Genomic DNA, 230,686 nt, shown 5'->3' with positions numbered 1-230,686 from the left:
TCTACGAACCTTTCAAGCCTCAGCAGTCCGCCGATCAGGCGCACCGTTGCCTGGGTTGCGGCAACCCGTACTGTGAATGGAAATGCCCTGTGCATAACTTCATTCCCAACTGGCTGAAGCTGGTCTCCGAGGGCAACATCCTCGCGGCCGCCGAGCTGTCGCACCAGACCAACACCCTGCCGGAAGTTTGCGGCCGTGTGTGCCCGCAGGATCGTCTGTGCGAGGGCGCGTGCACCCTCAACGACGGCTTCGGCGCGGTGACCATTGGTTCGGTCGAGAAGTACATCACCGATACGGCCTTCGCCATGGGCTGGCGCCCGGACATGTCCCGCGTTGTGCCCAACGGCAAGCGCGTGGCAATCATTGGCGCAGGCCCGGCCGGCCTGGGCTGCGCTGACGTTCTGGTGCGTGGCGGCGTGAAGCCGGTGGTGTTCGACAAGAACCCGGAGATCGGCGGTCTGCTGACCTTCGGTATTCCCGAGTTCAAGCTCGAGAAGAGCGTGCTGAGCAATCGCCGCGAAGTGTTCACCGGCATGGGCATCGAGTTCCGCCTCAACACCGAGATCGGCAAGGACATCACCGTCGAGCAGTTGCTGGAAGAGTACGACGCGGTGTTCATGGGCATGGGCACGTACACGTACATGAAGGGTGGCTTCCCCGGTGAAGACTTGCCGGGCGTGCACGACGCGCTGGATTTCCTGATCGCCAACGTCAACCGCAACATGGGCTTTGAAAAGTCGCCGGAAGATTTCGTCGACATGAAGGGCAAGAAGGTCGTGGTACTGGGCGGCGGTGACACGGCGATGGACTGCAACCGCACGTCGATTCGCCAGGGCGCCAAGTCAGTGACCTGCGCCTATCGTCGCGACGAAGAAAACATGCCGGGCTCGCGCAAGGAAGTGAAGAACGCCAAGGAAGAGGGCGTAAGGTTCCTGTACAACCGTCAGCCCATCGCCATCGTGGGCGAGGATCGGGTCGAAGGCGTGAAAGTCGTCGAAACGCGCCTGGGCGAGCCGGATGCGCGAGGCCGTCGCAGCCCGGAGCCGATTCCGGGTTCCGAAGAGATCATCCCGGCGGATGCCGTGGTCATCGCCTTCGGCTTCCGGCCAAGCCCGGCATTGTGGTTCGATCCGCAGGGTATCCAGGTCGACAGCCAGGGCCGTGTCGTGGCGCCGGAGCAGGGCCAGTTCAAGCACCAGACCAGCAACCCGAAGATCTTCGCCGGCGGCGACATGGTGCGCGGGTCTGATCTGGTGGTAACGGCGATCTTTGAAGGCCGCAACGCGGCTGAAGGGATTCTGGATTATCTGGGCGTCTGATTGACGCAAGCTGCAAGCTGCAAGCTGCAAGCTGCAAGCGCCAAGCGCCAAGCGCCAAGCCACAAGCCAATGGCAGACGCTGATCTGCTTTTACTTGAAGCTTGCCGCTTGCCGCTGAATTGATGCGACAAATCGCCCCGATAAATAAAAGGCACGGCACCGACCGTGCCTTTTATGTTGGTGTCTGAGAAAATGCCCGCACTTTTTTTCCGGATGCCGACATGACTGCCCTGAAGAACGACCGTTTCCTTCGCGCCCTGCTCAAGCAGCCTGTTGACGTCACGCCTGTATGGATGATGCGCCAGGCCGGCCGCTACCTCCCGGAGTACCGCGCCAGTCGCGCCAAGGCCGGAGACTTCATGAGCTTGTGCATGAACCCGGCGTTTGCCTGCGAAGTCACCCTGCAGCCCCTTGAGCGCTATCCGCTCGACGCCGCCATTCTGTTCTCCGACATTCTCACCGTTCCCGATGCCATGGGCCTGGGGCTGTACTTCGAAACCGGCGAAGGTCCGCGCTTCCGCAAAACCGTCACCACCCTGGCTGACATCGAAGCGTTGCCGATCCCTGACGCGCAGAAAGACCTCGGTTACGTCATGGACGCGGTCAGCACCATTCGCCGCGAGCTCAACGGCCGTGTGCCGCTAATCGGGTTCGCCGGCAGCCCGTGGACCCTGGCGACGTATATGGTCGAAGGCGGCTCGTCCAAGGACTTCCGCAAATCCAAGGCCATGCTCTACGACAACCCCCACGCCATGCACTTGCTGCTCGACAAGCTCGCGCAGTCGGTCACGGCGTACCTGAACGGCCAGATTCTGGCAGGCGCCCAGGCGGTGCAGATCTTTGACAGCTGGGGCGGGAGCCTTTCGGCCGCGGCGTATCAGGAATTCTCACTGGCTTACATGCGCAAGATCGTCAACGGCCTGATCCGTGAGCACGACGGGCGCAAAGTTCCGGTCATCCTGTTCACCAAAGGCGGCGGCATGTGGCTGGAAAGCATCGCCGACGCCGGCGCCGATGCGCTGGGCCTGGACTGGACCTGCGACATCGGCGAAGCCCGCCGCCGCGTCGGCAGCAAGGTCGCGCTGCAAGGCAACATGGACCCGACTGTGCTCTACGCCAACCCAAACGCCATCCGCCAGGAAGTCTCGAACATCCTCGCCAGCTACGGCAGCGGCACCGGCCACGTTTTCAACCTTGGCCACGGCATCACCCCCGAAGTCAACCCGGCCAATGCCGGCGCCTTCATCGAAGCGGTGCACGAAATGTCGGCGAAGTATCACCAGTAAGCGCTTTGCAGCTATGAAAACGCCCGGCACATGCCGGGCGTTTTCGTGTGGGGTTCAGGCTGCGGTTAGCTTTGATCGCGAACCGGTAGCGCGTGCAGTCAGTGAAAGCGCCTGTGAACGCAAATGTACAGACTGTGTGAAAACCTAGCCAACCTGCCTCAGATCTAAGAAAATGCCCCGCATCGAAAGATGCGGGGCATTTTCTTATGGCGTACATCCAGGGCGAATCTCGAAACCAGACCAGCCTGTTTCCGGTTTCCATCGACGAAGTCATTCCCGAAGACCATCTTGTCCGAGTCATTGACGCCTATGTTTCGCGCCTGGATCTCAGGGTTCTGGGGTTCGATAAAGCTATTCCCAAGGGCAACGGACGTCCGCCCTACAACCCCGCCGACCTGCTCAAACTCTACATCTACGGCTACTTCCAGCGCATACGGTCTTCGCGCCGGCTTGAGGCTGAGTGCCAACGCAACATCGAAGTCATGTGGCTGCTCAACCGCCTCGCGCCGGACTTCAAAACCATCGCCGACTTCCGCAAAGATAACGCCACTGCGTTCTCCGCAACGTGCCGCGCGTTTGTTCAGTTCTGCCGTTCGGCAGGCCTGGTAAAAGGTGATCTGGTTGCTATTGATGGCAGCAAATTCAAGGCCGTAGCCTCGGCCCGTCGTCACATCAGCACCAAGCACCTCAAGCGCGATCAGGAAAAACTTGATCGCCGGATAGCGAAATATCTGGAGGATTTGGATAGCGCGGATCGCGACGAAAATGAAGAGGTTGTGGATCGAAGCGCTGTTAAAACGGTGCTGGCAAAACTGACCGCCAAGCGGGACGACAACCTGACCTGCCAGGCACTGATGGACGAGCTGCAAATCACGCAATTCATCAGCACCGAAAGCGATGCGCGGATGATGCGAGCCCCGCAGGGCATGGCCGTTGCCTACAACGTGCAGACCGCAGTCGACGCTGAAAACAGCCTGATCGTGCACCACGAAGTCACTCAGGATAGCGACGATCGCAAGCAACTGGAGCCGATGGCAAAAGCGACTCAGGAAGTGCTGGAACAGCCGAATCTGACCGTCACGGCTGATGCTGGATACTCCAGCGGCAAGCACTTCCAAGCCTGCGACGACGCGGGCATCACAGCGTATGTACCGATCAATCGAACCATCAACAGCAAGGTCGAAGAGCCCTCGTTTTTCCGTCGGGAAGACTTCACCTATGATCGGGAAAATGATCGTTATCAATGCCCGACAGGCCATTTGCTGACGCTGGTTCAGTTGAACAAGGGAAAGCGTTTCTACCGCGCCAGCGCTGGCGCTTGTGGATCCTGCGCCCTTAAAAACCAATGCACCAAGACCAAATACCGCTCGATCACACGTCATGCCTATGAAGATGCATTTGAGCGAATGGCGCTGCGAATGCAGGCCCACCCGGAAATCGTCGAGGCTCGACGAAGCATCGTTGAGCACCCGTTTGGCAACCTCAAACAATGGATTTACGGCAATGGCCGGTTCCTGCTTCGCCAGCTCAAAGGTGCGCGAACGGAAATGGCGCTGGCGGTGAACGCCTACAACCTGAAAAGAGCGATCAACGTGCTGGGTGTGCGCCGAATGATGGAGTTACTGGCCTGAGGAAGGTCTTTTTCTTCTCTGTATAAATGGAAAATGCCCCGAGTTGATCGGGGCATTTTTTTTGGTTAGCTGCTGAGTAGCTGGTTTTCACACGGTCTGTGTAGGACCGGCTTTAGCCGGGAAGACGTCAAGCGTCACACCGCAAAATTGACGGCGCACATAAGGGCGTCTTCCCGGCTGAAGCCGGTCCCCCTAGAACAGCGCGCGCATTGCCCAATATGACCCTTGGCTCAAACCTGCACATTCACCGCCAGCGGTTTTACTTTCGCCAGTTTCAGCGCAACGGCGAGGGCGATCAGCAGGAGGGCGCCAATGAAGGCGCCAATGCCGTTCCAGCCGGCGTAGTGCCAGAATACGCCGCCGCCGGTGCCGGCGACGCTGGAGCCTACGTAGTAGCTGAACAGGTACAGCGACGAGGCCTGGCCTTTGGCTTTGATAGCGCGGCGGCCGATCCAGCTGCTGGCGACGGAGTGGGCGCCGAAGAAGCCGAAGGTGAACATCAGCACGCCGACGATCACCACCACCAGCGGGGTGAACAAGGTCAGCGCCACGCCGACGAGCATCAGCACGATCACGGCCCACAGCACATTGCGCCGGCCCAGTTGATCGGCCAGTGCGCCGATCTTCGCCGAGCTGTAGATGCCTGACAGATACACCACCGAAAACAGGCCGACCACGGCCTGGCTCAGGTTGTATGGGTCTGCCAGCAAGCGGTAGCCGATGTAGTTGAACAGCGTCACGAACGCGCCCATCAGCAGGAAGCCTTCGAGAAACAGCCACGGCAGCCCGGCGTCACGGAACTGCAGGACAAAGCCTTCCAGCAGGCTGCGGCCGTTGAGCGGACGGGCGCGGAAATTGCGCGACGGTGGCAGGATTTTCCAGAACACACCGGCTGCGCCCAGCGCGATGATGCCCATGATCAACAGTGCCGTGTGCCAGCTGACGTAATCGCTCAACACCCCGGTGATCACCCGGCCACTCATGCCGCCGATGGCGTTGCCGCCGATATACAGACCCATCGCCAGGCCGATGTGCTGCGGGTGGATCTCTTCGCTGAGATAGGTCATGGCAACGGCGGCAAGTCCGCTCAGCGACAAACCCACGAACGCCCGCGTGATCAGCACGCCTTCCCAGGTCGGCATCAGTGCGCTGGCGATGGTGAAAAGGGCGGCCGAGAACAGCGAGAACACCATCACCGACTTGCGGCCGAGCCGATCTGAGATGGGGCCGGTGATGAGCAACCCGATCGCCAGCATCGCGGTGGACACCGAGAGAATCATGCTGCTCTGGGCGGCGTTGATGGAGAAGTCCCGCGACAGCACCGGCATCATCGGTTGCACGCAGTACAGCAGTGCAAACGTCGCGAAACCGCCAGAAAACAGCGCCAGCACCGTGCGAATGAAAGCGGGCGTGTCCTTCTCGATGTACGTGTCGCCCAACGGGATGGCCGCAGTGGTGAACTCGGCGGACGCAGAAGGGGATGCAGCAGTATTCACGGGTGACCTCAGACGGGAGAGCGGGGAGCAGTGGCAAAAGAATATAGTCGGCTAACGATTGCTTCCAATATATTGTTCGACCTGTTTGATAGGTTTCACGACCTACTGGGATGACCATGGAATTACGACACCTGCGTTACTTCATCGCTGTCGCTGAAGAGCTGCATTTTGGCCGCGCTGCTCAGGCGCTCGGCATCTCGCAACCGCCACTGAGCCAGCAGATTCAGGCGCTGGAGCAAGAGCTCGGTGCGCGTCTGTTTGAGCGAACCAATCGCCGGGTGGAACTGAGCGAAGCGGGCCGGTTGTTCCTCGATGAAGCGCGCTTGGTGCTGGCACAGGTCGAGAAGGCGTCGGACGTCGCTCGGCGTGCACAATTGGGCGAACTGGGCGAGCTGAAGATTGGCTTTACGGCATCCGCACCGTTCACCTCAAGCATCCCGCAGGCCATCTTCGCGTTTCGCCAGCGCTATCCGGCGGTGCACCTGGCACTTCAGGAAATGAGCAGTCGGGAGGTTGCCGAGCGGCTCGAGAACGAGTCGATGCAAGTGGGCATCATGCGGCCCCTGCCGTTGCCGGAGTCGTTGGTCGCCGTGGAGCTGCTGCACGAACCGTTGGTGGCCGTCCTGCGCTCGGACCATCCACTGGCCGAAGGCTAGGAACGCGGCATTCATCTGCGGGAACTGGCCAGTGAGCCGTTTGTGTTCTTCCCGCGCAGTTACGGCAGCGGGCTCTACGCGCAGTTGCTGGATCTGGCGCGGGAGGCGGGTTTCAGCCCGTTGTTCACCCAGGAGGCGGGCGAGGCGATGACCATCATTGGTCTGGTGGCAGCCGGACTGGGCGTGACGGTGCTGCCGGCGTCCTATCAACGCATGCGCATCGAGGGGGTGGTGTACCGGACGCTGCTAGATGCCCAGGCGACGTCAGCGGTGTGGCTGGTGCAACGCAAGGACCAGAAGTCGCCCATGGCCAAGGCGTTTGTCGAGCTGGTGACGCGCAAGGCGGGCTGAACCGAGGCACGGTGTAGAAGCCGAAGGCGTTATTGCAGATGGTCCAGAGTGCAGGGCAACGCCGTCATTTGCTCACCTTGCCCTGGAGTGGAGTGACCACGTATTTCAGTTCGCCGCTCTCCATGCTGATCCGGAACACACCCGCGGAGGCGTAATCGATAAACCAGCGATCGTCCAGGCTGCGACCATAGGGACGCAGCTGCACGCCAGGGTAGTCAAAGCGCACTTCCTCGAGGGACGTCAGGGCGAAAAGCACGGCGGCGAACAGCTCCCTTGCCTCGTGGTTGGGGGGCAGTTGGCTGTCTGCCTTCCAGCGCTCTTCGCGAAGCTGCTGACGCGCCACGGGAGTACCGAGGGTGTCCAGCAACGAGAAGCGCAGGCCGTGGCGCTCCTTCTGAATCGTCATCAGCCACTCTCCGCGCTGACTGGCTTGCTCACGCTGGACCTGCAGCTGCACGGGGAATTTGATGTGAGGTATTTGCGCAGGCAGCGGCGCATGGCTGGCGCAGCCACTGACTAACAGCACGCATAACAGCAACAAAGCGCGAATCATGAAGCTTTACCTTCCAGGTGTGCCGACAATTTGTATTCCCGGGCTTCGAGTCGCCGAAATGACACCGGCTATGGCGCGGCGCCATCACCGAGTGACGGGCATTATCTCGATGCCAGCGCACTGAGGCAAACGTTGAAACAAATAGTGAGTTTAGTGAGGACTACTCTTAGGGGCAGAGCAGTGGCGTCTGACATTATTTTGTAGGTGCAATCAGACTTCTGATGTTCCAGGCTGGGCGCTTGCAGTCAGATTTTTCCGAGAGACTCGCCCTACTCATCGCGATTGCCTAGACTCGGGACCACTCATCGGGTCGCAGGCGATCCTTCACGGCTAGACAGCAACAGGGAGTCTTACATGCGGCGTGTGGTGTTCAATCAGAAGGGCGGCGTTGGCAAATCCAGCATCGCCTGCAATCTGGCGGCTGTCAGTGCTCATGAAGGTTATCGGACGCTGTTGATCGATCTTGATGCCCAGGCCAACTCGACGCAGTACCTGACCGGGCTGACTGGCGACGAGATTCCCATGGGCATCGCCGATTTCTTCAAGCAGACCTTGTCATCCGGGCCTGGGGCTAAAAAGAACCAGGTCGACATCTACGAGACGCCCTTCGACAACCTTCATGTGGTGACCGCTACGGCGGAGCTGGCTGATCTGCAGCCCAAGCTGGAAGCAAAGCACAAGATCAACAAGCTCCGCAAACTGCTGGATGAGCTGAGCGAAGATTACGAGCGCATCTACCTGGACACGCCCCCGGCGCTGAATTTTTACGCGGTGTCGGCGTTGATCGCGGCGGATCGGGTGCTGATTCCGTTCGACTGCGACAGTTTCTCCCGCCAGGCGCTGTACGGGTTGCTCAAGGAAATCGAAGAGCTCAAGGAAGATCACAACGAGGATCTGGAGGTGGAGGGCATTATCGTCAACCAGTTCCAGGCGCGGGCGAGCCTGCCCCAGCAGATCCTTGATGAACTCATCGCGGAAGGGCTGCCGGTGCTGCCGGTTTACCTCACCAGCTCGATCAAGATGCGTGAATCCCACCAGGCCAACATGCCGCTGATCCATCTGGAACCGCGGCATAAGCTGACTCAGCAGTTTATTGAGCTGCATCATTTGCTGGAAACGGGTGCCGGGAATCGCTGACTGACGAGATGCGAGGCAAGATGAAGGCTCAGGTCAGCGGCGCGTGGCTTTCCCGACGGGCTCGGGTCATGTGCTTGGCTCGCTTGCGCGCCTTTTCGGCCATGTCCTTGGGAATGTCGATGGTCGCGTCCATGTCGGCCTGAAGCTGATCCTGGCTGGCGATCAGGCGATGGGTACCTTCCGCGCAGCCGCAGCGCACCGTCTGGCCGTGCGTCGCCACGGCGACGAGTTCGTCGATGAAGGTCGGATTGCCTTGGGCAATGAAGCCGATCTGTGCACACCCCTCGCACCAGACCGGATCGCCCATCCGCGCCAGGCGCCGCTCCTCCCATGTGTGCGAGCCTGAAGCGCTCAACACCACGCCGCCGGTTGTCGTTGAATCGCCCTCTCTGACCACGTATGTCATTGCTAACCACTCCAGGGTGCCGATAGGAATGGCGAAGCCTAGACGCAGAATTCGACGGACTCGGGGCAAAGAAGCGCTTTCAGAACATCCCTACAGCGCTGGCTGTCACGCACTTCGATCGCCGAGGAAACGCCTTTCATATTCCCTGACTGGTCAGCCAGGCCATCAGCTGTTGCAACGGCATCGCGCCGCTCTGCCGGGCAACTTCACGACCGTCCTTAAACAGGATCAAACTCGGGATCGAGCGAACGCCCAGCTGCGCGGAAAGCTGCTGATTGGCCTCGCTGTCCAGCTTCGCCAGGCGAACACGCCCGATCAGTTGAGTCGCCGCCTGCTCGAACGTCGGCGCGAAGGATTTGCACGGCCCGCACCACTCGGCCCAGACGTCCACCAACATCGGCAGATCGCCCTTTATCTGACTGGCGTAATCGCCCTGCGTCAGGTTGAACGGCTTGCTCAGCAAAACCGGCTGCTTGCAACGCCCGCATTTCGGCTGGTCGGACACCCGCGCGGCAGGGATGCGATTGAGCCCGTTGCAATGCGGGCAGGGTATCAGCAGGGAATCGGACATGGCAGAGGCCTGAGTAGGATTGATGACTATTAGGTGGAGTCGGAGGGGTGGGTTATCAAGCTTTACGGTTTCACCGTTATCGCCGGGTCGTCGTAAATGGCTGGCTTCGTTGGCCACCTCAAATCCGAGGTGTGAGCTGGCTCACCTTTTCATCCCTCGCTGGGGTACCCCTCGCTCACAAAATCTCAAACCTGAAGAAGCAACAAACTCCCCTTTCATCCTTGGTCCCAGCCCCTGACTGCGCGCGTTAAGCCGAATCCCCAAGCGCTAATTATCCGAAAGCATCCCCCGTTCGCCCAACTGTTCGCCCTGCCTGCCCGTCGTTAGTGTCGACGCGAGGGGCTGGCTGGCGATGATGCGTGTTGGCTCCTGTCATCTCATAGCCAGGGAGTCGCCCATGATCAGCCAGATCCAGGCCGCCGTTGCAGCGGTTGTCGCGAACAAAACACAAGCCCTCGGCACTGTCGCGACCAGCGATCCAAAAGCTGTCGACAAGGCCGCACTGGCGACTGCCGACAAAGCGACGTTTTCGACACTGGCGGCTCAGTTGAACGAGAGCGCAGCGCGAGCCGAGAAGAGAGACGCAGGGATGACCCATGCCGAATTGGGGCAATACGGGCGTAATCGCATCAATGAGTTTTTGATCGAAGGCCGCGCGGCCAACAGCGGCACCCGGGCGATGGAAGTGCCCAAGACGAACGACCCTGAGTTGCTGGACCGTGCGCGCGAGGCCAGTGCGTTCGTGACCCGGACGCTGGCGGGCGACAAGAACGCCAAGAGCCTGTTCGAGAATCTCTCCCGCGAACAACTGAATCTGATTGCCTTTGACGACAGCGCAAGCTTCACGCTCAACGAACGGCGTGCGGCCTGGCAGGGCGTGCAGAAGATGGACGAGGACTGGCGCAAGGTTGCGATAAACGGGGGAGTGATCGAGCAAGCCCGGACGGGCCAGGCATCCCGGTTCTATAACGACGCTCTGAGCTACCTCAAGTCGCTGCCCGCGATTGAAAGGGCGGTGAGTTATCCCAAGGGAGCGCAAGCCATTCTGGAGGCGCGAATCAAGAGTGACCCGACGCTGCCCAGCCTGCCGGGCGCTTTTGGACGTCAGGCGGCGGACCGCAAATTGATCCTCTATGACATTCTGGCCGGCATCGTCGACACCAGCAAAGACAAGAAAGCCGACCCAAACAACATCGCCTACACGAAGAAGTTCGCGCCTCGTAGTTCACCTGAGCCAGCTACGGCGGCGCACGGGCTTGAAAAGCCAGCGGCTGCGAATGCCGGTACGCAAGTTGAGCAAGTGAGTACCACGACCAGGAATGAGAAGGCAGCAGGATAAAAAATGCTCCGGCCATTGCAGTTGGTAATGGTCGGATGGGTCGCTAAGCTGGATATTGCACGCACAACGGTAGGGAAATGCACGTCATCACTGAAAAGCGAATCTGGGAGGCAAAAAAGAGATGGCCACAATCGGCAACGGCTCTGGACGCTTGGTACCGCTTAATCAAAGCATCCAGGCTGAACGATTTTAGTGCGATGAGAACGATGTTGCCCTCTACAGATAAAGTGGGAAGATTTCATGTTTTTGATATCGGCGGGAACAAGATCCGGCTGATTGCGTCGGTTAACTACTCAGCGCAGCGGCTGTACATAAAGCATGTGTTCGACCATCGTGAATACGACAAAGGTAAATGGAGGGATGAGCAATGAGCGCGCTCATTAAACAGGCTGCGGAGCACTGGCATCACTTGGCGCCATTGCTGACTCGGCCTGAAACGGAAGCTGAATATGACCTGCTTGTCAGCGGGCTCGACGAACTGTTGGAGATCATCGGAGAGGATGAGCAGCACCCTCTGAATCGTCTCGCCATATTGGTCAGCGAAATGATTGAAGCCTATGACCATGAGCATCGGCCCATGCCTATGGCCTCAGGCTCCGAGACGCTGCGTTACCTGATGCACGAGCACAACCTCGGCCAGGGCGACATGCCTGAAGTGGGGACGCAGTCCGTCATTTCCGAAATACTCTCGGGCGAGCGCCAGTTGTCCCTCAAGCAGATCCGCAAGATTTCGGAACGTTTCGGCGTGCCGGCAGAGGTCTTTATCTGACCTCAACTCACCCCCACTCACGACGAGCAACTGATCTCCAGATGCTTCCCCCAATCCGGCGGACGCTGTGCATAACCCTCCATTCCAGGCTGCTCATCGAACGGTGTGCACAGCACCTGATGCAGGCGGCGGACTTCGCTGTCATCGCCTTGTTCGGCCGCTTCGATGGCGCGTTGGGCCAGGTAGTTACGCAGGATGTACAGTGGGTTAACCGCGTGCATGCGCGTGCGGCGATCCTGCTGACTGGACTCGGGTTCGCGGGCGATGCGGGCTTTGTAGGCGTCGGCCCAGGCATCGAAGCCGAGCATGTCGACGAAGTCGCCGCGCAACGTGCCTGCCGCGACGTCGGCTGATTCCTCCCCCAGATGGCGGAAAAACAGGGTGTAGTCGACGCCGCTGTTCTGCATCAGTTGGAGTAAGCGCGCGATCAGGTCAGCGTCATCTTCTTCGGCCGTTGTCAGGCCCAGACGTCGACGCATCAGGTCCAGGTAATGCGCCTGATACAGCGGCAGAAACAGGTCCAGCGCCTCACGCAATGCCTCAACACTGATGAAGGGTGTCAGCGCCTGGGCCAGCGCGCTGAGGTTCCACTGGCCAATCGGCACCTGATTGCTGAAAGAGTAGCGGCCTTCGTGATCGGAATGGTTGCAGACGAAATGCTGGTCGAAGTCATCCAGAAACGCGAACGGGCCGAAGTCGAAGGTGATGCCGAGAATCGACATGTTGTCGGTGTTCATCACGCCATGACAGAAGCCATAGGCCTGCCATTTGGCAATCAGCTCGGCCTGACGCTCGACGATCACGCGAAACATCGCCAGGTGCGGTTCGGGCTGTTCCAGACATTCGGGGTAGTGCAGGGACAGCACGTGATCGGCCAGTTGCTTCAGCTGTTCCGGCTGTTTGGTGTAGAAGAAATACTCGAGGCTGCCGAAGCGCACGTGGCTTTGCGCCAATCGCAGCACCATCGCTGCGCGTTCCTGGGTTTCACGCCACACCGGGGTGTTGGAGCCGATCACACAGGCCGCGCGGCTGGTCGGGATGCCCAAGGCATGCAAAGCTTCTGAGGCCAGAAACTCGCGGATCGACGAGCGCAATACAGCACGACCATCGCCCATGCGCGAGTACGGTGTCTGTCCGGCGCCCTTCAGGTGCAGGTCCCAGTGTTCGCCGGCGTCGTTATATACCTCGCCGAGCAGCAAACCGCGGCCATCACCCAGGCGCGGGTTGTACGAACCGAATTGATGACCCGAATAAACCATCGCCCGCGGATCGGCCTCGGCCCACAGTTTGTGACCGCTGAAAATTTCAGCAAACAGAGGTTGTTCTGCCTGAGCGAGGTCCAGATCGAGCAACGCGAGGGCCGCTTCGCTGGCAACCACCAGCCGCGGGTCGGCGATGGGCTCGGGCAGCACGGTGGTGGAAAACGCATCACCCAGACGGGCAAAACGATTATCGAAAGTCAGCTCGTCTAGGGCTTTCAAGGGATGCCTCCAGCAGAATGTCCGACCATTCTGCTGGGTTTTCCATGGTCAGTCGAGCCTGACTTCGGGCGGCTCCGGAGCATCTTTTGGCGCTGGAGGCACAACAGTGGTCGGCGTGATGGTTTTCTGCTCGGGCTCGACCGGCACCATCTTGTACTCCTGTCCCTGCATATTCTTGAGGTAAACCTCCATCTGCCGGAACGAGATATTGATGTGCTGCTTCTTGAATTCCTTGTTGATGAACCGGTTGATCTCGTCGAGCACCGGGTTGCGGTCCCCCAGGTCACGCACATGCATGCGCAGCTCGTGGTCGAGGGTGCTTTCACCGAAATTGAGGAAGTAAACGATCGGTTCGGGCTCTTTCAAGACCCGCGGATTATCACGGGCGGCCTTGAGCAGCAGGCTGCGCACCAGGTCCAGATCCGAGCCGTAATCCACGCCCAGCTTCAGCGTCACGCGGGTGATGGTGTCGGTCAGCGACCAGTTGATCAGTTGTCCGGTGATGAACGTCTTGTTCGGGACAATGATGTCCTTGCGGTCGAAGTCAGTAATCGTGGTCGCGCGGATGCGGATCTTGCTCACCGTACCCGACAGGGCGCCAATGGTGATCGTGTCGCCGATCCGCACCGGGCGTTCGAACAGGATCATGATCCCGGAGATGAAGTTGGCGAAGATCTCCTGCATGCCGAAACCCAGGCCCACCGACAGCGCCGCCACCAGCCATTGCAGCTTGTCCCAGCTCACGCCGAGGGCCGAGAGCGTCGAGACAAAACCCACGCCAGCGATGGTGTACGACAGCAACGTGGTGGTCGCGTATGAGCTGCCTTGCTTGAGATTGAGCTTCGACAGCACCAGCACTTCCAGTAGGCCCGGCAAGTTGCCGGCGAGCACGAAGGTAATGCCGATGATCACCAGCGCGCCGATCAAGTCGCCCAGGCTGATCGGCACCATGCTGATGTTGGCGCCGGTACCGCTGGTGTATTCGTACAGCGTGATGTTATCGAGGTACGAGAACACCGAAATCAGGTCGGCCCAGACGAAGTAGAGCGCGCCGATGAAGCCTGCGATGAGTGCCAGACGAATCAGTCGCAGCGACTGCTGGTTGACCTGCTCTATGTCCAGCGTCGGCTCTTCGATCAGTGTTTCGCCTTCGCCGGCTTCTTTCGCGGCCTGACGTTTGCTCAGCGCGCGCTGGTACGCCAGACGGCGAGCGGCGACGCTCAGCCCGCGCACGAAGGCGGCTTCGATGACCAGCCACAGCATCAGCAGGTACAGCGTGTCGATCAGGCGATCACTGAGCTTCAGCGCGGTGTAGTAATAGCCAAAGCATACGGCGACGAACAGCGCGACGGGCAGGGCGGTGAAGGCCAGACCCACTGCGCGGCGAAACAGTGAAGCGCTGTGGTGGGTCGGACTGGTGAGCAGCAGGCGCGCGAGCAGCCAAGTCATCAGGGCGTAGCACGTCAGCACCACGGCGATGCCGATCACGTCGTCGGCCAGCGCTGAAGGTTCGTGCTCGGCCACCGCGACCACTGTCACCAGCGCCAGCACCACAAGACCCAGACGACGGATCCAGCCGCGCAGGAATTCCACTTGCGGTTTTTCCCAGCGGAAGTGCAATTGCGCCACGCCGCCCGGCGCGAGAATCCGGTAGGCGGTGTAGAACACCAGCCAGGCCAGCGCCACTTGCAGCAGTGCCGAACCCAGATTGATGTTCTGCCCGCGGGCGTCGATCTGCAGCGCGAACGCACACACCGCCAGGGTCAGCGACAACGGCATCGCCAGCAGCACGTTGATGAAAATGGCCAGCGGCGTCTGCCACTGCCGGTCTCGTTTGAAGTGGCCGATGTCGGCGTGCAGTCGATTGAGCTTGTCGTACAGCGCCTTGCGTTTCCACATCAGCGCGCCGATCACCAGAAACAGCGGCAGGAAGATCAGCGGACGCTGGGTCAGCCCGTCATACAGCTCGCTGACACTGGACGTCCAGGGCAAGGTGGTGACCTGTTTGACGAGTCGCGGCTGAATGCGCTCGAACCACTCCAGGTCCAGCGGCTTGTTGCTCGGAATCCAGAACATCTGCTCATCAAGGGTGGCTCGCAGGCTGTTGGCCGTGCTGACCAGCTGTTTCTGATTGAGCTGCAGGGTGATGGATTCGTTGAGCAGCGCACTGAGCTCGCGGTTCAGCCGCTCCAGCAGGTCGCTACGCGTGGTCGCCAGATCAAGCAGCGTCTTGCGCAGCGCAGGCGTGACGTCTTCCGGCTTCTGCGTTGCCAGCAGCGTGTCGACGTAAGCGCTTGGGCTGCTCATCTGCTCGCGCTGCTGATTGACCTCGAATTGGTACAGGCGGATGTCGGCGATTTCGTCGGCCAGACCGCTGTCGAGCTTGAGCTTGGGCAACGACTGCTTCTGTTTGTAGAGAATTTTCGATAGCAGCAGGCTGCCGCTCAACACGTTGATCTGCTCGTCCAGCGCCTGATCGGTTTGTGTGATGGCATCCAGCTGGGTCTTGGTTTTCAGGTTCTGCTGGGTCAGCTCGTTGAGGCGGTCTGTGCCGCGCAGCAGGTAGTCGGAGAGCTTGAGGTTGGCGGCGCTTTCGGTCGCCAGCAGGCTGCTGCCCCCGGCTTTTTGCGCTTCGAGGGACAACTGCGTCACGGTTTCCTGGGACTGGGCGCGGCGCTTCTCGTTGATCAGCGTTTGCAGGTCCTGGATTTCCTGATCCTGACGATTCACCTTTTCCGTAAGCAGGTCGCGCTGGCTGCCGCCCAGGTCCTGCAACTGGCTGTTGCCGGCAAGCTCCTGACGACGGAGGGCAATCAATGCATTCAACGAAGCCTGTTCAGCGTTCAAGGCGTTGCGCTGGTCGGCGTTGATGGTCTTGCCACCGTCCTTGCCGGACTTGAGGATGCTGTTGATGGCCTGAATGCGCGTCTGGCTGCTGCTGATCTCGGCCTGGGCGCGCTCTGGTCGGGTTTGCGCAGTGATGGTCAGGCTGTTGGCATCATTGAGGGCTTTCTGCAGATCAGCCTGCTGGGCGCTGCGCTGACTCAGTACTTGCTCAAGCTGCGGCACGTCCAGATTGGCGTAACGCTGCGCGACCGGTATGACTTTGCTGGCTTTGAGCTTGGTCAGCTCGCGCTGGTTCTCGGTGGTCTGTCGGGGTGCATCGGCAAGCTGCTTTTTCAGGTCTTCCAGCTTCTGCTGGTTGTCCTTCTGGCTGGACAGAAACGTCAGCGTCTGTTCCAACACCTGCTGCAGCGCTTTCTGGTCGTCAGCGGTCAGCTTGCGGTCGGCGATCTTGTCCAGACTGCGCTGGACGGCCTCGCTGGACAGGGGGGGCGTATCGGCGGCATGCGCCGGTACGGACGACAGGCAAAGCCCAAGCAGGGCCGAGGCAAAAAGGTTTCGCAGCGTGAACATAGACACCGGGTCGAGCGAGCAGAAATGGGGGGCAGTTTAAAGGAACAGCCCGGGGCCCGGGCGGCTTCCTTCGGGGAATCTGACGCCCACTTTGAGGATCTTGTTCCCGTCCATAACCGCAACCGTCCAAATAGTTCCATTCCATTCGATCTGGTCGCCCACGATCGGCGCGCCGCGATTCTTCTGAATGATGAACTGACTCAGCGGCATCCCCGGGTCCAGCCCGTCGAGTTTCAGGCCGTAGAGTGCCGCGACAGCCCCCAGCTCAGCGTCTCCCTCGAGAACGAAGTCGCCGAAGAAGCGCAGATCCAGACCCCGCTGCGGCGCCTGACTGAACAGCTTGCCGAGGGCAGGAAGGTCGTGTTCGTGGCCGATGACGCACAGCAGATCGCCGACTTCCAGCACCGTACTACCCGACGGGTGGAGCAGTTGCTCACCACGGAACAGCGCTGCGATCCGCGTGCCTTCGGGCATTTTCAGCTCGCGCAACGCGGCGCCGATGCACCACTTTTCGGCGCCAAGGCGATACACGAACAGCTCCCACTCGCTGGTGACATGCACCTCCAGCGCCGCGCGGGAGATCGGCGCCGGATCAGGCGGCACCGTCACTTTCAGCCATTTCGCCACCCACGGCAGGCTCGTGCCCTGAACCAGCAGCGACACCAGCACGATGAAGAACGCGAGGTTGAAGTACAGCTGCGCATGGGGCAGGCCGGCCATCAGCGGGAACACCGCCAGAATGATCGGTACCGCGCCGCGCAAGCCTACCCAGGCGATAAAGGCTTTTTCGCGACCGTGGAACACCCGGAAGGGCAGCAGCCCCGCCAGCACCGACAGCGGCCGCGCCACCAGAATCATCCACAACGCCAGGCCCAGCGCCGGCAGCGCGATCGGCAGCAAATCATGGGGCGTGACCAGCAGGCCCAGTACCAGAAACATGCCGATCTGTGCCAGCCAGGCCATGCCGTCGAGCATGTGCAGAATGCCGTGGCGGCTGCGAATCGGCTTGTTGCCCAGTACCAGACCGCACAGGTAAACCGCGAGGAAGCCGCTGCCGTGGATGGCGTTGGTCAGTGCGAAGACGACGAGACCACCGGCGACCACCAGGATTGGGTACAGGCCGTTTGCCAGATTAATCCGGTTGACCAGTTGCAGCATGATCCAGCCGCCGCCCAGCCCGATGATGCCGCCGATGCCGAATTCCTGAATCAGGTGGCCCAGCAGGCTCCAGTGCAGGCCGGTTTGTCCGCTGGACAACATGTCGATCAACGTGACCGTGAGGAACACCGCCATCGGGTCGTTGCTGCCGGATTCGATTTCAAGGCTGGCGGTCACCCGCTCGTTGAGGCCTTTGCCGCCCAGCAGCGAGAACACGGCGGCGGCGTCTGTGGAACCGACGATGGCGCCGATCAACAGGCCCTGGATGATGTTCAGGTCAAACAGCCAGGCGGCAACCATGCCGGTCAGCCCCGTGGTGATCAGCACCCCGACCGTCGCCAGCGACAAGGCGGGCCAAAGTGCAACCCGGAAGCTCGCCACCCGCGTGCGCAAGCCGCCGTCGAGCAGGATGACCGCCAGCGCCAGGTTGCCGACCAGATAGGCCGTTGGGTAATTATCGAAGATGATGCCGCCGCCATCGACGCCCGCCACCATGCCGACGGCGAGGATGATCACCAGAATGGGAATGCCGAGGCGGGAGGACAGCGAGCTGACCAGAATACTTGCACCCACCAGCAACGCGCCGATCAGGAACAGGCTGTTGATGGTCGTGGCATCCAAGGGCGGTACTCCAGAAAACGAATTCAAACAGACGAGGGCGCGAACTGACCATGCAGTCCGCGTGCCAAGGGATTTAACCTGTTGAATTGCATGGCTGTCAAAGCGTAATTCCAGATGGGTGGGCTAATGTTGCCGCAGGGCCCGCCCTGCCACTCGCATGCCGCTGTGCATACACGTTTCCCAGATGACGGCGGTAATACATATTTATGCCAGTCACTGGCGTGGACTCTGGTCACCTTCTTTTTCTATCCAGAAGAAGTGATCACCATGAACGTCCAAGCCCACCCATTACCCGAATCGGATGAGCGTCAGCTCAAAAAAATGGCGAGCCGTTATGTCGCCGATTACCCCGATCTCAACGCGCTGGCGAGGTCCGCTGCGCAGAACATCATTTTCAGGCACACCGGTAAGCATCTGGATCCTGATCAGGTGTATTGGCATCGTTTCTCAGCCGCCAGCAGCAGTTCACGGTCTTTTACCGGATGGCAGCATGCTGGTAAGGCGGTGGCGTCGATGACGATGACCGAGTTGGTGATTCGCCGTTTCGACGTTAGCGAGCAGCAAGCCCCGGACGAGCTGGCGGTGTATGGCGGTTTCTACACTGACGGCCCCGAACATGGCGTTTTCAATGAACAGAATGAAGTGCGCATGCTTCCGGCAGAGGTGCTCAACGATTTCTGGGCCCTCGATTTCAGTGCGGGCTACCGGCGCCAGATGGACCGGTTCTGGGCTCAGCACAGCGACAACTTCTGCGTGCTTGCCAAGGTGCGCTACTTGGCGTCTGCGGGAGAAAGCCTGAGCAGAGGTCTGTTGTCGGCGACGGATTTCGACGCACTGCGCAGCGCCCTGACTGCCGGGGGTGACTCTGTGACGCTTGAGCAGCTGCGTGAGCCCGCGCCTGCGACGTCAGCGGTATCGGTGTTCCATCTGGAACTGGGCGCGTTCAAGGCTCGGGACATTTTGCGTGTTGTCGATGAGGGTGGCCGTCAGATCCTCTATGTCTGCGGTGCGCAAACCCCTTTCTACTGCTTCGATACCCATCAACAGGTGTACGAATGGTTGAAGGCGCAGTTCCTTTCCCTTGGCACTCGAGAGGCTATTTGCGCTCGCTTTCTGCATTCGGCGAGCGATTGGAACACGCACCGCGGTGCGTTTCAGCGCGATGTGACTCAACTGCTGATGAGCGACCACGATAACGCGGGGGTCGATCGACTGGTCAATCGCGGGGCGGCACCGATTCCGGGTGATCCGTTCGCCTATCTTCGTGATGTCGCCCGTCACGACATGACCGCTGACGCCACCACCCTGCTGACCGATAACAGCGATCTTCGCAAGCAGGTCTGGCTGGGGTATCTGAACGCCTTTCTCTCCGTGTTCGGCAATCTGGCGCCGCTGGGTTGGCCGCTGGCATTGGCTGTGGTGGGCGCGAGCCTGATCAGCACCGGATTAAGCATCGATCAGGCGGTCAACGCTAAAAACGCCGAACAACGCAGGCGGGGTATCTTGGGCGCCATCGCCAGCGCTATTTATCTGTTCGTGAACCTGCCGCTGCTGTCGCGTCTGGGGGCTGATGTCAGGGAACCCATGAGGCCCCGAAGCCCAACGGGGCTGAGCGCAGGTGCCGATGCCATGCCGACTCCCGTCGCGACCGATCCTTTGTCCGGCATGAGCAACAACGTTGTCCTTGAATCGCTGACGCCGGTCTCGGAGCAAGGGCTCCATGAAGGGACATATCGGCTGGGCAATGGCGAGACATGGGCGTTCATCGACGGGCAGGCGCATCGTTTGAGCCTCGATGAAAGCCTGGGCAGCTGGGTCATCGTCGATCCCCAGAACCCGTTTGCGTTCAGTGGCAGATGCCCGGTTCGGTTCGATGGGCAAGGCCGGTGGGAACGGCTTCCCATCCCGGGCCTTGCTGGCGGTGCACCCATGGACGCCGGCGCCCGGGCGGTCACTTCGCCGCCTGCGACGCCCTTTTCCAGCGTGCAATCGGCATTCTGGGATCGCTTCATGCAGCTCAACCTGTTTGATGAGCAGCTGTATTCCGAGGCCGCTCTGGCCCGGCAAAAGGCCGTGGTGGAAGTGTTCTGCATGGAGCCACAGGAAATGGTCTCCACCGACTCCGAGGGTGAAGACGTGCATTTTGATCAGTGGGGCGCCAGACATCGCGTGTTCAAGACCGCAGACGGTGAATACGTCGGCTCTTCCATCAAGCACTACACCCACGAAGACGATGCGTATAACCAGTTTTTGCGAACCGGCGTGGCGATCTATTCCGATCAAGTCGCGCTGGTACAAAAGCTCGTCGAGGACGTCAGCACGCTGGGGTACAACAACGACGTCGCACTGTATCGCGGCGGCAGTGGGGCGCGTGGGACGTCGGGGGCCTTTTTTCGCACCGGCGAGGTGACCGTGGGCGATGTGCTGGTCAATACCGACATCACCTCGTTTAGCGAAAATCCCTATCAGGCGCGCACTTTTGCCAGCAGTCAGGCAGGCGCCCATGCCAGTGCCACGAATACCCCGGTCCGTTTCGACGACACCAGCGTGGTGTTTGTGCTGCCGGAAAAACAGTACTTGAGCGCGGCACCCATCGCGCCGTTCTCCGCGAGTCCGGACGAGGCTGAGGCTATCTTTTTGCCCGGGCACTATTTTCAGATCGACAGCATCGAGCAAGTGATCGGGACGTTTTACCGGTTCATGAAAGTACAGCTGCGCGAAGTCACCGGTCCGGTCCCGGGCCGAAAATTGCTCGACATGCGAACCGCAGAGCCTTTCAGTCGCCAGGGTTACGCGGCCCGACTGGGAAGCGCCGGGCGGGTGTTGGTCGATTGTTTTTTCCCGTCTCAACAACCCTGAACTGCCTGCTCATTTCGTAAGCAATAATTATCTATGGCGGCCCGGCGTGCCTGTCGGTGGACTCTAAAAGCTCACTCACTGACAGGATGTCGGGTTATGAAAGACAGAAAGGATACGACCGCTCCGCAGCGCAGAGCTGACGCGCCTGGGCGCAGCCGCGACAGCTCGCGACCTTCGGGCTGGGGTGGCCAGCGAGGCGAAGACTGGGAAGACAGTGGCTGGAATGAGCCACCCGTGCCGCGCGACGAAGACGGGTGGCCCGTCGAGCCTGCCCCCGGGCAAGAAGTCGACGCTCACGCCACGCTGCTGAGCGACTGGCTCGGTCAGCAGCACGTGCGGTACGAGTCGCCCCATGACTATGGACGCACGCAGGCGCAAGCCTACCTGCTCCAGCACTTCCCGGAAGAAACTGACCCTGATGAATTGCTGATCACCACGCTGTACCTCAATGGTCAGGATGCTGCGCCCCAGCGAGCCAACATCGCTCACGCCTTCACGCTGACCGACGCGCTGATGCATAACTGGCAGCAGGCAGGTAACGGCGACTGGTTTGATCATCTGGGTCACGTGCAGGCGTATCGCGAGGGAGGGTATCCCGCACGTGTCTCCCCCACGCCTCTGAACCTTCCGGATTGTTTCGCCTATGAGGCCGTTTATCGCAGAACCTCCCCGCAGCGATTTGATGCCTCCACCCACACGTCCATCGACCCCAAGGCGTTCAAGGCCTTCGTCTGGGATAACGCATTGCTCGATCACTACGAGAGGACGCTCGACACGTTCTGGGAACAGCATGGCGGTGACTACAACCTGCTTCTCAAGGCTGCCTTGCTCAAGTCAGCCTACATCCAGCATTCCGAAGGCTCGATGAGCCAGGAGGACAAAGCGCTGGTGCTCAAGTCCCTGGGCCTCGATCCGTCACAAGCCTGGGAGCAACTGACATTCGAATCATTCCGCGATGCACCTCTTTCCCATGCGTTCACGTTCCGCGAACTCATTCTGTATCGCTATGCAGCGACCGACATCATTGTGATCAGGGATGAACAGACAGGCCGGCTAGTGGTTTATATCCCCGGCAACTCGTCGCCTTTTCATGGCTTCAACGATCTCACAGCGCTACAGAACTGGATCGCGCTGCAGTGTAAAGACACCCGCAAACGGCAGGCCCTGGAGCGTCACTTCAAACTTGAAGACGACAGCGACGGTCTTTTTCTGAGCGGTCTCCATACGACGCTGGCCGGTCTTGCGGTCTTTCCGCACCTGCTGAACGGTGCGACAGGCAGTTGGCCTCCTTATCGGGAGATCGCGCTCGGGGCCGCACTTTCCCCTTGGCCCTTTTCCCACTTTCGCCAAAGCCTGCAGGATCGTCAGCGCTCTGATGCGGCGCTGAGTATTCGCACGCAAAGCGACTACCGCAAAGAGGTGCTCGCGCAGCGGTTGTCCACCGCCATCAGCGTCACGGGAGCCATCGCAATGGTCGTGCCCGAGCTGTGGCTGCCATTGGCGGCGATGTCGGTCGCGCTTCTGGGGCTAGGGGCAGACGAGGTGATCGAGGGCAAGACCTATGAAGAACGAAAAAACGGTGTTGGCCGCCTTGTCTTCGGTGTTTTGAATGCGGTGCCGGCCATTGCCCAGGGCGCCGTGGAGATTATTGACGCAGCGGCTGCGGCGCAGCGTGCAGGCGAAGTCGTTCCGGGTGCGGCAGATGAAGTGGGGCAGGTGATCGACAGTCGGAGCGCCGAGCAGAAAGCGGCAGCGTCTGCACAACAGCAGGAGATCGATGAGGAGATTGCGCAGCAGGCGCACGAGCGAGCCAACGAAGATGCAAGCGCACGAGAGGCCCGACTGGCGCAGGAAGAGCACAGTCGCCTGCTGCGCAAAGCCCAGCACGAAGCAGGTTATGACAGCGCGAAGGCGTTTGGTGTTGAGCCAGAGGGCCTTCGATCGTTACCCCCACGTTTACGGGCGGAACTGACCCGGTTCGAGTACAGCGAGCCCCTTGATCTTTCGGGCAGTTGGACACGCGATGACGTCGGCGCCGTGTACAAATCCGTCGATCCAGCGTCAGGCGAGACCGTTTATTTCGCCAGGATTCATTCGAAGATCTACCGGGTCGAGCGGGTCGATTCGGTCAAGCAGTACAGGATTTTCTCTCCCGAAGACGCGGCCATCAAAGGTCCTTATATCAAGCGCCTTAATGGATTCTATTCAGACCTGGACCTGAGGCCAGGACTGCGGGGAGGGGAAAGCTATGGCGATGCCGTCACAGCGGCTTCCACGAAAGACCAGGGCGTGACTGCGCCTGTCGAGCGCGTTCGGGCACAGCCCCGGGTTCAGATCGATGTGCCGATGGACGGCATTGAGCAGAGGACGCTGACTGACAGTTCCGGTCATCAGGTCCATCGGTTTTACGCCATGAATACGCCGGAAGGTACGGGCGTTTATTATGATGCTGACGTCGGGTGCTGGAGACATAAAGTCACTGAGGAGCTGCTTTGGCTGGATAACAACGGCAAGTGGAGCGTGGGGGACGAGCGTCGTTATCTGAGCGTCAAAGGCCGCCTTCGCGCCGGTGTGAATGACACGGTTTACACATTTCCGCGGCTGCCAGGCGTGTCTGCGAAGTCTTTGCCCATCGATCGTACGATTCATCAGATCTGGCTAGGCGATGGATTGCCCGGACCACACCTGATCGAAACGATCAAACAGAACATCAGGACCAGTCCGGATCTCAAGTTCGCACTTCATGTCGATATCGATTACTCCGCAACAGTGGACGGCTTGACCGCCGAGCAGCAGTTGCAGGCTGAATTTTCCAGCTTTCCCCAGATGACCATTTCGAGCCTCCAGGACGAGCAGTTCTTCGATGGCTTTTCCCTGTACGAGCAGGAAAGTGCCGAGCCGTACGCCTACTTCCGGCATGGCCAGAACCAGAACCTTGCGGCCGCTGCGGATGTGCTCAGGTACCGCCTGATCAGGGAGTACGGGGGCATCTACATGGATTGCGATGATGTCCTGGCCCAGTCGTTCAAGGGCCAGGCACTTGCCGCAGGCCCTTCCGATGTGCTGGTGGGCAGGTCAGTCAGCTCCGAAACGCTCATGCACGTCGGCCCTGCAAACAGTCACTTTGCCAGCCATCGGGATAATCCGGTGCTCAGAGCGATGGAGACAGCGTTGCACCAGAGATTCAAGCTGGGGGAAGAGGCGTTGAGGGCCCTCAAACATTCGTCCTCGGACGCCAAGAGGTATCTCGCCGAAGTGTCCCGTATCACGGGACCCGGTTTGTTCCTGGACGTCATTAAGTCGTCCCGGCCCGATTATGCGGGGCTGCTGACCGGAAACTATCGGGCGACCAGCAACATACTCTCCGTCGCGTATTCGGAACGTCTGGAGGAAGTGGAGCGGTTTTATCTGCCCTTCGCCAACCGACTGAAAATCGAGCCGGGTGGCGAAAACCTCCGGGGAGAGGCGGCGGGCCCCACTGAGGGCGTCTCGATCGTTGATCTGCCCGAGGTCCTGCCACCGACCCAGAGTGGTTTCCTGCAGCCGGATGCCCCCGCGATCAAGGTGGCGATTCCCATCGACGGCGTCAGCACGTCTGGCGGGCGTTATTCGATCATGATCGATGGCAGACAGCGCGGGGTCATTTACGATGACGACGCGAAAACCTGGAAGCTTCCGGGCACCGACTCAAGAGGGCTGAGGCTGGACCAGAATGGAGACTGGCAGTCGCGAAGCGTGCTGGATGAACCCCAGCCTATCAACCCGCACGCCAACGTCGAGGTGGTCGAACTGCCACGGCTGCCCACGATGCCCACTCACCTCAAGCCGATACCGAGAAAGATTCACTACATCTGGGTGGGCGATCAGCCGCTGGAGGAAGCCCGCATGGAAAACCTCATCAGAAACGCAAATCGCAGCCCGGATTTTCAGTCTGTTTTGCATGTGGATGTCGACAGTCAGGAAACGCTGAATCGCATTCGCGCAAGCGTGAAAAGTCGTGCGCCGTCGCTGGCGGTGTCGAACCTGCAGGATGAGAATTTCTTCGCCGCGTTCCTTCGCGGCAGGCATCAGGCGCTGTATCGCGAGGCACGAGGCGGTGCAGGTAAAAACTATGCTGCCGCCTCCGACATCCTCCGTTATCCCCTGATCGACGCCTACGGAGGCATCTACATGGACTCCGATGATGTGCTGACCGCTTCCATCAACGGTGTTCATCTTGAGGCGGCCCATGGCGACTTGCTGCTCGGCAAAGCGGTTGCTGTGCCCTCGCTGGATTTTCGCGGCTATGGCAATAGCCTGTTCGCCAGTCATGCGGGAAACCCTGTGCTTGCTCGTCTCAGCGAAGAGCTGGCCTTGCGAAACCAGGCGCAGCCCGGGTTTTTCGAGACGCCCCCTCCCACGGTTGATCGTTCCACGCCGGTCACCGAGTTGCTGACCTCGCAGGCGATGAAGGGGTACCGCAAAACCGTGTTCGAGCTGACGGGCCCGGCGCTGTTCAACGATGTGTTGCGAGAGCAGCGGCCGGACTACTATCACCTGGGCATCGATCCGCCCAGTCACCTGCCCGTTCGCTCCGCCGCGTTTCAGCGGCAGCTGGAAGCATTGCAGGATCACTTCTTCCCGTTCAAACGCAAAGCGCCTGTCGAAATCGGAAATGGACACGACTGGTAGCAGGTGAGCGCGGCACTCAGAACCACGCGTCGTGCATCGTCAGGCACGCATCATCCCGGCGCTCGAGGATCGCCAGTTCATGATGGCAGCCCGGTACTTCCCATGTCAGGAAGTACCGGGCGGCCTGCAACTTGCCCTTGTAGAAGTCGCTATCGGCTTCGTCGTTCTTCTCCAACCCTTCCTGGGCGCGAATCGCCTGCGCCAGCCAGCGCCAGCCAATCACTGCGTGCCCGAACGCCTTCATGTACAGCGCCGAGTTGGCCAGTGTCGCGTTGACCTTGCCCTGGCCCAGATCGGTGAGCAATCCAAGGGTGACCCCTTGCAGGCGGGTGACCAGTTGCTCCAAGGGTTGTCGCAATACCGTCAGCGATTCATGGGCCTGCGCGCGCTCGCAGGTATCAGCGATCAAACGAATCAGTTGCTTGAGCCCGGCGCCTCCGTTTTGCGCCAGTTTCCGGCCCAGGAGGTCCAGCGACTGAATGCCGTGGGTGCCTTCATGAATCGGGTTCAGGCGGTTGTCGCGGTAGTACTGCTCCACCGGGTACTCCCGGGTGTAACCATGGCCGCCGAGAATCTGGATCGCCAGTTCGTTGGCCTTCAGGCAAAACTCCGAGGGCCAGGACTTGACGATGGGCGTCAGCAGGTCGAGCAGCTCGTGGGCGTGTTTGCGCACCTCCTCGCTCTCGCCCGTTTGCGTGTCGTCGAACAGGCGAGCGGCGTACAGACCCAGGTCAAACGAGCCTTCGACGTAGGCTTTTTGCGTCAACAGCATACGTTTCACGTCGGCGTGCTGAATGATCGACACCGGCGCGCCGTCCGGTGACTTGCTGTCAGGCAGTCGGCCCTGGGGGCGTTCGCGGGCGTATTCCAGTGAATACAGATAACCGGCATAACCCAGCATGACTGCGCCCATGCCGACGCCGATGCGCGCCTCGTTCATCATCTGGAACATGCAGCTGAGGCCTTGATGGGGCTTGCCAACCAGGAAGCCGACGCAGTTGCCGTAGTCGCCGAAGTTCAGCGCGGTAGACGTGGTGCCGCGCCAGCCCATCTTGTGAAACAGGCCGGCCAAGAGGACGTCGTTGCGCTCACCGAGGCTGCCGTCATCGTTAACCAGAAACTTGGGGACGATGAACAGGGAAATGCCTTTAACGCCCGCTGGTGCGTCGGGCAGTTTGGCGAGGACCAGGTGGACGATGTTTTCGGAGAGCGGATGATCGCCGCCCGAGATAAAGATCTTGTTGCCGCGCAGGCGATAGCTGCCGTCTGCGGCGGGCTGGGCGCGGGTGCGGATGTCTGACAGCGACGAGCCCGCGTGGGGCTCGGTCAAAGCCATAGTGCCGGAGAAGCGACCCTCGATCATCGGTTGCAAAAAGCGCCGCTTTTGCTCATCGGTGCCGAAGTTTTCGATCAGATTTGCCGCGCCCATGGTCAGGAAGGGGTAGGACGCCGTCGCGGCATTGGCGGACTGGAAGTGGGCAAAGCAGGCCTGAGAAAGCAGGGTCGGCAGCTGCATGCCACCGGCTTCGAAGTCCCGGGCGGCATTGAGAAAACCAGCCTCAAGGAAAGCGTCCACGGCGGGTTTTACTTCCGGGATCAGCACCGCTGCGCCGTTCTCATAGCGCGGCTCGTTCTCGTCGTTTTTACGGTTGTGGGGCGCGAAGTATTTCTCCGCGACGTTGCGTGCCGTGCTGATCGCCGCATCGAAGGTTTCCCGACTGTGCTCTGCGAAACGCTCGCGTTGGGTCAGCGCCTCGGCGTCCAGCACTTCATACAGCTCGAAAGCCAGATTGCGGGAACTGAGCAGCGTCTCGGACATGGCGGCGTACCTTTCTTGGGAATGCCGTCGAGTCTAAGAGGGGTTATATGAAGTGAATAGCAAGATTGATTTGGGTGATGCTCGGGCAGAACGGTGAGTTAGGGGCAGTTCAACGTGGGACCGGCTCTAGCCCGGAAGATCTCCTTACCTACGCATGGCAAGGTTGTGAATGGGCGGAGCCCATTCAAAGGCCAAAGCCGGTCCTGCCGACCCCCCTGAAATAATCAGATCCAGGTTTTCCTAAAATCTGCTCAATAGACCAGGTCTGAAATACATTGTGTGTCGAGAGACATTTCATGGTCTGGTCCTGCTCGAAGCATAACTTATTAGATTAATTGGCGATTAACCTTATAGCCAAGCATCTTATAGTGGCGGTCAATACTTTGTTTTTTATAAGTTTCAGCGATTTTGAAAATGGCTGGGTGTTTTTTTTATATGTGCGAAAGAAATGCTGTCGGCTAAGCTAAATCAAGTACCAGTTTTTTGTCTGGTGCGGCAGAATTTTTATGATTCTTACAGGAGTATTAATTATGAGTGACGCAAGGAATGATCAAGTTCGAGCCGATCTAGCCCCCCCGAAGTTGGATTTTACTGACCCTTCCGGCGCCGCCATGGTGTTGGATTCCATCGAGTTGCTACCGTCTGAAGGTATCCGATTCCAGGCGCAGGGGCCCAAAGCCAATGCGAGTTCCGAGATTTTGACGCCGCCTCTGTCTTTCCCTCTTAAATGGACCATACCGAATCATGTGATAACGCAGAATGCAGGGCTTTTAGTCCAGCTTAGCTACTGGATAGGTGACCCTCTGTCTGGGCAGGGTTATGAGTCTCCGGGAGTGGGTATTGTTTTGGTGACTTTTCCGGTCTGAAAATGTTGCTCTGCGCGTGCATGGGTGACTGTCAAGGTGTAAATAAAAAAGAGTGCCTAGGCACTCTTTTTTATTGCCAATCAAACGATCAACCAATCGTCATTAAACTCGCGTTACCGCCCGCTGCTGCGGTATTCACGCTCAGCGCACGCTCGATCACCAGGCGCTCCAATGCAATGTTGGTTTCGCCTTTGGACAAGCCGTGAACGCCGACAATAGCGCCGCTGCGTTGAGCGACCTGTTCGCAGATGGCGCGCAACTGATCGGAATCACCGTGGTGCAATACCGCGTCAATGGCGACCTCGTCCTTGTGCCAGTCGGCGACCAGCTTGATGCGCGACTGAACGTCCTTCGGCAGACGGTTGCGCAGCGACTTGGCCGGCTCAACGTCCGGCACGATCGCCGTGCTGCCCACCGCCATCACGGCGGCCAGTTGCGCCAGCAGATCCGTCTCATCCTCGGCCAGGCACAACACGTGTTCACGGGGCAGGATGCTGTAACTATTGCGCTCGCCGGTGGGGCCCATGAGCGTGCGGGTCACGCCGCTTTGGGATTGCTCGGCGAACTGGCTGCACAGTGCTTCCAGGCCGCTGAGTTGCTGAGTGCCTGCCCAGGCGTTGAGCGCATTCAGCGGCTTGAGCATCGCCTCTTGCATGCGGGTGTCCGGCGCCTGTTGTGCATCGCGGGCGGCGAAGGATTTCTGCACGGCGTCGGCGGGGCGCGTCGACAGCAAACGGTACAGATACAGCGGTCCACCGGCTTTCGGACCGGTCCCCGACAGACCTTCGCCACCGAACGGCTGCACACCCACCACGGCGCCAACGATGTTGCGGTTGACGTACATGTTGCCGGCGTTGACGTTGTCGATGACCTTGGCGATGGTCTCGTCGATGCGCGTGTGCACGCCCAGTGTCAGGCCATAACCGGAGGCGTTGATCTGGGCGATCAACATGTCCAGCTCACGGCGCTTGTAGCGCACGACGTGCAGTACCGGGCCAAAGATTTCCCGTTGCAACTCGTCGAAGCTGTCCAGCTCGATCAGCGTCGGCATCACGTAGGTGCCGCGCTTGATCTCGTCGCTGTCGGCAATGGCGACCTGATACACAGTGCGGCCTTTGTCGCGCATGGCCTGAATATGTTTCTCGATACCGGCCTTGGCTTCTTGATCGATCACCGGACCGATGTCCACCGACAGGCGTTCCGGGTTGCCGAGGCGGCTCTCAGCCATCGCACCTTTGAGCATCTCGATGACACGATCGGCGGAGTCTTCCTGCAGGCACAGCACGCGCAGCGCTGAGCAGCGTTGACCGGCGCTGTCGAACGCCGAGGACACCACGTCGATGACCACTTGCTCAGTCAGCGCCGAGGAATCGACGATCATCGCGTTCTGGCCACCGGTTTCAGCGATCAGCGGAATCGGCCGGCCCTGGGCATCGAGACGGCCGGCGACGTTGCGCTGCAGCAAGCGGGCAACTTCGGTAGAGCCGGTGAACATGACGCCCTTGACGCGATCATCGCCGACCAGTCGCGCGCCGACGGTTTCACCCCGGCCTGGCAGCAGTTGCACCACGCCTTCGGGAATACCGGCTTCGAGCAGAATGCGGACGGCCTGCGCGGCAATCAGCGGTGTCTGTTCAGCGGGTTTGGCGAGTACCGGATTGCCCGCCGCCAGGGCTGCGGCGACCTGACCGCTGAAAATCGCCAGCGGGAAGTTCCACGGGCTGATGCATAACACGGGGCCCAACGGGCGGTGAGCGTCGTTGCTGAAATCATTGCGCGCCTGCACCGCGTAGTAGCGCAGGAAATCCACGGCTTCGCGCACTTCGGCGATAGCGTTGGCGAAGGTCTTGCCGGCTTCGCGAGCCAGCAGGCCCATCAACGGCTGAATCTCGGCTTCCATCAGGTCGGCGGCGCGCTCAAGGATCGCGGCACGTTCGGCAGGCGGCGTCGCTTGCCAGATCGGGCCGGCGCTGAGGGCGCTGAGCAGGGCGTTATCGACGTCTTCCAGACTCGCTTCCTGCACGTGGCCAACCACGTCACGCAGATCGGACGGGTTCAGGACTGGCGCTTCAGTGCCGACGCTGACCGGGCTGCCCAGCATCGGGCCGGCCTTCCAGTCGTTGTGCGCCGTGGCGAGCAGGGCCGAAGACAGCGACGCCAGACGATGTTCGTTGGCCATGTCGATGCCGGCCGAGTTGGCGCGTTCGCTGCCGTACAGGTCGCGGGGCAACGGAATGCGCGGGTGCGGCAGGCCGAAACCACCTTCCTGAGTCGCCATGCGCTCGATGCTGGACACTGGGTCGGCCACCAGTTCCTGTATCGATATGGACTGGTCGGCGATGCGGTTGACGAAGGAAGTGTTGGCGCCGTTTTCCAGCAGTCGACGCACCAGATACGCCAACAGCGTTTCGTGGGTGCCGACCGGTGCATACACCCGGCACGGCCGGTTCAGCTTGCCGTCGGCGACTTTGCCTACGACCTGCTCATACAAGGGCTCGCCCATGCCGTGCAGGCACTGGAACTCGTACTGACCGGGGTAATAGTTCTGACCGGCAATGTGGTAAATCGCCGACAACGTGTGGGCATTGTGGGTCGCGAACTGCGGGTAGATGACTTCCGGCACCGACAGCAGTTTGCGCGCGCAGGCGATGTAGGAAACGTCGGTGTAAACCTTCCGCGTGTAAACCGGGTAGCCTTCCAGGCCCTCGACCTGGGCGCGCTTGATTTCGCTGTCCCAGTACGCGCCTTTCACCAGACGGATCATCAGGCGATGACGGCTGCGGCGTGCCAGGTCGATGACGTAATCGATCACGTAAGGGCAGCGCTTTTGATACGCCTGAATGACAAAACCGATGCCGTTCCAGCCGGTCAGTTGCGGTTCGAAGCACAGGCGTTCAAGCAGATCCAGCGACAGCTCCAGGCGGTCGGCTTCTTCGGCATCGATGTTCAGGCCAATGTCGTATTGCTTGGCCAGCAAGGTCAGCGAAAGCAGGCGCGGGTACAACTCGTCCATCACGCGCTCGTATTGCGCCCGGCTGTAACGCGGGTGCAGGGCGGACAATTTGATGGAGATGCCCGGCCCTTCATAGATGCCACGGCCGTGGGAAGCTTTGCCGATCGAGTGGATGGCCTGCTCGTAGGACGCCAGGTATTTCTGCGCGTCGTGCTCGGTCAGCGCTGCTTCGCCGAGCATGTCGTAGGAATAACGGAAACCTTTCGCCTCGAACTTGCTGGCGTTGGCCAGGGCTTCGGCGATGGTTTCGCCGGTGACGAACTGCTCGCCCATCAGGCGCATGGCCATGTCCACGCCTTTGCGAATCATCGGTTCGCCGGACTTGCCGATGATGCGGCTGAGCGAGGAGGTCAGGCCGGCCTCGTTGTGGGTGCTGACCAGTTTGCCGGTCAGCAGCAGGCCCCACGTGGCGGCGTTGACGAACAGCGACGGACTGTTGCCCAGATGCGGGTGCCAGTTGCCGGTGCTGATCTTGTCGCGGATCAACGCGTCGCGGGTGCCTTTGTCGGGGATGCGCAACAAGGCTTCAGCCAGGCACATCAGTGCCACGCCTTCCTGGGATGACAGCGAGAATTCCTGCAGCAGGCCCTGGACGATGCCGGCGCGCCCGCCGGCGCTCTTCTGGTTACGCAGCTTTTCGGCAATCGACGCGGCGAGCTTGTGCGTTGCATCGGCCATCGGCGCAGGGAGGCGCGCCTGCTCGATGAGCATCGGCACCACTTCAGGCTCGGGGCGGCGGTAGGCCGAGGTGATCGCAGCGCGCAACACCGACTGGGGAAGAATGCTTTCGGCGAATTCTAGAAACGCCTGATGGCCATTGTCGGCGGGCAGGTCACCCTGATCGTCGGCGTCTTTGCCACCTTGTCCACTGAGTTCATTCAGCGTCGCACCGCCCTCGAGCTTCTCCAGATAATTGAAGATCGCCTGCTTGATCAGCCAGTGGGGCGTCCGGTCGATGGACTGCGCCGCCGCTTTCAATCGCTCACGGGTGGGGTCGTCGAGTTTGACACCGAGGGTGGTGGTGGCCATTTCTTATCCTCATGACAGCCACGGTCATGTGGCTTAGCTGCGGCAAGATTAGCTGTGCGACTGCAAGGGTGCAACCGGGTGCAACCGCTTTTTTCAAAGTGTTTCACGGGTGCCCCGTATTGAGCCGAACCGCCCTGATTCAGCTCCGTTGAGGTGCCCCGCAGGGCAGGGCTCTATTTGGCGGCTCCCCGTAAACACGGCATATGTGGCACTTTGATCTAATTTGTAAAAAAGCTCAGTGAAGTCTTTTTTCGGGTTGCACCTGCTCCGGGATGTCCTCTAGGATGCGCCGCTTTGGTGCATTCAAGCGGTGTGCAGCGGCGAACTTTTTGCCAGCCCGCAACATACGCGAGCAGCCTTGCTGCGAACCTGATGCCTCAGGAGAACGTCGCTCTGCTCGCGCCTATAAAAACAACGCCGGAACCTAACCGATGAGTGTCAGCAACCCTACCTTGATCACCTTCGTGATCTACATCGCCGCGATGGTCCTCATAGGACTCATGGCCTACCGCTCCACCAATAATCTCTCGGACTACATTCTCGGCGGGCGCAGCCTCGGCAGTGTGGTCACGGCGCTTTCAGCCGGTGCATCGGACATGAGCGGCTGGCTGCTCATGGGCTTGCCGGGCGCGATTTACATGTCCGGTCTGTCGGAAAGCTGGATCGCCATCGGGCTGATCATCGGGGCCTACCTGAACTGGCTGTTCGTTGCCGGTCGCCTGCGGGTACAGACCGAGCACAACGGCGATGCGCTGACCCTCCCGGATTACTTCTCCAGCCGCTTTGAAGACAACAGCGGCCTGCTGCGGGTGATTTCCGCCATCGTGATTCTGGTGTTCTTCACGATCTACTGCGCCTCCGGCATCGTCGCTGGCGCGCGGCTGTTCGAAAGCACGTTCGGGATGTCCTACGAAACCGCCTTGTGGGCCGGCGCTGCGGCGACGATCGCCTACACCTTCATCGGCGGCTTCCTGGCCGTCAGCTGGACAGACACCGTGCAAGCCACCCTGATGATCTTCGCGCTGATCCTTACGCCGATCATCGTGCTGCTGGCGACCGGTGGCGTCGACACCACGTTCATGGCCATCGAAGCGCAGGACCCGAGCAACTTCGACATGCTCAAGAACACCACCTTCATCGGCGTCATTTCGCTGATGGGCTGGGGCCTAGGCTACTTCGGTCAGCCGCACATCCTGGCGCGTTTCATGGCCGCTGACTCGGTCAGGTCGATTGCCAAGGCCCGCCGTATTTCCATGACCTGGATGATCCTCTGTCTGGGTGGCACCGTTGCCGTGGGTTTCTTCGGCATCGCGTACTTTTCGGCGCATCCGGAGGTGGCAGGGCCCGTGACTGAAAACCACGAGCGCGTCTTCATCGAGCTGGCCAAGATCCTGTTCAATCCGTGGATCGCCGGTGTGCTGCCGTCGGCGATTCTTGCGGCGGTCATGAGCACGCTGAGCTGTCAGTTGCTGGTCTGTTCAAGTGCGCTGACCGAAGACTTCTACAAAGCCTTTCTGCGCAAAAGCGCGTCCCAGACAGAGCTGGTGTGGGTAGGCCGGGCCATGGTGCTGCTGGTTGCGCTGATCGCGATCGCCTTGGCCGCAAATCCTGAAAACCGCGTGCTGGGTCTGGTCAGCTACGCCTGGGCAGGGTTCGGCGCGGCATTCGGGCCAGTGGTGCTGATCTCGGTGATCTGGAAAGGCATGACCCGCAACGGCGCGCTGGCGGGGATTCTCGTCGGCGCGATTACCGTCGTGGTGTGGAAGCACTTCGAGCTGCTGGGCCTGTACGAAATCATCCCCGGCTTCATCTTCGCCAGCATCGCGATCGTGCTGTTCAGCGTCGTCGGTAAAGGCCCGACGCCGGGCATGCTGACGCGCTTCGAAGCAGCAGAAAAAGAGTACAAGGCGGCGTAAAGGCCGCCTGCTCAAAGCCCGCGCGACGTCAACGCTCGGGCTCTTGAGCGACCGCACCCGATTTAGTTGTGGTCGGCGTCCAGGTTGAAGAACATGGTCTTGCCGCCTTCGCTGGTATAGCCAGTGTGATCCTGGGTATAGACCCCGGCCTTGAAGTAAAGCTGCTGTTTACTCCAGGTGGCGCTGATCCGGTCGTTCCAGCCCATCCCGTGGGCGGTCACGCTGAGCAACCCGGCTTTATTCAGGTGGATCACGTAATTGAACGTCTCGTTCAGGCTGACGTTTTCCGCCACCGTGATTACGCGCGCTTTTTTGTCGTCGGGGTGATAGCGGACCTTGGCGACGATGTTGCCCATGTGCGTCGCTTCCAGGTACTGATATTCGACCTTCAGCAGGGGCTGCGTGCTTTCGTAGACGTGGATTTGACCGATGACCACCCTGCCGGAGGACGGCACCTGAAGGACCTTGAGCTTGGCATTCAGGTAATTGTCGGCGTCCTGGTAGTACCAGTTGTGCAGCGTGCCGTTGGACCAGGTCTCGCGCAATTCGGTACGTGGGTAGATCGCATTGGCGGTCTTGCTTCCGGTGACCGGTGCCCAGAATGTGATGTTCGATGAGCCGGACTTGAAGTACTTGCCGTCGTAACCTTGAAGCAGTTGTTGTGTCTCGATAGTGGCGGGGGGCGAGCCCACTGGAATGCTCAGATTCCACGTTCCCAAATCAATCATGTCTAGTCGTCCGATATGTCTCATTGCCAGCAAAGTTGCGGGCGAAAGGGGGTTGGGGGCAGCTTTTTATACGGTTCCACGGCGCGTTTGTTAACGTGAATCTGTCGGATGGTTGACGTCAAAGTGCCGCTATTTGAGCCGCAGCGCAGAGTTCTCCTGACATTCAGCGCCGTTACCGTTAGTCGGTTGGATGGCACTTTTTGGATGGCGCTACTATGGCCGCCTTCTTTTTTCCCCAATCGAAGCTAGAGTAATGGCCTATCAGGCCCTCAGCGGGGACGTTCCCCGGGCAGTAAAGTGAATGATGAGTAGCAGCATGGAATGCGTGCAGTCCCTGCCACTAAGTGGCAAATCAGTATTGTTGGTTGTTGATGATTACCCGGAAAATCTGGTGACCATGTGCGCAGTCCTGCAGCGACAGGACCGGGAAATCATCACCGCCGCCTCAGGCATGGAAGCGTTGGGTATTTTGCTGGACCGAGATGTCGATCTGGTGCTGCTTGATGTGCAGATGCCGGACATGGATGGTTTCGAAGTCGCCCGCCTTATGCGTGGCAGTCTGCGAACGCGGTTGACGCCGATCATCTTCCTCACTGCCAACGAACAATCCCGCGACTCGGTGCACAAGGGCTACGCCAGCGGCGCAGTCGATTACCTGTTCAAGCCCTTCGATCCCAATATTCTCAGGCCCAAGGTTCAGGCGCTTCTGGAGCAGCAGCACAATCGGCGTGCCCTGCAGAAGCTGAGCCGCGAGCTGGAATCGGCGAGGGCATTCAACGCCTCGGTGCTGGCGAACGTGGCCGAAGGCATTCTTGTGGTGTCCGAAGACGGCGTTGTCAGTTTCGCCAATCCGGCGATCTGCCGCTTGCTGGGCATGACTGACGGCGAACTGCGCGGCACCGCGTTGCGCGCCTATTTGCACGAGCCCAGCGTCGGGGAATGGGTCGACTCCGGCTTTTATCATCACTATCGCCGTGCTGACACCTACCGCGTCCACGACGCCGTGTTGCGAACACCCGAGGGGCGTCAGGTCCCGGTTTCGTTGTCCTGCGCGCCGCTGCCCGCCGAGCAGCGTGCCATGGTGCTCAGCGTGCTCGACATGTCAGTGGTGCGTGACCTCTACAGTCAGCTCGAGCACCAGGCCGTGACGGATTCGCTCACCGGTCTGCTGAACCGCCGTGGTTTCTATCAGACGGTCGAAGGGATGCTGCTGCGCAATGAGCATGCGGGCAAATACCTGGTTGTGCTGTACCTGGACCTCGACGGCTTCAAGGATGTGAACGACTCTCTGGGCCATGACGCCGGCGATCAGGTGTTGCAGTGGGTCGGCGCGCAGTTGAAAGACTGCCTGCGTCCTTACGACGTGCTTGCGCGGATGGGCGGCGACGAGTTCGTGGTGGTCATCGACGGGCTGGATTTCCCCGAACACGCTGCCAAGGTCGCCGAAAAGCTGATCGAGCGTGTGTCCGCGCGGCGTTTGGTGGACGGGGTCGAAGCCACGCTGGGAGCCAGTATCGGCATCGCGGTCTACCCGGACTGCGGCGCCAATCTGGATGGCCTGCTGCGTGCGGCGGACATTGCCATGTACGAAGCCAAGCGGGCAGGGCGTCAGCAATATCGTTTTTTCGATCAGTACATGAACGGTCGCGCGCGCTCGCGTCTGATGCTCGAAGAGAGCGTGCGCACGGCAATCGACGGCAAAGACTTTTCCATGGTCTACCAGCCGCAGGTCAATGTCGTCACCGGCAAGACCCGGGGCTTCGAGGCGCTGCTGCGCTGGCACCATCCGGACGCGGGCGACGTGCCGTCAGGCGTGTTCATCCCACTGCTGGAAGAGACGCGGCTGATCAACAAGCTCGGCAGCTGGATTTTCGAGCAGGGTGCGGCGCAGCGCCAACGCTGGAGCGACGTATTCCCGGACGATCTGATCATGAGCGTCAGCGTGAGCCCGGCGCAATTCAGCCTGCCCAATCTCGCGGCCGAGCTGCAACGTGCGATGCAGATACATGGCCTGAAACCCCGGCAGCTGGAAATCGAGCTCACCGAGCCATCGCTTGTCCATAACCTGGTGCACAGTCGCAAGCAGCTGCAGAACCTGCATGACATCGGCGTGCGGGTGTCGCTGGATGATTTCGGTGCAGGCGACAGCTCCCTTGCCCACCTGCGCAACCTCGATCTGGACACTCTGAAGCTCGATCGGCACTTCATTGGCGGCATGCTGGGATCGCCCCGAGACCTGGCCGTCGCGCGCAGCATCATTGACCTGTGTCGCATGCTCGATATCGAGGTGATTGCCGAGGGCGTCGAAACCTACGAGCAGTATGAGTGGCTGGTCGACAACGGCTGCCAGATCATTCAGGGCTTTCTCATCGCTCACCCGATGCCGCCCCTGGAGGCAGAGCGTTTCGTCGAGCCGGTCGACCTGCCGATCGCGTTACAGCTGCTCGGCCAGGACTGACGCGGTAGACTCGCGCTTTTCCTGCGACCCGGTTCGACCATGACTGTCACCACGCCCATGCCGCTCAAATACCTGCAGGCCTATCCCGAAGGCCTGCAGGATCAGGTTCGGCAACTGATCGCGCAGAACCGGCTGACGGATTATCTGCAGCAGCGTTACCCGGATCGTCACGAAATCCAGAGCGACAAGGCGCTGTATGCCTACGCCCTGTCGCTCAAACAGGAATACCTGCGCAACGCGCCAAACATCGACAAAGTGCTGTTCGACAACCGCCTCGACCTGACCCACCGAGCGCTGGGCCTGCATACCACGGTGTCGCGGGTGCAGGGCGGCAAGCTCAAGTCCAAAAAGGAAATCCGGGTGGCGGCGTTGTTCAAGGAGGCGGCGCCGCAGTTTCTGAAGATGATCGTGGTCCACGAACTGGCGCATTTCAAAGAGTCGGACCACAACAAGGCGTTTTATCAATTGTGCGAACACATGCAGCCGGGCTATCACCAGTTGGAATTCGACCTGCGCATCTACCTGACCTGGCGAGACATGCAGACGGCCGTGCGCTGATCAACCGCTAACGCTTTTCAAGGAAGTTTTGATGGAAGTCAGCAAGACCAAGAGCAGTTTTTATCGCCGCCTGTATGTGGCGTATCTGATCGACAGCGGCATCGCCAGCAGCGTCCCGGCCCTGACCGACGTCACCGGCATGCCCCGTCGCACCGCCCAGGACACCATTGCGGCGCTGGCTGATCTGGATATTGTCTGCGAGTTCGAGCAACTTGATGGCGCCCGCAATCATGCCGGCGGTTACCGGGTTCGTGACTGGGGCGCGATTGACCGTCGCTGGATCGAAGGGAATCTGCAGACCATCAAGACGGTGCTGGGGTATCCGTGACGTCGTGTCAGGGGCGTTGATTCAAGAGCTTCCCGGCTAAAGCCGGTCCTACAACGGTCCTACAACTGGTCCTACAAGTCGTCCGAGTCCGGATGGATCCGGCCCGGCAAGAGCCATCGGGGTTCAGATGCCGGATCAGTCCAGATCGCGACGCATGCTGATGTGAGGAATGCCGTCCTCGACGTAGACCTCGCCCACCGGATTGAAACCGTAGCGGCTGTAGTAGCCCTGCAAATGCGCCTGGGCCGAGAGGAATATCGGCTGGTCCGGCCATTGGAGCTCAGCGTGCTTCAGCGCCTGAACCATCAGCTCATGGCCCATTCCCTTGTTGCGCATCGATGGTGCAGTTACCACCCGGCCGATGGTCACGTCACCGTTCTGCTGAATCGGGTCCAGCAGGCGCAGGTAAGCGACCAGCTGATCATCCTGCCAAGCCATCAGATGGCAGGTATCGCCCAGCAAATCCTGACCGTCGACGTCCAGATACCAGCATTTCTGCTCCACCACGAACACTTGCGCCCTCAGTTGCAGGATGGCGTACAGCTGCTCTTTTCCAAGGTCGGTATGGTGTTTGCAAATCCAGTTGATAGACATGACGCCGGCCTGCGAGAAGAAGTGGATGCCGGATACTAAACGCATATCGGCGCAAGCCCAAATTCGGGGCAAACCGGGCGAGACGGAGGGTGCGGTTAACGGTGTGTCATTTTGTTGAACTGCTGCACAAACATCACAGTGTTACCAGTTGTGCAAAGCTCAAAATGAGTCTTCACTGAAGGCCAGTTGCCACAAGGAAGCTGAGCATGATGCGTTTGCTGTGCGCCGCAGGGCTGTTGGGAATGATGCTGATAGCCCAAGGCGCGGTCGCGCAGACATTGCGTCTCGCCGGCGATGCGTGGGCGCCCTATGCCGACGTGTCATTGCTGCACGACGGGCTTTCCACTGACCTGATTCGCACGGCGCTGGGTCGCGCCGGTTACGACACCGAATACGAACAAGTCCCGTGGGCGCGGGCGATTCATGGGCTGAGCGAAGGGCGGTATGACATCGTCATCAACGCCTGGTACAGCGAAGACCGCACGCGCATTGGCGTGTTCTCCGCGCCTTACCTGATCAACCGCCTGCGTTTTCTGAAACGCAAAGACGCCTCCATTGAATTTCAGACCCTGTCCCAGCTGCACGGCTATTCGATTGCAGTGGTGCGCGGCTACGCCTATTCGCCGGAATTCGACGCCGATGCCAACCTGGAAAAGGTGCCGGTGGCGAGTTTCTCGATCGCCGTCAGGATGCTCGCTGCGGGCAGGGTCGACTTGACGGTGGAAGACGAGTACGCGGCGCGGTTTGCCCTCAAACGCGAGCCTGCAGACGTGCAGGCCGACGTCGATTTCCTGCCCAAATCACTCAGCGAAAACAGTCTGCATGTGCTGGTGAGCCTCAAGCGGGCGGATCACCAGCAGATCGTTATGGATTTCGACAAGGCGATCGCCGACATGAAAGCGGACGGCACGTACGACAAGCTCATCAAGCTGCACGGTCTGTGATGTCGGGTTCTTTGACCGGCTCTTTGATCAAGTGCGCCGCCAGCGTGCGCAGTGGGCCTAGCTGACGGCAGATCAGCGCCAGTTGGGTTTGCACCAGCCGTTGGCCTTCATCGATTTCTTCCGGCATCTGTTCCAGGCTCGTCGCCAGCGCTTCTTCGGCATCGCTTTGCACGGCAACCGGCTCACGCATCGCCAGGCTTTGGGCGATCTCATCGATGCTCGCGGCAAGGCTTGCTGCGGCGCCCTCGATCAGTTGCTCGCGCACTTCAGGCGGCAGCGGTGCGTCGCGGTGCGCGCCCAGCCCCGACAGGTAACTGAGCAGGGTGTGTGACAGCACCAGAAAGCGAAAACCGACGTCGGCCTCTTTGCGGAAATGCCCCGGCTCCATGAGCATGTTGGCCAGTGTGGTGGACAGCGCCGCGTCGGCGTTATGGGCGTTGCGGCGGGCCAGTCGATAGGCGAGGTCGTCGCTCTTGCCGTTCGCGTATTGCTGCATGATCTGGCGCAGGTAAATGCTGTTGCACGACAGCGTGTTGGCCAGCACCTTGTTGAGCCGGCGACCTTGCCAGTCCGGCAGGAACAGGAACACTGCCAGGCCGGCGATCAGGCTGCCCAGCAGCGTGTCCAGCAAGCGCGGCAGGAACACGCCGTAACCGTCGCCGACCTGATTGAAGCAGAACAGAATCATCACCGTGATCGCCGCCGTCGACAGCGTGTAGCGCGTGGTCCGGTTGACGAAGAACACCACGCCGGCCAGCACCGCGCACATCGATTGCAGGACTGGCGTGGTGATCAGGTCAAACAGAATCCAGCCCGCCGTCAGGCCAATGGCCGTGCCGATGATGCGCTGCCCGAGTTTGCGTCGCGTGGCGCCGTAGCTGGGCTGGCAGACGAACACCGTGGTGAGGATGATCCAGTACCCCTGGGACGGGTGAATCAGGTGAACCATGATGTAGCCGATGACCAGCGCCAACGGCAGGCGCAGGGCGTGACGGAACAGCAGCGAGGTCGGCGTCAGTTGCAGGCGCAGGCGCGTCCAGACGTCTTTGAGGTTGCGCGGTGAGCGGTCCAGCAGGCTGCTGTCGGTGGCGTCGGCCAGGGCGTCGGGATTGCTCGCATCGCTGAGCAGCCGGTCGAGGGTGCCAAGGTTATTGGCCAGCGCCCGCAACGAACGCAGCAGCCCGCGCCACGCCGGATTGCTCTGAATCCGAAGGTGTTCGAGGGAGGCGCGCAGATCATTCAGCGCGTGGGCGAAGCTGTCGTCATAGATGAACGGCTGGCGCAGCTGGATCGACGCCGACAGGTCACGGCAGGCGCGGCCTTGCTGGCGCAGCAGGCGCTGGCAGCGAAACAATACGTCGCTATGAAAAAACGCTTCGGCCAGGGAGTTGTAGGGATAGTGCGACGAACTGGCCCGTTCGTGGATGTCCTGGGCCAGAAAGTACAGCTTCAGGTAGCGACTGACCTTCGAGCCCGGCCGACCGCTGCCGACGCGGTTAAGGATGATTTCCTTGGTCACGTTGAGCGCGCCGACGACCTTGCCGTTCTGTTTGGCAAGCTCCAGGCGCTTGGCTTCAATATCCAGGGTACGAATCGGCTCGAACAGCTCTGATTTGAGCTTCAGGTACAGGCCCAGCTCGCGAAACAGTCGGGCCAGCGCCTGCTGCACCGGCTGATTGGAAAACAGCATCTGCCACAGCACCGACAGCAGGCCGTACCACGCGGCGCCTGCGACCAGCAGCATGGGTTCGTGCCAGAAATCGGTGACTTCCCCGCCGCGCTGATCGACGCCGATCATGGTGTAGACCGAGAGAATCAGCGTCGCGTAGGCAATCGCGCCATAGCGCTCACCCAGCGCGCCGAGCATCGTCAGGCAGAACGCCGCGAAGGCAAACGCGCAGATGAACACCACGGGGTAGGGGAACAGCAGCTCCACGGACAGCGCCGCGATGCTGAAACACACCAGCGTCACGGCCAGCGCATTGAGGCGGCCTTGCCAGCTGTCATCGGTCTCCGACAGGGCGCTGGCGATAATCCCGAGGAACAGCGGGATCAACTGGGACATCTCGTTCTGGTACCAGCACAGCGCCATGCTGCCGGTCAGCGCGATGAAAACCCGCACGCTGTAGGAAAACTTGTCCAGCGCCCAGAGACGGCGGAATGTATTGCGCAACGATGTCGATGCCATGAACGCTGACGGCCTTGTTCGCGATTGATTTTGCTGAGGGATATGTACAGCGCCGGATGCGCGCTGTACATCCGGTTAGCAAAATTTATTCCGAGGCGCCTCCGATCCTGCTGGCGAACACAAACCTGTGGGAGTGAGCTTGCTCACGAAGGCTGAGGACCGGTCTCTGGAGATGTATCGACTGCACCGGCCTATTCGTGAGCAAGCTCACTCCCACGGATCGGGGTCGGCAGCTGTCGTAGCGGGCCTCCCTGATAAGTGTCAGACGAATTGCGCCGCCGCATACGCTGACGCCCAGGCCCACTGGAAGTTGAAACCGCCCAGATGCCCACTGACATCCAGCACCTCGCCGACGAAGTAGAGGCCCGGCGATTTAAGGGATTCCATGGTCTTCGACGACACTTCACGGGTGTCGATGCCGCCCAGTGTCACTTCCGCCGTGCGATACCCTTCGGTGCCCGCCGGTACCACCTGCCAGCTCGCCAGTTTGGTGGCGATGTCGGCCAGTTTGGCGTGGGTGTACTGCTTCATCGGCTTGGACACGAACCACTGCTCTGCAATCAGGTTGGCCATTTTCTTGGTGAAAATCTCGCCGAGCAGCGTCTTCAATTCACTGTTCGGGCGTTCGGCCTGTTGCTCGGTCAGCCAGCTGGGGGCGTCGTGGTCGGGCATCAGGTTGATTTCCACCGTGTCGCCCGGCTGCCAGAAAGACGAGATCTGCAGAATCGCCGGCCCACTCAGACCGCGGTGGGTGAACAGGATGTTTTCGCGAAAGCTGACGTCGTTACAGCTCACCAGGCAGTCGACCGACGTGCCGGTCAGCTCGGTGCACAGCTCTTTCAACTGATCGGTGATGGTGAACGGCACCAGGCCCGCCCGGGTAGGCAACAGCGTATGGCCGAATTGCTTGCCGACCTGATAACCGAAACCGGTCGCCCCCAGCGTTGGAATCGACAGGCCGCCCGTGGCAATCACCAGCGACTCGCAACGGAGTTCGCCCAGAGTGGTTTTCAGCAGATAACCGCTGTCGGCTTTCTCGATGCTCTGCACCGAGGTGTCCATGTGCAGACTCACGCCAGCGGTGTCGCATTCGGCGAGCAGCAGATTGAGGATGTCGCTGGACTTGTTATCGCAGAACAACTGGCCGAGTTTCTTCTCGTGGTACGGCACGCCGTGCTTGCCCACCAGTTCGATGAAGTCCCACTGGGTATAGCGGGCCAGCGCCGATTTGCAGAAATGCGGGTTCTGCGAGAGGAAGTTGGCGGGCTCGGTGTACAGGTTGGTGAAGTTGCAGCGCCCGCCGCCCGACATGAGGATTTTCTTGCCCGGCTTGTTGGCGTGGTCGATCAGCATGACCTTGCGCCCGCGCTGGGCGGCCGTGAATGCACACATCAAACCTGCGGCGCCGGCGCCGATGATCACAACGTCAGTAACGGGCAAAGCGGTGTCCTCTAACAGCTATTGATCTATGTAAGTTGCGCTGACGCCTTCGCGAGCAAGCTCGCTCCCACAGGGAGTCATGATGTCGCTCACTTGTAGGTGAACTCCACCCCCCGCTGGTTCGCGGGGTCTCCGTGGGAGCGAGCTTGCTCGCGAATGGGCGTGATGCGGTGTTGCGGATAATTACAGAATCCGAACGCGCAGCGATTTGCCCTTGATTTTGCCGTTGTTCAAACGCTCCAGTGCCTGCTTGGCCATGCTGCGTTCCACGGCGACGTAGGCCTGGAAATCAAAGATCGCGATCTTGCCCACCTGAGTGCCTGGAATGCCTGCCTCGCCGGTCAGCGCGCCCAGAATGTCGCCAGGGCGCAGCTTGTCTTTGCGGCCGGAACCGATGCACAGCGTCGTCATCGGCGGCAGCAGCTTGCCGCCTTCCTTGCGCTCCAGTTGGTCGTACTGCTGCCAGTTGAGCGGCGCTTTCTGCAGCTCTTCAACGGCGCGGGCGCGCTGGCTTTCGCCGGGAGCAACGAGGCTGACTGCGATGCCGGTCTCACCCGCACGACCGGTACGGCCGACCCGGTGAATGTGGATTTCCGAATCCCGCGCCAATTCGACGTTGAGCACCATGTCCAGACCATCGATGTCCAGACCGCGCGCGGCGACGTCGGTGGCCACCAGCACCGAGGTGCTGCGGTTGGCGAACATCGCCAGCACCTGATCGCGATCACGCTGTTCCAGATCGCCATGCAGACCGACAGCGGACATGCCTTTGGCGGTCAGGTGATCGACCACTTCCTGAACCTGCTGCTTGGTGAAGCAGAACGCCACGCAGGACTGCGGACGGAAATGATCGAGCACACGGACCACCGCTTCGAGGCGTTGCTCGGGGGAGATTTCGTAGAAGATCTGTTCGATCTGGCTGTCGGCGTGGAGCGCTTCGACCTTGACGGTCTGCGGGTCACGCATGAATTTCGAGGACAGCTGCTTGATGCCGACCGGATAAGTGGCCGAGAACAGCAGAGTCTGGCGACGCTTGGGCGTCTGCTCGATGATGTCGGCGATGGCGTCGTAGAAACCCATGTCGAGCATGCGGTCGGCTTCGTCCAGCACCAGCGTGTTCAGGCCGTCCAGTACCAGCGAACCCTTGCGCAGATGCTGCTGAATGCGACCCGGCGTGCCGACGATGATGTGCGCGCCGTGCTCCAGCGAGCCGATTTGCGGGCCGAACGACACGCCGCCGCAGAGGGTCAGGACTTTGATGTTGTCTTCGGAACGCGCCAGACGACGGATTTCCTTGGCCACCTGGTCGGCCAGCTCGCGGGTTGGGCAGAGCACCAACGCCTGGCAGCCGAAGTAGCGCGGATTGATCGGATTGAGCAGGCCGATGCCGAATGCAGCGGTCTTGCCGGAGCCTGTCTTGGCCTGCGCAATCAGGTCCATCCCCTTGACGATCACCGGCAGGCTCTGCGCCTGAATCGGCGTCATCTCGGCATAACCAAGGGACTCCAGGTTAGCCAGCATGGCGGCGGAAAGGGGCAGTGAGTTAAAAGCGGTGTTAGTCACGGGACGGGCCTGCAAAACAAAATGTCGCGCAGTGTATCAGGTCGCGGCCCCCGCCTTGGGGGCGCGCGCGATAAATGGTGAGTCAATCACGCCTCGATCTCGGGCTCCGGTTGCGGTTTGCGCGCCGGTGCTTCGGGGGCCATGCGGGGCGACAGCTGCAGGAAGATCGACGCCGCCAGCATCGCCAGCACGCCGACGCACAGGAAGGTCAGCTGAAACGCGCCGAGTACGTCGCTGACGTCGCCCGTGGCCACGTCGTCGCTGAACCCGCCGAGCAACGCCGCCGCACAGGCGACGCCGAGACTCAGGGACAACTGCGCAACTACTGACAGCAGACTGTTGCCGCTGGCGGCACTGGCGTCATCGAGATCGATCAGCGTCACCGCGTTCATCGCCGAGAACTGCAGCGAGTTCACCCCGCCCAGAAACGCCAGATGAATCAGCAGCAGCCAGTACGGCGTGTCGGCAGTGACCAGCGCCATGCTCGCCAGCAGAATACCCAGCAGCAGCGTGTTACCGGTCAGCACGATGCGATAACCCAATCGCTCGATAGCTTTGGTTGCCAGCGGCTTGGCGAACATCGCCGCAAGGGCCAGGGGAATCATGCTCATACCGGCGTGAGAAGGCGAGTAACCCAGGGCGACTTGCAACATCAGCGGCAGCAGGAACGGCAGGGCGCCGCTGCCCAGTCGGGCAAACAGATTGCCCATGATGCCCACCGCAAAACTGCGGGTTTTGAACAGCCGAGCAGAGAACAATGGCGCTTCCACGTGACTGGCGCGCAACCAGTACGCCGCCAGACACGCCATGCCGCCAAACAGCAGCATCACCACACGCAAGTGCGGGAGGTTCAGTTCGCCAAGCCCTTCCATGGCAATCGTGATCAGCACCATCGAGGCGCCAAACAACCCAAACCCCGCCAGATCGAAGCGCGTGCGTCCGCCGCCTTGGAGATCGGGGATGAACTTGCGCACGGCGAAGCAGCCGAGAATCCCCACCGGCAGGTTGATCAGGAAGATCCAGTGCCAGCTCAGGTATTCCACCAGCCAGCCGCCGACCGTCGGGCCCATCAGCGGGCCAAGCAGGGCGGGCATGGTGATGAAGCTCAAGGTGCGCACCAGCTCGGTTCGGGGATAGGCGCGCAGCACGATGAGCCGGCCGACCGGCATCATCAACGCACCGCCGAGGCCCTGAATCACCCGTGCGCCCACCAGCATGCCGAGGGAGTTGGACACCGCGCACAGTAACGAACCGAAGCTGAACAGCAGGATGGCGCTGAAGAAGATGCGCTTGATGCCGAAACGGTCGGAAATCCAGCCCGACGCCGGAATCAGCAGGGCGATGGTCAGCATGTAAGCGATGATCACCGACTGCATGCGCAGCGGGTTTTCCGCCAGCGAGCCGGCCATGGAAGGCAGCGCGGTGTTGAGGATCGTGCCGTCCAGGCTTTGCATGAAAAAGGCGATGGCAATGACCCATGGCATCCAGCGCAGGGTGCGGGCGTCCAGCTGCGGTGTTGAGGTCGGCATGTGGATCGAGGGTCCTTGTGGTTGCTCGTGCTTGATCGATTGTTGCTATCGCGGGCTGCCTGTCGCGCGGCAGGTCCCGCTTGTGGTCGCATTCCGTAGGAGCCGGCTTGCTGGCGAACGCATTAAATCAGACACCCTTGAGGTGACTGACCACCGCTTTCGCCAGCAAGCCGGCTCCCACAGGTAGACGTCGGCGTTACAGCGTCAGCGTCAACCCACTCAGCAGCGCGCCCGGCAGCAGATTCGAGGCGGTCTGGCGCTGACTGTAGGTGCTCGTCGACAGCAGGAGTTCCCTTTCTGTGGTCAGTTGTTCCAGTGCCGTGCCCAGCAGGCTGAAGAGACTGTCGTCGAAGCGCATGGTGTTGACCGGTGCCTTGATCTGCCCGTCTTCCACCCAGAACGTGGCGAAGCGCGTCATTCCGGTGATGCGCCCGGCGGTGCGATCCGAGAAATTCAGGTACCACAGGTTGCTGATGTACAGGCCCGTGCCCAATGCTTTCAACACCTCATCCAGCGCCAAGGAACCGCCGTCCATACTCAGCGCGCTTGGCGACTCGCCCCAGCCCGCGCCGTTGGCCACAAGGCCGTATTCGGCGGCGCTGCGCGAGTCGATCATGCGATCCCGGGCCACGCCTTCGGCCACCAGCGACAGGTCCATGCGCGGATAACCCTCGCCGGAAAACGCAGGGGACAACGAGCCGCTGACCTGCTCGTTCAGGCTCACCAACGGGCTCAACGTGGATTGGCCGTCGTACAGCCGCTGCAAGGGGCTGGTCTTGTCGGCCAGCGACTGCGCAGAGAATCCACCCCAGCACAGCATGCCCATCACTTCTTCCAGCGCGGCAGGCGCCAGATAGGCGCGGTATTGCCCGGGCGCGAGGACGTGGGCCGGGCGTCCAAGAAACGTCAATTGCTCACGGGCCAGGGCGAAGCGCCGTGCAAAGCCGTCGTCGGTCCAGGTGTGGCCGGCGTAGTTGGCTTTCACCGCCTGGCCGTTCTCGTGGAACAGGCTCCAGTCGACATTGAAGCTGTTGGCCTGATGCCAGCCCAGCGCACCGCTGGAACTGGCGAAGCCGCGATAGATCGGCCCGGCCGCGTAGATGCCGACCAGATCCAGCCCCTCGCCCAGTTGCGCGATCTGCTCGACGACATGGGCGCTGTCCGGCAACGGCGTCTCCTGCACGTTGCTGCTCTGCCACGCCTCGTCGTTCAGTTGCAGATACGGGTCTTCCGGCAACAGCGTCAGGGTTTCCCGTAACTGAAGCAGGGCTTCGCTCAGGCGTTGCTGATCCACCTCGCCGTCGCCTGACAGCGTGAGGTTAAGGTTGGCGTGACGGCCTGCGGCGATCAGCTTGAACGTCACGCTGGCCTGCTGCACGCGGCCGGCCTGACGCACTTTGGCGTGGTTGAAGCGGATAAAGTCCGACGCTTCGGCGTCGTAGCTCAAGGTATAGCGCTCGTCCGCGGTGACTGCGCCGTGCAGCCACTCGGCCAGGGCCTTGAATTGCGCTTGATGGGACATCATGCGTCACCTCCGAAAACATCAACGCTCGCGAACACGCAAGCGGGCGAGGCATGGCCCACGCGGATCACTTGATTGGGCTCGCCTTTGCCACAGTTGGGTGTGCCAAGGACCTTGAAGGTGCTGGCGTCGCCGACCGCGCTGAGGTTGCGCCAGAACTGGGCAGAGATCGCGCGGTAGTTCGGGTTCTTCACCACGCCCTTGAGTTCGCCGTTCTCGATCAACTGACCCCACTCGCAGCCGAACTGGAATTTGTTGCGCGCGTCGTCGATCGACCATGAGCGATTGGTACTCATCAAAATGCCGTGCTCGGTGTCGCCAATGAGCTGCGCCATCGACTTGTCGCCCGGCTCGATGTTGAGGTTGGCCATGCGGTCGATGGGCGCGCGGTTCCAGCTCGACGCGCGGCTGTTGGCGACGCCTTCCATACCGCTGCGGTATTGCGACAGCGCGCCGCCCAGCGGCCTCACCAGTACGCCGTCCTTGATCAGGAATTGCTTGCTCGCCGGCGTGCCATCGTCATCAAAGCCGTAGCTCGCCAGTTGCTCGGGGATCTCCGGGTCGAAGGTCACGTTGAGGAGGCTTGAGCCGTATTGCAGGCTGCCGAAGTCGCTGGCTTTGACGAAGCTGGTGCCGGCGTAATTGCGCTCGTCGCCGAGGATGCGGTCCAGCTCCAGCGGGTGGCCGATGGATTCGTGGATTTGCAGGGTCATCTGGTCGGGCGTCAGCAGCAGATCGCGCGGCCCGGTGGGCGTGTTCGGCGCCATGACCAGTTGCAGCGCCTGATCGGCAACGTTGACTGCGGCGCCAATGATCCCGCAGGACGCGATGACTTCCGCGCCCCCCTGCTGGCCGAAGTTCTCGCGACCGAGGCTGCGGGTCTGGCTGTCTTGGCCGTCGTAAGCCGTGACGGTCAGGCCAGGGAAGACGAAGCGCTGGGCCTGGCGAATCTCGGCGCCGGCGTTGTTGAGGTAGATCTGCTCGACGTTCTCAAGCCCCAGGCTCACCTGCCAGTTGACCAAGCGTTCGTCCCTGGGCACCGACGCGGATTCGGCATTGAGCAGGGCGTAGCAATCACTGAGCGATGGAAACGCGTTCTGCAGGTGGGGCGAGAGGTAATCGGCACGGGCGGTGGCGACACCGTGGTCGTGCAGGTCGAGGAGGGAATGCGGGGCCAGTTGCCGCGCTTGAATTTCCGCCTGTTCCAGCGCCGATTGAAGCCCGCGCTGGGAAATGTCGTTGGTGGCCGCATAGGCTTCGACGCCATTGACGCGCACGGTGAGCATCGCGCCTTCGTCGATGCTCAATTGCGGCGGCTCGGCAACGTTCTTGCGCACCGACAAATGCTGGCTGGTCTGTTTGACGTAACGCAGGGAGAAAAACGGGGCGCTGCTCTGCAGAGCGGCGAACCGCTGCTTGAGCTGAGCGGAGAAGTCGAACATGCAGGAAGGCTCCTTGGCGATTCGGACAGGCAACGGCCCGAATCATAGCGCGGATGATCACTGCAGCGGGGGAGGGATGGATGACACGCACACGGCGCGTGCCCATTGTGGGACCGCCTTCAGCCGAGAAAGCGCCATGTGTCACACCGCAAAGATCGAGGGTGTAGCCACTGGCCTCTTCCCGGCTGAAGCCGGTCCTACTGACACAGCGCACGACCATTGTGGGACCGGCTTTAGCCGGGAATGCGCCATGTGTCACACCGCGAAATCGAGGGTGTATCCACTGGCCTCTTCCCGGCTGAAGCCGGTCCCACTGACACAGCGCGTGCCCATTGTGGGACCGGCTTTAGCCGGGAATGCGTCAGGTGTCACACCGCGAAATCGAGGGTGTATCCACCGGCCTCTTCCCGGCTGAAGCCGGTCCCACTGACACACTGCGCGCCGTTAGTGGGACTGACATATGCCCACGTCGCGCCTGTTACTGCGCCAACGGGCCCACTTCACGCATCGGCTTGCCACGCACGGGCGCGTCGCCGGCGACGTAGTAGTCGGCGGTGCTGCGCGGCAGCGGGGCGCGGCCACGGATCTTGTCGGCGATTTTCTCGGCCATCATGATCGTCGGTGCGTTGAGGTTGCCGGTGGTGATCAGCGGCATGATCGACGCATCCACCACGCGCAGCCCTTCCATCCCGTGCACGCGGCCCTCGCCATCGACGACAGCCATTTCATCGGTGCCCATCTTGCACGAGCAGGATGGGTGATACGCAGTCTCGGCATGCTCACGGATAAACGTGTCCAGCTGCTCGTCGCTCTGCACGTCGATGCCCGGGCTGATTTCGCGGCCACGGTATTGGTCCAGCGCTGGCTGCTGCATGATCTCGCGGGTCAGGCGAATGCCGTCGCGGAATTCCTGCCAGTCCTGCTCGGACGCCATGTAGTTGAAAAGAATGCTCGGGTACTCACGCGGGTTCTTCGATTTCAGCTGCACGCGACCACGGCTTGGCGAACGCATCGAACCCACGTGCGCCTGGAAACCGTGCTCTTGCACGCCCTTGCTGCCGTTGTAGTTAATCGCGACCGGCAGGAAGTGGTACTGAATGTTCGGCCACTCGAATTCCTCGCGCGAACGAATGAAACCGCCCGCTTCGAACTGGTTGCTGGCGCCGATCCCTTTACCGAGGAACATCCACTCGGCACCGATGGCCGGCTGGTTCCACCACAGCAGGGACGGGTACAACGAGACCGGCTCTTTGCACGCGTACTGCAAATACATTTCCAGGTGGTCTTGCAGGTTCTCGCCAACGCCCGGCAGGTCGTGAACGACCGGAATGTCGAGCTTCTTCAGCAGCGGCGCAGGGCCGACGCCGGAACGCTGCAGGATCTGCGGCGAAGCAATGGCGCCGCCACACAGCAGGACTTCCTTGCGAGCGCGGGCTTCGATGCGGGTGTCGCTGTCGCCCACCATGTAGGCCACGCCGACGGCGCGCTTGTTGTCGAACAGAATCCGGTCGGTCAGCGCGTGAGTGACGATGGTCAGGGTCGAGCGCTTCTTCGCTTCGTCCAGATAGCCACGGGCGGTGCTGGCGCGACGGCCGAACGGCGTGACGGTGCGGTCCATCGGGCCGAAACCTTCCTGCTGATAACCGTTGAGGTCGTCGGTGCGCGGATAACCGGCTTGCACGCCTGCTTCGACCATCGCGGCGAACAGCGGATTGTTGCCCGCTTTAGGCGTGGTCACGCTGACCGGGCCTTCGCCACCGTGGTAGTCGTTAGGGCCGATGTCGCGGGTTTCGGCCTTGCGGAAGTACGGCAGGCAATCGAGGTAAGACCAGTCTTCAAGGCCCGGGTTTTTTGCCCAGCCGTCGTAGTCCATGGCGTTGCCGCGGATGTAGCACATGCCGTTGATCAGCGACGAGCCACCCAGGCCCTTGCCGCGACCGCATTCCATACGGCGGTTGTTCATGTGTGGCTCTGGCTCGGTCTCGTAGGCCCAGTTGTAGCGACGGCCCTGCAGCGGGAACGCAAGCGCGGCTGGCATCTGCGTGCGGAAGTCGGCGCGATAGTCCGGGCCGCCTGCTTCAAGCAACAGCACAGTGACGCCTGCGTCTTCGGTGAGACGGGCGGCGAGGGTGTTACCGGCCGAGCCGGCGCCGATGATGATGTAGTCGTATTCCAAGATAAATCTCCTTGGGAGTTGCAAGCGTCAAGCCTCAAGCTGCAAGAAAAAGCAGCGAGACGGCGCCTGCGAGATTGATGGGGTGAGCGGCAGACCAGGACTGCAGTTGCTTTGTCTTGAGGCTTGCCGCTTAAAACTGCTTCTAGAACACCGACGCGTAGTCGCCCAGCTCAACCTGCACAGACTTGATGCGTGTGTACTGCGCCAGCGAGCTGATGCCGTTTTCGCGGCCCACGCCCGACTGCTTGTAGCCACCGACCGGCATTTTCGCGTCGGATTCGCCCCAGGCGTTGATCCAGCAGATACCGGCTTCCAGTTGATGGATCACGCGGTGCGCGCGGTTCAGGTCTTTGGTCACGATGCCCGCAGCCAGACCCATTTCGGTGTCGTTGGCGCGGCGGATCACTTCCTCTTCGGTTTCGTAGCTGAGGATGCTCATGACCGGGCCAAAAATTTCCTCTTTGACGATGGTCATCTCATCGGTGCAGTCGGTGAACACGGTCGGCGCAACGAACGCGCCGTTGGCCAGCTCACCCTCGGTCAGACGGTCGCCGCCGATCAGCAGGCGGGCGCCTTCTTCCTTGCCCTTGGTGATGTAGCCGAGCACATTTTCCATGTGCGCGAAGCTCACCAGCGGGCCGAAATTAATGGTGTCGTCCTGCGGGTTGCCGACGCGGATGCGTTTGACGCGCTCAAGGATTTTCGCTTCGAAGGCTGCCTTCAGGGCGCTCGGCACGAACACGCGAGTGCCGTTGGTGCAGACCTGACCGGAGCTGTAGAAGTTGGCCATCATCGCGATGTCAGCGGAGCGATCCAGATCGGCGTCGTCGAAAATGATCAGCGGGGACTTGCCGCCCAGCTCCATGGTCACTTCCTTGAGCGACGAGCTCGACGCGCTGGCCATGACTTTCTTGCCGGTCTGCACGCCGCCGGTGAAGGAGATCTTCTCGATGCGCGGGTGCTCGGTCAGCCAGCTGCCGACGTCGCTGCCGGCGCCCGTCAGCACGTTGAACACGCCGTCCGGCACGCCGGCTTCGGTGTAGATTTCTGCCAGCTTCAGCGTGGTCAGCGAGGTGACTTCGCTTGGCTTGAAGATCATTGCGTTGCCGGCCGCCAGCGCAGGGGCGGACTTCCACAGGGCGATCTGGATCGGGTAGTTCCACGCGCCGATGCCGACGGTGACGCCCAACGGCTCGCGGCGGGTGTAGACGAACGAAGTGTCACGCAGCGGAATCTGCTCGCCTTCGATGGCGGGCACCAGGCCGGCGTAGTACTCCAGCACGTCGGCGCCGGTGACGATGTCGACGTATTTGGTTTCGGAGATCGCTTTGCCGGTGTCCAGGGTTTCCAGTTCGGCCAGCTCATCGTTGCGTTCACGCAGGATGTCGACGGCACGACGCAGGATGCGCGAGCGCTCCATGGCGGTCATGGCGGCCCAGATTTTCTGGCCCTTTTCAGCGCTGACGACAGCGCGTTCGACGTCTTCTTGGGTCGCGCGCTGGACCTGGGCCAGGACTTCGCCATTGGCTGGGTTGATAGCCTCGAAGGTCGCGTTGCTGCTGGCGTCCACGTAGCCGCCGTCAATGTAGAGTTTTTGCAGTTCGAAACGGGCCATAAAATCCTCGCAGTAATCTGGGTGGGTGACGACCGAGTGCGCCGTGCGCTGCCTTGGTCGTGATGCCGGCTGCTTCAGCTCGGCGCTTTTGCCAGTTGAAAGTCCATGTACTCGTAGGCGATCCGTTGCGCTTGTTCGGTGTCGAAGGCGTCGCCCGACAGCGCGCCGCGCAGCCACAATCCGTCGATCAATGCCGCCAGCCCTCGGGCTGCGCTGCGTGCTTCATCCAACGGCAATACGCGACGGAACTGGCAGCAGAGGTTGGAATACAGGCGGTGATCATTGATCCGCTGCAACCTGTGCAGCGAGGGCGAATGCATGCTGGTTGCCCAGAAGGCGAGCCAGGTTTTCATCGCCGGACCGTTGACCTGACTGGCATCGAAGTTGCCCTCGATGATCACTTTCAGGTGAGCCCGCGGGCTGTCGTCGTTCAATGCCCGGCGCCGTTCGGCGACGCTGGCGATCAGCGCATTCATCAAGTGGCGCATCGTCGCGGCGATCAGGCCGTTCTTGTCCTGAAAGTAGTGACTGATGATGCCGTTGGAGACCCCCGCCAGTCTGGCGATCAGCGCAATGCTGGCATCGCCCATCCCCACCTGATCGACCGCCGTAAGGGTGGCCTGGATCAACTGTTGACGCCGAATGGGTTGCATACCGACCTTGGGCATCTGTAGGGCTCCTTGATCTGCCGGGTGATCGTGGGTGGCTGGAAACGGCGTTCACTGTAAAGCTTTTTAATTGAACGTTCAATCAACAAAAAGTTGCAGGCGCAGAAAGGCAACCACAAGCTTTAAGCTCCAAACCGCAAGAGTCGAGGCGTGGCGGCCTTTTTCTTGCAGCTTGAAACTTGAAGCTTGCAGCTGCAATCAGCCGTGATTCTTGCCCAGCAATGCGTGGTACAGCTCGCTGTCGCCGAGGATGCCGACCAACTGGTTGTTCTCCTGCAAGACGAGCTTGTTGCCGGTGTGGTAGCGGATCTGCAAGGCGTCGCGCATGCCGATGTCGGAGTGGACAACGGTCGGTTTGCGGCCGAGGCTTTCCACTGACTGGCCCGGCTCCCAGCTTTGCAGATCAAGGGTCGCGCCATGCTGGTGGGCGCCGGTGATGGCGTTGCCTTCAGAGAGATCTATCCACGTGTCGTCGCTCGGGTCCAGGCAGACCTGAGAACCGTTAATGCGCGTGCATTGGGTGATCGGGCGCATCAGGCTCCGGCCGCACAGCACGTTGAGCGGATTGGTGTGGGCGACGAACGTACGCACGTACTCGTCGGCGGGATTGAGCACGATCTCTTCCGGCACGCTGTACTGAATGATCCGGCCGTCCTTCATGATCGCGATGCGGGTGCCGAGCTTGAGCGCTTCGTCCAGGTCGTGACTCACGAACACGATGGTCTTGTTCAGCTTCTTCTGCAGCGCCAGCAGTTCGTCCTGCAAACCTTGGCGGATCAGCGGGTCAAGGGCCGAAAACGGCTCGTCCATCAGCAGAATGTCAGCGTCCATCGCCAGCGCGCGGGCCAGGCCGACCCGCTGCTGCATGCCGCCTGACAGCTCATCCGGCTTCTTGTTGCGCCATTGGGTCAGGCCGACCAGCTCCAGCTTTTCGTCCACCAGTGCGCGCCGCTCTTTCTCGGGGCGGCCCTGCATTTCCAGGCCGAAGCTGATGTTCTCGCGCACCGTCAGCCACGGCATCAGGGCGAACTTCTGGAACACCATGGCAATGCGCTTGGTGCGCATCATCTTCAGCTCGGCGGGGGTGCAGGCAGCGATATTGATCTGCTGCCCTTCGTGCTCGACGAACAGCGAACCGCGGCTGACCGTGTTCAGGCCGTTGATGCAGCGCAGCAGGCTGGATTTGCCCGAGCCGGACAGGCCCATCAGCACGCAGATCTCGCCTTTGTTGATCTCCAGCGTGGCTTTTTCGACGCCGACGATCTGGCCGGTTTTCTTGAGGATTTCGGCCCGCGTAAGGCCCTGGTCCAACAGCTTGAGTGCCTCACGCGGGTCTTTGGAGAAGACGACGTCAACCTGATCGAATTTGATGATGCTCATGCGTCGGTCCTCACTTTGGCGTCCGGTTGTTTGCAGATCCGGTCGAGCATGATCGCCAGCAATACGATCGCCAGGCCCGCTTCGAAGCCCAGAGCGATATCAGCAGTGTTCAGTGCGTTGACCACAGGTTTGCCCAGGCCATCCGCGCCCACCAGCGCGGCGATCACCACCATCGACAGCGACAGCATGATGCACTGGGTGATGCCGGCCGCGATGCTCGGCATGGCGTGGGGCAGCTCGATGCGCGAGAGCAGTTGACGGCGCGAACAGCCGAAAGCTTTGCCGGCGTCGAGGAGTTCTTGCGGGACATCACAGATGCCCAGGTAGGTCAGGCGGATCGGCGCAGCGATCGCGAACACCACCGTCGAAATCAGGCCCGGTACTACGCCGAGGCCGAACAGCGTCAAGGTCGGGATCAGGTAAACGAACGTAGGCACCGTCTGCATCAGGTCGAGGACGGGTCGCATGCAGGTGTAGAACATCGGCTTGTGCGCGGCAATGATGCCCAGCGGCACACCGATCACCACACAGACCGCCGTGGCGAACAGCACCTGCGCCAGGGTCTCCATGGTTTCCTGCCAGTACCCCAGGTTGAGGATCAGCAGGAAGGAAATGATCACAAATGCGGTCAGGCCCCATTTGCGCTGAATGAAGTGGGCAAGCAGGGCAACCAGGCCGATCAGCACGAAGGGGTTGAACCAGGTCAGCCCGCCGGTCAGGCCGTGAATCATGGTTTCCAGTGAGGAAGCGATGGCGTCGAAGGTGCTGGCGCCGTGCTGCGTCAGCCATTCGACGAAGCCGGCGATGTACTCGCCCAGAGGGATTTTATGATCAGTCAGCATGATGTCGGTTGTCCGCGTGCGGGATGAAAAGAGGACAACAGGCGGGCGTACCCGCCTGCCTGTCGAGTTACTTCGTCAGCTCGGCTTTTGCGGCTTCCAGGCCAGGTTTTCCGTCCACGGTGGTGACACCCGCCAGCCAGGTGTCGAGTACTTGAGGGTTGGCTTTCAGCCACGCTTTGGCGGCCACTTCAGGCTTTTTCTTGTCGTCGAGGATATTGCCCATCAGCGCGCTTTCCATTGGCAGGGTGAAGGACAGATTCTTCAACAACTGACCGACGTTGCTGCACTCGGTGGTGTAGCCCTTGCGCACGTTGGTGTAGACGGTGGCTTTGCCGAAGTCGGGGCCGAAGAAGTCATCGCCGCCGGTGAGGTATTTGATCTTGAATCGGGTGTTCATCGGGTGCGGTTCCCAGCCGAGGAACACCACGTCGGTGCTGCGTCGCGAGGCGCGGTCGACCTGGGACAACATGCCGGCTTCGCTCGATTCGACGACCTTGAAGCCTGCGTCTTTCAGGCCGAAGGCGTTCTTGTCGATCATGCTCTGGATCAGGCGGTTGCCGTCGTTGCCCGGCTCGATGCCGTAGATTTTGCCGTCGAGTTCTTTCTTGAACTTGACGATGTCGGCGAAGTCGTGAAGCCCCTTGTCGTACAGCGCCTGGGGAACGGCGAGGGTGTACTTGGCGTTCTCAAGGTTGGCGCGGACGGTCTCGACAGTGCCGGCGTCGCGGTAGGCCTTGATGTCGTTTTCCATGGTCGGCATCCAGTTGCCGAGGAAGATGTCCATGTTCTTGCCATCGGCCAGCGACTTGTAGGTCACGGGCACGGAAATCATCGTGGTTTTGGTTTTGTAGCCCAACGACTGCAGCACGACGCTGGTGACGGCGGTGGTCGCCGTGATGTCGGTCCAGCCCACATCGGAAAAATTGACCATCTGGCAAGCGGCGGGCTCTGCGGCCTGGGCCAGGATAGGAAGACTCAGCGCAACGCCCAGCAACAGCCTTTGTGAACCTTTCATGTTGGACTCCTTTGGTGTTTTCTTCTCGGCATCAACCGCAGCTGATGCGTTTTCTGGTGTCGGCGAGTCAAGTTGGGAAAACAGCTCCATCACTGCGTCTGGCGATTGAGTCGACAACGATCATGTAACAGGGAAAAACAAACGCCTACAGGGGGCGTCGTATCCAGTACACAGGGCGTCGTATCCAGTATCAGTGACGTCGCTTACAGGTTTTTTCCCTGCTCGCCGAATGATTCCCGGGACAAAAGCAGAGTGACGATACGGCAAAAAGTGCCGGAATCGGCAGCCGATCGTGTTCAGGTATCGGTTAAAGCAGACGCGACGTTGGTGGGCATGGGTGAGTCGGTGTGAGACGCCGCCTCGTAAAACAAAAGGCTGATGATGCCGCCATCTCGATGGATCGCTGCTTGAGCGTAGCAGCTCCGTCGCCGGCCGCGCGGCGCGCCGGGAGCCCTGTTTTCGGAGGTTTGCGGTTAATGGCTATCAGCGTGTTCGACCTGTTCAAGATCGGTATCGGCCCCTCCAGCTCACACACCGTCGGCCCCATGCGCGCTGCCGCGTTGTTCGTCCAGGGCCTGCGCGAACGCGATCAGCTAGAGCAGGTGAGTCGCGTTGAAGTGCGGCTGTATGGCTCGCTGTCGGCAACCGGCGTCGGCCATGGCAGCGACAGCGCGGTGATCATGGGCCTGATGGGCGAATGGCCCGATGCGATTGATCCGGGGCTGATCGGTCAGCGCATCGCCGAACTGCGTGAGACCGACACCTTGAAGCTCAACGGCGATCACCCGATCCCTTTCGTCTGGCAGCGCGACATGCTGCTCATCGACGAAAACCTGCCGTTCCATCCCAATGCCATGACGCTGGTCGCGTTCAATGAGCACGGCGAATTTCATCGCGACACTTACTACTCGGTGGGCGGCGGTTTTGTCGTCGATGAAGCCCAGGCCGCCAGTGGCGTGCTGGATCGCGACGAAACCGTGCTGCCTTACGATTTCTCCAGTGCCGATGAGCTGCTGATGCTCTGCGAAACACACGGCTTGCGAGTCTCGCAGCTGATGATGGAAAACGAGAAGGTCTGGCGCAGCGAAGACGAAATCCGTGCCGGGCTCATGCACCTGTGGCGTGCCATGCAAGCGTGCGTCGAGCTGGGCCTGAAGCATGAGGGTATTTTGCCGGGCGGCCTGAACGTGCGTCGTCGTGCAGCGCGTCTGCATCGCAGCCTTCTGGAATTGAACAAGCCGAACGTGATTGGCTCGACGTTGAGCGCGATGGAGTGGGTCAACCTGTTCGCGCTGGCGGTCAACGAAGAAAACGCCGCAGGAGGTCGCATGGTCACGGCGCCCACCAACGGCGCGGCGGGGATCATTCCGGCGGTGCTGCATTACTTCGTCAAATTCAGCGACGAGGTCAGCGAAGCCAACGTGGTCGATTACCTCTTGGGTGCCGCGGCGATCGGCATTTTGTGCAAAAAGAATGCATCGATATCCGGCGCCGAAGTCGGCTGCCAGGGTGAGGTCGGTTCGGCGTGCGCCATGGCGGCGGCCGGGCTGGCGGACATTCTGGGTGCCACGCCCGAACAGCTGTGCAACGCGGCTGAAATCGGTCTGGAACACAACCTCGGCCTGACCTGCGATCCGGTGGGCGGACTGGTTCAGGTGCCGTGCATCGAGCGCAACGCCATCGCTGCAGTGAAGGCCATCAATGCCGCGCAAATGGCCCTGCGCGGCGACGGTCAGCACTTCATCTCGCTGGACCGCGTCATTCGCACCATGCGCGACACCGGCGCCGATATGCACGACAAATACAAAGAGACGTCCCGCGGCGGGCTGGCGGTCAGCGCCGTCGAATGTTGAGTCGGTAACGCCAGCGCCCGGGACAGCCCCGGGACAGGAGCAGGTGCATAAGAGCCGCCTGCTCGCTTTTCGCCCACGCCCCACTGAGCCCGCTACGTTTTGGCGCGCGCTCACTCTTGAGCTGGCGGGATGCCATCCGTACCCATGGTCCAACGCCGACTGTCGATCACCCCGTGCATCGGGTGACACTCCCGGACCGCCCGCCGATTCGATGGTTCACACAAGTGCTACGGAATTGCTCATCCCGCCCGCCGCGCCTGCGCCCCAGCCGTTCCGGGGGTCGCGATTTGAATCGTTGTGTCGCTCCCGAATAGACGCTTCGCGACGTCGCAATCGGGAGTTATTGAATGCCCATTCAACTTTAGGCATGGCATTTGCGTTGCAATGACCAAGCTCTCCGCAGATGAGGGCGATACAACGAGAGCCTCTGCTGAGGCCTTCAACCGTTTTACGCGTGAGGAGAAGTGTGATGACTACGTTCAACTCCGGGGCTCAACCCCAGAACCGTGCGCCCCAATCCATCGGCTTCCTGCTGCTGGACAACTTCACACTGATCTCCCTCGCGTCAGCGGTCGAGCCACTGCGCATGGCGAACCAGCTCTCGGGCCGCGAGCTGTATCGCTGGACCACACTGACGGCGGATGGCGGCCAGGTCTGGGCCAGCGACGGCCTGCAGATCACCCCGGACGCCGCCATGCACAAAGCACCGGTGCTTGACACCGTGATCGTCTGCGGTGGCGTCGGCATTCAGCGCACCGTGACCCGCGAACACGTCAGTTGGCTGCAAAGCCAGGCGCGCCAGTCCCGTCGTCTGGGCGCGGTGTGCACCGGCAGTTGGGCACTGGCCTGCGCGGGCTTGCTGGACGGTTTCGATTGCAGCGTGCATTGGGAATGTCTGGCCGCGATGCAGGAAGCTTTCCCCCGCGTCGCCATGAGCACGCGGCTGTTCACCCTCGACCGCAACCGCTTCACCAGTTCCGGCGGCACCGCGCCTCTGGACATGATGCTGCACCTGATCAGCCGCGATCATGGCCGCGAATTGTCCGCCGCGATCTCGGAAATGTTCGTCTACGAACGCATCCGCAACGAACAGGACCACCAGCGTGTGCCGCTCAAGCACATGCTCGGCACCAATCAGCCGAAGCTGCAGGAAATCGTTGCGCTGATGGAAGCCAACCTCGAAGAACCGATCGATCTGGATGAGCTTGCCGTGTACGTCGCCGTGTCCCGGCGTCAGCTGGAAAGACTGTTCCAGAAATACCTGCACTGCTCGCCGTCGCGCTATTACCTCAAGCTGCGCCTGATCCGCGCCCGCCAGTTACTCAAGCAAACGCCGATGTCGATCATCGAAGTGGCCTCGGTCTGCGGCTTCGTGTCCACGCCGCACTTCTCCAAATGCTACCGCGAATACTTTGGCATTCCGCCACGGGACGAACGCGTCGGCTCCAATACCACGCAGCAGGTGGCAATGCTGCCGATCCCGCAGTCGATCGTTCTCGCACCGTTGTCAGGCCCGCTGTCGGCGCTGAGTCAGGCGCGTAACGAGTCGACGTTTGCGAGTGTGCGGTTGTAATACCGCGGCTGGTACGCAAAGTACGGCCATCACACCTGTGAGTCTGTCCGGGGAGCTCTTCCCCGGCAGAACATGCCCGCCCGGCGTATTTCCTGCCAGTTAGATTGATTCGAAATAGCTCCCCGTCCTGAATGATCGCTCCGGTCAGTTCTGAATGACGGAATCAGGCCCCTGCGGCAAAAGTAGCTAAATTCAAAAAACCATCTCGGTGGCACTGTCATTTCTGACAGTTTTCGTGAGTCGATAGCGCGCGTATAAAAACTTCCACACCCTTAAGGCCTTCGTTGGTTAAGGAATTGGTTTGTGGCAAGGAGCGCTCATCATGAAACTGTCCGTCCTGCTTTTATCCATTGCGCTGGTCTGCGGTTGCACCAGTCAAACAATGCCTCCTCAGAAGAGTCAGAGCGTTAATACATTAGATGGCCCGGCGGTGGCGGCGGCCATTCAGGCGAACTATCAGGACACTCGGCGCAACTGCGGCAGTGAGTCGATGCCGGCGTTTTTATGCTCGGGTGTATTGCTCAGGGCTACTAATGAATCCTTCGACTATCATGCGTGGAACCCCGTACCAGGGAAGCAGGGGGTGTCGTTCTCCTACCTGCGTAAAGACGCGAATTTCGATCACCTGGCCGGCAACATCGACAATGGATTTATCCTCTACCCCACCTTCGCGGCCCCTGCTGGCAAGGACCATCTGCAAGTGCTCTGTTCTTTTCCCATAGATGGTTTCACCTGGATACGGGCTCAGCCGGGTTGCGGCGAAAGCACCCAGTACCCCGGCGTGAGCAAGCGCTGCCAATCGCAGGGCATCTCGACCGCAGAGCAGTGGAAGGCTCATTTCGATAAAGGCCCTTCAGGTGCAAGTCAAAATAATATTTACGGGTATGTCTGTTCATTCGATGTGCGAGATGCGATGAACGAGTTGGGAGCGGAGTCGTTCTATCAATCCCTGCAAGCCATGCACTTGGTGCCGGCCAGTTTGCCACACCGTTATAACGAAATAATGGTTCAGGCATGGGCACAGAACATTCCGACCCGACTTCCCATTCAGGCGTTCTTTTATACAGCGTCGAGTGGGTTGAAGGGCGCAAGGCATGATCAGTGGGATTTCTTCAGGAGTACGGGCGGTGCGTTCATGCCGATCGTTCATATGGCGCTGCCCGCTGCGTCTACAGGAAGCGCCAGTTTTGTGTATTCCCCTGCTGATCAATATTGCCAGCCCGGTGCAACGACCTGCCTGTAACTGGCGTTATGTAGATGACCGTCTTAATGCATGGACTAACGTGGAATGTCTTTGTTGTATGCCGCCAACGCGGGCAACAACTGCTGATCAATCGCCTGGCGCACGGCCGGCAGGATCGTCGCGCTGCCGCTCAGCAGTTTCTCCACCAGCTTGCGCAGTTCGCGGGCGCGATCGTCATTCAGTCCGCGCACCGCCTGGGCGCACGCCTGTTCGGCGCTGAGACCGGAAGGCACGTCTAAACCGATCGCCCTGAGCTGGCTGATCAGGTCGTCCTGGTCGATGAGGTCTGCGTGCATCATGACGTGCGCTCCGTTTTTTCAGATTGAACCGATTCTGGTCGCGCCGATGGTGGCTCGGCAAGTGTCGAGGTTGCGGATGTCTGGCATACACATCACCGTGTCGTTTTCGGCTATGTAACTGTTTAGTTCATTTGGCATAATCCGATCACTTACATTGCGCGGGGTACGGTTTGGTCACCCTCTGGCCCGCGAAAATGCCTCACCCCGGTTTTGTAACGGCTTAACCGGGGATTTTTTTGCCTGTCGTTTGGGCTCCTCCGGTTGTCAGGGCATGAGCGGTCTGCGCAGCTTCAGCTGTTTTGCTAAACTCCGCAGCCTTCCAGGAGCCGCCATGAACTACCGCCACGCCTTCCACGCCGGCAACCACGCCGACGTTTTCAAACACATCGTTCTGACTCGCTTGATCGCACTCATGTCGCGCAAGGAGCAGCCACTCGCTTACCTCGACACCCACGCAGGCATCGGCCTGTATGACTTGCAGGGTGATCAGGCCACGCGCACCGGCGAGTGGATCGAAGGCATAGGTCGTCTCTGGGATGCCGATGACGTGCCTGACATGGCGGCTGGTTACATCGACGCGATCCGCCACATGAACCGCAAGACCGGTGAACTGCGTTATTACCCGGGCTCTCCCGAACTGGCCCGCCGCGTGACCCGCGAGCAGGACCGCGTGCTGCTTAACGAAAAACACCCGGAAGACGGCGCGCTGCTCAAAGACAACATGAAATACGACCGCCGTGTCGCCGTGCACCTGGGAGAAGGCTGGCACGTGCCCCGCGCGTTGTTGCCGGTTCACGAGAAGCGCGCGGTGATGCTGATCGATCCCCCGTTCGAGCAGCTCGACGAGATGAAGCGCTGCTCCGTCGCCCTCAAGGAAACCATCGCACGGATGCGCCAGACCGTCGCCGCCATCTGGTACCCGATCAAGGACCAGCGCGCGCTCAAGCGCTTCTATCAGGACCTGGCCGAAACCGGCGCGCCGAAGCTGCTGCGGGTCGAGTTGTTCGTGCATCCGCTGGACACGCCCAACAGCCTCAACGGCTCCGGCCTGGCAATCGCCAATCCGCCTTGGGGGCTGGAAGAGGAGCTGCGCGAGTTGATGCCATGGCTGGCGAAGAAGCTTGGCCAGACCCAGGGTGACTGGAAGATGGATTGGCTGATTGCGGAGTAACCACTCCTGATTTCCACGGCGTGACGGCTGGCCTCTTCCCGGCTAAAGCCAGTCCTACAAGGGTTACGCGCGGTGTTAGTAGGACCGGCTTCAGCCGGGAAGAGGCCAGTGGCAACACCTTCAATTCCGCGGAGTGACAGCCGACACCTTCCCGGCTAAAGCCAGTCCTACAAGGGTTACGCGCGGTGTCAGTAGGACCGGCTTCAGCCGGGAAGAGGCCAGCTGCAGTACCCTCAGTTCTGCGGCGTGACGACCGACGCCTTCCCGGCTAAAGCCAGTCCTACAAGGGTTACGCGCGGTGTTAGTAGGACCGGCTTCAGCCGGGAAGAGGCCAGTGGCAACACCCTCAATTCTGCGACGTGACGACCGACGCCTTCCCGGCTAAAGCCAGTCCTACAAGGGTTACGCGCGGTGTCAGTAGGACCGGCTTCAGCCGGGAAGAGGCCAGCTGCAGTACCCTCAGTTCTGCGGCGTGACGACCGACGCCTTCCCGGCTAAAGCCAGTCCTACAAGGGTTACGCGCGGTGTCAGTAGGACCGGCTTCAGCCGGGAATAGGCCGGTTGCAGCGCCCTCAATTCCGCGGCGTGACGACCGACGCCTTCCCGGCTAAAGCCAGTCCTACAATGGTACGCGCGATGTCAGTAGGACCGGCTTCAGCCGGGAATAGGCCGGTTGCAGCGCCCTCAATTCCGCGGCGTGACGACCGACGTCTTCCCGGCTAAAGCCAGTCCTACGATGGTTACGCGCGGTGTCAGTAGGATCGGCTTCAGCCGGGAAGAGGCCAGTGGCACCACCTTCAATTCCGCGGCGTGACAACCGGCCTCTTCCCGGCTAAAGCCAGTCCTACAAGGGTTGCGCGCGGTGTCAGTAGGGCCGGCTTCAGCCGGGAAGAGGCCAGTTGCAGCGCCCTCAATTCTGCGGCGTGACAACCGGCGTCTTCCCGGCTAAAGCCAGTCCTACAAGGGAAACGCGATCTGTCAGTAGAACCGGCTTCAGCCGGGAAGAGGCCGGTTGCAGCGCCCTCAATTCTACGGCGTGACAACCGGCGTCTTCCCGGCTAAAGCCAGTTCTACTCGAGCACCCATTCACAACCCCACAATGGATAGTCCTCCCTCTGCCTGACCAGACCTGCCCGTATTGGGTTATTCACGACGTAGCGAGCCATCTCGACGAGGTCCTCTTCGGCCCTGACCCCGTGATCGTGATAACCCTTCTGCCATGTGAGTGTTTTTGTGCCGTGAGCCTTGTTCACTGCGAAGGCACTTCTACCCTTCAGTGCTTGCATGAGCGTGGGCAGCAATCCTGACTTGAGCTCGAACAGCCAATGCAGATGGTCGGGCATAACTACCCACGCCATCGAGTGCACAAGGTCTGAGGAATGCAGGTGCTCCATTTCCGCGACGACCCTGCGAGCTATCTGAATATCACTGAATATAGGCAGGCGATTCTTGACCACAGAGGTCACGAGATAGACGTTCCCTGGCTGGGAGGCTCGACCGATGCGCAGAGACCGAGCATGTTTGAGTTCCTGCATTCCATTGCTCCTCTTCGTGTGAGGGCAAACAATAAAGGCAGAAAGCGGATTCAAGGATGGCGAGTGATTGTCAGAAGATTTCTGGCGGCCGGTGATGTTCAGTAGGACCGGCTTCAGCCGGGAAGAGGCCAGTTGCAGCACCCTCAATTCTGCAGCGTGACGACCGACACCTTCCCGGCTAAAGCCAGTCCTACAAGGGCTGCAGTGGTCTAATTTCCCCGGACACCTCGATAAGTGGAAAATACATTTATCGAGGAGTTCTACATGACCAGAAAACGCAACAGGTTTGATGACAGCTACAAACTGGAAGTCGTAAAGATGGTCAGGGATCAGGGGCTGACCGTTCCGCAGGTTTGCCAGGACCAGAATCTCGGTGAGACGGCCGTACGACGGTGGATCCGCCAATACGACGCCGAGCAGTTGGGCCAGGCCGGGATAGGAAACCCGCTGACGGCTGAGCAACAGCGCATTCGGCAGCTGGAGCAGGAAAACCGGCAGCTCAAGATGGACAACGACATCCTAAAAAAGGCTACCGCCTTCTTTGCCCGCGAACTGAAGTGACGTATCGGCTTGTTCGGCAACTGCAACAGAAGGCTTATCCGGTGGCGCATGTCTGTCGTCTGCTGAACGTCAGTCGATCAGGTTTTTACGAGGCCCGTAAGCGTGCACAAGCACCTGTTCGGCTCAGTTGTCCCATTGTCGCGCAGCTCAAGGCATCGTTTGCCGTGAGCGACGGCTGCTCCGGCAGCCGCTCTTTAACCAAGGCTCTGCGGGCCAAGGGCATGGAAATAGGCCGCTATAAAGTCCGCCGCCTGATGCGAGCCCATGGTTTGCGCTCGGCGTGGAAACCTAAGTTTGTGCATACGACCGACAGCAAGCATGACCTGCCAATCGCTGAAAATGTGTTGAACCGTCAGTTTGAACCGCAGGCTGTGAATACCGCCTGGGTCGCCGACATTACCTACATAGGAACGCGCAGCGGCTGGCTCTATCTGGCCGTGGTGCTGGACTTGTTCTCGCGCAAGATCGTGGGTTGGGCGATGGCCCCAAACATGCCTGCAGAGCTGGTGTGCAGCGCGATGCAGATGGCCGTCGCGCAGCGTCAACCGCCGCCTGGCCTGATCGCTCACTCCGATCGCGGCAGCCAATATGCGAGCGCAATCTACAGATCGCTGCTGGCCAGGCACGGGATGCAGCAAAGCATGAGCCGTAAGGGCAACTGCTGGGACAATGCGGTGATGGAGCGCTTCTTCCTGAGCCTGAAAATGGAGCGGGTATGGCGGCGCAATTACGCCAACCATGGCGAAGCGGTACGCGACATCACTCAATATATCGTTGGGTATTACAACAACGAGCGGCTGCACTCAAAACTGGGGTATCTGCCACCGACCGTTTACGAACGGACGGTGGCCTTGAAACAACCTATCGAGGTGTCCGGAATTAGTTGACCACTACAGTTACGCTCGGTGTCAGTAGGACCGGCTTCAGCCGGGAATAGGCCAGTGGCAACACCTTCAATTCCGCGGCGTGACAACCGACGCCTTCCCGGCTAAAGCCAGTCCTACAAGGAATACGCGATCGATCAGTAGGACCGGCTTCAGCCGGGAAGAGGCCGGTATAAACGCCATCAAATTTGCGGCGTGACATCCGGCGTCTTCCCGGCTAAAGCCGGTCCTACAATGGTTACGCGCGGTGTCATGGATGTCAGCGGTTTTGGCTCAGATCCCCGCCAGACTCGGCGGCATGCAGACGCCGGTGCCGCCAATACCGCAGTAGCCCTGGGGGTTTTTCGCCAGGTATTGCTGGTGATAGGCCTCGGCGAAGTACACGGTGGGCGCCTGGTCGATCTCGGTGGTGATTTCCCCCAGGCCGGCCTTGCTCAGCTCGGCCTGATACACCTCGGCGCTGGCCTTGGCCGCCTGCAGTTGCTCAGGCGTTGTCGCATAGATCACCGAGCGGTATTGCGTGCCGATATCATTGCCCTGACGCATGCCCTGTGTCGGATTGTGCAATTCCCAGAACATCGCCAGCAGTTGCTCATAGCTGACCTTCGCAGGCTCGTACACCACGAGGACCACTTCGGAGTGGCCTGTCAGCCCCGAGCAGACTTCTTCGTACGTCGGGTTCGGCGTGAAGCCGCCCGCGTAGCCCACGACGGTGCTAACCACACCCTCCTGCTGCCAGAAGCGCCGTTCAGCCCCCCAGAAGCAGCCCAAACCGAAGATCGCGAACTCAACGTCGTTGAAGAACGGTCCAAGCAGAGGAGTGCCGTTGACGAAATGGGTTTCGGGCAGGGCCATGGGGGTTTCGCGCCCTGGCAGTGCCTGCTGAGCGGTGGGGAGAGCGTTTTTATTCACAAGAATTTCCGAGCGCAAGACCATGAGGCACATCCTCTCTGGGGCAGGACAACCAACATGCGTTGTCAGTGAAAACCGTATATGGGGTCAGAATCGGCTGATGCAAATGCAGGGCGGCAAGTGTGCCGCACTGGTGTGATGCGGGGAAGGGGGTCAGGCCAGTGGGCCACGCGGGTAGCGACGCAGCTTCTCGATCAGCTCTTCGCCAGGAATCGGTTTGTCGAACAGATAGCCCTGACCCACATCGCAACGATGACGACGCAGGAACGCCAGTTGTTCCGCCGTCTCGATGCCTTCGGCGACCACGGTCAACTTGAGGTTGTGGGCCATGGCGATGACCGCCGAGGTGATTTCCATGTCGTCCTGATCATCCGGGATGTCCCGAATGAAACTGCGGTCGATCTTGATCACGTCGATGGGGAATTTCTTCAGGTAACTGAACGACGAATAACCCGTACCGAAATCATCCATCGCCAAGGTCAGGCCCAAGGTTTTCAGCGACTCAAGTTGCAATCGCGTGTCCTCGGTCGCTTCCAGCAGCAAGCCCTCAGTCAGTTCCAGTTCCAGCAGGGACGGGTCGAGCTGTTCGTCACGCAGAATGCTGGCCAGCGACGAGACCAGCTCCGGATCGGAAAACTGCTTCGGCGAGACGTTTATGGCCACATGCAGCTTGCCGTAGCCGGCAGCAGTCAGTTGCTTGCTCATGCGGCAGGACTGACGCGCGACCCATTTGCCGATCGGGATGATCAGGCCGGTCTCTTCGGCGACGCTAATGAACTGGTCCGGGCGGATCATGCCTTTTTCCGGATGATTCCAGCGCAACAGCGCTTCCATGCCCAACAAGCGGCCGCTGCGCAAGCATAGTTTCGGCTGGTAGAAGACTTCCAGTTCGTTCTGCGTCAGCGCGCGGCGCAGGTTGTTCTCGACGAACAGCTTGTAGCTTGCTTCGGCGTTCAGCGCTTCAGTGAACACCTGCACCTGATGCTTGCCGTTGGCCTTGGCCTTGTGCAGCGCCAGGCCGGCGTTCTTCATCAGCGTCTGCGGGTCGCGGCCATGGATGGGGGCGCAGGCGAGTCCGACGGAGCCGGTCACGCTGATCAACTGATTGTCGACGAACATCGGCTTGTCCAGCGTGCTCAGCACTTGGCTGGCAACGCGTTGGCCTTCTTCGGGACTGGTGTCGTCGAGCAGTACAGCGAATTCGTTACTGGCGAAGCGCGCCAGAATGCCGGTCGGGCTCAGGCTGTTGCGCAGGCGGCGAGCCAGGCTGATCAGCAACTTGTCGCCAGTCTGGTGGCCGAGGCTGTCGTTGATGCGTTTGAAGTTGTCGATGTCCACCAGCAAAAGACTGATCGGCGTTTCGACGTCGCGGGCAAAGTGCTCGTCCAGGGTGCGGATGAACGCCGGACGGTTGCCCAGACTGGTCAGATTGTCGGTGTACGCCAGGCGCTCGATCCGCTGTTGGGAGAGCTTGGCCTGAGTGATGTCTTCGTAGATGCCGATGTAATGGGTCAGCTCGCGGTTATCCCCGTACACCTTGGAAATCGACAGCTGGCCCCAGTACGGTTCCAGGTTTTTGCGTCGGCTCTTGAACTCGCCCTGCCAGCTGTTTCCGTTGACCAGGCTGGAGTTCGCATCGAGCAGCAGCGTGCTGAGATTCTCCAGCGCCGGCAGCTCCGAGAGTTGCTGTCCGTGGACTTCCTCGGCGGGGTATTGAGTGATCTCGGTGAAGCTCGGGTTGACGTACTCGACCACGCCGTCGCGATTGACCAGCAAAAACGCATTGGCGCTCTGCTCCACGGCACGCTGAAACAGGTGCAGGGCGCTGGTGGCGGTGCGGCGGTTGTGGTTGTTGATCGCATGGGCAAACTGATCGGCGAGCTCACCGGCAAAAGCAATCTCATCGGACTGCCATTCCCGTGGCATACCGGTTTGCTCGAGGCACAGGACGCCCACCACCTGGCCATCGATGCGCACAGCAGCGTCAAGAATGGCGGTGATGTCCTGGGTTCGCAGTCGCTGAACCAGCTCGCGCGTGCGCGGGTCCCGCTCGACATCGTTGACGTCGATGGCGCGGCTGGTGTGCAGCACGTCCAGATAGCTGGGAAATTCGCTGATATCGATCGCGCCGGTCTTGGGGAATGTGCTGGTATCGCGGCGATACTCGGCAATCGGCTCAAGGGTTTTGCCGTTGAGGTTCCACAGGCTGGCGCAGGAGATGTTGTAGATCTCGCAGGCGCTTTTGGTGATCAGCTCCGCCGCTTCCTGCAGCGAATTGTTCGAACTGTAACGATGGCGCGCCAGGCGCAGGATCAGGCTTTGCTGCGCGCGGACCCGCTCCAGATGCAGCAACTGTTCGTGCTGGGCCCGTTGATTGAGTTCCAGCGCGATCTGCAGGCGGGAGTTCTGCACCTCCAGATCGGGGCTGATGATCAGTTCGCCGGGCTCGACCTGCCCATCGACCACCATCAGGTAACCTCGCAGCAGATGCCGATTGTGTTGCTTGTACCCTTCACCAATCTCCACCAGACCCAACGGGCCGCGCGTCGTGTGCAGGGTGTAGCGGATCAGGTAATGGGCGCTGCCCGCCAGCTGCATCTGCACGGCGTCGTGCAATTGATAGCGCGCTTCGGGCTCCATGAGACTGGCGTAAGGCGTACCCACCAGCGCGCAGAGTTCGACGGCGGGCATGCTGAAGTGCTTTTCGCAGTTCGGGTCCAGGTACAGCATGGCCCAGCTGGGTTCATTCAGCCGCTCGAAACGCAGCATGCCGAGCCGCGAGGGCACCGGTAGTTGCGTCACGACCTCGGCCGCCGGTCTTCCGGCAGCATCAGGTTGGCTTTTCATGGAAGGAACTCGCTTTCAGGGTGCTGTCGCGCGGGCAAGGAGCCCGTCTTTAAGTCGCGTGCCGCAAGGTTGCATCATGGCGCACGGGCTGACAAGTGAGCGCGATGGCTTAGTGCTATAAATCTGTCGGCAGACGGTTGATTTACTGGAGGTAATTGGTCGGATTGTCGGGGTGAGGGTTAAGCGGCTGGTGTTTGTGCATGATCAGCTATCGGCAGCGCGACCGAATACTGTAGGAACTTGTTGCCGTGAATGAGTGCTTTTCAAACGGCAAAAAAAGCCCCGCCAGTGAGCGGGGTTGAGGTACGAGCGTGGCAGCTCGTTAAACCTGGCGCTGAACGGGGGCGCTGAACGGGGACAGATTCATTTACGGTGGAGCGTTGTAAATAAATCAGTCCCCTTTACCGTCCCTTTACCGTCCCTTTACCGCCCGTTGGCGGCTTAGAGCAGAATTGTGCGGATGTCCGCCAACAATTCGCTCAGACGCTTGGTAAAGCGTGCAGCAGCGGCGCCGTTGATCACGCGGTGATCGTAGGACAGCGACAGCGGCAGCATCAGGCGGGGCTGGAAAGCCTTGCCGTCCCAGACCGGTTGCATGGTGGCCTTGGACACGCCAAGGATCGCCACTTCCGGCGCGTTGACGATCGGCGTGAAGCCGGTCCCGCCAATGTGACCCAGGCTGGAGATGGTGAAGCAGGCGCCTTGCATGTCGTTGGCCGACAGCTTTTTGGAGCGCGCTTTCTCAGCCAGCTCAGCTGCCTCGGCCGCCAGTTGCAGCAGGCTCTTCTGATCGACGTTCTTGATGACCGGGACCAGCAGGCCTTCCGGTGTGTCCACCGCGAAACCGATGTTGAAGTATTTCTTGCGAATGATCGCCTTGCCACTCGGTGCCAGCGAACTGTTGAAGTCCGGCAGCTCCTTGAGCATGTGCGCGCTGGCCTTGAGCAGCAGCGGCAGCACGGTCAGCTTGACGCCGGCTTTTTCGGCCACGGCTTTCTGCGCGATACGGAAAGCTTCCAGGTCGGTGATGTCGGCCTGGTCGAATTGCGTGACGTGCGGAATGTTCAGCCAGCTGCGATGCAGACCGGTTGCGCCCAGCTGCATCAGACGCGTCATCGGCACTTCTTCGGTTTCGCCGAAACGGCTGAAATCGACTTCCGGAATCGGCGGGATGCCCATGCCGCCGGCAGCGCCGCCAGCAGCAGGCGCGTCCTTGGACTTGGTCATGATCGATTTGACGTACGCCTGCACGTCTTCTTTCAGCACACGGCCGTGAGGGCCGGTTGCCGAAACAGCGTTCAGCTCGACGCCGAACTCGCGAGCCAACTGACGAACCGCCGGGCCAGCGTGAACCTTGGCGCCATTGTTCGCAGGTGCAGCGGCAGGTGCAGGAGCGCTTTCAGCTTTGGCAGCCGGTGCGGGAGCAGCGGCAGCCGGAGCAGCCGATTCTGCCTTGGCCGGAGCCGGGGCAGCCGCCTGAGCAGGCGCGGCAGCCGGTGCAGCACCCGCCACTTTCAATTTCAGGATCAGGTCGCCAGTGCCGACTTCATCTTCGACCTTGACGCTGATGCTTTCGACAACGCCTGCGGCAGGAGACGGGATCTCCATCGAGGCTTTGTCGGATTCCAGAGTGATCAAGGATTGATCAGCTTCGATGCTGTCGCCCACTTTGACCATCAGCTCGATGATGCGAGCCTTGCCCGACGAACCGATGTCCGGAACGTGAATATCCTGAACCGTATCCGACGCAGCAGGTGCAGCCGCTGCGGCAGGGGCTGCTTCGGCTTCGGCTGGCTTCTCGGCTGGCTTATCAGCAGCAGGGGCGGGCGCGGCAGCAGGTGCAGCAGCAGGCTCGGCCGCCGCTTCGCCTTCCACTTCCAGCTCAAACAGTTCGTCGCCTTCTTTCAGACGGTCGCCCAGCTTCACTTTCATCGCCTTGATGACACCGGCTTTAGGCGCAGGGATTTCCATGCTTGCCTTGTCCGACTCCAGCGTCAGCACGCTCTGGTCAGCTTCGATGCGATCACCGACCTTGACCATCAACTCAATGACTTCACCTTCACCGTTGCCGATGTCGGGTACCCGAATTAACTCACTCACAATGTCTCTCCTTAGGAGAACCTGTTCCTCGACTGCGCTGATTCATCTGCGACGAAACAGCCTGGATGCTCATTTACCGAAGTAAATTCCGCATCGGCGGCTGTTTCGCGCACATTTCAGCGCTCTATTCGATCGTTACGCAGACCTTAGCAGTCCAGCGGGTTGCGCTTTTCAGGATCGATGCCGAACTTGGCAATGGCTTCCGCCACGACCTTAGGTTCGATATCGCCGCGATCGGCCAAGGCTTCCAGGGCGGCCAGCGCCACGAAGTGACGGTCAACTTCGAAGAAGTTGCGCAGCTTCTTGCGGCTGTCGCTACGGCCGAAGCCGTCGGTGCCCAGAACTTTGTATTCCTTGGTCGGAACCCACTGACGGATCTGGTCAGCGAACAGTTTCATGTAGTCGGTCGAAGCGATCACCGGACCTTTACGGCCGTTGAGGCATTCTTCAACGTAGCTCAACTGTGGCTTCTGGCCGGGCTTCAGGCGGTTGCTGCGCTCTACGGCCAGGCCGTCGCGACGCAACTCGTTGAAGCTGGTGACGCTCCAGACGTCCGCGCCAATGTTGAACTGCTCGCGCAGGATCTTCGCCGCCTCGCGCACTTCACGCAGGATGGTGCCCGAACCGAGCAGCTGTACGTGGTGTGCGGCTTCCTTGGTGTCTTCTTCGAGCAGGTACATGCCCTTGATGATGCCTTCCTCGGAACCGGCCGGCATGGCAGGTTGCGTGTAGGACTCGTTCATCACGGTCAGGTAGTAGAAAACGTCCTGCTGTTCTTCGAACATCTTCTTCATGCCGTCCTGAATGATCACCGCCAGCTCGTAGCCGTAGGTCGGATCGAAGGTGCGGCAGTTCGGGATGGTCGAAGCCAGGATGTGGCTGTGGCCGTCTTCGTGCTGCAGACCTTCACCGTTCAGGGTGGTACGACCGGCGGTGCCGCCAATCAGGAAGCCACGGGTGCGACTGTCGCCTGCGGCCCATGCCAGATCGCCGATACGCTGGAAACCGAACATCGAGTAGAAGATGTAGAACGGAATCATCGGCTGGTTGTGGCTGCTGTACGAAGTACCTGCAGCGATGAACGAAGACATCGCACCGGCTTCGTTGATGCCTTCCTCGAGGATCTGACCTTTCTTGTCCTCGCGGTAGAACATCACTTGTTCTTTGTCGACCGGCTCGTACAGCTGGCCTACGGACGAGTAGATGCCGAGCTGGCGGAACATGCCTTCCATACCGAAGGTACGGGCTTCGTCCGGAATGATCGGAACGATGCGCTGACCCACTTCCTTGTCCTTGACCAGTTGGGTCAGGATGCGGACGAAGGCCATGGTGGTGGAGATTTCGCGGTCGCCGGAGCCATCAAGGATCGCCTTGAGGGTTTCCAGTGGCGGGGTCGGCAGGCTGAAGCTCTGCGCGCGACGCTGTGGCACGAAGCCGCCCAGTGCAGCGCGACGCTCGGACAGGTAGCGCGCTTCGGCACTGCCTTCTTCCGGCTTGTAGAACGGCAGGGCTTCGAGCTGATCGTCTTTGATCGGGATGTCAAAGCGGTCACGGAAGTGACGCAGGCTGTCGACATCGACCTTCTTGGTGTTGTGCGCGGTGTTTTTCGCTTCACCGGCGCCGGTGCCATAACCCTTGATGGTCTTGGCCAGAACCACGGTCGGCTGACCCTTGTGGTTCACCGCTGCGTGGTACGCCGCGTAGACCTTGTACGGGTCGTGACCGCCACGGTTGAGTTTCCAGATTTCGTCGTCGGACATATCCGCAACCATCGCCTTGAGTTCTGGCGAGTTGAAGAAGTGTTCGCGCACGAACGCGCCGTCTTTGGCTTTGTAGTTCTGGTATTCGCCGTCGATGACTTCGTCCATACGACGTTGCAGGATGCCGTCGACGTCCTTGGCCAGCAGTGGGTCCCAGAAACGGCCCCAGATGACTTTGCTCACGTTCCACTGAGCACCGCGGAACACGCCTTCCAGTTCCTGGATGATCTTGGCGTTGCCGCGAACCGGACCGTCCAGACGCTGCAGGTTGCAGTTCACGACGAAGATCAGGTTGTCGAGCTTCTCGCGACCGGCCAGGGCGATGGCGCCCAGGGATTCCGGCTCGTCGGTCTCGCCGTCGCCCAGGAAGCACCAGACTTTCTGCTTGCCTTCAGGGATGTAACCGCGGTGCTCCAGGTACTTCATGAAGCGCGCCTGGTAGATCGCCTGAATCGGACCCAGACCCATGGAAACAGTCGGGAACTGCCAGAAGTCTTTCATCAGCCACGGGTGTGGATAAGACGACAGGCCGTTGCCATCGACTTCCTGACGGAAGTTGTTCATCTGGTCTTCAGTGATGCGGCCTTCCATGAACGCACGGGCGTAAACGCCTGGCGATGCGTGACCCTGGAAGTAGATCAGGTCGCCGCCGTGTTCGTCGGTCGGGGCCTGGAAGAAGTAGTTGAAGCCGATGTCGTACAGGGTTGCACTGGAAGCGAAGCTGGAGATGTGGCCGCCCAGATCCGGGTCGCCGATGTTGGTCTTGACCACCATCGCCAACGCGTTCCAACGTACCAGCGAGCGAATGCGGCGTTCCATGAACAGGTCGCCAGGCATGCGTGCTTCGTGGGTAACGGGGATGGTGTTGCGATAAGGCGTGGTGATGGCGTAAGGCAGTTGCGAACCACTTCGTGTGGCCAGCTCACCCATACGGGTCATCAGGTAGTGAGCACGGTCTTCGCCTTCTTTGTCGAGAACCGATTCCAGGGCGTCCAGCCATTCCTGGGTTTCGACGGGATCGAGGTCTTGCATGGCTTGCTCCAGGGCGGAAAGGCTTCCAGAATCGGTTGCCTGAGTTTGTTACGACTGGCCTTGTGGGCAGACGATGTAAATTCTTGGATGGCCGGATGGGTTCCCGGCGTTGTGTAGTTTTACTACAAATCTTGGGCTAATTCAGCTTTTTGACTTGTATATACAGTAGTAAAACTACAGCGAAGCGATGTTTTCGCTCGTGTTGCAGTGTCCGATAAAGCAGTGTTGTCGGTGCAAAAATCTGACGAGTCGCCTGATATAACCTGCTGGCAGCCAAGAAACGCCAGCCATCAGCAATTTTTAACCTTTGTTCGACAGTCCGTCCGTGGCGTGTTTACGACCGCCTTGTCGGGCTGGCAATTGAACGCCGATCAAGGATAGAACATGAGCCTTCCCCTGCTGGCCGAGCTGCCGGCTGTCCTTATGCCGTTGGTCGCGCGGGCCGGCCAATCCTGGCGCACCGCGCTTGATTCCCTGACAGATGAAGCCAGGCAGTCGTTTCAGACCTGGCCCGAGGCGCGGCTGCAGGCGTTCGACCGCGTCTGTGCGGCCAGCGATTTTGTTGCCGATCAGGTTTCGCGCGATCCGCTGATGTTGCTCGACCTCGCTGAATCCGGTGAGCTGGAGCGCAGTTTTGCGCCCGGCGAGCTGCTTGGGCACATCGCCATTGCCGTCATTCAGGCTGCCAGCGACGATGAACTGGGGCGTAATCTACGTCGTCAACGCACGCGCCAGCAAGTGCGAATTATCTGGCGGGATCTGACCCGGCAGGCCGATCTGGTGGAAACCTGCCGCGATCTCTCGGACATGGCAGATGGCTGCATTGATCTGGCTTACAAGTGGCTGTACGAGCGGCATTGCCAGCAATTCGGCACGCCGACCGGCCGTCGGACCGGCGAGCCGCAGCAGATGGTCATCCTCGGCATGGGCAAGCTGGGCGCCGTCGAGCTGAACCTGTCCTCGGACATCGATCTTATCTTTGCCTACCCCGAAGGCGGCGAAACCCAGGGCGTCAAGCGGCCGCTGGACAATCAGGAATTCTTCATCCGACTGGGTCAGCGATTGATCAAGGCGCTGGACCCGGTCACGGTCGACGGCTTTGTCTTTCGTGTCGACATGCGCCTGCGGCCGTACGGGTCTTCCGGTGCCTTGGTGCTCAGTTTCAACGCGCTGGAGCAGTACTACCAGGATCAGGGCCGCGACTGGGAACGCTACGCAATGATCAAGGCGCGGGTGGTGGGCGGCGATCAGGAGAAGGGCAGCGAGTTGCTCGACATGCTGCGGCCGTTTGTCTATCGCCGCTACCTGGATTTCTCCGCCATTGAAGCGCTGCGCACCATGAAGCAGCTGATTCAGCAAGAAGTCCGCCGCAAGGGAATGGCCGAGAACATCAAGCTCGGGTCCGGCGGCATCCGTGAAGTGGAGTTCATTGCGCAGGCTTTTCAACTGATTCACGGCGGGCGCGATTTGAGTCTGCAGCAGCGGCCGCTGCTCAAGGTGCTGAAAACCCTGGAAGGCCAGGGCTATTTGCCGGCTGCGGTCATCGATGAGTTGCGTGAGGGCTACCAGTTTCTGCGCTACACCGAGCACGCCATTCAGGCGATCGCCGATCGGCAGACGCAAATGCTCCCCGACGACCCGCAGGATAAATCGCGCATCGCCTTCATGATGGGCTTTGCCGACTGGGCGAGTTTCCATGAACGACTGATGTACTGGCGTGAGCGGGTCGCGTGGCACTTCCGGCAGGTCATCGCTGACCCGGACGAGGAAGATGGGCAGCAGGACCACGGCGAAGAAATCGTCGGTGGCGAGTGGCTGCCGCTGTGGGAAGAGTCGCAGAACGAGGAAAGCGCCTGCCTCCAGCTCCAGGAGGGCGGATTCGCCGACGCGCAAAAGGCCCTGAAAAATCTGAGCAACCTGCGCAACAGTTCACAGCTGCGCTCAATGCAGCGTCTCGGGCGCGAACGGCTTGATGCCTTTATTCCGCGCCTGCTCGCCCAAGCGGTCGAGCACGACAATCCCGATCTGGTGCTGGAGCGGGTACTGCCGCTGGTGGAAGCGGTGGCCCGTCGCTCGGCGTATCTGGTGTTGCTCACCGAGAACCCCGGCGCACTGCGTCGATTGCTGACCCTGTGCGCAGCCAGCCCGTGGATTGCCGAACAGATCGCCCGCTTTCCGTTGCTGCTCGATGAGTTGCTTAACGAAGGTCGCCTGTTCAGCCCGCCCCAGGCGCTTGAACTGGCGGCTGAGCTGCGCGAGCGTCTGACGCGAATTCCCGAGGACGATCTCGAACAGCAAATGGAAGCCCTGCGGCATTTCAAGCTGGCGCACCGTCTGCGCGTGGCTGCGTCGGAAATCACCGGCAGCCTGCCGCTGATGAAAGTCAGCGATTACCTGACCTGGCTCGCCGAGGCGATTCTGGAGCAAGTGCTGGCGCTCGCCTGGCGCCACACTGTTGCCCGCCATGGCGCGCCGCGGCGTCCGGATGGCACCTTGTGCGATCCCGGTTTTGTCATCGTCGGCTACGGCAAGGTCGGCGGCATTGAGCTGGGGCACGGCTCTGATTTGGACCTGGTGTTCATCCACGACGGCGATCCCCAGGCTGAGACCGATGGCGCCAAGCCGATCGATGGCGCGCAGTTTTTCACCCGGCTCGGTCAGCGGATCATTCACCTAATCACCACCCAGACCAACTCCGGCCAGTTGTACGAAGTCGACATGCGCCTTCGCCCGTCTGGCGCGGCGGGCTTGCTGGTGAGCTCGCTCGGGGCGTTTTCCCGGTATCAGGAGAACGAGGCCTGGACGTGGGAGCATCAGGCGTTGGTGCGCGCGCGGGTGCTGGTGGGCAGCACCGATGTCGGCCGGCAGTTCGAAGCCGTTCGCGCTTTGGTGCTGGGCCGTGAGCGGGATCTGCCGAAGCTGCGTCAGGAGGTCAGCGAGATGCGCGCCAAGATGCGCGACAACCTCGGCACCCGCGCAACGGCGGCCGGCAAGGGGGCGAATGCATTTGAACCGACGGCGCGGTTCGACCTCAAGCAGGACGCCGGAGGTATCGTCGATATTGAATTTATGGTGCAATACGCGGCTCTGGCGTGGTCCAGAGAGCACCCCGCGCTGCTTCGTTACACCGATAACATCCGTATTCTCGAAGGCCTTGAAGAGGCGGGCTTGATGGCCGCCGCCGATGCCGGACTGCTGCGTGAGGCCTACAAGGCCTACCGCTCGGCCGCTCACCGACAGGCGTTGCAGAACGATCCGGGTGTTGTGGCCGGCGACCAGTTCGCCACCGAACGGCGTGAAGTGATGCGGCTCTGGGGGCAGCTGGGGCTGGGTTGATTGCTGGCAGGGTCCGGATCTGACGGATCTATATAAAGCTATGACAGGGAGGCGTCAGGCTGCGTGTGCAAGCATCACGCAGTTTGATGGGCCTCCCTGCTCGTTTCTGGTCGTTTTTGGATGAGCATGAGAATTCTGATCGTAGGGCCCAGCTGGGTGGGTGACATGGTGATGGCGCAGACGCTGTTCCAGTGCCTGAAACAGCGTCACCCGCAGTGCGAAATCGATGTGCTGGCGCCCGAGTGGAGCCGGCCGATCCTTGAGCGCATGCCTGAAGTGCGCACGGCCTTGAGCTTCCCGCTCGGCCATGGCGCGCTGGAACTGGCCACGCGCCGGCGCATCGGCAAATCCCTCAAGGGCCACTACGATCAGGCGATTCTGCTGCCCAATTCCCTGAAGTCGGCGCTGGTGCCGTTTTTCGCCGGCATTCCCAAACGCACCGGCTGGCGTGGCGAGTTTCGCTACGGCCTGCTTAATGACGTGCGCACCCTCGACAAACAGCGTTACCCGCTGATGATCGAACGCTTCATGGCGCTGGCCTACGACAAGGGCGCTGAATTGCCGCGCCCTTATCCCAAACCCAGCCTGCAAATCGAAAACGCCAGCCGTGACGCGGCGCTAACCAAGTTCGGTCTGAGTCTTGATCGGCCCGTGCTTGCGCTGTGCCCGGGCGCCGAGTTCGGTGAGTCCAAGCGCTGGCCTTCCGAGCATTACGCCAAGGTCGCCGAAGCGAAGATTCGTGAAGGCTGGCAAGTCTGGCTGTTCGGCTCCAAGAACGACCATGGGGTGGGCGAAAGCATCCGTGAGCGGCTGATTCCGGGCCTGCGCGAAGAATCCATGAACCTCAGCGGTGGCACGTCACTGGCCGAAGCCATTGACCTGCTGTCCTGCGCAGACGCCGTGGTTTCCAACGATTCCGGGCTGATGCACGTGGCCGCCGCGCTGAATCGCCCGCTGGTGGCGGTGTACGGCTCGACGTCGCCGGGCTTCACGCCGCCGCTGGCCGATGAAGTCGAGATCGTCCGGCTCGGCATCGAGTGCAGCCCGTGTTTCGAGCGCACCTGCCGCTTCGGCCATTACAACTGCCTGCGCCTACTGCAGCCGGATTCGGTGATCCAGGCCCTTGGCCGCATTGGCGCCGCCCCGGTCGAGGTCGCCTGACTTGCGGGTACTGCTGATCAAAACTTCGTCACTGGGTGACGTGATACACACCTTGCCCGCGCTGACCGACGCCATGGGCGCGCTGCCGGGCATCCAGTTCGACTGGGTGGTGGAAGAGGGCTTCTCCGAGATCCCGACCTGGCATCCGGCGGTCGCCAACGTGATTCCGGTGGCGATCCGTCGCTGGCGCAAGAACCTCTGGCAGACCGTTAAGAATGGCGAATGGCGCCAGTTCAAACAGCGCCTGCGCGACACCCGCTACGATCTGGTGATCGACGCTCAGGGCCTGCTGAAAAGTGCCTGGCTCACCCGCTATGTCAAAGCGCCTGTCGCCGGGCTGGGCAAGACTTCTGCGCGCGAGCCCATGGCCGCTCGTTTCTACGATCGCCCCTACGCCGTTGCCCGGGGCCAGCATGCGGTAGAGCGCTTGCGTCAGCTGTTCGGCCAGGCGCTGGGCTATCAGGTGCCTGCGGGACTGGGCGATTACGGCCTTGATCGCAGCCGCCTGCTCACTGCCACACACGACGCGCCCTTCGTGCTGTTCCTGCATGGCACCACGTGGGACACCAAGCACTGGCCCGAGCTGTATTGGCGACAATTGGCCGAACGCATGATCGGCCAAGGACTGGAAGTGCGACTGCCGTGGGGCAACCCGGTCGAGAAGGCGCGTGCCGAGCGCATTGCCGATGGCCTTGATAATGCCGTCGTGTTGCCCAAACTCAATCTGGCAGGGGTTGCTCGCGTACTGGCGAGCGCCCAGGGCTGCGTCGCCGTTGATACCGGTCTTGGTCATCTGGCGGCCGCACTGGACGTACCGACGCTTTCGTTGTTCGGCCCGACCAATCCGGGTCTGACCGGCGCCTACGGCCGGTCGCAGGTTCATCTAGCGGCCGATTACCCCGCCTGCGCGCCGTGCCTGCAAAAGAAATGCACCTACCGACCGACGCCTGAAGATCAGCGTCAGGTCGATACCGAACGCGAGTGGCCCATGTGCTTTACTCGCCTGAATCCCGAGCGGGTAGCGAACCAGTTAGGCGCGCTATTGCTGGCAAAGGAACATCCCTGATGCAACTGGCATTCGTGCTTTATAAATACTTCCCCTTCGGCGGCCTGCAGCGTGACTTCATGCGCATCGCCCTGGAGTGCCAGCAGCGCGGCCATAAAATCCGCGTCTACACGCTGATCTGGGAGGGCGACGTGCCGCCCGGCTTCGAAGTGCTGGTGGCGCCGGTCAAGGCGATCTTCAACCACCGCCGCAACGAAAAGCTCACCGACTGGATGAATGCCGACCTGGCCAAGCGTCCCGTGGACCGGTTGATCGGCTTCAACAAGATGCCCGGTCTGGACGTGTACTACGCCGCCGATGGCTGCTACGAAGACAAGGCCCAGAACCTGCGCCACGGCCTGTACAAATACTGGGGCCGCTACCGTCACTTCGCCGACTACGAACGCGCGGTGTTCGGCAAAGACGCCAAGACCGAAGTGCTGATGATCTCCGAGGTGCAGCAGCCGCTTTTCATCAAGCATTACGACACGCCGCTCGCGCGCTTTCATCTGCTGCCGCCGGGGATCTCTCAGGACCGCCGCGCACCGCCGGATGCTGCTGAAATCCGCGCTGAATTCCGTCGCGAGTTCAAGCTGGCCGACGATGACCTGTTGCTCGTGCAGATCGGCTCCGGCTTCAAGACCAAGGGCGTCGACCGCAGCCTCAAGGCGCTGGCGGCGCTGCCTGCTGAACTGAAAAAACGCACGCGACTGTTTGTCATCGGCCAGGACGACCCCAAGGTATTCCAGCTGCAAAGCACGACGCTGGGCCTGGGCGATCACGTCACCTTCATGAAAGGGCGCAGCGACATTCCGCGTTTTCTGTTGGGCGCCGACCTGTTGATTCATCCGGCGTACAACGAAAACACCGGCACCGTGCTGCTTGAAGCGCTGGTGGCGGGTCTTCCGGTGCTGGTCAGCGCGGTGTGCGGCTACGCCCATTACATCGCCGAGGCCGACAGCGGTCTGGTGCTCGATGAGCCGTTCGAACAGAACCAGCTCAATCAGTACCTGGCCCGCATCCTCAAGGACGACGCCGCGCGCAGCACCTGGAGCCGCAACGGGCTGACATTCGCCGACACGGCTGATCTTTACAGCATGCCGCAGCACGCTGCGGATGTGATTCTGGCGGAGCACCACGGATGAAACTGATCCTTGCTGAACCCTTCAAGAGCCTCTGGGCCGGGCGCGATGCGTTCGAAGCCGTCGAGGCGCTTGAAGGCCAGGTCTATCGCGAGCTCGAAAACCGGCGCACGTTGCGTACCGAGGTCAACGGGCGCGGTTACTTCGTCAAGATCCATCGCGGCATCGGCTGGGGTGAAGTGGCGAAGAACCTGCTGACCGCCAAACTGCCGGTGCTCGGCGCGGGTCAGGAGTGGGACGCGGTCAACCGTCTGCATGAAGTCGGCGTGCCGACCATGACCGCTGTGGCGTACGGCGAGCGCGGCAACAATCCAGCCACGCAGCATTCGTTCATCATCACCGAAGAACTGGCGCCGACCGAGAGCCTGGAAGACGTCAGCCTCAACTGGCGCACCGAGCCGCCCGAGCCGCGCATGAAGCGCGCGTACATCGCTGAAGTCGCTCGGCTGGTGGGCATGATGCACCGCGCCGGGGTTAATCATCGCGACTGCTACATCTGTCATTTTCTGCTGCACACCGACACGCCGGTCACGCCTGATGATTTCAGGCTCTCGGTGATCGACCTGCACCGCGCCCAGACGCGCCCGGCGATTACCCAGCGTTGGCGCAACAAAGACCTCGCCGCGCTGTATTTCTCGGCGATGGACATCGGCCTGACCCGGCGCGACAAACTGCGCTTTCTCAAGGGCTATTTCCAGCAGCCGCTGCGGCAGATCCTCGCCCAGGAATCGGCGCTGTTGAGCTGGCTTGAAGGCAAGGCCGAGAAGCTCTATCAGCGCAAACTGCGTTACGGGGATGCGCTCTGATGGCGGGTTGGAAGCTGGAGCCTGGCTACGCCGCGCTGACGGACGACTTCGGCACCCTCGACGCCGTGTTCGCCCTCAAAGGCGAGCGGCTGACCCGCGATCCGTTGTCCGAAGTCATCCGCGTCGAACGCGGTGGCGTGAACTACTACGTCAAGCGCTACGTCGCGGCGGGCAAGGGTTTGCGCCGGTATCTGGGACGGCCACGGGTCAAGTCCGAATGGCAGAACCTCAAGCGCTTCGCCAAGTGGGGCATTCCGACGGCAGAAGTCGTCGCCTGGGGCCTGGAGCGCAACGGCGCTGCGTATGATCGCGGCGCGCTGATCACCCGCGAGCTGCCGCGCACCGAAGATTTGTCCGAACTGGCGCGGGTCAACGACACGCGCCTGGACAGCCGTTCATGGGTCAACGGCGTCAGCCAGCAGGTGGCGCGTTACACCCGAACCATGCACGACCATCACTTCACCCATAACGATCTGAAGTGGCGCAACTTGCTGGTGGACGATCAGGCAACGGTGTTCTTGATCGACTGCCCCAACGGGGCGTTCTGGGTCAGCTTCATGCTGCGCTACCGGATCACCAAAGACCTTGCGTGCCTAGACAAGGTGGCTAAATATCATCTGTCGGCCACTCAGCGTCTGCGCTTCTATCTGCAATACCGTGGGCGCGAACGCTTGAACGAATCAGACAAAAAGCGCATCCGCCACATCGTCAGTTTTTTTGAGGGTCGTGAATGAGTGTTTTCATTGCTGACGCCGACAGGGGGCTGCTGGAGCGGCACGGTCTGGCGGACTTCGATGCGTTGTGGAACGTCGAACTCGACGCGGTGGATGAACCCAACACCGGTCGCGGCGGCTGGAGCAGTGTGTTTCGCCTGGAGCTGGAAGGCTCCGGTTATTACCTCAAGCGCCAGAGCAACTACCTGACGTACACCCTGCATCACCCGTTCGGCGAGCCTTCGTTTTCCCGGGAGTTTCGCAACATCAGCCTGTATCAGAAGCTGGGCATTCCGGCGCTGCATGCGGTGTTTTACGCCGACAGGAAAGTCGACGGCGAGCGCCGCGCGATTCTCATGACCCGGGCGCTGGATGGCTGGACAGACCTGGACACGCTGTTGCAGGACTGGCACGAGCGGCCGGCCACCGAGCGTCTGGCGATTCTGCAGGCCTGCGGGCAACTGGCGCGCACGCTGCACAAGGCCGGCCAGGTGCACGGCTGTTTCTACCCCAAGCATATTTTCATGCGTGCGCGGGGCGGCGAGTACATGGCGCAGCTGATCGACCTGGAGAAGACGCGCAAGTCGATCTTCGGCCAGCGCGACCGGGTCAAGGACATCGAGCCTTTGCTGCGCCGCGCACCGGTCTGGAACGAAACGGAAATCCGCGAACTGCTCGGCGCTTATCTGCACGCCCCGACCGACAGCGGGCTGGTTGACGCTTGGTGGCAGCGGGTTGCCAAGCGGGGCAGTCACAAGCGCCGTGATCGGTGATTTCCGGTTTTGATACACACGAGATTCACTGCCTGTCAGATCTGTAATCTGGACAGGCTTGATCAAAGAGGGCGCCGATGCGTTTGTCTGAACTGAAAAACGCCGGTCGCACTCCGGCGCTGCCGATGAACATTGCGCTGGAGGATGCGGCCGGTCCTGCCGAGCTGCAATTGCTCAGCCTGCTGCGCGTCCTGCCCGGGCAACGCTACGTCGGCGCGGGCATCTGGCGCGGACGCACGGTCCTGGCCAAGCTGCTGGTCGGGCCGAAAGCCCCGCGGCATTTCCAGCGCGAGCGCGACGGCGTGCAGGCTTTGGCAAAGCAAGGCTTGCCGACGCCGTTGCTCTTGGCCGACGGGCTGCAGGAAGGTGAGGGCGGCTGGCTGCTGTTCGAGTTTCTGGATCAGGCCGAAAGTCTGGGCGATGCCTGGAAATCGGTGGAAGCGCTGCCGTCGCTGGCCGATGAACAACAGTCGGTGCTCGGCGATGCGCTCGCCGTTGTGGGCCAGATGCACGCCAAAGGCCTGTGGCAGGAAGACCTGCACCTGGACAATCTGCTGCGTCAGGGCTCGACCTTGTACGTGATCGACGGCGCAGGCATTCGCGTCGAGGAAGCCGGCAAGCCGTTGTCGCGGCAAAAAGTGCTGGAAAACCTCGGCGTGTTCTTCGCCCAGTTGCCGAAGTCGCTGGAGCCGTTCACCGAAGAATTACTGGTCTATTACCTGCTGAGCAATGGCGAGCATGGCTTGCCGGTCGAGGCCCTGCAAAAGCAGATCGACAAGGTGCGCAGTTGGCGCTTGCGGGATTACCTGATCAAGATCGGCCGTGAATGCAGCCTGTTCAGCGTCGAAGACGGGCCGTTCGCCCTGCGCGCGATTCGTCGCGAGGAAGTGGCGTCGATGTTGCCGGTGTTGGAAAAGGCCGACGTGCTGGTCGAGGGCGGTCATCTGTACAAGACCGGTGGTGCGGCCAGCGTCGCCAAGGTAGACGTCGCCGGCCGCGAGCTGGTGATCAAGCGCTACAACATCAAGAACCTGGCGCATTGGCTCAAACGTTTCTGGCGACCGTCCCGCGCCTGGCACTCATGGCGCGAAGGCAATCGGCTGCGGTTCCTCGGCATCGCCACGCCCAAACCGCTGGCGCTGCTGGAAAAGCGCTTCGTATGGCTGCGCCGAGAGGCGTTCCTGGTCACCGAGTTTCTGCCAGGCCCCGACATCATCGAGCGCTTTGCGCCCTACGTGGCCAGCGGCGATGCGCCGGAAGCCGAGTTGCAGGCGCTGGATCTGTTGTTTGCGCAGTTGATCCGCGAGCGCATCAGCCACGGCGATCTCAAAGGCCACAACGTGTTCTGGCACAACGATCGCTGGTCGCTCATCGATCTGGACGCCATGTGCCAGCATGGCTCCCAGACCTCGTTCGCGGCGGCGTTCGCCAAAGATCGCGCGCGCTTCATGCGCAACTGGCCGGCGGACAGCGCGCTGCACCAGTTGCTGGAGCAGCGCATTCCGACGGTTTCAAAAGCGCCGGACTGACCCGTCAGCTCACGTGATTGAGGTTCATCTCCACCAATGCGTCGATTAGGGCCTGCAGGTCATCGAACGGCTGACGATTGACCTGCGGCCATGACTCGCGCTCGACGTAGGCTTTGCCCGCGGTATTGAAGCGCACCGGCGTGTGCTTGAGCGTGCGGTCCCTTGAGCGATGCACGATCGTTGGCCGCAAGGCCACGGATTCGTCGAGCAGGAACATGCCCGGACTGTGCAATCTGCCGCCCACCGGGGTCGCGAGTTGAGGTCGCGCGGGCAGTTCGATCTCCACGCGGAAGTCATTCTTCACCAGCACCGGCTCGTGTCCCAGCCCCGCAGCGACCTGTTCGCCCGGATCGATCATGATGCCGCGCGCCTTGCCCGGGGCCACGTCCATCACCCGCACGCCAATCCCTTGCTCCAGTTCAGCGATGCCCGGCACGCTGTTCTTGAACGTGTTGGCATGGCTTTCACCCACCAGGGCAATCCACTTGTGTGGCCCCATCACCTGCTGGTGCTTGCGTATCGTACGAGACGCAAAATAGCTGAGCACCTGTTGGCGCGTGGTGTTGGAGTTGCTCGGAAGATGGCGGATGAAATAGCTGGCGGTGCAGTCGATGGCACGGATTTCAATGCCGTGCCGCTTGGCCTGAATCACCAGGTTCTCAAATGAGTAGACGCCAGTCGGGTCTGTCAGAAATGTTCTGTCCATGTGCTTGAGGTCGTGCAGCAGACGTTTGCTCATCAGGCCGGTTTCAGCGAAGCGATCAAGATCGGCTTGGTGGAGGTCGGTCAACAGGTGCTCCATGTACAGCGTGCGCACGTCCTGGCGCGCCAGATGTTCCATGTTGTCGAGGATGAAGCGCTTGCTGGCGCGTGCCGAATGGGATTCCCCGATGACCACGCCGGACGTGTTCTCGTACAACTCTTCGATGAACATGCTTAACGGCGTGTCGGCTTTTACTTCAGGCAACATCACGCGCTCAGGCAGGGCGAGGTTGAGCACCGAGCGCGCGTCTTTTTGCAGCGTATTCGCCAGTTCGAAGAACCGTTCACGCACCTCGATCAAATGACTTTCGATGAAAGAGTAATCAGGATTCAGGCCTCTGTGACGGAAGTGAGCAAGGTCATGGAAGATGCTCTGCATGTCGCCAGGCAGTTAATAGCGGTCATCGATCAGTGACTGCTGAATGGCGCCCAGAGGATAGTCGCTGCTCCAGTTCGCCGCCTCGGCGCGGGTCCAGTAACCGGCCGGATTCCATTCAAAGCCGTGCTCGCCGATGTACGGGTTTACCTCGCTTCTGCGATGGGAAACGATGGCGCGGCGGTTAGGGTCCAGGCCCCACTCCATGGGCGAGCGTCGTTCGAAAAAGCTGTAAAGCGCGTCGTCCAGTGACGTGCCGGCCGGACTGTCGGGCGACGATGCGCCGGCCACGTTGTGGACAGTCGGGTTGCCGATCTGCACTTTGAAATCTGCGCGCGAGGCAGCGCTGCTGATAACGGCATCGCTGTCCAGGGATATCTGGGGTGGTGTGCCCACCGGTACGTCTTCGACGCGCACGCTGAGTACGCCTTGCAGTTCACTGATACCCGGCTGTTGCTGCCAGGTGTTGGCGGTGCGGTGGTCGAGCAGCGCGATCCAGCGCCTGCCAGGATGCGTCTGCACGTCGCCACTGATCACTTTGTGACCAAAGAAAACCGCCATCTTTTGCGGCGCAAGGGCGTCACCAGCAGCGGACGCCACTTCGTTATCGGCGTAGTCATAGCTGACCGAGGAGCTGAACGGCCGAACGTCGATGCCGTTTCGATGGGCCGCTTTGATCAGATGGTAGTAGTCGTATCGGTCGCTGCCGTTCTTGAGTGCGCCCTCGTTCACGGTCTCCAGATAATGCTTGAGCATGTGGGAGCCGCTGCGCGTCTTGCTGCCGAGCGCTTTGTATTTCTGCAGCTTGTGCGTGTGCTGGTCGGTCTGCAGATGCTCGATGTACAGCACCTCGACCTTGCGCTCTGCCAGCAACGGCATGTTATCGATCAGCAGTTGCTTGCTGGCAATGGACGTCGGTGCCTCACCAATCACCAGGCCGCTCGATTTCTCAAGTACTGCATCAAAGAAGCCCTGGGTCGTCACGCCATCTGCCAGCACTGGCAGCTCGGGTTTGCCCGGGAGGGGCGGCTGCTCGAAGAACGCTTTCGCATCGCGGTACAGATTCTGGCGCAGGGTCCTGTAGGTCGAGCGACCGCCCTGGAAAATGTCGTCGAAAAATTCATGCAGACCAAACGGGCCTTCTTCAAAGTGTTCAGCCTGCTTTGGGCTGACGATGCCGAAGACGTAGGGCTGCAGCGATTCCGGCATTTCGTAATCGCTCAAGTCACCCACCGCCGTGGAGGGGCCCGCCGGGGTTTCGTCCAGTCGGCGGAATGAAGGCAGAACGCCGCCGCGCAACCGCGCTGGCTCAAGCAGTTGCCAGTGCCCCTGGCTGTTGAGGCGCACCGTTTGGCGGCCAAAGAAGGCGAACGGGTTACGCGGATCGACGATCTGCCAAATGGCGAGCCGGGCGTCGTACTGGACCTGGTAGGTCTGGCCCTGCAGGGAAATGTAGCAATTCCCGCGAACGACGCTGACACCCTGCCCGTGCGGACGGGTCAGAGGCACGGCGTCCGCCAGAGAGACCTCAACGGCGTGAAGCGGATGGACGAGTGTGTCTGCGGCGCGCACCGGCGGGTTGTCCTGCTGCAAGGCTCTCCACACACCGGTCACATCGGTTTGCGCATAACGCCCGGTGGGCTGAAGCGTTTCGGGGATCAGCGCGCGGGTTCTGTGGAGCGGAACGTGGCGGTTGGCAGCTTGTGGCGGGGCCCAGAAGAGTTCGTTTTCCACCACGATCGGCTGCAGCGTCTCATCGGTGGCGTGGGCAACCGAACGGGCATACCTGCCGCCCGCATTTTGGTCGGTCAGGTCTTTGAGCACGCCGCCCAATCCTTTCATTCCCGAGTGCAGATCGCCCGCAGCGCCCGCCGTGTTCAGCCAGGCGCTGAGCACGTAGAAGCTGGCGGTCGCGTGATCCCGCTCGTCGAGGGCTTGCAGTGCGCGATAACCGTCAGCGCCCGCGATGACCATGCCGACGGCAAAGCTGGCAGGGGGGAAGGGCAAGGTCACTGCGGTCGCGATCAGCTCCAGGCTGCTCCAGACCTGTCGGCAGAGCATGTCGGCACGACCGGTCGTGGTGTCCTCGACATCGCGGATCTTGCGCTCGATGACGTGGTTGAAGCACACCTCGTGGAGGTTGCTGAACGGCTTGCTCGGCAACGCAGGTTTGTGACCGCCGCCTTTCTTCAGTTCAGCCAGGGCAAATGCCAGCGGCATCCCGGCCTTCACACGGGCGCGCTTCAAGTAGTAGTCGCCCATGCCCGGGCTCAGCAGGGTGTTGCTGAAAGTGCTTAGCAGTCGGAAGGCGCGGCCATCGGGCGCCTGAGGCGTATACAGCATTACCTGCCCCAGCGTGCTCGCCTCAGGCGGTGTTAGCAGGAAACAGCCTTGAATGGTCTCGGCGCGTGAGGCGACGCCCATCACGTCCACATTCAACTTCAGTGGATAGACGGGGTAGTGCAGGCGCTCCGCGGGGCTGCCCTGATGCATGTTGAGAATGGAAGTGCTAAGCCAGCGCAGTTGTGAAGCGTCGATGTGTCCCTGGAGAAAGCTGCGCAGCGCGTCAGCGCGCATTTGCAGCTGTGTCAGCACCAGACTGTGTTGACGGCGCCAGTCATAACCCTCGCTGTCGGGCACCAGCAGCTGCTGACGAATCATCGTGATGTACTGATCGGACAGCCACTGGCCACGAACCGAACCGGCGACTTTCTCCGGACTCAGTGGCGTAAGGTCGATGCCCTCGGGGCCGCTGAAGGTGGCGGTGGTGTCGGCAGACGCCTTGAGCAGCCCAAGCGTGTCGTCGTAACCGTCGCGCAGCATCTGGGTGTAGGACAGGGTTTCGCGGGGCGCATGAATGATGATTCGGTCAGGGTCCACCGTGGCGGGCGGCAGACCGAGTAGCTCGTTGATCTTGCGGGTGGCTGTCTGATGGGCGTAGGCGTCGAACTCGGTCACCTGCGTGTGCGGAGCGGCCTGATAGATTTCACCTGCACCCACAATCGCATCTTCCAGTGCCACCAGTTGCCTGCGGTGTTCGGCGGAGGCTCGCAGGAACCAGTCAGGCGTGTGCAGCCGTTGTTCGGACAGTTTCACCTTTACCCGTGCCGACACCAGTGCGCGCAAACCGGCGTTGTAATCGGGCAGGGTCGCGTAGCTGATCCAGTCCTGAGCCGGCGCCGGTTTTTCGCTCAAGTCGCGCAACTGGTCTTCCAGGGCTGCGCGTCTGCCGACGGTGATCTGCTCCAGCAAGAATCGACTCAGATCTGCGGACCGACTCCAGCTCACGAGTTCGCCCAGCAATTGGCGTTCGTTCTCGAAGCGGTAAAACTGCCGAGGCAGTGGGCTGTCCGGGGTAAACATCAGCAACCCGTCCGACTGCCCCGAGGCATCGAGGGTGCGCAACAGCAGCACGCTGCTCAGGGTGTCGTGCACATTCAGCTTGATCTGCTGAACGGCCACTGCGGGGTTTCTCGGCGCGACGGTGTCCGGATTCAGTGCCTCGATGAGGGCCAGATCGGAGGGCTGAATGTGCCCTTGCAACTCCGCCCCGCGGGCTTGGGCGATGAGTTGATGATGCATGGCCTCGGCCATCAGACGCTGGGTGGTTGGCGAGCCGAGGGATTCGCGTTGCGCGGGCCCGAATCGGATCCGCAGGTCCTGCTCGTTGACGACGTCGGCGAGGTAGGCCGGCGTCAGGGCACTGTATTCAGGCTCAAGCGGCTGGCCGTTTCGGGTCAGGCGGGTGTTCGTCTGGAATGCCGAACCTGGCGTTGCGTCGCCCGGGTGCAGGCCGTAAAGCGCCAGCTTCGTCAGCGTACGGCTGGCTGTGAAGGGTGTACCGGTGATGGGGAGCGTTCGTTGGGTGCTGATCAGGATGTCGTCAGGATTGACGTCGATACCCAAGTCATTGGCCAGTCGCGCGCGCAGACGGCTGCGTGCAAACTGCTCCGGGGACGCGGCACCGTCCATGACGCTCATCAACACGCTGCGCGCGCGCTCGTAATTCATCAGGCCCGAGGCGTAACGCTCCCGCTGCTCGGTGCTGGCCATTTCCAGCCAGCCGGGGCGTGCGCGGCGTTGATCGCGGTGGGCGCGGCGTTCCTCGGCAGCGGCAATGGCGCCGTCGGGGCCCCAGGATTTCGGCTGGTGGAGCAGGTCTTCAAGTCGGGCCTGAAGGGTTTGAGCCGACAGGTTGTGGGCGGTCGCGAACAGCGCGTCAATGTCCACACGCTGCCTGGCCAGCAGGCGATCAAAGGCATGGTCGTAGGGCGAGCCTTTGATGGGCTTCAGTTGAAAGTCCGAAGGCTGGGCCGGTTCCAGAAAGACATCGCCCCCGGATGAGATCTCGAGCCAGGCGTCGCGCGTGCTGTCTTGCATCAGGCGCAGGAGGGGCAACCGCAGAAGTGGGTGGTTGGTTCGACGGGCGAGCTCTTGGCGCAATGCCTCGTTCGACACGAAGCATTCGACGGCTTGTCCCGGCAACCAGAGCAGCGTGTGCCCCTGTTGGGCGGTCGCAACGATCGCTCCGGCGAATTCGATGCTGCGCTGTGCATCGAGCTGAAGCTCAAGTGCGCTGAACACGACATGCTCCCGAGCCTCCATGCCAGGCAGGCAGCGCGCATAGTCGCGGTGCAGTTCGCCTTCTTCGATGTTCAGCAGCAGGTCATCGCGCAGGGTTAATTCGATGCAGGTCACGAACAGCTCGCGGCGCGAAATGTCACGGGCGCTGGCGTGGGCCCAAAAGCGCTCGATGGCCGAGAGCAACAACCTTTGGTGCGCCGCGCTCAGTGGCTGGGGCAGGGTATTGAGGCAAGCCTCTGCATCCGGAAGATGCTGGAGCTCGGCGTCGAGTACGGTGGCCAGCGTCGTCAGCCGATCCAGCGCCGGCGGGTTGGGTGAAAATGTTTCCATGGCGTTAAGCATTCCTGAGTGAGCTCTGCGCAAAATGGCAGGCGCGAGCCGGGCGAGAGCCCGATGATTCGTCGAGCGATCAATCAATCAGAACACCGGAGCGCGTGGTGCTAAATAGTTAACGCACGGGATGAGGAGCGAACCTGTAGGCCCGCCTCCAGCCTGGAAGGCGTCATTCGCCACACCGCAAAAAATTGAGGGCGCAAATGCGGGCCTCTTCCCGGCTAAAGCCGGTCCCACTAGGACAGTGAGCTCAGTCAGTGAGATGGGCGAACGCGGACGTAGGACCGGCTTCAGCCGGGAAGGCGTCGGGTGTCACACCGCAGAATCGAGGTGTCAATGCGGGCCTGTTCCCGGCTAAAGCCGGTCCCACTAGGACAGTGAGCTCAGTCAGTGAGATGGGCGAATGCGGATGTTGGACTGGCTTCAGCCGGGAAGGCGTCGGGTGTCACACCGCAGAATCGAGGGTGTCAATGCGGGCCTCTTCCCGGCTAAAGCCGGTCCTGCGCATGCATCGCGCGGCACTTCATTCCCTGCGACCACTTCCAGAGCCATTACGCTATAATCCCGCCCTTTAGCTGTCTGCCGCCGTGGCGCCAGACACACCTTATTTGTCAGGCGCGTGATGCCTGCATGCAGACTTAAGAGGCTAGACCCTAGTGGCATTGACGATCCTTGGCCTGTCCGGCGCCCTTAGCCATGATCCTTCCGCAGCCCTGTACATCGACGGCAAGCTGGTTGCTGCGGCCGAAGAAGAGCGTTTCGTTCGCGACAAGCATGCCAAGAACCGCATGCCCTACGAGTCAGCGAAGTTCTGCCTCGAACAAGCGGGCATCAAGCCTTCCGATGTCGACGTCGTCGCCATTCCTTTCGCGCCCATCAGCCTGTTCGGCGAAGCGCGCTGGCACTACGCCAAACGCTACTGGTATGCCCCGGACCGCGCACTCGACGCGATCCTGATGGGCAACCGCCGCTACAAGCGCTATCGCAACAAGATCGTCTGGTGCCTGGAACAACTCGGTTTCGATCCGAAAAAGATCAAGATCGAACCCGTCGAGCACCACCTGGCTCACGCATCGAGCGCTTATCACTGCTCCGGTTTCCAAGAGAAGACCGCGATCCTCGGCATCGACGGCAAGGGCGAGTACGCCACCACGTTCTTCGGCTACGGCGAAAACGGCAAGATCCACAAGATCAAGGAATTCTTCGATCCGGATTCCCTCGGCGGCCTGTATGGCGCGATCACCGAATTCCTCGGTTTCGAGATGCTCGACGGCGAATTCAAAGTCATGGGCATGGCGCCGTACGGCGACGCGACCAAATACGATTTCTCCCGTCTGGCCACCTTTGAAAACGGCGAACTGGTGATCAACACCGAATACGCCAACGTCATCGGCCTGCGCCGTTACAAAGAGAAGGGCAAAGGCTTCTACTTCTCGCCGAAACTGATCGAGTGGCTGGGTCCCAAGCGCGAAGGCGACATCGCCGACGAGCCGTACATCCATTACGCCGCCAGCATGCAGGCGCTGTTCGAGAAGCTGTCGCTGCAGATGATCGATCATTATCTGGGGGACATCCTCAAGGAAACCGGCAAGCTCGCCTTTGCCGGCGGCTGTGCCCTGAACGTGAAGCTGAACCAGAAAATCATCGCGCGCCCTGACGTCAAAGAGCTGTTCGTTCAGCCGGCGTCGGGTGATGCCGGCACTGCTGTGGGTGCTGCCGCCTACGTTTCCCACGCTCGCGGCGTGCCGGTCGAGAAGATGGAACACGTCTACCTCGGCCCGTCCTACAGCAACGAAGACGTGATCGCCGCCTGCGCCCGCCACCCGAGCAAGCCGGCCTGGCGCCAGATCGACAACACCCCCGAGCGCATCGCCAAGATCATGGTCGCGGGCAATCCGGTGGCCTGGTTCCAGGGCCGCATGGAGTTCGGCCCACGCGCCCTCGGTGGTCGTTCGATCATCGGCTGCCCGAGCGTTGCCGGCGTGGCCGATCGCATCAACCATCAGATCAAGTTCCGCGAGCGCTGGAGGCCGTTCTGCCCGTCGATGCTCGACACCGTCGCCCCGCAGATGATCAAGATCGATCACCCGGCGCCGTTCATGACCTTCACTTTCGAAGTGGCGGAAGAGTGGAAAACCCGTGTGCCGGAAGTCGTCCACGAAGACGGTACGTCCCGCGCCCAGGTGCTCAAGCGCGAGTACAACCCGCGTTACTACGACATGATGAAGGCGCTCGAAGACCTGACCGGCAACGGTGTCTCGCTCAACACGTCGCTCAACCGCCGCGGCGAGCCAATGATCTGCTCGCCGACCGACGCGCTGAACATGTTCTTTGGCTCGGATCTGGAGTACCTGATCATGGAAGACATTCTGGTGGTCAAAGACGGCGTGGACACCCATGACGCGCTCAGCTGAGCGTCATGTTTTACAGTTCTGCCACGGCTATGACGGGCCGTTCCTCGACTGCGCCCGTCAATACGCCAGCCTGTTCGTGGGCAGGGGATACCGGGTCACCACGGTATTTCTGACCGGCGCCGCCGATGCCGACGTTGCAGCCAGCTGCGCGTCGGACGAAGTGCTGTTCATGGAGTACAGCTCCAAAGCCATTGGTGGCATGAAGGTGGGAGCCATTCGCGATCTGCGCAAGATCGCGGCGTCGCGCAGCTTTCAGTTTTGCATCACCCACCGTTTCAAGCCGACCTACATCGCCCTCGTCGCGACTCGCTTGCCGGTGATCGGTGTTCATCATGCGTTTGGTGATTACCGGCGCCGCAGCCGCAAGGTGCTGGCTAACCTGTTCCGCTCCCGTTTGAGCCTGCTCGGCGTGTCTGATGCCGTGCGCGATGACATACGCAAATGCCTCCCCAAGTGGCCGGCCGAGCGTATCCAGACCCTCTACAACCGCATCGATGTCGATCAGCTCAGCGCTACGCTGCTGTCCCGCGAAGAGGCCCGCGACGCATTGGGCCTGGCGCAGGAGGCGTGGGTGGTGGGCAATGTCGGTCGGCTGCACCCTGACAAGGACCAGTCGACGCTCCTTCGCGGTTTCGCCCAGGCGTTGCCCGACCTGCCCGCTGACAGCCAGCTGGTGATTCTCGGTCAGGGCCGACTGGAGCAAGACCTCAAGCACCTGGCAGTCGAGCTGGGCATCGGCCACGAGGTCATGCTGGCGGGGCAAGTGACCCAGGCCAGCCGCTACTTCAAGGCCTTCGACGTATTCGCGCTGAGTTCCGATCACGAGCCCTTCGGCATGGTCTTGCTCGAAGCCATGGTGGCCGGTGTGCCGCTGCTGGCCACAGCCTGTGGCGGCGCGAAGGAAGTCGTCGAAGGCGTGGGCATTCTGTTCCCCCTGGGCGGTGCCGAGCCGTTGGCTCAAGGGCTGGTACATCTTTCGCGGATGGACGCCGAACTGCGCCAGTCCTGCGCGGATGCGATGCTGCAGCGGCTGCGCGACCGTTTCAGCGACGAGGCGGTAAAAGCGGTTTTCTGGCAGCTGCCGCAAGTCGTCGCGCTCACTTCGGAAACCTGATTTCACTCGAACCGCTGGCAGCCATTGGCCTCTGATAGCAATGAACACCCGGCTGCATAGCACAGGATATGGATTGGAATGGTTGTAAAAAATTTGCCGGCACGCGCGGGGTACATTGCAGGTTTACTGCTTGCAGTGGTGATGCTGATCATATTTCTCGGGCCGTTCTGGTGGCCCGGTGAGTCAAGTTCCTGGGCTGCGTTCATTCGCGCGGCGCTGGTCATTGCCTTGCTCTGCGCCGCGCCGGCGCTGAGTCGGCGGTCATTTTCAGTCAGTCCGCTGACGTATACCGTCCTGCTACTGTTCGCCTATCTGCTGATCAACAGCCTCCTGGCCGACGACGACATGAAATCCCTGCGTCGGCTTCTGCTCATTCTCGTGTTTTTCATCGGCGTTGGCGTGATACGGGCGAGCGGCACCTTCGACTGGGAAAAAATCCTCAAGATCTCGGTGGCGGTGGTCGCCCTGTTCGCCGGGTTTTCGATGCTCAATCTCGCCATTCACGGCGCCTTTGTTCTGGGCTATCGGCAGATGTCACTGGCCGGCTCGGGCGTGACCGATGTGGCCGACTTCGGCAACACCATCGTTGCCGGCATGAACTACGGCTTGTTTCTGCTGGCCGGGGTCTGGCTGACGCTACGTTCACGGCGTCGTGCCGAAATCGCTCTCTGGTTGCTGTGCTGCGCCCTTATTGCCACCTACATCTACTTCACCTTCGCGCGCAGCGCCTGGCTGGCTTCATCGGTCGGCGGTCTGGTGCTGCTCGGCACCATGACCAGCGGCAAACTGCGCCGCAATATTCTCATCCCGGCGGCTATCGTCATCGCGCTCGTGCTCATATTCGGCTTCAGCGAGCTGGCGTACGAAGTGCAGACCCGCGGCGTGACGGGGCGCAACGAAGTCTGGCTGGCGGTGTTCGAGCGACTGGCCGGGCACTGGTGGTTCGGGGTTGGCGCCGGTACGCCGCTGGGGGAAGTTCACCTTTCCACCGGGCAAATCGTACGCAATACCCACGGCCTGTATTTCGAGGTGCTTTACCAGTTCGGCATCGTCGGTCTGGCGCTGCTGCTGGCGACAATGCTGCACGCCGGCGCTTGTCTGGCGCGAGCGCGCAAGACCTCGGAGACCGCCCGGCTCTGGCTGGCGATCCTCTGCGCCGGTGGCGTGGTGATGACGGTCGAGCTGCACACCTTCGTTGGGTCACCCAATCTGGTGTGGGAATGGCTCTGGCTGCCGCTGGCCGGCGCCGTGGCGATCTCCCGGGAGGCGCGGCGTGCTGAGGGTTGAAGCGCGGGGCGAGCAATGCTGGCTGGTAGGGCATGATCTGGAAATTTGCCTGCAGGACTTCGCGCATTCACGGCGTTCTGTCACAGGGCCGGTGCTGCTGCTGGCGTCCGGACCCTCGGCGAATGAGTTCCCGCTTCCCCGTTACCGGAGCCTGCCGGTTGTCGCCATGAACGGCTCGATCGTGCGCTGTGTCGACGAGGGCATACGGCCTTTCTATTACCTGTGTGACGATCCGAACTTCGTTATCGGCCGGCCGGCGCTGGCACTGATGGGGGTCAGCCATGGCGAGCATCTGGCGATGAGCCTTGATGTGCTTCAGGCGATTCACGCGGCTGACGCCACTGCCCTGAACGGCAAGAAGATCTATCTGCTGGAGCGGGTCAATCGCCAGGAAGGCAAGGCCGTCATGTCGGATCGGGGCTATGCGTGGTCTATCCGTAACGACGATGAGCTGATCTCCAGCTTCTCCCTGCTGCGTCGCAAGCCCAACCGTATCGGCTTCAGCCTGAACCTCAAACGAGGCTATTTCGGCAGCCGGACCATTCCTTTCGGCGCCTTGCAGCTGGTCTGTCATCTGGGGTTTCGTCAGGTGTTCGTGGTCGGAATGGACCTGCGTCAGGGCGGGGGGCGCTTTTACGAGAAAGGAGAAGCGGCTTTGCCCAGCAGCCTGGACGAGGATTTCGAGCAGTACATCCTGCCAAGTTTCGCGCTGATGGCCCGCAAGATTCTCCCAAGAACCGGCATGCAGGTGTTCAACCTATCCCGCGTCAGCCGCATGCCGGAGCGGGTTATTCCTAAAATCACCCTGCAGCGCCTCGACGAACTGCTGGGCGTCCAATCCGACGCCTCTACGCAAACAGCGCCTGCAAACGCGCCGTAAAGTGCGCGCTCCGGCCTTTTGTGTAAGCCGAAATAAAGGCCACGCCCGCATCGCTTTCCACCAGCCACGCGCGATCTTCCTTGTAGCGGAGCAGGTGTTGGAAATTGCGCAGCCGCTTCGAGTCGCTCAACGTCCTGCGCTGGCACTTCATGTCAGAGATATCGATCAGCCCCAGTTTTGACTCGGGGGTGAGGATCACGTTGCCCAGATGCAGCGAGCGGAAATAAACACCTTGATCGTGCAAGCGGGCGATGAACGCACCCAGCTCAGCCCGCAGTGGCGCGCTTTCACCGTGCTCTTTCAGCACCTGGCGGATGGTCAGGCCGGGGAGCGGCGTGTAGCGCACGCCGTCGCGGCTGATGCTGGCAATTCGGTAGGTGGCGATGACGTCCGGGCAGGGAATGCCGCGCTTTTTGAGGGCCTCGATGTTGTCGGCGAAGCGTTGCGCGTAGGGAAACAGCAAGGCCGAGCTGATCAGGCGCTTGCGGCGGAACAGTTTGAGAATGGTGCCGTCCTCAAGCAACAGAACCTTGTCACCGGATCCGTCCGCTTCGAGCACGGTGGCGTTTTCTCGCAAGGCCAGATAGGCGCTGTGTTCCATTGGGTGCATCGGCATACTTACCTGAACAAATGCGGCATGTTACCCGAGTCGGCCCCGCTTGGGTCGCAGCAGGGGTCGACAAATATGGGTTGTGCTACCATGCCCGCCTAATTTTTTCGTGCGGATTCCCATGAGCAGTCCTGATCCTCAAGCTAAAACGACCCTGGCGATTTACTTTCGTCTATTGACCTATGTGCGGCCGTATATAGGCCTTTTCTGCTTGAGCATTGTCGGCTTTCTTATCTTTGCGTCCACCCAGCCGATGCTCGCCTACATCCTCAAATACTTCGTGGATGGCCTGGCCAATCCTGAAGCCAGTCTGTTCCCCGGCAACCCTTATATTGGCCACCTGCAATTGCTGCAGGCGGTGCCGCTGATGATCGTGCTGATCGCGGCGTGGCAAGGTGCCGGCTCGTATCTGGGCAACTTCTTCCTGGCCCGCGTCTCCCTCGGGCTGGTCCATGACCTGCGCGTCGTGCTGTTCAACAAATTGCTCACGCTGCCCAACCGCTTCTTCGACAACAGCAACTCCGGGCATTTGATTTCGCGCATCACCTTCAACGTGACCATGGTCACCGGCGCTGCCACCGACGCGATCAAAGTCGTGATTCGTGAGGGCATGACGGTCATCTTCCTGTTCGGCGCGCTGCTGTGGATGAACTGGAAACTGACCCTGGTGATGCTGGCGATACTGCCGCTCATCGCGGTCATGGTGAACAGCACCAGCAAGAAATTTCGCAAGCAGAGCAAGAAGATTCAGGTGGCCATGGGCGACGTGACCCACGTGGCGTCCGAGACCATTCACGGCTATCGCGTGGTCCGCAGCTTTGGCGGCGAAGACTACGAAAAGGCCCGCTTCGAAAAGGCCAGCCGCAGCAACACCAAGAAGCAACTGGCGATGACCAAGACCGGCGCGGTCTACACGCCGATGCTGCAATTGGTGACCTACAGCGGCATGGCCATCGTGATGTTCCTTGTCCTTTATCTGCGCGGCGATTCCTCGGCGGGCGATCTGGTGGCCTACATCACCATGGCCGGCCTGCTGCCCAAGCCGATCCGCCAGCTGTCCGAAGTCAGTTCCACCATCCAGAAGGGCGTCGCCGGTGCGGAGAGCATCTTCGAACAACTGGACGAGCAAACCGAACAGGACCTGGGCACGGTAGAGCGCGACAAGGTTTCCGGCCGTCTGGAGGTCAAGAACCTTACGTTCACCTACCCGGGCACGGAAAAACGCGTGCTGAACGACGTCAGTTTTGTCGCCGAAGCCGGCCAGATGGTCGCGCTCGTGGGTCGCTCAGGTAGCGGCAAATCCACGTTGGCGAGCCTGATCCCGCGTTTCTACGATCATGTGCAGGGCCAGATCCTCCTTGATGGCGTCCAGACTCAGGATTACACCCTGCGCAGCCTGCGCCGACAGATCGCCCTGGTGAACCAGAACGTCACGCTGTTCAACGACACCATCGCCAACAATATCGCCTATGGCGATCTGGCGGGCGTGCCGCTGGAAGAGATCAAAAAAGCCTCGGCCGATGCCTATTCCGATGAGTTCATCGACAAGCTGCCTCAGCAGTATCAGACCCTCGTCGGCGAGAACGGCGTGCTGCTGTCCGGTGGCCAGCGTCAGCGTCTGGCAATTGCCCGCGCGCTGCTGAAAAATGCGCCGCTGCTGATTCTCGACGAAGCGACTTCAGCGCTGGATACCGAGTCTGAGCGCCACATCCAGAAGGCGCTGGAAAAAGTCATGCAGGGCCGTACCACGCTGGTCATCGCCCACCGCCTGACCACCATTGAAAAAGCCGACGTTATTCTGGTGATGGACGAAGGCCGTATCGTTGAGCGCGGTTCCCATGCCGAACTGCTGGCGCTGAACGGCTACTACACGCGCCTGCATGCCAAACAGTTCGAAGAAGACGAGCCTGTCGAAATCGATCGGGCAGTCGATGCATGCTGAGCCACTTGCGCGCATGGCGTGAGCGAGGCTGGACCCCGATCGATGCATCGACCTACGCCACCGCGTGGCAGCAGTTTGGCGGCAGCGTTGCCACGCACCCGCAGGTGATCGAGCGTCTGGCCGGTTTGGCGGATATTCCGGTTCGGTATCTGGGTTGGCTGCAGGACGGCAACGTTGTCGCTGCGGTCGCCTGCTGGGGCCGGGATCTGGCGCTGGCTAAAAAGGTGCTCAAGCAGCGTGATCGGCGGGTCTTCGATCTGGGCAATGCAGAGATCATTCTGCCGGTTGCCCCTGGGGTGACAGTGCCAGTGCGCCAGCGCATGAGCTATGTGTCGGAGTTGAACGCCGGCCAGATCGACACCCTCAAACCGCAAGCCGAGAGCCTGGCGATCGCCCGCGCGCCCGAGGACTATTCCAAGAAATTCCGCTACAACCAGCGTCGCGAGCAGCGGTTGCTTGAGGAGGCGGGCGGGGTCGTGCAGCCGATGCTGGACTTCACGTCCGAGGAACAAGCGCGCATTTACTCAAGCCTGTTTCATGCCCGCTGGGGCTTCGACGTACCGGGCAAGGATCACTTGGCCAAGGTGTTCGAGCTGATGCGCGAGTTCATGACCGGCTCGATGATCCTGCTGGAGGGCAAGCCCATTGCCGCTCAGGTGCTGTACAGGGTCGAGTCGCCGCATTGGGTGTCGGTGGAATACATCAACGGCGGTGTGGATCCGGCCCATCAGGCGCTGAGCGCCGGCAGCGTGCTGAGCTTCGTCAACACGCAGAACGCCTGGGCTGACGCGAGGGCGGTGAACAAGCCATTGCGCTATTCCTTCGGCCGCTCCGATCGTGAATACAAAGACCGCTGGTGCCAGACGGTGCCTGTCTACAAGGTTGGATGACATGTCCGGGCGCAAGCAGCAGCTTCTGAAACGACATCGGCGCAACAAGCGTCTGGCGCTGATCATCGGTCTGGTGCTGCTGATCGGCATTGGTATCGGGGTCGCGTGGTGGCTGGTGCCGTTGCTGATCGTTGCTGCCTGGGTGGCCCACGAAGCCTGGTTCTCCGACCATCTGTTTTATTCGCCCAAGAGCGACTACCGCTATCAGTTTCCCGACGCGGCCCAGTCGCAGGCTGTCTCCGTCGTCAACGGCATGCTGCAACTGAGCGAGCCATTGGCCGAGGGCGAAACGCTGCTGCTGGAGCTCGATCTGCGCAGCAGCTGGCTGGGTCGCTGGCTGGACCCTTACGTGGTGGCCGGCGACGACCGCCAGGATTTCGAACGGGGTTTCGCCGGGCGTCGCTACGTGAACCTCACCGGTCAGCGCGACGTCGTTGCTGACAGCACGTTGCGCCTCAAGGGCGGGTTCTGTCGCATCGGCAATGCCGCCCGTTTGTACGTGCTGAGCAACCCGGATTACCGCCAGCAACGGTTGATGATCCTCGCGCCCCACGCCGACGATGCCGAACTGGCAGCGTTTGGCCTGTACAGCCAGGCCGCCGAATGCAGCATCGTCACGGTGACTCAGGGCGAGATCGAGGCCGAACGCTATGAACGACTGGGGCTGAACCGCGCCGATGCCGCGCGGCTCAAGGGTCGCCTGCGCACGTGGGACAGCCTGGCGATTCCGTTGTGGGGCGGTGTGCCCCAGAGCCAGTGCGTGCAGTTGGGCTACTACTGCCTGCAACTGCCGGCCATGGCCCAGTCGCCGGATCAGCCGTTTGGCTCTCGCGACTCTTCAGAAACCGACATCCGCAGCGCGCGGCAGCACAATCCTTCGCCGTTGCCAGGGGATCGGGACGGCGCGCCGACCTGGAACAATCTTGTTGCCGATCTTGCAGCGTTGCTCGACGCGCATCGACCGGACGTCATTGTCATGCCGCACCCTGAACTCGACCCCCACGCCGACCACATCGCCACGACTCAAGCGTTATATGAGGCGGTGAGCAGAAGCGCGCACACGCCTGATGTGGCGCTGTTCTATGCCAATCACCTGCACGACAACGATCGCTGGCCCATGGGTCTGGCCGGGAAAGGCGTGGCGCTGCCGCCGTTCGTTGAAGCGCCGTCGGTTGATCAGCTCTGGAGTACGTCGCTCAGTGCGGACGTGCAACTTGATAAAGCCATGGCTCTGGCGATGCAGCATGACCTGCAGGGACCACCACCCCTGAAGAAGCGCCTGCGTCGGCAGATTCAACGCTGGCTGGCCGGCCGCGAATGGCCGCTGACGGGAGACGACGAATTCTTCCGCAAGGCTGTTCGCCGGCATGAGGTGTTCTGGGTTCGCCGCTTTCCGCGTCCTTGACTGCACCAGCCGATGCACCATTAAAGGCGCCATTTGAAGCGCCGTTTGAAGCACTACGGGATTCGAGGCCAACCGGCCAGCCAGCGCTGATCGCTGTGCTAAGATTCCGTCCTTGTCCATTTCTGCCACGGGTTGTTCGATGAAGTTGTCCATGCCGCGTTTTGATCAGGCTCAAGTGTTAGTTGTCGGCGATGTCATGCTCGACCGCTACTGGCACGGTGGCACTTCCAGAATCTCCCCTGAAGCGCCGGTGCCGGTGGTCAAAGTCGACCAGATCGAAGACCGTCCGGGCGGTGCTGCCAACGTGGCGTTGAACATCGCAGCGCTGGGCGCCAAGGCGTCACTGGTCGGCGTCACCGGTACCGACGAAGCCGCTGACAGCCTGAGCAACAGCCTCAAGGCCGCTGGCGTCGTCGCCTGCTTCCAACGCATCGCCCACCAGCCCACCATCGTCAAATTGCGCGTCATGAGCCGGCACCAGCAGCTCCTGCGTATCGACTTCGAAGAACCCTTTGCCACCGATCCCGAGGCCCTGAGCCGCGAGGTCGACGCCTTGCTCGACGGCGTCAAAGTGTTGGTCCTGTCCGACTACGGCAAGGGCGCGCTGAAGAACCATCAAGTCCTGATCAAGGCAGCTCGGGACCGTGGCATTCCCGTGCTGGCCGACCCGAAGGGCAAAGACTTTGCCATCTACCGTGGCGCCAGCCTGATCACGCCCAACCTCAGTGAATTTGAAGCCATCGTCGGCCATTGTATCGACGAGGCAGAGCTGGTCGCCAAAGGCGCAGCGTTGATGAAAGACCTCGATCTGGGTGCGTTGCTGGTCACTCGTGGCGAGCACGGCATGACCCTGCTGCGCCCGGACCAACCGACGCTGCACCTGCCGGCCCGTGCGCGGGAAGTCTTCGACGTGACCGGCGCCGGCGATACGGTGATTTCCACACTGGCAGCAGCCATTGCATCGGGTGAGGAGTTGCCGCACGCGGTCGCGCTGGCGAACCTTGCGGCGGGCATCGTCGTAGGCAAGCTGGGCACCGCCGCGATCAGTGCGCCCGAGTTGCGTCGCGCCATCCAGCGCGCCGAAGGTTCCGAGCGAGGCGTGCTGACCCTCGATCAGTTGCTGCTGGCCATTGACGACGCCCGCGCCCACAACGAAACCATCGTCTTCACCAACGGCTGCTTCGACATTCTCCACGCCGGCCATGTCACCTACCTGGAACAAGCCCGCGCGCAGGGCGATCGGCTGATCGTGGCGGTCAACGACGATGCGTCGGTGAGTCGCCTGAAAGGCCCGGGCCGCCCGATCAACAGCGTTGATCGACGCATGGCCGTGCTGGCAGGTCTGGGCGCGGTGGACTGGGTGATCAGCTTCCCGGAAGGCACCCCGGAAAACCTTCTGTCCCATGTCCATCCGGACGTGCTGGTGAAGGGCGGGGACTACTCGGTTGATCAGGTCGTCGGCGCTGACATCGTCGCCTCTTATGGCGGCACCGTGAAAGTGCTGGGGCTGGTCGCCAACAGTTCAACGACAGCCATCGTCGACAAGATCCGCAGTCAGGACTGATCCGACGCCCGCAGCGCAGAGTGGCACCCCTTGCCGCTGCCATTTTTGTATTCGCAGTTCGGTATATGAACGTATGAAAGTCATGTTACTGGTGATGGATGAACAGCGCGTCATACTGGACGGCTTGTACGAAACCGTACGGCAGCGGTGTGACGACTGCGTCATCTTTCGCCTGAGCAAGCAACAGCAGCTGAATCTTGGGCCGTTTCTGGCCTCGGTCGACTATCAGAGCTACGACCGGGTGGTGATCTTCTCCCGGGTCAAACGGCTTGCTCGCCAGCGCGCGGTGCTCAAGTGCATCCCGGGGCTGATCTTTCTTGAGCACGATGCTTACCAGAATTACATGAGCGCGAGCAAATACCACGGGATGTACTCGCGCCTGTACCGGCAACTGCCGTGGAGTCGCGCGCTGCTGTCGGGCGCGGTGGTGGCGCGGCGTATGCGCGGCGAAGGCATTGATGCGGTATTCGTGTCCAAGGGCTATGACCAGGAAATGCTGCGCAATCTCGGGCAGCCCCGGGACATTCCGGTGGGCTTCCTTGGCAGTCTGAAGAGCCGCGAGTATTCCCAGCGCAAGCAGCTGGTGGAAAACCTCGCGCAGCGCGCCGGCATGCTGGTGACCCGCACGGCCTCCGGCGCCGAATACCTGGAAACCCTTAATCGCATCAGGATTTTCGTCAGCGCCGACATCGGCATGGGCGAGTTCATGATCAAGAATTTCGAAGCCATGGCTTGCGGTTGCGTGCTCCTCGCGTGGAGTCAGGGTGAAGAGGACGATCTGCTGGGCTTCGAAGAGGGGCGCAACGTCATGTTCTACCGCTCCGAAGACGAAGCCGTCGAGAAGATCCGCCTGCTGCAGAGCGACCCCGAGCTTGCCGCGCGCATCGCGGGCGAAGGGCAAAGATTCGCCGAAGAACGCTATGCCTTTGCCCGCGTGGGCCGCGATCTGGCCGATGAAATTCAGCGGCCAATGCGCCCGTGGCGGCGTCCATCCGCGCTGACCCGTGCCTGGGTCAAGTTGCGCCATGGCATGCAGGTGCCGGCCTGATGACGCTGCCGTCAGAACACGACAGCGCCGCGCCCCTTGTACCCCCTGTATTGCCGGGCGCCGATCAGGACGTGATCGGCGCACTTCCCGCTGCACTGCGCCAGTGCCTGGCAAACGCTGCACGGGTCATCCTCATCGCCAACAACCCTGCCATCACCCAGGCGGACTTCGATGCCTTGGGCGTGGGCGCCGACGATGTGGTGGTCAGCTTCAATCTGTGCATCAAGGCCGCTCTGCTGAAGCCAGAAAGCGTCAACCTGTTTGTGCATGGCTTCAATGCGCCGGACTGTTATTTCTTCGGACTCCCCGCAACCGCTGAAGTACAAAAACTCGCCGCCCAACCGGGGTCACGCTGCTTCACACTGTTGGTGGGCTGCGCCGTGCATCTGTGCCCGCTGCCTGACGTTGCGCTCTATTGGGACCGCATTCCGTTGCCGGCACTGGCTGAGCACTATCCGGTTGATCGCCCCAACGGCAAGCGCTTCGTCGGGCCCTCCACAGGATTCAACGTGCTGGTGCTGCTCGACTGGCTACGCCCCCATGCCGGTTATCGCTACAGACTTTTGACCCTGGGTTTTTCCAATGAAGCCGGCAAGCTCTGGGGCGGCCACGCCTGGGACTATGAGCGCCACTGGCTCCTGGGCGCCGACGTCGAGGTGATCGCCCTCAAGCCCCGAAGCTGGTGGCGCAAGCTGCTATTTAGTAAATGAACGACCCCGTCCGCCGCTTGCGCGCGCGTGTCCAGGCGCATCGCCATTGATCCCGGAGAGTTTGTCAGTGCTGAACATTGCGGTCGCGTTTTTTGGTATCCCGCGCAACTCGGAAATCTGTTTTCCTTCCATTGAGGAAAATGTCCTTGGCCAGTTGCCGAAGGGCAGCAACGTCAAATGCTTTTACCACCTCTACAAGATCGACGAAGTGCACAACCAGCGCTCGGCGGAGAAGGGCGAGCTGAAGGCGCAGAACTACGACGTTTTCCAGTCGATGACGGGGGTTCTCGAATCCACCGACGGCGTGCTCGATCGCTGGGATTTCGAACGGGTCAAGGCGATGGGAGACACCTGGGGCGACGAGCACGTTTCCCTGCGAAACCTGATCTATCAGCTCAACTCCCTGCACACGGTCACGGGCATGATGGAGTCGTTCGATCCGGACTTCGTGGTGTTTGTGCGTCCGGACAACTTCTTCCATTCGCCGCTGCCGGGTTATGTCTTTCATTCGCCGCAGGCCCGGCGGCTGAACGCCTATATCCCGGACTGGCAGTGGTGGGGCGGGCTGAATGATCGTTTCTCCATTTGCGGCCGCGATGTTTACCGGGCCTACGGCAAGCGGATCGAACGCATCTTTGAATTCTGCGAAGCGACAGGCCGCAAACTGCACTCGGAGCGCTTGCTCAAGTACGCGCTGCTCAAGGCGGATGCCCGGGTGTGCACACTGCCAACGACCGCCTCGCGTGTGCGCATCACCGGCGCCTTCGCCGATGAGTCGTTCTCACCGAAGCGCGGGATGGGCAAACGCGAAAACCGCTATTTCCACTTCTTCGCCCGGCTGCGCACCTGGCGTGACAAACACCTTGCCGAGAAGAGCTGAGCGGCGGCTTACTTGTGCAGGCCGCTGCGAACCAGCCTGACCAGGCGCCGCGCCTTGATGCGCAGCTTGGTCAGCCCTGACTTGGGCTTCTTCTTCGGCGTCATGCCCTGCTGCACCAGCCAGTCCTTCCAGCGAATCCGCTCCTCGCGCACCACCCAGCCTTCTTGCGGAGCGAAGCTCTCGGCCAGATAAAGACCCCGCCTACCGGCAGGCGAAAGCTTGTCGTTCTTCAGGGTGTACAGCTCGGGCAAGGGCGAGCCGTTTTCCAGTGGCATCAGGTAGAGATCCGGTTTGCTGCGATTGAGGCGTGCCACCAGCTCGTTGTTTTCCAGGCTTTCATCGACGTGAAACAGGCTCAGCGGTCGAGCCTCTTTCGGCACTTCCAGGCGCATGTCGTAAATCAGCTGCAACGAGGCGGTCGGTAAATGCACATAAGCGCGGGGCCGCTCGATCAGGGTCAGGCTGCCGCAACGTACAGGGCGTGCCGCCCCGGAAAGCGGTGTGAGGCGAAAAGGCATCGCTTCGCGGTAATGCAGCGCTGCCGCGTAGGGCGCAGGCAGCCAGGTTTCATTGAAGCGTCCGCCGAGCCAGCCTTGGGGCGTCTCGATCAGGCATTCCTCAGCGACTTCCTGCACCGCGGTGTGCAACGGCAGGTTGAGCTCGTGGGCGGGAACGTAGCCGGAGATCAGCTTGAGCACCACATCGCCACGGTCCTGACGGCGCTGGCGAACCAGCACCCAGTAATCGCGGTTCTGCCAGCGCAGAGTCAGACGCACCGAGACGCCGAGATTGGCCAGCTCGGTGGAAAACCGTTCGCTGTCCTCTACGTCGATCTTGCGACGCCGCGCCAGGGTCTGGGTGAAATTCAGCGGCATCCCGACGCTCTGGTAGGTCAGGCCTTCCGGGGTGGCTTCGACGAATATCGGCAGGGTCTTGAAGTTACTGGGGTTCTTTCGGATCAGGGTTCGCGGCATATCGGCTCCTTCTTGCGTTGGGGTCGGCCGTGCGTCTCAGGGCTGACGACGGATCACGGCAGCGGCGGTTGCCACGTTATGGGCCAGATGCAGCGGGTTGATGGTGCCGACGATAGCACCGGTAACGCCGGGATGTTCAAACAGCAACTCGAAACTGGCACGCACAGGATCGACACCGGGGCTCAGGCAAACGTGCCCGCTGGCCAGTGCTTTTTTGACCAGCACCCCTTTGCCGTGTGCAGCAGCGTAGTCGAGGACCGGCTGTTCGCCCTGTTCGTTGAGGTTGTACGTGACCATCGCGCAGTCGCCGCCCTGCAAGGCCAGCAACCCGCCCTCGACGGTCTTGCCGGAGAAGCCGAAGCCGCGAATCTTGCCTTCGCGCTTGAGCTCGGCCAGGGTCTGATACACGGCGCATTCGTTGAGCACGTGCAGGTCGTTGCCGTCGGAATGCACCAGCACCAAGTCGATGAAATCCGTTTCCAGGCGCTGCAGGCTGCGTTCCACCGACAGCCGCGTATGTTCGGCGCTGAAATCGTGCCGAGACTGGCCGGCTTCAAATTCCTCACCCACCTTGCTGACGATCACCCAGTCCTGGCGTTGCCCGCGCAGCAGCGGGCCGAGGCGCTCTTCGCTGCGACCGTAGGCCGGGGCGGTGTCGATCAGGTTGATGCCCAGATCCCGCGCCAGCTTCAGCAGCATCTGCGCTTCGCCGTCGTCGGGAATCGTGAAGCCATTGGGGTATTTGACGCCCTGATCGCGGCCCAGCTTCACCGTGCCCAGCCCCAGGGGGGAAACGTTGATGCCGAGGGTGCCGAGCGGTCGATGCAGATCGTGCAGGGTCTTCATGGCAGCAGTTGATCCCAGACAGGCATGGCGAGGGGCGGCTTGGGGAAGTCGGTGTGCGGCGGTTGTGGGGTGGGGTGAATGTCATCCCGGGACAACGAGGCCAGTACGCGATCGGCGAAGTCGGGAGCCAGCGCCAGCTTGGTCGGCCAGCCAACCAGCAAGCGGCCTTGCACGTCGAGAAAGGCGTTGTCGGGGCGAACCAGACCGCTTTGCTGCGGCTCGGCGCGGTCCACGCGCAGGGTGGCGAACTGCGCCTGACTGAGGTCGACCCACGGCAGCAGATTCCCGAGTTCTTTTTTTGCGGCGGCGATCTGCTCGGCGGGGTTGCGGGCAACGCCTTCGGCCTCGGCAATGTCGCCGCCCAGGTACCAGACCCACTGACCGTCGGCCGCCGGATGCGTCGTCACCGTGATCCTTGGTTTCGGCCCGCCACCCAGGCAATGGGCGTACAGCGGTTTAAGCGTCGGGCCTTTGACCAGCACCATGTGCAGCGGCCGGCGTTGCATGGCCGGCTGGCTCACGTTCAGCGCCTTGAGCAGATCAGCCATGCCTTCACCGGCGCTGAGCACCACCCGCTGGGCGTGGATGTCGCGGCCGTCGACGCGCAGTCCGACCAGTTCGCCATCAACCCGCAGCGGCTCGATGTCCTGACCCGCCAGCAGGCTGTCGCCCGCCAGCTCCGTCAGTTTTTTCACCAGGCTGGGGATGTCGATGACCAGCTCGGCCAGGCGGTACACCTTGCCTTTGAAGCGCGGATCCTGAAGCGCAGGCGGCAGGTCGCTGCCCTTGACCTGATCGACGCGCCCGCGCACGGCCTTGCTGGCGAAGAAACTGGTGAGATTGCCGGCGATGGTGCCGGGCGACCACAGGTAGTGGGCTTCCGACAGCAGGCGCACGCCCGACAGGTTCAGCTCGCCTTTGCCTTCCAGCGCTTCGCGCCAGCGGCGGGGCATGTCGGCGATCGCTTCGGAAGCGCCGGACAGCGCGCCGTGCAGGGCGTATTTGGCGCCGCCGTGAATGATCCCCTGGGATTTGAGTGTCTGGCCGCCACCCAGGCTGGCCTTTTCCACCACCACCGTCGAAAAGCCCTGATGCCGCAGTCGCGCGTTGAGCCAGAGACCGGCAACGCCCGCGCCGACAATCAGGACGTCAGTGGAAATAGCAGATGACATGGGCACCTCAAATGGCGAAACGAATGCCGGCATTATAGGGGAAGGCTGTTTTCAGTAACCCCCTTAATGACCGGCCGTCTTCGAGAACAGCTGGATGACCACAACGCCTGTGACGATCAGACCCATGCCGGCAATGGCAGGCAGATCCAGTTTCTGCCCATAAATAAACAGCGCGGCGATGCTGACCATGACGATGCCCATGCCCGCCCACACGGCGTATGCCACGCCAACCGGGATGGTGCGCACCACCAGCGTGAGCATCCAGAACGCAATGCCGTAACCGACGATCACCAGCAGCAGCGGGATCGGCGTGCTCAGGCCTTTGACGGCTTTCATGGACACGGTGCCGATGACCTCGGCACAGATGGCGATGGCCAGCAGGTAGTACGCAGGCATGGTGTTACTCCTTTTCGATGGCCGTCATTAAAGCGGCTTACCCGGCATGGAACAACCGGCGCCTTTCGGGCTGGCGGGGTGGCGTCTGGCGAAATGCGCCGGGCATGATATGTGCGAAGCTCGATGGAAATCTGACAGCAATTGGCTGATAAACTCCGCGCCCATGAATAGAACCCTCTACAGCATCCTGTTCCACCTCGGCCTCCCCTTGATCGCCCTGCGCCTGTGGCTGCGTTCGCGCAAGGCTCCGGCCTACGCGCAACGGGTCGGTGAGCGCTTCGCTTTGGGGCTGCCTGCCATGCAGCGTGGCGGGATATGGGTGCATGCGGTGTCGGTGGGCGAGAGCATTGCCGCCGCGCCGATGATTCGCGCGTTGCTGGCTCGCTATCCGCAATTGGCCATCACCATCACCTGCATGACGCCGACCGGCTCGGAGCGCATTCAGTCGCTGTTCGCCCACGAGCCGCGCGTCCAGCATTGCTATCTACCCTATGACTTTCCGTGGGCCGCCGGGCGCTTTCTCGATCACATCCAGCCGAAGATCGGCGTGATCATGGAAACCGAGCTGTGGCCCAATCACATTCATCAGTGTGCGAAGCGCGGCATTCCGACGGTGCTGGCGAATGCGCGGTTGTCAGAGCGTTCCGCCCGTGGCTACGGACGCTTCGCCGGGCTGACTCGGCCGATGCTCGCCGAGATGAGCCTGTTTGCCGTACAGACCGAAACCGAGGCCCAGCGTTTTCGTGACCTGGGCGCTCGGCCCGAATGCGTCACGGTGACAGGCTCGATCAAGTTTGACCTGACCATCGATCCGCAATTGCTTGAGCGTGCCGTTCAGCAGCGTGAGCAATGGCAGACCCTGCAGCGTCCGGTCTGGATTGCCGCCAGTACCCATGCGGGCGAAGACGAGGTGGTGTTGGCGGCCCATCGCACGTTGATGGAAACCCATGCCGATGCGCTGTTGATCCTTGTGCCCCGTCACCCCGAGCGGTTCAACAGCGTGTTTGAGCTGAGCCAGCAGCAGGGGTTTGCCAGCGTTCGTCGGTCCACGGCCGAGGCGGTGACGCCGGAAACGTCGGTTCTGGTGGGCGACACCATGGGCGAGTTGCTGTTTCTGTATGCCGCGGCGGACATCGCCTTCGTCGGCGGCAGCCTCGTGCCCAACGGCGGCCATAACCTGCTGGAGCCTGCGGCGCTGGATAAGCCCGTTCTCAGCGGCCCGCACCTGTTCAACTTCCTCGAAATCGCCGCGATGTTGCGTAACGCCGGCGCGTTGGAGGAAGTGACTGACGCAGCTGCATTGGCCGCAACGGTACGTGATTTGATCGACCATCCTCAGAAAGCAAAGGCAATGGCCGATGCCGGATTGGCCGTGATGAAGGCTAATCAAGGTGCGTTGCAGAGGTTGCTGGATGGGATTGGGCGGTTGTTGGGCTGATTGCGCCTGAAATGCCGCCTTCGTGAGCAAGGTGGAGCGCCACCCCGGTCACTCCCACAGGCGCGCTAGTTACCGCACGGCATCGGAGTGTCAGGGCGCCACCAATCCGACTAGTAAAGCTGGCCAACTCCGCAGCTCTGCCTGCTGACTGAGTACCTGTGGGACCGACCGGGGTGGCGCTCCACCTTGCTCGGGAAGAGGCAGGTACATCCGCCAAATCTTCAGCGGCTGGAATATCGTCTTCGTGAGCAAGCTCACTCCCACAAGTACGTCATTCACCACGCTACTGCGCGGTTTCAGGGCACAGGTCACTGACTACGAATCAAGCGCAGTGATTCCCGTTTCAATGCATTACATCCTTTCAGTGAAGCCGCTCACCGCTCCGTCGGCCGTTCGAAGTTCTTCGCCGCTTCTTTCGCCAGATCAGGCGGCAGGAAGTCTTTGTCAGGGTTGTAATCGGCCTTCAGGAAGCGCGACAGATCCCGCAGATCCCCGGGGCTCAGCGTGCCGGCTGCCTGCTTCAGACGCAGGTTGTCGAGGATGTAGTCGTAGCGGGTGTTGTTGTAATCGCGCACCGATGCATACAACTGGCGCTGTGCATCCAGCACGTCGACGATGTTGCGCGTACCCACCTGATAGCCGATTTCCGTGGCCTCCAGCGCGCTCTGGTTGGAGATGATCGACTGTTTGCGCGCCTGCACCTGCTCGACATCGGTGTTCACCGCGCGGTGCAGGTTTCGGGTGTTTTCCACCACCTGGCGGCGCAGACCTTCGCGCTGTTGTTCGCTCTGGCCGAGGCGGGCATAGGCCTCGCGGACTTGAGAACTGGTCAGCCCGCCGCTGTAGATCGGGATGTTCACCTGCAGGCCGATGGTGCGTTGCTCGACGCTGCCGTGGAAACTCTGGCCGGTGTAATTGGGGTTGGTGAAGCCCAGCGGGTCGTTGTCGCCTTTCTCGTACTGCGCTACCGCATCGACGGTAGGCGCGTGGCCTGCCTTGCGTTGACGCAGGGTTTCTTCAGCGGCGCTGACGGCGTAGTTGCTGGCCAGCAGATTCAGGTTCTGCTGCGTCGCGGTGTCGACCCAGGCTTTCGCGTCGTTGGGCGTAGGTGCGAGCACAGGCAGGGTGTGCACGATGCCTTCGATGGAGTTGTAATCGCGGTTGGTCAGGGTGATCAGCGCCTGAAACGCGTCATCGACCTGGCGTTTGGCGACGATCCGCGCAGCGCGTGCGGTGTCGTAGCTGGCTTGCGCCTGAAGCACGTCGGTCTTGTCCGACAGACCGACATCGAAGCGTTCATTGGCCTGATCGAGCTGGCGCTTGAGCGCCGCTTCCTCTGCCTTGGTCGAGGCGAGATTGTCCTGTGCGCGAAGCACCGCAAAGTAGTCTTCGGCGCTTTGCAGAATCAGGTTTTGCTCGGTGGCCGAGAGCTGCAGGATGGCCTGCTCGTTGACGTCCTTCGCAGCCTTGAGCTGGAACCAGCGGTCGGCACGGAAGATCGGCTGACTCAGGGTCGCGCGATAGACCGTTCCGCTGCGGCTGATGACGGCGGAGGGTTGGTCAATCGATGTGCGGGTGTCATTGATGTCAGCACCACCGGAGATGTTCGGCAGCAGGCCGGCGCGAGCCTGAGGCACGATTTCCTTCTGCGCGTCATAGCTGGCGCGAGCCGCCGCGAGATCAGCGTTGTTGTTCACCGCTTCCTGATACACGCTGACCAACCCGGTCCTGGTTGGCAGCGGCACGTCTGCTGCCCCGGCCATCGCACTCGAAGCACACGACACGGCAATGGCCAGTGAAAATTTGCGCAGCATAGACATTCCCTAGTAATTCAAGCGGTATGAAGACATTGACGTTGCGTCCGATCCAGATGGCTTTGGCGCCGCGTAGCGAGTGTAGTTCCAGAGGGTAGGGACAACAATCGGGCAAATCAGCCATTTAACGCGCGTTTGAATTCCGCGCTTGGCGTTTGGCCTGCGCCGCGACTAGACTGACGCCGTTCTTGTCGGGGTGCCTTGATATGAGGCTGAGATCGGATAATCCGGATCCCGTTGAACCTGATCAGGTTAGCGCCTGCGTAGGGAACAAGATTTCTCGTCTCCCGGCGAGTCCTCTTGAGCGTCGTCCGGGGTCGTCTTTGTTCAATTTCTGAACAGTCCGCGCCTCTTCGATTCTCAGCATCCATGTCGTCTCAGGGTGCATCCGTCCGTGTTCATCAGGCTCAAGCTCCGACAATTCATTCCGCCGCTGGATGATGTCTGGAGAGCCCGTGATGAGTACAACACTAAAAAACGCCAATCTGAGTGAATCCGCCCAAGTCGATTCGGGGTCGGTTCAACCGTTTACCCGCTCGCAGAAAATCTACGTCCAGGGCTCGCGTCCGGACATCCGTGTGCCCATGCGCGAGATCAGCCTGGACGTTACGCCCACCGGCTTCTCCGGAACAGACAGCGGCGGCGAGATCAACGCGCCGGTCTGTGTGTACGACACCTCCGGCCCTTATACCGACCCCAACGTCATCATCGACGTGCGCAAAGGCCTGGCCGACGTGCGTTCGGCATGGATCGAGTCCCGCGCCGACACCGAACGCCTGCCGGGACTAACCTCGAACTTCGGCCAGCAGCGCTTGGCCGATGCCGAGCTGACCAGGCTTCGTTTCGCCCACGTGCGCAATCCGCGTCGGGCAAAGTCGGGAGCTAACGTCAGCCAGATGCACTACGCGCGTCAGGGCATCATCACCGCCGAGATGGAATACGTCGCCATCCGCGAAAACATGAAGCTGCAGGAAGCCCGCGCCGCCGGCCTGCTCACCCAGCAGCACCCAGGCCAGAGCTTCGGTGCGAGCATTCCGAAAGAGATCACCCCCGAGTTCGTGCGCGAGGAAATCGCCCGCGGTCGCGCGATCATTCCGGCCAACATCAACCACGTTGAGCTGGAACCGATGATCATCGGGCGCAACTTTCTGGTGAAGATCAACGGCAACATCGGCAACAGCGCGCTGGGCTCGTCCATCGAAGAGGAAGTGGCGAAACTGACTTGGGGGATTCGGTGGGGGTCGGACACGGTCATGGACCTGTCCACCGGCAAGCATATTCATGAGACCCGCGAGTGGATCATTCGCAATTCGCCCGTGCCCATCGGCACCGTGCCGATTTATCAGGCGCTGGAAAAAGTCGGTGGCGCCGCCGAAGACCTGACCTGGGAGCTGTTCCGTGACACGCTGATCGAGCAGGCGGAGCAGGGCGTGGACTATTTCACTATTCACGCCGGTGTACTGCTGCGCTACGTGCCGCTGACCGCCAAGCGCGTGACCGGGATCGTCAGCCGTGGCGGCTCGATCATGGCCAAATGGTGCCTGGCCCATCACAAGGAAAACTTCCTTTACACCCACTTCGACGACATCTGCGAAATCATGAAGGCCTACGACGTCAGCTTCTCCCTGGGTGACGGCCTGCGCCCGGGGTCGATTGCCGACGCCAACGACGAGGCGCAGTTCGGTGAGCTGGAGACACTCGGCGAACTGACCAAGATCGCCTGGAAACACGACGTGCAATGCATGATCGAAGGCCCTGGCCACGTGCCGATGCAGTTGATCAAGGAGAACATGGACAAGCAGCTGGAGTGCTGCGACGAGGCGCCGTTCTACACCCTCGGCCCACTGACCACCGACATTGCACCGGGTTACGACCACATCACGTCGGGCATCGGCGCGGCCATGATCGGCTGGTTCGGCTGCGCGATGCTGTGCTACGTCACGCCCAAGGAACACTTGGGGTTGCCGAACAAGGACGACGTGAAGACCGGGATCATTACCTACAAGATCGCTGCCCATGCCGCGGATCTTGCGAAGGGGCATCCCGGTGCGCAGATTCGTGACAACGCCCTGAGCAAGGCGCGTTTTGAATTCCGCTGGGAAGACCAGTTCAACCTCGGGCTGGACCCGGATACCGCGCGCGCCTATCACGACGAGACGCTGCCGAAAGACTCGGCGAAGGTCGCGCATTTCTGCTCCATGTGCGGGCCGAAATTCTGCTCGATGAAGATCACCCAGGAAGTGCGTGAGTACGCCGCCAACCAGAAGATCAGCGCGGTGGACGTGTCGGTGGACGAAGGCATGCGCGAGCAGGCGGCGCGGTTCAGGCAGGAAGGCAGTCAGCTTTATAAGAAGGTTTAGTGGCAAGCGGCAAGCGGCAAGTCACAAGCTGCAAGGAAAAGCAGGCCCGCGTTTGATCTTCTCTTGCGGCTTGCGGCTTGCAGCTCATAACGGCTCTTCAGCGAGACACAAAAGTGAACACACCCGGCACCTATTCCCCCGACGCCCCTGTACCCGCCGCCAAGCGGGTTTTTGGCGGGCGCGATCTATTCTCTCTGTGGTTTTCCCTCGGCATCGGCCTCATGGTCCTGCAAACCGGCGCATTGCTGGCGCCGGGGCTGGGCATGTCCGGCTCGATGCTGGCGATTCTCCTCGGCACGCTGGTCGGCGTCTTGCTGCTCGCTGCTGTTGGCGTCGTTGGCAGTGACACCGGGCTGTCGTCGATGGCGGCGCTCAAGCTCAGCCTGGGCAGCAAGGGAGCAGGCGTTCCGGCGATTCTCAATCTGCTGCAACTGGTGGGCTGGGGCTCGTTTGAAATCATCGTCATGCGCGACGCCGCCAGCCTGCTGGGCGCGGGCGCTTTCTCCGAAGGGAGCCTTTGGGCGAGTCCGATGCTCTGGACCTTCGTGTTCGGCGCCCTCGCGACCTTGCTCGCCGTGAGCGGTCCGTTGGCCTTCGTCCGGCAGATCCTGCGCAAATGGGGCATCTGGCTGCTCTTGGCGGCGTGCGCCTGGCTGACCTTCAACTTGTTCAGCAAGGCTGATTTGACGGCGCTGTGGTCACGCGCGGGCGACAATTCGATGCCATTTGCCGTCGGCTTCGACATTGCCATCGCCATGCCGCTGTCGTGGCTGCCGCTGATTGCGGACTACTCACGGTTCGGCAAGCGCGCCACCGGTGTGTTCGGTGGCACAGCGCTGGGCTTCTTCATCGGCAATTTCTGGCTGATGTCCCTTGGCGTGGCGTACACCCTGGCCTTCGCGCCAAGTGGTGAAGCCAACGCGCTGCTGCTGGCGCTGGCGGGCGCGGGGATGGGCATTCCGTTGCTGCTTATCCTGCTGGATGAGTCGGAAAACGCGTTTGCCGACATTCACAGCGCCGCGGTATCGAGCGGGATTCTGCTCAAGGCCAAAGTCGAACACCTGTCGCTGGCGATCGGCATAATCTGCACACTGATCGCCTGCTTTGCGCCACTCGCCCAATACCAGAACTTCCTGCTGATGATCGCTTCGGTGTTCGCGCCACTGTTCGGCGTGGTACTGGTGGATCACTTCATCCTGCGCCGCCGTCGTCACGGCATCGCGACGACGGGCCTGCGCTGGATGACGTTAATCGCGTGGATCGGCGGGATCGGCACCTATCATCTGCTGGCGAATCTGTATCCGGACATCGGCGCGACGCTGCCCGCGCTCGTTGTCGCCGGCATGCTGCAGCTGGTACTTAGTAAAGCGATCAGCTCCGGCCAGGAAACAGCTCAGGCTTAACGATGCCGTTCAACTGCGGATACGGAATCTTCAGCTCGATGTGGCCCATGGCGTAGGGGGCGATGGTTGTCACCGGGTACTTGAGGATTACCGCACCGTACGTCAGAGCAATGTTGGAAGTTTGCTTGAATGCCCACATGTTCTGGAACTCGGTGTCCTTGTCCAGCTTGCTGCTGATCAGCCAGGCCTGATGAGCGAGGCGGGCCTTGTCCCAGAAGGCAGCTTCCTGACCCGGCACCAGCATGTCCGCGAGTGTCAGCACGCGGTGCTGCTGGCGAGAATAGTTGATGAACGCGCGGCCCGGATTACCCTGGCCGCTGCCGGAATCGACGTAGCTGGACAGCTCCACGACCACGATTCCGTCATGCTGCTCACGTACCTTGGCTTGCAGGTAGCTGCTGTTGCGCGCCGGCGCGCGGCTCAGGTATTGCTCCTGATACGCCTTCAGCGTCGGCGGCACCGGACCATCGCTGTCGCTGCGGGTCAGTTGCAGCAGCGTGCGCTGGACGATCTCGTCAAGTTTCGGTTCATCGGGGAAATGCACGGTGTCGATGTTCACCAGCGGGCAATCATCGGTGGTGCAGCCGGGCTTCATCAGCTCGGAGGCGTCGCGCTGAACGGTCAGCGGACTGCGCAGATTGGGTTGAAACAGGCTTTGGCAGGCGCCCAAAATCAGGGCCACGCAGGCCAGTGAAATGATCTTCAGAAAAGACATGTTGATCCTTGGCATCGGCATAAGGGGGCGTCACGTGGTAGGTAACGGCAAGGTCCTTCGACTGTGGGTGGCGCAATCAGTTCGCCATCGGGCGGATTAGAGTGCTTTCCCCGGCAGTCGTCTACCCCGGTGACCGGTTTTGCGAATTCAAAGGGCTGCATCCCGCACCACAGCGCGTTAGGATGGGCCCGGACACAGTGCTCAAGCAGTGAGAAATGTATGACGGATAGCAACAGATCGACACCGACAAAGCACGAAATTACACACCGTGAGACCTGCTTCAAAGGGTTTTACCAGCTCGACCGTCTTCAGTTGCGCCACGAATTGTTCGCGGGCGGCATGGGCCCGGAAATCAAACGTGAGTTGTTCGTTCGCCACGATGCAGTGTGCGTGCTGCCCTACGACGCCAAACGCGATGAAGTCGTGCTCATCGAGCAGTTCCGCGTCGGCGTCATTGGCAAGCATGAGAACCCCTGGCTGATCGAAATGGTCGCTGGCCTGATCGATAAAAAAGAGGAGCCCGAAGAGGTTGCTCACCGCGAGGCACAAGAGGAAGCTGGGCTGACGTTCAACGCCCTTTGGCCGATCACCAAATACTTTCCATCGCCGGGCGGCAGCAACGAGTTCGTGCATCTGTACCTGGGCAAATGCGACAGCGAGGGGGCAGGTGGACTGCACGGGCTGGTAGAAGAGGCCGAAGACATCCGGGTTTCGGTCTGGTCATTCGACGACGCGATGCAAGCCGTCAGGGACGGGCGCATCGTCAACGCCGCAACTATTATTGCAATGCAATGGCTGGCGCTTAACCGCGCCGAAGTAAGGGGGCTATGGTCGTGAATCTTCTGCGCGAGCGCTATCGTGTTGACCTCGCCGGGCTGCAAGCCGCCTGCGAGGCGAACTACGCGCGCTTGATGCGTTTGCTGCCCGATATGCGCAATCAACAGCGCTCACGCCGGGTCGCCGTGACCCAGGGCGATCAAATGCTGGGCGTGCTGGCGGTCGAGGTCATCCTCGATTGCCCGTACACCACCACGCTCCAAGTCCGTCAGGAACACAGCCTGCCGTGGTTGCCGGTGCCCGTCCTCGAAGTGCAGGTCTACCACGACGCGCGCATGGCCGAAGTCATCGGCGCCGAGCACGCGCGTCGTTTCCAGGGTATCTATCCCTATCCCAATGCCGACATGCACCAGCCTGACGAAAAGGCTCAGCTCAACGTGTTTCTGGGTGAATGGCTGAGCCATTGCCTGGCGTGCGGGCATGAGTTTGAGGCGGTACGCTGAGACGGCGCGACTTATCGGCTGGACCTTCTGCACGCAGATGAGAACCAGGCCCTCTTTCCAGGTTTGCCGCCGCACCGATCTCACACCATAATCCGGCCACATCCGCTTAAGGAGATGGCCATTGTCGAGCCCATCCTCTCATTCCTCATCCGTGCTGGTCGTCCAATTGACCGACAGCCATCTGTTCGCCGAAGCGGCCGGCACGCTGCTGGGCATGCCCACGCGCGCCAGTCTCGATGCGGTGGTCGAGCGTGTCCTCATCGAGCAGCCGGCGATCGATCTGGTGCTGGCGACGGGGGACTTGTCTCAGGACGGCACGGTTGAGTCGTATCAGGCATTCCGCGAGGCAAGTGAGCGCCTGAATGCGCCCGCGCGCTGGATTCCGGGGAATCACGACGAGCTGAGGGAGATGGCGATTGCCGCGCAGAACAGCGACTTTCTCGAACCGGTCGTCGACGTCGGCAGTTGGCGGGTCACGATGCTGGATTCTGCTGTTTCCGGGTCCGTCCCCGGTTATCTGCAAGACGGCCAGCTTCAGTTGCTCGCCCAGGCCTTGAGCGAGGCGCCGGAGCGGCATCATCTGGTGTGTCTGCATCATCATCCGCTGCCCATCGGGGCGGCATGGATGGAACCCATCGGTTTGCGCAATCCCGAGGCGCTTTTTTCGGTCCTGGATCGATTTCCTCAGGTGCGTGCGGTGTTGTGGGGGCACGTGCATCAGGAATTCGATCAGCTTCGTGACGGCGTGCGGCTAATGGCTTCGCCATCGACCTGCATTCAATTCGCGCCGAACAGCGTGGATTTCGGTCTTGATGACCTTGCGCCCGGCTATCGCTGGTTGCGCCTGCACGATGACGGGCGGATCGAAACCGGTGTTTCGCGTATCGAGCCCGACCTGTTCGACGTCGACATCAACGGCGCGGGCTACTGAAAGACATTTCCTCAATTTGCCGCGATTCGTCAACAGGTGAGTCATCGCGCAGTTGACCCTGTAAACTGCGTGGCTTTGCCTTGATGGGCGGCGACAGGCCAGCCCGTCCGGGATGTATCGATTGCCGTTTGGGAGGCAACTGCGTGAACCAGGATCAATCGACGCTTCTTTATATTCACGGCCTGAACAGCTCGGCCAGGTCGCAGAAAGCCACACAGCTGACGACGCTGATGGCGCGTCTGGGTTTGAGCGATTACGTGCGCGTGCCCGAACTGCATCATCATCCGCGTCAGGCGCTGATGCAGTTGGAGGCCGCAATCGAGGAGCTCGGTCGGCCGCTGCTGGTCGGCAGCTCGCTCGGCGGCTACTATGCGACTCACTTGGCTGAGCGCCACGGCCTCAAGGCTGTGCTGATCAACCCGGCGGTCAATCCGCATCAGCTCTTCGATGGTTTTCTCGGCACCCAACAAAACCTTTATACCGGCGAGAGCTGGGAGCTGACGCACGACCACGTGAAGGCGCTGGCCGAGCTGGAAGTGCCTGCTCCGCAGGACCCGCAGCGTATTCAGGTGTGGCTGCAAACGGGCGACGAGACGCTGGATTACCGACGCGCCCAAAGTTTCTATCGGGCTTGTGCATTGCGCATCGAAGCGGGTGGCGACCACGGGTTTCAGGGTTTCGCCGCAAAGATGCCAGCGCTGTTGAGCTTCGCCGGGTTCGCTCCAGCGCTGCTGCAGGGCGTCGATCTGAGCGGGCTCTGACCTGAGCCGTCGCTGCGACACACGTGTAGAACAGTCTTGTAAAAACATTCTTGTAAAACAGTAGCACTCCGAAATTTCATGAACGACTTGATGACGAGACCCCATGGCCAATCCCAGCGCTAGCTCTTATAACGCAGACGCCATCGAAGTCCTCTCGGGCCTCGACCCGGTCCGCAAACGGCCGGGCATGTACACCGACACCTCACGCCCCAACCACCTGGCGCAGGAAGTCATCGACAACAGCGTCGACGAAGCGCTGGCAGGCCACGCCCGGTCCGTGCAGGTCATTCTGCACGCCGACAATTCGCTGGAAGTCTCCGACGATGGTCGCGGCATGCCCGTGGACATCCACCCCGAAGAAGGCGTGTCGGGCGTCGAGCTGATCCTCACCAAGCTCCACGCCGGCGGCAAGTTCTCCAACAAGAACTACCAGTTCTCCGGCGGCCTGCACGGCGTCGGGATTTCCGTGGTCAACGCGCTCTCGACCGAGGTACGGGTACGGGTCAAGCGCGATGGCAACGAATACGAAATGACCTTTGCCGATGGCTACAAAGCCAGCGAACTGGCGGTGATTGGCACCGTTGGCAAGCGAAATACCGGCACCAGCGTGTATTTCGCGCCGGACCCCAAATACTTCGACACCCCGAAATTTTCTGTCAGCCGCCTCAAGCACGTGCTCAAGGCCAAGGCCGTTCTGTGTCCGGGCCTGCTGGTTAGCTTCGAGGACAAAGGCACTGGCGAGAAGGTCGAGTGGCATTACGAGGATGGGCTGCGCTCGTATCTGCAGGATTCGGTGTCCGACTTTCTGCGCCTGCCCGACGAGCCGTTCTGCGGCGTATTCGCAGGCAATAAAGAGGCTGTCGACTGGGCGCTGCTGTGGTTGCCCGAGGGCGGCGACAGCGTTCAGGAGAGTTACGTCAACCTGATTCCGACGGCCCAGGGCGGCACCCACGTCAACGGCCTGCGGCAGGGCCTGCTGGACGCGATGCGTGACTTCTGCGAGTTCCGTAATCTGCTGCCCCGCGGCGTGAAGCTGGCACCCGAAGACGTCTGGGAGCGCATCGCTTTCGTGCTGTCGATGAAGATGCAAGAGCCGCAATTCTCCGGCCAGACCAAAGAGCGGCTGTCGTCCCGTGAGGCGGCGGCGTTTGTTGCCGGTGTGGTCAAGGATGCTTTCAGCCTGTGGCTCAATGCGCACCCGGAAATGGGAATGCAGCTGGCCGAACTGGCGATCAACAATGCCGGTCGTCGTCTCAAAGCGAGCAAGAAGGTCGAGCGCAAACGCATCACCTCAGGCCCTGCACTGCCGGGCAAACTGGCCGATTGCGCGGGGCAGGATCCGATGCGCTCCGAGCTGTTTCTGGTCGAGGGTGACTCCGCCGGCGGCTCCGCCAAACAGGCCCGGGACAAGGAATTTCAGGCCATCCTGCCGTTGCGCGGGAAGATCCTGAACACTTGGGAAGTCGACGGCGGCGAAGTGCTCGCCAGCCAGGAAGTGCACAACATTGCCGTGGCGATCGGGGTTGATCCGGGCGCTGCGGACATGAGCCAGCTGCGCTACGGCAAAATCTGCATCCTCGCCGACGCCGACTCCGACGGCCTGCACATCGCCACGCTGCTGTGCGCCTTGTTCGTCCAGCATTTCCGCCCGCTGGTGGATGCAGGTCACGTCTACGTCGCCATGCCGCCGCTGTACCGTATCGACTTGGGTAAAGACATTTATTACGCCCTGGACGAAGCCGAGCGCGACGGCATTCTCGACCGGCTCGTGGCTGAGAAGAAACGCGGCAAGCCGCAGGTCACCCGATTCAAAGGCCTGGGTGAAATGAACCCGCCGCAGCTGCGCGAAACCACCATGGACCCGAATACCCGCCGACTGGTGCAGCTGACCCTGGATGACTTTGAGGCGACGTCGGAAATGATGGACATGCTGCTGGCCAAGAAACGCGCAGGCGACCGCAAGAGCTGGCTCGAATCCAAAGGCAATCTGGCCGAGGTGCTGGTCTGATGCGGGGCTGGTTTGCAGCGCTGTTATTGATCGCCACGCCCGTTTTCGCCGCGCCATTGCCCGAGCTCAAGCTGCTGTCAGAGCATCCGGTGGACGACATGATCGGCGGCAACCTGTCCGGGCTCGCGTCCTGCAACGGCGTGCTGTGGACCGTTTCGGACCGCGACGACACCCTGCTTTACAGCCTTGACACCTCGGCAACGGTCTGGAAAGCCAAGGCCCAGACGCTGGAAATCCCACCGATTCCGGACAGCGGGCTGTCTGCGACCCTGCGTGGCATGGCCAAGGCTTCGGCGCTGATCCGTGGCGGCGGCCTGGATTTTGAAGGCGTGAGTTGCGACGCAGCGGGCAACCGTTACCTCGTCAGTGAAGCCTACGCCGCCGTGCTGAAAGTGCCGGTTGACGGTGCGCCGGTCTGGCTGGAGCTGCCCAGGAAGGTCGTCGAAGAAGCGCAGTCGGCCGGGATGCTGCAGCATTTCAACGCCATCTTCGAAGGGATCGCGGTCAATCCGGCAGGCGATCAACTATGGCTCGCCGCCGAGCGTGACAAGCGCGGCCTGTTGACCGCAAAGCTCGGCAAGGACGGCTGGGCCTGTGACGCCAGCTGCATTCTGCGAGTCGAGTCCGGCAACGATATTTTGCCGCCCGAGCTGGGTGGCAAGGCCGTCTCCAAGGACTTTTCCGACGTCTCGCTGTACAAGGGCAAGCTGTTCACCCTGGAGCGCGCGGCTTACCGAATCTGCCGTCGGACCTTGACGACAGGTCAGTTGGAAACGTGCTGGTCGTTCGCCAAAGAGGCGCTCCAGCCAAACCGGCTGTATGACCAGAAATACGGCCTGACCGAAGCGCTGATCGTCGACGAAAAAGGCGCTTGGGTCGGCACCGACAACAACTTCGGTGTCCGCGCCGATGGCGAAAAACGTCCCGTCGTCTGGCGCTTTGCCGCGCCCGAGGGTGGCTGGAGCGGCAAGCCTTGACCCCGTCACCCCCCGGCAAACGCGCCGGGCGGCTGATGCTGATCATCGCCTGGGCGGCGGCGCTGTTTCTGGCGACGCGGTTTTTTGGCGAGTGGGAGCAGCGTCAGGAAAATCCGAATACCATCGTCGCCTCCGAGCATGGAGACGGCTATGTCGAGGTGAAGCTGGTGGGCAATCGTGACGGCCATTTCGTCATGACCGGGCAGATCAATACCCGTCCCGTGCAGTTCATGCTCGACACCGGCGCAACCAACGTCGCCGTGCCGGAGAACGTCGCGCAGGCGCTGCGCCTCGAGCGGGGCGAGCGCGTACAGGTGAGTACGGCCAACGGACGCACCGACGCGTTCCGGACCACGCTGCAACGGTTACAGATTGGCGACATCGTCCTGAACAACGTGCGCGCCCTGGTGGTGCCCGGTCTGGACGGTGAACAGGTGCTGCTGGGCATGAGCGCCGTGAAACAACTCGAATTCACACAGCGCGGCGGCACATTGCTGCTGCGCCAGACGACAAAATGATGAGGCCCGCATGAGCGACTCCCTTGACCTCAGCCTGGATGGCGTAGAACGCCGATCGCTGGCTGACTTCACCGAACAGGCCTATCTCAACTATTCCATGTACGTGATCATGGACCGGGCGCTGCCGCACATCGGCGACGGCCTGAAGCCTGTGCAGCGACGCATCGTCTACGCGATGAGCGAGCTGGGCCTGGACGCTGACGCCAAGCACAAAAAATCGGCGCGTACCGTCGGTGACGTGCTCGGCAAGTTTCACCCCCACGGCGACTCGGCCTGCTACGAAGCCATGGTGCTGATGGCGCAACCCTTCAGCTATCGCTACACACTCGTCGACGGCCAGGGTAACTGGGGTGCGCCGGACGATCCCAAGTCGTTCGCCGCCATGCGCTACACCGAAGCGCGTCTGTCCCGTTACTCCGAAGTGCTGCTCAGTGAATTGGGCCAGGGCACGGCGGATTGGGGACCGAATTTCGACGGCACCCTCGACGAGCCGCTGGTGTTGCCGGCGCGTTTGCCGAACATTCTGCTCAACGGCACCACCGGCATCGCTGTCGGCATGGCCACCGACGTACCGCCGCACAACCTGCGGGAGGTCGCGACAGCCTGCGTGCGGTTGCTCGATGAGCCGAAAGCCACGGTCGAACAGCTCTGTGAGCACATTCAGGGCCCGGACTACCCGACCGAAGCGGAAATCATCACGCCCCGCGCCGACCTGCTGAAAATGTACGAAACCGGCAAGGGCTCGGTGCGTATGCGCGCCGTTTACCACATCGAAGACGGCGACATCATCGTTACCGCGCTGCCGCATCAGGTGTCCGGTGCCAAGGTGCTGGAGCAGATCGCGGCGATGATGCAGGCCAAACCGTCCAAAGCGCCGCAGATCGCTGACCTGCGTGACGAATCCGACCACGAAAACCCGTGCCGGATCGTGATCATCCCGGGCGCCCGCAAGAACTTCGACCACGATGCGCTGATGCAGCACCTGTTCGCGACCACCGAGCTGGAGTCGAGCTACAGGGTCAACATCAACATCATTGGCCTGGACGGCAAGCCGCAGCTGAAAAACCTGCGCGCATTGCTGGTCGAGTGGTTGGAGTTCCGGGTACAGACCGTGCGTCGTCGCCTGCAATTCCGCCTCGACAAGGTTGAGCGTCGCTTGCACCTGTTGGATGGTTTGTTGATCGCTTACCTCAATCTGGATGAAGTGATTCACATCATCCGCACCGAGGAGCACCCGAAAGCCGCGCTGATCGCGCGTTTCGCCCTGAGCGAAATCCAGGCCGATTACATTCTCGACACCCGTTTGCGTCAGTTGGCGCGACTGGAAGAAATGAAGTTGCGTGCCGAGCAGGATGAATTGCTCAAGGAACAAGCCAAGCTGAAAGCCCTGTTGGGCAGCGAGGCCAAGCTGAAGAAACTGGTACGCACCGAGCTGATCAAGGATGCCGAAACCTATGGCGACGACCGTCGTTCGCCTATCGTCGAGCGCACCGAAGCCAAAGCCCTGACCGAACACGATCTGCTGCCGAACGAGAAAGTGACGGTCGTGCTGTCGGAAAAAGGCTGGGTTCGTTCCGCCAAAGGTCATGAAATCGATGCCACCGGGCTCTCTTATAAGGCCGGGGATGGCTTCAAGGCCCTGGCGCCGGGTCGTTCCAACCAGTTTGCGGTGTTTATCGACTCCACGGGTCGCAGTTATTCGGTGCCGTCGCACACCTTGCCATCGGCCCGTGGGCAAGGCGAACCGCTGACCGGGCGTCTGACGCCGCCGCCCGGTGCGACATTCGAATGCGTGCTGTTACCCGAGGATGACGCGCTGTACGTGGTTGCGTCCGATGCCGGCTACGGTTTCGTGGTCAAGGGTGAAGACCTGCAGGCCAAGAACAAAGCAGGCAAGGCGCTGTTGAGCTTGCCGGCCGGGGCCAAGGTGATCCTGCCGCGTCCGGTGCCGGATCGTGAGCACAACTGGCTCGCCGCCGTGACCACCGAAGGTCGCTTGCTGGTGTTCAAAATCAGCGATCTGCCGCAATTGGGCAAGGGCAAAGGCAACAAGATCATTGGCATTCCGGGCGAGCGCGTTGCCAGTCGGGAAGAGTTTGTGACCGACCTGGCCGTCGTCCCGGACGGCGCCACGCTGGTGCTGCAGGCGGGCAAGCGCAATCTGTCGCTCAAGCCCGACGATCTGGAGCACTACAAAGGCGAACGCGGACGACGGGGCAACAAGCTGCCGCGGGGATTCCAGCGCGTCGATGCGCTATTGGTAGAAACCGCTGGCTAAGGCGGTTGGTTCGGCGGTCGCTCTTCGTTTCGTCACGAGAGCGACGCAGAATCGCTGGAGTCAACGCGCATATTCACGGATGATATGACGTCCTCCGGCGCCGCTATGGCGGAATGCCTTCATGTTTTCAAAGTATTCAACAGCGTGGACGCGTTACACGGCGTTCACTTGGACGGGATGATGAATTTTCTACGTGTTCCCTGTGTTCTGTTGTTGACCGGCGTTCTGGGTTTGGCCGGTTGCAGCGTTCATCAGCCCACGTCGCTCTATCAGCTGGACAGCGGCGACCCTGGGCAACCGAAACACACCAACGGGGTCGCAGTCTTGCTGGGCCCTGTGGCGATTGCTGACTATCTGCAACGTGAAACATTACTGCAGCGTCAGCCGGATGGCAGCCTCAAGGCCTCCACCGACGGTCGCTGGGCCGGCAGCCTGTCTGCCGATATCGATCAACTGCTTCTGCGCCAGTTGGCCTGGAAGCTCGACAGCCAACGCGTAGTGATGGCGCCTGCCGCGGCCAATTTCACGCCCGATGTGCAGGTGGTGCTGTCCATCACTCGTTTGGATTCCGGCGAGAAGCAGCCGGCGGTACTGGATGCCCAGTGGCGCTTGCTCGACCGCCGCGGCAATGTGCGCGACAGCAAGCTGGTTCACCTGGAAGAGCCCCATGCAGGCTCATCAGCTGCGCAGGTCAAGGCTCAAGGGATTTTGCTGCAGCGCCTGGCGGACAAGCTGAGTGTCGCGGTCAAGCCCATCGCGAGTCAGCCCTATGTGGCGGACGTGCCCAAAAAGGCCTCGGCGCCGGCGAAAACCCGCACTGATCAGGACAAGCCGAAGATCCCGATGGCATCACCCATCCGCACTGATCTGGAAGTGTTCCGCTTCTGAGAGTGACGGCCACAAAAAAGCCCGCAGCGATGCGGGCTTTTTTGTGGGTGACGCTTAGGCCTTGCGTGCCTCGTGCATGCGCGCCAGTTGGCGCTCCAGCATCGATGGATACGGCTCCATCAGACGCTCCACACAGCTGGCACCTTCAGGGCTCGCAATCGGGCGAATACGCGCACGCTGGCGGATGGTCGGGTCTTCGCTGATCTTGCGCTCCACCAGCAGCAAATTGCGGCTGTGCTGCGACAGCGCCAAGGCGTCCTGCGCGGTTTCGGTCAGCAGCAGATCGATCTGGTTCATGCCATGCAGGCCTTCGCCCAGTGTCAGGCCCAGCTGCAGTTGCAGGGTGATGCCGCTGTCGGCGACTTCGATCTGCAACGCATGGCTCAACGCACGCAGCAACTCGCCGCAGCAGATCGCATTGGTCAGGTAGTCATCGCCGCTGTCCTGGGTGCTGAAAACCATCAGCGAACTGCCGTCGTTCAGGGTGTGCAGCTCGCTGTCGTAGAGCGAAGCGGCCTGATCGATGCAGTCTCGGTAGCGCTCGAGCAGCTCGGTCAGGCGCGTTCGCGGCAGACGGCGCAACTGCTCCTGTGAACCCAGCTGTACCGCCAGCACGGCGCTGTATTGCGGTTGCGACGGCACGACCGGAAGGATCGGACGCGAGGCGGGTTTTGGCGTGGCGGGAGAGTGATCACGAAGGTCCGCAAACGGATCCTCCTCATCTTCTTCATCTTCCTCGGCAGCGATACGTCGTGCCGGAATCACTGTGGCGCGGGGTTTGGGTGTGTCGTCGAAGTCAGGGTCGCTCAGGTCGCTGCTGTCGAACTCCGGCGAAGCGTCTTCCTCGTCCTCGACCTGTGCAGGCTCGGGAATGGGCGCCGGTTCCGGTTCTGGCGGCGCGTACGAAGTCTTCAACTGACGCGCCAGATCGCCGATCTCATCCTGACGATCAGTGGCCGGCGTGTACGGATCGATGTAGCGCAACCACATGCGCAGTTGCAGCATTGGCGTGGAAATATGCCGCCCAAGGCGCAGGCTCAAGGCCAACGCGAGTGCCAGCAGGATACCGGCCAGAATCGCCATGCTCTGCAAGCTGATGGTCAGCGGCTGTTGGAACTGGGCCATGTCCAGGCTGATGCGCAGCGTGCCGGCGACCACGTCCTGAAAGGTGATCTTGATCTCGTAGAGACCTTCAGCCTCGCCCAGCAAGCCGTTTTTCGGACGCTGTCCGGCTTCGGCAAGAATGCGGTTGTCGGGGCTATAAATAGCCGCGTGGGCCACCAGCGGGTTTTTCACCAGGTTGCCCAGCAGCACATTGAGGCTGAGGATGTCGTTGGACACCAGCAGTTCGGTGGCGGACGTGGCGGTCTGCGTGGTCAGGGCTTGCCCCAGTGCGTCAGCCTGCTCGTGCATGGCTTGCTTGAATTGCAAACCCATGACGCAGGCGTAGATCACCAGAGCCAGCGCGACGAGGATCACGTTGTGGCTGGCGATACGCAAAGCAATCGGTACACGTCGATGACGCAATGCCCGGAAGATTAGCACGAAGAAATTATCGGTTTTTACAGGCGTGGGCCGGTTCACTGAGCACGGCTCTCTTGGTGAAGTTGGGGCGCAGTATAGCGAGCGACCCTGTGGCGGCAAAGCGCTGGCTGTGCCCGGCGGTCACTGAAAGTGCGTAGAATGCGGTTTTTTTCAACTGCGGGGGTGCGCCTTGCGCGAAATCGTCCTGATAAACATCACCGGTGAAGACCGTCCGGGCCTCACTGCGGCCATCACCGGTGTGCTGGCCCAAGGCGGCGTGAACATTCTCGACATCGGTCAGGCGGTGATTCACGACGCGCTGTCGTTCGGCCTTCTGGTCGAGATTCCCGACACAGAAGCAGGCGCGGCCGTGCGCCAGAACGTGCAGGCGACAGTCGACCAGTTGGGGCAGCACGTGCGTTTCACTGACGTGTCCGAAGCTGACTATCAGCACTGGGTCGACGGACAGGGCAAGGCGCGGCACATCGTGACGCTGTTGACGCGCAAGGTCACCGCCGAGCAGTTGCAAACGGTGAGTGCGATCACTGCCAAATATGGCTTGAACATCGACCGCATCGATCGCCTTTCCGGGCGCATGCCGCTCGACATGCCCACCGAGAAGAGTAAAGGCTGCATCGAGTTTTCCGTGCGCGGCGAGCCGGTCGATCCTCAGCAGATGCAGGCTGAATTCCTCCATGTTGCCCAAGAGCTGAACGTCGATATCGCGTTCCAGCAGGACTCACTGTTCCGCCGCAACCGTCGTCTGGCGGTGTTCGACATGGACTCCACGCTGATCGAAGCCGAGGTCATCGACGAATTGGCCAAAGCCCACGGCGTCGGCGAGCGCGTGTCGGAGATCACCGAGCGCGCCATGCGTGGCGAACTGGACTTCCGCGCCAGCTTCAAAGAGCGGCTTGCGCTGCTTCAAGGTCTGGATGTGAAGGTGCTGGATGAGATCGGCGCTTCGCTGCGTTTGACGGAAGGCGCCGAAACGCTGTTTGCCGAACTCAAGCGGCTGGGCTACAAGACGGCGATCCTGTCGGGCGGCTTTACGTATTTTGCGCGTCAGCTGCAGGCCAAACTGGGCATTGACTACATCTTCGCCAACGAGCTGGAAGTGGTGGACGGCAAGTGCACGGGTAACGCGATCGAGCCAATCGTCGACGCCCAACGCAAGGCCGATCTGCTGCGCGAACTCGCCAGCAAGGAAGGGTTGAGTCTGGAGCAGACCATTGCAGTGGGCGACGGCGCCAACGACCTGCCGATGCTAGCCATCGCCGGCCTGGGTGTGGCGTTCCGCGCCAAACCGCTGGTCAAGCAGTCGGCGAAGCAGGCCATCTCGACGCTGGGTCTGGATGGCGTACTGTATTTGCTGGGGTTCCGCGACCGGGAAGGGCGCAGCGCTTAACACGCATGGACGTTGAGGCATCTGCAACGGATGCCTCAATGGCTCAGAGCACTGTCCACAGCGAGTCGAATTCCTGCTCCGGGCCGTCGTCGTCTGGCGTCGCAGCCTTTTTCGGTCCTTCAATAATCTGATATTCAAACTGGTTGTAGCTGCCCGTCGTCGCCCGACGATTGCTCAGGCTCGCGCGTCGCTGTTCGCCGCTGGTATTGATCAGCACCTTGGAACCGTCCTCGAACGGCAGGCGCGGAGCGATGACCGTCGCGGGTACGTCAATCGCACGAACTTCCGGCAGCAGCAGGGCGCGCAGAAACTGACTGCTCTGTTCGGCGCGCGTGAGCTGCATGCCGCATGCCTGGGCAAAGGGCGCGATCAGTTCGACGCCCATCTGCATGCCGCCGCCGCGGACCTGCCGCACCCAGCGCACCACTGCGATGCTCCAGCCGTGACCGTGGTCCTGGATGCCAATCATCTCGCCGGCCTGCAACTGGTCCGGCACTTCTTTCGGCCAGGCCAGGCAGTAGCCGCCCGGGCTGTGATTGACAATGTGCAGCGCGTATGTGGGGAAGCTCTTTTGCCCGTCGGACGCCGCATTGGTTTCAGCGTCGTCACGTTTGTATTCGATTTCCTCGAACGGCAGCATGCTGTTCGAGGTGCCATCGCGTTGCGCGTCTGCAGTCTGCGCCCACGGATCATGCTTGACCGGCTTCAAAGGCTGCAGCGTGTAGTCGACGACTCTGGACAGCGTCGACATTTGCAGCAGGTCGCTGAAGGACTGCTGACCGCCGACATAATAATGCAGAGCGCTCATGCCCACGCAGACGGTCAGGGTGCCTTGCCCCGGGGTGCGCTGAAACGCACGTTCCGACACGTCGCCCCACGCGGCTGCCAGGTGCTGCAGGACGTCGATGGACAAACCCGCCGGCACTTTCAGGGCTGACTTCGAACGTTCTTCAACCGGTGTTTCGGTGTAGCGCTCCAGGGCAGCCGACAAACCACGGGGGTCGATGCCGAGCAAATTTGGCCGCTGATCTTCATCGTACAGCGCGGCATAGCGTGGCGCTGTGTCCGTACCTGGAGACACCGCGTACAGGCTGTTGCTGTCCAGCGGCTGCTGCAGGGTGACCATCGCGCTCCACGCATCCAGCGCTTCGGCGAGTTTGCCGATGTTGTGCTGGCGCATCTGATTGCAGCGCGAACACCCCATCAGCAGCGCAACGATGTATGTCTGTTCAACGCTCATCGCCTGAGTGTTGTGGGCGAGGCTGTCGGCAACCGGCACGTTCTGCAATTGATGCTGGCGGGCGATCTGATAAATCTGATGCATCTCCAGCCACAAGCCGTCCTGCACCGGGCAGTAAAGTTGGTTGGCGCGGATAAGCGGGCCGTTCAGGCAGCTGAGCGCACGCTGAAGGGCGGTGGTCAGCAGGCCGATGCGGTCTTTTCCGAGCTTGACCGCGACCCGCGCGATGATCTGTTTGTAACCAATGGCCAAGTGGTTTTGCAGGGCCTGGCACAGGTTGGCAACCTTGCGCGGACGCTCTTCGAGAACAACCGACTGGTTCAGGAAGTGACGCTCCAGATGCTTGCACACGAAAAAGACTTCCGGGCGAAGCAATTCGAGGAGCTGCATGCGGTTGTCGCTTGGGGTGAGCAACTGGTTCAGCTCGCCCAGCCCCTGATAGAGCTGGCGCGCCATTTCGCCGAGATTGGCCTTGGGCAGGGTGGCGATCCAGCGCTTCATGTCTTTGGGCGTCGCGTCACAGAACGACAGGCTCGACTGCGTCGGCACAGGTGCGCGCAACAACAGTGGGAGACTTAAATTACTCATGTGACAGGCAAACTCCGACAACTACAGGCCTGAACGGCGGCGTCCAACTCCGGGGCAAGCACCCTCGCCGGGCGAAAAGAGCACGTTTACGTCCATTGACAGCGACGTTTCCTACAGCGCTGACAACTGGACTCTAGCAGCATCCTGCAACGTCGCAGCCTGGGCCCAGGGTCATGCGGCCTGGCTCAACCATCCCTGACGAAGCGTAATGCTGCGCGACGCCTTGGTGCCGTTAGCGCCAGAAAAACAGCATCACGCTCTCAGGGGACTAGATTACGCAAGAATCAGGCCTGCAATTGCAAAGCGAGGCCCTGACCCATTTGCACCGGCGAACCGGCCGCCAGCAGTTCGGACCATTTCACCTGATTTGGGCCAAACAGCACGATGGCCGTGGAGCCCAGCTTGAACCGACCCAGCTCGGCGCCTTTTTCCAGATGAATGGGGGCGCGCGCGGCTTCGTCGTAACGGAAAGTCTTGAGCTCGCGCTTGGGCGGCGTCACCAGACCTGCCCAGACGGTTTCGATCGAGGCGACGATCATGGCGCCCACCAGCACGACGGCCATCGGACCGCGCTCGGTATCGAAGAGGCAAACAACGCGCTCGTTACGGGCGAACAGCTCCGGCACGTTTTCCGCCGTGGTCTGGTTCACCGAGAACAGCCGGCCCGGTACGTAAACCATTTCGCGCAGGGTGCCGGCGAGCGGCATGTGAACGCGGTGATAGTCCTTCGGCGACAGGTAAACGGTCGCGAACTCGCCACCCATGAACGGCGCGGACAGGCGCGCATCGCCGCCCAACAGTTCAAGCACGCTGTAGCTGTGGCCTTTGGCCTGGAAAATCCGGCCGTGTTCGATTGGGCCCAGTTGACTGACCGCGCCGTCGGCAGGGGAAAGAATCGCGCCCGGGGCTGGGTCCAGTGGACGCGCGCCCGGCTTGAGGGCGCGGGTGAAGAAGTCATTGAAGTGCGCGTACCCGGTGATGTCCTCGACCTGAGCCTGGGACATGTCGACCTGATAGCGGCGCGCGAACCATTGAGTGAAGGCATTTTTGAACCAGCGCACGCGGCATTCGGCCACACAGCCTGCCAGTTGCGACAGCAGATGGTGGGGAAGCAGATACTGGAAAAGGATAAACAGACGCTGTTTCATCAAGATTCCTAAAAACGTTGAAAGAGGGGAATGCGGATCGACGCCCTGTCGGGCCGATTTCAAGTCTCGACCGGGGTGTCCGGGTGGTTGCCCCATTCGCCCCAGGAGCCGGCGTAGCCCTTGACCCTCGGGTAACCCAGCGCCTTGGCCACCAGATAGGTGAAGCCCGAGCGATGATGGGTCTGGCAGTGGGTAATGATTTCTTTCTCCGGAGTGATGCCCAAGTCTTCAAGGATCTTCGGCATGTCCTTGCGGATGCGCAGGTGGCGCGCCTGATCCATGCCGGCGGTCCATTCGAAGTTCACGGCGCCGGGAATGTGACCTCCCTTCGCAGCGACGACTTTTTCGCCGGAGTACTCGGTCGGCGCGCGCGCGTCCCAGATCGCCAGGTCAGCAGCGCCCAGGCGGCTTTGCAGGTATTCGCGGGTGGCCGTGGGCTCGTCGTGCAGAGTCAGCGAAACCGGACCGCCAACGGCTTTCGGCACCTCAGTCGACAGCGGCAGGCCTTCGGCTTGCCAGGCGAGCAGGCCACCGTCGATATAGTGATACTTTTTGTGTCCGATGACGTCGAGCAGCCAGATGAACCGGCCGGCCCAGCCGCCGCCTTCGTCGTCATACACCACGTATACCGCGTCGGGGTTGTGGCCCAGTTCGCCGAACAGCGCTTCCAGTTGCGTGTGCGAGGGCAGCAGCCCCGGCGCTGGCGGCAGGCCCAGTTGCGTACGCTTCGGATCGACGAATCGCGCGCCGGGAAGGTGGCCGGCCTCGTAGCGGGCCGGGCTGGTCAGGTCGACCAGAATGAGCTCTGGCGCGCTGAGGCGTGCTTGCAGGTCTGCGGGCTCGATGACCAGCGGCAAGCTTGAAAAGGCAGACATCTAGCGTCTCCGGATCGCGAAAAGGTTGCGAATTGTAGCTCAGCCGTCAGCCATTGCGATGGCTAAAGGCAGTAAGCGCTTTCTCGATGCACTGACCGGTTTTTCCGAAAGCCTGGACGGACATCTCGGAAAACGGGCCACCGCCCTGATCGGCCATCACCATCATCACCACGCGTCCGTTGCTGGCCAGTGAGCGGATCAGCAGGTTCTCGCCGCTGAACAAATTGCGCAGTTGTGGCGGCAGCAGCGCCGAAAACTGAGCGTTGTTGGCCGGCGTCAGGCGTAATTGCGTGGGCTGGGCGAGCAGGCGTTGCAGCACGGTGCTGTCTTTGTAAGGCACCAGCAACGCCGCGGCCGACTTGTCCACACCCGCAATCTGATGCACACGCAGGCTGTCGGTCTTGCGATCGGTCATCAGCAACACCACCCGCTGCATGCCCGCCGCTACCAGAGCGTCCCGGGCGCAGGTGGTCAGGTGTATCGCGTTGATGAAAATGCCGGGCTCTTTCAACAGATCCGCGCAATGCTTGCGCCACAGTTGCAGGGCGTCGGGCGAGGGTGGCGGGGCGGGCAGCAAGCCTTTATGTATCCTTCGCGCATGCCACGGCCAGAGCAACGCCTGCGCGGGGTGCCACATATCCGGGCCGGAATGCTGGCGAGCGCTGGCGGCCGCGCTCTGGTGAACCTGCTGCTGGAGATCATCCAGTGGCTGCTGCAGATACAGGCTGGTCAGCAGCTGCCAGCGCAGGTTGTGCGGCGTGTCCCAAGCCTGGTGCGCCGACAGCGCAAGACCGTTGGCCAGCAGGATGGTATTGGCAGGCTGGTTGAGCCAGCGGCGCAGCGGCAAGTCGGCGTCGAGTTGCTGTTGCTGCTTGACCGGGTCGTCGTTGCTGTGGGCGATGCGCAGCACTCTCACCAGATTGCGTTGCTGGGAGGTCAGCAGTGCGTAGCCCTGGGTCACCCAGATCGGCAGGCGCCAGTGCTGTGCCAGGGCCTGACACAGATGCACCAAGCGCACGCCAAACAGAGCGTTTTCCACAGCCTTCGCGCACTCTCCTTTGTGGATAACCCGCAACTCCCACTCTTCCAGCAGCTTGGGATGCGCCAGCGCCATCGGCCAGAGCGGCGACAGAAACAGCAGGCTGCCCAGATGGATGTCTTGCCACAGCCGCGCCAGTTGATTGGCGAACAGGCCGTAAGCCTGCTGCATGGCGTGCTGACTGATCAGCTGTAGCTGACGGAGCGCCACCGGGATATCCCGTGCATCGACACTGGGCAGTCGCGCCAACAGCGCTTCGGTGCGCGCCAGGCCCAATCGGTTGATGGCGACTTCAAGGCTCTCCGCAGGCTGGGCGGTGGCGGGGCTGTGCAGGTTGGCGTCACGCAAAACGTTGAGCACCAGCGCCGGGCTGTCCTGCATGAGATCGGCAATATCGCGCAGCGAGCGGCGGCTGTCGGTCAATGCTGCCTGCACGCGCTGATGCGCCACCCCGGGCACCGGCAGGGCGATGCCGTCGAGTTGTTTTATCCATTGATCCAGGGTGCGCGGGACAGGTAGCGAAGAAGCTTTATCTGATTGCATTCACAACACCCGTACGGCTGGGAGGTTAGATCGATGTCGGATACTGGCATCATGCTGGCCCTCGTGGCGCAACGTCCGTTGCGACGCACCGGTCAGCATTTTCCTGTGATCTGACTATAGTCTGGCGCATTCATGCCGATAAGCAGGACAAGAGTTTCAAGCGCTTCTCGCACAATGACCATGAACCCGACTCAGTAAGTATTTTCTACCTATGGCAAAAATTATCGGCATCATCGTCGTTTTCGCGAGCGTTCTCGGCGGATACGTACTGTCCCACGGTCAGATCGCAGCGTTGATCCAGCCTTTCGAGGTCATGATCATCGGCGGTGCGGCGCTGGGTGCATTCCTGCAAGCCAACCCGGGCTATATGACCATGCTGGTCATCAAGAAGTCCTTGAAGATGTTCAGCACCCGGTTCACCCATGGCTATTACCTCGAAGTGCTGGGCCTGGTCTACGAGATCCTCAACAAGAGCCGTCGCGAAGGCATGATGGCCATCGAAGGCGACATCGAGGAGCCCGAGAACAGCCCGATTTTCGCCAAATACCCTGGCGTGCTCAAAGACACCCGCATGATCGCTTTCATCTGCGATTACCTGCGCATCATGTCTTCCGGCAACATGGCGCCCCACGAGTTGGAAGGCTTGTTCGACATGGAATTGCTGAGCATGAAAGAAGAGCTCGAGCATCCTTCCCACGCCGTGACCGGTGTCGCCGATGCCATGCCAGGTTTCGGTATCGTTGCTGCGGTACTGGGTATCGTGGTGACCATGGCCTCCCTGGGCTCCGGCGACAAAGCGGCGATCGGCATGCACGTCGGCGCGGCGCTGGTCGGTACCTTCTTCGGTATTCTCGCGGCGTACGGTTTCTTCGGCCCGTTGGCCACTTCCCTGGCCCACGATGCCAAGGAAGAAATGAACGTCTATGAATCGATCAAAGCTTCCCTCGTAGCGTCCGCGTCCGGCGTGCCGCCTTCGCTGGCCGTAGAGTTCGGTCGCAAGGTTCTGTATCCGGCCCATCGCCCCAGCTTCAGCGAGCTGGAACAAGCTGTCCGCGGTCGTTGATCCATGGAAAATAATCAGCCGATCATCATAAAGCGCGTCAAGCGCTATGGCGGAGGGCATCACGGCGGCGCCTGGAAAATCGCATTTGCCGACTTCGCGACGGCGATGATGGCGTTCTTCCTGGTGCTGTGGCTGATGTCGTCTGCCACGCCGGAGCAACTGCTCGCCATCGCCGGTTACTTCAAGGACCCGGTCGGGTTTTCCGACAGCGGCTCGCCCTACGTCATTGACCTGGGCGGTTCGCCGGAAATGTCCCCGGACCAGACGCTGAACCCGGAGGTGCAATCCACGCCTTCGCCGGATCGTGTGCCGGTCGACGCGGATCAGCAGGACGCCGCCGCCGAGCAGGTCGAGCAGGACCGTCTGGAAATGTTGCTGCAAGAGTTGCAGAACAAGATCAACGAGAATCCGCAACTGGCGAAGTTCAAGGACCAGATTCTGTTCGAGATCACCCAGGACGGCTTGCGTATCCAGATCACGGACGCCGAAAACCGCCCGATGTTCGACATCGGCAGTGCGAAGCTCAAACCGTATTTCGAAGACATCTTGCTGGCGATGGCCGACACCATCAAAGCAGTGCCGAACAAAGTCAGCATCAGTGGTCACACCGACGCGACCCCTTTTGTCGGCAACAACGGCTTCGGCAACTGGGAGCTGTCGTCCGGTCGAGCGAACGCTGCTCGTCGTGCGCTGCTCGCGGGTGGGTATCCGGATCAGCAGGTGGCGCGCGTGGTGGGTTATGCGTCTTCGGCACTGTACGACAAAGAGCACCCGCAAAATCCGATCAACCGTCGCATCGACATTGTGGTGATGACCAAGAAAGCGCAGCAGCGGATCGAAGGCGCGCAGAATTCAGGCGAAGCACCGCAAACCCCGGATGCGCCTGGAGCCGCTGCGCCATTGCCGGCACCTGGCGCTACCGCACCGGCCAATCAGCCGGGGGCGTCAATTTCCACACCGGCAGTTGATCCCCAGGCTTATGCCCAACCCCACGAGATTCGGCAGAAGCTGAACATCTTCGATCAGGGCCAGCTTAAGATCGACGAAACCAAGAACTGATGCCTGTGTAGCAGACGCAAAAACGCCGCGATGATCGCGGCGTTTTTGTTTGCGCAGTTCAAGCGCTGGGATCGCAGTCAGTAGGACCGGCTTCAGCCGTGAAGGCCTAAATCGAATTGACCACTACCGCTGAATCAATAACTGCTTTCCGGCAAGCTGGCGATGATCGAGCGATAGCTGTTCATGCGCTGTTGCTGCACGCGGCCGTCTGCAAGGCCCTGCAACAACGCACAACCGGGTTCGCGGTCGTGTTTGCAGTCGCGGAAGCGGCATCGGCCGAGCAGATCGTTGAACTCGATGAAGCCCGCTTCGACGTCGGCACGGCTGACGTGGCCCAGGCCGAATTCACGAATGCCCGGTGAGTCGATCAGGTCGCCGCCGCGCGGGAAGTGGAACAGGCGCGCGGTGGTCGTGGTGTGCGTGCCTTGGCCCGAATACTCCGACAACGGCCCGACGCGGGTGCCGACTTCCGGCAGCAGGCTGTTGACCAGCGAGGATTTGCCGACGCCAGACTGGCCGACGAACACACTGATGTGGCCATCCAGCTGGTCCTGCAATTGCTGCATGCCGTCGCCGTGGTGGGCCGACACTTCCAGCACCGGGTAACCCAGCGTGCGATAAACGGCCAGCAGCGCATTGAGCGCCGGGGCGTTCTGATCGTCGATCAAGTCAAACTTGTTCAACAGCAACAGCGGGCGAATCCCCGCGTGCTCGGCAGCCACCAGGTAACGATCGATCAGATTGGCATGGGGTTCGGGCATCGGTGCGAACACGATGACGATCAGGTCAACGTTGGCGGCGACCGGCTTGAGCTGGCCCCGGCTGTCCGGGCGGCTCAGTTCTGTATCGCGGGGCAGTTGCGCAACGATCACGCCGATGCCCTGATTGCCCGCGCGCCACACGACACGGTCGCCGGTGACCAGCGCCGGCAGGTTGGCGCGCAAGTGGCAGCGGAAAACCTGACCCTGCAGCTCGCCTTCCTGCGCTTCGACTTCTACCTGCACGCCAAAGTGCGCGATGACAAGGCCCGTTTGCTCGGGACCGAGATCGCCGCCTTCCAGCGTTTCGAGAGCGGTTGATTCACGTTTGGCGGCACGCGCGGCGCGTTCGCCCTGAATCTTTTCGATGCGCCAGTTCTGGCGGCGGTTGAGTTGGCGTTTGGCCATGGGTGTTCAGTGTTCCGTTTGAAGACGCATAAAGGTGCTGATTTGATAAAGCGCGGGCGAGTCTAGCACGCCCGGGTGGGCTAAACTGCGCGCCAACGCTGAGGAGCCGACATATGCAGAACAAACAGAATCTTATCTGGATCGACCTGGAAATGACCGGTCTGGACCCTGATAACGACGTCATCATCGAGATGGCAACCATCATCACTGACAGCGAGCTCAACACCCTGGCCGAAGGCCCGGTCATCGCGGTGCATCAGAGCGATGAGCTGCTGAACGGCATGGACGAATGGAACACCCGCCAGCACGGCGGTTCCGGCCTGACCCAGCGCGTGCGCGAAAGCAAAATCTCCAACGACGAAGCCGAGGCCATGACGCTTGAGTTCATCAAGCAGTGGGTGCCAGAACGCAGCTCGCCCATCTGCGGCAACAGCATCTGCCAGGACCGTCGCTTCCTGTACAAGCGCATGCCGACGCTGGAAAACTATTTCCACTACCGCAACCTCGACGTCTCGACCCTCAAGGAACTGGCTGCACGCTGGTCCCCTGACCTCAAGTTCAAGAAGGGCAGCACGCACCTTGCGCTGGACGATATCCGTGAGTCGATCGCCGAGCTGCGTTTCTACCGCGAGCACTTCATCAAGTCGTGATAGCAGGGCGCCGACGGCCAATCGCAGTCGTCTGGAGAGAGCGCTAAACCAAACGCTCTCTTTTGGTGCCCCGATCGAGTGGTTAGACTGCGCCCCTTTTTCGCAGGGACTGCCGCCATGTTGTTGATGCTCTACCTGATCGCCATTACGGCCGAAGCCATGACCGGCGCGCTGTCCGCAGGCCGTCGCGGCATGGACTGGTTCGGTGTGGTGCTGATCGCCTGCATCACGGCGCTGGGCGGCGGTTCGGTTCGCGACGTGCTGCTGGGGCATTACCCGCTGACGTGGGTCAAGCACCCGGAATACCTGATCCTTACCAGCATTGCAGCGCTGGTGACCATCTTCATCGCACCGCTGATGCGCCATCTGCGCTCGCTGTTTCTGGTGCTCGATGCACTGGGATTGGTGGCGTTTACCCTGATCGGCTGCATGACCGCGCTGGACATGGGCTTGAGCATGACCGTTGCCGCCGTGAGCGGGGTGATCACCGGCGTGTTTGGGGGAATCCTGCGGGACATTTTCTGCAACGACATCCCCCTGATCTTCCGTCGCGAGCTGTATGCCAGCGTATCGTTCGCCGCCGCGTGGTGCTTTTTGCTGTGCCAGTACGCCGGATTGCCGGTGGAGCAGGGCACGCTGATCACGCTGTTTGGCGGATTGTTACTGCGGCTGCTGGCGATCAAGTTTCGCTGGGAAATGCCGAAGTTTGTTTACAAGGACGGGCACTGAACCGGCGCGTAATTACAACAAGCGCCCTGGGGCCCTGGCTTCATGCTGCCCCAACGCCCATTCCACATGCTCGCGCACCATCTCTGACGGATGCTCCCGCCGCGCTTTCAGCGCTTCGATCACGGGGATGGTAGACGGCGCGTTACCCAGCCCCACGGCCAGATTTCTCAACCACCGCTCATACCCGGCGCGCCGCAACGGTGAGCCTTCGGTGTTGCTCAGGAAGGTGGTCTCATCCCACAAAAACAGCGTGGTCAATTCGGCGTTATCAAGGCCGTGACGGGGTTTGAAGTCCGTTTGATCGGTCGGCCGTGCGAAGCGATTCCACGGGCAGACGATCTGGCAGTCATCGCAGCCGAACACTCGATTGCCGATCAACGCACGCAAGTCTTCGGGGATCGACGTCTTCAGCTCGATGGTCAGGTAGGAAATACACTTTCGCGCATCCAGCACGTAGGGTCCGACGAAGGCGTTGGTCGGACACACGTCCAGGCAGGCCGTGCAGCGCCCGCAATGCTCGGTGGCGTGTGGGGCGTCTACCGGCAGCGGCAGGTCGACGAACAGCTCGCTGAGAAAGAAATAACTGCCGGCCTTGCGATTGAGCACCAGAGTGTTCTTGCCGATCCAGCCCAGCCCGGCCTGCTCGGCAATGGCCTTCTCCAGCACCGGCGCGCTGTCGACGAACGCGCGAAACCCGAATGGCCCGATCGCCTGTTGAATGCGCTCCGCCAGTTGCTGCACGCGCTTGCGGATCAGCTTGTGGTAATCACGCCCCAGCGCGTACCGCGAGACGTAGGCTTTCTCGGGCTGCCCCAGCAACTGAGCCATCTGCGTATCGCCGGGCAGATAGTCCATGCGCAACGACACCACGCGCAGCGTTCCTGGCACCAGCTCGTCCGGATGCGAACGTTTGCTGCCATGCGCTGCCATATAGTCCATCTCGCCGTGGTACCCGGCGTCGAGCCAGCGCTCCAGGTGCTGCTCGTGCTCGGCCAGGTCCAGCCCCGAGATTCCGACTTGCTGAAAGCCGAGCTCTCGCCCCCAACCCTTGATCGATTGGGTAAGGTCGGTCAGCCCGGCTGCCGTTAGAGGCACTGGAGCTGTGGATGGGTCTACAGTTATCGCGGACATGCAAAGAGGACACCGGGGCGCAGGTGCGTATAATTCTGCCAGACATCGGAGCCCAAAGACGCATGTTGCACAGCAAACCCCCATTTCCCGACGCACTGTACAGCGCCGCTCAGGTGCGCGACCTCGACGCACGCCTGATTGCTGCCGGCACGCCCGGCTTTGAGCTGATGCAGCGCGCTGCCCATGCTGCATGGCGGGCAATACGTCGTCGATGGCCCGAGGGCAGGCAGCTGACAGTGATGACCGGTCGCGGCAACAACGCCGGCGACGGCTACCTCGTGGCTGCGCTGGCCCGGCGTGCCGGCTGGCACGTTCACGTGCTGGCTGTGGGTGACTGCGCAGCGCTGGGCGGCGACGCTCGATCCGCTTATGAAGAAGCGGTTGCCGCCAAGGTCGATATTCAGCCCTGGCAACAGCAGGCGCTGGCCGGCATCGTTGTCGACGCGCTGCTGGGCACAGGGCTGACGGGGGACGTGCGCGATCTTTACGCGGCGGCCATTGAAGCCATCAACGACAGTGGATTTCCCGTAGTGGCCGTCGATCTCCCTTCAGGGCTCTGCGCCGACACCGGCCAAACACTGGGCGTCGCCGTCCGCGCCGATCTGACCGTCACCTTCATTGGCCTCAAGGTCGGGCTGTTCACTGGCGATGCGCCCGAACTGGTCGGCGAGCTGGTGTTCGATGACTTGCAGGCGGACGCCGAGATCATTCGGCAAACTTCCGTCAGCGTCAAACGGCTGGACACCTTCAATCTGCCCACCCTGGCGCCTCGCTCACGCATCGCACACAAGGGCATGTTTGGTCGCGTGCTGGTGGTGGGCGGAGATCGAGGTTTCGGCGGCGCAGCATTGCTCGCCACCGAAAGCACGCTGCGCACCGGCGCCGGCATGGTCACGCTGGCCACGCGGCCGGAACATATCAGCGCCGCGCTGACGCGATTCCCTGAAGTGATGAGCGCCGGCATCAGCTCGGCCAACCAGCTCCTCGCCTTGATTGAGCCCGCGTCGGTGCTGGTGGTGGGTCCGGGGCTCGGCCAGCACAGTTGGGGAAAAAGCCTGTTGTCTGCGGCCGCGAACGCGCCGTTGCCGCAGGTCTGGGATGCCGACGCGCTGAACGAGCTGGCGACCGGTGCCGTGCAATTGCCCGAGGGCAGCGTGATCACCCCGCATCCTGGCGAAGCCGCGCGCCTGCTGGGCACCGACACGAAACACATTCAAGCCGATCGTCCGGCTGCGGCGCGTGCGCTGGCCAGGAAATTCAATGCTGTATGCGTTTTAAAAGGCAGCGGCAGCCTGATCGCCAACCCGGCAGGTGACCTCTCACTGGCCGATCACGGCCATCCGGCGATGGCGACCGGCGGGCTGGGCGATGTCTTGTCCGGTGTCATCGGCGCGCTGATGGCGCAAAAGATGAGCGCATATGACGCTGCTTGTCTGGGCGTCTGGCTGCACGCCTTCGCTGGTGAGTTATGCGGCGCCGGCGGGCGAGGGCTGGCTGCCGCTGATCTGATTCCTGTTATTCGCCAGCTTCTGAAGGAGCACCAACCTTGTCTGAGTTAACCCTGGCGCTCATGGGTGAAGAGGCCATGACCCACTTCGGCGCACGTATTGCCCAAGTGACTGAAAGCAATGGGATTATTTTTCTGGTGGGCGATCTGGGGGCGGGCAAGACCACGCTGTCCCGAGGGATCATTCGCGGCCTGGGGCATACCGGCGCGGTAAAAAGTCCGACGTTTACGCTGGTAGAACCTTACGAAATTGGTAGAAACCGCGCGTATCACTTTGATCTCTACCGACTTGTTGATCCAGAAGAGCTAGAATTCCTCGGCATCCGGGACTATTTCGAAGGCGATGCCCTTTGTCTTATCGAATGGCCCAATCTTGGTGCAGGCTTTTTGCCAAAGCCTGACCTGATCATTACCATAAGGCCGCTCGACGAAGGTCGAGCGTTGACGTTGAGCCCAAAAAGCTCGCGTGGCGAGATGTGGTGTGCCGCTTTGGCGCCTTCGTTTAAATAGACATTCAATAGATATGGGGTTTGGTATGCGCATGCGCGCGCTGGTTACTGTGATAGGACTGCTGCTGGCGACACTGGCTGTCGACGCGTTGGCCGCTTCACAGGTACGAAGTGTCCGCTTATGGCGTGCCCCGGATAACACGCGGCTGGTTTTCGACCTGTCTGGCCCTGTTCAGCACAGTGTCTTCACGCTGCAGTCCCCTGACCGTCTGGTCATCGACATCAACGGCGCCACCCTGGGTGGGCCGCTGAACGTGCCGACGGCCAACACGCCGATCACCAGCATGCGCTCGGCGCAACGCACGCCTGACGACCTGCGCGTGGTCATCGACCTGAAGAAGGCCGTGACGCCGAAGAGCTTCACCCTCGCGCCGAACCAGCAATACGGCAACCGTCTGGTGGTCGACCTGTACGACAACGCCGCCGATGCCAATCCGCCGCCGTCGGTTGCCGATACCCCGGCCACCACCGCGCCTGCGACGCCCGCAGTGGTGCCGGTCAGCCCGTCCAAGCCTGAAATCAAGCTTACCCCTGTGCCCAACGGCAAGCGCGACATCGTTGTCGTCATTGATGCCGGTCACGGCGGAGAAGATCCGGGTGCGTCCGGCGGTCGCGGTGAGAAAGAAAAGAACGTCGTGCTCGCGATTGCCAAGGAGCTTCAGCGCCAGATCAACGGCGAAAAGGGCTACCGCGCCGAGCTGACCCGTACGGGCGACTACTTCATCCCGCTGCGTAAGCGCACGGAAATTGCCCGCGCCAAAGGTGCTGATCTGTTCGTGTCCATTCATGCCGACGCGGCGCCTTCTTCGGCGGCCTTCGGCGCTTCGGTGTTTGCCCTGTCGGAACGCGGCGCGACCTCCGAAACAGCACGCTGGCTGGCGGACAGTGAAAACCGTTCCGACTTGATCGGTGGCGCCGGGGCCGTGAGTCTCGATGACAAAGACCGCATGCTCGCGGGTGTGCTGCTCGATTTGTCGATGACCGCATCACTGACTTCAAGCCTGAACGTCGGCCAGAAGGTCCTGACCAACATCGGCCGCGTAACCTCGCTGCACAAGTCCCGCGTCGAGCAGGCCGGCTTCATGGTGCTGAAGTCGCCGGACATTCCGTCGATTCTGGTCGAGACCGGCTTCATCTCCAACGCGGCCGAAGCGAACAAGCTGCAAGGCACCAGCCACCAGCAGGCCCTGGCGCGCTCCATCACGGCGGGCGTGAAGCAGTTCTTCCAGCAGAATCCGCCGCAAGGCACGTACATCGCCTGGCTGCGGGATAACGGCAAGCTGGCCATGGGCGCACGCGAGCATACGGTGCGTCCCGGCGAGTCGTTGAGCATGATCGCGGCGCGCTACGACATGACCATGCCGATGCTTCGTACCGCCAATCATCTGAGCTCTGACGAGCTGAAAGTCGGGCAGGAGCTGAGAATCCCCAGCGCAGAACTGGCAGGTGAGCCGTGACTGACCTGCTGCTCGGTGACCAAGAACTGGATGTCAGCGTAAGCCCCGATCTACCGGCGGCCCAGGCTGCGCGTATCCAGTTGCTGAGCCCGCGGCTCGCCAACCAGATTGCTGCGGGCGAGGTCGTCGAGCGCCCGGCTTCGGTGATCAAGGAACTGCTCGAAAACAGCCTTGATTCCGGCGCGCGCCGTATTGATGTCGACGTCGAGCAAGCCGGCATCAAACTGTTGCGGGTTCGCGACGACGGCGGCGGCATCTCCTCGGATGATCTGCCCCTGGCACTGGCCCGACATGCCACCAGCAAGATCCGCGACCTGGAAGACCTTGAGCGAGTCATGAGCCTTGGCTTCCGGGGCGAAGCGCTGGCGTCGATCAGTTCCGTGGCGCGCCTGACGTTGACGTCTCGCACGCGCGACGCCGATCAGGCCTGGCAGGTCGAGACCGAAGGCCGCGACATGGCTTCCCGTGTTCAGCCCGCTGCGCATCCCGTCGGCACCTCCGTGGAAGTGCGTGACCTTTTTTTCAACACCCCTGCGCGGCGCAAGTTTCTTAAAGCCGAGAAAACCGAGTTCGATCACCTCCAGGAGGTAATCAAGCGCATGGCGCTGGCTCGGTTCGATGTGGCCTTTCATTTGCGCCATAACGGCAAGACTGTCCTGAGCCTGCATGAAGCCCACGATGACGTCGCGCGCGCGCGTCGGGTTTCGGCTATTTGCGGCCCCGGGTTTCTGGAGCAGGCGCTGCCGATCGAGGTCGAGCGCAACGGTTTGAGGTTGTGGGGATGGGTGGGGCTGCCGACGTTCTCGCGCAGTCAGGCCGATCTGCAGTATTTCTTCGTCAATGGCCGTGCAGTGCGCGACAAACTGGTTGCCCACGCTGTGCGTCAGGCTTACCGCGACGTGCTGTTCAACGGCCGGCATCCGACCTTCGTGCTGTTTTTCGAAGTCGATCCGGCGGTCGTCGACGTCAACGTCCACCCGACCAAGCACGAAGTGCGGTTCCGCGACGGGCGCATGGTTCACGATTTCCTCTACGGCACGCTGCATCGCGCCCTCGGCGATGTACGACCTGAAGATCAGCTCGCGGGCACCACCTCGGTTACCGCGCTGGTGCGTCCAAGCGGGCCGGATGCCGGCGAGTTCGGGCCCCAGGGCGAAATGCGCCTGGCCAATAACGTGCTCGAAACGCCACAAGGTCAGGCGTGGAATCCGCCGGCCGGATCCGCGCCAGGCTCTGGCAGTGGTGCGGGTTACCAGTATCAGTACACGCCGCGGCCGTCGTCGGTGCTTCCGGCTGAAGAGGCGCGTGCCGCTTACAGCGAATTCTTTGCCCCTCTGCCCGGCGTGCAGGCGTCGGCGAGCGCAGGCAGCGTGTCGCTTCCCGAATCCCAGGGCGATGTTCCGCCACTGGGTTATGCACTCGCTCAGCTCAAGGGCATTTATATCCTCGCGGAAAACGCCCACGGCCTGGTGCTGGTGGACATGCACGCGGCCCATGAGCGAATCATGTACGAGCGCTTGAAGATCGCCATGGCCAGCGAAGGCCTGAGCGGTCAGCCGCTGCTGGTGCCGGAGTCCATTGCGGTCAGCCAGCGCGAAGCCGACTGCGCCGAGGAACACATGGTCACCTTCCAGCAGCTGGGCTTCGAGTTGCAGCGCCTTGGACCGGAGACTCTCGCTATCCGGCAGATCCCCGCGCTGCTTAAACAGGCTGAGGCGAATCGACTGGTGCACGACGTGCTGGGCGATCTGATGGAGTACGGCACCAGCGATCGCGTTCAGGCGCACATGAATGAGCTGCTCGGCACCATGGCGTGCCACGGTGCGATCCGCGCCAATCGCCGGCTGGCCATCCCGGAAATGAACGGGCTGCTGCGTGACATGGAAAACACCGAGCGCAGCGGTCAATGCAACCATGGACGGCCCACCTGGACCCAGCTGGGTCTGGATGATCTGGACAAACTATTCCTGCGCGGTCGCTGATGAGTGCTCTTCCTCCGGCCATCTTTCTGATGGGGCCGACCGCCGCCGGGAAAACCGATCTCGCCATCGAGCTGACCAAAGTGCTTCCGTGTGAGCTGATCAGCGTGGATTCCGCGCTGGTGTACCGCGGCATGGACATCGGCACTGCCAAGCCATCAAAAGCGCTGCTGGAGACGTGTCCGCACCGTCTCATCGATATCCTCGACCCGAGCCAGAGCTACTCTGCGGCGGATTTTCGAACCGATGCCTTGCACGCCATGGCGGAAATTACCGCCCGGGGAAAAATTCCCCTGCTGGTGGGCGGCACGATGTTGTATTTCAAAGCTCTACTGGAGGGCCTGGCCGATATGCCTGCGGCTGACGCCGAGATTCGTGCGCAGATTGAGGCGCAAGCGGCCAGTCAGGGCTGGCAGTCGTTGCATGATGAGCTGGCGAGCATCGATCCGGTGTCGGCGGCGAGAATTCACCCCAACGATCCCCAGCGGCTGGTTCGCGCGCTGGAAGTCTTTCGGGTCAGCGGCATGAGCATGACCGCGCACCGGGAACAACAAAGTGCGCAAAGTGCTCAAGCGAGCGCTTCGGGGCGTCATCAATTGCCCTATACTGTCGCAAATCTCGCGATCGCACCGACGGATCGCAAGGTGCTCCACGACCGAATTGCTGTGCGTTTCAGGCAAATGCTTGATGAAGGATTCGTTGAAGAAGTCGTAGCGCTACGTTCGAGGGGTGATCTGAACTCGAATTTACCGTCTATAAGAGCTGTAGGGTATCGCCAGGTCTGGGATCATCTGGACGGCAAGCTGACTCGGGACCAGATGCAGGAGCGCGGCATCATTGCCACGCGCCAGCTGGCCAAGAGGCAGTTCACCTGGTTACGCAGCTGGCAGAATTTGCACTGGTTGGACAGCCTGGCTTGCGACAATCTGCCACGCGCCTTGAAATACCTGGGGTCGGTCTCCATATTGAGCTGAGTCCTTGCAATAGCCGTCTATCCTTGGGGGATAGCCTTCGGGAGGTAGCGGCCCAAGCCAATGTTTTCGAATTTATTCTATTGATCCTTAAAGGAGTGCGGCACATGTCAAAAGGGCATTCGCTACAAGACCCTTACCTGAACACTTTGCGTAAAGAGAAGGTTGGGGTTTCGATCTATCTGGTAAACGGTATCAAGCTGCAAGGCACTATCGAATCTTTTGACCAGTTCGTTATTTTGCTGAAGAACACTGTCAGCCAAATGGTCTACAAACACGCCATCTCGACTGTCGTTCCCGTCCGCCCGATTCGTCTGCCTAGCGCTACCGAATCCGAGCAGGCTGACGCCGAGCCAGGTAACGCCTGATAGGAGTCTGCTTTGTTCTTTGAGCGCCACAGTGGTGGTGAGCGGGCGATCCTCGTTCACTTGGATGGTCAGGACCCTGAGGCGCGCGAAGATCCGCAGGAGTTCAGGGAGCTGGCGCTGTCGGCCGGCGCCGACATTGTCTCGTTCGTCAACGTGCCAAGGCATCGGCCAACGGCAAAGTATCTGGTAGGCAGCGGCAAGGTCGAGGAATTGCGCGACCTGGTCAAAACCGAAAAGTCAGATATCGTCATCTTCAATCATGTCCTTACACCCAGTCAGGAACGTAACCTCGAACGTGTTTTCGAGTGTCGCGTGCTTGACCGTACGGGCCTGATTCTCGACATCTTCGCCCAACGGGCGCGCACCCATGAAGGCAAGCTGCAGGTCGAACTGGCCCAGCTTGAGCACATGAGTACGCGGCTGGTCCGTGGCTGGACTCACCTTGAGCGTCAGGGTGGCGGTATCGGTCTGCGCGGTCCGGGTGAAACCCAGCTCGAAACGGACCGGCGCCTGTTGCGTGTGCGCCTGCGTCAGATCAAGGGCCGGCTTGAAAAAGTTCGCAGTCAGCGTGATCAGGCCCGTCGTGGCCGGTCCCGCGCCGACATCCCTACGGTTTCGATCGTCGGCTATACCAACGCCGGCAAGTCAACGCTGTTCAATGCGGTGACCGACTCCGACGTCTACGCGGCCGATCAGCTGTTCGCGACCCTTGATCCGACCCTGCGCCGCCTTGAAGTCAAAGACCTTGGGCCGATTGTGCTGGCTGATACGGTGGGTTTCATCCGTCATTTGCCGCACAAGCTGGTCGAGGCCTTTCGGGCTACGCTCGAAGAGTCGAGCAACTCCGATCTGCTGCTGCATGTGATTGACGCTCATGAGCCCGATCGCCTTGAGCAGATCGAGCAGGTCATGGTGGTGCTGGGCGAGATTGGGGCCCAGGACTTGCCGATGCTTGAGGTGTATAACAAACTCGATCTGCTCGAAGGGGTTGAGCCGCAGATCCAGCGCGATGCCGATGGCAAGCCGCAGCGGGTCTGGGTTTCTGCCCGTGATGGACGCGGTCTGGACTTGCTCAAGCAAGCCATTGCCGAAGTGTTGGGCAATGACCTCTTCGTGGGGACGCTGCGCCTCACGCAGGAGTTCGCCCGGTTGCGTGCCCAGTTTTTCAACCTGGGTGCGGTGCAGAGCGAAGAGCACGACGAAGAAGGTCAGAGTCTTTTGGCTGTTCGGTTACCCCGAGTTGAATTCAATCGCCTGGTGAGTCGCGAAGGACTACAGCCGCTGGAATTCATCGAGCAACACACTTTGCAATAAAAGCCTGACAAAGCGGTTGTACCGCTTCGACGGGCATTCTGTAGCATTGGTCGGCGCGCCGTGGGCGCGTCTTTGCTTTATCAGATGGAGAGCGCTATGGCTTGGAATGAGCCGGGTGGCAACTCGAATAATCAGGATCCTTGGGGTGGTAAGCGCAAGGGCGGCGACCGCAAGGGGCCACCGGATCTCGACGAGGCCTTCCGTAAGCTGCAGGAAAGCCTGAATGGGTTGTTCGGTGGTGGCAAGAAACGCAGTGGCGATGGCGGCGGCAGCGGCGGTGGATCGAGCAAGGGCGGTGGCCTCGGCCTGCTCGGCATCGGTCTGGTCGTGCTGCTCGCCATCTGGCTGTACAACGCAATCTATGTGGTCGACGAGCAGGAGCAGGCTGTTGTGCTGCGCTTCGGCAAGTACTATGAAACCGTCGGGCCGGGTCTGAATATCTATTTCCCGCCGTTTGATCGCAAGTACCTCGAAAACGTGACGCGTGAACGTGCGTACAGCAAGCAGGGCCAGATGCTCACCGAAGACGAGAACATCGTCGAAGTGCCGCTGACCGTGCAGTACAAGATCACCAATCTGCAGGATTTTGTGCTGAACGTTGATCAGCCTGAAGTCAGCCTGCAGCATGCGACCGAAAGTGCCTTGCGTCATGTGGTGGGTTCGACCGCCATGGACCAGGTGCTGACTGAAGGTCGTGAGTTGATGGCCAGCGAAATCAAGGAGCGGCTGCAACGCTTCCTCGATACCTATCGCACCGGCATCACCGTGACTCAGGTCAACGTGCAGAGCGCTGCGGCGCCGCGCGAAGTCCAGGAAGCGTTCGATGACGTGATCCGCGCCCGTGAAGACGAACAGCGCTCACGTAACCAGGCTGAAACCTACGCCAACGGTGTGATCCCGGAAGCGCGCGGTCAGGCTCAGCGTATTGTCGAAGACGCCAACGGCTATCGCGATGAAGTGGTTTCTCGGGCCAAGGGTGAGGCGGATCGTTTTACCAAGCTGGTCGCCGAGTACCGCAAGGCACCGGAAGTCACGCGTGAACGTCTGTATCTGGACACCATGCAGGAAGTCTTCAGCAACACCAGCAAGGTACTTGTGACCGGCGACAAAGGTCAGAACAACCTGCTTTATCTGCCGTTGGACAAAATGATCGATAGCAGCCGTAACGGTTCCAGCTCGTCTGCCACGGGCGGCGCTGCTGCTGCACCGGCAGATCCGGGCTCACGGGCAGCGGACATGCAACAGCAACGTGACACGCGCACTAGGGAGACTCGCTGATGAGCAATAAATCTCTGGTTGCCCTGATTGTCTGCGTCGTGTTGGCCGTGGTCGCATGGAACAGCTTCTACATCGTCGCTCAGACCGAGCGCGCGGTGCTGCTGCAATTCGGTCGCGTGGTTCAGGCGGATGTTTCGCCAGGCCTGCACGTGAAGATTCCTTACGTGAATCAGGTGCGCAAGTTCGATGGTCGCTTGATGACCCTCGATGCGCCGACTCAGCGTTTCCTGACGCTGGAAAAGAAAGCCGTGATGGTCGATGCCTACGCCAAATGGCGCGTGAAGGACGCTGAGCGTTTCTACACCGCGACATCCGGCCTGAAGCAGATCGCCGATGAGCGTCTCTCCCGTCGTCTCGAATCCGGTCTGCGTGACCAGTTCGGCAAGCGCACGCTGCACGAGGTGGTTTCGGGTGAGCGTGACGCACTGATGGCTGACATCACTGCGTCTCTGAACACCATGGCCGGCAAAGAGCTGGGCATCGAAGTTGTCGATGTTCGAGTCAAGGCCATCGACCTGCCGAAGGAAGTGAACCGCAGCGTGTTCGAGCGTATGAGCACCGAGCGTGAGCGTGAGGCCCGTGAGCACCGCGCCAAGGGTAACGAGCTGGCGGAAGGCATCCGTGCCGACGCCGATCGTCAGCGCCGCGTTCTGTTGGCTGAAGCGTATCGGGAGTCTGAAGAGGCACGCGGTGATGGTGATGCTCAAGCGGCTGCGATCTACTCCAAGGCCTACGGTCAGGATCAGGAGTTCTACGCGTTTTACCGTAGCCTGCGCGCCTACCGTGAAAGCTTCGCCAACAAAAGCGACGTGATGGTGCTGGACCCAAGCAGCGAGTTCTTCCGCTATTTGCAAAAAGCCAAGCCGTAATCGCATCAGCACCTGATCACTCCGCCGGGCGGCAAAACTGCCCGTCGGGGTGATCGCGCGACAAAACGTGTGTATGATGCGGCAGCCGGGAAATTCCCGGCTTTTTTGCGTCTGCACGATTGATTGGCCGTGGCGTGTTCCGTGCGCGGCAGTTTTTTCGAGGACGGTGTTCGCGATAGTGCGGCGCATCGGGCAGGGGACATTCCCTTGCCCTGCGTCCGCAGAATGCTGTCTGCTTCACTCAAGGCTTGCCCAAGGGCCGGCCGCCCGGATCATAGGGGAAAGGCGTAATGGCAACGGTTGACCGCTGGCTGCTGCCGGATGGCATCGAAGAAGTACTGCCGCCGGAAGCTGCGCGTATTGAAGTCGCGCGTCGTCAGGTGCTGGATCTGTTTCAGAGCTGGGGCTACGAATTTGTCGTGACCCCGCACATCGAATACCTCGAATCACTGCTCACCGGTGCGGGCCAGGATCTGGATCTGCGCACCTTCAAAGTGGTCGACCCGCAATCGGGCCGGCAGATGGGTTTCCGCGCGGACATCACGCCACAGGTCGCCCGCATCGACGCCCACACCCTGCGTCGCGAAGGCCCAAGCCGCCTCTGCTACGCCGGCAGCGTGCTGCATGCCCAGCCGCGTGCGTTGTCGTCCTCGCGCAGCCCGATCCAGTTGGGTGCCGAGCTGTACGGCGACGCGAGCCCGAGCAGTGACGTCGAAGTCATCAGCCTCATGCTGGCGATGCTGCAATTGGCGGATGTGCCAGACGTCCATATGGACCTGGGGCACGTCGGGATTTACCGCGGTCTTGCCCGCGCTGCCGGATTGTCCGGCGAAGTCGAGCAACAGCTGTTTGATGCACTCCAGCGCAAAGCCATCGACGAGGTCATTGGATTGACCGAAGGTCTGCCGGCCGACCTGGCCAGCATGTTGCGTGCTCTGGTGGATCTGTGTGGCGACCGTACGGTATTGGCGCAGGCCCGCGACCGTCTGGCGAATGCGCCGGCGGCGGTCATTGAAGCGCTGGATGATCTGCAGGAAATCGCCGAACGTCTCTCGGCCCGATTCCCTGAGCTACCGTTGTACTTTGACCTTGGCGAATTGCGCGGCTACCACTACCACACTGGCGTGGTGTTTGCGGTCTTCGTCCCGGGTGTTGGCCAGTCGATCGCCCAGGGCGGTCGGTACGATGACATTGGTGCCGACTTCGGTCGCGCGCGCCCGGCGACGGGTTTTTCCACCGATTTGAAAACCCTGGTGACACGCGGCCAGGCGCAGATCGAGCTACCGTCTGGCGGTATCTGGATGCCGGACAGCACTGATGCGGCGCTGTGGCAAACGGTCTGCCAGTTGCGTGCTGAAGGTCAGCGTGTGGTTCAGGCGTTGCCAGGCCAACCGGTTTCAGCAGCGCTAGACGCCGACTGTGATCGGCAATTGATTCAGCAAGGCGAGCGTTGGCAGGTAATGCCGCTGGCCTCTTGAGTTTCCCCGCCGGCCGCTGCCGGCACCAAGTTTGCGCGAATGAGGACAAGTGTTATGGGTAAGAATGTCGTAGTCCTGGGCACCCAATGGGGTGATGAGGGCAAAGGCAAGATCGTAGATCTGCTGACCGAACATGCAACCGCGGTAGTGCGCTATCAAGGTGGCCACAACGCTGGCCACACACTGGTGATCGACGGCGAAAAAACCGTCCTGCACCTGATTCCGTCCGGCGTCCTGCGCGAAGGCGTGCAGTGCCTGATCGGCAACGGTGTGGTCGTCGCGCCTGATGCGCTCATGCGCGAAATCACCAAGCTGGAAGATAAAGGCATTCCGGTGCGCGAGCGTCTGCGCATCAGCCCGTCCTGCCCGCTGATCCTGTCCTATCACGTGGCCCTTGATCAGGCCCGTGAAAAGGCTCGTGGCGAGCACAAGATCGGCACCACCGGTCGTGGCATCGGCCCGGCTTACGAAGACAAGGTTGCGCGTCGTGGTCTGCGCATCGGTGATCTGTTCCACCGCGAGCGCTTCGCCGCCAAGCTGGGCGAACTCCTGGATTACCATAACTTCGTTCTGGTCAATTACTACAAAGAGCCGGCGATCGACTTCCAGAAGACACTCGACGAGTGCATGGAATACGCCGAGCTGCTCAAGCCGATGATGCTCGACGTGACCGCAACGCTTCACGAAATGCGCCGCGCCGGCAAAGACATCATGTTCGAAGGCGCTCAGGGTTCGCTGCTGGACATCGACCACGGTACCTACCCGTACGTCACCAGTTCGAACACCACTGCCGGCGGCATCGCTACCGGTTCGGGCATGGGGCCAATGTACCTGGATTACATTCTGGGCATCACCAAGGCTTACACCACTCGCGTGGGTTCGGGTCCGTTCCCGACGGAGCTGTTCGACGACGTTGGCGCGTTCCTGGCCAAGCGCGGCCACGAGTTCGGGGCAACCACCGGCCGTGCGCGTCGCTGTGGCTGGTTCGACGCCGTTATCCTGCGTCGCGCCATCGACGTTAACAGCATCTCGGGCATCTGCCTGACCAAGCTGGACGTGCTTGACGGTCTCGAGACCATCAACATCTGCGTGGGTTACAAGAACGAAAACGGCGCAGTGATCGACGCACCGACCGACGCCGACAGCTACATCGGCCTTGAGCCGGTGTACGAAGAAGTGCCGGGCTGGTCCGAGTCGACCCTGGGTGCCAAGACCCTGGAAGAGCTGCCTGCCAATGCTCGCGCTTACATCAAGCGTCTTGAAGAGCTGGTCGGCGCACCGATCGACATTATTTCGACGGGCCCTGACCGCAACGAGACGATCGTTCTGCGTCATCCGTTCGACTGATAAGTCGTTGAAGCGCAAATAAAGGGTCGCCTCGGCGGCCCTTTGTTTTGCCCGCTGGAAACTACTCGCCACTGCGGCACGACCCTTGCTGTGATTCCGCTTATAAAACGATGCCATCATTTTGCTGGCGTGTGTGGCGAGGGATCTCCTGTGTCGGCCGTTAATTCTCTTCTGCGCAGCCGCTTGCTGCGGCCCGTATTCATTGCTCTTGGTATCGCCCTTCTGGTGCAAGTGCTGGTTGCCGTCGCCCTCACTCGGAGCACCGTCACTGCGCTCGAAGCTGAGCTGGCGGCACGGCTGGGTGTAGATTCGCAACACTTGACCGGCGAGCTGGAGCAGGCGAGCCGTGACGTAACGTCCAGTCTGGACAGTCTTTCGCAAAATACTCGTCAGCGCCTGAGTGCCGGCCTCTCGACGCGCCTTAAAGATGAGCAGGCGCAACTGCGTGCGACGCTGGAGAAAGACCTTCGGGATTCGGCGACGGACATGGCCGAGCTGCTGGCAGCTGTCGCGCCACGGGCGATGTGGGATGGCGATACGCCGACGCTGTCGGAGTTCGCGCGCCGGGCGCAACGTAATCCGAACGTGCTTTTTGTGGTCTACGACGATGCCCAGGGCGAGCACTTGACGCGTTACCTGAATCGCGAGAACGAATCGATCAAGGCCCTGTTGGCGAAAGGCGAGGGTGAGCGCGCCATGGACAAGGTCCTGAACGCGGCGCAGAAAGACCCTTCGGTTTACTACGTTGAAGCGTCCATCAGCCCCAATGGCGTCGAGATCGGCAAGGTCCGCATGGGCGTGTCAACCACCTCGGTAGAAGAGAATCTGGCGGCGCTGGACAAGCGCTTCGCTGCGCTGATCGGCAGCGGTGATCAACTGGTCTCGGAGAGCTTGGGCGGCGCTGCGGCCGAGAGCTCTGCCGCATTGCGCTCGCGTCTGCAAACAGCGCAATCGTCGGCCGCTGCGATGGCGACCAATACCAGTTCTGCCGTACAGGAAGCTGCGTCCACGTTGCGCTGGAGGATCGGCGTCGGGCTGTCCCTGGTGGGGCTCGGCGTGCTGGTGGTGTTGGCGACTGTGCTGGGGCGCCGCGTGGTGCTGCGCTTGCAGTTGCTCAACCGTGCGCTGGATGATCTGGCGGCAGGTGAAGGCGATCTGACCAAGCGCGTCAAACTCAACAGCAACGATGAGATAGGCGACATGGCTGCGGCCGTGAACCGCTTTGTCGATAAGTTGCAGCCGATCGTCCGGGAGGCGGGGGATGTGGCGCAGCAGACTGGCGTCGAGATTGGCGCCATGAGCAAACGCAATGCAGGAGCTGGCGCGGCAGCTGAATTGCAGCGCGATGAGGTGGCTGCCAGCCTTCAAGCGTTGGCACAGATGGCTGACGAGGCGCAGGCCGAGAGCCAGGCGATGCAGGCGGCGTTGCGGCAGGTGGTGGATATTCGTCAAGCGACTGATGAGAACACGCGCACCTCCAATCATGTCGGCAGTTTGATCGAGGCGCTGGCCGGGCAGGTGGAGACCGGTGCCCAGGTCATCGAGCGGCTGGCGCAGCAAAGCCAGCAGATTGAAGTGGTGCTGGAAGTGATCCATGGCATCGCCGAGCAAACCAACCTGCTTGCTCTCAATGCTGCCATTGAGGCTGCGCGCGCCGGCGAGACCGGTCGAGGTTTCGCCGTTGTCGCCGATGAAGTGCGCGCGTTGGCGAGCAAGACGCAAAGCTCAACGGGCGATATCCAGGAGCACATCGCCAAGCTGCAATCCGGGGCGCGCGAAGCAGTGGCAACGATTGGTCTCGCCGGTCGTCAGGCCAAGGAAGGGCTCGCAGTGCTGAAAGACAGCGCGCGGCTGCAGCACTCTGTGCAGGTGTCGGTCGAGCAGGTTCATGCGGCGATTGGCCTGGCGACCCGAGCGGCAGAGCATCAGGCTCAGGGCGCGCAAGCGGTGCGTGGGCGGGTAGAGGTTATTCACGCCCAGGCCGAGAAGGCTGCCCAGGCGGTGGTGGAAACGACCGCCAGCGGCAAGACGCTGGACAGGCTTGCCGCGCAGCTGAAGGCTAGTCTGGGGCAATTTCGAGCGTAGTTTCGCTCTGGGGGGGGGGCAATTGCAGCTCCCCAGAAAGCACAAAACCGAGCACTCGGCTCGGTTTTGTTTGTTTGGTGCCCAGAAGAAGACTCGAACTTCCACGACCTTGCGGTCACCAGCACCTGAAGCTGGCGTGTCTACCAATTTCACCATCTGGGCATGGCGCTGATTTAATTAGATTTTTCGCGGGAGTGCAACTGAATTTTTGAATTTATTGGGGAGACGGCAGGATGATTCATTTGCAGCGAGGACAGGGCAGGGGGAAGTGATCTACGCTAGCGGCTGTTTTGCCACCCTTGACTTTTCAAACCGCAAAATGCACAAAACCGAGCCTAAGCTCGGTTTCGTTGAATTGGTGCCCAGAAGAAGACTCGAACTTCCACGACCTTGCGGTCACCAGCACCTGAAGCTGGCGTGTCTACCAATTTCACCATCTGGGCAGTTCGTTGATTTCATTCGATATTTCGTTTGATTTCAACTACAACTTGGCAGTGCCGTCGTTGTGGGGCGCATCTTACGGAGGAGATTGAAGGCTGTAAAGCCCCCGTGCAAAAATAATTTGAAATAGCGAAAAGTCCCAGCAAACGCTGTCTTCGCGTTTCAATCTGGTATATGCCAAACTAATTACATACAGATAAGGTGAATTCATTCTAATGGCCGATTGGCAGTCCCTCGATCCCGAGGCCGCTCGTGAAGCGGAAAAATACGAAAACCCCATCCCTAGCCGTGAGCTGATTCTGGCTCACCTCTCCGAGCGCGGATCGCCCGCAGCCCGCGAGCAGTTGGTGGAAGAATTTGGCCTGACGACTGAAGATCAGATCGAGGCCCTGCGACGTCGGCTCCGTGCCATGGAGCGCGACGCGCAACTGATTTACACCCGGCGCGGCACGTACGCGCCGGTCGACAAGCTGGACCTCATCCTGGGTCGCATCAGCGGTCACCGTGACGGCTTCGGCTTCCTGGTCCCGGATGACGGCTCTGACGACCTGTTCATGAGCCCTGCGCAAATGCGCCTGGTGTTCGATGGTGACCGTGCATTGGCGCGCGTCTCGGGCCTGGACCGTCGCGGTCGCCGCGAAGGCGTCATCGTCGAGGTCATCTCCCGCGCCCATGAAACCGTAGTGGGCCGCTACTTCGAAGAAAGCGGCATCGGTTTCGTCCAGCCGGACAACCCAAAAATCCAGCAAGAAGTTCTGATTACCCCGGGCCGTAACAACGGCGCCAAGGTCGGTCAGTTCGTCGAGGTGAAAATCACCCACTGGCCAACCCCGCGTTTTCAGCCGCAAGGCGACGTGGTTGAGGTTGTGGGTAATTACATGGCGCCAGGCATGGAGATCGATGTCGCGCTGCGTACCTACGACATTCCTCATGTCTGGCCCGAGGCTGTGCTGAAAGAAGCCGCCAAATTGAAGCCGGAAGTGGAGGAGAAGGACAAGGAAAACCGCGTCGATCTGCGTCACCTTCCATTCGTCACCATCGACGGTGAAGACGCCCGCGACTTCGACGATGCCGTTTTCTGCGAAGCCAAGCCCGGCAAGCTGCGCCTGTTCTCCGGCGGCTGGAAGCTTTACGTGGCCATCGCCGACGTATCAAGCTACGTGAAGCTCGGCTCGGCGCTCGACGCGGAGTCTCAAGTGCGTGGCAACTCGGTGTATTTCCCCGAGCGCGTGATCCCGATGCTGCCTGAGCAGCTGTCCAATGGGTTGTGCTCGCTGAATCCGCTGGTTGATCGTCTGGCAATGGTTTGCGAGATGACGATCTCCAAAACCGGCGAAATGACGGACTACGTGTTCTACGAAGCCGTGATCCACTCCCATGCACGCCTGACCTACAACAAGGTCAGCTCGATGCTGGAACACCCGAAAGCCGCCGAAGCCAAGCAGCTGCGTGAGCAGTATGGCGACGTCGTACCGCATCTGAAGCAGCTTTATGCGTTGTACAAAGTGCTTCTGGGCGCCCGGCATGTTCGCGGTGCCATCGATTTTGAAACCCAGGAAACCCGGATTATTTTCGGTTCCGAGCGCAAAATCGCCGAGATTCGTCCGACCACTCGCAACGATGCGCACAAGCTGATTGAAGAGTGCATGCTCGCGGCGAACGTGGCGACTGCAGCGTTTCTCAAGAAGCACGAAATTCCCGCACTGTACCGCGTGCACGACGGCCCGCCGCCTGAGCGCCTGGAAAAGCTGCGTGCCTTCCTTGGCGAGTTGGGTCTTTCCCTGCACAAGGGCAAAGACGGCCCGACGCCGAAGGACTACCAGGCGCTGCTCGAAACCATCAAGGACCGTCCGGATTACCACCTGATCCAGACTGTCATGCTGCGTTCGTTGAGCCAGGCGGTATACAGCTCCGATAACCATGGCCACTTCGGCTTGAATTACGAGGCGTACACTCACTTCACCTCGCCGATTCGTCGCTACCCGGACTTGCTGACTCACCGCGCGATCCGCAGTGTGATCCGCTCCAAGCAGGAAACCCCGCACGTCCGCCGTGCCGGTGCTCCCGCCATTCCGAAGGCCCGTATTTACCCGTACGACGAAGCGATGCTCGAGCAATTGGGCGAGCAGTGCTCGATGAGCGAGCGCCGTGCCGATGAGGCGACACGCGACGTCACGAACTGGCTGAAATGCGAGTTCATGAAAGACCGCGTTGGCGAGTCGTTCCCGGGTGTGATCACGGCTGTTACCGGCTTTGGTCTGTTCGTCGAGCTGACCGATATCTACGTCGAAGGCCTGGTTCACGTCACCGCATTGCCGGGTGACTACTACCACTTCGATCCGGTCCATCATCGCCTGGCCGGCGAGCGCACAGGCCGTAGCTTCCGCCTGGGCGATACCGTTGAAGTGCGCGTGATGCGCGTTGATCTGGACGAGCGCAAGATCGACTTCGAAATGTCCGAAAAGACCACCAGCGCGCCGATCGGCCGCAAGCGTCGAACGTCCGAGCCTGCTGCGGCGGAGAAGGGCAAGGATTCCAAGGAGTCGTCGTCTGCTTCCAAGTCCGGTCGCCGCACCGCGAAAGAGCCTGTCGCCGAAGCCTACCGGCCGGGTGATGCGGCTGCCAAGAATGCGGAAGTACGCAAAAGCCGTGAGATGAAGAAAGCGCTGCTGACTGAAGCCAAGGGTGGTAGCAAGGCATCGTCGGGAAAGTCGACGAGTGACTCTGCCGGCGCTTCCGGTAAAACCAGCAAGCATCGCAAGGGGTCGTCCAAATCGGGCTCGACCTCTGCTTCAGGCAGTGGCAGCGTGCGCAAACCTAAGGCGAAGTCATGAGTCAGCTGGAAAAAATCTACGGTGTTCATGCCGTAGAGGCGTTGTTGCGTCATCACCCGAAGCGGGTCAAGCAGATCTGGCTGGCTGAAGGGCGCAGCGATCCGCGGGTTCAGGTGCTTATCGAGCTCGCCGCGCAGAGCCGCGTGTCGGTGGGGCAGGCCGAGCGCCGCGAGATGGATGCGTGGGTCGAGGGTGTTCACCAGGGCGTAGTGGCGGATGTCAGTCCGAGCCAGGTCTGGGGCGAGGCGATGCTCGACGAGTTGCTCGATCGCACTGAAGGTCCGCCACTGATCCTGGTGCTTGATGGCGTCACTGACCCCCATAACCTCGGCGCCTGCCTGCGGACTGCCGACGCAGCCGGCGCTCTGGCGGTGATCGTGCCCAAGGACAAGTCTGCGACATTGACGCCGACCGTTCGAAAAGTGGCATGCGGTGCGGCGGAGGTGATCCCTCTTGTGGCCGTGACCAACCTGGCACGCACGCTGGAAAAACTTCAGCAACGTGGTCTGTGGGTCGTCGGCACTGCGGGCGAGGCCGAGCAGGAGTTGTATCAGCAGGACCTGACCGGCCCGACCATCCTGATCATGGGTGCCGAAGGCAAAGGCATGCGCCGCCTGACCCGCGAGCATTGCGACTATCTGGTGCGCCTGCCGATGGCTGGCAGCGTGAGCAGTCTAAACGTTTCGGTTGCCACAGGCGTCTGCCTGTTCGAAGCCCTGCGTCAGCGCGCTGCTGCCAAGAAGTAGTCAGCCAAGAGTGGCAAGCCCCAAGCCTCAAGCTGCAAGCCGGTTATGCTTCAGCTTGTAGCTTGTAGCTTGTAGCTTGTAGCTTGTAGCTCAGCGTCATTGTTCAAATATTCACCAATCTCCTTGCGCCCCTCCGACCCCTTCTCTACAATTGCGCCCCTTGCTGTCATGGCAGGCGCTCATGTGCCTGTCCCTGTGCAAGATAAACCAGTGTTATTCACTCCTTGTCTGACCGCTTTGGCGGCAGGCTACAACCCGTAAGGAGCATTCATGCGTCATTACGAAATCATCTTTCTGGTTCACCCGGACCAGAGCGAGCAAGTCGGCGGCATGGTAGAGCGTTACACCAAGCTGATCGAAGAAGACGGCGGCAAGATCCACCGTCTGGAAGATTGGGGCCGTCGTCAACTGGCCTATGCAATCAACAATGTTCACAAGGCTCACTACGTGATGCTGAACGTTGAGTGCACTGGCAAGGCCCTGGCCGAGCTGGAAGACAACTTCCGTTACAACGATGCCGTGATCCGTAACCTTGTCATCCGTCGCGACGAAGCTGTTACTGGCCAGTCCGAAATGCTCAAGGCTGAAGAAAACCGCAGTGAGCGCCGTGAGCGTCGCGACCGTCCTGAGCACTCCGACGCCGATGGCGCCGATGGTGATGACAGCGACAACAGCGATAACGCTGACGAGTAATCCACGGACCTTTTGAGGAGCCCATTACATGGCACGTTTCTTCCGTCGTCGTAAATTCTGCCGCTTCACAGCTGAAAATGTGAAGGAGATCGATTACAAAGATCTCAACACCCTGAAAGCCTACGTATCTGAAACCGGCAAGATCGTTCCTAGCCGCATTACTGGTACCAAAGCTCGTTATCAGCGTCAGCTGGCTACCGCTATCAAGCGCGCCCGCTTCCTGGCCCTGTTGGCCTACACCGACAGCCACGGCCGCTGAGACCAGGTAGTCGACAAACGCAGTAAGGGATAGATCGCATGCGCGCCATGGCTGAATTCATCATGCGCGGCCGCATGCAGGCCACTCTCGTAGTGGTTGGATGTGCGGCATTGCCGCTGTTGTTCTGGTTGAGTGCTGCCGCAGGTTGCCTTGTGCTCCTGCGACGCGGGATGAGTGACGCCCTGGGCGTCCTTGCCTGGGCTCTGCTGCCGGCGTTGGTCTGGTGGTATTTCGGTGAACCTCGCACCCTGATGGTGTTGCTGGGTTCCTGGGGGCTGGCCGCCGTGTTGCGTGCCAGCGAGTCCTGGGTCCGCGTGCTGCTGGTCAGCGTGGCGGTTGGATTGTTGTATGCAGTGGTTCTGGGCGCGGTGTTTCGCGAGCCCATCGAAGCCATGGCGGGGGAGCTGCAAAAGCTCCTGCCCCACGTCTTCGGTGATGTCTACCAGCAGATGTCGGTAGAAGAGCGAGCGCGTCTGGGGGCACTGATTACGCCCGTCCTCAATGGCCTGATTGCAGCGTTGTTGCAGATCGTCAGCGTGGTATGCCTGCTCCTTGGGCGGTACTGGCAGGCGTTGTTGTATAACCCGGGCGGTTTCGGACGCGAATTTCGCAGCCTGAAACTCCCGCGGGCACCGATGCTGGTGCTGCTGGTGTGCATGTTGGTGGGGCCGAACTTCGGTCCTCAACTGGCGATGCTGACACCGTTGTGCAGCGTGCCGCTCATGTTCGCGGGCCTGGCCCTGATTCACGGTCTGGTCGCTGCGAAGCGCCTGACACGGTTCTGGCTGGTGGGGTTGTACGTCACGCTGTTGCTGTTCATGCAGCTGATCTATCCGTTGCTGGTGGTGTTTGCCATTGTCGACAGCCTGATTGATTTTCGCGGCCGTCTGGCGTCGAAAGATGCCGATAACGGTTCTGCGAACGGTGAAGGTTAAAGTTAAGAGGTTTTACCAAATGGAACTCATCCTGCTGGAAAAAGTCGCCAACCTGGGCAACCTGGGCGATAAAGTAAACGTTAAGGCTGGCTACGGTCGTAACTTCCTGCTGCCTTTCGGCAAAGCAACCGCTGCAACCGCTGCCAACGTGGCCGCGTTTGAAGAGCGTCGTGCAGAGCTGGAAAAAGCTGCCGCCGAGAAGAAAGCTTCTGCTGAAACTCGTGCTGCTCAACTGGCTGAGCTGGAAGTGACTATCACTGCCACCGCTGGTGACGAAGGCAAGCTGTTCGGTTCGATCGGTACTCACGACATCGCTGACGCACTGACCGCCTCTGGCGTTGAAGTGGCTAAAGCTGAAGTTCGTCTGCCGAACGGCACCATCCGTAACGTTGGCGAATACGACGTAGCCGTGCACCTGCACAGCGATGTCGAAGCTACCGTTCGCGTTGTTGTTGTAGCTGCTTAAGCAGTATGGTTTCTGCGCTTCGGTGCAGAGGTCTGACCGACTGATGACTCGCTCCTCGGTCGGTTAGCATTGGGCACGTTCCTGTTCGCAGGTCGTGCCCTTTGTCATTTCTGAGTATCCTGATTCAACCCCCTGATTTCCGTGTGGCCATGAACGACATCTCCGCTCCCGAGCAATATGACCTGCAAACCGCTGCCCTGAAGGTGCCGCCGCATTCCATCGAGGCCGAACAGGCCGTGCTCGGTGGTTTGATGCTGGACAACAACGCCTGGGAGCGCGTGCTTGATCAGGTGTCGGATGGCGACTTCTATCGTCATGACCACCGTCTGATATTCCGCGCCATTGCCAAGCTGGCGGATCAGAACCAGCCGATTGACGTCGTGACCCTCGCCGAGCAGCTCGACAAGGAAGGCCAGACGTCGCAAGTCGGTGGCCTCGGTTACCTGTCCGAGCTGGCGAAGAACATCCCGTCGGTTGCGAACATCAAGGCGTATGCCCAGATCGTTCGTCAACGCGCAACGCTGCGCCAGTTGATCGGCATCAGCACCGAGATCGCTGACAGTGCGTTCAACCCGGAGGGGCGTACCGCCGAAGAGATTCTCGACGAGGCCGAACGGCAGATCTTCCAGATCGCCGAAGCGCGGCCCAAGACAGGCGGCCCGGTCAGCGTCAACGACCTGCTGACCCGGGCGATTGACCGCATCGATACGCTGTTCAACATCGGCGACGGCATCACCGGTCTCTCTACCGGTTACGCCGACCTGGATGAAAAGACCAGCGGTCTGCAGCAGTCTGACCTGATCATCGTCGCGGGTCGTCCGTCGATGGGTAAGACCACCTTCGCGATGAACCTGGTGGAAAACGCGGTGCTGCGCAGCGACAAGGTGGTGCTGGTCTACTCGCTGGAGATGCCAGGCGAATCGCTGATCATGCGTATGCTTTCGTCGCTCGGTCGTATCGATCAGACCAAGGTCCGTTCCGGTCAGCTCGATGACGATGACTGGCCGCGCCTGACATCGGCGGTCAACCTGCTCAACGATCGCAAGTTGTTCATCGATGACACGGCAGGCATCAGCCCCTCCGAGATGCGAGCGCGCACGCGGCGGCTGGTACGCGAACATGGCGATATCGGCCTGATCATGATCGACTACCTGCAACTGATGCAGATCCCTGGCTCGAGCGGCGATAACCGGACGAACGAGATTTCCGAGATCTCCCGTTCGTTGAAAGCGCTCGCCAAGGAATTCAATTGCCCGGTGGTCGCGCTGTCCCAGCTCAACCGCTCCCTCGAACAGCGTCCCAACAAGCGCCCGGTGAACTCCGACTTGCGGGAGTCCGGAGCGATCGAGCAGGACGCCGACGTCATCATGTTCGTCTACCGGGATGAGGTGTATCACCCCGAGACCGAACACAAAGGCATCGCTGAAATCATCATCGGCAAGCAGCGGAACGGCCCGATCGGGTTTATCCGGCTGGCGTTCATCGGCAAGTACACCCGCTTCGAGAACCTCGCGCCGGGCAGTTACAACTTTGATGATGATGAATAAGTAGGCCTCTGGATCGCGACTTTGATGCCGGAAGGGTGCCAGAGTCGCGAGTCAAGCCGATCACTTATCCGACTACTGTCGTCGGATTTGATCAAAATTTGTGCTATTCTCCGCGCCCGCGAATTTCCAAGCGAAAATCGCCCCCAGACACGAACACTGGTCATCGATATGCAAGCAGCCAAGCCGTTATTTGACTATCCGAAGTACTGGGCCGAATGTTTCGGACCAGCGCCTTTCCTGCCCATGAGCCGGGAAGAAATGGATCAGCTTGGCTGGGATTCCTGCGACATCATCATTGTCACGGGTGATGCTTACGTGGATCACCCCTCGTTTGGCATGGCAATCATTGGCCGGCTGCTGGAGTCCCAAGGCTTCCGCGTCGGGATCATTGCGCAGCCTGACTGGAAGTCAAAAGACGACTTCATGAAGCTCGGCGAGCCGAACCTGTTCTTCGGCGTCGCGGCCGGCAACATGGACTCGATGATCAACCGTTACACCGCCGACAAAAAGATTCGGTCCGACGATGCTTACACGCCGGGCGGCATGGCGGGCAAGCGTCCGGACCGTGCGAGTCTGGTCTACAGCCAGCGCTGCAAGGAAGCCTACAAGAACGTGCCGATCGTTCTGGGTGGCATCGAAGCATCGCTGCGCCGCATCGCTCACTACGACTACTGGCAGGACAAGGTTCGCAATTCGATCCTGATCGACGCCTGCGCCGACATTCTGCTGTACGGCAACGCCGAGCGGGCCATCGTTGAAGTGGCGACCCGCCTGTCCTATGGCGAGACGATCGAAAGCATCACCGACGTTCGCGGCACGGCATTCATTCGCCGTGATACGCCGGAAGGCTGGTATGAAGTCGATTCCACGCGTATCGACCGTCCAGGCAAGATCGACAAGATCATCAACCCGTACGTGAACACTCAGGACACCCAGGCCTGTGCCATCGAGCAGGAAAAGGGTGACGTTGAGGATCCGACCGAAGCGAAGGTCGTGCAGATTCTGGCGAGCCCGCGCATGACTCGCGACAAGACGGTCATCCGTCTGCCGTCGATGGAAAAAGTGCGCGGCGACGCGGTGCTCTATGCCCACGCCAACCGCGTCCTGCACCTGGAAACCAACCCGGGCAACGCCCGCGCACTGGTCCAGAAGCACGGCGAAGTGGACGTCTGGTTCAATCCTCCGCCCATTCCGATGACCACCGAAGAAATGGACTACGTGTTCGGCATGCCTTACGCGCGCATTCCGCACCCGGTGTATGGCAAGGAGAAGATCCCGGCCTACGACATGATCCGTTTCTCGGTGAACATCATGCGCGGCTGCTTCGGCGGCTGTACGTTCTGCTCGATCACCGAGCACGAAGGCCGGATCATCCAGAACCGTTCCCACGACTCGATCATTCGCGAGATTGAAGAGATCCGGGACAAGGTCCCTGGTTTCACCGGCGTGATTTCCGACCTCGGCGGGCCGACGGCGAACATGTATCGCATCGCCTGCAAGAGCCCGGAAATCGAATCGGCGTGCCGCAAGCCGTCGTGCGTGTTCCCGGGTATCTGCCCGAACCTGAACACCGATCACTCGGCATTGATTCAGCTGTACCGCAGCGCCCGTGAACTGCCCGGCGTGAAGAAGATTCTGATCGCGTCCGGTCTGCGGTACGACCTGGCCGTTGAATCTCCCGAGTACGTCAAGGAACTGGTGACGCACCACGTCGGCGGTTACCTGAAGATTGCGCCTGAGCATACCGAAGAAGGCCCGCTCAACCAGATGATGAAGCCGGGCATTGGCAGCTATGACAAGTTCAAGCGCATGTTCGAGAAGTACTCCAAGGAGGCGGGTAAAGAGCAGTACCTGATTCCTTACTTCATCGCGGCCCACCCGGGCACGACCGACGAAGACATGATGAACCTGGCGCTGTGGCTCAAGGGCAACGGCTTCCGTGCGGATCAGGTGCAGGCGTTCTATCCGTCGCCGATGGCCAGTGCGACGGCCATGTACCACTCCGGCAAGAACCCGTTGCGCAAGGTCACGTACAAGAGCGACTCGGTCACCATCGTCAAGAGCGAGGAGCAGCGCCGTCTGCACAAGGCGTTCCTGCGCTACCACGATCCGAAGGGCTGGCCGATGCTGCGTGAAGCGCTTGAGCGGATGGGCCGTGCCGATCTGATCGGGCCGGGCAAGCACCAGTTGATTCCGCTGCATCAGGTTGAAACCGATAGCTATCAGAGCGCGCGCCGCAAGAACTCGACGCCGGCCGGTAGTCATAAGGTCGCCAAGACCACCAAGATCCTGACGCAGCACACGGGTTTGCCTCAACGTGCGAGCGACGGCAGCAAGCCTTGGGACAAGCGCGAAGAGGCCAAGGCCGCTGCGGCAGCTCGTAACCGGGACGCCGCCAAGGAACGCGCTGATGCCGCCAAGGGTGGCAAAGGCGGCAAAAGCAAGAAGCCTTCGCGTCAGCCGGTCTTTCCACGCTAAGGTCCCGCGCCGCGCGATACCGAACAACAAAACGCCAGCTTTCGAGCTGGCGTTTTGCATTCCAGTGCAAATAACCCCACCCGCCTCATTTCCGTGCGACCCTTGCACCATTCGTTGAGGGTGGCGCGATTTTGGTGCTGTGCCTGGCTGAACAGGCAACCTCCACACCGGGGGCGCCTGGTTTGCCGGGGTGGCATAAGTCTTGCGCAGCTCCGTTACCGTCCAGGCTCGCAGGAGGCACGCCGTGTCGATTCACATTGCCTTGCACCATGTCACGCATTACCGCTACGAACGCGCGGTAGAGCTGGGTCCGCAGATCGTCCGCTTGCGCCCGGCGGCCCACAGCCGCACGCGTGTGCTGTCGTATTCGCTGAACGTCCTCCCCGAAAACCACTTCATCAACTGGCAGCAGGACCCGCAGGGTAATTACCTGGCGCGGTTAGTGTTCCCGGAAAAGACCAGCGAGTTGCGCATCGAAGTGGACCTGGTCGCCGAAATGGCGGTGTTCAATCCGTTCGATTTCTTCCTTGAGCCCTATGCCGAGAAGATCCCCTTCACTTATGCCCGAGAAGAGCACCACGAGCTGCAGCCCTATCTGGAAAAGCTGCCGCTGACTCCAAGATTCCAGGCGTACCTGGACAGCATCGACCGCACGCCGATTCCGGCGATCGACTTTCTGGTGGGGCTCAACCAGCGTCTGGCCAACGACATCGGTTACCTGATCCGTATGGAACCGGGCATTCAGACGCCGGAATACACCCTCGAAAACGCGTCGGGGTCCTGCCGTGATTCGGCCTGGTTGCTGGTGCAGTTGCTGCGTCACCTGGGCCTCGCCGCGCGGTTCGTGTCCGGTTATCTGATTCAGCTCAAGGCCGATGTCAAAGCGCTGGACGGACCGTCTGGCACTGACATTGATTTCACAGACTTGCACGCCTGGTGCGAGGTGTACCTGCCGGGCGCTGGATGGGTGGGCCTCGACGCGACCTCAGGCTTGTTCGCAGGTGAGGGGCACATTCCGCTGGCGTGCAGCCCCGAGCCGTCTTCGGCGGCCCCGATCAGTGGCATGGTCGAGCCTTGCAACACCGAGTTCACCCACGAGATGTCGGTGGAGCGTATCTGGGAAGCGCCGCGCGTCACCCAGCCCTACACCGAAGCGCAGTGGCAGGACATTCAAGCGCTGGGACGCCAGATCGACAGCGATCTGGTTGCCCACGACGTGCGCCTGACCATGGGCGGCGAGCCGACCTTTGTGTCCATCGACGACCGTGACGGCGAGGAATGGAACACCGCTGCGCTGGGGCCGAAGAAGCGCCTGCTCTCCGCCGAGCTGTACCAGCGCATGCGAGACCATTACGCGCCCCAGGGCATCGTTCATTTCGGTCAGGGCAAGTGGTACCCCGGTGAGCAACTCCCGCGCTGGTCGCTGAACTGCTTCTGGCGCAGGGACGGGCAACCGGTGTGGCGCAACAATGCGCTGATCGCTGATGAAACCCGGGACTATGGCGCCGACAGCGAGATGGCGGGCAGTTTCCTGCGCAGCGTTGCCGAGAGGCTGAAGCTGCCGACGCGTTACGTTTTCCCGGCGTACGAAGACAATTTCTATTACCTGTGGCGCGAGGGCGCGCTGCCCAAAAACGTCAGCGCCGAAGCCTCACGTCTTGAGGACCCCCTTGAGCGCGCCCGTCTGCGCAAAGTGTTTTCCCAAGGGTTGGACACGATCATTGGCCACGTTCTGCCGTTGGCGCGAACCGCCGCCGACGATCAATGGCAGAGCGGTCGCTGGTACCTGCGCGACGAGCATTGCCGCCTGGTGCCGGGGGATTCCGCCCTTGGCTATCGCCTGCCGCTGGCCTCGCAGCCATGGGTCAAGGCGGCGGAATATCCCTACATCCACCCGACCGACCACAATCAGGCATTTGCCGAGCTGCCCGACCGCGACGAGGTTCAGTCGCGACTGGACGGCCTGGCAGAGCAGCGCGACCCGAGCATCGACCGCGAACCCGAGATCGACGAGTCGGCCGATTGGCTGACCCGCACCGCACTGAGCGCCGAAACGCGGGGCGGGCGGTTGTACCTGTTCATGCCGCCGCTGCAATCCCTTGAGGCCTATCTGGAATTGGTCGCCGCCATTGAAGCGACGGCCGAGGACATGCGCTGCCCGGTGTTGCTGGAAGGTTACGAGCCGCCGAGCGATCCGCGTCTGGCGAACTTCCGCATCACCCCGGATCCGGGCGTGATCGAGGTGAACGTGCAGCCGTCGTCCACCTGGGATGAGCTGGTCGAACGCACCGAGTTTCTCTACGAGCAGGCGCGTCTGACCCGGCTGACCACCGAGAAATTCATGATCGACGGGCGCCACACCGGCACCGGCGGCGGTAACCATTTTGTCCTCGGTGGCGCGACGCCCGGCGACTCGCCCTTCTTGCGTCGGCCGGATCTGCTGCGCAGCCTGTTGAGCTACTGGCATAACCACCCGTCGCTGTCCTACCTGTTCTCCGGATTGTTCATCGGCCCGACCTCCCAGGCACCGCGGGTCGACGAAGCGCGCAATGACTCGCTGTACGAGCTGGAAATCGCCTTTTCGCAAATGCCCGCGCCGGGCGAGGAATGCGCGCCGTGGCTGGTGGACCGGCTGCTGCGCAACCTGCTGATCGACGTGACCGGCAATACCCATCGCGCGGAATTCTGCATCGACAAGCTGTACTCGCCGGACGGTGCTACCGGGCGGCTGGGACTGCTGGAACTGCGGGCATTCGAGATGCCGCCGCACGCGCGCATGAGCCTGGCGCAACAGCTGTTGCTTCGGGCACTGGTCGCGCGTTTCTGGCGCGAGCCCTATGCACCGGTGAAACTGGCGCGCTGGGGGACCGAGCTGCATGACCGCTTCATGCTGCCGCACTTTATCGACCAGGATTTTGCCGACGTTATCGCCGAGCTCAACGACGCGGGTTATCCCGTGCGCGGCGAGTGGTTCGCGGCGCATCTAGAGTTTCGCTTTCCGAAGGTCGGCGACTACGCCGTCAGCGGCATCGAGCTGGAGCTGCGTCAGGCGCTGGAACCGTGGCACGTGCTGGGCGAGGAGGGTGCAGCCGGTGGCGCGGTTCGCTACGTGGACTCGTCTCTTGAGCGCTTGCAGCTGAAGGTCACGGGTCTGCCGCCGCAGCGTTACATGCTCACCTGCAACGGCGTGCCGGTGCCCCTGCAACCGACCGGGCGCGTCGGCGAGTTCGTCGCCGGCGTGCGTTACCGCGCCTGGCAGCCGACCAATGCCTTGCAGCCGACAATCCCGGTGCATGCGCCGCTGGTCTTCGACATCCTCGACACTTGGATGCAGCGCTCGCTGGGGGGCTGCGAGTACCATGTCGCCCACCCTGGCGGGCGCAATTACGAGACCCTGCCGGTGAACGCCAATGAAGCGGAAAGCCGACGTCTGGCGCGGTTCTTCCGGGTCGGCCACAGTCCCGGCAAACGTGAGGTTCCCGCGTTGACCCTCAACGATGAGCTGCCGATGACCCTGGACCTGCGCCTGCATCGGTAGCCGCGCCGGCGACCTGACGTGGGATCAGGTCGCCGTGCCGCACGTTTGAAACGTGGAAAGCGGCGCCTGCGTGTCATGTTGTCTGCGCTAGTCTAAGCGCTGTTGATTCGAGTCCTTTTGTTGCCTGCCGAGCCTTCCATGCCTGACCTGCTTGATCAATATCCGCTCACTCCGGGTACCTATCACGAGATGCTGGATGCCAGCGGCGCCGTTCGGCCGCACTGGCAGCGTCTGTACGAGCATCTCCAGCGCAGTACACCTGCGCAGCTCATCCAGCGTCAGGCGCTGCTCGCCCGGCAGATTCAGGAAAACGGCGTGACCTATAACGTCTATGCCGACCCCAAGGGTGCCGATCGGCCCTGGGAACTGGACATGCTGCCCCACGTGATTCCAATGGAAGAGTGGCAGCCGCTGGCGGCCGGCATCGCCCAGCGCGCGCGTCTGCTCAATGCCGTGCTGGCTGATCTCTACGGTCCGCAGGAACTGATCGCCGAAGGACTGCTGCCGTCGGAACTGGTGTTCGGCCACAATAATTTTCTCTGGCCATGCCAGGGCGTAACGCCCCCCGAAGGCACCTTCCTGCATGTGTACGCAGTAGACTTGGCGCGCACGCCCGACGGTCGCTGGTGGGTGACCGCCGACCGGACTCAGGCGCCGTCGGGTGCCGGTTATGCGCTGGAAAACCGCCTGATCGTGTCGCGAGCATTTCCCGAGTTGTACCGGGATCTGCAGGTCCAGCACCTCTCCAATTTCTTTCGGTCGCTGCAGGAAACACTCGCGCGCCAGGCACCGACCAGCCACGAAGCACCGCTGGTGGTGTTGCTGACGCCCGGGCGTTTCAACGAGAGCTATTTCGAGCACCTTTATCTGGCCGGTCAGCTGGGCTATCCGCTGGTGGAAGGCAGCGACCTGACCGTACGCGACGCCACGGTGTACCTGAAAACCCTCAGCGGCCTGCGTCGTGTACACGCGATCATGCGCCGTCTGGACGACGACTTCTGCGATCCGCTGGAACTGCGCACGGATTCAGCGCTGGGCGTGCCCGGCCTGCTGCAGGCGGTGCGTCAGGGGCGTGTGCTGGTTGCCAACGCCCTGGGCAGCGGTGTGCTGGAGTCGCCGGGACTGTTGGGGTTTCTGCCAAAGATCAACGAACACCTGTTTGGCGAAGAGCTGTTGCTGCCGTCGATCGCCACGTGGTGGTGCGGCGAGCCGCCGGTGCTGGCGCAGGCGCTGGAGAAGATGCCGGAACTGCTCATCAAACCCGCGTTTCCGTCCCAGAGTTTCGCCCCGGTGTTCGGCCGCGATCTCAGCGAGGAAGAGCGTCAGGCGCTGTCCGCGCGCATGCAGGCCAGGCCCTATGCCTACGTCGCGCAGGAGCTGGCTCAGTTGTCCCACGCGCCGGTTTGGCAGGGCGAGGACAGCCAGCTGCAGCCCCGCGCCATCGGCATGCGCGTATACGCAGTGGCCACCGCCGATGGCTATCGCGTCCTGCCGGGCGGATTGACCCGCGTGGCCGCCGATGCCGACGCCGACGTGGTGTCGATGCAGCGCGGCGGCGCAAGCAAGGACACCTGGATTCTTGGCGAGCGTCCGCTCGGCAGCGAACCGTGGAAACATCGCCATTCCCTGGGTGTGCACGACCTGGTACGTCGCGACCCGTATCTGCCGTCGCGGGTGGTGGAAAATCTGTTCTGGTTCGGCCGCTACTGCGAGCGCTGCGACAACAGCGCGCGCCTGCTGCGAATCATGCTCACGCGCTATGTAGACGGTGATGATCCGGTCGCCCTGCAAGCAGCGGTCGAGCTGGCCGAACGGTTGAACCTCCTGCCGCTTCAAGACGAAGAAGCACCGAGCGAGCTGCATGAGCGTCTGCTCGAAGCGCTGTTGGGTGATGACTGGCCGTTCAGCCTGCGCTCCAACTTGCAGCGCTTGCAGTGGGCGGCGTCCCAAGTACGCGGCAAGTTGTCCCGCGAGAACTGGCAGGCGCTGGTGGAGTTGCAGCGGGAAGCGATGAGCCTGGAGACCGAAACCCCTGATTTCGGCGAGCTGCTGGATTTCCTCAACCGGCTGGTGATGTCACTGGCGGCGTTGTCCGGTTTTGCCTTGGACGACATGACCCGCGACGAGGGCTGGCGCTTCCTGATGATCGGGCGGCGCATCGAGCGCTTGCAGTTTCTGTGCACGACGCTGGCGGCATTCCTGCGCAGCGACGCGGTATTTCATCAGGATGCGCTGGACGGGCTGCTTGAACTGGGTAACAGCGGGATCACTTACCGCTCGCGCTATCTGGCCCTGCCGCAGTTGATCCCGGTGCTCGATTTGCTGGTACTGGACGATCAGAACCCCCACGCGGTGTTGTTTCAGCTCAAGCTGGTGGCCCGTTCGGTGAAACGCATGAACGAGGATTTCGGCGTGCCCCAGGACAACAGTCTCGCGGTGCTGATTCAGCGGCTGTCGATGTTCGATCTGGGTTGCCTGGAAGAAGGGCTCTTCGGCGAGAGCAGTGTCAAAGCGGCGCTGGATGGGCTGGCGGATTTGCTGCAGACCATAGGCGACACCAGCGGCCATGTTTCTGACCGGCTTGCGCTGCGTCATTTCGCCCACGTCGACGATGTCAGTCAGCGCACGGTGTCGGTCTGATGAACAGTGTTCAGTATCAGATCCTCCACGACACGCACTACAAATACGACAGCCCGGTTTCCCTAGCCCAGCAACTTGCGCATCTGTGGCCGCGGCGCAGTCCCTGGCAGCGTTGTCTGGAGCAGCACCTGGTCATCAGCCCGACGCCGACCACGCGCCGCGATGAACTGGACGTGTTCGGCAATCCGCTGACGCGTCTGGCGTTCGAACGTCCCCACGATGAGCTGCAGGTCAACGCGCGCCTGCGCATTGAAGTGCTGGAACGCCCGCTGCTGGATTTCAATGCTTCCGCTTCGTGGGATGAGGCCCAGCACCGGCTGACCTACAGCGCGTCGAGAATGGCGCCGGATATCCTTGATGCCTGCCGCTATCGCTTCGAATCGCCCTACGTGCACCTGAAGCAGACGTTTGTCGAGTTCTCCGCCAGTTGCTTTCCCGCGGGGCGGCCGGTACTGCTGTGCGCGCAGGCGCTGATGGAGAAGATATTCGAAGAATTCACGTTTGACGGCGAGGCGACTCAGGTTGCGACGCCGTTGGTGGAGGTCCTGGAAACCCGCCGTGGCGTCTGTCAGGACTTCGCTCATTTGATGCTGGCGTGCGTCCGGTCGCGCGGGCTGGCGGCGCGTTATGTCAGCGGCTATCTGCTGACCCAGCCGCCGCCCGGTCAGCCACGGCTGATCGGTGCCGATGCGTCCCACGCGTGGGTGTCAGTGTTCTGTCCGGTGCTGGGGTGGGTGGATTTCGATCCGACCAACAACGTTCAGCCTGCGCTTGAGCACATCAGTCTGGCGCGGGGGAGGGATTTTTCGGACGTGTCGCCGTTGCGAGGGGTGATTCTGGGGGGCGGGAGCCATGACCCGGACGTGCGCGTCACGGTGATGCCGATTGCGGGGTAGGTGGGCGTTGCTGTCGACGGGGCTGTGAGCGTACTGGCGATCAGGGGGGGTCAGCCAATGGATGGATCATGGCGAAAATCCCATCGCGAGCAAGCTCACTCCTAGAGGTTTCGCGTTCATCCATCCCATTGCGCTGAATCAGACGATCACTCAGCGGGCTTTTCTTCGGCGGAGCCTTTTACGTCAGCGGAGCCTTCAGCATCGGTAGAGTGTTCGGCTTCGGAAGAGCCTTCGGCGTTTTCGCCGTCTACAACCGCAGCTTCTCCGGCCTCTGCTTCAGCCTTCTCAGCCTGCTTGCGCTGTGCTTTTTCCTCTTTCTTTTGCTCTTTTGCCAGATCACGTTGGCGTTTGGCGAAGGAATAGTTGGGTTTGGCCATGGGCAGTCCTCGAGGCAGACGATAAGTCAGCACATTCTGCCTGAGAATGGTGCAAAGCCGGCGTGGTATTTTTCTTCACCCAGTCATATATCCCGGTCGGTCGCCCGCCGTTACAGGTCGTAGCCTGCGGAAAACGCGCGTTGGTAGACGCCGTAATCCTGGCTGGCGCGGTCGTAACTACCCGATGCGCCACAGGCGTAAGCGGCGAGCAAGCTGCGGAAAATGCTGGAGAGTTGCATGGGATCGTCCTGAAGATAGGTGACAGCGCGATCTTATCCAGCCATCGTAGCGCTGACTGTTTGATTGTCTTGATGGCACTGATAGAGGCCGCCCAGAGGTGACCGGTCATAACGGTTGATAAATTGTTCTAATTCAGGTCAGTCTTTGTATGCAAAATCCAAGGCTGCCCACCAGGAGACGCACCATGATTCGCAAGCTTGTCGCTGCATCCATTCTGACTTTGGCCAGTGGGCACCTTCTGGCGGCGGAATGCTCGGTCGAAGTCGATTCCACCGACCAGATGACGTTCACCACCAAGGCCATCGAAATCGACAAGAGCTGCAAGCAGTTCACCGTCAACCTGAAACACTCCGGCAGCCTGCCGAAGGCCGTCATGGGCCACAATCTGGTCATCAGCAAATACGATGACATGTCGCAGATCGCCACAGACGGCATGAGCGTCGGCATCGACAAGGATTATCTGAAGGACGGTGACGCGCGCGTTATTGCCCACACCAAAGTGATCGGCGGAGGCGAGAAGGATTCGGTCACGTTCGACGTCTCCAAGCTGGACCCGGCCGAGAAATACGGCTTTTTCTGCTCGTTCCCCGGCCATATCGGCATGATGAAAGGCACCGTCAGCCTGAAGTGACCGGCTAGGGCTGCTTCGAGTCGGTCTGCTTCGAGTCGGTCATTTTGAAGATGCCCTGCGCGTTGCTGCTGTCGAAGTTGAGATCGATCTTGCCGTTGTCAGGGTCGATCTTGCGCTGAATGAACTCCACGAATGAGCCCGGCACCTTGTGCGCCACGACGACGCCCTCGGCATTCATCAGCCCTCGGCTCACCATGCAGGCCTTGTACGCGGTCTGCATAACCCTTCCCGAACCTGACACCTCGATGCTGTCCTTCATCGGCCGTTCGCGCCGATTCTGTTCGGCCACCGTCGCTTCCAGATCCACCACCCGGTCGGTCAGATGATTGAAGCTGTTGCCCTCGGTGGCGATCCACGCCATTTCCGCGCTTTCGCTCAGCAGTTGGCGATAGTCATCCTCCCGAACGACGCCGTGCTGGCGGCCAAACGCGCGATACAGGGCCGGCAGCAGGCGCGTGGCTTCGGCCAGGCTGCAATGCCGGGTGGTGCGCAGGCGATTCAGCACGCTCAAGTCTTCAGAACTCAACGGGTCGCGGCTCGAACCGACGACGCGGCTGACCGCCTCTTGAAACGACTGACTGAGTCGGCCGGGGTGCAGTTCGGAGACGAAGAACTGCGCGATGTCTTCTGACAAGTCCATTTGCCGGTAGCCCCAACCGGTCATGTTCAGTTTGGTCAGCGGATAGGTGCGCACATCGGTGAAACCCAGCGGCTCGAGCAGGCGCGAGAAGGCCTGACGACCGCGCGGCAATTCGCCGTTGTCCGCCCAGTCGACGGTGCGGATGGCGCCGTGGTCGAACACCACTTTACGGCCGCCGTCGAATTGCTCGTCCACATAGCGAAGCCCGTCGGGCACGGCCTCTACCAGCTTGTGGAACAGGCACAGGTTCAACGCTTCGGCGAGCCAGACCCGATGGACCGCCTCCTTGGACCAGGAAAACCCGCCCAGCGCCTGCGGCACCTCGACGCGGTGTTCCAGCCATGCCGCAGCAGGCTGGCCGACGGTGGACGCAACGAGGGTGAAGAGGCCTTGGAAAGCAGTCATGGGTAGCGGCTCTGGGCGGGGAAGTCAGAGCGCTATGTAAGCCGTGATGGCGAGCGCCATCAAGCGAAAAGAAATAACGGGTTCATTCCGTTTTTGAATGCAGCGGTACTGCTGCCCGATGAATTTTCAATCAAACGCCATCGGGCGTCTTTGTGGCTGAGCCTTATGGCGCGTAAGGCAGATCCCGCTTGTGCTGGGTCTTGCGGTAGGTGCTGACAATGATCTCGGCGGTTTCCTGCTTCACTGGCTCGCCGTGCAGGAAGGCGTCGATCTCTGCGTAGCTGATGCCGTGGGCCGCTTCGTCCGGTTTGCCGGGGACCAGTTCTTCGAGGTCCGCGGTGGGGACTTTCTCGACGAGGTTCTGTGGCGCGCCGAAGCTGCGGGCGATCGCACGGACCTGGTTCTTCACCAGACCGCTCAACGGCGCCAGGTCGCAGGCCCCGTCGCCGAACTTGGTGTAGAAGCCCATGACCGCTTCAGCCGCATGGTCGGTGCCGATGACCAGGCCGCCTTTCACACCAGCAATGGCGTACTGCGCGACCATCCGCGCCCGGGCCTTGATGTTGCCTTTGACGAAATCCACGGTATTGGCCGGCTGGCCCTCGAAGGCTTTGATCTGATCAACCAGCGCTTTCACCGAGGGCGCGATGTCCACGGTGTGGCGCTCGTCCGGGTTGATGAAATCCACCGATGCCGTGGCTTCGTGTTCGTCGTGCTGGATGTGATACGGCAGGCGCACGGCGACGAAGGTGTAGGCATTGTCGCCGGTGCTTTCACGCAGCTCGCGAATGGCGCGCTGGGCCATCAAACCTGCCGTCAGCGAATCCACGCCGCCGCTGATGCCCAGCACCAGCACTTTCAGACGGGCGTTATGCAGGCAGTCCTTGATGAATTGCACGCGGCGGCTGACTTCTGCCTGCAGCGCCTGGTCATTGGCAAAAGGCGGCTGGACGTTGAGCTGCCGGGCGATCTCGCGCTGTACGTCTTGCATGATTGACTCCTCGAGCAAAAAAGGAATGGCATAAAAAGGGGCGGCGGTCGGTGCTCGACTCAGGCTGGCACCTTGAACACGTGGCGCAGATAGGACACGAACTCCGGGTCCTTGCACTGGGTTTTGCCGGGCTCGTCGGAAATCTTGGCGACGGGCTGGCCGGCGCAGGCAGTCATTTTCAGCACGATGCTCATCGGCTGGATCCCCGGGATGTCGGCAGTCAGGTTGGTGCCGATCCCGAAGCTGACGTTGATGCGACCCCGCAGCGCGCGGAATATTTCCAGCGCCTTGGGCAGATTCAACCCGTCGGAGAACACCAGGGTCTTGCTCATCGGCTCGATGCCCAGCTTTTGATAATGCCGGATGCATTTTTCGGCCCACTGCACGGGGTCGCCCGAATCGTGGCGCAGGCCGTCGAAGAGCTTGGCGAAGAACAGGTCGAAATCACCGAGGAAGGCATCGGTGGTGATGCAGTCTGTCAGCGCAATACCCAGCAGGCCGCGGTATTCGCGGACCCAGCAATCGAGGGCGGCAATCTGGCTGTCGATCAGCCGCGGGCCGAGTTGCTGATGGGCCATGATCCACTCGTGGGCCATGGTGCCGAGGGGTTTGAGGTCGAATTTGCGCGCCAGATGCACGTTGCTGGTGCCGACGAACTGGCCGGGGAAATCCTTTTTCAGCACCGAAACGACGTCTTCCTGCACCGCGTAGGAGAAGCGCCGGCGGGTGCCGAAGTCAGCCACCTTCAATTCCGCCAGTTCATCAGCGGTGGCGGTTGCGTTGAGCCAGTCGATTTTTCGGTACAGCTGATCGCGGGCCTGGCTGAGCAGGGTTTCCGGGTTGCGATGGCGATTGCGGACTTCGCTGACGATAGCCAGGACGGGCACTTCGAAAAGGATCACGTGCAGCCAGGGGCCTGAGAGGCGGATGCACAGTTCGTCGTTTTCGATGGTGGTCTGGACGTAGCGCAGGTTGAAGCGGAATAGCCCGAGGAAACGCAGGAAGTCGGGCTTCATGAAGTTGATGCGTTCGAGGAAACCGGTCTCCTCGACACTCAGCGACAGGTCGCAGAGCTGCTCGATCTGATGGCGGATCTCGGCCAGATACGGCCGGAGGTCTTCACCGTTGCGGCAGCGAAACTCCCACTCTACTTCGACGTTGGGGTAGTTGTGCAGCACGGCCTGCATCATGCTCAGCTTATAGAGGTCGGTATCGAGCAGGTTCTGCACGATGCGGTCCGCGAAAGCGCTCTCACTCATTGTGTCGCTCCAGCCAGCAGCGGCCGCCAAGGTGCGGCCCGGGATTCAATTGGATGTCGCATACAACCTTGCGGTAGCGCTGTGGCGGTACGTCCGGTTTGTTATTGACGATGGCCGACATAATGCCAGTCGTCGTGGAAGAGGGGCAGAAATGTTTCAGCGACTGACTGCCTGCTCCTAGCAGGACTGGCTGGAACTCCGATTCCATGGACTGGCCTGAACTCCAATTGTACAGACCGTGTGAAAACCAGCTACTCAGCAGCTAACCAAAAAAAATGCCCCGATCAACTCGGGGCATTTTCCATTTATACAGAGAAGAAAAAGACCTTCCTCAGGCCAGTAACTCCATCATTCGGCGCACACCCAGCACGTTGATCGCTCTTTTCAGGTTGTAGGCGTTCACCGCCAGCGCCATTTCCGTTCGCGCACCTTTGAGCTGGCGAAGCAGGAACCGGCCATTGCCGTAAATCCATTGTTTGAGGTTGCCAAACGGGTGCTCAACGATGCTTCGTCGAGCCTCGACGATTTCCGGGTGGGCCTGCATTCGCAGCGCCATTCGCTCAAATGCATCTTCATAGGCATGACGTGTGATCGAGCGGTATTTGGTCTTGGTGCATTGGTTTTTAAGGGCGCAGGATCCACAAGCGCCAGCGCTGGCGCGGTAGAAACGCTTTCCCTTGTTCAACTGAACCAGCGTCAGCAAATGGCCGGTCGGGCATTGATAACGATCATTTTCACGATCATAGGTGAAGTCTTCCCGACGGAAAAACGAGGGCTCTTCGACCTTGCTGTTGATGGTTCGATTGATCGGTACATACGCTGTGATGCCCGCGTCGTCGCAGGCTTGGAAGTGCTTGCCGCTGGAGTATCCAGCATCAGCCGTGACGGTCAGATTCGGCTGTTCCAGCACTTCCTGAGTCGCTTTTGCCATCGGCTCCAGTTGCTTTCGATCGTCGCTATCCTGAGTGACTTCGTGGTGCACGATCAGGCTGTTTTCAGCGTCGACTGCGGTCTGCACGTTGTAGGCAACGGCCATGCCCTGCGGGGCTCGCATCATCCGCGCATCGCTTTCGGTGCTGATGAATTGCGTAATTTGCAGCTCGTCCATCAGTGCCTGGCAGGTCAGGTTGTCGTCCCGCTTGGCGGTCAGTTTTGCCAGTACCGTTTTAACAGCGCTTCGATCCACCACCTCTTCATTTTCGTCGCGATCCGCGCTGTCCAGATCCTCCAGATATTTCGCTATCCGGCGATCAAGTTTTTCCTGATCGCGCTTGAGGTGCTTGGTGCTGATGTGACGACGGGCCGAGGCTACGGCCTTGAATTTGCTGCCATCAATAGCAACCAGATCACCTTTTACCAGGCCTGCCGAACGGCAGAACTGAACAAACGCGCGGCACGTTGCGGAGAACGCAGTGGCGTTATCTTTGCGGAAGTCGGCGATGGTTTTGAAGTCCGGCGCGAGGCGGTTGAGCAGCCACATGACTTCGATGTTGCGTTGGCACTCAGCCTCAAGCCGGCGCGAAGACCGTATGCGCTGGAAGTAGCCGTAGATGTAGAGTTTGAGCAGGTCGGCGGGGTTGTAGGGCGGACGTCCGTTGCCCTTGGGAATAGCTTTATCGAACCCCAGAACCCTGAGATCCAGGCGCGAAACATAGGCATCAATGACTCGGACAAGATGGTCTTCGGGAATGACCTCATCTATTGAAACCGGAAACAGGCTGGTCTGGTTGCGCGATTCGCCCTGGATGTACGCCATAAGAAAATGCCCCGCATCTTTCGATGCGGGGCATTTTCTTAGATCTGAGGCAGGTTGGCTAGGTTTTCACACAGTCTGTGTAGGACCGGCTTTAGCCGGGAAGGCGTCGGTGGTCACGGCGCAGATTTGATGGTGCGCAAACTGGCCTCTTCCCGGCTGAAGCCGGTCCCACTAAAAGCATCGCGTGCATCCAATGGGGCTGGCTGGAACCCCAACGTGTGGGACCGGCTCTAGCCGGGAAGGCGTCGGTGGTCACCGCGCAGATTTGATGGTGCGCAAACTGGCCTCTTCCCGGCTGAAGCCGGTCCTACTAAAAGCATCGCGTGCATCCAATTGGGCTGGCTGGAACCCCAACGTGTGGGACCGGCTTTAGCCGGGAATGCGTCGGTGGTCACGGCGCAGATTTGATGGTGCGCAAACTGGCCTCTTACCGGCTGAAGCCGGTCCTACTAAAAGCATCGCGTGCATCCACTGGGGCTGGCTGGAATCCCAACGTGTGGGACCGGCTTTAGCCGGGAATGCGTCGGTGGTCACGGCGCAGATTTGATGGTGCGCAAACTGGCCTCTTCCCGGCTGAAGCCGGTCCCACTAAAGCATCGCGTGCATCCAATGGGGCTGGCTGGAACCCCAACGTGTGGGACCGGCTTTAGCCGGGAAGGCGTCGGTGGTCACGGCGCAGATTTGATGGTGCGCAAACTGGCCTTTTCCCGGCTGAAGCCGGTCCTACTATGAGATTGCGCGACGTCAGTAGGACCGGCTTTAGCCGGGAATGTTTTTACTTCGGCGTTGGCTCGTTGAGCTGTTCGAGCATCCATTCCACAAACACGCGGATTTTCGGCACTTCGGCCGCGTGCTCCGGGTATGCGAGGTAGTAGGCGTCCTGACTGGGCAGGGCGTGGGTCCAGGGGATGATCAGCTTGCCGTCCGTCAGCTCTTCTTCCACCAGAAACCGGGGCAGCAGCGCGACGCCGCAGCCCACTTGCGCCGCACGAATGCACATATAGATCGTTTCGAAACGCGGGCCGTGGTAGCTGTGCTCGGTCTGGTAACCCTGACTGTCGAACCAGTCATGCCAGGCCTGGGGGCGGTGCGCGTTTTGCAGCAGGACCAGATCGGTCAGTTGCGTAGGATCGGTGAAGGGTTCATCGGGCAGGCTGCCGGGAGCGCAGACCGGGATCAGCTCTTCGCTGAACAGCCTCACGCTCTCCGCACCGGGTCGGGCACCTCCACCAAAATAGAACGACAGGTCGCAGCGGCTCTGGGCTACATCATCGCTCTCCTGTTCGTTGACCAGATCCAGATGAATGTGCGGATGACGCAAGCGCCAGCCCTTGAGCCGTGGCACCAGCCAGCGGGCGCCGAAGGTCGAGGGTGTTGACACCCGCAGGACTTCGGTTTCGCCGCCGTAGGAACGCAGGAAGTGCGTCGACATTTCCATCTGCGTGAGCACTTTGCGCACCTCTCCCAAGTACAGCGCACCGGCTGGCGTCAGTTGCAGGCGTCGACGCACCCGTCGGAACAACAGGTGCTGCACCAATTCTTCCAGCTGGGCGACCTGCTTGCTGACCGCGCTCTGGGTGAGGTTCAGCTCCTCGGCCGCGCGGGTGAAACTCAGGTGACGGGTCACCGCTTCAAAACATTGCAGCGCGGTGACCGACGGGAGATGGCGTTTGCTCAGCATATTCGGCTCGTTCAGCGTCAGCATGAAAAAACGGAATGATATCTCGCTTAATCGTCGTTTGTTGCAGTGTCGCCGGCCAGCTATTACTAGAGGCTGACGAAATAACCCACATTTGGCATTCCGCTTTTGCGCTTACGAACAGTTCCAGGAGAAACCATGCTCAACGACCTGCTTACCCGACTCGGTGTCGACGCCGCGCTTTATCAACAGGGCGACAAGCCTGTTCACACGCCAATCGATGGCAGCCAGGTCGCGTCGGTGAGCTGGGAAAGCGCCGCCGAAGTCGAGCAGCGCATCACCCGCGCCGAACACGCCTTCGAAGCCTGGCGCAAAGTGCCTGCACCCCGTCGCGGCGAGCTGATTCGTCTGTTTGGCGAAGCGCTGCGCAAGCACAAAGCCGACCTCGGTGAACTGGTGTCGTGGGAAGCCGGCAAGATCACTCAGGAAGGGCTGGGTGAAGTGCAGGAAATGATCGACATCTGCGACTTCGCCGTCGGCCTGTCGCGCCAGATGTACGGCCTGACCATCGCTTCCGAGCGCCCGGGCCACCACATGCGTGAGACCTGGCATCCGCTGGGGGTTGTCGGCGTTATCAGCGCGTTCAACTTCCCTGTCGCGGTCTGGTCGTGGAACACCGCGCTGGCGCTGGTCTGCGGTAACGCGGTGATCTGGAAACCGTCGGAAAAAACGCCCCTCACTGCGCTGGCCTGTCAGGCCCTGTTCGATAAAGTCGCCGCTGAATTTTCGGATGCTCCGCAGTACCTCACCCAATGCATCGTCGGCGGCCGCGAAGCCGGTGAGGCGTTGGTCGATGACATCCGCGTCGCATTGATCAGCGCCACTGGCAGCACGCGCATGGGCCGCGAAGTGGCGCCGAAACTCGCTGCACGTTTCGCCCGCAGCATTCTGGAGCTGGGCGGCAACAACGCGATGATTCTGACCCCGAGTGCCGATCTGGATCTGGCCGTGCGCGCGGTGCTGTTCAGCGCCGTCGGCACGGCCGGTCAACGCTGCACCACCCTGCGCCGTTTGATTGCGCACTCGTCGGTGAAGGCGGAGTTCGTCGAGCGCCTCAAAGCGGCGTACGCCAAAGTGCGCATCGGGCATCCGCTGGAAGGCAATCTGGTCGGTCCGCTGATCGACAAGCAAAGCTACGAAAACATGCAGGAAGCGCTGGAGCAGGCGTTGAGCGAAGGCGGCAAGGTGTTCGGCGGCAAGCGCCAGTTGGAGGAGAAATTCCCGAACGCGTATTACGTCTCGCCGGCCATCGTCGAGATGCCGGAACAGAGCGAGGTCGTGCGCAGCGAAACCTTCGCGCCGATTTTGTACGTGGTGGGCTATGAGGAATTCAGCGAGGCGGTTCGTCTGAACAATGACGTCCCCCAAGGTCTGTCGTCCTGCATCTTCACCACCGACGTGCGCGAGGCCGAGCAGTTCATTTCGGCACTGGGCAGCGATTGCGGCATCGCCAATGTCAACATTGGCCCGAGTGGTGCAGAGATTGGCGGCGCGTTCGGTGGCGAGAAAGAAACCGGCGGTGGCCGCGAATCCGGCTCGGACTCCTGGAAAGGCTACATGCGTCGCCAGACCGCGACGGTGAACTACTCCCGCGAACTGCCGCTGGCGCAGGGCATTACGTTTGATTGATGGTTTGTGTAGGAGCGTGGCTTGTCCCGCGATCTGGCGCGCAGCGGCAGTAAGTTCTTGAACCCGGTTTGTCTGAATCAACCGGGGAAACGCATTACGACTGCTGCGCAGCCGATCGCGGGACAAGCCACGCTCCTACAGGTTTAAGCCGTCCGCGCGCATGCATTACCACGCGGAGCGTGGGAACGATCAATGGTCTGGCTGTCTCTTTCCGAGGTTTTGCGATGCCGTTACGCGAAGAATGTCTGTGGGAAACGCTGACGCCGCAGAGGCCGGAAGCGCCCGCGTTGCGCGGGGAAGTGACGGTCGATGTGTGCGTCATCGGCGCAGGCATCACGGGTTTGTCGGCGGCCCTTCATCTGCTTGAGCAAGGCAAGACGGTCGCTGTCGTCGAAGCTCATCGCACCGGGCAGGGCGGGTCCGGCCGAAACGTGGGACTGGTCAATGCCGGCCTGTGGATTCCGCCTGACGAAATCGAAGCCGGATTCGGCGAGACAGTCGGCAGCCAGCTCAACACCATGCTCGGCAACGCGCCGTCGCTGGTCTTCAGCCTCATCGAAAAATACGGCATCGACTGCCAGGCCACGCGCAAAGGCACGCTGCACATGGCCCACAACGCCAAAGGCGAGCTGGACCTGCGCAGCCGTGAACAACAATGGAAGCGTTGCGGCGCGCCTGTGGAATTGCTCACCGGCAAGGCCTGTCAGGACGCGACCGGCACCACCGAGATCACCTCCGCTTTACTTGATCACCGCGCGGGCACCATTAATCCGATGGCCTATACCAGCGGGCTGGCGGCGGCCGTTACGCAGTTGGGAGGTCAGCGTTTCGACCACTCGCCGGTCAGACGCCTTGAGCGACAAGGCTCGCGCTGGTGCGTGATCACTGAAAGCGGCGCGGTGCTTGCCGAGCAAGTCGTCATCGCCTCCAACGCCTACACCGAGGGCGAGTGGACGGAGCTTCGGCGCAACTTCTTCCCCGGCTATTACTATCAAGTGGCCTCGGCGCCGCTGACCGAAGACGCGGCGCAGCGGATTTTACCGGGCGGGCAGGGCTCCTGGGACACGCGGCAGGTGCTCAGCAGCATCCGTCGCGATGCCGATGGCCGGTTGTTGTTGGGCAGTCTGGGCAATGGCAATCAAAAGCCTGGCTGGTTTCTCAAAGCGTGGGCCGATCGTGTGCAACAGCATTATTTCCCGTACCTCAAAACGGTCGAGTGGGAATGCACCTGGACCGGCTGCATCGCGTTCACGCCCGATCACTTGCCGCGAATGTTCGAGCCTGCACCAGGACTGGTCGCGGTCACCGGTTACAACGGACGCGGCAACACCACTGGGACGGTCGTCGGCAAAGCATTCGCCGATTACCTGTGCAGCGGCAACGCCAGTGTTTTACCCATCCCCTTTGCGCAGATGCAGCCGCTGGCGGCCGTCGGACTGCGCAGTTCTTTGTACGAGGCTGGCTTTTCGCTATACCATGCGGGCCAGTGCCTCAGAATCGTGATCTGAGAAGAATTCTCTCTCCAAAACAACGCTTTCTCCTACATCCACTACCCTCAAATGGTGCGGCCCGTAGCGGATCCGCACCGACGGTGTGCAGTTCGGTGACGCACGCTGTAACAACAGGGTTGTACAGGTGAGAACGGCGCGGTTGCGCGTCTGTCTCGCCAGGGTTGCTCTTTTAAAGTCGTGAGGTTGCACCTTGCGCGGTTTAGACGGTTGCACGCCCCGTGAAAAAGGGCAGAAATCAGTCGGATAGCGACAAAACGACGAGTTTCTCAAGAATAAAAAACCGATGGCACGCCACTTGCTCGCAGCAGCTCTGTGGTCGCAGTGCTAATTAAAAAACCCAGGAGCACCAACTCATGTCGCAGACGTTCTACAGAAAAGGCTTTCTCGCACTCGCCGTGGCTACTGCCATGGGTGCGGCTTCATTTGCGCAGGCAGCCGACATCAAGATCGGCGTTGCAGGCCCGATGACCGGCGCCAACGCCTCATTCGGCGAACAGTACATGAAGGGCGCTCAAGCGGCTGCCGATGCCATTAACGCTGCGGGCGGCGTCAACGGCGACAAAATCGTCCTGACCGCCTACGACGATGCGTGCGAACCGAAACAGGCCGTTGCCGTCGCCAACAAGGCCGCGTCCGACAAAGTTGCCGGCGTTGTCGGTCACTTCTGCTCCTCCTCGACCATCCCGGCGTCGGAAGTCTATGACGAAGCCGGCATCATCGCGATCACTCCTGGCTCTACCAACCCGACCGTGACCGAGCGCGGCCTGAGCGCCATGTTCCGCATGTGCGGTCGTGACGATCAGCAAGGCGTCGTTGCCGGCGACTACATCGTCGACGTGCTCAAGGGCAAGAAGATCGCCGTCATCAACGACAAAGACACCTACGGCAAAGGCCTGGCAGACGCCACCGCCAAGCAGCTGACCAAGCGCGGCGTGAAGCCTGTGCTGGAAGAAGGTCTGACCCGTGGCGAAAAAGACTTCAGCGCCCTGGTCACCAAGATCCGCTCCGTTGGCGCTGACGTCGTTTACTTCGGCGGCCTGCACCCGGAAGCCGGTCCACTGGTTCGCCAACTGCGTGAGCAAGGCCTGAAAGACGTCAAGTTCATGTCCGACGACGGCGTTGTGACCGACGAGCTGGTGACCACCGCTGGCGGCGCGCAATACGTCGATGGCGTGTACATGACCTTCGGCGCCGACCCGCGCATGCTGCCAGACAGCAAGGCTGTGGTTGAGCAGTTCCGCAAATCCGGCTACGAGCCAGAAGGCTACACCCTCTACGCTTACGCTTCGGTTCAGGCCCTGGCTGCTGGCTTTAACGGCGCCAAGTCGAACAAAGGCGAGGACGCTGCCAAGTTCCTGAAAGCCCATCCTGTCAAAACCGTCATGGGCGAGAAAGCCTGGGACACCAAGGGCGACCTGAAAGTCTCTGACTACGTGGTTTACCAGTGGGACAAGGATGGCAAATACCACCAGCTCGAAAAGCAGAAGTGAGTTAAGCGCTTAGTCGGATCGGCCGTTTCCCGGGGGTGAGCCGGGAAACGTTCTGATCCGGTAATCGGCGCTGTCTGACAGCGGCGCCGGATTTCTTCTGTTGCCACTGTGTGCGCCGCTCTGTTCCTCACGAGGGAATGGTCGCCGCGCGTCAGGCTGGCCTTTCAAGTTCGTGAGCGTGCGTGATGGACGGTATTTTCCTGCAGCAAATGGTCAACGGCCTGACACTGGGCTCGGTCTATGGCCTGATCGCCATCGGTTACACGATGGTCTACGGCATCATCGGCATGATCAACTTCGCCCACGGCGACGTGTACATGATCTCCGCCTACCTCGCAGCCATTGGCCTCGCCGTACTGTCGTTCTTCGGCGTTGAGTCATTCCCCTTTCTGATTCTCGGCACACTGATCTTCACCATTGTGGTGACCGGTGTGTACGGCTTCGTCATCGAGCGCGTGGCGTATAAACCGCTGCGTAACTCGACCCGTCTGGCGCCGCTGATCAGTGCGATCGGCATCTCCCTGATTCTGCAGAACTACGCGCAGATCGCTCAGGGCCCACGCCAGCAAGGCGTACCGACCCTGCTCGAAGGCGCCATGCGCTTCGATGTCGGCAGCGGCTTCGTACAGATCACCTACACCAAAATCTTCATCCTGATCGCCGCCTTCGTCGGCATGGGCGTACTGACCTACATCATCAAGTACACCAAGCTGGGCCGCATGTGCCGCGCCACGCAGCAGGATCGCAAGATGGCCTCAATTCTGGGCATCAATACCGACCGGGTCATTTCCTACGTGTTCATCATCGGCGCGGCCATGGCGGCACTGGCCGGCGTGCTGATCACCATGAACTACGGCACCTTCGACTTCTTCGCCGGCTTCGTCATCGGCATCAAGGCGTTTACCGCAGCGGTCCTGGGCGGAATTGGTTCGTTGCCGGGCGCCATGCTCGGCGGGCTGATCCTGGGGGTGGCCGAGTCGCAGTTCTCCGGCCTGATCAACTCTGACTACAAAGACGTGTTCAGTTTCGGCCTGCTGGTAGTGATTCTGATCTTCCGTCCCCAAGGCCTGCTGGGTCGCCCACTCGTGGCGAAGGTATAACCATGTCTGCACCTACTAAACCCATTGATATCAAACAAAGCCTGATCGACGCGGTGATCGCCGGACTGCTGGCGTTGATCGTGTTCGGCCCGATCGTCGGCATCGTGCTCGACGGTTACGGCTTCAACCTGCAACCAGGGCGCGTCGCCGTGCTGGTGGGCGTGGTCGTCGTCGGTCGTTTCTTCATGAGCCTGTTCCTGCAGACGCCGAAGGGCGTGGCCATCGCCCAGAGCTTCGAAAACTCGGGCTCAGGCGTGCACGTGCTGCCACCGGGTTACAAGACGCGCCTGCGTTTCATCATTCCGCTGATGATTCTGATTGCGGTGATTTTCCCGGTCTTCGCCGACAAGTATGTGCTGACCGTGGTGATCCTCGGCCTGATCTATGTGCTGCTGGGCCTGGGCCTTAATATCGTGGTCGGGCTCGCCGGTCTGCTCGATCTGGGTTACGTGGCTTTCTATGCGATTGGCGCGTACGGCCTGGCACTGGGTTATCAGTATCTGGGCCTGGGGTTCTGGTCGGCGTTGCCGCTGGCAGCCATTGCGGCGGCGCTTGCCGGTTGCATCCTCGGCTTTCCGGTACTGCGCATGCACGGGGATTACCTGGCGATCGTGACCCTGGGCTTCGGCGAGATCATTCGTCTGGTGCTCAATAACTGGCTGTCGTTCACCGGCGGACCGAACGGCGTGGCGGTGCCTGCGCCGACCTTCTTCGGCCTGGAGTTCGGACGTCGCGCGAAAGACGGCGGCATCCCCATCCACGAGTATTTCGGCTTCGAATACAACCCGGACCTGAAATTCATTTTCATCTACACCGTGCTGTTCCTGGTCGTGTTGGCGGTGCTGTACGTCAAGCATCGCCTGACGCGCATGCCGGTCGGCCGCGCGTGGGAAGCACTGCGTGAGGACGAAATCGCCTGCCGCTCCATGGGCCTGAACCACGTGCTGGTCAAGCTTTCGGCTTTCACCATCGGCGCCTCGACCGCAGGGCTGGCCGGCGTGTTCTTCGCCAGCTATCAAGGCTTCGTCAACCCGACCTCGTTCACCTTCTTCGAGTCCGCGCTCATTCTCGCCATCGTCGTGCTCGGCGGCATGGGCTCGACCGTCGGCGTGGTCATTGCGGCGTTCGTGCTGACCGTCGCACCGGAACTGCTGCGCAGCTTCGCGGAATACCGCGTCTTGCTGTTCGGCATCCTCATGGTGCTGATGATGATCTGGCGTCCCCGTGGCTTGATCCGCATCAGCCGTACCGGCGTGCAGCCACGCAAAGGCGTGCTGGCCAAAGTGGAGGGCGCGTGATGAGCGACGAAATCGTTCTGTCCGTCGAAAACCTGATGATGCACTTCGGCGGCATCAAGGCCCTCAGCGACGTCAGCCTGCAAGTGCGGCGCAACTCGATCTTCGCCCTCATCGGCCCGAACGGCGCCGGCAAGACCACCGTGTTCAACTGCCTGACCGGTTTCTACAAAGCCACCGGCGGGCGCATCGAGCTCAACGCGCGGGGCAAGAAAACCAACGTCATTCAGTTGCTCGGCGAACAATTTCGCGCCGCCGACTTCGCTTCGCCCAAGCGCTTCGGCAGCCGCCTGTACTACAAAATGTTTGGCGGCACGCACCTGGTAAACCGTGCGGGGCTTGCGCGTACCTTCCAGAACATTCGCCTGTTCAAGGAAATGTCCGTCGTCGAGAACCTGCTGGTCGCACAGCACATGTGGGTCAATCGCAACATGCTGGCCGGCATCCTCAACACCAAGGCCTATCGCAAGGCCGAAGAAGACGCCATGAACACCGCGTTCTACTGGCTCGAGGTGGTGGATCTGGTGGACTGCGCGAACCGTCTGGCCGGTGAGCTTTCCTACGGCCAGCAACGCCGTCTGGAGATCGCGCGGGCGATGTGCACGCGGCCGCAGGTCATCTGCCTGGACGAACCGGCAGCCGGCTTGAACCCGCAGGAAACCGAGGCGTTGAGCGGCATGATTCGCCACCTGCGCGACGATCACGACATGACCATCGTGCTGATCGAGCACGACATGGGCATGGTCATGGGCATTTCCGACGACATCGTCGTGCTCGACCACGGCAACGTGATCGCCAAGGGCAAACCGGAGCAGATCCGCAACGATCCGAAAGTGATCGCGGCGTATCTGGGCGCTGATGAAGAGGAGTTGGTATGAGTAAGCCGATCCTCGAACTGAAAGAGATCGACGTGTATTACGGTCCGATTCAGGCCTTGAAGAAAGTCTCGATGCACATTGACGAGGGCGAAACGGTCAGCCTGATCGGCTCCAACGGCGCGGGTAAATCCACGCTGCTGATGTCAATCTTCGGCCAGCCGCGCGCGGCCAGTGGACAGATCATCTATCAGGGCACCGACATCACCCACAAGTCGTCGCACTACATCGCGTCCAATGGCATCGCGCAGTCGCCGGAAGGCCGCCGTGTGTTCCCGGACATGTCGGTGGAAGAGAACCTGATGATGGGCACCATCCCCATCGGCGACAAACACGCCAGCGAAGACATGCAGCGCATGTTCGAGATGTTCCCGCGGCTTAAGGAGCGTCGCAATCAGCGGGCGATGACGATGTCCGGGGGCGAACAGCAAATGCTCGCCATTGCCCGGGCGTTGATGAGCCGTCCCAAGTTGCTGTTGCTGGACGAACCGAGCCTGGGGCTGGCACCCATCATCGTGAAGCAGATTTTCGCAACGCTGCGCGAGCTGGCCCAGACCGGCATGACCATCTTCCTGGTCGAGCAGAACGCCAACCATGCGCTGAAGCTGTCGGACCGCGCCTACGTGATGGTCAACGGCGAGATTCGCCTGACGGGCACGGGTAAGGAATTGCTCACCAACGAGGAGGTCAGGAACGCCTATCTAGGCGGTCACTGATTGCTGATCAATGCGGCTCAAACAAGCCCCGGGTGGATAACTTCCGGGGCTTTTTTATGCGGTAGCCGAATTGTGGAAAACAATTTTGGGCAGATGCGAAAACGCGACATATAGCCGCTGCAAATCGCTGTTTTGTCACGCTTTTGACTTGTTCAGTTTTACTGTGGAGGTGACTGTGAATAAGTTGGGAGCAGCTGGCTGGAGGCCTTTATTTACGTGGCTTGCAGCATGCTGATCAATATTTGACCAGTGCTTTCGGCCGGTATTTTTAGGGGGTTTGTCAACGTTCTTGTGGCTGGTTTTTTATACAGTCTTTATAAGGTGTCTGCCTGTGGATAAGTCTGTGTGCAACCGTTGGAAAGACCGCCGCAGATAGCGCAATCTCTGGCGTTCACGCAGCAATCCTGTCCGCGCACCCAAGTCTTGAGAATAGTCGACGGCAGATGGCCCATGGCCGGTCAAGTAAAAACATGCGCTGAGTTACCCACACGCCCCGTATGCCGGGACTTTCGGCGTTTTAGAGTTGCCCCCAGAAAATGTACGTCTGACTGTGGATAAGGTGGGCAAAAGTGTCTGCAGGCCACATGGTGTAAGGGTTGGGAGCAATTGGTCGTTTTTTGTACAGCAGAGCGGTTGTATGAGGATGTTGCGGATGGTGCTTGATCCCGGCCTGTGCGGGCGGGCATTCTCCAGAACCTTCCTACACGCAACGCTGCTTGCGTGACATTCCCGCTTGGCTTGATAAGCCCGCATCTTTAGTCAGGAGAAAGAAATGACCTCTACCGTATTCATTACCGGGGCCACTTCCGGGTTTGGCGAAGCCTGCGCCCGTCGTTTTGCCGAGGCGGGGTGGTCGCTGGTGCTGACCGGTCGCCGTGAAGACCGCTTGCAGGCGCTGAGCGCCGAATTGTCGAAACAGACCAAGGTGCACACGCTGACGCTGGACGTGCGCGATCGCGCAGGCGTGGAGCGCGCCGTGGAAAGCCTGCCGGCTGAATTCGCGAAGATCCGCGGCTTGATCAACAACGCAGGCCTGGCGCTGGGGATTGATCCTGCACCCAAGTGCGATCTGGATGACTGGGACACCATGATCGACACCAACATCAAAGGGCTGGTTTACACGACGCGCACGCTGCTTTCGCGTCTGATCGCCTACGGCCGCGGCGCCAGCATCGTCAACCTTGGCTCGGTTGCGGGGAATTATCCGTACCCGGGCGGTAACGTATATGGCGGCACCAAAGCGTTCGTCGGACAGTTCTCGCTGAACCTGCGCAACGACCTGGTCGGCACCGGCGTACGGGTGACCAACCTTGAACCGGGGCTGTGTGAGAGCGAGTTCTCGCTGGTGCGTTTCGGTGGCGATCAGGCCAAGTACGACGCCACCTACGCAGGCGCCGAGCCGATCCAGCCCCAGGACATTGCCGACACCATCTTCTGGATCATGAACACGCCGGCCCACGTCAACGTCAACAGCCTGGAGCTGATGCCCGTGAGCCAGACCTGGGCCGGGTTTGCAATTGATCGCAGTCGCGGGGAGAAATAAGTAGGGTTTTAGGAGATTAGCGTCGCCCGACACGCGGCGCGTTCTTGAGGGCAGCGCCGTCCATGTGGGAGTGAGCTTGCTCACGAAGACGGCATTCCAACCGCTGAATATTTAGCGGACGTACTTGCCCATTCGCGAGCAAGCTCGCCCCCACAGGGGTCGCCGCCAATCTCTGATGGGATGACCATCAGGGAATCAGCTCAGCCGATAAAAAACTCGGCCAGCCCGATGTAGCAGGTCGCCAGGTGATACGGCGTTGTCGACGGCATGTCGCTGCGGCTGATCTGTCCCTGGCTGTCGAGGCACTCGTTCCAGCCGGTGGGGTGCAGAAACTGCGTTTGCAGCGCAGTCAATTGGCGCGCCAGCAGATGTTCGCTCTCAGGCCGTAACGTCAGCGCGCGCAGGTATTCAGCCTGAGCCCAGATGCGCTGCGTGCCGTCTTTTACCGAACCGTCCACTTCCAGCATCGCCGCGACCGCGCCAGTCGTCTGGTCGACACCCTGTGCTTCGGCGTGGGCGAATGCAGTCTCCAGCGAGCGATACAGCGGCGTGCCCCGCAGACGCGCGGACGATGCCAGCAGATAAAACCATTCAAACTGATGACCCGGCTCGGACCAGTTATCCACAGCGTCCAGCGGTTTCTCCAGCATGACGCCGTGATCGACGTCCACGAAGCGTCGCTGCATGGCTTCTACCAGGGCATCCAGCGCCGCCAGCGTGTCAGCGTCATCACGCACGGCCAAGGTGCCGAGAAATGCTTCGGCCAGATGCATCAGCGGGTTTTGCAGCGGGCCGGCGTTGAGCGAAGACCAATCCTCGGCCAGCACGGATTCGTACAAGCCATCGCCATCGGCGAAGCGTTCGGCGACCACGTTCAGCGCGGCATTAAGCACCGACTCCACCAACGGCTCACGGACCTTGCCCCAGTAGTGCGCGCAGGCGAAGACGATGAAGGCGTGAGTGTAGAGATCCTTGCGGCGATCCAGCGGTGCGCCCTGTGGATCAATGCTGTAGAACCAGCCGCCGTGCTCGGCGTCGTGAAAGTGCTGCTGCAACGAACGAAACAGCGCGGCCGCGCGGGTGGCGGCGTCGGGCACGTCGGGGTGATCGATCAGGCTTGAAAACAGAAACAGCTGACGCGCGCAGGCCATGGCCCGGTAGCGCTGTGGCGGCAAAGGCCGATGCTGGGCGTCGAGCGCCTCGAACGGCAACGCCATCTCGGCATTCCACCCCGGGCCCTGCCACAACGGCACGACCACGCGCATGAAGTGCTGCTGCAGCTCAGTGAACAGGGCGGACAGTTCAGACTTGGCGGTGGGAAGGGAAGCGTCAGGCATTGGATGGCGTCACGGCAGTGGCAAATTGCGCGACATGGTAGCAGGAGGTGAGGCGGGCGGGGCAGCGGGGATCGATTGATCCCCGCCGAACCCTATAACGCATGGTTTAGCCCGCGAACAACCAGATGCCGGCTGCGGCCGACAGCGCACCTGCGATCCGCACCACTGGTGCCGCCGCGGTTGGCAGAAACCGCACCACGGCATAACCCGCTGCATGCAGCGCAGCCGTCGCGCCGACGAATCCGAGGGCATAGCCCCACGGGCTCGACATTTCAGGGAGCTCCAGACCGTGGGCGACGCCGTGGAACAGCGCAAACAGCGCCGTCGCTGCTACAGCCATGAACAGTGGCGGGCGTACGGCCAGCGCGACCGCCAGGCCCAATGCAAACACCGATGCCGCAATACCGCTCTCCAGTGCCGGCAATGCCAGGCCTTCAAACCCGAGCAAGCCGCCCATCAGCATGGTGCCGACAAACGTGCACGGCAGCGCCCAGCGCGCGGCGCCTTTTTGCTGTGCAGCCCAAAGCCCGACAGCGATCATCGCCAGCAGGTGATCGATGCCGCCCAGTGGATGGCTGATGCCGGCCACAAGACCGCTTTCATCATGGCCGGGGTGGGCGAAGGCCAGCGCCGGAACGAGGAGCAGCGCCAACGCGCCGAATACTTTTTTGCCGTTCATGAATGAATTCCTTGCTTCACTTGGGTGTTAGCCATTTGGGTGGACGAAATCAGGCCGCAGTCAGCAGACCCTGGCGCTCGATGAACGCGATGATCTGCTCCAGGCCGTGACCGGTTTTCTGGTTGCTGAACACGAACGGCTTGTCGCCGCGCATCTTCTTCGTGTCGCGGTCCATCATCTCCAGCGATGCACCCACCAGCGGCGCGAGGTCGATCTTGTTGATCACCAGCAGATCGGATTTGCAGATGCCGGGGCCGCCCTTGCGCGGCAGCTTGTCGCCGGCTGACACGTCGATCACATAAATGGTGAGGTCCGACAGCTCCGGGCTGAACGTCGCGGACAGGTTGTCGCCGCCGGATTCGACGATGATCAGGTCCAGCCCCTCGAAGCGCCGATTGAGCTGGTCGACCGCTTCCAGATTGATCGAAGCGTCTTCGCGGATCGCCGTGTGCGGGCAGCCACCGGTTTCGACGCCGATGATGCGCTCGGGCGCCAGTGCTTCATTGCGCACCAGAAAATCAGCGTCTTCACGGGTGTAGATATCGTTGGTGACCACCGCGAGGTTGTAACGATCGCGCAGGGCCAGGCACAGCGCGAGCGTCAGCGCGGTCTTGCCGGACCCGACCGGACCGCCGATGCCGACGCGCAAAGGTTGGCTGTTCATTCGTTCTCTCCGTTAAGCATGGTGTGCGGTTCGAGGTGCTGCGGCGATGGCAGCCACCTCATGATCGGAACAGGCGGCTGTACTGCCGCTCATGGTTCATGCTCGCCAGCGCCAGACCGAATGGCGCGCTGCCGATGTGTTCAGGATTCAGTACGGTCGCGTCGTGCTGGGCCTTCTGCAGCAGCGGCAGCAACTCACTGGTCAGGCGCTGTGCAGCTTGCTGCCCCAGTGGCAGGGTTTTCATCAGCACCGCCAACTGGTTTTCGAGCCAGCTCCAGAGCCAGGCAGCGAGCGCGTCCTGAGGGCTGATCTGCCAGGCGCGCGCGGCCAGTGCCCAACCCAGCGCCAGATGTGGCTCGCCCATACGCTGTAGAAAGTCCCGCGCGGGCTGATCCATTTCCGGCAGACCGTTGAGCAATTGCTGCAGCGAGTAGCCCATCTGCCGGCTTTCCAGATGCAGTTCGCGGGTTTCGCGGCTGGCGCGATGCTCTTCGCTCAATTGCAACAAGGCCGCCCAGTCGTCTTCGGCAGCCGCCGTGCAGTGCGCCAGTAAAAGCGGCGCCTCGAATCGTGCAAGGTTGAGCAGCAACTGGTCGCCAATCCAGCGGGCGGCGCTGGCCGAGTCGTGGACGGTCGATTGCTCGACCGCCATTTCCAGGCCCTGGGAATAGCTGTAGCCGCCGATCGGCAGCTGGGGGCTGGCCAGACGCAGCAGCGCCCAGGCTGCGTTCACGTGCGTACGCCGAATTGATGAATGCGCGGCGCGTAATTGAAATCTTCCTCACCGGCGCGCGAGTGGTGATGGCCGCCGCCATAGGCGCCGTGCTCGGGCTGGAAGGGGGCTTCGATGGATTCGGTCGTGGCGCCCAGTTGATCGAGCATGGCCTTGAGCACGTAGTCGTCGAGCAGACGCAGCCAGCCGTCGCCTACTTGCAGTGCCACATGGCGGTTGCCCAAGTGATACGCCGCCCGGGTCAGCTCGAACGTGTTGCTGCACGTCACGTGCATCAGTTGCTCGGGGCGCGCGCAAACACGCACGATCCGCCCGTCTTCAGCCTTGAGAAAGTCGCCATCACGCAGCGGCGGCTGGCCCCGCTCAAGGAACAGCCCGACGTCTTCGCCCTCGGCACTGAAACAGCGCAGCCGGCTTTTGCTCCGCGCCTCGAATATCAAATGCAGCTCTGCGGCCCATTCAGCCTGAGGTTCGACCCGTTGATGAATCACCAGCATCAGAAAGCTTCCAGCAATGTGCGATGCAAGGGCTAGAGCAAGTGGCTTGCCAACAGATGGACAGGGCAGAAATTGCCAGAATACGGTGCAGTAAGGGCGGGGCTGATCACCTGAGTGCGACTTATCGGTGCGTCAGTTGCGAAGGCGCACCTCCGTGGTGCGAAGGGAGGGTCATGAAGCCGTGTTGCAGAGGAGTGAAGCGTCGCGACTCACTCGGTGCTGCCCAATCCCTGCCAACGCTTGGCGCCGATGAAGATAAAGCGCAGTTGCTGAGTGATTTTCGCGCGGGGGGTCAAATGTTCGGCCAATGCCGGGGGCGGCGGATCGATCAGCTCCGGAAGCATGGCAAACACGCTTTTTACCACGAGGTCGGCCATGACCGAGAGGTCGTCGGTGTTCAGGTGATGGAATTTGGGCATCGACGCCAGGTCGGTCGCGAGGTCGGCGATGATGCCTTCGCGCAGCGCACCGAGCGCCTGTCGGACCTTCAGCGAGCCGCCGTATTGTTCGCGCGCCAGGAACAGAAACTGCGAGCGGTTGGCGGCCACGACGTCCAGAAAGATGCGGATGGAGGCGTCGATGATGCCGCTGTCGATGTTGTCGTTGTGTCGCACGCGGCGGATGGTTTCGCGGAAGGTCTGACCGACTTCGCTGACCAGCGCCAGGCCGAGGTGGTCCATGTCATCGAAGTGCCGATAGAAACCGGTGGGTACGATGCCGGCTGTTTTCGCCACCTCGCGCAGGCTCAGACTGCCGAAACCGCGTCCGCTCTCCATCAGGCCCCGGGCTGCATCGAGCAGGGCATGGCGAGTCTGCTGTTTCTGTTCGGCGCGGGGCAGCATGGGGCGTGTATCTGATAGAGGCATGGGCCGCAACTCTAGCAAATGCGTTTGCGTGGCGTCGAACCCGGTTTGACGTCGGGCAATAAAAAGCCCGGCGATCAGGGCCGGGCTGTTCACATGTTTTTTGTCGTGCCGATTTTTGGTTGATCTGAACGGCCTCTTCCCGGCTTAAGCCGGTTCCACTGACAAGCGCCGCGTTATTTCCGTAGGACTGGCTTTAGCCGGGAAGCTTTTGACGCAGCGGGTAAAAATCAGGAAACGCGCTGATACTGCTGAATCAGCAGATCAGGGCCGTTTTCGGCGACGCGCTGATATTGATTGATCAATCGGTCGGGGCCGTCCTGCGCAAGGGTCGGCAAACCGGAATGCTGTGTCGCCTTTGCTTCGCCGAGGATCGCTTGTTCGCTGGCAGGCATCGCGAACGCGCTCGAGGCAAGCAGGGAAAGGGTCAGGGCAATCAACTGGCGTTTCATGGAAGGATGCTCGGGTGTAAAGGGTGATGTGAACGTGCTGGCGATTTTACCGCTGCCCGCTTGATAAAGAAGTTCAGCGAGCTGATGGTGACCATCGACAGAAATGATGCGCCTCTGGACTCGTTGCCCGGCGGGCCTTTCAGCGAGTTTCAGAGGGATCGCCAAGCCCGTCTGGACGTACGGTATCGGTGGGGTGCGGAACTTTTCTGGCCTTGAATACAGATTTGATCAAACCGACGCGGCTTTTCTCAGTCGAAGCGTTACGACGTACGAGACGCGCCCTGGATGGCGCATCGGTTTTTGGGGAGACAACGCAATGACGCGAGGCCGTAAAATCTTCGCTTGGACAGCCGCAATCCTGCTGCTGTTGCTGGTGATTCTGATCATTGTGATCGCCACGTTCGACTGGAACCGACTCAAGCCGACCATCAACGAGAAGGTGTCTGCAGAACTCCATCGTCCCTTTGCCATCAACGGCAATCTGGCCGTGAGCTGGCACCGCGAGCCCGATGAAGGCGGCTGGCGCGCCTGGGTGCCGTGGCCGCACCTGTCGGCGGAAGACATCGCACTGGGCAACCCGGAATGGTCAAAGACGCCGCAGATGGTCACGCTCAAGCGCGTCGACCTGCGTTTGTCTCCCTTGCCGTTGCTGGCCCAGCGCGTGGTCATCCCGCGTATCAACCTGACCGAGCCCAACGCGAAGATCGAGCGTCTGGCCGATGGCCGCGCCAACTGGGTCTTTGATCTGCCCAAGAGCGACCCGAACGCCAAACCGTCGAGCTGGGTGGTCGACATCGGCTCGATCGGCTTCGACAAAGGCTTCGTGAGCTACAACGACCAGAAGATCAACACGGCCGTCGATGTCGTCATCGACATGCTGGGCAAGCCGATCCCCTACAGCGACATCGTCGGCAGCAGCGAGGCGAAGAAGGTTCAGGACAAGGGCGCTTCGGCTCAGGACTATGCCTTCGGCTTTACTGCCAAAGGCCAGTACCACGGCCAGAAACTCAACGGCAGCGGCAAGGTAGGTGGACTGCTGGCGCTGAAAGACGCGGCGTTGCCATTCCCGGTGCAGGCCGACGTCAGCGCGGGTGCCTTGCGTGTTGCGATTGCAGGCACGGTTACCGATCCGCAGAATCTGGGTGAACTGGACCTGCGCCTGAAACTCTCCGGCGACAGCCTCAGCAATCTCTATCCGCTGACCGGCGTGACGCTGCCGGATTCCCCTCCGTACTCCACAGACGGCCGCCTGATCGCGAAACTGCACGACCCGGCGGGTGCGTCGTTCCAGTACAAGGGCTTCAACGGCAAGATCGGCGACAGCGACATCCACGGTGATCTCGGCTTTGCCGCCAGCGAACCTCGCCCCAAGCTGACCGGCGCGCTGGTGTCCAACCAACTGCTGATGGCGGACCTCAAGCCGCTGATTGGCGCCGATTCCAATGCCGAGCAGAAAACCCGGGGCGGCGAGAGCAAGCAGCCGACAGGCAAGGTGCTGCCGGTCGAGGAGTTCAAGACCGACCGCTGGGCTGCCATGGACGCCGACGTCGAGTTCACGGGCAAGCGCATCGTGCAGAGCGCCGACCTGCCGTTCACCGACCTGTACACCCACGTGGTGCTCAACGATGGTGTGCTGAGTCTGGAACCGCTGCGGTTTGGTGTGGCAGGCGGCAAGCTCGACGCCGACATCAAGCTCAACGGGCACACCCAGCCGCTGGAGGGCCGCGCGAAACTGTCGGCTCGCGGCTTCAAGCTCAAGCAGCTGTTCCCCACCTTCGAACCGATGAAAACCAGCTTTGGTGAGCTCAACGGTGATGCCGACCTCAGTGGCCGTGGCAACTCGGTGGCAGCGTTGCTGGGCACGTCCAACGGCGAGCTGAAGATGCTGATCAACGACGGCGCCGTCAGCCGTGGCCTGATGGAAATTGCGGGCCTGAACGTTGGCAACTACGTGGTGGGCAAGCTGTTCGGCGACAAGGACGTGAAGATCAACTGTGCGGCCACCGATGTCGGCTTCAAGGACGGCTTGGCGAGCACGAAGGTGTTTGTGTTCGATACCGAGAACGCGATTATTTACGTCGATGGCACGGCGAACCTGAAGACCGAGCAACTGGACATGAAGGTGACGCCCGAGTCGAAAGGCTTCCGGGTCTTCTCCCTGCGTTCGCCGCTGTATGTGCGTGGGCCGTTCAGCAAACCCAACGCGGGTGTTGAGTCGGGGCCGCTGTTGCTGCGCGGCGCGGGCATGGTGCTATTGGGCGCTGCAGTCGGACCGGCGGCAGGATTGCTGGCACTGGTGGCACCGAGCAGTGGCGACGCGCCTAACCAGTGCACCGGGTTGCTGGAGCAGATGCGTTCAGGCAAGGCGCCTAAGACTGTGAAATAAGTTCGGCGCAGGATTCTGTGCCGTCTTCACTCACACAATATGCCCGGGTTCGGCGCAGGCTTGCGTGGTACCCGGTCCCACAGAACCGCGTTCGGCGCCTGATTCAGCGTCAGGTTGATCTGGCCCTTGTGGGAGCGAGCTTGCTCGCGAAGAGCCCGGTATCCGCTAAACATCCCGCCTGAAAGTTACCCACAAAAAAGCCAGGGCATGTGCCCTGGCTTTTTGCATTGCGTGTCGCGTATCAGAGGCCGTCGAGCAGGTCTGCCATGTCGTCGGCGTGCTCTTCTTCCTGCGCCAGGATCTCTTCAAAGATACGGCGGGTGGTCGGGTCTTGGTCGCCGATGTACTGAATGATTTCGCGGTAGCTGTCGATCGCGATGCGCTCGGCCACCAGGTCTTCGGTGATCATCTCTTTCAGTGTGTTGCCGGCCACGTACTGGGCGTGGGAGTTCTTGCTCAGCAGGTCCGGGTTGAATTCCGGCTCGCCGCCCAACTGCACGATGCGCTCGGCCAGCTTGTCAGCGTGTTCGAGCTCTTGATTGGCGTGTTCCAGAAACTCATCAGCGGCGGCGTGGGACTTGATGCCCTTGGCCATGAAGTAGTGGCGCTTGTAACGCAGGGTGCAGACCAGCTCAGTGGCCAGCGACGAGTTCAGCAGACGCAGGACCTCATCACGATCACCGTTGTAGCCTTCAGTTACGGCGCCGTCTTCGACGTTTTTGCGTGCGCGCTCTCGCAGGGTGGCGACGTCGGTCATTGGGTGCAGATTGATCATCAGATTTCTCCAGGGCTTTTACGGTTTTTTCCGTCGCGCTCTGTTGCGCCATACGTCAAGCAGGCGCCCGGCGAGATCGGGTCTTAAGGTGTGAGTGGTGGGCGCTGGCAAAAGTTTGATTTTTGTTCGGGGACTTTTTGACGCAGTGTCAGATGGTCGGGTTGTAGGGGGACGAGGGTGATGCGGAGTCAAGACGGGGTGCGCTTGCTTCAAGGGAATCACTCGCGACAGCGGCAGCGCCGGGCATCTTTGCGATGCCTCGGCGCTCGTGATCGCGAGCGGACTCACCCATTCATACGGACGGCGTCAGATCACATGGCGCGTTCGTTGGCGTCACGCTGTTCGCAGGTCATGAAACCCTTGCTGTTGACGCGGCCATTGTTGTCGAAGGTGACGTAGTACGCCTGCTGATGGCCTTCGCGGTTCAGCACGTAGTTGTTGCAAGTACCTGGGTGGGCGCGACGCTGAATGGAGGTCGATGGCGTGCCGCCGATGGTCAGGACCTGTTCTTTGGTCATGCCTTCTTCGACTTGCTTGACCAGCGGCTCATTGCGATAGGTCGCGTAATCAACCGGGTTCGGCAGGGTGGTCGATGCGCAACCGGCCAATGCGGCCATGGAAATCACTACTGCCAGGGATTGCTTGAACATTCGAATCGCTCCGCGAAAAAGGCCATTGTTGGCCCGTTGCTGTTAGGAGCATTCAAGATGCAAAAGAGTTCGATCAAATTGATGGCGATGGGGCATTACCCGTACTGTCATGTTTTATGAATGTTTCCCGGCTACTTTGACGTGGCTGACTTGACCCCGCAGCGCTGAACAAAAACGCTCACTGAGGAACGCTCCTTAATGTCGCAAGAGCAGGCCACCCGTTATCCCATCGTCTTGGTACCGGGATTGATGGGCTTCGTGAAACTGGTGGTCTATCCGTATTGGTTCGGCATCGTGCCGGCGCTGCGTCGGGGCGGCGCGCAGGTGATTCCGGTCATGGTGTCGGCGGTCAATTCCACCGAGATTCGCGGCGAGCAATTGCTGGCCCGAGTCCAGGAAGTTCTCAAGGAAACCGGCGCGGCGAAGGTCAACCTGATCGGTCACAGTCAGGGAGCGCTGACCATTCGGTATGTTGCTGGCGTACGCCCGGACCTGGTCGCCTCGGTCACCTCCGTCGCGGGGCCCAACCATGGCTCCGAACTGGCCGACTACTTTGAAGCGCATTACCCGCCCCATACCCTGAAAGGGCGTGTGGTCAACGCTGCCATCCGCCTCACCACGCTCATCACCAGCCTGCTCGACACCGGTTATCGCGGTACGCGCCTGCCCGTGGATGTCGACGCTGCGCACCATTCGCTGACCGCACGCGGCGTGGCGCACTTCAACCGGCGGTTCCCCCAGGGATTGCCCGAACACTGGGGCGGGCAGGGCGAGGAGGAGGTCGGCGGCGTGCGCTATTACTCGTGGTCAGGGACCCTGCAACCGGGGCGTACCGACCGCGGCAAGAACCTCTTTGATACGTCAAATCTCACTTGCCGAATATTTGCTCGCACGTTCACGAAAGAGCGGGGTCAATCTGATGGCATGGTCGGGAGATGCAGTTCTCACCTGGGTAAAGTCATCGGTGATGACTACCCGCTCGACCATTTCGACATCGTCAACCAGCACTTCGGGCTGGTGGGCAACGGAGCCGATCCCGTGGGGTTGTTCCTTGAACATGCCGCGCGTCTCAAAGCCGCCGGTCTTTGACTTATTTGGCCGTAGTTCGTGATCAGTCGACCCGTGAGGTCGCGTAGGAAGAGATGCGATGAGCGATAAAGAGCTTTATGAAATCGAGTACACGCTGGCCGGTGAGCACCATGTCGATCTGATTGAAAACCTCGACGTGCCAATCATCGAGGTTGTGCACGAGCTGGCGCTCAAGCACAACGTGGCCGTTGAAGATGACCCCTTCGATACCGGTGAGGACACCATCGGTCTGCCCCATGTGCTGGGCATCACCGACGTGTCGATTCACGCTGCGCAGGAGCACGACAAAGCCTGATAGCCGGTTTCATTCGACGGACAGCGTTAATGGATTGCGGCCTTGCGCAGCGGTGTGGTCCAGCGTTCTGCCAGGATCACCCCGCCCAGCGTCAGGGCACCGCCGATGAAGTGATACGACGCCAGCTGCTCGCCCAGTGCGAGCGCAGCGACCAGCGCCGTCAGGATCGGCACCAGGTTGAAAAACAACGTGGTACGGCTTGGCCCGAGGATGGAAATCGCTTTCATCCACAGCAACGGCGCGAGCATTGAGGTCGGGATGCACGCGTAGAGCACCAACGGAATGTTGCTCGCATTCAGGCCGGTTTTCGGTGAAATCACGAACAGCGGAAACAGCGCGATGATCGCCACCAGGATCTGCAAATAAAGCAGCTGCAACGGCGGCATGCGCAACTGCCACTTCTTCAGCAGCGTGCTATAGGTCGCATAGGCCAGCGTTGCGACCAGCATCATCACGTCGCCGATGTTGATGCCATGGGCAATCAGCAAGCTCCAGCTCCCTTGGGACACCACCCACAACACGCCCGCAAACGACACGATAGCGCCGACCAGCGCGCCTGCGGTCAACCGGGTGCCAAGGCTGGCGATCGACATGCCCAGGGTCATCACCGGCACCAAAGACAGAATGATGCCCATGTTGGTGGCCGTCGTGATGTTCGCCGCGTAGTACGCCAGGCTCTGATAAATCGCCATGCCCAGCACGCCCAGCACCACGACCTTGCCGATGATGGGTTTGATCTGCGCCCGATTGCGCAGCACGGGACCCAGCAGAAACGGCGTGAACAGCAAGCCGGCCAGTAACCAGCGATAGAAGCCGATCTCGGCCGGGAAAATACGGCCCGCGGCGGCTTTGGTGATGACGTTGTTGCCCGCCCAGATCATGACGGTGAGCAGTGGATAAAGGTATTGCATGACCGGCCCGGCGGCTGAATGAGGCGCCATTATCGGCCTGTCAGTGCGCGCGTCCAGCGTGCGCTACGCATTTGCAGAAATATGCAGCAACATTCTTTGGCTACACTGCTCCGAAAGCCATGCAGGTGCGTGGCGCTTCCGGAGAAAAGCGATGACGATGCTGCGTATTCCTCTGCTGGTGATGGGCCTGCTGCTGAGCGCCCAGGGTTTTGCCGCCACCGCCCAACAAAACAAGATGACCACCTGCAACGCCGATGCCTCGGCCAAATCCCTCAAAGGCGACGAGCGCAAGGCGTTCATGAGCTCCTGCCTGAAGGCCGCGCCTGCGCCTGCCGCCACTCAACAGGAGAAGATGAAAACCTGCAACGCCACGGCCAGCACTCAGGCGCTCAAGGGCGATGCGCGCAAGGCGTTCATGAGCGATTGTCTTAAAAAGAAATAATTTTCCGAGCCAATGGCGGGCGTCGAAAGGCGGCGCCGGCCCCTGTACTTTCTGCGATTGCGGCCGATGATCTGGCCTGCAATCGCAGCCTCCCAACGCTTGAGCCCTGAAGGGCTTTCGCGTCGCTGGTTCTCCACTCAGAACGCTGGCAGACTGCCCATCCTTCACGCCGCTCGTTTTGAGGCTGTATGCCAACGTTTACGCCCCGTCAAGTCTATCTGGCCAGTTGCATTCTCGTGTTCGGCGGGTTGCTGCTGGTCTTGCCGCTCAACCTTCTGCCCAGTCTGCTGGCGGGTTTGCTGGTGTACGAACTGGTCGACATGCTCACCCCACAGCTGCAACGGCTGATTGCCGGCGAGCGTGCGCGGTGGCTGGCGGTGGCGTTGCTGGGGACTCTGGTGGTGACGGTGCTGGCGTTGCTGTTTGCCGGCGCGATCAGTTTCCTGCTGCACGAGGCGGAAAACCCCGGCGCGTCGCTGGATAAATTCATGATTCTGGTGGACCGCGCCCGCGGTCAGCTGCCGCCTTTCATCGACAACTACCTGCCGGCCAGTGCCACCGAGTTTCAGGTGTCCCTCAGCGCGTGGCTGACCAAGCACCTGGGCGAGCTTCAGCTGCTCGGCAAGGGGGCGGCGCACATGTTCGTGACGTTGCTGATTGGCATGGTACTGGGCGCGATCATCGCCCTGCAGCGCATCCCCGATGTCACCAAGCGCAAGCCATTGGCGGCGGCGCTGTTCGAGCGTCTGCATCTGCTGACCCAGGCCTTCCGCAATATCGTTTTTGCGCAAATCAAGATCTCGCTGCTGAACACGGCGTTCACTTCTATATTCCTGGCGGTGATCCTGCCGTTGTGTGGCGTGCACCTGCCGCTGACCAAAACCCTGATCGTGCTGACCTTCCTGCTGGGCTTGCTTCCGGTGGTCGGCAACCTGATGTCCAACACGCTGATCTTCATCGTCGGCATGTCGTTGTCGATCTGGGTGGCGGTGGCGGCGTTGGGTTATCTGATCGTGATCCACAAGGTCGAGTATTTCCTCAACGCACGGATCGTCGGCGGGCAGATCAGCGCCAAGTCGTGGGAGTTGCTGCTGGCGATGCTGATCTTCGAAGCCGCCTTCGGCCTGCCGGGGGTAGTGGCAGGGCCGATTTATTACGCGTACCTGAAGAGCGAACTGCGCCGGGCAGAGCTGGTATAGCGGCAGGTTTCAACCATTCGCGGCTACCCGCGGTGTGGAGGACCGGCTTCAGCCGGGAAGAGGCCTGCGCGGACACCCTCAATTTTGCGGCGTGACGCCTGACGCCTTCCCGGCTAAAGCCAGTCCTACGATGCGCCTCCGATGTAGTAGGACCGGCTTCAGCCGGGAAGAGGCCTGCGCAGACACCCTCAATTTCGCGGCATGACACCTGACGCCTTCCCGGCTAAAGCCAGTCCTACGATGCGCCTGCGATGTGTAGGACCGGCTTCAGCCGGGAAGAGGCCTGCGCGGACACCCTCAATTTCGCGGCATCACACCCGACGCCTTCCCGGCTAAAGCCAGTCCTACGATGCGCCTCCGATGTAGTAGGACCGGCTTCAGCCGGGAAGAGGCCTGCGCGGACAACCTCACTTTTGCGGTGTAACACCTGACGCCTTCCCGGCTAAAGCCAGTCCTACAAGCGCCCCGCGGGGGATCAGCCGTAACGCTTCTTGGCTTCGATCGCCAGCCCGCTGCCGATGCTGCCGAAGATGTTGCCCTCGACGTGCCGGGCCTTGGGCAGCATGGCGGCGACGCTGTTGCGCAGGGCCGGGATGCCGCTGGAGCCGCCGGTGAAGAACACGGTGTCGACATCGGTCACACCCACGCCTGCGTCATTCAACAGATTCGTCACACTGCCGCGCACGCGTTCGAGCAAGGCGTCAATTGACGATTCGAACAACTGCCGCGTGAGGTCCACGCTCAGGCCGGGCTCGACGCGGTCCATCGGCACCAGGCGATTTTCCGAGTGGGTCAGCTGGATCTTGGTTTCTTCGACTTCCATCGCCAGCCAGTGACCGGCGCGTTGATCGATCAGCCTGAACAGCCGATCAATGCCCTGGGTGTCTTCGATGTCATAGCGCATGCTGCCCAGCGCCAGTTGCGACTTTTGCGAATACACCGAGTTGATCGTGTGCCAGGTCGCCAGGTTCATGTGCGTGCTGGTCGGCATGTAGGCGCCGCTTTTCATCCGGCTGCCATAGCCAAACAGCGGCATCACGCCCTGCAGGCTCAGCTGCTTGTCGAAGTCGGTACCGCCGATGTGCACGCCGCCCGTGGCGAGAATGTCGGTGTGGCGGTCATCAATCAGGCGACGCTCCGGCGACAGGCGCACCAGCGAGAAGTCCGACGTACCGCCGCCGATGTCGACGATCAGCACCAGCTCTTCACGGTCCAGCGTTGACTCGTAGTCGAACGCGGCTGCGATGGGCTCGAACTGGAAGGAAACCTCCCTGAAGCCGATCTTGCGCGCCACATCGGCCAGCGTGTCTTCTGCCTCCTGGTCGGCGGCAGCGTCGTCATCGACGAAATGCACGGGACGGCCCAGCACGACGTGCTCGAAGGAATGACCGGCAGCGGCTTCAGCACGTTTTTTAAGTTCGCCGATGAACAGCCCGAGCAGGTCCTTGAACGGCATCGCTGTCCCGAGCACGCTGGTGTCGTGCTTGATCAGCTTGGAACCCAGCAGGCTCTTGAGCGAGCGCATCAGGCGGCCTTCGTAGCCCTCGAGGTACTCGTGAAGCGCAAGACGACCGTAGACCGGGCGGCGCTCTTCGATGTTGAAAAAGACCACCGAGGGCAGCGTGATCTTGCCGTCCTCCAGTGCGATCAGCGTTTCCACTCCAGGGCGTAGCCAGCCGACCGTGGAGTTGGACGTGCCAAAATCGATGCCAAGGGCACGGGCCGGGGATGGAGTGCTCATCTGCTTTGCATACCAGTCAAAAAACGGCCGCGCAGTGTATGCGAGTGCGCGCCGGATGCGTAGCGCGAAACGTCGGTTTATCGCCCGTCCGGCATCTATTTCCGGCCCTTGGCTTGAACTGTGGCCCCGAGCCCCAATCTAGCAGGCAACTCTTAATGCATTTGGCCGGTCTGGACAGCGTTTCAATTCGCGGGACGGCGTGCCGATAACATTGCAACGTTCAACGCAGCCAGCGTTCACATGTGGAACACGCTGCGGACTGGGCTGGATATTCCAGAATTGGGTGACCGTCAGATGGACTTCAAAGACTATTACAAGATCCTTGGCGTAGAGCCGACGGCGGACGAGAAGACGATCAAGACCGCCTATCGCAAGCTCGCGCGCAAGTATCACCCCGACGTCAGCAAAGAGCCTGGCGCGGAAGACAAATTCAAAGAAGCCTCCGAAGCGTATGAAGCGCTCAGCGACCCTGAAAAGCGCGCCGAATACGACGAGATTCGCAAATACGGCAGTCAGGGCCGGTTCCAGCCACCGCCTGGCTGGCAGGGCCGCGGCGGCGCGGGCGCGGGCGCGGGCGCGGGCGCGGGTCAGGGCTTTGGTGGCGGCGGCTTCGAAAACGGCGATTTCTCCGACTTTTTCAGTTCCATTTTCGGTAATCGCGGTGGTCAGCAAGGCGGTCGGGCGCAGAGCCCGGGGCGTCGAGGGCAGGACGTGGAGATGGAACTGGCGGTGTTTCTGGAGGAGACTCTCTCCACCGAGTCCAAGCAGATCAGCTTCAAGGTGCCGCAACACAGCGCCAACGGTCAGCGCATGGCCGACATCACCAAGACGTTGAATGTGAAGATCCCCGCGGGCGTCACCGATGGCGAGCGCATCCGCCTCAAGGGGCAGGGCGCGCCGGGCGTTGCCGGTGGGGAGAAGGGCGATCTGTACCTGATCATCCGCCTGGCGCCGCACCCGATGTTCGACGTCGAGGGGCATGACTTGATTATCACGGTGCCGATCGCGCCGTGGGAAGCAGCGCTCGGCACCAAGGTGGCGGTGCCGACGTTGACCGGCAAGATCAACCTGACCATCCGCCCGGACAGTCAGAACGGTCAGCGGCTGCGGGTCAAAGGCAATGGTCTGTTGAACAAGCAGGGCCAGCGCGGCGATCTGTACGCGCAACTGAAAATCGTCATGCCCAAATCCACCGATGAGGCGACCAAAGCGCTGTGGGAGAAGCTGGCCCAGCAGGCCGCGTTCGATCCGAGGGCTCAATGGAGTAACTGATCATGAGCAATACCCTGGTCATAGACATGCAGGAGTTCTGTGAGGTGGTCGACCTGCCGGCCGCCTTCGTCATCGAGATTGTCGAGCACGGCATTCTCGAACCCCAGGGAAGGCAGCCGGATGAGTGGCTGTTCGACAGTGCCGCGTTGTCGATCGGCAGGCGTGCGGTCAAATTGCATCGCGAATTGCAGCTGGAATGGGACGGCGTCGCTTTGGCGCTGGACCTTCTGCAAGAGCTCGAACACGTCAGGGCGGAAAACCGCATGCTCAGGCAGCGGCTGGGGCGGTTTGTGGATTGAAGCGCTGGACTGAAGCTCACTCCCCACACGGGTTGTGCTCGCTGCTCAACGCTTATTAACCTTTCTTCGGCAATTCCACGTTAAACGTCGTGCCGTCTCCGACGTTGGACACAACCGTGATGCTGCCGTTATGGGCATTCACCACCTCTTTCACGATGAACAACCCCAGGCCCAGGCTGGTGGAAGGGTTGTGGATGCCGGTTTTTTCGTTGGCCGAGCGGACCAGCGGGTCGAAGATGCTGCCGATGGCTTCCTCCGCGATAGGCTCGCCGCCGTTATGCACCGAGAGGCTCACATGGTTTTCGCTGCCGGTGAGCTTCACGGTGACCTGCCGCGTCGCCGCGCCATGCTGCAAGGCATTGCCAATCAGGTTTTGCAGCAACTGCGCGATGCGTGCCCGATCCCACTCGCCCCGGGTGTCACCGGTGCTGGTGAACACGGCGTTGCAGTCGGGCTGCCCCGCCGTCGCGGCGTCGATGGCCTCGCGGCAGGCGAGGGTCATCTCCATCGGCTTGCGCTCGACCGGCAGCGTGACCCCCAGACGGCTGCGGACGAACTCCAGCAAGTCGCTGATCATTGTCCCCATCAACAAACTGCTGCTTTTGATGCGTTTGATGTACCCAAGCTCGGCGTCTGCTAGCGTAGTCTTGCGCATCAGCACCTCGGACGACATACCGATGGCCTGCAAGGGCGCGCGCAGGTCGTGACCGAGAATGGCGAGAAAGATGTCACGGGAACGTGTCACGCGATCGGCGTAGGCCGCCGTCGACTCGGCCAGGGCTTCATCGATGGCTTCGTTGAAGCGGATCATGTCGGTGATATGACTGACCTGTGGATCTATCTGGTTTTCTGCCCAGAAGCGCACGACCGTGGCCCGAAGGTGGCGGAACTCTGAAGTCATCTGCACCAGGTCAAACCCGACGATATGGCGCAATTCACCATGACTGGAGGCGGCCTGATCGAGTGTCGGGGTTTTGCCGATGTCTTCGCCTTGCGCCTTGGCGATGCGTTCGGCTTTGGTCTGAGCGGTGTTCATGTCACGCGCCGCCGCGAGCAGGATCGCCTCGGCATGGTCGCGCAGCTCGGCTGAACTCATCTGGGCGGCGGCGGGCGTCAGCGTGGCCGCAAACCGTTCCCACTCATCGACGATGCGATCCACATTCTGAACGATGAAGTCCGAAAGACGCATGGGGAACTACCTTGCTGCCGGGGCGCTGAATGAGAGCGCGCATAGTACCGCCATGTTGTTGCAGGAAGCATCACGGATTTGCACGCTTTCATTGTAGGAGCGTGGCTTGTCCCGCGATCGGCGACAAAGTCGTCGTGAAAAGCGGCGATCACGGAATAGCTGGATCTTCGCATTCATGGATTTCACTGGCGCTGCGCACCAGATCGCGGGACAAGCCACGCTCCTACAAAAACGGACTAATACCCTTAAAACAGGAAATACCGTTGCGCCATCGGCAATACCTCGGCCGGCTCGCACCACAACAGCACGCCGTCGGCCTTCACCTGATAGGTCTGCGGGTCGACGTCGATGTTTGGCAGGTAGTCGTTGTGGATGAGGTCGGCCTTGGTGACGCTGCGGCAGCCCTTGACCACGCCGATCTGTTTCTTCAGCCCTAACTGCTCCGGGACCCCGGCGTCAAAGGCCGCCTGGCTGATGAACGTCAGGCTGCTGGCGTGCAACGAGCTGCCATAGCTGGCAAACATCGGGCGGTAGTGAACCGGTTGCGGGGTCGGGATCGAGGCGTTGGCGTCGCCCATCAGGCTGGCGGCAATCGAGCCGCCCTTGAGGATCAGCGTCGGTTTCACCCCGAAGAAGGCCGGCCGCCAGAGCACCAGGTCGGCCCATTTACCCACCTCAATGGAGCCCACTTCATGGCTGATGCCGTGGGTGATGGCCGGATTGATAGTGTATTTGGCGATGTAGCGTTTGGCGCGGAAGTTATCGTTGCCTTCGCCGTCCCCCGGCAGCGGGCCGCGCTGGCGTTTCATTTTGTCGGCGGTCTGCCAGGTGCGCATGATCACTTCGCCCACGCGGCCCATGGCCTGGCTGTCGGAGCTGAGCATCGAGAACGCGCCCAGATCGTGAAGGATGTCCTCGGCGGCAATGGTTTCGCGGCGGATGCGGCTCTCGGCGAACGCGACGTCTTCGGCGATGCTCGGGTCCAGGTGATGGCAGACCATCAGCATGTCCAGGTGCTCGTCGATGGTGTTGCGGGTGAACGGCCGGGTCGGGTTGGTCGAGCTCGGCAGCACGTTAGGGAAGCCGCAGGCCTTGATGATGTCCGGAGCATGACCGCCGCCGGCGCCTTCGGTGTGGTAGGTGTGAATGGTGCGGTTCTTGAACGCCCCCAGGGTGGTTTCGACGAAGCCGGACTCGTTCAGTGTGTCGGTGTGGATCGCGACCTGCACGTCGTACTGATCGGCGACGCTCAGGCAGTTGTCGATGGCCGCAGGCGTGGTGCCCCAGTCTTCGTGCAGCTTGAGGCCGATGGCACCGGCCTTGACCTGTTCGATCAGCGGCTCGGGCAGGCTGACGTTGCCCTTGCCGGTAAAGCCGATGTTCATGGGGAACGCTTCGGCAGCCTGCAACATGCGCATCATGTGCCACTTGCCGGGCGTGACCGTGGTTGCGTTGGTGCCCGTCGCCGGGCCGGTGCCGCCGCCGATCATGGTGGTGACGCCGCTCATCAGCGCTTCTTCGATCTGCTGCGGGCAGATGAAATGGATGTGCGTGTCGACGCCACCGGCGGTGAGGATCATGCCTTCGCCGGCGATGACTTCGGTGGCGGCGCCGATGGCGATGGTCACCCCGGGCTGAATGTCCGGGTTGCCGGCCTTGCCGATGGCTGCGATGCGCCCGCCCTTGAGGCCGACATCGGCTTTGACGATGCCCCAGTGATCGACGATCAGCGCGTTGGTGATCAGCGTGTCGACGACTTCGGCAGCCACGCCCTGGCCCTGGCCCATGCCGTCACGAATGACCTTGCCGCCGCCGAACTTCACTTCCTCGCCATAGACGGTGAAATCCTGCTCGACCTCGATCCACAGCTCGGTGTCGGCCAGACGCACACGGTCGCCGACAGTGGGGCCGAACATGTCGGCGTAGGCTTGTCGGCTGATCTTCATACTTCGTTCCTCGAATCAAAGCGGCAAGCCTCAAGCGGCAAGCGGCAAGTAAAAGCGAATGTTGTGTACGCCGCGGACTGCTGTGCTTGGCGCTTGTGGCTTGGCGCTTGCAGCTTGACCTGGCTGGAAAGTGAACGCGTTTTACAGTTCACCCATAACTCTTCCCGCAAACCCGAAAACCCGCCGCAACCCGGCCAGGTCCACCAGTTCCACTTCCCGCGCCTGTCCCGGCTCGAAGCGCACGGCGGTGCCGGCGGGGATGTTCAGGCGCATGCCCCGGCTGGCGGCGCGGTCGAAGGTCAGGGCGTCGTTGGTTTCGAAAAAATGAAAGTGCGAGCCGACCTGAATTGGCCGGTCTCCGCTGTTGGCGACGCTAAGGGTGATGGTCCGGCGACCGGCGTTGAGCTCGATGTCGCCGGGCTGGATCTGGTATTCACCAGGAATCATGCGCTCTTCCTCGACAGTAACTTGTAGTAAATGGCCGTGGCCTTGTATTCGCCGTCGGGGTTGCAGGCGTAGTCCGGCAGCAGGCCAGACAGCTCATACCCCGACGCGCGATAGAAATCTTCGGCATCGGAACCGGCCAGTGTGTCCAGAAACAAAAGACCGCGCTGGTGCTGCTGCGCTGCCTGTTCCACGGCGGTCATCAACTGCGTCGCCAGCCCGCGCCGGCGTGCCTGACTGAGCACCAGCAATTTCTGTACCTCGGCGCGGTTCAGGCCATTGGCCTTCTGGCACAGCGCCAGTTGCACCGTCGCCAGCACCTGGTCTTCCTCTGCAACCACCCAGAGCAGCACGTCGCCCTGCTCAACCTCGGCCTTGACCCCGTCCCACCACGTGGCCGCCTCTTCAGCGCCGAGATCGGCCATGAAGCCGACCGAGGCCCCGTGGCGGACGGCGTCCAGCAACAGCGCCACCAGGCCTGAGCGGTAATGCGCGAAGCTTTCTGACGTGACACGGCGTAAATGGGCGGCATTCATGGGCGAAATCCTTTCAGGATGAACATTCAGGCGACAGGCGTGATGCCGGGCGCTTGCGAAGGTGGGGCAGAGGCGCCGGGCGACAGGTCCAGCTGCATGAAGGTCAGGTCCAGCCAGCGACCGAACTTGGTGCCCACCTGAGGCATTTGCCCGGTGGTGATAAACCCTTGGCGCTCGTGCAGGTGAATCGACGCCGCATTACCGCTTTCGATGGCCGCGACCATCATGTGCTTGTCGCAGGCGCGGGCGCGTTCGATCAGCGCTTTCATCAGCAGCGGACCCAGGCCGTTGCCCCGTTGATCGGCGCGCACGTAAACCGAGTGCTCGACGGTGTGACGAAACCCCTCGAACGGTCGCCAGTCGCCGAACGACGAATAGCCCAGCACCTGATCCTCGTCGTCTACGGCGACCAGAATCGGGTACGCCTGTGCCTGGCGCGCAGCAAACCAGGTTTCGCGGTTGGCAAGGTCCACCGGCTGCTCGTTCCAGATCGCCGTGGTGTTGAGCACGGCGTCGTTGTAGATCGCCAGCACGGCCGGCATGTCAGTCAGCAAAGCGTCACGGATCGAATAGGTCATGTTCGTTTCCACGGGTTCCTGTGTGGCTGTTTCAACGGGCTTCTCAGGTTCAATGGGCCGTTCAGGCAATCGGCTGATGCACGGTGACCAGCTTGGTGCCATCCGGGAAGGTCGCCTCGACCTGGATCTCCGGGATCATTTCCGGGATGCCTTCCATCACCTGGTCACGGGTCAGCAGGGTGGTGCCGTAGTGCATCAGGTCGGCGACGGTCTGGCCGTCACGCGCACCTTCCAGCAGGGCGGCGGAGATGAAGGCCATCGCTTCCGGGTAATTAAGCTTCACACCGCGTGCCAGCCGTCGCTCGGCGACCAGGCCTGCGGTGAAGATCAGCATCTTGTCTTTTTCGCGTGGGGTCAGATCCATGGGTTTTGTCCGTCTTAAATAGCTGAATAAGTCAGCGCTGCAATGTACTTGTAGGAGTGAGCTTGCTCGCGATTGCGGTGTGTCAGAGGCATATTCCTATCTGACGGATCGCTATCGTCCGGATGCGGCCCAGACCAAGCTCACTCCTACAGGATGTCTATGCGTGTTCCCGAGGGAGCGGATCGGGGAACGCGCTCCATCAAGTACTCCAAATCCTCGGCGCGACTGCTTCGCGGCCCAACAGGGCAGGGCGCAGCAGCTTCCATAATTCAATCAGCCAGGCCCGCGCGTGCAGGGCTTCGTCTGCCAGGCAGCGGGCGATGATCAACCCTGGCAACTGGCTGAGGTCGCCGCGTACGGCTGAATGTGCGGCCAGCTCGCGGCAGCGCTCCATCAATTCTGCGTCGATTTCCCCGGTCACGATCAGCGTCGCGAACACTGGCTTGCCGGCCAGGCCGATAGGCGAATCCAGCAAGCCGTCATTGCCGACGATGCGCTGGCGCTCGTGCCACAACAGCTTGCCGTCACGCCGGATATCCAGATGCGCCTGAAAGTGGCCCTGATCGAAACGCTCCCCACTGGCCGGCCGGCCCAGCGCAACCACGTCCCAATAGAACAGCCGGGCGTCGCCTTCCAGATCGATCTGCGTGGTCAGTTCAGCCTTGGCTTCGCTGAAGACGATGGATTCCTGCGGCAGCCATTCCAGCGTGCCGCCTGCAGAGACGTTTATGTCCAGTTGCTGATAGGCCGGGCCCACCGCGCGGTACCACTTCGCTGCGCCGGGGCTGGTCAATTGCGCCCAGGCGTTGGCGCCGACGCTGGCGCTGATGTCCAGCCGATCGCCGCCGGCAATGCCGCCCGGCGGGTGAACGATGATGTGTTGGCAGACCTGCGGCCCTTCGGCGTACAGATGCTTTTGCACCCGCAACGGACCTTTGTGGCGTCGTTGCGTCGGGCGCGTGCTGTCGCCGAAACGCCCATACGCCAACTCCAGCTCGGCATGCCAGCTGGGGGTGAACAGGGCGGTGTGGGCAGGAAGATTCATAAGTCGATTATCGTGTTATCCAAGGACCGTACCTTAGCTGATCGGCGCATTAATTAAATGGTGACCAGACCCCGAACGCCTTCGGCCTCCATGTTATCGCCGCGCCCTTGCTGGACGATCTCGCCGCGGGACATGACGATGTACTGATCCGCCAGCTCGGCGGCGAAATCGTAGAACTGCTCGACCAGCAGGATCGCCATGTCACCGCGCGCGGCGAGCTTTTTGATCACCGCGCCGATCTCCTTGATCACCGAGGGCTGAATGCCTTCGGTGGGCTCGTCGAGAATCAGCAGGCGAGGGCGACTGGCGAGGGCGCGACCGATCGCCAGTTGCTGTTGTTGACCGCCGGACAGGTCGCCACCGCGCCGGTGCTTCATCTGCAGCAACACCGGGAACAGCTCGTAGATGAACGCCGGGACTTCCTTCGCCTCCGATCCCGGAAAGCGTGACAGGCCCATGAGCAGGTTTTCCTCAACGGTCAGCCGCCCGAAAATCTCCCGGCCCTGGGGCACGTAGGCGATGCCGGAATGCACGCGCTGGTGGGGCTTGAAACCGGTAATCGGCTTGCCTTCCCACTGCACAACGCCTTCTTTGGCGGGCAGCAGCCCCATCAGCACTTTCAACAGCGTGGTCTTGCCCACACCGTTACGACCGAGCAGGCACGTGACCTCGCCGATTTTTACGTCAAACGACAGGCCGCGGAGGATGTGGCTGCCGCCGTAGAATTGATGCAGCTGAGTGACGGTTAACAATTTGATTTCCTCGGATTCATCAGCTGCAAGCTGCAAGAAAAAGCGGGTCATGCGTTTGGCTTCAGCTCGCCGCTTGCAGCTAAAAGCTTGCCGCTGGGCGGTTTACCGCCCCAAATACACTTCGATAACTCTTTCATCCGCCTGCACGTCTTCCAGCGATCCTTCCGCCAGCACGCTGCCCTGGTGCAGGACGGTGACGTGGTCGGCGATGCTGCCGACGAAACCCATGTCGTGCTCGACCACCATCAGCGAGTGCTTGCCGGCCAGGCTTTTGAACAGCTCGGCGGTGAATTCGGTTTCGGCGTCGGTCATGCCGGCGACAGGCTCGTCGAGCAGCAGCAGTTGCGGGTCCTGGACCAGCAACATGCCGATCTCCAGAAACTGCTTCTGGCCGTGGGACAACAGCCCGGCGGGGCGCGACATCGACGCCGTCAGGCGAATGGTTTCCAGCACCTCGTCGATGCGGTCGCGCTGTTCGCCATTGAGCTTTGCCCGCAGGCTGGCCCACACCGATTTGTCGGTCTTCTGCGCCAGCTCCAGGTTTTCGAACACGCTCAGCGCTTCGAACACCGTGGGCTTCTGAAACTTGCGGCCGATCCCTGACTGGGCGATCTGCACTTCGCTCATCTTGGTCAGGTCCAGGGTTTCGCCGAACCAGGCCTTGCCGTGACTGGGGCGGGTCTTGCCGGTGATCACGTCCATCAGCGTGGTCTTGCCCGCGCCGTTGGGGCCGATGATGCAACGCAGCTCGCCCACGCGGATGTACAGATTCAGATCATTGAGGGCCTTGAAGCCGTCGAAGCTGACGCTGATGTCTTCCAGCGTCAGGATGGTGCCATGCAGCGTGTTCAGGCCCTTGCCGGCCACCTGGCCGAGACCGATGGCATCGCGGCTGGTACCGGCGTCGCTGTTCGGGTCGAGCACTGGGTCGAATGCGGGCGTCGGAGTGCTTTTCATGGCTCGCCCCTTTTTTTGATCAGGCCGATCACGCCCTTGGGCAGGTACAGCGTCACCACGATGAACAGCGCGCCGAGGAAGAACAGCCAGTATTCAGGGAAGGCCACGGTGAACCAACTCTTCATGCCATTGACCAGGCCGGCGCCCAGCAGCGGGCCGATCAGCGTGCCGCGACCGCCCAGCGCGACCCAGACGGCCGCTTCAATGGAGTTGGTCGGCGACATTTCGCTCGGGTTGATGATGCCCACCTGCGGCACGTACAACGCCCCGGCCAGCCCGCACAGCACGGCGCTCAACACCCAGACAAACAGCTTGAAACCGCGCGGATCGTAGCCGCAGAACATCAAACGGTTCTCCGCATCGCGCACGGCGGTCAACACACGACCGAACTTGCTGCGGGCCAGACGCCAGCCGACAAACAGGCTGCCCGCCAGCAGCGCCACCGTCAGCAGAAACAACATCGCGCGAGTGCCCTGGGAGGTGATGCTGAACCCCAGAATGCTGCGGAAGTTGGTGAAACCGTTGTTGCCGCCAAAGCCGGTTTCGTTGCGGAAGAACAGCAGCATCCCGGCGAAGGTCAGGGCCTGGGTCATGATCGAGAAGTACACGCCCTTGATCCGCGAGCGGAAGGCGAAGAAACCGAACACCAGCGCCAGCAATCCCGGTGCCAGGACCACCAGGCACATGGCCCAGAGGAAATGCTGGGTGCCGACCCAGTACCACGGCAGTTCGGTCCACGACAGAAAGGTCATGAACGCCGGCAGACCGTCGCCCGACGCCTCGCGCATCAGGTACATGCCCATCGCATAACCGCCCAGCGCGAAGAACAGTCCGTGGCCGAGGGACAGCAGGCCGGCGTAGCCCCAGACCAGGTCCAGTGCCAGAGCGACGATCGCGTAGCAGAGGATTTTGCCCACCAGCGTCAGGGTGTAGGCCGAGACTTGCAGGCTGTTGCTCTCGGGTAGCAGGGACAGCAACGGCAGGGCGATCAGCAAGGCAAGAATCACCACCCCGACCGCGACCGTGACTTGGGTGCCGGCGCGTTGCGCGGCAGTGACCATCAATGGCTGATTCATCAGTCGATCACCCGTCCTTTGAGTGCGAAGAGGCCTTGCGGACGTTTCTGAATGAACAGAATGATCAGCGCCAGGATCAGGATCTTGCCCAGTACCGCGCCGATCTGCGGTTCGAGAATCTTGTTGGCGATGCCCAGCCCGAAGGCCGCCGTGACGCTGCCGGCCAGTTGACCGACGCCGCCGAGCACGACCACGAGGAAGGAGTCGATGATGTAGCTCTGGCCCAGGTCAGGACCGACGTTGCCAATTTGGCTGAGTGCCACGCCGCCCAGGCCGGCAATGCCGGAGCCGAGCCCGAAGGCCATCATGTCGATGCGCCCGGTGGGCACGCCGCAGCAGGCGGCCATGTTGCGGTTCTGGGTGACGGCACGCACGTTCAGGCCCAGGCGGGTTTTGTTCAGCAGCAGCCAGGTCAGCACGACGACAAACAGCGCGAAGGCGATGATGACGATGCGGTTCCAGGGCAGCACGAGATTGGGCAGCACCTGAATGCCGCCCGACAGCCATTCCGGGTTCGCCACTTCGACGTTCTGCGCGCCGAACACCACGCGAATCAGTTGGATCAGCATCAGGCTGATGCCCCAGGTCGCCAGCAGTGTTTCCAGCGGGCGACCGTACAAGTGGCGAATGACCGTACGTTCCAGGGCCATGCCGATGCACGCGGTGACGAAAAACGCGATCGGCAGCGCCACCAGCGGATAAAACTCAAGGGCGCCTGGGGCGTAGCGCTGAAACATCATCTGCACGACGTAGGTGGCGTAGGCGCCGAGCATCAGCATCTCGCCGTGGGCCATGTTGATCACGCCGAGCAGGCCGAAGGTGATCGCCAGTCCCAGCGCCGCCAGCAGCAGAATCGACCCGAGCGACAGGCCGGCGAAGGCTTGCCCGAGGATCTCGCCAATCATTAATTTGCGTTTGACCTGAGCCAGGCTTGTCTCCGCCGCCAGACGCACGGTGGGGTCGGTTTCAACGTTGGGTTCGAGCAGGGTTTCCAGCCGGGTGCGGGCCAGCGGGTCACCGGTCTCACCGAGCAGGCGCACCGCGGCGAGCCGCACGGTAGGGCTCACGTCCACCAGCTGCAGGTTGGCCAGCGCCAGATTAAGGGCCGAATGGACGCTGTCGTCCTGTTCGCTCGCCACTTGTTGCACCAGCAACGGCAATTGCGCCGGACGGGCGCTTTTCTGCAGGATTTGCGCGGCGGCCAGGCGAACCTTGGGATCGGCAGCGAGCAATTGATGGCTGGCCAGCGCGGTGTTGATCAGGCCGCGAAGGCGGTTGTTCAAGCTGATGGCCTGTGGCGTGTCGGGGTTTGGCGCATCGGCCAGCGCGGGAGCGGAAGGGTCGACGGCGATGAAGCTGTCGCCGTTCTGGATGAACGCCCGGTTGCTGCTGTCGGCCGCGACGCGGCCGTCCTGCAGGGCAACCAGCAACTCGACGCGCGCCGGATCAGGCCTGGCGGCCCAGGTTTCCAGCAGTTGGGCGCGCTCGGAGGATTGGGCCGCGACAAAGTCGCCGGCATCGCTGGCATGGGCGGCGAAAGGCAGCCACAGGCACAGCGCGAGAATGAGGTGGTGGAAGTATCTGGGCATATCGAGTCCTGGGAGCACCCGCATGACGCAATGTCAGACGAGGAACTGTAGGAGTGAGCTTGCTCGCGATGGCGGTATACCAGCCGACATCATCGTCACAGGCAGATCGCGATCGCGAGCAAGCTCACTCCTACAGGGATAGGTTCAGCCGGAACATTTCAGCCGGCCGTTTACCCTGTGTTCCTTAGTTGCTCTTCAATGCGTAGTCAGGCTTTTTGTCGTTGCCCGGAATGAACGGACTCCAAGGCTGGGCGCGAATCGGCTCTTTGGTCTGCCACACCACGTTGAACTGACCGTCAGCCTTGATCTCGCCGATCATCACCGGTTTGTGCAAGTGGTGGTTGGTCTTGTCCATCGTCAGGGTGAAGCCCGACGGCGCGGCGAAGGTCTGGCCGGCCATGGCTTCGCGGACTTTATCCACGTCGGTGGATTTGGCTTTCTCGACCGCTTGCGCCCACATGTGGATACCCACGTACGTGGCTTCCATCGGGTCGTTGGTCACGGCCTTGTCGGCGTTCGGCAGGTTGTGCGCCTTGGCGTAGGCCTTCCAGTCGGCGACGAACTTGGTGTTGACCGGGTTCTTCACCGATTCGAAGTAGTTCCACGCCGCCAGGTTGCCCACCAGCGGTTTGGTGTCGACGCCGCGCAGTTCTTCTTCGCCGACCGAGAACGCTACAACCGGTACGTCGGTGGCCTTCAGCCCCTGATTGCCCAGTTCCTTATAGAACGGCACGTTGGAGTCACCGTTGACCGTTGAGATCACCGCCGTCTTGCCGCCCGCCGCGAACTTTTTGATGTTCGACACGATGGTCTGGTAATCGCTGTGACCGAACGGGGTGTAGACCTCTTCGATGTCCTTGTCCGCGACACCTTTGGAGTGCAGGAACGAGCGCAGAATCTTGTTGGTGGTGCGCGGGTAAACGTAGTCGGTGCCCAGCAGGAAGAAGCGCTTGGCCGCGCCACCGTCTTCGCTCATCAGGTATTCAACCGCAGGAATCGCTTGCTGGTTGGGCGCGGCCCCGGTGTAGAACACGTTCGGCGACATCTCTTCGCCTTCGTACTGCACCGGGTAAAACAGCAAGCCGTTCAGCTCTTCGAAGACCGGCAACACCGACTTGCGCGACACCGAGGTCCAGCAGCCAAACACCACGGCGACCTTGTCCTGGGTCAGCAACTGGCGGCCCTTCTCGGCAAACAACGGCCAATTCGACGCGGGGTCGACCACCACAGGCTCAAGCATCTTGCCGTTGACGCCGCCCTTGGCGTTGATTTCATCAATGGTCATCAGCGCCATGTCCTTGAGCGAGGTCTCGGAGATGGCCATGGTGCCGGACAAAGAATGCAGAATGCCGACCTTGATGGTCTCGGCCGCCTGAGCGGTCCAGGTCAAACCCATCGCTGCGATCGATGCAGACAAAGTGAACACTTTCAGCAAACTACGACGCTTCATTGGCTAGCTCCATTCCTTGATTTTTTTAGATGACGGCTGTTGGCGGTGCACAGTTGAGTCTGCTTAGGCTTTAGCAAACGCTGGGCCAAGGCTGCGCGCGTCGCAGAATGGAATGAAAACGTCGCGTGAACCCGGCGCCGCGCACCAATGTGGATCGGTGCGGGGCGGGTGGTGCGTCAGGCGCGCTCAACTGGTGCGAGCCTGTCGGGCATTACCGGGGAGGCTGGGATTAGCCGATTGGCCCGTGGTGCTACCTCACGAAAAGCTCACGCTCCCCCGTAAACAGATCAAAGGTTTCGTAGGCGATGTTGTCCGGCGCGGTGAAATAGGCAAACGCCTGTCCGTTCACTTCCTCAAACGCCCTGATTTGCAGGCGGGTGCCGGGCGGGATAGCGACGTGGTCGGCAAGAAAATCCGAGAACATGTTCTTCTTCGGTACCGACGGCGCAAAGATCAGAAACACCGGGTGCGTATTACTTGATGCCTGGTCCGTCACGAACCTGTCCAGGCTCCAGCGCACGGCATTCCCTCGGCTGATCGACGCCGATTGCACCCCCGAGTCCACAAACACCGCGCCGAGCTCACGTCGCAGTTGCTGCAGACCCTCGTTCGTAACGCGCGCTGCACGGAACGCATCGCCTTTCCATGACCGCAAGCGGTAGAACTGGTTGAGAAACGCTTGGGTCCGGGGCGTCCGCGCTCCGCTTCTCAGGAGTTGATTGATCTCTGCGGAACCGCCTTCGATGTAGTCGAGCAGCTCGGGGTACAGCTCCGCTCTCGCGCGTTCGGCCAGGGCCAGGAACCGGGGTTCATCAAGGGACGGTTCAGCGATGCTAATACCCTCGGACGGGAACGGCCATCCGGTGAGCAGCAGGCTCAGGTCATGCCGGGCCTGTCGACTCGCGCTCGGTGCCAGGCGCACCACTGGCTGCGAGACCTTGCGCCAGCCCCCGGTCCTTGTCCGCACAACGTATTCGTCCTCATGGATCAGCAGCGCGGGGTCTCGGTAATAGGTGCGGTACAGGCGGCACCGCCCGAACAGGTTGAACCGTCGAGCCACGTAGGCCTTTTCAGAGTCGAGGGTGATCTCGGTAAATTTCTTCGGGTCAAGCCGCGTGATCATGCCCGACTCGGTAAAGTAGGGCGCTCCAGCGGGTGACAGCAGATAGCCGATCTGCACCTGTCCATGCCGTCCGATGCGGCGAACCAGGTGCGGGCGTTTTATCGCCGCCAGTTGACGGCCCTTGAAGGCTGCGCCACCTGCTCGCGAGACACCGGCAGTCAGCAGATAACCGGCCGCGTCCATAAACTCCTGTGCAGCACCGTCCCAGTCGTTTTCATCGACTTTCTGAAAGCCGCTCCAGGCGTTGGCCAGGCCCATTCCAAGCGCGAGGGGGATCATGACCGGCGGGGGCAACAGCAGCAGCGCCACGCTCACGACCATGTCGAAGGTTTGCCATCGGGACTCGCCGGTGTCGGGCTGGATCAGCAGCGATTTCGCCTCCTCTTTCAACTGGCGGATCCTGACCCCGAAATAGTCGTCGAACAGATCGCCGGTCTGCGTCACAAACACCACTGGATGCGTAAAGTGGGACGGGATGGGAACCGGGTTCGGCAGCGACGCCAGTACATCCGGGAGACGCCAGTGCTTGAGCGACTCCTCGTAATCAAGCATCAGTCGAGCCTGCCCCCTATCGGCCAGCGGCAGCAGCCTCGCCATGTAGGATTTGTACGTGTCGCGTTCCAGAAACGCCTGCGTGAGGTGGAACATGCTGTCGAATGCGCGGAACACTACGTTATCCGGGGCGTTGAGCGTGCAAAGGACAAGAGGCCCCTTGCTGAATTTGCCGACCGGGGCAATCAACATGACGTCCGGGATCATGACCCCGCTGATGTGCAGCATTCGTACCTCGATACTGAGCTCTTCCACCTCTGTACGCTGCTGCGAATCCGGGCCGTCCAGTACCGCTTTGATCCAGCGCAGACGGTTTTCGGGAAATCCGTTGAGCTGACTCTCCGCATACGCCATGCCCAGTCTCGCCAGCAGCAACTCGCGGTGGTTGTGCTTCAGCTGGGCAGCGTACTCGGAGTGATCAAGGTGCTCGGCAAGGTAATCGTCCAGCCGCTTTGGAATCTGGATTCGCGCCAGCAGCTCTTTCACGAAAACGCCGGAAAGCCCCGGTATCGCTGCACCGTGTTCGTCTGCAGCCCGTATATCGCTGGCGTACTGGATGGTCGTCCGTAGGGCGTCTTTGTGGGCCACTGCGTGCAACGAGTGGGTCTGCGACCGGGTTGTCGTTTCTGTCGGGGTAAGAGGGTAAAACAGGGACGCGTTGAGATGCGGGAACGTCGCAATGACCTGAATCTGTCGAGGCGCCAGTTGAATGTTTTTCTCTGCCAGTGCGGCGGTGACCGTGGCATCGACGTAGGCCGTAAGGACGTGGGCGCCGTCAGCTTGCGGCGTGTTGAAGTGCTCCAGACTGATGCGGCGGATGGCCCGGATAGACTGCGCGTAAGCCGTGGCATCGCGGGTCCATTCGGCCCGCTGTTCTTCACTCATTTTGTCCCACCAGTCAGGCATCTGCTCGCGGACCACATCGCAATCCAGCTGCCGCTCGATGCGGTGGTTGTCGAACAGCTGATCCGAGGCCATCAACTCGAGAATGAGGCGCTGCAACGACGGCTGATTGAGGTTCAGGGATTGAGCGATGTTCACCGCGTGGTCGAAGTCAGCCTTCTGTTTGATGATCTGCGATGTCAGCAGCAGGCTCATGAAATTATTGCCCAGCTTCTGCAGGCCCCAGCGTACAGGGGGCTGCTCAACGTCAGCGTTGGGCAGCGCCATTGTGATGACATCGTTGAGCCTGAGATGGCCCAGCAACTGGCGGCGTTGCGTCTCGTCGGCAAGGCGGCGGGTGAGGGTGTCGGTGAGCTGATTCACTGAATCGAATCGTTCCAGACTGCTGGCAGGGGTGTAAAGGACGACCTCTCCGACTGACTCGTCGTCGGTAGCCGGAACCTGATCGCTGCGTTGCTCGGTGATCACAAACGCTCCGGTCAGGGGAAACAGTGCGGTGGAGTGTGTTCCCAGCCACAGGTTGAACACGTCGTGTTTCTGCAGCGGGTCTGCCGAGGTGTCCATGCCGTAATCCAGCGTTGCATCGAGCATGCTGTACAGATGCGGCCGAAATTCACCTTTTGCGACCCGCATCTGGCCCTCCAGCCTGAGCAATTTGACCCGGTCGGCGAGGAAGTCCTCACGCCGCGTTTTGCCGGAGGGCTGAACCTCTGCCCAATGATCCGAGAGTGTCTGTTTGTAGCGGTCGGGCAGGGCCTGCGCGACGGCTGCATACAGAGCGATCAGTGCGTCGCGGTCCAGCCCGCCGATGGAGGGCGTGTCAGACAAAGGAAACTCGGTGGCGTAGAGCCCGGCAGACTCGACGTTCTGCCACTGAAAAAGCCCGGTGAAATGGGCTGTCAGGCTGGCAAGCAGCGGGTAGCTGCTGGTGACTTCGGTTGCGCCGGGTTCGATGCTTCGCTCCTGGCAGACCAGCCGGGCACGGGCGTAATCGAACGCCAGCCCGCGATGGCTCAGGCGAAGGCAGTCAGTGAGCGTCTGTTCAAGGGCCTGGGTGAAATCGGGGAGTGTGTAAATCGTCAAGGCAGAGCTGTCGACGTCGAGCATGGATGGAGCGGTAACGTTCGTGGAATTCATGGCGCCTGTTCGTATGCATGAGGGATGACTCGCAGAACCGACGGGTTCGGCGACTCGTTTCATGGAGTCAGGGCGTGAGGCGTACGTCTGTAGGCGGAGCCAGGTCTGGAGGTAAAGGAAAAGCGACCAGGCGGGTAGGAGTTTTCGCGGAGGAGGTGGGGCATTCGACGAGCAAAAAAACAGGTGCGAAGCCTGAAACCCGAAATGAGGAGGAATTCATCACTAAACCACCCAAAAGAGGTTCCAGGCTCCGCGAGACGCAATCTAAGCTGTTGTCGCCGTTTTGGCAAAGCGCGAACGCACTATTCGATCGAGCATCCATACCGCCAGCATCGAAACCCCTACCAGCGGAAACGCCACGCCCAGCACGACCATCACCACGGTCGCAGTTTTCCAGCGCGGCAGGTCATGACGCAACGGCGGAACACCGAAACCGTTCTGCGGGCGACGCTTCCACCAGATCACGATTCCGCTCACCGAACTCAGCAGCACCATCAGGCAGATGAACAGAATCAGCAGCTGGTTTACCCAGCCGTACATCTTGCCTTCGTGCAGCATCACGCCCAGTTCAGTGGCCTTGGACACGGTGCTGTAATCGCTGTAACGCACGTCCGCCAGCACCTTGCCGCTGTACTGATCGACATGCAGCGTGGCGTCATTGCGCGGGTCGTCGGCGAACACGGAGACGGTGAACACGCCATCGGCGGTTTTCGGTTGGGTGATGCTGTAGCCCGGTTCGATAGTGCGCGCCTTGGCGATGTCCACTACCTGCTGCAGGGAGATGCCCGGCGCTGCGGGAGCGCTGGACATGTGCGCGTGATTCATGTGCTCGGCGTGATCCCCGGACGACACCGGCATCGGCGTGTTTTCCATGGCCCACGGCACGGTCTGCACACTGGCGCTGTTCAAGGCGCCCGCCTGCTTGTCCGACTTGGGCACGTCATTCCACATCGCCGCCGGAAACGTGTTCCAGACATCGGCATACACCTTCCCCCACATGCCGGTCCAGGTCATGCCGCTCAGCAACATGAACAGCAGCGCCACCGACCCCCAGAATCCGGTCACCGCGTGCAGGTCGCGCCAGAGAATGCGGCCTCGGGCGGAGAGACGAGGCCAGAGCACGCCGGCGGGTGATCGACCGCGTGGCCACCACAGGTACACGCCCGAAACCACCAGCACGATGCCCCAGCCGGCGGCCAGTTCCACTAGCCGATCGCCGACGGTGCCGATCATCAGTTCGCCGTGCAGTTCGCGCGCGATGGCTTGCAGGTTTTGCTTTGCGTCCTGGGTGCCAAGCACCGTGCCGCTGTAGGGATCGATGAACACGTTCATGTCGCGGCCGGCGTTTTTGACCACGAACTGCGCGCTGCCCTCGGCATTCAGCGGCGGCAGGTATTTGCTCACCTGAGCCTGTGGAAAGGCCGTCAGCACACGCTTTTGCAGGTCATCGGCACTGAGTGAGTGGTGCGCGGGTTTAACCGTCAGCAGGTCGCTGTACATCAGCGCGTCGAGCTGGGGTTTGAACAGGTAAATGATCCCGGTGACCGCCAGCAGAATCATGAACGGCGCGACGAACAGGCCGGCATAGAAATGCCATCGCCACGCCAGGTTGTAGAAAGACACATTCGGTTTGGACATGGTGCAACGCTCCCGTCAGGGAAAACACGGCGCAACCCGCTGGCAGCCAGAGAAGCCGTCAGCGGGTGCGAGTCAATTTGTGGCGTTCAAACGACTGACGAGAGGGGCGGCGCGCGACTGCGGGCGTTGGGGAATACGTTGCGTTGAGCGTGGCCGAGTTGCGTGGCTTCGTTGTAGAAGTCGGCGGGTCTGGGCGGGACGGGGGCGAGGACGGCGACGGTTTTGGTGAGCGCCGGGCAACTGAACAGCAGTGTGCAATAGCCGCATTTGGCCCAGATGACGTGATCGACGCCGGCGTCCAGTTCGGCCTTGGCGTGGCCGCTGTGTTCGCCCGCGCCCATCTCCATGGCCATGTCCATCGAGGCCGACATGTCCATTTCGCCCTGCATCGACATCGACATCGAAGTCGGCGCGGGCATTGCCATACCGCTGTGATGCTCCATGGGCATCGACTGGGAGATCAGCGGGCCGATGAAGATCATCAGCATGGCGAACAGGCTCAGCCACGCACCCTGCGAGTGACGAGGGGCGTGGGCTGATCGGGCGCGGTTCGCGGGCGGACGGTTCAAGGGGGCGGCGTCGGGATTCGGCGGGTCAGTGGGCGTGGGCCGGGGCGGCAGCATCGGGTGGCTGTTTCAATACCATCACCTCAACAGTCAGGTCGCCCGATTTCTCAAAGTGCAGTGTGAGGGGGAAGCTCTGCCCGTCGATCAGTCGGGCGCGGTCTTTCAGATCCAGCAGCATGACGTGATAGGCCATGGGGGCGAATGTCACGGTGCCGCCGCCGGGGATATCCACCGTCTCGACGTGCTGCATTTTCATCAGGCCGTCCTGGCTGACGTGCTCATGCAACTGAGCGGCACCGGCGATGGGGCTGTCGACCGCTTTCAGCTTATCGTTCTCCGCGCCTCCGTTGGTGATCACAAAATAGGCAGCGACGGTGGGCGCGTTGGGCGGCAACGCCATGGACCATGGCTGCGCAACGACCAGTTGGCCCTTGGTGTAATCCTGGGCTTCAACGAAAGCCGCTGGCAGCGCAAGGGCGATCAGCAGGAGGATTTTGTTCAGCATCAACGCAGGTCTCCGGTTCATTCAGGTGCGCCAGGGCAAGGTCGACTCATCAGACCCGGGGCGATGCGTGCGGATTGCGTGCAGGCCAGCGCTGAAGGGGCGGCGCACGCAGCACCAGTACCGCAACAGGGAAACGCACCGGTTCGACCAGGGCGAACAATCCAAAACCGATGAGGGTCGGCACTGCAACCAGTGGCGTGGCGTTTGTGCAGCAGGCGCAGTGCTGCACGAACGCGATGTCGGGGTGATAGGACGATTGTTTATCGATGACGTCAACGGGCGTCATGGCCAGGCGTGATGCGGCGTCTGTGCAGCCGCTTCCCCAGACCAGCCGCTCACCCTCGGGGCGCGGCATGGTCGGCGTCATCGGCATCGCCAGCACGCCGAACAACAGTGCGAAACAGGCCACCCAGGCGAACGCCCGGCGCCGCTTCTGCGTGATGATTTGATCTTGTTGTTTTCTCATGCCGGCCATTTAGCCTGATCAGCCGCCAGATGTAAAAAGCCCGCCCGCGACGTTATGTCGCGGGGCGGATTTGGTTCAGGAAGGGTTCAGCAGGGGGCCAGACGGATGCCACACAGCTAGCTGGCATCTTCAGCATTCTGCAACGCAGCCAACACCTCGCCCACACTCCAAAAGGCCCGATCCACCTCCGGCAGCATCGGCCGTTTCAACACCAGCACCGGCACCCCGCGCTCCCGCGCCACCTCCAGCTTCGGCTCGGTGGCCGTGCTGCCGCTGTTCTTGCTGATAAGGACGTCGATGTTGCGAGTCTCGAACAACTCGCGCTCATCCTCCAGCCGGAAAGGGCCGCGCGCGCCGATCACTTCACAGCGTTCGTTGCCGGGGTAGATGTCCAGGGCCCGCAGCGTCCAGAACTGATGGGCGGGAATCTCGTGCAGGTGCTGCAAAGGTTCGCGGCCCAAGGTGAACAGGGGGCGTTGAAAGGGGGTGAGGGCGGCGATCAATTCTGCCCAGTCCGCAACTTCGCGCCAGTCATCGTCCGGCCCCGCCTGCCACGCGGGTCGACGCAATGCCCAGCAGGGAACACCGGTCAGCTTTGCCGCCGTGACAGCGTTCTGGCTCATCTGCGCAGCGTAAGGGTGCGTCGCGTCCAGGATCAGATCGATGCCTGTTTGCTGTACGAAGTTTGCCAGCCCTTCAGCGCCGCCGAACCCGCCCACACGGACTTCGCAGCGCAGGTCGGTGGGCACGCGACCCACGCCCGCCAGGCTGTAAACGTGCTGAGGCCCCAGCGTACGGGCGATCGCCAGTGCGTCGGTGACGCCGCCGAGCAACAGTACGCGTTTCAGGGTGTGTGAGTTCAATCAAAACCTCCCGCGTGGCCGACGATCCCGCCCTGCCGGTCGATGGCGAAGACCTCGACCTGAACCTGCGCCGGCACCACGCTGCGGGCGAAATCCAGCGCGTACTGACAGACCGCATCACCCAGCGCGATGCCGACGGCGGAGGCCATGGCCAGCGCTTGCTGACTGGTGTTGGCCTGGCGAATGTTCTGTTGCAGCTCGGCGTCCGCGCCCACATCGGCAGCCCAGCGCGCGAGCTGAACCAGATCGATACTGGAGTGGCGACTGTGCAGGTCCATATGGCCCGCCGCCAGCTTGCTGATCTTGCCGAAACCGCCGCAGACACTGAGCCGCTCTACCGGGGTTTTGCGCAGGTGCTTGAGCACAGCGCCGACAAAATCCCCCATCTCGATCAGTGCGATGTCCGGGATCTGATACACCCGACGCATCGTATCTTCGCTGGCGTTGCCGGTGCAGGCGGCGATGTGCTGGTAACCGTTGGTGCGCGCGACATCGATGCCCTGGTGGATCGACGCGATGTACGCCGCGCAGGAGAAGGGACGGACGATCCCGCTGGTGCCCAGAATCGACAGGCCGCCGAGAATCCCCAACCGCGGGTTCATGGTTTTCAAAGCCAGCGTGCTGCCGTTTTCGACGCAGACCGTCACTTCAAACCCGCCGCCATAGCTCACCTCTTGGGCCAGATGCGTCAGGTGTTCGGCCATCATCCTGCGCGGCACCGGATTGATCGCCGGCTCGCCGACACCCAGCACCAGACCCGGGCGGGTGACGGTGCCCACGCCTTCGCCCGCGACAAATCGCACGCCGGGCTCAGGGACCAGCCTGACTTGGGCAGACACCAGCGCGCCGTGGGTAACGTCCGGATCGTCACCGGCATCCTTGAGCGTGCCGGCCTCGGCGCCGCCCGCAATCAGACGGCAGAATTCCAGGCGCATCTGCACGCACTTGCCTTTGGGCAGCGTGATTTCGATGGCATCGTTGGTCTCGCCGGCCAGCAACAGGCGCGCGGCGGCGAGGGACGTCGCCGTGGCGCAGCTGCCAGTGGTCAAGCCGCTGCGTAACGGCGCAGGCTGTTCGGCGGTTTCGTCGCGCATCAGGGTTTGATCGCTTCGAGCAAGGTGATCGGCAGCGCCTGACGCCAAGTGTCGAACTCGCCCAGTGGTTTGGCGTGGGCCAGGTGAATGCGGGTCAGTTCGCCGCCGTATTGCTCGCGCCAGTTAACCAGCATCGCTTCGCTTTGCAGCGTGACGGCATTGGCCACTAAACGGCCGCCGGAGCGCAGGTTTTCCCAGCACGCGTGCAGCACACCCTCGCGCGTTACGCCGCCGCCGATGAAGATCGCGTCCGGTTGTTCAAGGCCTTCCAGCGCATCGGGCGCACGTCCGCGAATCAGTTGCAGGCCTGGCACACCCAGCGCATCGCGGTTGAGTTCGATCAGTTGTTGCCGTCCCTCATCCGCCTCGACGGCGATGGCGCGGCAGGTCGGGTGCGCGCGCATCCACTCGATGCCGATGGAGCCGCAGCCTGCGCCCACGTCCCACAGCAGTTCACCGGGAACGGGGGCGAGCCTTGCCAGGGTGATGGCCCGCACGTCGCGCTTGGTGAGCTGACCGTCATGCCGAAACGCCTCGTCCGGCAGACCGCCCAGCGGCGAAAGACGCAATGCATCAGGCTGGGCGCGGCATTCGATGGCGACCAGGTTCAGCGCCGCGATGCCCGTGGCGTTCCACTCACCGGCGGTGCCTTCGATCTGTCGCTCGGCGCTGCCGCCTAAGTGTTCGAGCACGATCATGGGGCTCGGGCCAAACCCGCGTTCGCGAAGCTGCGCCGCGATGGCCGCCGGGCTGGAGCCGTCGTTGCTCAGCACCAGCAGGCGCAGGCCGTGTTGCAGGTGAGCATTCAAGGCCGCGACCGGGCGGGCGACGACCGACAGCGTCACCACGTCCTGCAACGCCCAACCCAGACGGGCCGCCGCCAGCGAATAAGAAGATGGCGCTGGAATCACCCGCATCTCATCGATGGAGACCTGTTTCGACAGGCTCGCGCCGACGCCGAACAGCATGGGGTCGCCGCTGGCCAGCACGCAGACCGGGACGCCGCGTTGCTCCAGCACCGGGCTCAGGGAAAACGGGCTCGGCCACTGGCGCTGCTCGGCCTGAATGCACGGCGGCAGCAAGGCCAGCTGTCGCGCGCCGCCGAACACCTGCCGCGCCTGCAGCAGCGCGTGCCGAGCGTTTCGGCCCAGACCTTTATAGCCGTCCTCACCGATTCCCACGACTGTCAGCCACGGTGACATGAATTGCCCTCAACCCGATTGCGTGCAACAGGCCCGCCTGCTCGGCCTGTGAAAGTGGCCGGCATGATACCGCGCCGACGGGGCCGGTTCGTATGGCTTTGTGAATCCGACAGAGCGTCTTTTCATGGCAGCGGCCAAAGCAGGCATAATACGGCCCCTGTAACTTTTCGTTTCTCTTTGCGTCCGCCCATTCGCACCAGGTGATCCATTGACCGAGCCGTTGTCCGCTCGCCCCTCCGCTACGCCCATTCGCCCCTCGGCTTGTCCGGGGTTGTTGCGTATCGT

General features: G+C 61.1%; 177 protein-coding genes, 2 tRNA genes, 3 pseudogenes and 1 riboswitch (2 of these 183 cut by a window edge). Of the genes and pseudogenes, 96 read left to right on the top strand and 86 right to left on the bottom strand.

Annotated features, from left to right (window positions below; translation table 11 throughout):
* From M1E04_RS22640 to M1E04_RS22630, 3 genes are all read left to right on the top strand, one after another.
* Positions 1 to 1,319: the 3' portion of an FAD-dependent oxidoreductase gene (locus M1E04_RS22640; protein WP_065986613.1), read on the top strand. 100 nt of this gene lie to the left of the window's left edge; only the last 1,319 of its 1,419 coding nucleotides appear in the window; its start codon lies beyond the left edge, outside the window; the stop codon is at positions 1,317 to 1,319.
* A 221-nt stretch (positions 1,320 to 1,540) separates the two neighbouring features.
* The gene (gene hemE / locus M1E04_RS22635) at positions 1,541 to 2,605 is read left to right on the top strand and encodes a uroporphyrinogen decarboxylase (protein ID WP_192130922.1); all 1,065 of its coding nucleotides are present in this window, start codon (positions 1,541 to 1,543) and stop codon (positions 2,603 to 2,605) included.
* A 206-nt stretch (positions 2,606 to 2,811) separates the two neighbouring features.
* Positions 2,812 to 4,236 carry an IS1182 family transposase gene (locus M1E04_RS22630; RefSeq protein WP_456291445.1) on the top strand — a complete coding sequence of 475 codons (1,425 nt, stop codon included), beginning with the start codon at positions 2,812 to 2,814 and terminating at the stop codon, positions 4,234 to 4,236.
* A 230-nt stretch (positions 4,237 to 4,466) separates the two neighbouring features.
* Here M1E04_RS22630 and M1E04_RS22625 read toward each other — a convergent pair whose 3' ends face one another.
* Positions 4,467 to 5,732, bottom strand: a complete 1,266-nt coding sequence (locus M1E04_RS22625; protein WP_456292080.1) for an MFS transporter — start codon at positions 5,730 to 5,732, stop codon at positions 4,467 to 4,469.
* A 116-nt stretch (positions 5,733 to 5,848) separates the two neighbouring features.
* On the opposite strand from M1E04_RS22625, the pseudogene M1E04_RS22620 reads away from it, so the two are divergent.
* A pseudogene (locus M1E04_RS22620) lies at positions 5,849 to 6,739 on the top strand (LysR substrate-binding domain-containing protein).
* A 64-nt stretch (positions 6,740 to 6,803) separates the two neighbouring features.
* Here the strand turns inward: M1E04_RS22620 and M1E04_RS22615 are convergent.
* Positions 6,804 to 7,292, bottom strand: a complete 489-nt coding sequence (locus M1E04_RS22615) for a DUF3261 domain-containing protein (protein WP_456292079.1) — start codon at positions 7,290 to 7,292, stop codon at positions 6,804 to 6,806.
* A gap of 354 nt (positions 7,293 to 7,646) precedes the next feature.
* Between M1E04_RS22615 and M1E04_RS22610 the strand changes: the two genes are divergently transcribed.
* The gene (locus tag M1E04_RS22610) at positions 7,647 to 8,429 is read left to right on the top strand and encodes a ParA family protein (protein WP_065986605.1); all 783 of its coding nucleotides are present in this window, start codon (positions 7,647 to 7,649) and stop codon (positions 8,427 to 8,429) included.
* Positions 8,430 to 8,457: 28 nt separating this feature from the next.
* On the opposite strand, the gene M1E04_RS22605 is transcribed toward M1E04_RS22610, so the two are convergent.
* Both M1E04_RS22605 and trxC read right to left on the bottom strand, forming a co-directional pair.
* A complete protein-coding gene (locus M1E04_RS22605; RefSeq protein WP_065986603.1) occupies positions 8,458 to 8,835 on the bottom strand; it encodes a PAAR domain-containing protein in 378 nt (125 codons plus the stop codon).
* A gap of 136 nt (positions 8,836 to 8,971) precedes the next feature.
* Positions 8,972 to 9,406: a thioredoxin TrxC gene (gene trxC, locus M1E04_RS22600; protein ID WP_456292078.1), complete on the bottom strand. Its 435-nt coding sequence runs from the start codon at positions 9,404 to 9,406 to the stop codon at positions 8,972 to 8,974.
* A 397-nt stretch (positions 9,407 to 9,803) separates the two neighbouring features.
* On the opposite strand from trxC, the gene M1E04_RS22595 reads away from it, so the two are divergent.
* The 3 genes from M1E04_RS22595 (at position 9,804) to M1E04_RS22585 (ending at position 11,514) form a co-directional block, all read left to right on the top strand.
* Entirely contained in the window at positions 9,804 to 10,745 is a 942-nt protein-coding gene (locus M1E04_RS22595) for a hypothetical protein (RefSeq protein WP_456292077.1), read from the top strand.
* Positions 10,746 to 10,822: 77 nt separating this feature from the next.
* On the top strand, positions 10,823 to 11,116 hold the full coding sequence (locus M1E04_RS22590; RefSeq protein WP_192130934.1) for a type II toxin-antitoxin system HigB family toxin: 294 nt from the start codon (positions 10,823 to 10,825) through the stop codon (positions 11,114 to 11,116).
* Positions 11,113 to 11,514 carry a helix-turn-helix domain-containing protein gene (locus tag M1E04_RS22585; protein ID WP_456292076.1) on the top strand — a complete coding sequence of 134 codons (402 nt, stop codon included), beginning with the start codon at positions 11,113 to 11,115 and terminating at the stop codon, positions 11,512 to 11,514. The genes M1E04_RS22590 and M1E04_RS22585 overlap by 4 nt, the downstream gene beginning before the upstream one ends.
* 17 nt (positions 11,515 to 11,531) lie before the next feature.
* Here the strand turns inward: M1E04_RS22585 and selO are convergent, their stop codons facing one another.
* The 3 genes from selO to M1E04_RS22570 are packed head-to-tail and all read right to left on the bottom strand — an operon-like array spanning position 11,532 to position 18,191.
* Positions 11,532 to 12,995 (bottom strand): protein adenylyltransferase SelO, encoded by a 1,464-nt coding sequence (selO, locus tag M1E04_RS22580; RefSeq protein WP_456292075.1) that lies wholly within the window; start codon positions 12,993 to 12,995, stop codon positions 11,532 to 11,534.
* 48 nt (positions 12,996 to 13,043) lie between these two features.
* Positions 13,044 to 16,412: a mechanosensitive channel MscK gene (gene mscK / locus M1E04_RS22575; RefSeq protein ID WP_456292074.1), complete on the bottom strand. Its 3,369-nt coding sequence runs from the start codon at positions 16,410 to 16,412 to the stop codon at positions 13,044 to 13,046.
* A 36-nt stretch (positions 16,413 to 16,448) separates the two neighbouring features.
* Positions 16,449 to 18,191: a potassium/proton antiporter gene (locus M1E04_RS22570; RefSeq protein ID WP_456292073.1), complete on the bottom strand. Its 1,743-nt coding sequence runs from the start codon at positions 18,189 to 18,191 to the stop codon at positions 16,449 to 16,451.
* A gap of 267 nt (positions 18,192 to 18,458) precedes the next feature.
* On the opposite strand from M1E04_RS22570, the gene M1E04_RS22565 reads away from it, so the two are divergent.
* Both M1E04_RS22565 and M1E04_RS22560 read left to right on the top strand, forming a co-directional pair.
* A complete protein-coding gene (locus M1E04_RS22565) occupies positions 18,459 to 21,050 on the top strand; it encodes a dermonecrotic toxin domain-containing protein (protein WP_456292072.1) in 2,592 nt (863 codons plus the stop codon).
* Between the two features lie 234 nt (positions 21,051 to 21,284).
* Positions 21,285 to 25,721: a dermonecrotic toxin domain-containing protein gene (locus M1E04_RS22560; RefSeq protein WP_456292071.1), complete on the top strand. Its 4,437-nt coding sequence runs from the start codon at positions 21,285 to 21,287 to the stop codon at positions 25,719 to 25,721.
* Positions 25,722 to 25,737: 16 nt separating this feature from the next.
* Here M1E04_RS22560 and M1E04_RS22555 read toward each other — a convergent pair whose 3' ends face one another.
* Together M1E04_RS22555 and putA are read right to left on the bottom strand one after the other, a co-directional pair.
* Positions 25,738 to 27,540 (bottom strand): acyl-CoA dehydrogenase, encoded by a 1,803-nt coding sequence (locus M1E04_RS22555; RefSeq protein ID WP_456292070.1) that lies wholly within the window; start codon positions 27,538 to 27,540, stop codon positions 25,738 to 25,740.
* A gap of 954 nt (positions 27,541 to 28,494) precedes the next feature.
* The gene (gene putA, locus M1E04_RS22550; RefSeq protein ID WP_192130945.1) at positions 28,495 to 32,448 is read right to left on the bottom strand and encodes a trifunctional transcriptional regulator/proline dehydrogenase/L-glutamate gamma-semialdehyde dehydrogenase; all 3,954 of its coding nucleotides are present in this window, start codon (positions 32,446 to 32,448) and stop codon (positions 28,495 to 28,497) included.
* Between the two features lie 431 nt (positions 32,449 to 32,879).
* Here putA and putP point away from each other — a divergent pair, with 431 nt between their 5' ends.
* Positions 32,880 to 34,364 carry a sodium/proline symporter PutP gene (gene putP / locus M1E04_RS22545; protein ID WP_456292069.1) on the top strand — a complete coding sequence of 495 codons (1,485 nt, stop codon included), beginning with the start codon at positions 32,880 to 32,882 and terminating at the stop codon, positions 34,362 to 34,364.
* A gap of 62 nt (positions 34,365 to 34,426) precedes the next feature.
* Here putP and M1E04_RS22540 read toward each other — a convergent pair whose 3' ends face one another.
* The gene (locus M1E04_RS22540) at positions 34,427 to 35,092 is read right to left on the bottom strand and encodes a polysaccharide lyase family 7 protein (RefSeq protein ID WP_065986578.1); all 666 of its coding nucleotides are present in this window, start codon (positions 35,090 to 35,092) and stop codon (positions 34,427 to 34,429) included.
* Between the two features lie 301 nt (positions 35,093 to 35,393).
* On the opposite strand from M1E04_RS22540, the gene M1E04_RS22535 reads away from it, so the two are divergent.
* Genes M1E04_RS22535 through M1E04_RS22525 form a run of 3 tightly spaced genes read left to right on the top strand, consistent with a single transcriptional unit; the run spans position 35,394 to position 38,436 of the window.
* On the top strand, positions 35,394 to 37,550 hold the full coding sequence (locus M1E04_RS22535; RefSeq protein WP_446731117.1) for a putative bifunctional diguanylate cyclase/phosphodiesterase: 2,157 nt from the start codon (positions 35,394 to 35,396) through the stop codon (positions 37,548 to 37,550).
* A 57-nt stretch (positions 37,551 to 37,607) separates the two neighbouring features.
* A complete protein-coding gene (locus tag M1E04_RS22530; protein ID WP_410928351.1) occupies positions 37,608 to 38,108 on the top strand; it encodes a YgjP-like metallopeptidase domain-containing protein in 501 nt (166 codons plus the stop codon).
* 31 nt (positions 38,109 to 38,139) lie between these two features.
* Entirely contained in the window at positions 38,140 to 38,436 is a 297-nt protein-coding gene (locus tag M1E04_RS22525; protein WP_192130952.1) for a winged helix-turn-helix domain-containing protein, read from the top strand.
* Between the two features lie 135 nt (positions 38,437 to 38,571).
* Here M1E04_RS22525 and M1E04_RS22520 read toward each other — a convergent pair whose 3' ends face one another.
* Positions 38,572 to 39,030: a GNAT family N-acetyltransferase gene (locus M1E04_RS22520; RefSeq protein ID WP_192130954.1), complete on the bottom strand. Its 459-nt coding sequence runs from the start codon at positions 39,028 to 39,030 to the stop codon at positions 38,572 to 38,574.
* A gap of 206 nt (positions 39,031 to 39,236) precedes the next feature.
* Here M1E04_RS22520 and M1E04_RS22515 point away from each other — a divergent pair, with 206 nt between their 5' ends.
* The gene (locus M1E04_RS22515; RefSeq protein WP_369318345.1) at positions 39,237 to 39,974 is read left to right on the top strand and encodes a substrate-binding periplasmic protein; all 738 of its coding nucleotides are present in this window, start codon (positions 39,237 to 39,239) and stop codon (positions 39,972 to 39,974) included.
* Here M1E04_RS22515 and yccS read toward each other — a convergent pair.
* The 12 genes from yccS to M1E04_RS22455 all read right to left on the bottom strand — a co-directional run bounded on the left by yccS (position 39,955) and on the right by M1E04_RS22455 (position 57,354).
* On the bottom strand, positions 39,955 to 42,162 hold the full coding sequence (gene yccS, locus M1E04_RS22510) for a YccS family putative transporter (protein WP_065986569.1): 2,208 nt from the start codon (positions 42,160 to 42,162) through the stop codon (positions 39,955 to 39,957). The genes M1E04_RS22515 and yccS overlap by 20 nt on opposite strands.
* A 261-nt stretch (positions 42,163 to 42,423) precedes the next feature.
* Positions 42,424 to 43,602 (bottom strand): NAD(P)/FAD-dependent oxidoreductase, encoded by a 1,179-nt coding sequence (locus M1E04_RS22505; RefSeq protein WP_456292068.1) that lies wholly within the window; start codon positions 43,600 to 43,602, stop codon positions 42,424 to 42,426.
* Positions 43,603 to 43,785: 183 nt separating this feature from the next.
* On the bottom strand, positions 43,786 to 45,165 hold the full coding sequence (gene dbpA, locus M1E04_RS22500) for an ATP-dependent RNA helicase DbpA (RefSeq protein ID WP_296311166.1): 1,380 nt from the start codon (positions 45,163 to 45,165) through the stop codon (positions 43,786 to 43,788).
* An 86-nt stretch (positions 45,166 to 45,251) separates the two neighbouring features.
* On the bottom strand, positions 45,252 to 46,694 hold the full coding sequence (gene mdtD, locus M1E04_RS22495) for a multidrug transporter subunit MdtD (protein ID WP_065986565.1): 1,443 nt from the start codon (positions 46,692 to 46,694) through the stop codon (positions 45,252 to 45,254).
* Positions 46,695 to 46,890: 196 nt separating this feature from the next.
* Positions 46,891 to 48,216 (bottom strand): TldD/PmbA family protein, encoded by a 1,326-nt coding sequence (locus tag M1E04_RS22490; RefSeq protein ID WP_296311182.1) that lies wholly within the window; start codon positions 48,214 to 48,216, stop codon positions 46,891 to 46,893.
* On the bottom strand, positions 48,216 to 49,658 hold the full coding sequence (locus M1E04_RS22485; RefSeq protein ID WP_456292067.1) for a TldD/PmbA family protein: 1,443 nt from the start codon (positions 49,656 to 49,658) through the stop codon (positions 48,216 to 48,218). Before M1E04_RS22485 ends, M1E04_RS22490 begins: the two co-directional genes overlap by 1 nt.
* A gap of 478 nt (positions 49,659 to 50,136) precedes the next feature.
* A complete protein-coding gene (gene betA / locus M1E04_RS22480; RefSeq protein WP_296315298.1) occupies positions 50,137 to 51,834 on the bottom strand; it encodes a choline dehydrogenase in 1,698 nt (565 codons plus the stop codon).
* Between the two features lie 142 nt (positions 51,835 to 51,976).
* Positions 51,977 to 53,449 carry a betaine-aldehyde dehydrogenase gene (gene betB / locus M1E04_RS22475; protein WP_456292066.1) on the bottom strand — a complete coding sequence of 491 codons (1,473 nt, stop codon included), beginning with the start codon at positions 53,447 to 53,449 and terminating at the stop codon, positions 51,977 to 51,979.
* A 74-nt stretch (positions 53,450 to 53,523) separates the two neighbouring features.
* Complete coding sequence (gene betI / locus M1E04_RS22470; protein ID WP_065987872.1) at positions 53,524 to 54,117, bottom strand: transcriptional regulator BetI; 594 nt, start codon at positions 54,115 to 54,117, stop codon at positions 53,524 to 53,526.
* Positions 54,118 to 54,315: 198 nt separating this feature from the next.
* Positions 54,316 to 55,497, bottom strand: a complete 1,182-nt coding sequence (gene choV, locus M1E04_RS22465) for a choline ABC transporter ATP-binding protein (RefSeq protein ID WP_065987871.1) — start codon at positions 55,495 to 55,497, stop codon at positions 54,316 to 54,318.
* A complete protein-coding gene (gene choW / locus M1E04_RS22460; RefSeq protein ID WP_192131039.1) occupies positions 55,494 to 56,342 on the bottom strand; it encodes a choline ABC transporter permease subunit in 849 nt (282 codons plus the stop codon). The genes choV and choW overlap by 4 nt, the downstream gene beginning before the upstream one ends.
* Positions 56,343 to 56,406: 64 nt before the next feature.
* A complete protein-coding gene (locus M1E04_RS22455) occupies positions 56,407 to 57,354 on the bottom strand; it encodes a choline ABC transporter substrate-binding protein (protein WP_296310337.1) in 948 nt (315 codons plus the stop codon).
* 476 nt (positions 57,355 to 57,830) lie between these two features.
* Here M1E04_RS22455 and M1E04_RS22450 point away from each other — a divergent pair, with 476 nt between their 5' ends.
* From M1E04_RS22450 to M1E04_RS22440, 3 genes are all read left to right on the top strand, one after another.
* Positions 57,831 to 59,207, top strand: a complete 1,377-nt coding sequence (locus M1E04_RS22450; RefSeq protein WP_296310335.1) for an L-serine ammonia-lyase — start codon at positions 57,831 to 57,833, stop codon at positions 59,205 to 59,207.
* A 469-nt stretch (positions 59,208 to 59,676) separates the two neighbouring features.
* Positions 59,677 to 60,780 carry a choline metabolism transcriptional regulator GbdR gene (gene gbdR / locus M1E04_RS22445; RefSeq protein ID WP_065987867.1) on the top strand — a complete coding sequence of 368 codons (1,104 nt, stop codon included), beginning with the start codon at positions 59,677 to 59,679 and terminating at the stop codon, positions 60,778 to 60,780.
* Between the two features lie 322 nt (positions 60,781 to 61,102).
* Positions 61,103 to 62,023, top strand: a complete 921-nt coding sequence (locus M1E04_RS22440) for a halovibrin HvnA (protein ID WP_192130970.1) — start codon at positions 61,103 to 61,105, stop codon at positions 62,021 to 62,023.
* A gap of 35 nt (positions 62,024 to 62,058) precedes the next feature.
* Here M1E04_RS22440 and M1E04_RS22435 read toward each other — a convergent pair whose 3' ends face one another.
* Positions 62,059 to 62,322 (bottom strand): hypothetical protein, encoded by a 264-nt coding sequence (locus M1E04_RS22435; protein WP_065987865.1) that lies wholly within the window; start codon positions 62,320 to 62,322, stop codon positions 62,059 to 62,061.
* Between the two features lie 331 nt (positions 62,323 to 62,653).
* Here M1E04_RS22435 and M1E04_RS22430 point away from each other — a divergent pair, with 331 nt between their 5' ends.
* Positions 62,654 to 63,493, top strand: coding sequence for a 23S rRNA (adenine(2030)-N(6))-methyltransferase RlmJ (locus tag M1E04_RS22430; RefSeq protein ID WP_192130972.1), 840 nt, complete (start codon positions 62,654 to 62,656; stop codon positions 63,491 to 63,493).
* Positions 63,494 to 64,563: 1,070 nt separating this feature from the next.
* Here M1E04_RS22430 and M1E04_RS22425 read toward each other — a convergent pair.
* Positions 64,564 to 65,028, bottom strand: coding sequence for an REP-associated tyrosine transposase (locus tag M1E04_RS22425; RefSeq protein WP_065987863.1), 465 nt, complete (start codon positions 65,026 to 65,028; stop codon positions 64,564 to 64,566).
* Positions 65,029 to 65,292: 264 nt separating this feature from the next.
* Between M1E04_RS22425 and M1E04_RS22420 the strand changes: the two genes are divergently transcribed.
* Positions 65,293 to 66,476, top strand: a protein-coding gene (locus M1E04_RS22420) for an IS3 family transposase (protein WP_456291595.1) whose coding sequence is annotated in 2 segments (ribosomal slippage) — positions 65,293 to 65,557 and positions 65,557 to 66,476 — 1,185 coding nt in all. Because the reading frame shifts where the segments join, the coding sequence is not laid out codon by codon here.
* 270 nt (positions 66,477 to 66,746) lie between these two features.
* On the opposite strand, the gene msrA is transcribed toward M1E04_RS22420, so the two are convergent.
* The 4 genes from msrA to aceE form a co-directional block, all read right to left on the bottom strand.
* Complete coding sequence (gene msrA, locus M1E04_RS22415) at positions 66,747 to 67,409, bottom strand: peptide-methionine (S)-S-oxide reductase MsrA (protein WP_065987862.1); 663 nt, start codon at positions 67,407 to 67,409, stop codon at positions 66,747 to 66,749.
* A gap of 129 nt (positions 67,410 to 67,538) precedes the next feature.
* Positions 67,539 to 70,232, bottom strand: coding sequence for a putative bifunctional diguanylate cyclase/phosphodiesterase (locus M1E04_RS22410; protein ID WP_065987861.1), 2,694 nt, complete (start codon positions 70,230 to 70,232; stop codon positions 67,539 to 67,541).
* A gap of 441 nt (positions 70,233 to 70,673) precedes the next feature.
* On the bottom strand, positions 70,674 to 72,332 hold the full coding sequence (gene aceF / locus M1E04_RS22405; protein ID WP_369319074.1) for a dihydrolipoyllysine-residue acetyltransferase: 1,659 nt from the start codon (positions 72,330 to 72,332) through the stop codon (positions 70,674 to 70,676).
* A 146-nt stretch (positions 72,333 to 72,478) separates the two neighbouring features.
* A complete protein-coding gene (aceE, locus tag M1E04_RS22400; RefSeq protein ID WP_065987859.1) occupies positions 72,479 to 75,124 on the bottom strand; it encodes a pyruvate dehydrogenase (acetyl-transferring), homodimeric type in 2,646 nt (881 codons plus the stop codon).
* A gap of 384 nt (positions 75,125 to 75,508) precedes the next feature.
* Between aceE and glnE the strand changes: the two genes are divergently transcribed.
* The 8 genes from glnE to M1E04_RS22360 all read left to right on the top strand — a co-directional run bounded on the left by glnE (position 75,509) and on the right by M1E04_RS22360 (position 85,629).
* Positions 75,509 to 78,460, top strand: coding sequence for a bifunctional [glutamate--ammonia ligase]-adenylyl-L-tyrosine phosphorylase/[glutamate--ammonia-ligase] adenylyltransferase (glnE, locus tag M1E04_RS22395; protein WP_456292065.1), 2,952 nt, complete (start codon positions 75,509 to 75,511; stop codon positions 78,458 to 78,460).
* A gap of 126 nt (positions 78,461 to 78,586) precedes the next feature.
* Positions 78,587 to 79,621, top strand: coding sequence for a lipopolysaccharide heptosyltransferase II (gene waaF, locus M1E04_RS22390; protein WP_065987857.1), 1,035 nt, complete (start codon positions 78,587 to 78,589; stop codon positions 79,619 to 79,621).
* A 1-nt stretch (position 79,622) separates the two neighbouring features.
* Positions 79,623 to 80,687 carry a lipopolysaccharide heptosyltransferase I gene (gene waaC / locus M1E04_RS22385; protein WP_065987856.1) on the top strand — a complete coding sequence of 355 codons (1,065 nt, stop codon included), beginning with the start codon at positions 79,623 to 79,625 and terminating at the stop codon, positions 80,685 to 80,687.
* Positions 80,687 to 81,811, top strand: coding sequence for a glycosyltransferase family 4 protein (locus M1E04_RS22380; protein WP_456292064.1), 1,125 nt, complete (start codon positions 80,687 to 80,689; stop codon positions 81,809 to 81,811). The genes waaC and M1E04_RS22380 overlap by 1 nt, the downstream gene beginning before the upstream one ends.
* The gene (gene rfaP / locus M1E04_RS22375; protein WP_065987854.1) at positions 81,808 to 82,614 is read left to right on the top strand and encodes a lipopolysaccharide core heptose(I) kinase RfaP; all 807 of its coding nucleotides are present in this window, start codon (positions 81,808 to 81,810) and stop codon (positions 82,612 to 82,614) included. Before M1E04_RS22380 ends, rfaP begins: the two co-directional genes overlap by 4 nt.
* Complete coding sequence (locus tag M1E04_RS22370; protein WP_065987853.1) at positions 82,614 to 83,348, top strand: lipopolysaccharide kinase InaA family protein; 735 nt, start codon at positions 82,614 to 82,616, stop codon at positions 83,346 to 83,348. The genes rfaP and M1E04_RS22370 overlap by 1 nt, the downstream gene beginning before the upstream one ends.
* Positions 83,345 to 84,100 carry a lipopolysaccharide kinase InaA family protein gene (locus M1E04_RS22365; protein WP_456292063.1) on the top strand — a complete coding sequence of 252 codons (756 nt, stop codon included), beginning with the start codon at positions 83,345 to 83,347 and terminating at the stop codon, positions 84,098 to 84,100. Before M1E04_RS22370 ends, M1E04_RS22365 begins: the two co-directional genes overlap by 4 nt.
* Positions 84,101 to 84,177: 77 nt before the next feature.
* The gene (locus tag M1E04_RS22360) at positions 84,178 to 85,629 is read left to right on the top strand and encodes a lipopolysaccharide kinase InaA family protein (protein ID WP_065987851.1); all 1,452 of its coding nucleotides are present in this window, start codon (positions 84,178 to 84,180) and stop codon (positions 85,627 to 85,629) included.
* 4 nt (positions 85,630 to 85,633) lie between these two features.
* On the opposite strand, the gene M1E04_RS22355 is transcribed toward M1E04_RS22360, so the two are convergent.
* Both M1E04_RS22355 and M1E04_RS22350 read right to left on the bottom strand, forming a co-directional pair.
* A complete protein-coding gene (locus M1E04_RS22355) occupies positions 85,634 to 86,770 on the bottom strand; it encodes a membrane-targeted effector domain-containing toxin (RefSeq protein ID WP_456292062.1) in 1,137 nt (378 codons plus the stop codon).
* 12 nt (positions 86,771 to 86,782) lie between these two features.
* Complete coding sequence (locus M1E04_RS22350) at positions 86,783 to 91,681, bottom strand: dermonecrotic toxin domain-containing protein (RefSeq protein ID WP_456292061.1); 4,899 nt, start codon at positions 91,679 to 91,681, stop codon at positions 86,783 to 86,785.
* Between the two features lie 659 nt (positions 91,682 to 92,340).
* On the opposite strand from M1E04_RS22350, the gene M1E04_RS22345 reads away from it, so the two are divergent.
* The 4 genes from M1E04_RS22345 (at position 92,341) to M1E04_RS22330 (ending at position 97,379) form a co-directional block, all read left to right on the top strand.
* Positions 92,341 to 94,098 (top strand): carbamoyltransferase family protein, encoded by a 1,758-nt coding sequence (locus M1E04_RS22345; RefSeq protein ID WP_369319078.1) that lies wholly within the window; start codon positions 92,341 to 92,343, stop codon positions 94,096 to 94,098.
* Entirely contained in the window at positions 94,082 to 95,212 is a 1,131-nt protein-coding gene (locus M1E04_RS22340; RefSeq protein WP_065987848.1) for a glycosyltransferase, read from the top strand. The genes M1E04_RS22345 and M1E04_RS22340 overlap by 17 nt, the downstream gene beginning before the upstream one ends.
* 78 nt (positions 95,213 to 95,290) lie before the next feature.
* Positions 95,291 to 96,499, top strand: a complete 1,209-nt coding sequence (locus tag M1E04_RS22335; RefSeq protein ID WP_192135390.1) for an O-antigen ligase family protein — start codon at positions 95,291 to 95,293, stop codon at positions 96,497 to 96,499.
* Positions 96,486 to 97,379 (top strand): lipopolysaccharide core biosynthesis protein, encoded by an 894-nt coding sequence (locus M1E04_RS22330; protein WP_456292060.1) that lies wholly within the window; start codon positions 96,486 to 96,488, stop codon positions 97,377 to 97,379. Before M1E04_RS22335 ends, M1E04_RS22330 begins: the two co-directional genes overlap by 14 nt.
* Here the strand turns inward: M1E04_RS22330 and M1E04_RS22325 are convergent.
* A complete protein-coding gene (locus tag M1E04_RS22325; RefSeq protein WP_065987846.1) occupies positions 97,348 to 97,989 on the bottom strand; it encodes a lipopolysaccharide kinase InaA family protein in 642 nt (213 codons plus the stop codon). The two genes, M1E04_RS22330 and M1E04_RS22325, sit on opposite strands and share 32 nt — an antisense overlap.
* Positions 97,990 to 98,110: 121 nt before the next feature.
* Between M1E04_RS22325 and msbA the strand changes: the two genes are divergently transcribed.
* From msbA to M1E04_RS22290, 7 genes are all read left to right on the top strand, one after another.
* Complete coding sequence (msbA, locus tag M1E04_RS22320) at positions 98,111 to 99,931, top strand: lipid A export permease/ATP-binding protein MsbA (protein ID WP_065987845.1); 1,821 nt, start codon at positions 98,111 to 98,113, stop codon at positions 99,929 to 99,931.
* Complete coding sequence (locus tag M1E04_RS22315; protein WP_369319081.1) at positions 99,925 to 100,821, top strand: GNAT family N-acetyltransferase; 897 nt, start codon at positions 99,925 to 99,927, stop codon at positions 100,819 to 100,821. The genes msbA and M1E04_RS22315 overlap by 7 nt, the downstream gene beginning before the upstream one ends.
* Position 100,822: 1 nt before the next feature.
* A complete protein-coding gene (locus M1E04_RS22310; RefSeq protein ID WP_456292059.1) occupies positions 100,823 to 102,226 on the top strand; it encodes a PIG-L deacetylase family protein in 1,404 nt (467 codons plus the stop codon).
* 139 nt (positions 102,227 to 102,365) lie between these two features.
* Positions 102,366 to 103,790 carry a bifunctional D-glycero-beta-D-manno-heptose-7-phosphate kinase/D-glycero-beta-D-manno-heptose 1-phosphate adenylyltransferase HldE gene (gene hldE, locus M1E04_RS22305; protein ID WP_369319083.1) on the top strand — a complete coding sequence of 475 codons (1,425 nt, stop codon included), beginning with the start codon at positions 102,366 to 102,368 and terminating at the stop codon, positions 103,788 to 103,790.
* A 73-nt stretch (positions 103,791 to 103,863) separates the two neighbouring features.
* Positions 103,864 to 104,838, top strand: coding sequence for a glycosyltransferase family protein (locus M1E04_RS22300; RefSeq protein WP_456292058.1), 975 nt, complete (start codon positions 103,864 to 103,866; stop codon positions 104,836 to 104,838).
* A complete protein-coding gene (locus M1E04_RS22295; RefSeq protein ID WP_456292057.1) occupies positions 104,838 to 105,548 on the top strand; it encodes a hypothetical protein in 711 nt (236 codons plus the stop codon). The genes M1E04_RS22300 and M1E04_RS22295 overlap by 1 nt, the downstream gene beginning before the upstream one ends.
* 67 nt (positions 105,549 to 105,615) lie before the next feature.
* Complete coding sequence (locus M1E04_RS22290; RefSeq protein WP_456292056.1) at positions 105,616 to 106,428, top strand: hypothetical protein; 813 nt, start codon at positions 105,616 to 105,618, stop codon at positions 106,426 to 106,428.
* An 8-nt stretch (positions 106,429 to 106,436) separates the two neighbouring features.
* On the opposite strand, the gene M1E04_RS22285 is transcribed toward M1E04_RS22290, so the two are convergent.
* From M1E04_RS22285 to M1E04_RS22270, 4 genes are all read right to left on the bottom strand, one after another.
* Entirely contained in the window at positions 106,437 to 107,402 is a 966-nt protein-coding gene (locus M1E04_RS22285; protein ID WP_456292055.1) for a metal ABC transporter ATPase, read from the bottom strand.
* A 36-nt stretch (positions 107,403 to 107,438) separates the two neighbouring features.
* Positions 107,439 to 108,248 carry an aldo/keto reductase gene (locus M1E04_RS22280; protein WP_065987837.1) on the bottom strand — a complete coding sequence of 270 codons (810 nt, stop codon included), beginning with the start codon at positions 108,246 to 108,248 and terminating at the stop codon, positions 107,439 to 107,441.
* Entirely contained in the window at positions 108,245 to 109,420 is a 1,176-nt protein-coding gene (locus M1E04_RS22275; protein WP_065987836.1) for an NAD(P)/FAD-dependent oxidoreductase, read from the bottom strand. Before M1E04_RS22275 ends, M1E04_RS22280 begins: the two co-directional genes overlap by 4 nt.
* A gap of 63 nt (positions 109,421 to 109,483) precedes the next feature.
* A complete protein-coding gene (locus M1E04_RS22270) occupies positions 109,484 to 109,816 on the bottom strand; it encodes a DMT family transporter (RefSeq protein WP_456292054.1) in 333 nt (110 codons plus the stop codon).
* Between the two features lie 163 nt (positions 109,817 to 109,979).
* On the opposite strand from M1E04_RS22270, the gene waaA reads away from it, so the two are divergent.
* Positions 109,980 to 111,254, top strand: coding sequence for a lipid IV(A) 3-deoxy-D-manno-octulosonic acid transferase (gene waaA / locus M1E04_RS22265; RefSeq protein ID WP_456292053.1), 1,275 nt, complete (start codon positions 109,980 to 109,982; stop codon positions 111,252 to 111,254).
* Positions 111,255 to 111,628: 374 nt separating this feature from the next.
* Here the strand turns inward: waaA and M1E04_RS22260 are convergent, their stop codons facing one another.
* Positions 111,629 to 113,068 carry a TolC family outer membrane protein gene (locus M1E04_RS22260; RefSeq protein ID WP_456292052.1) on the bottom strand — a complete coding sequence of 480 codons (1,440 nt, stop codon included), beginning with the start codon at positions 113,066 to 113,068 and terminating at the stop codon, positions 111,629 to 111,631.
* Positions 113,069 to 113,250: 182 nt separating this feature from the next.
* Positions 113,251 to 113,355: riboswitch (TPP riboswitch) on the top strand.
* Positions 113,356 to 113,526: 171 nt separating this feature from the next.
* On the opposite strand from M1E04_RS22260, the gene thiC reads away from it, so the two are divergent.
* The gene (gene thiC / locus M1E04_RS22255) at positions 113,527 to 115,428 is read left to right on the top strand and encodes a phosphomethylpyrimidine synthase ThiC (RefSeq protein WP_456292051.1); all 1,902 of its coding nucleotides are present in this window, start codon (positions 113,527 to 113,529) and stop codon (positions 115,426 to 115,428) included.
* A 113-nt stretch (positions 115,429 to 115,541) separates the two neighbouring features.
* Entirely contained in the window at positions 115,542 to 116,831 is a 1,290-nt protein-coding gene (gene cytX, locus M1E04_RS22250) for a putative hydroxymethylpyrimidine transporter CytX (protein ID WP_456292050.1), read from the top strand.
* Here cytX and M1E04_RS22245 read toward each other — a convergent pair.
* The gene (locus M1E04_RS22245) at positions 116,800 to 117,546 is read right to left on the bottom strand and encodes an RsiV family protein (RefSeq protein WP_296313816.1); all 747 of its coding nucleotides are present in this window, start codon (positions 117,544 to 117,546) and stop codon (positions 116,800 to 116,802) included. The two genes, cytX and M1E04_RS22245, sit on opposite strands and share 32 nt — an antisense overlap.
* A 219-nt stretch (positions 117,547 to 117,765) precedes the next feature.
* On the opposite strand from M1E04_RS22245, the gene M1E04_RS22240 reads away from it, so the two are divergent.
* The 9 genes from M1E04_RS22240 to M1E04_RS22200 all read left to right on the top strand — a co-directional run bounded on the left by M1E04_RS22240 (position 117,766) and on the right by M1E04_RS22200 (position 127,187).
* The gene (locus M1E04_RS22240; RefSeq protein ID WP_065987827.1) at positions 117,766 to 118,383 is read left to right on the top strand and encodes an NUDIX domain-containing protein; all 618 of its coding nucleotides are present in this window, start codon (positions 117,766 to 117,768) and stop codon (positions 118,381 to 118,383) included.
* Positions 118,374 to 118,826, top strand: a complete 453-nt coding sequence (locus tag M1E04_RS22235) for a DUF1249 domain-containing protein (protein WP_065987826.1) — start codon at positions 118,374 to 118,376, stop codon at positions 118,824 to 118,826. Before M1E04_RS22240 ends, M1E04_RS22235 begins: the two co-directional genes overlap by 10 nt.
* Positions 118,827 to 118,947: 121 nt before the next feature.
* The gene (gene cpdA / locus M1E04_RS22230) at positions 118,948 to 119,757 is read left to right on the top strand and encodes a 3',5'-cyclic-AMP phosphodiesterase (protein ID WP_296310620.1); all 810 of its coding nucleotides are present in this window, start codon (positions 118,948 to 118,950) and stop codon (positions 119,755 to 119,757) included.
* A gap of 143 nt (positions 119,758 to 119,900) precedes the next feature.
* The gene (locus M1E04_RS22225; RefSeq protein ID WP_296310618.1) at positions 119,901 to 120,518 is read left to right on the top strand and encodes a YqiA/YcfP family alpha/beta fold hydrolase; all 618 of its coding nucleotides are present in this window, start codon (positions 119,901 to 119,903) and stop codon (positions 120,516 to 120,518) included.
* Between the two features lie 103 nt (positions 120,519 to 120,621).
* Positions 120,622 to 122,526, top strand: a complete 1,905-nt coding sequence (parE, locus tag M1E04_RS22220; protein ID WP_065987823.1) for a DNA topoisomerase IV subunit B — start codon at positions 120,622 to 120,624, stop codon at positions 122,524 to 122,526.
* On the top strand, positions 122,526 to 123,503 hold the full coding sequence (locus M1E04_RS22215) for an esterase-like activity of phytase family protein (RefSeq protein WP_296310615.1): 978 nt from the start codon (positions 122,526 to 122,528) through the stop codon (positions 123,501 to 123,503). The genes parE and M1E04_RS22215 overlap by 1 nt, the downstream gene beginning before the upstream one ends.
* 35 nt (positions 123,504 to 123,538) lie before the next feature.
* Positions 123,539 to 124,021, top strand: coding sequence for a retropepsin-like aspartic protease family protein (locus M1E04_RS22210; protein WP_296310613.1), 483 nt, complete (start codon positions 123,539 to 123,541; stop codon positions 124,019 to 124,021).
* A 10-nt stretch (positions 124,022 to 124,031) separates the two neighbouring features.
* Positions 124,032 to 126,299 carry a DNA topoisomerase IV subunit A gene (gene parC, locus M1E04_RS22205; protein WP_296310611.1) on the top strand — a complete coding sequence of 756 codons (2,268 nt, stop codon included), beginning with the start codon at positions 124,032 to 124,034 and terminating at the stop codon, positions 126,297 to 126,299.
* Positions 126,300 to 126,479: 180 nt separating this feature from the next.
* Positions 126,480 to 127,187 carry a PqiC family protein gene (locus M1E04_RS22200; RefSeq protein WP_065987883.1) on the top strand — a complete coding sequence of 236 codons (708 nt, stop codon included), beginning with the start codon at positions 126,480 to 126,482 and terminating at the stop codon, positions 127,185 to 127,187.
* A gap of 54 nt (positions 127,188 to 127,241) precedes the next feature.
* Here M1E04_RS22200 and M1E04_RS22195 read toward each other — a convergent pair.
* Together M1E04_RS22195 and M1E04_RS22190 are read right to left on the bottom strand one after the other, a co-directional pair.
* Positions 127,242 to 127,946, bottom strand: a pseudogene (locus M1E04_RS22195) (histidine kinase); the annotation flags it as partial.
* A gap of 102 nt (positions 127,947 to 128,048) precedes the next feature.
* A pseudogene (locus M1E04_RS22190) lies at positions 128,049 to 128,771 on the bottom strand (AhpA/YtjB family protein); the annotation flags it as partial.
* 130 nt (positions 128,772 to 128,901) lie between these two features.
* Here M1E04_RS22190 and serB point away from each other — a divergent pair.
* Complete coding sequence (gene serB, locus M1E04_RS22185) at positions 128,902 to 130,119, top strand: phosphoserine phosphatase SerB (RefSeq protein ID WP_065987818.1); 1,218 nt, start codon at positions 128,902 to 128,904, stop codon at positions 130,117 to 130,119.
* A 43-nt stretch (positions 130,120 to 130,162) separates the two neighbouring features.
* Here serB and M1E04_RS22180 read toward each other — a convergent pair whose 3' ends face one another.
* The 4 genes from M1E04_RS22180 to M1E04_RS22165 all read right to left on the bottom strand — a co-directional run bounded on the left by M1E04_RS22180 (position 130,163) and on the right by M1E04_RS22165 (position 135,552).
* Positions 130,163 to 131,947, bottom strand: coding sequence for a molecular chaperone (locus M1E04_RS22180; protein ID WP_369319092.1), 1,785 nt, complete (start codon positions 131,945 to 131,947; stop codon positions 130,163 to 130,165).
* A gap of 284 nt (positions 131,948 to 132,231) precedes the next feature.
* Complete coding sequence (asd, locus tag M1E04_RS22175; protein ID WP_456293228.1) at positions 132,232 to 133,101, bottom strand: archaetidylserine decarboxylase; 870 nt, start codon at positions 133,099 to 133,101, stop codon at positions 132,232 to 132,234.
* A gap of 53 nt (positions 133,102 to 133,154) precedes the next feature.
* The gene (locus tag M1E04_RS22170; RefSeq protein ID WP_296315038.1) at positions 133,155 to 133,970 is read right to left on the bottom strand and encodes a rhodanese-like domain-containing protein; all 816 of its coding nucleotides are present in this window, start codon (positions 133,968 to 133,970) and stop codon (positions 133,155 to 133,157) included.
* Positions 133,971 to 134,016: 46 nt separating this feature from the next.
* On the bottom strand, positions 134,017 to 135,552 hold the full coding sequence (locus M1E04_RS22165; RefSeq protein ID WP_456292049.1) for an HDOD domain-containing protein: 1,536 nt from the start codon (positions 135,550 to 135,552) through the stop codon (positions 134,017 to 134,019).
* Between the two features lie 211 nt (positions 135,553 to 135,763).
* Between M1E04_RS22165 and motA the strand changes: the two genes are divergently transcribed.
* Both motA and motB read left to right on the top strand, forming a co-directional pair.
* Positions 135,764 to 136,615: a flagellar motor stator protein MotA gene (gene motA, locus M1E04_RS22160; RefSeq protein ID WP_037015764.1), complete on the top strand. Its 852-nt coding sequence runs from the start codon at positions 135,764 to 135,766 to the stop codon at positions 136,613 to 136,615.
* A 3-nt stretch (positions 136,616 to 136,618) separates the two neighbouring features.
* A complete protein-coding gene (gene motB / locus M1E04_RS22155; RefSeq protein WP_065987813.1) occupies positions 136,619 to 137,674 on the top strand; it encodes a flagellar motor protein MotB in 1,056 nt (351 codons plus the stop codon).
* A gap of 134 nt (positions 137,675 to 137,808) precedes the next feature.
* On the opposite strand, the gene rsgA is transcribed toward motB, so the two are convergent.
* Complete coding sequence (rsgA, locus tag M1E04_RS22150; RefSeq protein WP_192171099.1) at positions 137,809 to 138,840, bottom strand: small ribosomal subunit biogenesis GTPase RsgA; 1,032 nt, start codon at positions 138,838 to 138,840, stop codon at positions 137,809 to 137,811.
* A 113-nt stretch (positions 138,841 to 138,953) separates the two neighbouring features.
* Here rsgA and orn point away from each other — a divergent pair, with 113 nt between their 5' ends.
* Both orn and M1E04_RS22140 read left to right on the top strand, forming a co-directional pair.
* Positions 138,954 to 139,490 carry an oligoribonuclease gene (gene orn, locus M1E04_RS22145; RefSeq protein ID WP_065987811.1) on the top strand — a complete coding sequence of 179 codons (537 nt, stop codon included), beginning with the start codon at positions 138,954 to 138,956 and terminating at the stop codon, positions 139,488 to 139,490.
* Positions 139,491 to 139,607: 117 nt separating this feature from the next.
* Positions 139,608 to 140,219: a trimeric intracellular cation channel family protein gene (locus M1E04_RS22140; protein ID WP_065987810.1), complete on the top strand. Its 612-nt coding sequence runs from the start codon at positions 139,608 to 139,610 to the stop codon at positions 140,217 to 140,219.
* A gap of 12 nt (positions 140,220 to 140,231) precedes the next feature.
* Here M1E04_RS22140 and queG read toward each other — a convergent pair whose 3' ends face one another.
* Positions 140,232 to 141,350, bottom strand: coding sequence for a tRNA epoxyqueuosine(34) reductase QueG (gene queG, locus M1E04_RS22135; protein WP_456292048.1), 1,119 nt, complete (start codon positions 141,348 to 141,350; stop codon positions 140,232 to 140,234).
* 62 nt (positions 141,351 to 141,412) lie between these two features.
* Here queG and M1E04_RS22130 point away from each other — a divergent pair, with 62 nt between their 5' ends.
* From M1E04_RS22130 to M1E04_RS22075, 12 genes are all read left to right on the top strand, one after another.
* Positions 141,413 to 142,909: an NAD(P)H-hydrate dehydratase gene (locus M1E04_RS22130; RefSeq protein WP_456293227.1), complete on the top strand. Its 1,497-nt coding sequence runs from the start codon at positions 141,413 to 141,415 to the stop codon at positions 142,907 to 142,909.
* A complete protein-coding gene (gene tsaE, locus M1E04_RS22125) occupies positions 142,897 to 143,367 on the top strand; it encodes a tRNA (adenosine(37)-N6)-threonylcarbamoyltransferase complex ATPase subunit type 1 TsaE (RefSeq protein WP_456292047.1) in 471 nt (156 codons plus the stop codon). Before M1E04_RS22130 ends, tsaE begins: the two co-directional genes overlap by 13 nt.
* Before the next feature lie 13 nt (positions 143,368 to 143,380).
* Complete coding sequence (locus M1E04_RS22120; protein WP_208600739.1) at positions 143,381 to 144,823, top strand: N-acetylmuramoyl-L-alanine amidase; 1,443 nt, start codon at positions 143,381 to 143,383, stop codon at positions 144,821 to 144,823.
* Positions 144,824 to 144,849: 26 nt separating this feature from the next.
* On the top strand, positions 144,850 to 146,805 hold the full coding sequence (gene mutL, locus M1E04_RS22115; RefSeq protein WP_296308692.1) for a DNA mismatch repair endonuclease MutL: 1,956 nt from the start codon (positions 144,850 to 144,852) through the stop codon (positions 146,803 to 146,805).
* Entirely contained in the window at positions 146,805 to 147,776 is a 972-nt protein-coding gene (miaA, locus tag M1E04_RS22110) for a tRNA (adenosine(37)-N6)-dimethylallyltransferase MiaA (RefSeq protein WP_296308683.1), read from the top strand. The genes mutL and miaA overlap by 1 nt, the downstream gene beginning before the upstream one ends.
* 104 nt (positions 147,777 to 147,880) lie before the next feature.
* Complete coding sequence (gene hfq / locus M1E04_RS22105; RefSeq protein WP_019691505.1) at positions 147,881 to 148,141, top strand: RNA chaperone Hfq; 261 nt, start codon at positions 147,881 to 147,883, stop codon at positions 148,139 to 148,141.
* A 12-nt stretch (positions 148,142 to 148,153) separates the two neighbouring features.
* The gene (gene hflX / locus M1E04_RS22100; protein WP_065987803.1) at positions 148,154 to 149,455 is read left to right on the top strand and encodes a ribosome rescue GTPase HflX; all 1,302 of its coding nucleotides are present in this window, start codon (positions 148,154 to 148,156) and stop codon (positions 149,453 to 149,455) included.
* A 96-nt stretch (positions 149,456 to 149,551) separates the two neighbouring features.
* Positions 149,552 to 150,733, top strand: coding sequence for an FtsH protease activity modulator HflK (hflK, locus tag M1E04_RS22095; RefSeq protein WP_065987802.1), 1,182 nt, complete (start codon positions 149,552 to 149,554; stop codon positions 150,731 to 150,733).
* Positions 150,733 to 151,602 (top strand): protease modulator HflC, encoded by an 870-nt coding sequence (gene hflC / locus M1E04_RS22090; protein WP_065987801.1) that lies wholly within the window; start codon positions 150,733 to 150,735, stop codon positions 151,600 to 151,602. Before hflK ends, hflC begins: the two co-directional genes overlap by 1 nt.
* 290 nt (positions 151,603 to 151,892) lie before the next feature.
* The gene (locus M1E04_RS22085; RefSeq protein ID WP_410929706.1) at positions 151,893 to 153,080 is read left to right on the top strand and encodes an ATP phosphoribosyltransferase regulatory subunit; all 1,188 of its coding nucleotides are present in this window, start codon (positions 151,893 to 151,895) and stop codon (positions 153,078 to 153,080) included.
* A gap of 54 nt (positions 153,081 to 153,134) precedes the next feature.
* On the top strand, positions 153,135 to 154,427 hold the full coding sequence (locus M1E04_RS22080; RefSeq protein WP_065987799.1) for an adenylosuccinate synthase: 1,293 nt from the start codon (positions 153,135 to 153,137) through the stop codon (positions 154,425 to 154,427).
* 150 nt (positions 154,428 to 154,577) lie between these two features.
* The gene (locus tag M1E04_RS22075; protein ID WP_456292046.1) at positions 154,578 to 156,512 is read left to right on the top strand and encodes a methyl-accepting chemotaxis protein; all 1,935 of its coding nucleotides are present in this window, start codon (positions 154,578 to 154,580) and stop codon (positions 156,510 to 156,512) included.
* Between the two features lie 75 nt (positions 156,513 to 156,587).
* On the opposite strand, the gene M1E04_RS22070 is transcribed toward M1E04_RS22075, so the two are convergent.
* Positions 156,588 to 156,674: transfer RNA gene (locus M1E04_RS22070), tRNA-Leu, on the bottom strand.
* 194 nt (positions 156,675 to 156,868) lie between these two features.
* Positions 156,869 to 156,955 (bottom strand) — tRNA-Leu (locus tag M1E04_RS22065).
* Positions 156,956 to 157,168: 213 nt separating this feature from the next.
* On the opposite strand from M1E04_RS22065, the gene rnr reads away from it, so the two are divergent.
* From rnr to M1E04_RS22010, 11 genes are all read left to right on the top strand, one after another.
* Positions 157,169 to 159,787, top strand: a complete 2,619-nt coding sequence (gene rnr / locus M1E04_RS22060; RefSeq protein WP_369319100.1) for a ribonuclease R — start codon at positions 157,169 to 157,171, stop codon at positions 159,785 to 159,787.
* Positions 159,784 to 160,533: a 23S rRNA (guanosine(2251)-2'-O)-methyltransferase RlmB gene (gene rlmB / locus M1E04_RS22055; protein WP_296309641.1), complete on the top strand. Its 750-nt coding sequence runs from the start codon at positions 159,784 to 159,786 to the stop codon at positions 160,531 to 160,533. The genes rnr and rlmB overlap by 4 nt, the downstream gene beginning before the upstream one ends.
* Before the next feature lie 270 nt (positions 160,534 to 160,803).
* Entirely contained in the window at positions 160,804 to 161,226 is a 423-nt protein-coding gene (gene rpsF / locus M1E04_RS22050) for a 30S ribosomal protein S6 (protein WP_065987796.1), read from the top strand.
* Between the two features lie 28 nt (positions 161,227 to 161,254).
* Entirely contained in the window at positions 161,255 to 161,485 is a 231-nt protein-coding gene (gene rpsR, locus M1E04_RS22045; protein WP_037015707.1) for a 30S ribosomal protein S18, read from the top strand.
* A gap of 38 nt (positions 161,486 to 161,523) precedes the next feature.
* Entirely contained in the window at positions 161,524 to 162,420 is an 897-nt protein-coding gene (locus M1E04_RS22040) for a YybS family protein (protein WP_065987795.1), read from the top strand.
* Between the two features lie 19 nt (positions 162,421 to 162,439).
* A complete protein-coding gene (gene rplI, locus M1E04_RS22035) occupies positions 162,440 to 162,886 on the top strand; it encodes a 50S ribosomal protein L9 (protein WP_065987794.1) in 447 nt (148 codons plus the stop codon).
* Between the two features lie 149 nt (positions 162,887 to 163,035).
* On the top strand, positions 163,036 to 164,433 hold the full coding sequence (gene dnaB, locus M1E04_RS22030; RefSeq protein ID WP_065987793.1) for a replicative DNA helicase: 1,398 nt from the start codon (positions 163,036 to 163,038) through the stop codon (positions 164,431 to 164,433).
* Positions 164,434 to 164,601: 168 nt separating this feature from the next.
* On the top strand, positions 164,602 to 166,911 hold the full coding sequence (locus tag M1E04_RS22025) for a YgiQ family radical SAM protein (RefSeq protein WP_456292045.1): 2,310 nt from the start codon (positions 164,602 to 164,604) through the stop codon (positions 166,909 to 166,911).
* A 244-nt stretch (positions 166,912 to 167,155) separates the two neighbouring features.
* Positions 167,156 to 170,449, top strand: coding sequence for a transglutaminase family protein (locus M1E04_RS22020; protein WP_456292044.1), 3,294 nt, complete (start codon positions 167,156 to 167,158; stop codon positions 170,447 to 170,449).
* A gap of 138 nt (positions 170,450 to 170,587) precedes the next feature.
* A complete protein-coding gene (locus tag M1E04_RS22015; protein ID WP_455914474.1) occupies positions 170,588 to 173,089 on the top strand; it encodes a circularly permuted type 2 ATP-grasp protein in 2,502 nt (833 codons plus the stop codon).
* On the top strand, positions 173,089 to 173,985 hold the full coding sequence (locus M1E04_RS22010; RefSeq protein ID WP_456292043.1) for a transglutaminase family protein: 897 nt from the start codon (positions 173,089 to 173,091) through the stop codon (positions 173,983 to 173,985). Before M1E04_RS22015 ends, M1E04_RS22010 begins: the two co-directional genes overlap by 1 nt.
* 146 nt (positions 173,986 to 174,131) lie before the next feature.
* Here the strand turns inward: M1E04_RS22010 and M1E04_RS22005 are convergent, their stop codons facing one another.
* Together M1E04_RS22005 and M1E04_RS22000 are read right to left on the bottom strand one after the other, a co-directional pair.
* Positions 174,132 to 174,362 carry a hypothetical protein gene (locus tag M1E04_RS22005; RefSeq protein ID WP_410929700.1) on the bottom strand — a complete coding sequence of 77 codons (231 nt, stop codon included), beginning with the start codon at positions 174,360 to 174,362 and terminating at the stop codon, positions 174,132 to 174,134.
* Between the two features lie 110 nt (positions 174,363 to 174,472).
* Complete coding sequence (locus M1E04_RS22000; RefSeq protein WP_274605159.1) at positions 174,473 to 174,601, bottom strand: hypothetical protein; 129 nt, start codon at positions 174,599 to 174,601, stop codon at positions 174,473 to 174,475.
* A 185-nt stretch (positions 174,602 to 174,786) separates the two neighbouring features.
* Here M1E04_RS22000 and azu point away from each other — a divergent pair, with 185 nt between their 5' ends.
* The gene (azu, locus tag M1E04_RS21995; protein WP_296313335.1) at positions 174,787 to 175,233 is read left to right on the top strand and encodes an azurin; all 447 of its coding nucleotides are present in this window, start codon (positions 174,787 to 174,789) and stop codon (positions 175,231 to 175,233) included.
* A gap of 4 nt (positions 175,234 to 175,237) precedes the next feature.
* On the opposite strand, the gene M1E04_RS21990 is transcribed toward azu, so the two are convergent.
* The 5 genes from M1E04_RS21990 to M1E04_RS21970 all read right to left on the bottom strand — a co-directional run bounded on the left by M1E04_RS21990 (position 175,238) and on the right by M1E04_RS21970 (position 181,965).
* Positions 175,238 to 176,278, bottom strand: coding sequence for a 2-oxoadipate dioxygenase/decarboxylase family protein (locus M1E04_RS21990; RefSeq protein WP_456292042.1), 1,041 nt, complete (start codon positions 176,276 to 176,278; stop codon positions 175,238 to 175,240).
* A gap of 163 nt (positions 176,279 to 176,441) precedes the next feature.
* Entirely contained in the window at positions 176,442 to 177,269 is an 828-nt protein-coding gene (nadE, locus tag M1E04_RS21985) for an ammonia-dependent NAD(+) synthetase (protein ID WP_192135316.1), read from the bottom strand.
* Positions 177,270 to 177,328: 59 nt separating this feature from the next.
* Positions 177,329 to 178,528 carry a nicotinate phosphoribosyltransferase gene (gene pncB, locus M1E04_RS21980; protein WP_065987784.1) on the bottom strand — a complete coding sequence of 400 codons (1,200 nt, stop codon included), beginning with the start codon at positions 178,526 to 178,528 and terminating at the stop codon, positions 177,329 to 177,331.
* Between the two features lie 331 nt (positions 178,529 to 178,859).
* Positions 178,860 to 180,284 (bottom strand): IS1182 family transposase, encoded by a 1,425-nt coding sequence (locus M1E04_RS21975; RefSeq protein WP_456291445.1) that lies wholly within the window; start codon positions 180,282 to 180,284, stop codon positions 178,860 to 178,862.
* A 775-nt stretch (positions 180,285 to 181,059) separates the two neighbouring features.
* Entirely contained in the window at positions 181,060 to 181,965 is a 906-nt protein-coding gene (locus M1E04_RS21970; protein WP_369319103.1) for a LysR family transcriptional regulator, read from the bottom strand.
* Between the two features lie 156 nt (positions 181,966 to 182,121).
* On the opposite strand from M1E04_RS21970, the gene amaB reads away from it, so the two are divergent.
* From amaB to M1E04_RS21930, 8 genes are all read left to right on the top strand, one after another.
* Positions 182,122 to 183,612, top strand: a complete 1,491-nt coding sequence (gene amaB / locus M1E04_RS21965) for an L-piperidine-6-carboxylate dehydrogenase (RefSeq protein ID WP_456292041.1) — start codon at positions 182,122 to 182,124, stop codon at positions 183,610 to 183,612.
* A gap of 224 nt (positions 183,613 to 183,836) precedes the next feature.
* Complete coding sequence (gene amaA, locus M1E04_RS21960) at positions 183,837 to 185,120, top strand: L-pipecolate oxidase (RefSeq protein ID WP_456292040.1); 1,284 nt, start codon at positions 183,837 to 183,839, stop codon at positions 185,118 to 185,120.
* 356 nt (positions 185,121 to 185,476) lie between these two features.
* Positions 185,477 to 186,613 carry an ABC transporter substrate-binding protein gene (locus M1E04_RS21955; protein ID WP_192135310.1) on the top strand — a complete coding sequence of 379 codons (1,137 nt, stop codon included), beginning with the start codon at positions 185,477 to 185,479 and terminating at the stop codon, positions 186,611 to 186,613.
* 185 nt (positions 186,614 to 186,798) lie between these two features.
* Positions 186,799 to 187,713 (top strand): ABC transporter permease subunit, encoded by a 915-nt coding sequence (locus M1E04_RS21950; RefSeq protein ID WP_065987780.1) that lies wholly within the window; start codon positions 186,799 to 186,801, stop codon positions 187,711 to 187,713.
* A 2-nt stretch (positions 187,714 to 187,715) separates the two neighbouring features.
* Positions 187,716 to 189,011, top strand: coding sequence for a high-affinity branched-chain amino acid ABC transporter permease LivM (gene livM, locus M1E04_RS21945; RefSeq protein ID WP_065987779.1), 1,296 nt, complete (start codon positions 187,716 to 187,718; stop codon positions 189,009 to 189,011).
* The gene (locus M1E04_RS21940) at positions 189,011 to 189,886 is read left to right on the top strand and encodes an ABC transporter ATP-binding protein (protein ID WP_065987778.1); all 876 of its coding nucleotides are present in this window, start codon (positions 189,011 to 189,013) and stop codon (positions 189,884 to 189,886) included. The genes livM and M1E04_RS21940 overlap by 1 nt, the downstream gene beginning before the upstream one ends.
* Complete coding sequence (locus M1E04_RS21935) at positions 189,883 to 190,599, top strand: ABC transporter ATP-binding protein (RefSeq protein WP_065987777.1); 717 nt, start codon at positions 189,883 to 189,885, stop codon at positions 190,597 to 190,599. Before M1E04_RS21940 ends, M1E04_RS21935 begins: the two co-directional genes overlap by 4 nt.
* A gap of 772 nt (positions 190,600 to 191,371) precedes the next feature.
* A complete protein-coding gene (locus M1E04_RS21930) occupies positions 191,372 to 192,142 on the top strand; it encodes an SDR family oxidoreductase (protein WP_065987776.1) in 771 nt (256 codons plus the stop codon).
* 200 nt (positions 192,143 to 192,342) lie between these two features.
* Here the strand turns inward: M1E04_RS21930 and M1E04_RS21925 are convergent, their stop codons facing one another.
* The 7 genes from M1E04_RS21925 to M1E04_RS21895 form a co-directional block, all read right to left on the bottom strand.
* Positions 192,343 to 193,479: an AGE family epimerase/isomerase gene (locus tag M1E04_RS21925; RefSeq protein WP_192135309.1), complete on the bottom strand. Its 1,137-nt coding sequence runs from the start codon at positions 193,477 to 193,479 to the stop codon at positions 192,343 to 192,345.
* A 106-nt stretch (positions 193,480 to 193,585) separates the two neighbouring features.
* A complete protein-coding gene (locus M1E04_RS21920) occupies positions 193,586 to 194,158 on the bottom strand; it encodes a HupE/UreJ family protein (RefSeq protein WP_065987774.1) in 573 nt (190 codons plus the stop codon).
* A gap of 49 nt (positions 194,159 to 194,207) precedes the next feature.
* Entirely contained in the window at positions 194,208 to 194,822 is a 615-nt protein-coding gene (ureG, locus tag M1E04_RS21915; protein WP_074891382.1) for an urease accessory protein UreG, read from the bottom strand.
* Between the two features lie 58 nt (positions 194,823 to 194,880).
* The gene (locus M1E04_RS21910; protein WP_192135308.1) at positions 194,881 to 195,555 is read right to left on the bottom strand and encodes an urease accessory protein UreF; all 675 of its coding nucleotides are present in this window, start codon (positions 195,553 to 195,555) and stop codon (positions 194,881 to 194,883) included.
* A complete protein-coding gene (ureE, locus tag M1E04_RS21905) occupies positions 195,552 to 196,052 on the bottom strand; it encodes an urease accessory protein UreE (protein ID WP_192135307.1) in 501 nt (166 codons plus the stop codon). The genes M1E04_RS21910 and ureE overlap by 4 nt, the downstream gene beginning before the upstream one ends.
* A gap of 209 nt (positions 196,053 to 196,261) precedes the next feature.
* A complete protein-coding gene (locus M1E04_RS21900; RefSeq protein WP_065987770.1) occupies positions 196,262 to 196,894 on the bottom strand; it encodes a TetR family transcriptional regulator in 633 nt (210 codons plus the stop codon).
* Between the two features lie 251 nt (positions 196,895 to 197,145).
* A complete protein-coding gene (locus M1E04_RS21895) occupies positions 197,146 to 197,532 on the bottom strand; it encodes a hypothetical protein (RefSeq protein ID WP_456292039.1) in 387 nt (128 codons plus the stop codon).
* A 151-nt stretch (positions 197,533 to 197,683) separates the two neighbouring features.
* Here M1E04_RS21895 and M1E04_RS21890 point away from each other — a divergent pair, with 151 nt between their 5' ends.
* Positions 197,684 to 199,753 carry an AsmA family protein gene (locus M1E04_RS21890; RefSeq protein WP_192135301.1) on the top strand — a complete coding sequence of 690 codons (2,070 nt, stop codon included), beginning with the start codon at positions 197,684 to 197,686 and terminating at the stop codon, positions 199,751 to 199,753.
* A gap of 241 nt (positions 199,754 to 199,994) precedes the next feature.
* Here the strand turns inward: M1E04_RS21890 and M1E04_RS21885 are convergent, their stop codons facing one another.
* Together M1E04_RS21885 and osmE are read right to left on the bottom strand one after the other, a co-directional pair.
* Positions 199,995 to 200,528, bottom strand: coding sequence for a ferritin-like domain-containing protein (locus M1E04_RS21885; protein ID WP_065987767.1), 534 nt, complete (start codon positions 200,526 to 200,528; stop codon positions 199,995 to 199,997).
* A gap of 311 nt (positions 200,529 to 200,839) precedes the next feature.
* A complete protein-coding gene (gene osmE / locus M1E04_RS21880) occupies positions 200,840 to 201,178 on the bottom strand; it encodes an osmotically-inducible lipoprotein OsmE (protein ID WP_065987766.1) in 339 nt (112 codons plus the stop codon).
* A 198-nt stretch (positions 201,179 to 201,376) separates the two neighbouring features.
* On the opposite strand from osmE, the gene M1E04_RS21875 reads away from it, so the two are divergent.
* On the top strand, positions 201,377 to 202,267 hold the full coding sequence (locus tag M1E04_RS21875; protein WP_192135297.1) for an esterase/lipase family protein: 891 nt from the start codon (positions 201,377 to 201,379) through the stop codon (positions 202,265 to 202,267).
* 58 nt (positions 202,268 to 202,325) lie between these two features.
* Positions 202,326 to 202,562, top strand: coding sequence for a hypothetical protein (locus tag M1E04_RS21870; protein WP_074891368.1), 237 nt, complete (start codon positions 202,326 to 202,328; stop codon positions 202,560 to 202,562).
* 26 nt (positions 202,563 to 202,588) lie between these two features.
* On the opposite strand, the gene M1E04_RS21865 is transcribed toward M1E04_RS21870, so the two are convergent.
* Positions 202,589 to 203,473 (bottom strand): DMT family transporter, encoded by an 885-nt coding sequence (locus tag M1E04_RS21865; RefSeq protein ID WP_192135393.1) that lies wholly within the window; start codon positions 203,471 to 203,473, stop codon positions 202,589 to 202,591.
* Between the two features lie 151 nt (positions 203,474 to 203,624).
* On the opposite strand from M1E04_RS21865, the gene M1E04_RS21860 reads away from it, so the two are divergent.
* Positions 203,625 to 203,915 (top strand): PsiF family protein, encoded by a 291-nt coding sequence (locus tag M1E04_RS21860; protein WP_065987763.1) that lies wholly within the window; start codon positions 203,625 to 203,627, stop codon positions 203,913 to 203,915.
* A 188-nt stretch (positions 203,916 to 204,103) separates the two neighbouring features.
* Positions 204,104 to 205,114 (top strand): AI-2E family transporter, encoded by a 1,011-nt coding sequence (locus tag M1E04_RS21855; RefSeq protein ID WP_065987762.1) that lies wholly within the window; start codon positions 204,104 to 204,106, stop codon positions 205,112 to 205,114.
* 475 nt (positions 205,115 to 205,589) lie between these two features.
* Here M1E04_RS21855 and M1E04_RS21850 read toward each other — a convergent pair whose 3' ends face one another.
* Positions 205,590 to 206,855, bottom strand: a complete 1,266-nt coding sequence (locus M1E04_RS21850) for an Hsp70 family protein (protein WP_065987761.1) — start codon at positions 206,853 to 206,855, stop codon at positions 205,590 to 205,592.
* Positions 206,856 to 207,149: 294 nt separating this feature from the next.
* Here M1E04_RS21850 and cbpA point away from each other — a divergent pair, with 294 nt between their 5' ends.
* Positions 207,150 to 208,127: a curved DNA-binding protein gene (gene cbpA / locus M1E04_RS21845; RefSeq protein WP_456292038.1), complete on the top strand. Its 978-nt coding sequence runs from the start codon at positions 207,150 to 207,152 to the stop codon at positions 208,125 to 208,127.
* A gap of 2 nt (positions 208,128 to 208,129) precedes the next feature.
* The gene (locus M1E04_RS21840; RefSeq protein ID WP_065987760.1) at positions 208,130 to 208,426 is read left to right on the top strand and encodes a chaperone modulator CbpM; all 297 of its coding nucleotides are present in this window, start codon (positions 208,130 to 208,132) and stop codon (positions 208,424 to 208,426) included.
* 55 nt (positions 208,427 to 208,481) lie between these two features.
* Here M1E04_RS21840 and M1E04_RS21835 read toward each other — a convergent pair whose 3' ends face one another.
* The 20 genes from M1E04_RS21835 to cbiE all read right to left on the bottom strand — a co-directional run bounded on the left by M1E04_RS21835 (position 208,482) and on the right by cbiE (position 230,401).
* Positions 208,482 to 209,615 (bottom strand): sensor histidine kinase, encoded by a 1,134-nt coding sequence (locus M1E04_RS21835; RefSeq protein WP_065987759.1) that lies wholly within the window; start codon positions 209,613 to 209,615, stop codon positions 208,482 to 208,484.
* Between the two features lie 245 nt (positions 209,616 to 209,860).
* Positions 209,861 to 211,561: an urease subunit alpha gene (gene ureC, locus M1E04_RS21830; RefSeq protein WP_456292037.1), complete on the bottom strand. Its 1,701-nt coding sequence runs from the start codon at positions 211,559 to 211,561 to the stop codon at positions 209,861 to 209,863.
* A gap of 141 nt (positions 211,562 to 211,702) precedes the next feature.
* Positions 211,703 to 212,008, bottom strand: a complete 306-nt coding sequence (locus M1E04_RS21825; protein ID WP_065987755.1) for an urease subunit beta — start codon at positions 212,006 to 212,008, stop codon at positions 211,703 to 211,705.
* The gene (locus M1E04_RS21820; RefSeq protein ID WP_456292036.1) at positions 212,005 to 212,541 is read right to left on the bottom strand and encodes an N-acetyltransferase family protein; all 537 of its coding nucleotides are present in this window, start codon (positions 212,539 to 212,541) and stop codon (positions 212,005 to 212,007) included. Before M1E04_RS21820 ends, M1E04_RS21825 begins: the two co-directional genes overlap by 4 nt.
* Before the next feature lie 26 nt (positions 212,542 to 212,567).
* Positions 212,568 to 213,119: an N-acetyltransferase family protein gene (locus M1E04_RS21815; protein WP_456292035.1), complete on the bottom strand. Its 552-nt coding sequence runs from the start codon at positions 213,117 to 213,119 to the stop codon at positions 212,568 to 212,570.
* 61 nt (positions 213,120 to 213,180) lie between these two features.
* Positions 213,181 to 213,483 (bottom strand): urease subunit gamma, encoded by a 303-nt coding sequence (locus M1E04_RS21810; RefSeq protein WP_065987752.1) that lies wholly within the window; start codon positions 213,481 to 213,483, stop codon positions 213,181 to 213,183.
* Between the two features lie 199 nt (positions 213,484 to 213,682).
* On the bottom strand, positions 213,683 to 214,528 hold the full coding sequence (locus M1E04_RS21805) for an urease accessory protein UreD (protein ID WP_456292034.1): 846 nt from the start codon (positions 214,526 to 214,528) through the stop codon (positions 213,683 to 213,685).
* A 53-nt stretch (positions 214,529 to 214,581) separates the two neighbouring features.
* Entirely contained in the window at positions 214,582 to 215,280 is a 699-nt protein-coding gene (urtE, locus tag M1E04_RS21800; protein ID WP_410929724.1) for an urea ABC transporter ATP-binding subunit UrtE, read from the bottom strand.
* Between the two features lie 102 nt (positions 215,281 to 215,382).
* Positions 215,383 to 216,237, bottom strand: coding sequence for an urea ABC transporter ATP-binding protein UrtD (gene urtD, locus M1E04_RS21795; protein ID WP_456292033.1), 855 nt, complete (start codon positions 216,235 to 216,237; stop codon positions 215,383 to 215,385).
* The gene (gene urtC, locus M1E04_RS21790; protein WP_456292032.1) at positions 216,234 to 217,313 is read right to left on the bottom strand and encodes an urea ABC transporter permease subunit UrtC; all 1,080 of its coding nucleotides are present in this window, start codon (positions 217,311 to 217,313) and stop codon (positions 216,234 to 216,236) included. The genes urtD and urtC overlap by 4 nt, the downstream gene beginning before the upstream one ends.
* Positions 217,313 to 218,902, bottom strand: coding sequence for an urea ABC transporter permease subunit UrtB (gene urtB / locus M1E04_RS21785; protein ID WP_456292031.1), 1,590 nt, complete (start codon positions 218,900 to 218,902; stop codon positions 217,313 to 217,315). Before urtB ends, urtC begins: the two co-directional genes overlap by 1 nt.
* Before the next feature lie 184 nt (positions 218,903 to 219,086).
* Entirely contained in the window at positions 219,087 to 220,352 is a 1,266-nt protein-coding gene (urtA, locus tag M1E04_RS21780; RefSeq protein WP_456292030.1) for an urea ABC transporter substrate-binding protein, read from the bottom strand.
* A 250-nt stretch (positions 220,353 to 220,602) separates the two neighbouring features.
* The gene (locus M1E04_RS21775; protein WP_456292029.1) at positions 220,603 to 224,067 is read right to left on the bottom strand and encodes a dermonecrotic toxin domain-containing protein; all 3,465 of its coding nucleotides are present in this window, start codon (positions 224,065 to 224,067) and stop codon (positions 220,603 to 220,605) included.
* A gap of 264 nt (positions 224,068 to 224,331) precedes the next feature.
* A complete protein-coding gene (locus M1E04_RS21770) occupies positions 224,332 to 225,705 on the bottom strand; it encodes a PepSY-associated TM helix domain-containing protein (RefSeq protein WP_456292028.1) in 1,374 nt (457 codons plus the stop codon).
* Positions 225,706 to 225,791: 86 nt separating this feature from the next.
* The gene (locus tag M1E04_RS21765) at positions 225,792 to 226,193 is read right to left on the bottom strand and encodes a DUF2946 domain-containing protein (protein WP_456293226.1); all 402 of its coding nucleotides are present in this window, start codon (positions 226,191 to 226,193) and stop codon (positions 225,792 to 225,794) included.
* Between the two features lie 106 nt (positions 226,194 to 226,299).
* Positions 226,300 to 226,776: a copper chaperone PCu(A)C gene (locus M1E04_RS21760; RefSeq protein ID WP_456293225.1), complete on the bottom strand. Its 477-nt coding sequence runs from the start codon at positions 226,774 to 226,776 to the stop codon at positions 226,300 to 226,302.
* A gap of 49 nt (positions 226,777 to 226,825) precedes the next feature.
* The gene (locus M1E04_RS21755) at positions 226,826 to 227,242 is read right to left on the bottom strand and encodes a DUF2946 domain-containing protein (RefSeq protein ID WP_456292027.1); all 417 of its coding nucleotides are present in this window, start codon (positions 227,240 to 227,242) and stop codon (positions 226,826 to 226,828) included.
* Positions 227,243 to 227,358: 116 nt separating this feature from the next.
* Positions 227,359 to 228,090 carry a cobalt-precorrin-6A reductase gene (locus M1E04_RS21750; RefSeq protein ID WP_296312287.1) on the bottom strand — a complete coding sequence of 244 codons (732 nt, stop codon included), beginning with the start codon at positions 228,088 to 228,090 and terminating at the stop codon, positions 227,359 to 227,361.
* Between the two features lie 11 nt (positions 228,091 to 228,101).
* Positions 228,102 to 229,199 carry a cobalt-precorrin-5B (C(1))-methyltransferase gene (locus M1E04_RS21745; protein WP_456292026.1) on the bottom strand — a complete coding sequence of 366 codons (1,098 nt, stop codon included), beginning with the start codon at positions 229,197 to 229,199 and terminating at the stop codon, positions 228,102 to 228,104.
* Positions 229,199 to 230,401, bottom strand: a complete 1,203-nt coding sequence (gene cbiE, locus M1E04_RS21740; protein ID WP_456292025.1) for a precorrin-6y C5,15-methyltransferase (decarboxylating) subunit CbiE — start codon at positions 230,399 to 230,401, stop codon at positions 229,199 to 229,201. The genes M1E04_RS21745 and cbiE overlap by 1 nt, the downstream gene beginning before the upstream one ends.
* 208 nt (positions 230,402 to 230,609) lie before the next feature.
* On the opposite strand from cbiE, the gene cobG reads away from it, so the two are divergent.
* A protein-coding gene (cobG, locus tag M1E04_RS21735; protein WP_456292024.1) for a precorrin-3B synthase crosses the window boundary here: on the top strand, positions 230,610 to 230,686 show its beginning. The gene runs 1,276 nt beyond the window's last position; only the first 77 of its 1,353 coding nucleotides appear in the window; its start codon is at positions 230,610 to 230,612; its stop codon lies beyond the right edge, outside the window.

Source organism: Pseudomonas sp. AK106 (assembly GCF_053903055.1).
The sequence above is the reverse complement of the archived record's forward strand: the minus strand, read 5'-3'. Positions and strand labels throughout refer to the sequence as shown.

Excerpts from the sequence above, each read along its gene's own strand:
- hemE (WP_192130922.1), top strand. The coding sequence starts at position 1,541 with ATGACTGCCCTGAAGAACGACCGTTTCCTTCGCGCCCTGCTCAAGCAG.
- M1E04_RS22630 (WP_456291445.1), top strand. The coding sequence starts at position 2,812 with ATGGCGTACATCCAGGGCGAATCTCGAAACCAGACCAGCCTGTTTCCG.
- M1E04_RS22615 (WP_456292079.1), bottom strand. The coding sequence starts at position 7,292 with ATGATTCGCGCTTTGTTGCTGTTATGCGTGCTGTTAGTCAGTGGCTGC.
- M1E04_RS22610 (WP_065986605.1), top strand. The coding sequence starts at position 7,647 with ATGCGGCGTGTGGTGTTCAATCAGAAGGGCGGCGTTGGCAAATCCAGC.
- M1E04_RS22605 (WP_065986603.1), bottom strand. The coding sequence starts at position 8,835 with ATGACATACGTGGTCAGAGAGGGCGATTCAACGACAACCGGCGGCGTG.
- trxC (WP_456292078.1), bottom strand. The coding sequence starts at position 9,406 with ATGTCCGATTCCCTGCTGATACCCTGCCCGCATTGCAACGGGCTCAAT.
- M1E04_RS22595 (WP_456292077.1), top strand. The coding sequence starts at position 9,804 with ATGATCAGCCAGATCCAGGCCGCCGTTGCAGCGGTTGTCGCGAACAAA.
- M1E04_RS22590 (WP_192130934.1), top strand. The coding sequence starts at position 10,823 with ATGCACGTCATCACTGAAAAGCGAATCTGGGAGGCAAAAAAGAGATGG.
- M1E04_RS22585 (WP_456292076.1), top strand. The coding sequence starts at position 11,113 with ATGAGCGCGCTCATTAAACAGGCTGCGGAGCACTGGCATCACTTGGCG.
- mscK (WP_456292074.1), bottom strand. The coding sequence starts at position 16,412 with ATGTTCACGCTGCGAAACCTTTTTGCCTCGGCCCTGCTTGGGCTTTGC.
- M1E04_RS22565 (WP_456292072.1), top strand. The coding sequence starts at position 18,459 with ATGAACGTCCAAGCCCACCCATTACCCGAATCGGATGAGCGTCAGCTC.
- M1E04_RS22555 (WP_456292070.1), bottom strand. The coding sequence starts at position 27,540 with ATGTCCGAGACGCTGCTCAGTTCCCGCAATCTGGCTTTCGAGCTGTAT.
- putA (WP_192130945.1), bottom strand. The coding sequence starts at position 32,448 with ATGGCCACCACCACCCTCGGTGTCAAACTCGACGACCCCACCCGTGAG.
- putP (WP_456292069.1), top strand. The coding sequence starts at position 32,880 with ATGAGTGTCAGCAACCCTACCTTGATCACCTTCGTGATCTACATCGCC.
- M1E04_RS22540 (WP_065986578.1), bottom strand. The coding sequence starts at position 35,092 with ATGATTGATTTGGGAACGTGGAATCTGAGCATTCCAGTGGGCTCGCCC.
- M1E04_RS22535 (WP_446731117.1), top strand. The coding sequence starts at position 35,394 with ATGATGAGTAGCAGCATGGAATGCGTGCAGTCCCTGCCACTAAGTGGC.
- M1E04_RS22530 (WP_410928351.1), top strand. The coding sequence starts at position 37,608 with ATGCCGCTCAAATACCTGCAGGCCTATCCCGAAGGCCTGCAGGATCAG.
- M1E04_RS22525 (WP_192130952.1), top strand. The coding sequence starts at position 38,140 with ATGGAAGTCAGCAAGACCAAGAGCAGTTTTTATCGCCGCCTGTATGTG.
- M1E04_RS22520 (WP_192130954.1), bottom strand. The coding sequence starts at position 39,030 with ATGTCTATCAACTGGATTTGCAAACACCATACCGACCTTGGAAAAGAG.
- M1E04_RS22515 (WP_369318345.1), top strand. The coding sequence starts at position 39,237 with ATGATGCGTTTGCTGTGCGCCGCAGGGCTGTTGGGAATGATGCTGATA.
- yccS (WP_065986569.1), bottom strand. The coding sequence starts at position 42,162 with ATGGCATCGACATCGTTGCGCAATACATTCCGCCGTCTCTGGGCGCTG.
- mdtD (WP_065986565.1), bottom strand. The coding sequence starts at position 46,694 with ATGCCGACCTCAACACCGCAGCTGGACGCCCGCACCCTGCGCTGGATG.
- M1E04_RS22490 (WP_296311182.1), bottom strand. The coding sequence starts at position 48,216 with ATGTCCCATCAAGCGCAATTCAAGGCCCTGGCCGAGTGGCTGCACGGC.
- M1E04_RS22485 (WP_456292067.1), bottom strand. The coding sequence starts at position 49,658 with ATGTTCGACTTCTCCGCTCAGCTCAAGCAGCGGTTCGCCGCTCTGCAG.
- betB (WP_456292066.1), bottom strand. The coding sequence starts at position 53,449 with ATGGCCCGTTTCGAACTGCAAAAACTCTACATTGACGGCGGCTACGTG.
- betI (WP_065987872.1), bottom strand. The coding sequence starts at position 54,117 with ATGCCCAAGGTCGGTATGCAACCCATTCGGCGTCAACAGTTGATCCAG.
- choV (WP_065987871.1), bottom strand. The coding sequence starts at position 55,497 with ATGAGCATCATCAAATTCGATCAGGTTGACGTCGTCTTCTCCAAAGAC.
- M1E04_RS22455 (WP_296310337.1), bottom strand. The coding sequence starts at position 57,354 with ATGAAAGGTTCACAAAGGCTGTTGCTGGGCGTTGCGCTGAGTCTTCCT.
- M1E04_RS22450 (WP_296310335.1), top strand. The coding sequence starts at position 57,831 with ATGGCTATCAGCGTGTTCGACCTGTTCAAGATCGGTATCGGCCCCTCC.
- gbdR (WP_065987867.1), top strand. The coding sequence starts at position 59,677 with ATGACTACGTTCAACTCCGGGGCTCAACCCCAGAACCGTGCGCCCCAA.
- M1E04_RS22440 (WP_192130970.1), top strand. The coding sequence starts at position 61,103 with ATGAAACTGTCCGTCCTGCTTTTATCCATTGCGCTGGTCTGCGGTTGC.
- M1E04_RS22435 (WP_065987865.1), bottom strand. The coding sequence starts at position 62,322 with ATGATGCACGCAGACCTCATCGACCAGGACGACCTGATCAGCCAGCTC.
- M1E04_RS22430 (WP_192130972.1), top strand. The coding sequence starts at position 62,654 with ATGAACTACCGCCACGCCTTCCACGCCGGCAACCACGCCGACGTTTTC.
- M1E04_RS22425 (WP_065987863.1), bottom strand. The coding sequence starts at position 65,028 with ATGCAGGAACTCAAACATGCTCGGTCTCTGCGCATCGGTCGAGCCTCC.
- msrA (WP_065987862.1), bottom strand. The coding sequence starts at position 67,409 with ATGGTCTTGCGCTCGGAAATTCTTGTGAATAAAAACGCTCTCCCCACC.
- M1E04_RS22410 (WP_065987861.1), bottom strand. The coding sequence starts at position 70,232 with ATGAAAAGCCAACCTGATGCTGCCGGAAGACCGGCGGCCGAGGTCGTG.
- aceE (WP_065987859.1), bottom strand. The coding sequence starts at position 75,124 with ATGCAAGACCTCGATCCCGTCGAAACCCAGGAATGGCTGGACGCCCTG.
- glnE (WP_456292065.1), top strand. The coding sequence starts at position 75,509 with ATGAGCCTTCCCCTGCTGGCCGAGCTGCCGGCTGTCCTTATGCCGTTG.
- waaF (WP_065987857.1), top strand. The coding sequence starts at position 78,587 with ATGAGAATTCTGATCGTAGGGCCCAGCTGGGTGGGTGACATGGTGATG.
- M1E04_RS22380 (WP_456292064.1), top strand. The coding sequence starts at position 80,687 with ATGCAACTGGCATTCGTGCTTTATAAATACTTCCCCTTCGGCGGCCTG.
- rfaP (WP_065987854.1), top strand. The coding sequence starts at position 81,808 with ATGAAACTGATCCTTGCTGAACCCTTCAAGAGCCTCTGGGCCGGGCGC.
- M1E04_RS22370 (WP_065987853.1), top strand. The coding sequence starts at position 82,614 with ATGGCGGGTTGGAAGCTGGAGCCTGGCTACGCCGCGCTGACGGACGAC.
- M1E04_RS22365 (WP_456292063.1), top strand. The coding sequence starts at position 83,345 with ATGAGTGTTTTCATTGCTGACGCCGACAGGGGGCTGCTGGAGCGGCAC.
- M1E04_RS22360 (WP_065987851.1), top strand. The coding sequence starts at position 84,178 with ATGCGTTTGTCTGAACTGAAAAACGCCGGTCGCACTCCGGCGCTGCCG.
- M1E04_RS22355 (WP_456292062.1), bottom strand. The coding sequence starts at position 86,770 with ATGCAGAGCATCTTCCATGACCTTGCTCACTTCCGTCACAGAGGCCTG.
- M1E04_RS22350 (WP_456292061.1), bottom strand. The coding sequence starts at position 91,681 with ATGGAAACATTTTCACCCAACCCGCCGGCGCTGGATCGGCTGACGACG.
- M1E04_RS22340 (WP_065987848.1), top strand. The coding sequence starts at position 94,082 with ATGACGCGCTCAGCTGAGCGTCATGTTTTACAGTTCTGCCACGGCTAT.
- M1E04_RS22335 (WP_192135390.1), top strand. The coding sequence starts at position 95,291 with ATGGTTGTAAAAAATTTGCCGGCACGCGCGGGGTACATTGCAGGTTTA.
- M1E04_RS22325 (WP_065987846.1), bottom strand. The coding sequence starts at position 97,989 with ATGCACCCAATGGAACACAGCGCCTATCTGGCCTTGCGAGAAAACGCC.
- msbA (WP_065987845.1), top strand. The coding sequence starts at position 98,111 with ATGAGCAGTCCTGATCCTCAAGCTAAAACGACCCTGGCGATTTACTTT.
- M1E04_RS22315 (WP_369319081.1), top strand. The coding sequence starts at position 99,925 with ATGCTGAGCCACTTGCGCGCATGGCGTGAGCGAGGCTGGACCCCGATC.
- M1E04_RS22310 (WP_456292059.1), top strand. The coding sequence starts at position 100,823 with ATGTCCGGGCGCAAGCAGCAGCTTCTGAAACGACATCGGCGCAACAAG.
- hldE (WP_369319083.1), top strand. The coding sequence starts at position 102,366 with ATGAAGTTGTCCATGCCGCGTTTTGATCAGGCTCAAGTGTTAGTTGTC.
- M1E04_RS22300 (WP_456292058.1), top strand. The coding sequence starts at position 103,864 with ATGAAAGTCATGTTACTGGTGATGGATGAACAGCGCGTCATACTGGAC.
- M1E04_RS22295 (WP_456292057.1), top strand. The coding sequence starts at position 104,838 with ATGACGCTGCCGTCAGAACACGACAGCGCCGCGCCCCTTGTACCCCCT.
- M1E04_RS22285 (WP_456292055.1), bottom strand. The coding sequence starts at position 107,402 with ATGCCGCGAACCCTGATCCGAAAGAACCCCAGTAACTTCAAGACCCTG.
- M1E04_RS22280 (WP_065987837.1), bottom strand. The coding sequence starts at position 108,248 with ATGAAGACCCTGCACGATCTGCATCGACCGCTCGGCACCCTCGGCATC.
- M1E04_RS22275 (WP_065987836.1), bottom strand. The coding sequence starts at position 109,420 with ATGTCATCTGCTATTTCCACTGACGTCCTGATTGTCGGCGCGGGCGTT.
- M1E04_RS22270 (WP_456292054.1), bottom strand. The coding sequence starts at position 109,816 with ATGCCTGCGTACTACCTGCTGGCCATCGCCATCTGTGCCGAGGTCATC.
- waaA (WP_456292053.1), top strand. The coding sequence starts at position 109,980 with ATGAATAGAACCCTCTACAGCATCCTGTTCCACCTCGGCCTCCCCTTG.
- M1E04_RS22260 (WP_456292052.1), bottom strand. The coding sequence starts at position 113,068 with ATGCTGCGCAAATTTTCACTGGCCATTGCCGTGTCGTGTGCTTCGAGT.
- thiC (WP_456292051.1), top strand. The coding sequence starts at position 113,527 with ATGAGTACAACACTAAAAAACGCCAATCTGAGTGAATCCGCCCAAGTC.
- M1E04_RS22245 (WP_296313816.1), bottom strand. The coding sequence starts at position 117,546 with ATGTCTTTTCTGAAGATCATTTCACTGGCCTGCGTGGCCCTGATTTTG.
- M1E04_RS22240 (WP_065987827.1), top strand. The coding sequence starts at position 117,766 with ATGACGGATAGCAACAGATCGACACCGACAAAGCACGAAATTACACAC.
- M1E04_RS22235 (WP_065987826.1), top strand. The coding sequence starts at position 118,374 with ATGGTCGTGAATCTTCTGCGCGAGCGCTATCGTGTTGACCTCGCCGGG.
- parE (WP_065987823.1), top strand. The coding sequence starts at position 120,622 with ATGGCCAATCCCAGCGCTAGCTCTTATAACGCAGACGCCATCGAAGTC.
- M1E04_RS22215 (WP_296310615.1), top strand. The coding sequence starts at position 122,526 with ATGCGGGGCTGGTTTGCAGCGCTGTTATTGATCGCCACGCCCGTTTTC.
- M1E04_RS22210 (WP_296310613.1), top strand. The coding sequence starts at position 123,539 with ATGCTGATCATCGCCTGGGCGGCGGCGCTGTTTCTGGCGACGCGGTTT.
- parC (WP_296310611.1), top strand. The coding sequence starts at position 124,032 with ATGAGCGACTCCCTTGACCTCAGCCTGGATGGCGTAGAACGCCGATCG.
- M1E04_RS22200 (WP_065987883.1), top strand. The coding sequence starts at position 126,480 with ATGAATTTTCTACGTGTTCCCTGTGTTCTGTTGTTGACCGGCGTTCTG.
- M1E04_RS22180 (WP_369319092.1), bottom strand. The coding sequence starts at position 131,947 with ATGAGTAATTTAAGTCTCCCACTGTTGTTGCGCGCACCTGTGCCGACG.
- M1E04_RS22170 (WP_296315038.1), bottom strand. The coding sequence starts at position 133,970 with ATGTCTGCCTTTTCAAGCTTGCCGCTGGTCATCGAGCCCGCAGACCTG.
- M1E04_RS22165 (WP_456292049.1), bottom strand. The coding sequence starts at position 135,552 with ATGCAATCAGATAAAGCTTCTTCGCTACCTGTCCCGCGCACCCTGGAT.
- motA (WP_037015764.1), top strand. The coding sequence starts at position 135,764 with ATGGCAAAAATTATCGGCATCATCGTCGTTTTCGCGAGCGTTCTCGGC.
- motB (WP_065987813.1), top strand. The coding sequence starts at position 136,619 with ATGGAAAATAATCAGCCGATCATCATAAAGCGCGTCAAGCGCTATGGC.
- rsgA (WP_192171099.1), bottom strand. The coding sequence starts at position 138,840 with ATGGCCAAACGCCAACTCAACCGCCGCCAGAACTGGCGCATCGAAAAG.
- orn (WP_065987811.1), top strand. The coding sequence starts at position 138,954 with ATGCAGAACAAACAGAATCTTATCTGGATCGACCTGGAAATGACCGGT.
- M1E04_RS22140 (WP_065987810.1), top strand. The coding sequence starts at position 139,608 with ATGTTGTTGATGCTCTACCTGATCGCCATTACGGCCGAAGCCATGACC.
- queG (WP_456292048.1), bottom strand. The coding sequence starts at position 141,350 with ATGTCCGCGATAACTGTAGACCCATCCACAGCTCCAGTGCCTCTAACG.
- M1E04_RS22130 (WP_456293227.1), top strand. The coding sequence starts at position 141,413 with ATGTTGCACAGCAAACCCCCATTTCCCGACGCACTGTACAGCGCCGCT.
- M1E04_RS22120 (WP_208600739.1), top strand. The coding sequence starts at position 143,381 with ATGGGGTTTGGTATGCGCATGCGCGCGCTGGTTACTGTGATAGGACTG.
- miaA (WP_296308683.1), top strand. The coding sequence starts at position 146,805 with ATGAGTGCTCTTCCTCCGGCCATCTTTCTGATGGGGCCGACCGCCGCC.
- hfq (WP_019691505.1), top strand. The coding sequence starts at position 147,881 with ATGTCAAAAGGGCATTCGCTACAAGACCCTTACCTGAACACTTTGCGT.
- hflK (WP_065987802.1), top strand. The coding sequence starts at position 149,552 with ATGGCTTGGAATGAGCCGGGTGGCAACTCGAATAATCAGGATCCTTGG.
- hflC (WP_065987801.1), top strand. The coding sequence starts at position 150,733 with ATGAGCAATAAATCTCTGGTTGCCCTGATTGTCTGCGTCGTGTTGGCC.
- M1E04_RS22085 (WP_410929706.1), top strand. The coding sequence starts at position 151,893 with ATGGCAACGGTTGACCGCTGGCTGCTGCCGGATGGCATCGAAGAAGTA.
- M1E04_RS22080 (WP_065987799.1), top strand. The coding sequence starts at position 153,135 with ATGGGTAAGAATGTCGTAGTCCTGGGCACCCAATGGGGTGATGAGGGC.
- rnr (WP_369319100.1), top strand. The coding sequence starts at position 157,169 with ATGGCCGATTGGCAGTCCCTCGATCCCGAGGCCGCTCGTGAAGCGGAA.
- rlmB (WP_296309641.1), top strand. The coding sequence starts at position 159,784 with ATGAGTCAGCTGGAAAAAATCTACGGTGTTCATGCCGTAGAGGCGTTG.
- rpsF (WP_065987796.1), top strand. The coding sequence starts at position 160,804 with ATGCGTCATTACGAAATCATCTTTCTGGTTCACCCGGACCAGAGCGAG.
- rpsR (WP_037015707.1), top strand. The coding sequence starts at position 161,255 with ATGGCACGTTTCTTCCGTCGTCGTAAATTCTGCCGCTTCACAGCTGAA.
- M1E04_RS22040 (WP_065987795.1), top strand. The coding sequence starts at position 161,524 with ATGCGCGCCATGGCTGAATTCATCATGCGCGGCCGCATGCAGGCCACT.
- rplI (WP_065987794.1), top strand. The coding sequence starts at position 162,440 with ATGGAACTCATCCTGCTGGAAAAAGTCGCCAACCTGGGCAACCTGGGC.
- dnaB (WP_065987793.1), top strand. The coding sequence starts at position 163,036 with ATGAACGACATCTCCGCTCCCGAGCAATATGACCTGCAAACCGCTGCC.
- M1E04_RS22025 (WP_456292045.1), top strand. The coding sequence starts at position 164,602 with ATGCAAGCAGCCAAGCCGTTATTTGACTATCCGAAGTACTGGGCCGAA.
- M1E04_RS22015 (WP_455914474.1), top strand. The coding sequence starts at position 170,588 with ATGCCTGACCTGCTTGATCAATATCCGCTCACTCCGGGTACCTATCAC.
- M1E04_RS22010 (WP_456292043.1), top strand. The coding sequence starts at position 173,089 with ATGAACAGTGTTCAGTATCAGATCCTCCACGACACGCACTACAAATAC.
- M1E04_RS22005 (WP_410929700.1), bottom strand. The coding sequence starts at position 174,362 with ATGGCCAAACCCAACTATTCCTTCGCCAAACGCCAACGTGATCTGGCA.
- M1E04_RS22000 (WP_274605159.1), bottom strand. The coding sequence starts at position 174,601 with ATGCAACTCTCCAGCATTTTCCGCAGCTTGCTCGCCGCTTACGCCTGT.
- azu (WP_296313335.1), top strand. The coding sequence starts at position 174,787 with ATGATTCGCAAGCTTGTCGCTGCATCCATTCTGACTTTGGCCAGTGGG.
- M1E04_RS21990 (WP_456292042.1), bottom strand. The coding sequence starts at position 176,278 with ATGACTGCTTTCCAAGGCCTCTTCACCCTCGTTGCGTCCACCGTCGGC.
- nadE (WP_192135316.1), bottom strand. The coding sequence starts at position 177,269 with ATGCAAGACGTACAGCGCGAGATCGCCCGGCAGCTCAACGTCCAGCCG.
- pncB (WP_065987784.1), bottom strand. The coding sequence starts at position 178,528 with ATGAGTGAGAGCGCTTTCGCGGACCGCATCGTGCAGAACCTGCTCGAT.
- M1E04_RS21975 (WP_456291445.1), bottom strand. The coding sequence starts at position 180,284 with ATGGCGTACATCCAGGGCGAATCGCGCAACCAGACCAGCCTGTTTCCG.
- M1E04_RS21970 (WP_369319103.1), bottom strand. The coding sequence starts at position 181,965 with ATGCTGAGCAAACGCCATCTCCCGTCGGTCACCGCGCTGCAATGTTTT.
- amaB (WP_456292041.1), top strand. The coding sequence starts at position 182,122 with ATGCTCAACGACCTGCTTACCCGACTCGGTGTCGACGCCGCGCTTTAT.
- amaA (WP_456292040.1), top strand. The coding sequence starts at position 183,837 with ATGCCGTTACGCGAAGAATGTCTGTGGGAAACGCTGACGCCGCAGAGG.
- M1E04_RS21955 (WP_192135310.1), top strand. The coding sequence starts at position 185,477 with ATGTCGCAGACGTTCTACAGAAAAGGCTTTCTCGCACTCGCCGTGGCT.
- M1E04_RS21950 (WP_065987780.1), top strand. The coding sequence starts at position 186,799 with ATGGACGGTATTTTCCTGCAGCAAATGGTCAACGGCCTGACACTGGGC.
- livM (WP_065987779.1), top strand. The coding sequence starts at position 187,716 with ATGTCTGCACCTACTAAACCCATTGATATCAAACAAAGCCTGATCGAC.
- M1E04_RS21940 (WP_065987778.1), top strand. The coding sequence starts at position 189,011 with ATGAGCGACGAAATCGTTCTGTCCGTCGAAAACCTGATGATGCACTTC.
- M1E04_RS21935 (WP_065987777.1), top strand. The coding sequence starts at position 189,883 with ATGAGTAAGCCGATCCTCGAACTGAAAGAGATCGACGTGTATTACGGT.
- M1E04_RS21930 (WP_065987776.1), top strand. The coding sequence starts at position 191,372 with ATGACCTCTACCGTATTCATTACCGGGGCCACTTCCGGGTTTGGCGAA.
- M1E04_RS21925 (WP_192135309.1), bottom strand. The coding sequence starts at position 193,479 with ATGCCTGACGCTTCCCTTCCCACCGCCAAGTCTGAACTGTCCGCCCTG.
- M1E04_RS21920 (WP_065987774.1), bottom strand. The coding sequence starts at position 194,158 with ATGAACGGCAAAAAAGTATTCGGCGCGTTGGCGCTGCTCCTCGTTCCG.
- ureG (WP_074891382.1), bottom strand. The coding sequence starts at position 194,822 with ATGAACAGCCAACCTTTGCGCGTCGGCATCGGCGGTCCGGTCGGGTCC.
- ureE (WP_192135307.1), bottom strand. The coding sequence starts at position 196,052 with ATGCTGGTGATTCATCAACGGGTCGAACCTCAGGCTGAATGGGCCGCA.
- M1E04_RS21900 (WP_065987770.1), bottom strand. The coding sequence starts at position 196,894 with ATGCTGCCCCGCGCCGAACAGAAACAGCAGACTCGCCATGCCCTGCTC.
- M1E04_RS21890 (WP_192135301.1), top strand. The coding sequence starts at position 197,684 with ATGACGCGAGGCCGTAAAATCTTCGCTTGGACAGCCGCAATCCTGCTG.
- M1E04_RS21885 (WP_065987767.1), bottom strand. The coding sequence starts at position 200,528 with ATGATCAATCTGCACCCAATGACCGACGTCGCCACCCTGCGAGAGCGC.
- osmE (WP_065987766.1), bottom strand. The coding sequence starts at position 201,178 with ATGTTCAAGCAATCCCTGGCAGTAGTGATTTCCATGGCCGCATTGGCC.
- M1E04_RS21875 (WP_192135297.1), top strand. The coding sequence starts at position 201,377 with ATGTCGCAAGAGCAGGCCACCCGTTATCCCATCGTCTTGGTACCGGGA.
- M1E04_RS21870 (WP_074891368.1), top strand. The coding sequence starts at position 202,326 with ATGAGCGATAAAGAGCTTTATGAAATCGAGTACACGCTGGCCGGTGAG.
- M1E04_RS21865 (WP_192135393.1), bottom strand. The coding sequence starts at position 203,473 with ATGCAATACCTTTATCCACTGCTCACCGTCATGATCTGGGCGGGCAAC.
- M1E04_RS21860 (WP_065987763.1), top strand. The coding sequence starts at position 203,625 with ATGACGATGCTGCGTATTCCTCTGCTGGTGATGGGCCTGCTGCTGAGC.
- M1E04_RS21855 (WP_065987762.1), top strand. The coding sequence starts at position 204,104 with ATGCCAACGTTTACGCCCCGTCAAGTCTATCTGGCCAGTTGCATTCTC.
- M1E04_RS21850 (WP_065987761.1), bottom strand. The coding sequence starts at position 206,855 with ATGAGCACTCCATCCCCGGCCCGTGCCCTTGGCATCGATTTTGGCACG.
- cbpA (WP_456292038.1), top strand. The coding sequence starts at position 207,150 with ATGGACTTCAAAGACTATTACAAGATCCTTGGCGTAGAGCCGACGGCG.
- M1E04_RS21840 (WP_065987760.1), top strand. The coding sequence starts at position 208,130 with ATGAGCAATACCCTGGTCATAGACATGCAGGAGTTCTGTGAGGTGGTC.
- M1E04_RS21835 (WP_065987759.1), bottom strand. The coding sequence starts at position 209,615 with ATGCGTCTTTCGGACTTCATCGTTCAGAATGTGGATCGCATCGTCGAT.
- ureC (WP_456292037.1), bottom strand. The coding sequence starts at position 211,561 with ATGAAGATCAGCCGACAAGCCTACGCCGACATGTTCGGCCCCACTGTC.
- M1E04_RS21825 (WP_065987755.1), bottom strand. The coding sequence starts at position 212,008 with ATGATTCCTGGTGAATACCAGATCCAGCCCGGCGACATCGAGCTCAAC.
- M1E04_RS21820 (WP_456292036.1), bottom strand. The coding sequence starts at position 212,541 with ATGAATGCCGCCCATTTACGCCGTGTCACGTCAGAAAGCTTCGCGCAT.
- M1E04_RS21815 (WP_456292035.1), bottom strand. The coding sequence starts at position 213,119 with ATGACCTATTCGATCCGTGACGCTTTGCTGACTGACATGCCGGCCGTG.
- M1E04_RS21810 (WP_065987752.1), bottom strand. The coding sequence starts at position 213,483 with ATGGATCTGACCCCACGCGAAAAAGACAAGATGCTGATCTTCACCGCA.
- M1E04_RS21805 (WP_456292034.1), bottom strand. The coding sequence starts at position 214,528 with ATGAATCTTCCTGCCCACACCGCCCTGTTCACCCCCAGCTGGCATGCC.
- urtD (WP_456292033.1), bottom strand. The coding sequence starts at position 216,237 with ATGAAAAGCACTCCGACGCCCGCATTCGACCCAGTGCTCGACCCGAAC.
- urtC (WP_456292032.1), bottom strand. The coding sequence starts at position 217,313 with ATGAATCAGCCATTGATGGTCACTGCCGCGCAACGCGCCGGCACCCAA.
- urtB (WP_456292031.1), bottom strand. The coding sequence starts at position 218,902 with ATGCCCAGATACTTCCACCACCTCATTCTCGCGCTGTGCCTGTGGCTG.
- urtA (WP_456292030.1), bottom strand. The coding sequence starts at position 220,352 with ATGAAGCGTCGTAGTTTGCTGAAAGTGTTCACTTTGTCTGCATCGATC.
- M1E04_RS21775 (WP_456292029.1), bottom strand. The coding sequence starts at position 224,067 with ATGAATTCCACGAACGTTACCGCTCCATCCATGCTCGACGTCGACAGC.
- M1E04_RS21770 (WP_456292028.1), bottom strand. The coding sequence starts at position 225,705 with ATGTCCAAACCGAATGTGTCTTTCTACAACCTGGCGTGGCGATGGCAT.
- M1E04_RS21765 (WP_456293226.1), bottom strand. The coding sequence starts at position 226,193 with ATGCTGATGATCTTCATCGGCCCGCTGATCTCCCAGTCGATGCCCATG.
- M1E04_RS21760 (WP_456293225.1), bottom strand. The coding sequence starts at position 226,776 with ATGCTGAACAAAATCCTCCTGCTGATCGCCCTTGCGCTGCCAGCGGCT.
- M1E04_RS21755 (WP_456292027.1), bottom strand. The coding sequence starts at position 227,242 with ATGAGAAAACAACAAGATCAAATCATCACGCAGAAGCGGCGCCGGGCG.
- M1E04_RS21745 (WP_456292026.1), bottom strand. The coding sequence starts at position 229,199 with ATGCGCGACGAAACCGCCGAACAGCCTGCGCCGTTACGCAGCGGCTTG.
- cbiE (WP_456292025.1), bottom strand. The coding sequence starts at position 230,401 with ATGTCACCGTGGCTGACAGTCGTGGGAATCGGTGAGGACGGCTATAAA.